A 222,650-nucleotide genomic window follows, 5' to 3' on the forward strand; every position below is an offset into this window, starting at 1 on the left:
TCCCTGCAGTGGGGCGCGGTGATGGTGGCGCTGGCCATCGGCTTCGGCCTGGTGGAGCTGACCGGGGTGCGCGACGTGACCCCGGGCGTGGTGGCCCTCCTGCTCGGTGCGACCGGCTTTGGCCACCTGGCCTACTTCCTGCTCGAAGGCCGGCTGCCGGAGGGCCGTCGGCTCGAAGGCCCGGCGAAGTAGCCGCCGCACGGCGCGCGGGCCGCCCACGGACGGGCAGCCGCGCCTGGCCGCTGTGGTAGAACGTCGGCCTGTCCACGGCAGCGAGGCACCACCATGCTCACCCGTCGCGAATACCTGAAGCTGTCCGCTGCGGCGGGCGTGGCGCTGGCGATCAACCCCCGCCTGCTGCTCGCGCAGGATGCACCGCAGGCGCTGATCACCCGCACCATCCCCGGCACCAGCGAGCAGCTGCCGGTGGTCGGCCTGGGCAGTTCGGCCTCGTTCGCGCGCATCGCCGGCGAGGGCGAGCTGGACCGGGTGCGCGCGGTGCTCGAAGCGCTGCTGCAGCACGGCGGTCGCGTTTTCGACACCGCCCCCGGCTATGGCGTGGCGGAAGAGGTGGCCGGCGGCGTGGTGCGCGAAGCCGGCCTGGGCGAACGCCTGTTCTGGGCGACCAAGCTCAACGTCGCCGGGCGCGGTGGCGACGCGGCCGACCCCGCTGCGGCGCGCGCGCAGCTCGAGCAGTCGTTCGCGCGCATCGGCAAGTCACCGATCGACCTGGTGCAGGTGCACAACATGGGCGACGTGCCGACCCAGCTCGGCATCCTCGAGGAGCAGCGCGACGCCGGGCGCATCCGCTACCTGGGCGCGACCACCACGTCGGAGTCGCAGTACGACGCGCTGGAAGCGCTGATGAAGACCGGGCGCCTGGACTTCATCGGCGTCGACTACGCCGTCGACAACCGCACGATGGAGGAGCGGATCTTCCCGCTGGCCCGCGAGCGCGGCATCGGCGTGCTGGTCTACCAGCCGTTCGGGCGCACGCGGCTCTGGCAGAAGGTCGAAGGCCACGCGCTGCCCGACTGGGCGGCCGACTACGACATCGCCACCTGGGGCCAGTTCTTCCTGAAGTTCGCTGTCTCGCATCCGGCGGTCACCGCGGCGACGCCGTCGACCAGCCAGGCCCGCAACATGATCGACAACATGGGCGCGGCCCGTGGCCGCCTGCCGGACGAGGCCGGCCGCAGGCGCATGGTCGCGCACGTCGAAGCCCTGGGCTGAGCGGCGCTGCCGCATGATCGCGCCGCTTGAAGCGCTGGGCTGAGCCGCGCCGCCCGCCGCTTGACCTGGGTCAGCGCGCGACGGCGCGCGCGGCGCGAGCATGGGCCATCGGCGCCATGCGCGCCGCTGGCAGGAGACGACGATGGAATTCCATGTCCGCGCGTCGCGGCCGCTGCCGCCGCTCGCGGTGATCGAGGACGCGCTGCTTGCGTTCGACCCGGCGGCGGTGGTCGATCTCGACCCGGCGCAGGGCCTGCGCGTGAGCGCGGCCATCGACGCCGCGCAGCTGGTGGACCTGCTCAACGGCGTCGGTGGCGCGGTCGATCCAGGCGAGGTGGAGCAGCAGCCGTCGGTGTGTTGCGGCGGGTGCAGCGGGTGAGGTGGAAGCGGACCCGAGGGAGCGATCGCAGCTGTAGCTGCTCCTACAGGGTTCCTTCTTTCCTGTAGGAGCGGCTACAGCTGCGATCCCCCCCCGATCCTGTGGGAGCGGCTACAGCCGCGATCCGTTGCTGCCGATCTCAGGCCGCCTGCACGATCCGCAGCGGGTTGTTCCACTCGCGCAGCAGGTCCGCCTCGCGCGCCTGCGCCTTCTCCAGGTGCGCGTGCTTGACGTGGCCGTAGCCGCGGATGTGCTCGGGCACCGAGGCGATGTCCGCCGCCAGCGCCACGTTGCCGGCATCGAGGGTGTCCAGCAGGCCGCCCACCGTGCGCTCGTATTCGGTGATCAGCTGGCGCTCCACGCGCCGCTCCGCGGTGTAGCCGAAGACGTCCAGCGGCGTGCCGCGCAGTCCCCTCAGCTTCGCCAGCACCCTGAAGGCGCTGAACACCCATGGACCGAAGGCCTGCTTGCGCAGCCGGCCCTCGGCGTCGCGCCTGGCCAGCAGCGGCGGCGCGAGGTGGAACTCCAGGCGGAAATCGCCTTCGAACTGCTGCTCCAGCCGGCGCTCAAACTCGCCGCTGGTGTAGAGCCGGGCCACTTCGTACTCGTCCTTGTAGGCCATGAGCTTGAAGAAATAGCGCGACACCGCCTCGGCGAGGTCGGTGCTGCCGGGCGCGCGGGTGGCCTCGGCGCTGCGCACGCGGGCCACGAAGTCGGCGTAGCGCTTCGCGTACTTCGCATCCTGGTAGTCGGTGAGGAAGGCGGTGCGGCGCGCGACCAGCTCGTCCAGGCTGCGCGACAGGCGCGCGTCGTCCAGCGGCAGGAAGGCCAGGTTGTCGGCGCCGGAGGGCAGGTGGCGCAGCTCGTCCTCGCGCCGCTGCGGCTTGGGCGCGCTGGTGGCACCCCATTCGTTGCCCTCCCAGTCGCCCGGCGGCAGCGCATCCAGCAGCGACGGCGTCGCCTCGGCCAGCGTGCGCGGATTGCGCACGATGCCGGCAGCCTCGTACACCGCCTCGATGTCGACGGCGGCCAGGCGGCCCCAGGCGAAGGCGGTCTTGTTCATTTCGATCGCGGCGCCGTTGAGCTCGACCGCGCGCATTAGCGCGTCCAGCGACAGCGGCACCAGGCCGCGCTGCCAGGCGTAGCCGAGCATGAACAGGTTCGCGGCGATGGCGTCGCCGATCAGGGCGGTGGCGAGCTGGGTGGCGTCGACGACGGCAAGTGCTTGCGTGCCGGCGGCGTCCACCGTGGCGGCGTCCAGTCCAAGCGCCGTGCGCACCGCGCTGATGATGTCGGTGGCCGGGAACTGCATGTCCGGCCGGGTGGTGAAGGTGCCCGGCATCGCCTCGTAGCTGTTGACCACCACCTGCGAGCGGCCCGCGCGCAGCTTCGACAGCGTCCAGTAGTCGTTGACCACGACCATGTCGCAGCCCAGCACCAGGTCGGCTTCGCCGGCGGCGATGCGCACGGCGTGGATGTCGGAAGGTTTCGGCGCAATGCGGATGTGGGTGGTGACCGCGCCGCCCTTCTGCGCCAGGCCGGTCTGGTCGAGCACGCTCGCCCCGCGGCCTTCCAGGTGCCCGGCCATGCCCATCAGCGCGCCGATGGTGACCACGCCGGTGCCGCCGACGCCGGTGACCAGGATGTTCCAGGGCCGCGAGTCGTCGCTGGCGAACACCGGGTCGGGCAGGTTGGCGAGCTTCGACAGTCCCGTTGCCGGCTTGCCCTTGCGCGGCTTGCCGCCGAGCACGGTGACGAAGCTGGGGCAGAAGCCTTCCACGCAGCTGAAGTCCTTGTTGCAGGCCGACTGGTCGATCTCGCGCTTGCGCCCGAACTCGGTCTCCTTGGGCAGCACGGACACGCAGAACGACTTCACGCCGCAGTCGCCGCAGCCTTCGCAGACCAGCGAGTTGATGGCCACGCGCTTGGCCGGATCCGGCAGCTTGCCGCGCTTGCGGCGGCGGCGCTTCTCGGTGGCGCAGGTCTGGTCGTAGATAAGCACGCTGGTGCCCTTCACCTCGCGCAGGCGCTTCTGCACGGCATCCAGCTCGCGGCGGTCGTGGAAGGTCACGCCCGCCGGGAAGATGGAGTGGTCGCTCCACTTCTCGATCTCGTCGGACAGCAGCGCGATCACCTCCACGCCTTCGCTCCGCACCTGGTGCGCGATCTGCGGCACCGACAGCGTGCCGTCCACCGGCTGGCCGCCGGTCATCGCCACCGCGTCGTTGTAGAGGATCTTGTAGGTGATGTTGACGCCGGTCGCGACCGACTGGCGGATCGCCAGCGTGCCGGAGTGGAAGTAGGTGCCGTCGCCGAGGTTCTGGAACACGTGCGGCGTTTCGGTGAACGGCGCCTGCCCCGACCAGGTCACGCCTTCGCCACCCATGTGGGTGAAGGTCTCGGTGCTGCGGTCCATCCACGTGACCATGTAGTGGCAGCCGATGCCGGCCATGGCGCGCGAACCTTCGGGCACCTGGGTGGAGGTGTTGTGCGGGCAGCCCGCGCAGTAGTGCGGCACGCGCGGGAACTGCGCGCGCGGCAGCGCCAGCGCGCCTTCCTTGTCGTCCATCCAGCGCAGCACCGTGTGGATACGCGCCGCGCCATCGCTGCCCTCGGGCATGAAACGCAGGATGCGCCGCGCGATCACGCCGGCGATGGTCGCGGGCGTCAGCTCGCCGGTCGACGGCAGGATCCACTCGCCGGCCTCGTCATGCTTGCCGACGATCGACGGCCGGCGCCCGCCGTCGAGGCCGAAGTCGAAGTTGTAGAACAGCTCCTTCATCTGGCTCTCGATGAAGGACAGCTTCTCCTCCACCACCAGGATGTCTTCCAGCCCGCGCGCGAAGGCGCGGATGCCGACCGGCTCCAGCGGCCAGGTCATGCCGATCTTGTAGACGCGGATGCCCAGCTCGGCGCATGCGCGCGCGTCGAGGCCGAGGTACTCCAGCGCCTGCAGCACGTCGAGGTAGCTCTTGCCGGTGGTGGCGATGCCCAGGCGCGCGTTCGGCGAGTCGATCACCACGCGGTCGATGCGGTTGGCGCGGGCAAAGGCCTGCGCCGCCTTCACCGCATAGCGGTGCAGGCGCATCTCCTGGTCCATCGGCGGATCCGGCCAGCGGATGCCGAGGCCGCCGGGCGGCAGTTCGAAGTCGTCCGGGGTCACGATCCGGACCGCGAACGGATCGACGTCGACCGAGGCCGAGGACTCCACCGTCTCGGCGATGGTCTTGAAACCGATCCAGCGGCCGGTGTAGCGGCTCATCGCCCAGCCGACCAGGCCCATGTCGAGGATGTCCTGCACGCCGGCCGGGTTGAGGATCGGCATCAGCGCGCTGGTGAACTCGCCTTCCGAGCCGTGGGGCAGGGTGGACGAGCGGCAGGCATGGTCGTCCGCGGCCAGCGCCAGCACGCCGCCGTGCGGCGAGGTGCCGGCGGCATTGGCGTGCTTGAACACGTCGCCGGAGCGGTCCAGGCCCGGTCCCTTGCCGTACCACATGCCGAACACGCCATCGACGGTCGCGCCCGGGAACAAGTTGGTCTGCTGGCTGCCCCAGACCATGGTCGCGCCAAGGTCCTCGTTGAGACCCGGCTGGAAGCGCACGTTGGCGCCTTCCAGGTGCCGGCGCGCGCGCCACAGCTCGAGGTCGAAGCCGCCCAGCGGCGAGCCGCGGTAGCCGGAGATGAAGCCGCCCGTCTCCAGCCCCGCCGCCTGGTCGCGCAGGCGCTGCATCAGCGGCAGCCGCACCAGCGCCTGCACGCCCGAGAGGTAGATCCGGCCCCGGGTGCGCGCGTACTTGTCCTCGAGCGTGTAGTCGGGATCGGTCACGCCGCGGGTGAGGCCGCCATGGGCGGAGGCGGGCGAGGAGAGTTCGGCGGTGCTGGTCATGCGGGACCCCGTGCGGGCAAGGCGCTGGCTGAGGGCGCGGCCCGGCGGCCGGGCGCGGGGCGCACGGGCGGGTGGGGACGCGGAAGCGGCGCGGATTCTATCAGCGGGGCGGTTTTCGTGACTTTTCCTTAACAGTTGCCGGCGCTACATGGGCCGCGGGCCTGGCCCGTTGGGGAAAAGGAGGTGTCCGCCATGCAGGAGCGCTGCGCGGCCGTGCCGCCGGACGTCGGCAACAGCGCACGCCGCCACAACCAGGCGCTGGTGGCGCTGGCGCGGCAGTGCTGGACCGGGCTCCAGAGCCTGGAATGGGCGCTCGCCCGGATCTGCGAGACCGCGGCCGAAGTCCTCGAGGTGGACCGGGTGAACGTCTGGCGGCTGCACCCCGCCCACGGCGTGCTGCGCTGCATCCACGCCTACGACCGCCATGGCGGCGCGCACGATGCGGGCGGCTACGGCGAGGCGCTGGACGCCGACTGCGAGTACGGCCGGCGGCTGGACGAGGTGCGGGTGATCGACGCCATCGACGTGCACCGCGACCCCGGCCTGGCGACGCTGCAGTCGTATTTCGAGCGCTACCGGGTGGCGTCCCTGCTCGACGCCCCGGTCCGCGGCGAGGGCGCGCTGCTGGGCGTGGTCTGCCACGAGCAGGTTGGGCGCGCGCGGGCATGGAGCGAGGCCGACCAGGCGTTCGCCGCCAGCATCGGCGACTGCGTGGCCATGGTCATCGAGATCCACCGCCGCCACGACGCCGAGCGCCGCCTGCGCTACCTGGAGCTGCACGACCCGCAGACCAACCTGCCCAACCGCGACCACCTGCTCGAGGTGGCGCACAGCGCCCTGTGCCCGGCGGGCAGCGGCGAACCCGCGATCACCGCCATCCACCTCCAGGTGGAGCCCGGCGAGGGCGACCGCGTGGCCAACCTGGTGGCCGTGGCGGCGGCCCTGCGCGCAGGGTTTGGCGAGGACGCGACCCTGGCCCGCGTGCGCGACGACGCCTTCGCCCTCGTGCCGCACCGCAGCCTGCGGGGGGCGGAAGCGCTCGAGCTCGCCGGCCGCTGCGTCGAACTGGCCGAGCGCGCCGGTCGCGGTGGCGAGCGGTCGCGGGTGGTGGCCGGGATCGCGTTCTCGCACGACCTCGCCGCCCCCTCGGCCGACATGCTGCTGCGCAACGCCGAGCTGGCCAGCCATCGCGCGCGCAGCCTGGGCCGGCTGGACCGCTGCGAGGTCTTCGACGCCGGCCGCCACCGCGAGCTGATGGAGCGCATGCGCCTGGAGCGCGAGCTGCGCGAGGCGCACGAGAAGGGACGCCTGCACGTGCACTACCAGCCCGTGGTCCGGCTGGCCGACGGCCGGGCGATCGGCGCCGAGGCGCTGCTGCGCTGGCGCGACGACGGCGGCCGCTGGCGGCCGACCGCCGAGTTCATCGACGTGGCCGAGACTTCGGGCCTGATCGTGCCGCTGGGCCGCTGGCTGCTCGGCACCGCCTGCGCCACCGCCGCGGCCTGGCCGACCGAGGCGGGCCCGCTGACCCTGGCGGTCAACGTCTCGGCGCGCCAGCTCGAACAGCCGGGCCTGGTCGGCGACGTCGCGGCCGCGCTCGACGCCAGCGGCCTGGCGCCGGCGCGGCTGTGGCTGGAGCTCACCGAGACCGCCCTCCTCGCCGACGCCCCGTTCGCGATCGCGACCCTGCAGCGCCTGCGCGAGCTTGGCGTGCGCGTGGCCCTGGACGACTTCGGCACCGGCCAGTCGTCGCTGGCCCGGCTCAAGCAGCTGCCGATCGACGGGCTCAAGGTGGACCGGGGCTTCGTGGCCGACCTGCCGGGGGATCCGCTGGACATGGCGATCCTCGCCGCGATCGCGACCGTGGGCGCACGGGCCCGGCTGCAGGTGGTGGCCGAGGGCGTGGAGACGGCCGCCCAGGCGCGCGCGGTGATGGACTGCGGGATCGCCTACGGACAGGGCTTCCACTACGCACGCCCGATGCCGGAGGCGGACCTGCGTTCCATCTTCACGCGCGCGGGCTGATTCCACCGGCGGTTGCCGCTACCATGGTGCCGGGGTACAGGGGCCCCGCTACCCGTACGACGCAATGAACCACGTTTCCGCACGCCGGCTCGCCGTGCTCGTGCTCGCGCTTCTTCCCTTCGGCCTGTGTGCGCAGAACCTGCCCTGGCCCAAGGAGTTCTACTTCGAATCCGACGCCGACGTCGCCCGGCCGCTCGAGCTGTACCCGGGCACCGACGACGCCACCGTGGAGCGCCTGCTGCAGGCGCGCCGCAACGGTCGCCGCGATGCCAACCTGGCCACCGCGCAGCTGGCGCACCTGTCCTATGCCGGCGGCCGCGCGGAAACCGGCGCCGCGCTCTACCAGGAAGCCCTGCAGCGCCCGGACAATGCGCGCCAGCGCGACGCGCTGCACTGGAACCACGGCTGGGACCTGTATCGCAGCGGCGACGTCGCCGGCGCGATCGAACAGTGGCGGATCGCCGGCGCCGAGCGGCTGAAGGGCCCGGCCTGGCTGCCGCCGACGCTGGCGCTCGGACTGTGGCAGCTGGACCGCCGCGACGAAGCGGTGCGCTGGTACGCGGCCGCCGTGCGCACCGAGCCGGCCCTGTGGACCACGCCCGACCTGCAGCGCCTGCTGCCCGGCTGGAGCCAGGCCGACCGCGACGTGCTGGCCCAGGTCGCCGCCGCGTGGAAGGTGGCGCCTCCGCCCTGGCCCTGAGCATCCGGCGGCGCCTGCGCGCCGCCTGGGCCACCCGCCTCGGCGACCCTCGGGGCCGGGTCTTCCGGCCTCAGCCGCCGCTGCCGGCCTCGAGCGGCACCTCGTGCGCGCGCAGCCAGGCGCGCACCGCCTCGCGCTCGCCGCGCGCCCGTTCGTTGAGCAGGGCCTCGCGCATCTGGAAGTAGTAGGGCTGGAAGGTCTCGCCGGCCGAGTTGGTCGCATGCGCCGGTGCGCCGGCCTCGAGCAGCTCCAGCACGATCCCGCCCGCATTGACCGCGCCGGCCGCATGCAGGGGCGTGGCCCCGTTGCTGTCCGGCACCCCGGGATCCGCACCCGCCGCCAGCAGGATCCGCACCTGCTCGCGGCCGCCGCCCAGGATGGCGCGCACCAGCGGCGTCTCGCCGGTGGCGCTGTTGCGCAGGTCGGGGTCGCCGCCGCGCGCAAGCAGCAGCTGCAGCAGGGCCGGATCGTCGCCGAAGGCCGCCACGTGCACCGCGCTGCCGCCTCCGGGCGCCTGGCGGTCGGGATCGGCGCCGGCATCGAGCAGCACCGTCACGACGTCGGCGCGGCCGGCGGCCACGGCCAGCTGCAGCAGGCTGCTGCCGTCGCTGCCCGGCGTATCGGCGTGGATGCCCGACAAGCGGGCACGCAGCGCGTCGGCATCGCCGCGCGCCACGGCGTCGGCCAATGGCGCGAGCTTCGGGTCGGTAAAGGGATGGTCCATGGTGGGCGGTCCGCTGCATGCGGCCGCGCTTGCCGCCAGGAGGAGGATCAGGGCACAGGTGCGCATCACCGGCGATGGTGCCACAGCGTCGCGAGCCCGGCCGGTGGAAGCGGGTCCCTGGCTCAGCGGAACCAGTTGCGGACCGCCTGCAGGCCGCCGCCCACCAGGTCGGCGCCGGATTCGATGACGTTCCCGCCGAAGTCCATCACGCCCTCGACCACGTTGCCGGTGCCCGACACCACCCTGGCGGCGACGTCGCTGACCGGACCGTCATGGCGGTCGTCGATGCGCCGGGCCAGCGAATCGGTGCCCTGGCGCAGGGTGTCGGCGGCGGAATTGACCACGCCCTCGACCACGTCGCCGGCGATGCGGAAGCCGCCCTGGATGCCGTTGCCGCGGGCGAAGTCGGTCTGCACCACGTCGACGATGTCGCTGGCCAGGTCATGGGTATTGCGCGCGAAGTCGTCCTGCAGCGCGTCCGGCACCCGGTCGATGAGGTTCGCCGCCGTGCCCTGCGACGGGTTGCGGTAGCCCGCCTGCCAGGGCTGCTGCTGGATCATCGCTTCGGTCAGGAGTTCGGGGCTGTGGCTGACGGCACCGCGCACCAGGCCGGCGATGTCGCCGAGCACCGGCACGTCCAGGCGGTCCATGACCTCGAGGCCCGCGCCCAGGCCCCAGGCCACCGGCGTCGGCAGGCCGGTTTCGGCGTCGAGCCCGCGCGGCACCAGGGTCAGGTCCTGCACGCCTTCGGGGTCGACCACGATCTTCGTGCCCAGCGCGTCGGGCGCGGCCAGGGCGAAGGGACTGTTCTCCTGGAAGTTGGTCAGCAGGTCGTCGGCCATCGAATAGCGGCGGATCAGGCCGCCTTCGGCCAGGTCGCGCGCGGCCTGCGGGTCGATGCCCAGGCGGTCCAGCGTGTTCGGATGCAGGCCCGAGGCGTCGAAGGTGACCGCCGGCACGCCCGAGGCGAGCGAGGCCACCGAAGCCAGCCCACCGCCCTGGGAATGCCCGGTGATGGCGAGGTTGGTGGCGTTGCCGTCGGCATCCGGCGTGCCGAAGCGGCGCTCGAATTCCACCGCGGTGCGGGTGGCCAGGCCACTGAACTTGTCGATCTGGTCGCTGGTGGTGAAGCCGGCGCCCTGGCGGAAATTGTTCATCCAGTCGGCACCGGTGCCGTCGGTGCCGCGGTAGGCGAGGACGAAGTTGCCGTTGCAGTCCTGGTAGATCTCGGCCTTGAAATGCTGGGCGGCGAGCTGGTCGCCGCCGTCGAGGTACTGCGCGCGCCAGGCGGCCGGATCGCTGATGCCGCGCGCGGCCAGGTCGGCGTCGGTCACTTCGGACCAGCCGGCCGGCGGTGCGCCGCGCGTGCCGTAGACGGCGGTGGCGAGCTGCGACAGCACCACGTCGAAGGCCTGCGCCTGCTGGCCGCCGGCCAGCGCCGACAGCTCGCCCGCGCCGACGCCGCCGGGCGCGCACTGCGGCGACGGCGGCTGCGCGGCCTGCGCTCCGGGGGCCAGCGCGCCGAGCTGTGGGTGGTAGCCGGGCTCGTGGCGGCCCTGCAGCGGCTGCAGCGCCGGTGCGTTGGCCGCCTCGGGCGGCGGCGGGGGCGCCGGCTGCAGGCGACGCAGGTGGAGGGCCGAGCTCGAGTCGTGGTCCAGGCGTGCGTGCAGCATGGGAGCGGTCCAGCGGGGGTCTGCAGCCAGTGGACCGCTCCCGGCAGGCGGGTTCAATCGGGGGCGGACCCTAGGTCGGCTTGCTAAGGTCGCGCTTCCGCTCCGATGGTCGCCCTCCATGCCCGCCAGCTCCCGCTTCGTCCTTGCCGCGCTGCTGTTCGCCGCGGTCCCCGTCGCCGACGCCGCCGACCGCATCACCGGCCACACCTTCGCCACCCGCAGCGAAGTGCATGCGCCGCATGCGATGGCGGCGACCTCGCACCCGCTCGCCACCCAGGTGGCGCTGGACGTGATGAAGGCCGGCGGCACGGCGGTCGACGCCGCGATCGCCGCCAACGCCGCGCTCGGCCTGATGGAGCCCACCGGCAACGGCATCGGCGGCGACCTCTTCGCCATCGTCTGGGATCCCCGGACGGGCAGGCTGCATGGCTACAACGGCTCCGGGCGCTCGCCGATGTCGCTCACGGCGGCGGAGTTCGCGCAACGCGGGCTCACCGACATTCCCGCGCACGGCCCGCTGCCGGTCACCGTGCCGGGCGCGGTCGACGGCTGGTTCGCGCTCCACGGGCGCTTCGGCCGGCGCACGATGGCCGAGAACCTGGCGCCGGCGATCCGCTACGCGCGCGACGGCCATCCGGTGCACGAGACCATCGCCTACTACTGGGCGCGCTCGGTGCCGCGGCTGTCGAAATGGCCGGGCTTCAGCGACCAGTTCACCGTCGCCGACGGCGACGGCCGCCGCGCGCCCCGCAACGGCGAGACCTGGAAGAACCCGAACCTCGCCGACACCCTGCAGCAGATCGCCGATGGCGGCCGCGACGCGTTCTACAGGGGCGACATCGCGCGCACGATGGCGGCCTACTTCGCCGCCAACGACGGCTTCCTGTCCTACGAGGACCTCGCCGCCCACCAGGGCGAGTGGGTGGAGCCGGTGTCGACGGACTACCGCGGCTACACGCTGTGGGAGCTGCCGCCCAACGGGCAGGGCATCGCCGCGCTGCAGATCCTCAACCTGCTCGAGCCGTATGACCTCGCCGCCTACGGCTTCGGCAGCCCCGAGCACGTGCATCTGTTCGTCGAGGCCAAGAAGCTGGCCTTCGCCGACCGCGCGCGCTGGTACGCCGACCCGGCCTTCCATCCGGCGCCGGTGTCGAAGCTCATCTCGAAGGACTACGCGCGTGAACGCGGTCGACTGATGTCGCCCGAACGCGTGCTGCGCGAGGTGCAGCCGGCCACCCCGGCCGAGCTCAACCAGGGCGACACGATCTACCTCACCACCGCCGACGCCGACGGGATGATGGTCTCGCTGATCCAGTCCAACTACCGCGGCATGGGCAGCGGCATGGCGCCGCCGGGGCTGGGCTTCATCCTGCAGGATCGCGGCGAGCAGTTCGTGCTCGGCGATGCGACCCACCCCAACGCCTATGCGCCGGGCAAGCGACCGTTCCACACCATCATCCCCGCGTTCGCGACGAAGGACGGCAAGCCCTGGCTGTCCTATGGCCTGATGGGCGGCGCGATGCAGCCGCAGGGCCACGTGCAGATCCTGATCAACATGATCGATTTCGGCATGAACCCGCAGGAGGCCGGCGACGCGCCGCGCATCCACCACGACGGCTCGACCGAGCCCGCGGGGCGCGCGACGGTGATGTCCGACGGCGGCTGGGTCGAACTCGAGTCGGGCTTCCCGCAGGCGACGGTGCGCGCGCTGATGGACCGCGGGCATTCGGTGCGCTCGGCACTCGGCCCCTTCGGCGGCTACCAGGCGATCATGGCCAACCCGCAGGGCGGCTGGACCGGCGCCAGCGAGTCGCGCAAGGACGGGCAGGCCGCGGGCTACTGACGCAGGCGCGGCTATGCTGCGGCGGACCGTTGTGACCAGGGACCGACCGATGCCGCCACGCCTCCTTCCGCTGCTGCTCTTCGCGGCCCTGGCCGCCCCCGTGCAGGCGCAATCGCCGCAGCCGGTCGAGCCGACCGCGGCGGAACTGCAGCAGGCGCAGGCGCGATCGGACGCCTGGCAGGCCTATGCCTCGCGCGCGGCCCATGCGCTTGCGCGCTCGGACGGTGCGCGGGAACGGGCGCTGGCGGTCGTGCTGGAGGCCCTGGCGCGCCCCGCGGACGAGGATGGCGTCGCGCGCGCATCGCCAACCGCGGCGACCTGGCGCGAGACCGCGTCCACGCGGGGCGCGGGCGACCGCATCACCCAGCAGCTGCTGGTGGCCGCCGGCATCGCGGCCGGCGACCCGGACGCGGCTGGCGTGGCCGCGCGCCGCTGGCAGGCGCTGGAACCCGGCAACCTGGCGCCGCTGCTGTTCCAGGGTCTCGGCGCCGACGCCACGCTTGCCGCCGCCGCACGGTCCGGCCGCCAGGCGTCCGATCCGCTCGCGCTGCAGCGCTGGGTCGCCACCGCCATGCGCCCGCATGCGCCCAGCGCCGCCGAGTGGGCGGCGTTCGGCGAGGGTCCGCGTCCGTCGGCAGGAACCGGCGCCGCGCTGACCGCCGGTGCCGTGCAGGGCCTGCTGGTGCCGGACTATCGCGAGGTCCTGGGCGCCTGCACCGGGCGCCAGCTGGGTGCGCCCGGCCGTGCGCAGGGCTGCCGGCACCTGTCCGCCCTGCTGCTGTCGGATCCGCAGACCCTGCACGACGAGCGCATCGGTCTGTCCCTGGCGCGCGCGCTGAGCCGCAGCGCCGCGGAGCGCGCGCCACTGGACGCGCGTCGCCGCGGCGTCGACTGGCGCGACGAACAGATGGCGGACCTGGCGGCGCGCGAGGGCGCGGCCAGCGCAGGGGTCCATGCGCGGCTGCTGGCCGACACCTCGATCACCACGGAAGACGCGCTGGTGCGGCGGATCCTGCTCGATGCCGGGGTCGCGCCGCTGCCGCCGGCGGACTGGCGGGCGCCGTGGGAGCAGCCGGCGCGCTGAAGCGGGCGCGTTGAAGCGGGCGTGTGACCGTCAGCCGCGCGGCTGCACGCTGACGCCGTTGGCCTGGAGCCAGGCGTCGATCCTGCCGAGGTCGCGTCGGGTGGCGGCGTTGAGCAGCTTGGGATCGCCCTTGTACAGGTAGTCCTGGAAGGTCGCGCCGGTGCGGTCGGTGGCGCGCGGGTCGGCGCCCGCCTCGAGGAACCGCAGCGCCGCGCCGGCATCCTTGACCAGCGCGGCCTGGTGCAGCGGGGTGGTGCCGTTGCGATCGGCGACGTCCAGCCGCGCGCCGGCGCGCAGCAGCACGTCGATGTTCGCGTCGCTGTCGGCGCGCAGCGCGTCGTACAGCGGCGTCGCGCCGGTGACGGTGTTGGGCGTGTCGGGCGACATGCCGTGTTCGAGCAGCGCCTCGAGCCACTCGCGCGACTTGCCCATCGCCGCGACGTGCAGCGCGGTGCGGCCGTCGCGGTTGCCGCGCGCGGGGTCGGCGCCCAGCGCCAGCAGGAGGCGGAAGGCACCGCGGTCGCCGCGCTTCATCGCCCACTGCAGCAGCGGCTGGCCCCGGTCGTCCTCGGCGTTCGGGTTGGCGCCGGCGGCGATCAGTTCGCGCGCCAGCGCGTCGTCGCCCGCGAGCAGGGCGTCGGCTAGCTGGGTGCTGCCCGGGTTTGCAAAGGCCTGGCCTGGGTTCACGTCTGTCCCTTGCCGGGCGCAGCCGGCGGTGGAGGCAAGCATCAGCGACGCGGCCAGCAGTGCGCGCATGCCAGGCGGCGCCAACCGGATGGAAGGCGCCGTCATGGGCGGTCTGCGGGGTGCGTCGGACATGCGCGCCAACTTACTACGTCAGGGCCGCGCCTTCCGTGACCGGCGCGGCGCGGATCAGAACCAGTTCACCGGGTTGAGCTTCTCGCCCAGCCAGGTGGCACCGTCGCTGACCGCCTGGCCGACATCGCCGGCCACGTCGGCGACGAACTCGACTCCGTCGCCGATCGCGTCGGCGGCGACGTCGACCGCATCGCCCACGGTGTCGGCGGCATCGCTCACCACCTGGCCCGCGCCCTCGACGAAGCCAGCCACGGCATCGAGCGGCGCGTCGAGACCGGTGGCATCGCCGATGTCACGCAGCAGGCCGCCGCCGGCATTGGCGAGGTTCTGCGTGGTGTCGCCGACCAGGCCGAGCGCACCGTCGGCCAGGCTGCCGACGGTGTCGATCGCGAAGTCGGCCACGTCGCCCAGCGCCTGCGCGGTTCCGTCGACGGCATCGCCCTGGAGGAACTCCTGGCCCGCCTGGGACAGCCCGTCGATCATTTCGGCGCCGTTGCCGCGCAGCTCGCCGAACAGCTCTTGGCCCTGGCGGAGGACGCTGCCGAGCTGGTTGAGGTTGTATTCGCCGGCGCGCTCGAGGCCGTCCACGGCGATGTTGCCGGCGACGCTGATGCCGGCGTCGAGCACGTCGCCGCCCGCGTCGAGCAGGCCGTCCACCGCCCAGCCCAGCGCGGGCTCGCCGCCGGCGGTCAGCACGCGGTTGGCCAGGTCGCCCAGGCCGTTCAGCCCGCCGTTGACCGCGCTGCCGGCCTGTTCGGACAGGGTCGGGCGGGTGGCGGGATCGTAGGCGGTGTTCTGGCTCAGCGCGTCGACGTAGGAGGCGCCATCGCCGCCGCCGCCGTGCAGGGCGGCCAGGTCGCCCAGTCCGCCCATGCCCGCGGGCGGGTCGATGCGCAGTTCGTGGCCGACGGCGTTGGGGGGCGACATGTTCAGCAGCGGGATCAGCGGCACGTCCTGCTGCGCGGCGTTGAGCGGATCGCCGTTGACGATGTAGCGGCGCAACTGGCCGCTGTCGGCGGCATCGTCGCGCACGGCGTTGGGGTTGAAGCCCAGCGATTCCAGGGTCTGGTCGCTGATGCCGGCCGCATTGAAGGTCACGCCCGGGATGCCGGTCGCCAGCGATGCCGCGGAGGCGAGGCCGCCACCGAGCGAATGCCCGGTGAACGCCACGTTGCCCTCGCCGAAGGCGCGCTGCGCGGCCTCGGCCAGGGCCACCGCGTCGCGGTACTGGCCGGTCTCGAAGCCCAGGCCCTGCAGGCCGTTGTCGTCGGCGTCGCCGGACGGCGCCAGGCCCCAGTCGTCGGTGCCGCGATAGGCGACCACGTACTGGCCCTGCTCGTTCTGGTAGATCGCGGCGTCGAAGCCCTCGGCGGTGCTCAGGAGTGCCGGATCGATCGGGATCTCGTTGCCGGCGGCATCGACCAGGGCGCTGCCGTCGGCGCTGGGCTCGAGCCGCTGCCAGCCCGCGTCCTGCAGCGCCTGTTCGGTCTGCGGGTTGTCGGCGGCATAGACATCGTTGGCCATCATCGCCAGCTGCAGGTCGAGGTCGGGCTGCGGCTGGGTGCCGGCGACCTGGCTGGCGAAGCTGCCGTCGCCGCGCGGCCAGGAGTTGGCCACCAGCATCAGCAAGGGTTGCGGCTGCAGCGACTGGGTGAAACGGTCGTCGATGCGCGCCTGCTGGGGGACCGACAGCTGGCTGGCGATGGACAGGCTCATGGGCCGACTCCGGATCTGGATGCCCCCAGCCTAGCCAGGGCCGCGCGAGTCGCCAGCTGGGAGCGACCCTAGGCACCCCCTCCTGTAGGAGCGGCTACAGCCGCGATCAATGCCATGGCGATGCCGCAGCTCCTGATCGCGGCTATAGCCGCTCCTACAGGGGAAGGCGGGCAGGTGAAGGTGGGCAGGTGAAGGTGGGCAGAAGAAGGGGGGGCTCAGTCGGCCGGGACGGTGCGGCCGCGGGCCCAGCTGCGGAGGGTGTCGACCTGCTCGGCCATCACCACCGACAGCGGGCGGGTGCGCTTGAGTTCGGCGCGCAGCAGGAAGTCGCCGAGCGGCGTGCCGGCGGCATGCGCGGCATACAGGCCCGAGACGATGGCCTGCTCGATCTCGGCGCCGGAGAAGCCGTCGGCCGCCGCCGCCAGGCCGTCGAGGTCGAAGCCACCGGGCTCCAGGCCGCGCCGGCGCAGGTGCAGGGCGAACAGCTCGGCGCGCGTAGCGGCATCGGGCAGGTCGACGAAGAAGATCTCGTCGAAGCGGCCCTTGCGCAGCAGTTCCGCCGGCAGCTCCTGCACCTGGTTGGCGGTGGCGACCAGGAACACGTGGGCCTTGCGCTCGGCCATCCAGGTCAGCAGGTAGCCGAGCACGCGCCGCGACACGCCGCCGTCGCCATCGCCGCTGGAGGAGGCCAGGCCCTTCTCGATCTCGTCGATCCACAGCACGCAGGGCGCGAGCTGCTCGGTGGATTCGAGTGCCGTGCGCAGGTTCTTCTCGGTCTCGCCGTGGAACTTGTCGTACAGCGTGCCGAAGTCCAGCCGCACCAGCGGCACGCCGAAGCCGCCGGCGATCGACTTCGCCAGCAGTGATTTGCCGCAGCCCTGCACGCCCAGCAGCAGCACGCCCTTGGGCGGGTCCAGCCCGGGCGGCGCGCGGCCGGAGGTGAACACCGCGCGCCGCTGCTCGATCCAGCGCTTCAGCGCACGGGCACCGGCGACGTCGGAGAAGCGCGCCGTGTCGTATTCGTAATGCAGGTGGCCGCTGCGGTTGAGCAGCTCGAACTTCAGCTGCGCCAGCCGCGGCAGGTCGTCATGGCCGAGCGCGCCGTCGCCGAAGATCAGCTGGCGCGCGATGCGCCGCGCGTCCGGCAGCGACAGGCCCTGGAGGTTGCGCACGATCAGCGTCACCGCCTCGGCATCGGCCTCGACGCGGCGGCCGCCATGCTCGGCCTGGTAGCGCGTGGCTTCCTCGCGGACCATCTTCAACAGCGCGTTCGCGTCGGGCAGCCGGGTGCGGAAGCGCACCGCCTTGGCCTCGAGCTCGCCCGGCAGCTCGACCTTGTGGCCCACCAGCACCAGCACGTGCGGCTGGCAGCCGCGGCGCTGGATGATGTCGCGCAGCATGCGCTGGGTGCCGGCATAGCCCAGGTAGGGGTGGAAATCGAGCAGCAGGTAGACGCCGCGCTGCCCGGCGGCGTGGATCCCGCGCAGCGTGCTGGTGGCGTCGGGCGCGTCCTCGGCCGGGTCCTCGCCGTCGAGGTCGATGCGGCGCAGGCCCTCGGTGATCGTCCAGCGGTACAGCGCGCGCCAGACATGCAGCAGCGACTGGCGGAACAGCTCGACCACCCGCGGTTCGTCCGGGGTCTCGATGATGATCAGGGGGGTGTCTGCGCGGATCAGCGCGGCCAGGTCCTGCAGGTCACTCATCGGTCGCGTGCACGTGTCGGGAGAGCGGGCATTCTATGTGCGCCAGGTCGGCCGGGGCGGTGTACCCTCGACTGCGAACACGGGCGGGCGTGACCGGAGAGCGGATGAAGACGGTGCTGGTGGCCAGTTCCAAGGGCGGTGCGGGCAAGACCACGATCGCCACCCATCTCGCCGCGCATGCGGCCCTGGATGGCCTGCACACGGTCCTCGTCGACGCCGATCCACAGCAGTCCTCCACGCGCTGGGCCGAACGCCGCGCCGGGCTCGAAGCGGCGGTGCTCCCGGTCTCCGGCGCGCGCCGCGCGAAGGCGGTCTGGAAGTCCCTGCCCGACGACACCCAGCGCGTGGTCGTCGATGCGCCGGCCGGCGCCATGGCCGAGGACCTCGACACCTGGCTCGAACACGCCGATGCGGTGGTGGTGCCGGTGCAGCCCTCGGCGCTCGACCTCGACGCCACCGTGCACTTCCTCAACACGCTCGCGCAGCACCCGCGCGTGCGCCGCGGCGAGCTGCGCGTCGGCCTGGTGGCCAACCGCATGAAGCCCTGGACGAATGCCTCGCAGGCCACGCTCGACCTGCTCGGCCAATGGCCCTACCCGGTGGTCGCGACGCTGCGCGACAGCCAGGCCTATGTGCTGCTGGTGGGCCTGGGCCGCAGCCTGTTCGACTACCGTTCGGCCCAGGTCCGCGACCATCAGGCGGACTGGGCCCCGCTGCTGAAATGGCTGGGCAAGCCCTGAGCGGCGGGCCCGGCAAGGAGAACGACATCATGGCCATCGATACCCGGGACATCCTGCTGCTGCGCCACGCCCATGCCGAAGCGGCCGGGCCGGGGCAGGCCGACCTCGACCGGCCGCTGTCGCCGGAGGGCCAGGCCGAGGCCGAGGCCGCCGGGCGCTGGCTGCTCGAGCACCACCTGCTGCCGGACCTGGTGCTGTGCTCGCCGGCGCGACGGACGCGCGAGACGCTGGAAGCCGTGCTCGCGGTGATCGGCTATGTCGACCAGCGCCTGGAGCCCGCGATCTACGAGGCCACGCCCGGCACCCTGGCGGCCCTGGCCGATGGCCATCGCGACCTCGGCCGGCTGATGCTGGTCGGCCACAACCCGGGCCTCGAACGGCTGGCGGCGCTGCTCCACAGCGGCCAGTCGGGCGACTACCGCGGGATGCCGCCGGGCTCGATCGTGCACCTGCGGCTGCCGGCGGCGGTCGAGGTGGAACCCGGCGGCGCCAGCCTCGCCGACTTCTGGTGGCCGTGAGCCGTGCCTCCTGCGTCCCGGCATGCCTGTCCCTCGTCGCGCTCGTCCTGGGCGCAGCGCCGGTCCGGGCAAGCGGCATCGATGCCGCCGCGTCGCAGGTGGGCTTCCAGCTGGTCACCCGCTGGGGCGAGGTGATCGACGGCCGGTTCCCGGTCTTTGACGGAGAGGTGTCGCGGCTGCCGGATGGCCGCCAGCAGGTGCGGCTGTCGCTGTCGGCGGCCGACGTGGAGATCCTCGACAGCGCGCGCCGCACCCAGATGACCCGCGGCGCCGGCTTCTTCGACGCCAGGCGCTATCCCTGGATCACCTTCCTGTCGGATCCCTTCGAACCGGAGCTGCTCGCGCGCGGCGGCCAGCTGCCGGGCCTGCTCAGCATCCGCGATGTGGAGCGGCGCGAGGCGTTCACGGTCGCCGCCTCCGCGTGCGCGCGACCGGCCCGCGACTGCCCGGTGCGCGCGGCGGGCATGGTCGACCGCGCGGCGTACGGCATCAACCGCTGGCCGGTGGTGGTCGCGCGCAAGGTCCGCTTCGAGCTGCGCATCCTGGTGGAGGACCGCGAAGAGTGAAGCCGCTGCTGCGCATGCTGGTGCTGGCCTGGGCGCTGGCCGCGGGCGCCTGCGCCAGCCTCTCGCCGGAACAGGCCGCCGCCGCGTCGCGCATCGCGAAGCAGGCGCAGCCGGTGCTGGTGGACTGCGCGCGTGACGATGCCTGCGCATCGCCGTCCGCGCTGCGCGCGTTGGGCCGCGAGGCGCTGGCGGCCAGTACGCCGGCTGCGCCGCGCCACCACGCGCTGATCCTCGACTATGGCCAGGACGCCCTGCTGGCGCGGCTGAGCCTGATCCGCTCCGCGCAGCAGAGCGTGGACCTGCAGACCTACATCTTCGACGAGGACGACGCCGGCCACCTGTTCCTCGACGAGCTGCTGGCCGCCGCGCGCCGCGGGGTCAAGGTGCGGGTGCTGGTCGACCAGCTTTCGGCGCTGCGCGAGGTCGACACGCTGGCGGCGCTGGCCGGGGCGCACGCCAACTTCGAGCTGCGCATCTACAACCCGGTGCTCGGGCGCGCGCGCATCAGCTATCCGCAGTACGTGCTGGCGGCCGCATGCTGCTGGCGGCGGCTCAACCAGCGCATGCACAACAAGCTGCTGCTGGTCGACGGCCTGGTCGGCATCACCGGCGGCCGCAACTACCAGGACAGCTATTACGACTGGGACCCCGGGTACAACTTCCGCGACCGCGACCTGTTCCTGGCCGGCCCCGCGGTGGCCGACATGGCCGCGAGCTTCGAGCAGTACTGGAGCGCGCGCCTGACCCGGAGCCTGCCGGGCCTGGCCGACGTGGGCCGCCGGCTGCTGCGCGACGGCGTGCCCGCGCTGCCGCACACGCCCTTCGAACTGCCGGAGCGGGTGGAGCGCATCTCGCGCGACGCCGACGACCCCTGGCTGGTCGAGGCGCTGGCCGCGGAGTCGCTGCCGGTGGGCGTGGTCGACTTCATCTCCGATCCGCCGGAAAAGCACCGCGCCGATTACGAGGGCGTGGCGCCGTCGACGCGCGGCCTGCTCGACCTGATCGAGGGCGCGCGCAAGGAAGTGATCCTGCAGACGCCCTACCTGGTGCTGTCGCCGGGCGCCCAGGACCTGTTCGCCAGCCTGCACCAGCGCGAGGACGCCCCGCGGGTGCTGGTGTCGACCAACAGCCTGGCCGCGACCGACGCCTTCATCACCTACGCGCTGTCGTACAAGTACAAGCGCCGCCACCTGCGCGAGTTCGGCTTCGAGATCCACGAGTTCAAGCCCTTCCCGCAGGATGCGCCGATCGACGTCGAGGCGACCGGCACGGTGGACCTGGGCGATGGCCAGGCGCAGGCGCCGTCGGCGACGACGCTCTCCGACGGCTCCCGCGCACCACGCACGCGGCCGCTGGAACGCGAGTATTCCGCGCTGCGCTGGTCGGGCTTCTCGGCGCACGAGCGCGTGCCGCTGCAGCGCGGCGGCGTGCGCTTCGGCCTGCATTCGAAGTCGCTGGTGGTCGACGAGCGCGTCGGCGTGGTCGGCACGCACAACTTCGATCCGCGTGGCGACGACTACAACACCGAGAGCGCGGTGGTGATCGAGGACGGGGCGTTCGCGCGCGTGCTCGCCGACAGCATCCGCCGCGACATGGCGCCGGCCAATGCCTGGGTGATCGCGCCGCGCGACCGCCCGGTGGTCCTGTCGGGGCTCGACTACTCGCTGGGCAAGGTGTCCGAGTCGCTGCCGGTGTTCGACCTCTGGCCCACGCGCTACGCGACCAGCTACGAGTTCCGCCCCGGTCCCGGCTGTTCCGCGCCGCCGCCGCCGCGTGATCCCCGGTTCCGCGACTGCCACGAACCGGTGGGCGACTTCCCCGAAGTGCAGATCGGGCTCAAGGCGATCCTGACGCGCATCTTCACCGCCTTCGGCGCGGGCCTGGCCCCGATCCTCTGACGCCCTGACGACCGTTCGTCGGCCGGACCCTCCGGCACGGGCAGGCGTGACCTTTGACCTATTGCGGTAGATGTGTGGTGTGGTACTTTACCAACACACCAAGCCACACACCCCCCGATGGAGATCGCCATGTACCGCACCGACGCCAACGCCGCCCCGTCCGCCCGCGCCGCCGCCGCCGCCGCCGCCCGCCCGCTCGTCCACGCGCCGCGCTACCGCAGCCGCGACTTCGGCACCGGCTATGGCAGCAGCAGCGGCTACGCCGCCAGCCGCCGCTACACCCCGGGCAGCCAGCCGCTCACCCGCTTCCGTCTCGCCTGAACCGATTGACCCGGGGGGGACCCGGTCCTAGGCTGGCCCGCCCCCGGCGCCAGCCCGGGACACGGAGCCCGGCATGACCCCCCAAACCCCGATCTTCCGCCGCGGCCTCGACCTGGCCGCGCTCAACGCCCTCTCCAAGGGCACGGCGATCGAGGCGCTGGGCATCGAATTCCTGGCCATCGGCCATGACCACCTCGTCGCCGGCATGCCGGTGGACGCACGCACCCTGCAGCCCTACGGCCTGCTCCACGGCGGCGCCTCGGTGCTGCTGGCCGAGACCCTCGGCAGCAGCGCAGGCAACATGTGCGTGGCCGAAGGCGAGGTCTGCGTCGGCCTCGAGATCAACGCCAACCACGTGCGCGCCGTCCGCGAGGGCCGGGTGACCGGCACCGCCAGGCCGCTGCACCTCGGGCGCAGCACCCAGGTGTGGGAGATCCGCATCGAGGACGCGCGCGGCCGACTGGCCTGCATCTCGCGCATCACCCTCGCGGTGGTTCCCGCGGCCTGAGCGCTCGCGCCGCTACCGGCGCGCGATCCCCATCCGGTATCGTTCGCGCATGCGTTCCCCCATCGTCCTCACCGCGCCCGCCGGAGGCCGCCTGGCGCGCGCGGGCCGCTATGCCCTGCGCGTGCCGATGCTGCTCTGGCATGTCTTCATCCACCTCCCGCTGGTGATGCTCGGCCTGGCCCTGCCCAGCGAGCGGATCACGCTGGGCGGCCGGGACCTGCGCAGCCGGATCGTGCAGTTCTGGCAGGGCGGGCTGATGCGCGTCTTCGGCATGCGCATGCGGCGCGTCGGCACGCCGCTGCCCGGCGCGACCCTGTTCGTCGCCAACCATGTCAGCTGGATGGACATCTCGGCGCTGCACAGCCAGCGCATGATGGGCTTCGTCGCCAAGCAGGAAATCGAGGGCTGGCCGGTGGTGGGCCGGATGGCCCGCCGCGGCGACACGATCTTCCACCAGCGCGGCAGCCAGGAATCGCTGGGCGGCGTGCTGGAGGCGATGCGCCTGCGGCTGGGCGAGGGGCGCTCGGTGGGCGTGTTCCCCGAGGGCCGCACCCGCGACGGCGACGAGGTCGGGCCGTTCCACGCGCGCATCTTCACCGCCGCGGTCGAGGCCGGGGTGCCGGTGCAGCCGGTGGCGCTGCGCTACGGGGCCGCCGGCGAAGGCCAGCGCGCGGTGGCGTTCCAGACGCGCGAGAACTTCCTGCAGAACTTCCTGCGCCTGCTCGGCGAGCCGCCGCGCACGGTCGACGTGGTCTTCCTCGAACCGGTGCTGCCGGGCGCGGCCGAGGGCCGGGCGGGGATCGCGAAGCTGGCCCGCGAGCGCATCGTCGAGGCGCTGCGCGCGCCGTGAACGCCGCCGCGGCCAGCGGCTACCGTCCGCCGCGCTGGCTGCGCAACCCGCACCTGCAGTCGGTGCTGGCGGGCAGCCCGCCGCGGCGCCGGCGCGGACTGGCCGCGCTGGGGCAGGCCGGCGCGCAGACCCGCCCGGTCATCGTCGACGGCGGCGACGGCGTGCGCCTGCTCGGCCTGCACACGGCGCGCCCGGGCGCGGAGCCGCGGGGCATGGCCCTGCTGCTGCACGGCTGGGAAGGCAGCGCGGAGTCGGCCTACGTCTGCCTGGCGGCGGCGGGCTTCCTGGCCCGGGGCTGGGACGTGTTCCGCCTGAACTTTCGCGACCACGGCGGCAGCCACCACCTCAATCCCGACATCTTCCACTCCGCGCGCATCGACGAAGTGGTGCACGCCGCAAGCGATGTCGCCCGGCGCATGCCGCGGCCGAGGCTGGTGGTGGCCGGCCATTCCCTCGGCGGCAATTTCGCCCTGCGCCTGGCGCTGCGCGCGCCGGCCGCCGGCCTGCAGGTCGACGCCGTGGCCGCGGTCTGCCCGGTGCTGGACCCCGCGCGCACGATGGAGGCGATGGAGCGCGGGCTGCCGCTGTACCTGCGCCATTTCGAGCAGAGCTGGCGGCGTTCGCTGGTGCGCAAGCGCGAGCTGTTTCCCGAGCGCGTGGGCTTCGACGACCGCGTGCTGCGCCTCCGCATGCGCGCGCTCACCGAATGGCTGGTGCTTCGGCACACCGACTTCGGCAGCCTCGACGCCTACTTCGACCGCTACTCGATCGCCGGCGACCGCCTGGCAGGCCTCGCCGTGCCGGCCTCCATCCTGACCAGCGCGGACGACCCGGTGATCCCGGTCGACGACTTCGCGCGCCTCTCGCTGCCGCACCTCGCCAGCCTCGAGATCGCCCGCTGGGGCGGGCACTGCGGCTTCCTCGAAGGCCCGCGGCTGGAGGGCTATGCCGAGCGCTGGGTGGTCGATCGCCTGGCGGGCGCGGATTAGGCGCGGGCTACAATCGAGGTTTTCCGCGCCCAGCGCCTGCAGGAACCCACTCGATGCACGACCAGATCCTCGACGCGCTGCGCCGCGGCGACACCGCCGCCGCCGTTGACGCCGCCCGCCGCCTTGCCGGCAGCGCGCCGGACGATGCCCAGGCCCAGCGCCTGCTCGCCCTGGCCCTGCGCAGCAGCGGCGACGATACGGGCGCCCGCGCGGCCATCGAGCGCGCGATGGTGCTGGCGCCCGACGACGCCGCCCTGCACCTCGAGCACGCCGGGCTGCTGCTGGGCCAGCGCGACGTGGAGGGCGCGGCGCGCTCGCTGGACGCCACCATCGGCAACAACCCGAACGCGTTCGGCGCCTACATCGTGCAGGCCCAGCTGGCCATGGGCCGCAACGACCTGGACGAGGCCGAGCGCCTGGCGCGGCTCGCCGCCCGCGTCTCGCCGGACGATCCGGCCCTGCAGGGCGTGACCGGCACGCTGGCGCTGCGCCGTGGCCGCGTCGACGAGGCCCTGGCCCTGCTGTCCGACTCGGTGAAGCGCGCGCCCGACGATGTGGTTGCGCTGCACGCGCTGGGCATCGCGCACATGACGAAGGGCCACTTCGCGTTCGCCGAACAGGCCTTCCGCAGCCTGCTCGAGCACGCGCCGGCGGCCGGCATGGTGCGGCTGCTGATCGCGGAGCTGCTGCAGCGCCAGGGCCGCACGGCCGAGGCGGCCGACGAGCTCGCGACCCTGGTGTCCGACCCGGCGCTGGCCACCGCCGAACTGCGCCGGCACGCCGGCGAGCTGCAGCTGGCCGCGGGCCGGCCCGAGCGCGGGCTGGAATTGCTGCGCGCGGCGCTGGCCGCCGACCCGCGCGACGGGCGCACGCTGTCCGCGATCATGGCGGCCTGGGCCCGCCTGGGCGCCATCGACGACGCCCGTCGCACGCTGGACGCCGCGCTCGCCACCACGCCCGACAGCGACGACCTGTGGCGCGCGCGCCTGATGTTCGAATGGCGCGACACGCGGGTCTCGTCCGGGCTGGTCGAACGCTGGCGCTCGATCATGCCGGACTCGCTGGAGGCGCTCGACGCCGCGCTGGCCCTGCGCATCCGCGAAGGCCGCCAGGACGAGGCCGATTCGGTTGCGCGCGCGCTGCTGGAACGCGCGCCCGGCCACATGCGCGCCGAGCTGCAGCTCGCCGACAGCCTGCTGGAGCGTGATCCGGCCGAGGCCGCCCGACGCCTGGACGCACTGCTGGCCCGGGCCGACACGCCGGGCGACCACGCGCTGCTGGGCCAGCGCCTGGGCGTCGCCCACCACCACGCCGGCGACCGCAAGGCCGCGCTGGCCTGCTGGGAGCGGCTCAATGCGCGCCAGGCGTCGGAGCGCGTGCCGCTGCCGACCCTGTCGCCGGCGCGCGACGCGTGGCCGGAGCAGGCCGCGGCCGACCCCGCCGCCTCGCAGGTGGTCTTCCTCGCCGGTCTTCCCGGCAGTCCGGTCGAACGCGTGGCCGACCTGCTGGCCGGCGCCGTGCCCGCGTTCCGCCCGGACCGCTTCGGCGCCCGGCCACCGTCGGACGCCTTGCAGAACATCGCCACCCCGGTCGCGATCGCCAAGGGCGCCGTGGCGCCGGCCGCGGTCGCCGCCTCGTGGCGCGGTGCGCTGCCCGCGCGCGGCGTGGACGGCGCGGTGATCGACTGGCTGCTGTGGTGGGACAACGCCTATGCCGCGGTGCTGCGCGAGGCGCTGCCCGAGGCGCGGCTGCTGGCGGTGATCCGCGATCCTCGCGACATGCTGCTGAACTGGCTGGCGTTCGGATCCTCGACGCCGTTCGCCCTGGCGTCGCCGCAGGTCGCGGCGGAATGGCTGGCCGGGGCGCTCGCGCAGCTGGCCGACCTGCACGAGCAGGACCTGGTGCCGCACCACCTGCTGCGCCTGGACGAGGTCAGCGAGGACCCGGTGGCGATCGTGGCGCGCCTGCGCGACGCCCTGGGACTCGAATTGTCCGAGCCGCCGCCCGGCTACTTCGGTGCCGCGCGCTTCCCGGCTGGCGGCTGGCGCGACTATGCCGGCCTGCTGGCGGGGCCGTTCGCCACCCTGGCCCCGGTGGCCCGCCGCCTGGGCTACCCCGACGCCTGACCACGAGGAGCACGACCATGCACATCAGCAGCGCAAGCTTCGGCCACGGCCAACCGATCCCGGCGGAGTTCGCCCTCGGCGCGCCCGGCGGCTTCGGCGGCAACCGCAATCCGCAGCTGTCCTGGGGCGGCGCGCCGGACGGCACGCGTTCGTTCGCGCTGCTGTGCATCGACACCGACGCGCCCACCGATCCCGCGCTGGTCGCCAACGACCAGGTCGCGATTCCGGTCGCGCATCCGCGCGGCGACTTCGTGCACTGGGCGATGGTCGACATCCCGCCGCAGGTCACCGCGGTCCCCGCCGGCAGCTGCAGCGATGGCGTCACCCGCGGCGGCAAGCGCACGCCGCCCGGCCCGGACGGCGCACGCCAGGGCCTCAACGACTACACCGGCTGGTTCGCCGGCGATGCAGACATGGGCGGCGACTGGGCGGGTTACGACGGCCCGTATCCGCCGGCGCACGACCTGCGCGAGCACCGCTACTTCTTCCGGGTGTTCGCGCTGGACGTGGCGCGCCTGGAGCTGCCGGAACGGTTCACCGCCGGCGACGTGCTGCGCGCGATCCAGGGCCACGTGCTGGCCGAGGCCGCGACCTGGGGCAGCTACAGCCTGCACGCCTGACCCGCGCCCACACCCGGACGCCTATGGGAGCAGCTACAGCTGCGACCGCGACGGACCCCGCCTATTCGGCGGCAGCCACCTGCTCCTGCTCGACCACCATGTCGAGCACGTGCACCACGGCCGATGCGTCGGCCGGCACGTCCTTGCGCGGGTAGCGGTCCAGGCGCAGCACCGTGCGCACGCCGGGCGTGTGCGCGAAGCCCTCGATCTCTTCGTACATCGGCCCCCATTCGCCGCTGTCCTGCCTGATCCCGCCGTCGTCGTAGCGGATCGCGCGCACCTGCAGGCAGCGGTGGCCGGGCATCAGCGGATGGTGGCAGTCGACGCGCTCGGCGGCGACTTCAAGGAAGACGCGCTCGGGTTCGGCGCCGTGGCGGGTGCGCGCGGTCGGCGCGCCGATGAAGACCAGGCGGTCGCCCAGGCCATTGGTCAACGCAAGCCGCGGCGGCGCGCCATCGTCCAGCGCGAGCGCATGGCTGCCCGACAGGCGCGTGTGGGCTTCGCGCTCCATCGCCATCAGTGGCTCGGCACAGGCCATTTCGGTGCTCATCATCGTGCCGACCGCGATGGTGTCGGCGCCGAGGTTGAAGTCGCCGCCCATGCGGTTGCAGGCGTTGGAGATCGAGACCCGGCCATCGCTGAAGTCGAGCTGCAGCGCGGCGTCGGTGTTGGCGAACAGGGCGTCGATGCGGCTGCCATCGGCGGCGGTCGCGGCGTCGAGCTGCCAGTGGTAGGCGCCGAGCGTGGCCGCGAGGTCGGGAGCGGGCGTCGTGCCCGGCGCCGCCGGGGCCGTGGCCGGCGCGGGCGTCGCGATGGTCGCGGCGTCGTCGGTGCCGGGCGAACAGGCCGCCAGCACGAGGGGCAGGACGAGTGCGAGCAGTGGCTTCATGGCGTGGCTCCGGGGCAGGGACCTGGGTCAACGCGCGAGGCGCGGGAACGGGGTTGCGTGGGCCTCAATCGCCGGCGGGCAGCCACAGCAGCAGGGCCGCGCCCAGCAGGATCCGGTACACCGCGAACCCGGTGAACCGGTGGTGCTCGATGTAGCCGAGCAGCCATTTGACCACCAGGAAGCCGGTGATCGTGGCCGCCGCGAAGGCGATGGCGACGTCGGCCCAGGCTTCGCCGCCCAGCCCGCCGTCCATTGCCAGCTCGAGGAAGGTCCAGGCGCTGGCCGCGAACATGGTCGGGATGCCGACCAGGAACACGAACTCGGCCGCCGCGGTGCGCCGGCTGAGGCCGGCGAGCATGGCGATGAAGATCGCCGCCGCCGAGCGCGAAGTACCCGGGAAGACACCCGCCACCACCTGGGCCAGGCCGACGAGTACCGCGATCGTCCAGGTCACGCTGGTGCCGTCCGGACTGCGGCGCTCGGCCACGCGCTCGGCCACGATCATCCAGACGCCGCCGATGACCAGCGCCCAGGCGATGGGGGTCACCGTCTCCGGAAGCTCCCAGCCCATCAGGCGCACCGGCAGGCCGACCAGGGCGGTGACCAGGAAGGCGACCGCGAGCTTCATGGCGTAGTCGCGGTTACGCGCCTCGCCCAGGCCGGTGGCCAGCGACACCAGGCGCTCGCGGAACACCAGGGTGATCGCCAGGATCGCGCCGGCCTGGATCACGATGTTGAAGAAGTCCGAGCGCGCGCCCAGCCAGTGCTGGGCGATCAGCAGGTGGCCGGTGCTGGAGATCGGCAGGAACTCGGTCAGGCCTTCGAGGATGCCCAGGAGCAGGGCGGCCAGCGGGTCGGTCATCGGTGGGTCCGTGGTGGAGGCGCGGGTGGTGCCGGTGCGCGGCGCCGGAAGCGCGGCAGCATAGCGGATCGAGGTTGCATCATTCGGGTGCAATCATTAGAAATGGTGCACCTTTCTGGTGCTTTGTCCCGCCCGTATTCTTGCTGGCCCGAGTTGAATCAAAGGTTTGCGACTGGCATGGCGCTTGCGTCCTTCCGTCCGACCTGCCCGGAAGCCCGGGCCTACCAGCCACCATCCCAGCGGAGCCCCCATGTCCTTCGAGACCGTCGAAAAGCTGATCACCGACCACCGCGTCGAATTCATCGACCTGCGCTTTGCCGACATGCGCGGCGTGCAGCACCACGTGACCTATCCGAAGTCGATCATCGAGCCCGGCCTGTTCGAGGACGGCAAGATGTTCGACGGCTCGTCGATCGGCGGCTGGCGCGGCATCCAGAACTCGGACATGGTCCTGCTGCCCGACCCGGACACCGCCTTCCTCGACCCGTTCACCGCCGACCCGACCCTGGTCCTGACCTGCGACGTGCTGGATCCGGCCACGATGCAGGCCTACAACCGCGATCCGCGCGGCATCGCCCGCCGCGCCGAGGCCTACCTCAAGGCCAGCGGCATCGCCGAGCAGGCCTTCTTCGGCCCCGAGCCGGAGTTCTTCATCTTCGACTCGGTGCGCTACGCCAACGAGATGGGCCACACCTTCTTCCACATCGACTCGGAAGAAGCGGCGTGGAACTCCGGCCGCGAATACGCCGGCGGCAACACCGGCTACCGTCCGGGCGTCAAGGGCGGCTACTTCCCGGTGGCGCCGCTGGATTCGCTGCACGACCTCCGCGCCGAGATGTGCAAGACGCTCGAGCAGGTCGGCATCGAGGTCGAGGTGCACCACCACGAGGTGGCCAACGCCGGCCAGTGCGAGATCGGCACCAAGTTCAGCTCGCTGGTGCAGAAGGCCGACGAACTGCTGACGATGAAGTACATCGTGAAGAACGTCGCGCACCGCAACGGCAAGACCGCCACCTTCATGCCCAAGCCCATCGTCGGCGACAACGGCAGCGGCATGCACGTGCACCAGTCGCTGGCCAAGGGCGGCGTGAACCTGTTCACCGGCGACGGCTACGGCGGCCTGAGCCAGACCGCGCTGTGGTACATCGGCGGCGTGTTCAAGCATGCGCGCGCGATCAACGCCTTCGCCAACTCCAGCACCAACAGCTACAAGCGCCTGGTGCCGGGCTTCGAGGCGCCGGTGATGCTGGCCTACTCGGCGTCGAACCGCTCGGCGTCCTGCCGCATCCCCTACGTGTCCAACCCGAAGGCGCGCCGCGTGGAGTTCCGCTTCCCGGATCCGATGAACTCGGGCTACCTGATCTTCACCGCGCTGATGATGGCGGGGCTGGACGGCATCAAGAACCAGATCGACCCGGGCGGCCCCAGCGACAAGGATCTCTACGACCTGCCGCCGGAAGAGGCCAAGGGCATCCCGACCGTCTGCCACTCGCTCGACCAGGCGCTGGAAGCGCTCGACGCCGACCGCGAGTTCCTCAAGGCCGGCGGCGTGATGAGCGACGACTTCATCGACGCCTACATCGCGCTGAAGATGAAGGAAGTCACCGCCTTCCGCGGCGCGGTGCATCCGCTGGAATACCAGATGTACTACGCCATCTGACGCGCCCGCCGGTGCGGCTGCAGCGCCGCTCCTTCCCGGAGCGGCCGCGTCCGCACTTGCGTCGCGCGGGCGCGCCGGGTGCAATGCGATGCATGAAGAAGCTTGCCGCCGTCGCGCTCTGCGTTGCACTCCTCTCCGCCTGCGTCCACCAGGCGCCACGCAACCCGATGGCGACCTGGGTGCCGTCGCCCAACTTCGACGAACGGCGCCCCGTCGTCATCGTGCTTCATTACACCGAGCAGGATTCGGTCGAGCAGAGCCTGCACACCCTGCGCACGCGCAACAGCGGCGGGCCGGTCAGTTCGCATTACCTGGTCGGCGACGACGGCGCGATCTACCAGCTGGTTGCCGACGGCCATCGCGCCTGGCATGCCGGTGGCGGTCGCTGGGGCACGATCACCGACCTCAACTCCGCCTCGATCGGCATCGAGATCGACAACAACGGCCGCGAGCCCTTCACCGAGCCGCAGGTGCAGGCGCTGCTGCGCCTGCTGGAGGACCTCACGGGGCGCCTGCGCATCCCGCCCAGCCACGTGATCGGGCACTCCGACCTGGCGCCTTCGCGCAAGATCGACCCGGGTCCGCTGTTTCCTTGGCGGCGCCTGGCCGAGGCGGGCTTCGGCATCTGGCCGGCCGACGACGCGCCCCCGGCGCCGGAAGGATTCGATGCCAGGCGCGCGCTGGAGCAGGTCGGTTACGACACCACCCACCGCGAGGCGACCATCCGTGCGTTCCGCCTCCGCTTCCGCGGCGATGCCGGCACCGTGCTGGACGCGGAAGACCTGCGGATCCTGCATGCGCTGACGCTGCCGGACCAGGTGGGGCTGCTGGTACCCGCGTCGCGCTGAAGCCCTGTTCGCCGGCCCGGCCTTGCACTAGATTGGTGCAATGACGCCTCGCCTCGACCCCGCGTTCGACCAGCTGAGCACCCCGATGTTCGCTGTCTCGCGCGCAGGCGTGGTCGAGGCCGGGAACGTGGCCAGCGGGCAGTGGCTCGGGGTCTCGCTCCGACGCCTGCCGGGCCTGCCCGTGGCGGCGCTGGAAGTCGAGGGCGAGGCACTGGCCGCGGCGGTGGCGGTCGCGCCCTCCGGCGTCATCCGCCTCCCGCGCCTCGCCCTGTCGTATCCCGGAGCGGCCCCGCGCTTCGCCGAGGCCTGGCTGACGCCGCGCGATGGCGGCGGCTGGCTGCTCGAGCTGCACCCGGTCGATGAATTCCCCGGCGGCGACCCGCTGGCGGCGCTGCCGCTCGCGCTGTCGGCGGCGCTCAAGGGCCTCGCCCACGAGCTGCGCAACCCGCTGGCGGGCCTCAAGGGCGCGGCGCAGCTGCTCGGTCGGCGGATCCCCGGGGACGACGCCTCGGCGCGGGAGCTGCTGGAACTCATCGATTCCGAGGTGGGCCGCCTGGCGCAGCTGGTCGAGCGCCTGCTCGATCCGGCGCCGCCCACGCCGCACGCGCCGCTCAACGTCCATGCCGTGCTCGAGCGCGTGCTGCGCCTGGCCGAGGCCGACGCCGGCTGGGCGGTGAAGCTGGTGCGCGACTACGACCCCAGCCTGCCCGAGCTCGATGGCGATCCGGACCGCCTGGTGCAGGCGGTCTGGAACCTGGTGCGCAATGCCCTCGAGGCCGGCTCCGGCGAGGTGGTGCTGCGCACCCGCGCCGAGCGTGGCGTGCGCATCGGCAGCGAGCTGCACGCGCTGGCGCTGCGCCTGGACATCGTCGACGACGGACGCGGCGTGCCCGACGAGCTGGCCGGGCAGGTCTTCGTCCCGCTGGTCTCCGGGCGCGCCGACGGCAGCGGCCTCGGCCTGGCGATGGCGCAGCAGGTGGCGCGCGAGCACCGCGGCAGCATCGCCTTCCGTTCGCGGCCCGGGCATACGGTGTTCACCCTGCTGCTGCCGTATGCGGCGGTGGCCGCGGGCGATGCGCCTGCCGACGCCGATGCCGGCACGCGGAGCATTGGCGTGGAGGAGGCGGGCCATGCCCGGCGCTGAAGGCGCCCGCGTCTGGGTCGTCGACGACGACCGCGCGGTGCGCTTCGTACTCGCCACCGCGCTGCGCGACGCGGGCTACACGGTCACCGGCTTCGAAACGGCGGCCGACGTGCTCGCCACCCTCGACCGCGGCGGTCCGCGTCCGCAGCTGCTGTTCACCGACGTGCGCATGCCCGGCCAGGACGGCCTGGCGCTGCTCGACGCGCTCAAGCGCCGCCTGCCGTCGCTGCCGGTGGTGGTGATGAGCGCGCACACCGACGTGGCCAGCACCGCCGGTGCGTTCCGCGGCGGCGCGCAGGAGTTCCTGTCCAAGCCCTTCGACCTCGACGACGCCGTCGCGCTGGCCGCGCGCGCGCTGGGCGACGCGCGCGGCGATGCCGCGCGCACGGCCGGCGCGGACGCCGACGGCACCGCGGACCCCGCAGGCGCGTCGGACGATGCCCTCGTCGGTGACGCGCCGGCGATGCAGCAGCTGTTCCGCGCCATCGGCCGCCTGGCGCAGGCGCCGCTGTCGGTGCTGGTCACCGGCGAGACCGGCACCGGCAAGGAGCTGGTGGCGCGCGCGCTGCACCGCGAGTCGCCGCGCGCGCGCGCGCCGTTCGTCGCGCTCAACACCGCCGCCATTCCGTCCGAGCTGCTGGAAAGCGAGCTGTTCGGCCACGAGGCCGGCGCCTTCACCGGCGCCCGGCGCCGCCACGTCGGCCGCTTCGAGCAGGCCCACGGCGGCACGCTGTTCCTGGACGAGATCGGCGACATGCCGCTGGCGCTGCAGACGCGGCTGCTGCGGGTGCTGGCCGAGGGCGAGTTCTTCCGCGTGGGTGGGCGCGAGCTGATCCGGGTCGACGTGCGGGTGATCGCGGCGACCCACCAGGACCTCGAGGCGAAGGTGCGCGAGGGCGGCTTCCGCGCCGACCTGCTGCACCGCCTCGACGTGGTGCGCCTGTGCCTGCCGTCGCTGCGCGAGCGCCGCGGCGACATTCCCCGCCTGGCCGAGCGCTTCCTGCAGCGCGCGGCCGCGCGCTTCCAGGCGCCCGCCAAGCGCCTGTCCCGCGAGGCGCTGGCACGACTGCAGGCCCACGACTGGCCAGGCAACGTGCGCGAGCTCGAGAACCTGTGCTGGCGCCTGGCCGCACTGGCGCCGGGTGACGTGGTCGAAGGCGAGGACCTGCGCGAGGCCTGGGGCGTGGCCGACGCGGCCGCGCGCCCCGACGCTGCGGATGCGGCGGGCGGGCACGAGGCCCGCTGGGAGTCGGGCCTGCGCGACTGGGCGATGGCCAGGCTGGCCGCCGAGGCCGAGGGCATCCACGCCGAGGCCCGCGAGCGTCTCGACCGGGTGCTGCTGGAGGCCGCCCTCGCGCACACCGGGCAGCACCGCGGCGACGCCGCCGCGCGACTGGGCCTCGGTCGCAACACCCTGACCCGCAAGCTCGGCGCGCGGCGCCCCAGGCCGTGACTCACGCATCGCGAACCTCCGCGCCGCTAGCCTTGGCGTTTTCCCGGATCCGATCGGAAGGCATGCGACGCATCCCAGCCGCCCTCGCCGCCAGCGTCCTGCTGGCGGCCTGCGCCAGCACCCCGCCCACGTCCCGTGAGCCCGCGGCCACGCCGCCGCCACCGCCGCGCGTGGACGCCGGCACCGCCACCTCCGCGCGTGCGAACCTGGCCGCGGCCTCGGCGACCCTGGCCAGCGGGCGGATCGACCTGCGCGCGGTCGACGGCGGCGTGCGCCTGGCCGGCGAGGTCGGCGGCCTCAGCCGCCACGGCGCGCATGTGCTGCAGGTGCACGCACGCGGCGACTGCAGCGCGATCGACGCCTCCAGCGCCGGACCCTATTTCGACGCCAGCGGCCGCGGCGCGCCCGACGGCGGCAGCGACCGGATCGTCGCCGACGCCGGCGGCGTGGCCCGGGTCGACCAGCTGGTGCCGGGCGCCGTGCTGGGCGGCGGCGCGGCCAACGACATCGTCGGGCGGTCGCTCGTCGTGCTTGGATCCACCACCGGTGCGACCGGTGCGCGGATCGCCTGTGGCGTCATCACCCTTGCGCCTGAAGGCGCGCCCTAGGAAGGAGTCCCACCCATGCGCACCATCCCCATGACCCTGCTGGCCGCCTCGATGGCCCTTGCCCTTGCGGCCTGCGGCGATCGCCAGGACGACGCCGGCGCCTCGACGATGCCGTCGACCGATGCCGCCACGGCCGCCGGCGCGGTCACCGCTCCGGCGGACGCCACCCAGGCACCCGGCGCGGCCGACATGACCACCACCCCCGCGCCGCACACGGTCGCGGTGCTTTCGGCCACCGAGGGCAATTCGGTCACCGGCGAGCTCGCCTTCGAGGCGGTGGACGGCGGCGTGGCCATCACCGGCCAGGTCAACGGGCTGACGCCCGGCAGCGAGCACGGCTTCCACGTCCACGAGACCGGCGACTGCAGCGCGCCGGACGGCAGCAGCGCCGGCGGCCACTTCAACCCGGCGGGCGCGGCGCATGGCCGCGTGGGTGCGGGCGAACACCACGTGGGCGACAGCGACAACATCACCGCCGACGACACCGGCGTGGCGGTCGTGAACGCACGACTCGAGGGCGCGACCCTGGCGGACGGCGCGCCGTCCGACGTGCTCGGCCGCGGCGTGATCGTGCATGCCGACGCCGACGACTACGCGACCCAGCCCACCGGCAACGCGGGCGCGCGCCTGGCCTGCGGCGTGATCAGCCAGGCGGGTGCGCAGGCGCGGTAAGCGCGCTCAGGGCGCGGGCGGGGCGGCGAGTTCCGCCCGCGCATCATCCCGGCAGTGGATGAACTCCACCGCCAGTCCATGTGCGCGCAGCAGGCTGGCAAGCTGGCGCTGGCGGGCCTCGAAGTGGGCGTAGAGACGCGCGATGCGCTCCACCGATTCCGCGTCGGCGTCCGCGCCGGCGTCCACGCCGGGCAGGGCGGCCCGGTAATGCGATCGCCACGCCGCGGGCGCGAACAGCGCCATGCGCACCTGGCCCTTGCCCGCGTAGTGCAGCAGCGGTTCCGGCGGCGCATCCAGCCACGCCTCGCGCGTCGGTGACAGCAGGGCGGTCTCGAGCAGCGGCCAGAGTTCCGCCAGGCCTGCATGTTCGTACTGCATCGCGGTCATCGCGCAGAGGTCGTGCACGGTCAGGTAGCGCGCGTGCTCCACCTGGATGCCAAAGGCCTCCTGCGCGGCGAGCGCGGTGGCCGCGCCGGCCATGCCTTCCTCCACCAGGTCCGCCTCGAGCCGCGCCGACACGGCGGCGACCGTGGCCGGATCACCATCGAGCACGAAGGGCAGCAGGCGCAGCGGGCCGCCGGCGTACTCGGGCGATGGCGAGAGCGCGCCCGGCAGCCGGCCCTCATGGCTGCCGAAGGCGAGGACGCGGGCGCCGCCGCCGGGGGCGCGCGGCGCCTTGGCGGCCAGCTGCCAGAGTTCCTGGTGCAGCGGCCAGCCCGGCCGCAGCAGTTCCACCGGATCGAAGTGGGCGGCCACCAGGCTGCAGTCCAGGCGGGCGGCCTCGGGTGCGAACGCGGCGAGATCGGTGGCGACCAGCGCGGCCAGCGCTCCGGCCTCGGCCTGGGGGAGCGCGTCGCGCCCGCTGCTGCTGCCCGGCGACAGTTCGAGCGCCAGCGCGCCGAGCACGCGCGCGGGTCCCTGCTGGTTGGCGATGGTCTGGTTCATTGGCCCTGCGCGTGAGCGGCGCTAAACTCCGATCCATTATGCCTGCCACGGTCGGCGGGCTGCCTGCGAGGTTCCCCAGATGCTGCATGGTCGCCCCGTCGCCGTCCTCGGCGGCGTCCGCATTCCCTTCTGCCGCCAGAACACCGCCTATGCCGACGTCGGCAACCTCGGGATGTCGGTCCGCACGCTTGGCGCCCTGGTCGAGAAGTTCGGCCTGCATGGCCAGCGCCTGGGCGAAGTCGCCATGGGTGCGGTGATCAAGCACTCCAGCGACTGGAACCTGGGCCGCGAAGCCGCGCTGTCGTCGGGCCTGTCGCCGCTGACGCCGGGCATCACCCTGCAGCGCGCCTGCGGCACCTCGCTGGATTCGATCATCACCATCGGCAACAGGATCGCCGCCGGGCAGATCGACAGCGGCATCGGTGGCGGCAGCGACAGCACGTCCGACGTGCCGATCGTCTACGGCAAGTCGCTGCGGCGCCGCCTGCTGGCGGCCAACGCGGCCAAGGCCCCGCGCGACCGGCTGGCGCAGTTCCGCGGCTTCCGACTGCGCGAGCTCAAGCCCGATTTCCCCGGCGTGGCCGAGCCGCGCACCGGCAAGTCGATGGGCGAGCACTGCGAGGACATGGCCAAGGAGTGGAGCATCGCGCGCGACTCGCAGGACGAGCTGGCGGTGGCCTCGCACCACAAGCTGGCCGCGGCCTACGAACGCGGCTTCTTCGACGACCTGGTGGTGGCCTTCCGCGGCGTCTCGCGCGACAACATCCTGCGTGCCGACAGCACGCTGGAGAAGCTGGCCACGCTGAAGCCGGCCTTCGACCGCACCTCCGGCCGTGGCTCGCTCACCGCAGGCAACTCGACGCCGCTGACCGACGGCGCCGCCGCCTGCCTGCTGTCCACCGACGAGTGGGCCGCGCAGCACGGACACGAGGTGCTGTGCCACGTCCGCGACGCGCATGTCGCGGCGGTCGATTTCGTCCACGGCGAAGGCCTGCTGATGGCGCCGACGGTGGCCGTGGCCGAAATGCTCGCGCGCAACAACCTCACGCTGCAGGACTTCGACATCTACGAGATCCACGAGGCCTTCGCCGCCCAGGTGCTGTGCACGCTGCGCGCCTGGGAGAGCGAGGACTACTGCCGCAACCGCCTGGGCCTCGACGCACCGCTGGGCCGCATCGACCCCGCGAAGATCAACCCGGTTGGCTCGTCACTGGCCACCGGCCACCCCTTCGCCGCCACCGGCGCCCGCGTGGTCGCCACCGCTGCCCGCCAGCTGCAGGAACGCGGCGGCGGCCGCGCCCTGGTTTCGATCTGCACCGCCGGCGGCATGGGCGTGGTGGCGATTCTCGAGCGGTGATTGTGGGAAGAGCAGAGCTCTTTTTTTGCCACGGATGACGCGGATTGCGCGGATTTACACGGATAGGGCGAAAGCGGTTGGGGTTGGTTGCGCGGATGCCGGGTTATTCGCTGGCGAAAAAGGCGTGACCTGTTCGGGGGTGAAGGCTTCACCCGCCACGTCCCGCCACCGGGAACGGCTCTCTACCTGCGCGTTTGCTCTATCCGTGTAAATCCGCGCAATCCGCGTCATCCGTGGCAAACGCTTCTAGAGCCCTTCCAGCCGTTCCCCGCCGAGCCCTGGCGAGCGGTTGGTAAGCGGGGTGACGGGTTCGCCGCGCTGCATGCGCAGGGCGTTGGCGTAGGCGATGCGGGCGGTGGTGTCGTCGCCGGTGGCGGCGTGGCCGTCGCCCAGTTCTTCCCAGGCTTCGGGGCCGGCGCCCTGGGCGATCGCGCGCTGCAGGTGGTCCTCGGCCTGCAGCCAGTCGCCGCGGGCGCGCGCCATGCGGGCCAGGGTGAGCAGGAGGGCGGGGCTGCCGGGGCGCTGCTGCAGCCAGCGCTGGGCCGCGGCTTCGCGGTGCTCGACGCGGGCGACCGGCAGGCGTCCGTAGCGGGCGGCCAGGTCCTCGTCCCAGCGGGTGTCGAGGGCGTGTTCGATGCTGGAGGTGGCGGCGTCGTCCCAGCCGAGCGCGGCGGCGCGGTCGGCGTAGGCAGCGACCACCTCGGGCTCGCTGCGCAGGCCCTTCGGAACGCTTTCCCAGCGGTCGGCCAATGCGTTGGCATCGCCGGCCTCGGCCAGCGCCTGGGCGGCCCACACGCGTTCGCGCTGCGCAAGCGCGCCTTCGGGCAGGGCCTGCTGCTGGCGCAGCGCGCCCAGCAGGGCATAGGCATCCGCCGCGCGCCGTGAGGCGGCGTAGGCGTCGGCGCGCAGCGCCAGGCCGCGCGGCGAGAGCGGCTGCGCGTTCGGATCGTCCAGCGCCACCAGGGCGTCGGTGGGGCGGTCCTCGGCCAGCGCGAGCTCGGCGCGGCCGATGGCGCGGGTCAGGGCGTGTCCACTGTCGATGGCGTCGAGGTGGCTGCGCGCGGCGGCGTGGTCACCGCGCGCGGTCGCGGCGCGGGCCGCGGCCAGGCGCGCCACGGCGGCGTCGCTGTCCTCGGCGGCCTGCGGAAGCAGCTTCTCGGCGCGCGCGTAGTGTCCCTGGTGCAGCGCTTCGAGGCCGCTGCCCAGGCGTTCGCGCGACTGGCGTTCGCGGCGGTGGCGCCAGGCGCGCATCGGCAGGGCGATCAGCGACCACAGCAGCCAGAGCACGAACAGGCCGGCGAGCACGGCCACCGAGACCCAGAGCAGGTTGGTGGTGTAGTCCCAGCCGCGGTAGCGCACCAGCACGTAGCCGGGGTCCTGCGCGAGCAGGTGCCAGGCCAGTGCGCCGATGATCGCCAGCAGGATCCAGACGAGCAGGTTGCGGAACAGGTTCATGGCAGTCTCCAAAGTCGCCGCCACCGTAGCGGCGCGGATGTCGCGGCCGTGTTCACATTGCTGCGTGGTCGCCCTCCAGGCGTCCGCGCTGCAGGCGCAGCTGGTCGAGCGTGGTGCCGAGCGTTGGCAGCTCCGGCTTCAATGGCAGCGCGGCGATGGCGTCCAGCTCGCGCAGGCGCGCGTCGCGCGTGGCCGAGGCCGGCCACAGCCGCGGGACCAGGGCGCGCACCCGGGCCAGCGCGGCCGCGTGGCCCGCGGTGTCGCGGCGCTCCGCGGCGGTGCGCGCCAGCGACAGTTCGAGGCGCAGTGCGGCCAGGCCGGCGGCGCGCTCGCCGGCATCGACCACCAGCAGGGCGTCGCTGCGTCGCACGTCGACGATGCGCGTGGCGAGGCGCTCCCACCAGGGCTGGGCGGACGCGGGCGCGGTGGTGTCTTTGGAGGGCACGACGGGTCCGGCGGGTGCGTCCAGGCCGGCCTCGAAGGCGTCGAGCCGTGCCAGCGCGACGATGCGCGGGTCCTGCCCCAGCGCGTCGAGCATCGCGCGCTCGTCGGCAAGCACCTGGCGCAGGTCGATGTCGGCCGGGGCGTGCAGGCCATCCAGCAGCCGCGCCGCCAGGCCGTAGGCGCGTCGCGCGCCCTGCAGGTCGCCGGCCAGCAGCAGGCGCTGACCGCCCTGGGCCAGCAGCAGCTCGATCTCGTCCAGGCGCAGCGCGCGTGCGGCGTCCTGCGCCGGGTCGGCGAGGCGCTGCACGCTGTCCTCCAGCAGGGCCGCGCGCTGGCCCATCGCCAGCAGTTCGTCGCGCAGCAGGCGGTTGGTGGCCTCGGCCTGCTGCAGGCGCTTGCCCTGCGCCTGCTGCCCCTGGCGCAGGATCGCCACGCGCTGCTGCAGGGCCTCGATGCCGATGCGGTCCTGGGTATCCGCCGCGCGACGCTCGTCGCGCTCCGACTGCCAGGCCCGCCACGCCAGCAGCGCCGCCAGCGGCAGCAGCAGGACCAGTAGCAGCCAGGCAAGGGCGGAGGTGCGGCGGCGGGGCGTCGCAGGGGACTCGGGGGCGTTCAAGGGCGCGCGCGCAAGGGGGCCGGGGCGCACATGTTAGGGCGTTGCGGCGGTCCCGGCGCAGGCGGCGAGCATGTCAGGGACGCGCGCGCTGGCCGCGACCGCGGCGACGCGCAGCCCGTGGCCGCGGGCGAGGCCGGCCAGCCGCTCGCTGGCCGCCACCACGGTCGCGCGGCGCAGGCCGTCCAGGGCAGCCGCGGGCAGGGTGGTGAGGACGTGCTCCAGCGCCTCGCCGCTGCTCACCAGCAGCCACGCCGGGGCCTCCAGCACGCGCAGCGCGGCGACCGCGCGTGGCGAAGGCGCGAGCGGCACGCGCGCATAGACATTGGCTTGCAGCACCCGCGCACCGCGCGCGGCCAGGGTCGCGGCGATCACGCCACGACCGCCCGGGGCGGTGACCAGGCCGACGTCCAGGCTCTCGATGTCCTGCAGCTGGGGCATGGCCAGCAGTCCCTCGCTGTCCATGCGCGCAGGCGACGCGACCTCGCCGGCGCCCCCCCGGCGCAGCGCACGCGCGGTGCCCGCGCCGACCGCAACCCACGGGCGCGCCGGAGCCGGCCGCAGCGGATGCAGGCGGGCCGCGGCGGCCACCGCCGCCGGGCTGGTGAACACCACCCGTTCCGCGGCGAGTGAGCGCTGCAGCGCGGCGCGCGCGTCGTCGCCATCGAGGTGGTCGATGCGCCAGGGCGACAGCGCGAGGGTGTGCGCGCCCAGCGCCGCGGCGGCCCGGCGCACGCCGCCGTGGCCGCCGACCGGCCGCAGCGAGATCACGTAGCATCCGGACAGCGGCCCGGTGGAGGCGTGCGCAGGCATCGCGCCAGCTTGGTGCCTGTGGCATGCACCCGCAAGCGGCGGCCCGCCCGCCGGGCATCGAGCCGCACCACCCAAGGACCTGGAACGCGCTGCATGCAACTGGATGACGAACTCCGTGCGCTGGATGCGCACTACCGCTCGATGCCACCGGTGGCGGCGATGGGCATCGCCATCGCCGGCCGCGACGGCGACACGCTGACCCTGCGCGCGCCGCTGGCGCTCAACGTCAACGACAAGCACTGCGCCTTCGGCGGCAGCCTGGTTTCGCTGATGACCCTGGCCGGCTGGGGCCTGGTGACCCTGCGCTGCCACCAGCTGGGGATCGACGCCGACGTCTTCGTCGCCGACAGCGAGATCCGCTACCTGGCGCCGCTGTACGCCGACCTGCAGGCCACCGCCGCGCCCGCCGATGGCAGCGGCTGGGCGCCGTTCGACGACTCCCTGCGCAGCCGCGGACGCGCCCGCGTGCGCATCGCCGCCAGCGTGCCGCTGCCCGACGGCGGCATCGCCACCACCCTGCGCGCCGGCTACGCCGCCATCGCCAGGGGTTAGGATGGCCGCCGCCATCACCGGGGACCCCGACATGCGACCGATGCACGCCCGCAACGCCTTCGCCCTCCTTGCGCTGCTGGCCTGCGCGCTGCTGCTGCCCGGCTGCGCCAGCACCGGCAAGGGCGAGGCCCTGCAGCGCGCGCAGTACGCCTGGTCGGCGGCGATCCGCTGGGGTGACTTCGAGGGTGCGTGGAACCTGGTCGATCCGGAATACCGCGAGCAGAACCCGCTGACCGACGTCGCGCTGGAGCGCTATGCCCAGGTGCAGGTCTCGCACTACCGCGAGCTCGGCGCGCCGCCGCCGTCAGCGGACGGCAGCGTGGGGCGCGACATCGACATCGGCGTGATCAACCGCCACACCATGGCCGAGCGCGGCCTGCGCTACCGCGAATCGTGGCGCTGGGACGAGACGGCGGGCACGTGGTGGAACACCGCCGGCCTGCCGGACTTCTGGCGCGGCGAGTAATCGCAGCGCGGCTTTGCGCCGCCGACGGCGCTGGGAGACAATCCCCGCCCGCCGCCGGATCGCCGACCAACGTGAATTTCGAAGAACTGTGGGCCTTCCTTGGCCGCAACCCCATGCTGGCCCTGGCGCTCGCCGGCATCACGGTCGCCATCGTCTACACCGAACTGCTGCGCGTGTTCCGCGGCTTCAAGGGCCTGCGCCCGGCCGAAGTCACCGCGCTGGTCAACCGCGAGGACGCGCTGGTCGTGGACCTGCGCCCGTCGGCGGAATTCGAGAAGGGGCACATCCCCGGCTCGAAGAACGTGCAGATGGCCCAGTTCGACCCCGAGAACAAGTCGCTGGCCGCGGCGAAGTCGCTGCCGGTGGTGGCCGTGTGCAAGACCGGCGTGTCCGCGGTCGACGCGGCCAAGCGCCTGCGCAAGGCCGGCTTCGAAAAGGTCTACGTGCTCGAGGGCGGCATCGGCGCCTGGCAGCAGGCCGACCTGCCGCTGGCCAAGGGACGCGGCAAGTAGCCGCGCGGGTGGCCGCCGGCCACATGCGATAATCCTCCTCTTACCCGAATTCCGCTGGAGCAACACGAGATGTCCGACCAGGAAGCCACCAACGCCAACGGCGCAGCCGGCGGTGCGCAGCAGCCCAACGGCCCGCAGTTCACGATCGAGAAGATCTACGTCAAGGACGTCTCGTTCGAGGCCCCGAAGACCCCGCAGGCCTTCGGCGAGCAGGGCCAGCCGCAGCTGCAGATGAACCTCAACCAGCGCGTGACCCGGATCGCCGACGCGTCGTTCGAGGTGGTGCTGGGCATCAACCTGACCTGCAAGCTGACCGAAGAGAAGACCGTGTACCTGGTCGAAGTGCAGCAGGCCGGCCTGTTCAACCTCTCCGGCTTCGACGACCAGTCGCTGGACGCGATGCTCGGCACCCACTGCCCGACCATCCTGTATCCGTACGCGCGCCAGATCATCGGCGACCTGATCCAGGCCGGCGGCTTCGCCCCGTTCCTGCTGCAGCCGATCAACTTCGAGGCGCTGTACGCCGAAGGCCTGCGCCAGCGCGCGCAGCAGCAGTCCGCGCAGGGCACCGACCTGGCCAGCGGCGAGACCAGCGGCAACGCCTGAGTGTCCGCGGAACCTTCCATCGCACCGCCGGGCAAGCCGGCGGTCGCGGTGCTCGGCGCGGGTTCCTGGGGAACCGCGCTTGCCGCGCTGATCGCGCGCCACGAACATCCGACCCTGCTCTGGGGTCGCGACGCGGCGGTGGCCGCCGCCGTCAACGCCGGCTCCGGCAACCCGCGCTACCTGCCCGGCATCGACCTGCCGCGCGCGCTGCGTGCGACCACCGACCTGGCCGAGGCGCTGGCTGGCGCCGACCTGGTGCTCGTGGTGGTGCCCTCGCACGCCTTCGCCGGCACCCTGCGCGATCTCGCCCCGCTGCGCCCGGCGCACGCGGGCGTAGCCTGGGCGACCAAGGGCTTCGAGCCCGGCTCGGGCCGGTTCCTGCACGAGGTGGCGGGCGAGGTGCTGGGCGACGACGTGCCGCTGGCCGTGGTCACCGGGCCGTCGTTCGCGAAGGAGGTCGCCGCCGGCATGCCGACCGCGGTGACCGTGCACGGCGATGACGAGGCCTTCGCCCAGTCGGTGGCCGACGTGCTGCACGGCCCCGCCTTCCGCGCCTATACCGGCAGCGACATGCGCGGTGCCGAACTCGGTGGCGCGATGAAGAACGTGCTGGCGGTCGCCACCGGCGTCGCCGACGGCATGGGCCTGGGCCTCAACGCCCGCGCCGGCCTGATTACCCGCGGTCTCAACGAGATGCTGCGCCTCAACATCGCCATTGGCGGCCGCCCGGAGACCCTGATGGGCCTGGCCGGCCTCGGCGACCTGGTGCTGACCTGCACCGGCGATCTCTCGCGCAACCGCCGCCTGGGCCTCGCGCTGGGACGCGGACAGAGCCTGGACGATGCGGTGCGCGAGATCGGCCAGGTGGTCGAGTCGGTGCAGACCGCCGACGAGGTGATGCGCCAGGCCGAGGCCCACGGCGTGGAGCTTCCGATCTCCAGCAACGTGCGCGACGTGCTGCACGGCGACATCACCCCCGCCGAAGGCCTCGCGCGCCTGCTCGCGCGCGAGCAGAAGGCGGAATACGCCGGCAAGCTGATCGGCTGAGATCTCACTGTTTTTGAGCGCGCGGTGTTGCTGCTCCGCGGCGCTGCGACGCATGGCCTGCTGCCGCTCATGTCCCCCGATGCCGGCCCACAGGGCCGGCATCTCCTCCTTGACTTCCCGTCAGCAGGCCACGCGCCGCAGCGGTGCGTGGGCGCGGGCGCTGCCGCCAAGAAGCGAAGAGCTGAAGAGCTGAGGGGCGAAGAGCGAAGGGCGAAGAGCCGAGCCTGGGCACTCACGCGGACCGGCGCTGCGAAAGCGTTGCGCGGCCGACGATGCTTCGGACTGCGGTGCGATGCCTGCTGACGGGAAGTCAAGGAGGAGGCTGCGGCCGCAAGGGCGCAGCCGGGGGACATGAGCGGCAGCAGGCATCGCACCGCAGCGCCGCGAAGCGTCCCGCCCGCGCGAAAGCAGGCCCAAAAAAGAAACCCCGGCCTTGCGGCCGGGGTCATGTCGCGGAACGGGGAGAGAGGTCGCCCCGCGACCGGGAGTTACCCGTGTTACCAGGTGAAGCGCGGGCCGATGAACCACTCGGTCACGTCGCCGTTGAACTTGACGTCGCCGTTGAGGCCCCAGTTCGCGTTGAACGCGACGTTGGCGCCGAGACGGCCGTAGAAGTCGCCGTCGATGCCGCGGTCATAGTCCTCGTAGCCGACCAGCGCGTAGCCGTCGAAGTTGCGCGCCAGCAGGCCGCGCACGCCGACCTCGGTGCTCCAGCCGTCGAAGTCCAGCTCCTGGCCGAGCACGCGGCCGGCGTCGAGCTTCTGGTAGGCCACGCGCGCCAGCAGGTCGGTGCGCGGGGCGATCTCGAGGTTGTAGCCGACGCCGATGCGGTACTGGTCGATGTCGAGGTTGGTGTTGTCGATCTCCTGGCTGCCGAAGCCACCGAAGACGTGGAAATTGGGGTGGAACGCGGCCGAGCCATTGACGTCGTAGCCGTCGGCGTCGACATCGCCCGTGGAGGCGACATAGCCGGCCTGGAGGTAGTTGTAGGTCACGCCTTCGGCGGCGTTGGCGGCGAGCGGCATCGATGCCGCCAGCGCAATGGCGATCAGGGAACGCTTCATCAGGGGCGAGGCCTCTATTTCGTTATTGCTTTAGGGAGAGGACCGGCCACGGGGGCAGGGGAGGGGAGAGAACCGATCGGGGAAATCGGATACCCGCCGTGGCCGGTGGACGCATTCTCCCAGCGCGAAGGCAACGCCACCTGAATATTGAACTCGACGGTGCAGGAACTTTTCGCGATCGCTCACGCGGCGCCGGGGAAATCCAGCTGGCGCCACGCCTCGTAGGCGACCACGGCGACCGCGTTGGACAGGTTGAGGCTGCGGTTGCCCGGCCGCATCGGCAGCAACAGACGCTGTGCGTCCGGAACGCGCGCCAGCACCTCGGCGGGCAATCCGGAGGTCTCGCAGCCAAACAGGAAGGCGTCGTCGGCGCGGTAGCGCGGGGCGTCGTAGCGGACGCTGCCCCGCGCGCTGAGCGCGTATAGACGCGGCGGTGAGATCGCGGCCAGGGCCGCGTCCAGGCTGTCGTGCACCGCCACCCGCGCGTACTCGTGGTAATCGAGCCCGGCGCGCCGCAGCTGGCGGTCGTCCATGTCGAAGCCGAGCGGCCGCACCAGGTGCAGGCGGGCGCCGGTGTTCGCGCACAGGCGGATCGCATTGCCCGTATTGGGCGGGATCTCGGGCTGGTACAGGATGAGGTCGATCATCGCGCGCTGGCGGGACGGCAGGGCCGGCAGGATACCCGGCCAGGCGGCCTCACCAGGGCAGCGTGGCGCCGCGCCAGTCGAGGAAGCGGCCGCTGTCGCCGGCGTCCAGGCCGTCGATGACATCCAGCAGCCCGGCGGCCGACGCATCGACCGTCTCGGTGGCCTGTTCGCCGCCCATGTCGGTCTGGACCCAGCCCGGATGCAGGGCGACGACGGCGATGCCGCGGTCGGCCAGCGCATGCGCCAGCAGCGCGGTCGCCATGTTCTGCGCCGCCTTGCTCATGTTGTAGCTCGGCGTGCCGAAGCGCATGCAGCCGGCGATCGAACCGAGCTGCGAGGACAAGTTGGCGACGCGCGAGCCATCCGCCAGCAGGGGTGCGAGGGCCTGCACCAGCAGCAGCGGCCCCACGGCGTTGACCCGGAAACTGTGCTCCAGCGTGGCCTCGTCCAGGCGGCCGAAGCGCTCGCCTGAGTGGAGCACCCCGGCATTGTTGAGCAGCAGGCCGACCTTCCGGCCGTTTCCCAGCACCAGCGGCAGTTCGGCCACGAAGGCTGCGCGCGAACGCGTATCCGCGACGTCCAGCGGCAGCACGTGCAGGCGGCCGGGATGTTCGCCGGCAAGGCCGTTGAGCGCCGTGGCACGCCCGGGCTCGCGGCAGGCGGCGACGACATGGTCGCCGCGGTCGAGCAGGTGGCGGACGAGGGCGAGCCCGAGGCCGCGGTTGGCGCCGGTGACCAGCGAAGTGCGGATGCGGATGTCCATGGCCCGAGGATGCACGAACCGCGGTGGCGGCGCCGTGGCGGTCGGGACCAATGGCCCGCTCCCCCTTCGGGGCCAAGGCCTACCATGGCCGTTCGATCCAGCAGGGAAGACCCGATGCCGACCTCCAAGCTCCAGCCGCGCCGCGCCACCGTCCTCGCCATCGCGCTTGCCGCCGCCCTCGGCGTGGCCGCGCCCCTGGCCTGGGCCGCGTCGCCGCCGGCGTCCGCGGAGGCCGGCATCGACATCGCCTACGAGCAGTTCACCCTGCCCAACGGCCTGCGCGTGGTGGTGCACACCGACCGCAAGGCGCCGATCGTGGCGGTGAACCTCTGGTACCACGTCGGCAGCAAGGACGAGCCCTCGGGGCGCAGCGGCTTCGCGCACCTGTTCGAGCACCTGATGTTCCAGGCCTCGGAGAACCACGACGGCGAGTACTTCGCACCCTTCAAGCAGATCGGCGTGACCGACCAGAACGGCACCACCAACACCGACCGCACCAACTATTTCCAGAACGTGCCCACCACCGCGCTCGATACCGCGCTGTGGATGGAGTCCGACCGCATGGGTCACCTGCTGGGCGCGGTCGACCAGGCGGCGCTGGACGAGCAGCGCGGCGTGGTCCAGAACGAGAAGCGCCAGGGCGAGAACCAGCCCTACGGCCAGGCCTGGACCCGGCTGATGAAGGCGCTCTATCCCGAGGCCCACCCGTACAGCCACACCGTGATCGGTTCGATGAACGACCTGGACGCGGCCGCGCTCGAGGACGTCCACGCCTGGTTCCGCGCCTGGTACGGCCCGAACAACGCCGTGCTGGTGCTGGCCGGCGACATCGACCTGGCCACGGCGAAGGACAAGGTGGCGAAGTACTTCGGCCACATCCCCGCCGGCCCGGACATGGCGCAGCCGCAGGTGGACGTGGCGCGCCGCGCGGAATCGACGCGCGAGGTCATGGAGGACAAGGTCCCGCAGCCGCGGATCTACCGCGTCTGGAACGTGGCCGAAGTCGGCAATCCCGACCTCGACCGGCTGCAGCTGCTGGCCCAGGTGCTCGGCGGCAGCCGTTCCTCGCGCCTGGACGCGCGCCTGCTGCACCGCGACCAGCTGGTCGACAGCATCAGCGCCGGTGCCTACGGCAAGCAGCTGGGCTCGAACTTCATGGTGATCGCCAACGTGAAGCAGGGCGTGGACCCGGCGAAGGTGGAGGCCGCGATCGACGAGGAGATCGCGCGCCTGCTGGCCGAGGGTCCGACCGCGGAGGAGCTGGAGCGAGCACGCACGATGTTCCGCGCCGGCTTCACCCGCGGCATCGAGCGCATCGGCGGCTTCGGCGGCAAGGCCGATGCGCTGGCCGAGTGCGCGGTCTACGCCGGCGATCCTGGCTGCTTCCGCGAGTCGCTGCGCATCATCGATACCGCGACCGCGGCCGAGCTGCAGGCCGCCGGCCGCCAGTGGCTGGGCAAGGGCGAGCACACCCTGGTGGTGATGCCCGGCGAGCGCACCGCGCTGGCCGAGGACCCGGCCGGCGTTCCGCAGCCCTGGACGCTGCCCGACGTCGACGCCCGCTACGCCACGCTGCCGGTGGCGGTCGATCGCACGCAGGGCGTGCCGATGCCCACCGCCTTCCCGGAGCTGAAGTTCCCCGCCGTCGAGCGCGCCACCCTGTCCAACGGCAGCACCGTGGTGCTGGCGCGGCGCAGCGGCGTGCCGGTGGTGCAGCTCAACTACCAGTTCCCCGCCGCGGGCTACAGCGCCGACGCCGAAGGCCGCATGGGCACCGCGAGCTTCGCCATGGGCATGCTCGACGAGGGCGCCGCCGGCGCCGGTCCGCTCGCGTTCGCCGAGTGCGCCGAGACCCTGGGCGCGCAGCTGGGCGCGGGCGCGGCGCTCGACGCCGGTACCGCCTGGCTGTCCGCGCTGAGCGCAAAGCTCGACGCCTCCGTGGCGCTGTTCGCCGACATGCTGCGCCGCCCCGACTTCGACGCCGCCGAGCTCGAGCGCGTGCGCGCCACCTGGATCGCCAACATCGCCCAGGAAAAGGCCCGGCCGCAGACCGCCGCGCTGCGCGTGCTGCCGCCGCTGCTGTACGGCGAGGGCCATCCCTATGCGATGCCGTTCACCGGCAGCGGCACCGAAGCCTCGATCGCCGCGTTGACCCGCGATGACCTGCTGGCCTTCCACCGCGCCAGCGTGCGCCCCGAGGGCGCGACCCTGGTCGTGGTCGGCGACACCACGCTGACGGAGATCGTCCCGCTGCTGGAAAAGCACCTCGGCGACTGGCGCGGCAGCGGCGAGGCGCCGGCCGTGGCCGCGGCGATTCCCGAGGTGGCGCGCCCGGAGAGGGCGCGCGTGTTCCTGATCGACCAGCCGGGCGCGGTGCAGGCCAACATCTATGCCGGCCTGCTGGTGCCGCCGACCACCGACTCCGGTTCGGTGCGCCTGGACATCGCCAACGGCGTGGTCGGCGGCGACTTCACCGCGCGGCTCAACATGAACCTGCGCGAGGACAAGCACTGGTCCTACGGCGCGCGCAGCGGCGCCTCCGGCGCCCTGGGCCAGCGCCCGTGGCTGGCCTCGGCGCCGGTGCAGATCGACCGCACCGCCGATGCCATGGCCGAGATCCAGCGCGAGATCGCCGGCTTCGCCAGCGGCAAGGCCCCGCCGACCGCGGCGGAGGTCGAGCGCATCCGCGCGATCAACACCCTGAGCCTGCCTGGCGCCTACGAAACCGCGTCCTCCGTGGCGTCCACGATCGCCGGCAACGTGATGTACGGGCGTCCCGACGACTACGTGGCGCGGCGCAAGGCCGAGATCGAGGCCATGACCCCCGCGCAGGTGGCCGAGGCCGCCCGGACCATCGACGCGGATGCCCTGACCTGGGTGGTGGTCGGCGACCTGTCGCAGATCGAGGCCCCGGTGCGCGCGCTGGAGCTGGGCGAAGTGACGGTGCTCGACGCCGACGGCAAGCCCGTCGCCCGCTGATCGGCCCGGGCACGGGCCCGCCGCGCCCGTCCCTCCCTGTCCTGCAGGAGCAGCCATAGCTGCGACCCACACCCCCGAAATCTGAACGGGGTCGGCACACCCGGACGCAGCGATGGCGGCTCCTGCAGATGGCCGGGCGTTTCCCGGGCACAATCGGGGCACTCGTCACGGAGCCGATCCATGCGTCCACTGCTGCTGATTCCCCTCCTTGCCACCCTGTCCGCCTGCACCTGGGTGCACATGGCACCGGGCGCGTCTTCCGTGCGCATCGCCGCCTCGCCGCCGGCCGGCTGCGAGAAGCGTGGCGAGGTCGAGGTGGCGGTGAAGCACAGCGTCGCCTTCATCGACCGCAACGCGCTGCGCGTGCGCGAGGAGCTGGAGACCCTGGCCCGCAACGAGGCTCCGGGCCTGCAGGCGGACACCATCAACCCGCTCTCCGACCCGGTGCGGGGCGCCCAGCGCTGGGCGGCCTGGCGCTGCGGGCGCTGATGTAGCTGCTCCTACAGGAACGTGAACGGATTCGCCGGGTGGAAAGTGCGCGTGGGGGCGGAAGCCGGTACCCTAGGAAATCTTTGTTCCTGCATTCTGGCGGCTCGCCCATGTTGTTCCAGCACGTAGCCATTGCCGGCCTCGCCCACATCGACGCTCCGCGCCGGTTGTCCTCGGACGAGATCAACGCACGCCTGAAGCCGACGCTCGACCGCCTCGGAATCAAGACCGACGTCCTCAAGGACATCGCCGGCATCCATGCCCGGCGCCTGTGGGACGGCGACATGCTCGCCTCCGACGCCGCCACCCTGGCCGGCGTCAAGGCGCTGGCCGACGCCGGCATCGACCCGGACAAGGTCGGCCTGCTGGTCAACACCTCGGTCAGCCGCGACTACCTCGAGCCGTCCACGGCCTCGATCGTCAGCGGCAACCTCGGCCTGCCCGATACCTGCCAGAACTTCGACGTCGCCAACGCCTGCCTGGCCTTCATCAACGGCATGGACATCGCCAGCCGCATGATCGAGCGCGGCGAGATCGAGTACGCGCTCGTGGTGGACGGCGAAACCGCCGACCTCGCCTACGAGAAGACGATCGATCGCCTGACCCGCGCCGACGTCACCGACGAGGACTTCCGCAACGAACTGGCCACGCTGACCCTGGGCTCCGGCGCCGCCGCCATGGTGCTGGCGCGCGCCGAGCTGGCCCCGGGCGCCCCGCGCTACCGCGGCGGCGTGACCCGCGCGGCCACCGAGTGGAACAAGCTCTGCCGCGGCAACCTCGACGGCATGATCACCGACACCCGCACCCTGCTGATCGAAGGCATCAAGCTGGCCACCAAGACCTTCGAGGTCGCCAAGCACAAGCTGGGCTGGGTGGCGTCCGAACTCGACGAGTTCGTGATCCACCAGGTCAGCAAGGTGCACACCGCGGCCTTCACCAAGGCCATGGGCATCGACCCGAAGAAGGTCATGACCATCTTCGGCGAGCACGGCAACATCGGCCCGGCCTCGGTACCGATCGTGCTGAGCAAGCTGCGCGAGGAGGGCCGCCTGAAGAAGGGCAACCGCATCGCGCTGCTGGGCATCGGCTCGGGGCTGAACTGCTCGATGGCCGAAGTGGTCTGGTGACCACGCGGCAGTGATGCACGGGAGGGCCGGCTTGTCCGGCCCTTCGCCGTTCTGGGCGCACACTCACCGGAGGCTGGGCGGGACATGGAATTTGGTTTCGAGGTGCTGGCACTGCTGGCCCTGGCCGCCTTCGTGGCCGGCACCATCGACGCGCTCGCCGGTGGCGGCGGGCTGATCACGATCCCGGCGCTGATGGCCGCCGGCATCCCCCCGGTGCAGGCGATCGCCACCAACAAGCTGCAGTCGAGCTTCGGCACCACCAGCGCCGTGCTGGCCTTCGCGCGCCAGGGACGGATCGACTTCCGCCGCGTACTGTGGCCGGCCGTGGGGGCGTTCGCCGGCTCGGTCGGCGGCGCGATCGCGATCCAGCTGGTGGACCCCTCCTTCCTCGCCGGGCTGGTGCCGGTGCTGCTGGTGGCGATGGCGGCGTACTTCCTGCTCGGACCCAAGGCCAGCGAAGCCGAGCGCCACGCGCGCCTCGGCCATGCGGCCCTGGTCACGGTGATGTTCGCGCTGGGCTTCTACGACGGCTTCTTCGGCCCCGGTACCGGCTCGTTCATGGCCACGGTGCTGGTGGCGCTGTTCGGCATGGGCCTGGTCTCGGCCACCGCGCATACCAAGCTGCTCAACCTTGCCAGCAACGTCGCCGCCCTGGTCACCCTGGTCATCGGCGGCAAGGTGCTGTGGGTGGTGGGGCTGGTGATGGCGGTGGCCAGCATCGCCGGCGGCCAGCTCGGTGCCCACCTGGCCCTTGGAAAGGGAGGCGCGCGGCTGATCCGGCCCCTGCTGGTGGTGATGTCGCTGGCGCTGACAGCGAAGCTCCTGATGGAGCCGGGGAATCCGCTGGTGGCGTGGATCGAAGACGTGATGTTCTGAGGCGCACACGTCGGACGTGCATAGAAAGTCGAATAATTTGTACATGTCGCCGGCGACGTGTATAAAATTCGCGAATTCGTGTTCATAGGGTGCTTCTGGGATGCCGCTCCTTCCGCTGTCCGCCCTGGACCCGAACCGATTCGAGACCATCCCGATCTTCCGCCTGCTGGTCGAGGCGAACCGTCGGCTGGCCGAACTCAAGGGCGTCGCTGCCAGCATTCCCAACCAGAACATCCTCATCAATACCCTGACCTTGCAGGAGGCCCGGGACAGCTCCGCCATCGAGAACATCGTCACCACGCAGGATGACCTGTACCGCGACGAAGAGGCCAGCGACGCCGTCGGCACGGCGGTCAAGGAGGTCCTGCGCTATCGCCAGGCGCTGCGCGCCGGCCACGAACGCGTGAAGGCGACCGGCCTGCTTGCGCTCAACACCATCCTCGATGTGCAGGAACAGCTCGAGTGCAACCGTGCCGGCCTGCGCAAGCTGCCGGGGACGGGCCTGCGCGACGGCGCCGGACAGCTTGTCTACGAGCCACCGCAGGATGCCAACGACGTCCGCCGCCTGATGGGGGAGCTTGAACGCTTCATGCACGACGAGCCGCCCTTCGCCGTCGACCCGCTGGTGAAGATGGCGCTGATCCACCACCAGTTCGAAAGCATCCACCCGTTCTACGACGGCAACGGACGCACCGGGCGCATCGTCAACGTGCTGTACCTGGTGAAGGAAGGATTGCTCGAGATCCCGGTGCTGTACCTGAGCCGGCACATCGTGCGAACCAAGCCTGACTACTACCGCCTGCTGCAGTCGGTGCGCGACGACGATGCCTGGGAAGACTGGGTGCTCTACATGCTGGAGGCGGTCTCGGTGACCGCCGCCGAGACCATCGGCACCGTGCAGGCGATCAAGGTCCTGCTGCAGGACACCAAGCAGCACCTCCGCAGCGAATACCGGTTCTACAGCCAGGACCTGCTCAACAACCTGTTCAACCATCCCTACACCCGCGTGGAGTTCCTGCAGCGCGAGCTCGGCATCGCCCGCGCCACGGCCACGAAGTACCTGGACCAGCTGGCGCGCGATGGCGTGCTCGACAAGATCCGCGTGGGCCGCAACAACTACTACGTGAACCGGCCGCTGTTCGCCCTGCTCGGCCGCGACAGCGCGCCGGGGCCCGGCGCGTGACCTTGCCCATCAGCTTCCGGAGCGCGCGCGCATGCCGCTGAGCCTCAACGAGATCCGCGACCGCGCGCGTGCCTTTGCCCGCGAAATGGGACGGTGAAACCTCCGAGCGCGCCGAGGCGCAGAGCTTCTGGAACGACTTCTTCCAAGTGTTCGGCAAGAAGCGCCGCAGCGTGGCCGTGTACGAGCAGAAGGCGAAGCGTTTCACCGGCACCGCCAAGGGACGCATCGACCTGTTCTGGCCCGGCGTGATGCTGGCCGAGCACAAGAGCGCCGGCGTGGACCTGGACGCCGCCTTCGACCAGGCCACCGACTACTTCGCCGGCCTGCGCGAATCCGAGAAGCCGCAGTACATCCTGGTCAGCGATTTCCAGCGCTTCCGCCTGCATGACCTCGACGGCCGGGAGCCGCACGTGGAGTTCCCGCTGGCCGACCTGCACCGGGAGATCGGCCGCTTCGGCTTCATCAGCGGCTACCAGACGCGCACGTACAAGGAAGAAGACCCGGTCAACGTGCAGGCTGCCGAGCGCATGGGCCGCCTGTACGTCCGATCGTGGAATGCCAACTTGCCGACCGGGCGGCACGGGTCAGCCTCTGACTGCCAACGGCCAGGAGAGGCCATTGCCATTTCGCTGACGCGGAACCTCAAATCCCATACTCCGGCAATGCCACCTCATCACGGAAGTAGCGGCCCATCAGAATTCTCGGGAATACCGGAAGGCGCATCAGCAGGGTGGCGTAGTCGCGAATGCGCACGCCGTGTTCCGTTCTCGGCACGAATGAGGCCGCGAGGCTTTCCGCGTGCTTCTGCTTGCGGGCAACGGCTGCCTGCAGACGCTTCTGATACCCGGTGGTCGCTGCGGCGATGTCCCCTTCATGCCGGTGCAACTCGCCTGCCAGGATGTAGGCCTGCACCAGCGCGAAGCCAGCTCCTTCACCGGCGATGAGGGAAGGACAGGCCGCCGCGTCGCCAATCAAAGCGACCCGGTCCTTGGCCCATGCGTCCATGCGGATCTGGCTGATGCTGTCGAAGTAGATATCGTCCACCTGCTCGAGTGCCGACAGGATGCCGGCGGACTCCCAGCCGATGCCGGCCAGCGCATCGCGCAGCGCAGCCTTGCGCTCTGCATGGCTGGCGGGAATCCGTCCCTTGAGGTGCTCGTCCCGCAGCAGCACGAAGAAGAGCATCCGGTCGTCGCGCATCGGGAAGCGGGCCACGTACCGGCCCGGCGCCGTGTGCGCCACGTAGGTATTGGCGTTGCGAGGTCGATAGCCGGCGACTTCAAACGAAGCGACATGGCAGCCCATCGGATACTCGAAGTCCGCATCGGGTCCGAAGACGAGCTGGCGAACGCGCGAGTGCAGCCCGTCGGCACCGATCACAAGGTCGAGCTCCCGCGGTATCGAGTGCTCGAACTCGACCCGTACCTGCGTCCCGCCATCGTCGATCGCGGCGATGCTGTCGCCGAACAGTGTTTCCACCCGGGCATCCAGCGACGAGTAGATCGCCGCCGCGATGTCGGATCGCGCCAGCGTGGCCATGCGCCCGTTGGCGAGCTTCAACAGCACGCTGGAGGGGTACCCGCCCCGGGTTCGCCCCGCCCGGTCCACCATGCGCAGTTCGTCGGAGTGGTACTGCAGTTCCAGCAGCCTCGGGAGCAGGCCCATCCTTTCCACTGCGTCGTACCCAATGCCCCAGAGGTTGATCACGAATCCGCTGGTGCGCAGTTGGGGCGCACGCTCCACCAGCAATACGTCGTGGCCCAGCTTGCCCAGCCAGTAGGCGAGCGCCGTGCCTGCAATGCCGGCTCCATTGATGGCGATCTTCATTGACACCTTTCTCCCGGTGCCGCGCGCTGCCAGCGAAGCGCCGGCGGCGGCCATTGTCGCAGCGTTGACGCCCGCAGATCGAGGCGGAGAGGCATGCAGTGGACGAAGTGTCAGGAAGTCCGCTTCGGGTCGATAGCTGTCCTACCGACCTTCAGTACCGGTGCCTTTCTCGCTTGGTGCCTCAGCGAGAAAGCTCCCGCAGCAGGTCCTGGTGGAACCGCCCGGGGTCCTGGATATGCGGCGAATGCCCGAGGTCTTCGTATTCGACCAGCACGGCTCCCGGAATCGCCTCGGCCGTCCGGCGCCCCAGCGCCCGATAGTCGCCAAGCCTGGCCTGCACCTCCGGCGGTGCCGCTCCCTTGCCGAGCGCAGTCCGGTCGTGGACACCGATGAACAACGTGGTCGGAACACGCAGCAGGGGCAGTTCGTACACCACCGGTTGCCACATCAGCATGTCGAAGGTCAGCGCCTGGTGCCACGCCACGACCTCGCGGCCCGGGCCCGCATACATGCCGGCCTGCATCCTCGCCCAGCGCTCGAACTCCGGACGCCACTGTCCTGCGTAGTACACGGCGACCTGGTAGTCGCGAATGCTGTCGTAGGTGGTGCGGAGTTCCGATGCGTAGACCTGTTCCACTGGCTGGTAGGGCACGCCCTTTGCCTTCCAGTCTTCCAGCCCGATGGGGCCCACGAGGGCAAGGTGCTCGACGGCTTCCGGATACATCAGCGCGTAGCGCATCGCCAACATCCCGCCCATGGAATGTCCGACAACGACGCTGCGCTCGATCCCGAGGGAGGCCAGTAGGCCGTGCGTGTTGTGTGCAAGGCCGGCGAGCGCGTACTGGTAGCCCTCGGGCTTGCTGGACTTGCAGAAGCCCACCTGGTCGGGCGCGATCACGCGGTAGCCGGCGTCGGAAAGCGCGGTGATGGTGCGCTCCCATGTGGCGGCACAGAAGTTCTTGCCGTGCAGCAGCAGCGCTGTACGGCCGTTCGCCACGCCGGTTGCCGGCACATCGAGGTAGCTCATCTCGACCTGCCGGCGCTGCGAATCGAACGCGTGCGTGCGGATCGGGTGCGGATACTCGAAGCCTTCGAGTCGCGGGCCGTAGACGACGCCACCGTCCTCCGATGCGGCCGCCATGCCGGCCATGCCGAGCAGGCCGGCGAACAGGATGGCAGCACAGCCCAACCGGGACGCACGGGCACGGCCAGCTCGAGGACGGGCACCAGCGCCGGCGGTGATGCGGACGCGCCGCTTCACTGCGGGTCTCGCGGACAAGACGCGGCCGAGCGCTCGATCGCCTCCAGCACTTCATGCAGACCGACCGCATCGCCGAACCCCGGCGCAAGGCGCGTGCCCTCCCGGATGTCGCGCGCCACCAGGGCATACATGCGTGCGACGTTGCGCGCCATCGGCGCGTCCGGCCAGTCTGCGTAGGCCTCTGCGGGCGGCATGAGTTCGCCGAATTCCGTCGAATCACCCCGGCCGCCGCGGATCGCCAGCTGCACCAGCTGTGCATGCCCGGACGCACCGGTCACCTGGATGTCGCCTTCCGTGCCGTTGATCTCCCACAGCAGGTTGGTGTCGGCGGCGCGCGACATGCCGCCGCGGTAATGGATCGAGAACGCGGCGCCGCTCTCCAGCGCGCCGTGCACGAGCACCTGGTCGGGCGTGGTCCTGTTGATGGTCTCGCCGGTATCGGTGATGTGCGTCCGGGTGCGACGGTTGATCAGCCGCGCCGACAGGCTCGCGAAGCCACCCAGCACGTCGAAGAAACCGGCCAGCGTATGGCCGAGCGGAATGCTGAGCAGGGTCGCGCCGTTGCGCACGTCGTCGAGATAGGCGTGCGCGGCATCGGTCTGTCCGCCCCACTGGCCGCCGCTGCCGACCAGTGTTGTCGACAGCACCTCGCCGACGTAGCCGTCGGCGATCAGCCGGCGCAGGTGCTCGATCTCGGGTGCGACGCGCATCTGGGTGCCGACCGCGGCGACGACGCCGCGCGCCTCGGCCAGCGCGGCCAGTTCGCGCGCCTCTGCCAGCCCATTGCCCAGCGGCCATTCGCAGTAGACGTGCTTGCCGGCGTTCAAGGCCGCGGTGACCAGGGCGTGGTGGTGCGGCACCTTGACGGTGACGACCACCAGGTCGACCTCGGGCGAGTCCACCAGCGCCTGCGCGTTCTCGAAGGCATGCGGCAGGCCAAACGCTTCCGCGGCACGTTGCGCGCTGGCAAGGCTGGTGTTGGCGACGCCGATCACCTCGTAGTCGTCGGCCAGCGCCGCCAGGGCCGGCATGTGGGCCATCGCCGCCCAGTGGATGCCGGGGTTGAGGCCGATGATGCCGACGCGGATGCGCGTGTGCATGGTGTGCTCCTGCTGGTGGTCGCCGCGTGCGCTCAGTTCAATCCGCAGCACTTCTTGTATTTCTTCCCGCTGCCGCAGGGACATGCGTCGTTGCGCGCCGGCGACGCGTCGCGGCGGATCGGCGTGCGCGGGGTCAGCGCCTCCACGCGGTGGTGGTTGAGGTCGGCCATCATTGCGGGGATCCCGATCACGATGCCCAGCCGCTCGCGGTAATCGACCGGGGCCGCTTCGGCGGTGGGGTCCTCGGGGTCGATCACCTCGCCGCTGGCGAGCCGGTCGAGGGCGTCGAAGATCTCCTCGATCCAGTCGTGCGCGTCCAGCCACGCATCCCACTCGGCCTCGCGCAGCATCACCGCGGAGAAGAAGCCCTGGGCCCAGTCCGCGCCGACGTCGAGCTCGTCCTCGTGCAGCGCCTCCTCGCCGGTCAGCTCGGGATCTTCCGGCAGCCACATCAGTGGCGCGAGGTGGTCCGGCAGGTCGCTGTCGTCGTGGCGCACGCGCGCGGTGCACATGTTCAGGTGACCCTGCAGCAGGCGCTCGACGTCACCGGCCTCGTCCGCGCCGTCCCAGCGCGGCGGCTTGCCGCCCCAGACCACCGGCTGCCACTCCTCGGGCGGCACGGGCGACGGCGAAACCGCCAGCGCGGTCAGGAAGCCGTCCAGCGCCTCCAGGTTGAAGCCCTTGAACGGCACCGCGCGGCGGTCGAGCAGGTCGGCCAGGCGTTCGATGTCGGCTTCGTCGAGGTAGGGCGGGGCGGGCTGTCGGGACATGGGTCCTGCGGGGGCGGGGGGAGGTGGGTGCATGGTAGTCGCGCGGCGCGGCGCCGGGGCGTGGCGGGTTCGCGCGGGCGGGCGGCCTACAATGGCGGCCGTCCGTCCGCCAGGCCTCCGTGATGCAGTTTCCGGGCTATCCCGCCAATCCCCAGCGTTTCCAGGTCCGCCCCGGCATCTCGATGAGCTACCTCGACGAGGGCCCGCGCGACGGCGAGGTCGTGGTGATGCTCCACGGCAACCCGTCGTGGAGCTATTACTGGCGCACCCTGGTCGCGGGGCTGTCGGATCCGGCATCCGGCAAGGGCTACCGCTGCATCGTGCCCGACCACGTCGGCATGGGGCTGTCGGACAAGCCGGATGACGGCGCCGATGCACTCCCGCGCTACGACTACACCCTGCAGTCGCGGGTCGAGGATCTCTCGGCGCTGCTGGAACACCTCGGCATCGACGGCCCGGTCACCTTGGCCGTGCACGACTGGGGCGGAATGATCGGCTTTGGCTGGGCGCTGTCGCACCAGACGCAGGTGCAGCGGCTGGTGATCCTCAACACCGCCGCCTTCCCGATGCCCGGGGCCAAGGACATGCCCTGGCAGATCGCGCTGGGCCGCGACTACACCGTGGGCGAACTGGTCATCCGCGGTTTCAACGCCTTCTCGTCCGGCGCCTCGTGGCTGGGCGTACAGCGACGGATGCCGGCAGAGGTGCGCCGTGCCTACGTCGCGCCCTACGACAGCTGGAAGAACCGCATCTCGACCATCCGCTTCATGCAGGACATCCCGCTGTCGCCCAGGGACCGCGCCTGGCCGCTGCTGGAGGAATCCGGCCGGCGGCTGCACGAGTACGCCGGCCTGCCGGTGTTCATCGGCTGGGGGCTGAAGGATTTCGTCTTCGACCGCCATTTCCTGGAACGCTTCCAGGCGGAGCTGCCGCGCGCGGAGGTAATGGCCTTCGACGACGCCGGGCACTACGTGCTCGAAGACAAACACGAGGTGCTGGTGCCGGCGATCCGCGCGTTCCTGGACCGCCATCCGCTCCCGCCCCTGCAGGAGCAGCTATAGCTGCGATTGAGACGCCGCGGATCGCAGCTGTAGCTGCTCCTACAGGGTGGCGTGCCGCGGATCGCAGCTGCAGCGGCTCCTACAGGTTCCGGCCGGCCGCTAGGCGGCGATGGGTGGGGTGTCGTCGTCGTTCGGGGCGCTGTGGCCGTCGCGGTCGTTGGCCGCGGCGTCGCGCCAGATCCAGTCCGCCGGGCCCAGCGCCGGCAGGCCGTGGGCCGCGCGGGCGGTGTCGCACTGGCGGCTCGGCGCGCCGAACTCCCACGAGGCCGGCACGTCGCGGCAGGCCTGCGGGCGCACCGGGTGGATGCTGCAGCGGGAGCGGCGGCCGATGTCGGCATCCAGCGCGACGCAGCGCGGGCTCGAGCCGCCCGCGGTGCCGCGCATGGCGATCTCGTGGCTGCGCAGCGGAACGGTCAGCGCCGGCGGCACCTGCCCGCCCAGCGCAGGATCGGCCTCGGACCAGTGGAAGCTCACGCGGAAGTGGGCGCAGCAGGCACCGCAGCTCAGGCAGGGGTGGGGCATCGGCGGGGCCGGTGGGAACAGGGCGGAAGTTTTCCGCCAGCGGCCCCCGCGCGCAAGGGGTGCGGCGCTGTCAGCCCGCGGCGTCCAGCCCCTGCTGCCAGAAGTCCGCCTCCAGCCGCGACGCCGTGCGGAAGATGCCGACCAGCTCCGGGAAGCGCGCTTCGCTGGCATAGCGGCGGGCCAGGTCGTCCAGCCAGGCCTGGCCGGCCGCGCCGGCCTGCTGGAAGGCGTCGCCCGCGTATTCGGCGATCCAGTCGCGGTAGGGATGGTCGGCCGGGATCGCCTCGATGCCGTCGGGCACCAGCCGGCGGCCGATCTCGGCATAGCCCAGGGTGCAGGGGATCAGCGCCACCTGCAGGTCGAGCAGGTCGCCCGACATGCCCACGTCCAGCACGTAGCGGGTGTAGGCCACCGTGGCCTGCTGCTCCGCGGTCGCCTCGACGTCGGCGGCCGACAGGCCCCAGCGTTCGCATACGCGCAGGTGCAGGCCCATCTCGTCGAGGATCGCCGCCAGCCCGCCGCGGGCGGCCTGCATGTCGGCCAGGGTGCGGCTCTTGTACGCGGCCAGCGCATGCGCACGCGCGAACTGGATCAGGAACAGGTAGTCCTGCACCAGGTAGTTGCGGAACGCCGCCTGCGGCAGGCGGCCGTCGCCCAGGCCGCGGACGAAGGCGTGGTCGACGTAGGCGTTCCAGTCGTCGGCGGCGGCGGATTTCAGGCGCTCGAACAGCGACATGGCGGCACTCGGTGGACGCGGCGGCGCCGCAGGGGCCGGGGATTGTCGGCCATCGCGGCGGCCGGGGCCACGGCAGGCGCCACGGCAGGCGCATGAACCCGCGACGCCCAGCGGCGATAATCCCGGCATGACCGATGCCTGCAACATCGCCGCGGCCCTGCCGCGCATGGCCGCCGAGGCGCCCGACCGGATCGCCATGCGCTGCCCCGGGCGCGACGGACGCTACGACGTGGCGCTGAGCTATGGCGAACTCGACCGCCGCAGCGATGCCATCGCCGCCGGCCTGGCCGGTCGCGGCATCGCGCGCGGCAGCCGCGTGGTGGTGATGGTGCGGCCGACGCCGGCGTTCTTCCTGCTGATGTTCGCGCTGTTCAAGGCCGGCGCGGTGCCGGTGCTGGTCGATCCGGGCATCGACCGGCGCGCGCTGAAGCAATGCCTGGACGAGGCCGAGCCCCAGGCCTTCATCGGCGTGCCGCTGGCGATGTTCGCGCGCACGCTGCTGGGTTGGGCGAAGGCGGCCAGGCTGCGCATCACCACCGGGCGCCGCGCGCTGTTCGCCGACGGCACGCTGGAGCAGGTGGAACGCGCGGGCCACGGCGCCGGGCCGCAGCTCACCGCGACCGCGGCCGACGACGTCGCCGGGATCCTGTTCACCAGCGGCTCCACCGGCGTACCCAAGGGCGTGGTCTATCGCCATCGCCATTTCGTCGCCCAGGTGGACATGCTGCGCGCGGCCTTCGGCATCGCCGCCGGCGGCGTCGACCTGCCGACCTTCCCGCCGTTCGCGCTGTTCGATCCGGCGCTTGGCCTGACCTCGATCATCCCGGACATGGACCCCACGCGTCCGGCACAGGCCGATCCGCGGAAGCTGCACGCCGCGATCGAGCGCTTCGGCGTGACCCAGCTGTTCGGCTCGCCGGCGCTGATGCGCGTGCTGGCCGACCACGGGCAGCCGCTGCCGACGGTGACGCGCGTGACCTCGGCCGGTGCACCGGTGCCCGCCGCGGTGGTCGCGAAGATGCGCACGCTGCTGCCCGACGACGCGCAGCTCTGGACGCCGTATGGCGCCACCGAATGCCTGCCGGTGGCGGTGATCGAAGGCCGCGAGCTGGTCACCCTGCGCGCGCGCACCGAAGCCGGGGCCGGCACCTGCGTCGGCCGGCCGGTGCCGCCCAACGAGGTCCGGATCATCCGCATCACCGACGAGGCGATCACGGAGTGGTCGGACGCGCTCCTGGTGAAGCCGGGGCAGGTGGGCGAGATCACCGTGGCCGGTCCCAGCGCGACCGACAGCTACTTCCGCCGCGACGCGCAGACGCGGCTGGCCAAGATCCGCGAGCGGGTCGCGGTGGATCCGGGTGGCGGGAGTGGTGCGGGCGAGCGCATCGTCCACCGCATGGGCGACCTCGGCTGGTTCGACGCGGAAGGCCGGCTGTGGTTCTGCGGCCGCAAGTCGCACCGCGTGGTGACCGCGGCGGGCACGCTGTGCACCGAGCAGGTGGAGCCGGTGTTCGACACCCACCCCGACGTCCGCCGCACCGCCCTGGTCGGCATCGGCGAGCGTGGCGCGCAACGGCCATTGCTCTGCGTCGAGCTGAAGCCCGGGATCGCCAAGGCCGAACGGGCGCGGATCGCCGACGAACTGCGCCACATCGGCGAAGGCTTCGTGCATACCGCAGCCGTCGACAGCTTCGCCTTCCATCCCGCGTTTCCGGTCGACATCCGCCACAATGCGAAGATCGGCCGCGAGAAGCTGGCCGTCTGGGCCGCGCGCGAACGGCGCGCCGGCAGGGCATTCGAACCGGCCCGGGTGCCGGTCTGACGCAGCGAGGGGCGAAGTGCGGGTACTGGTCACCGGTGGCGGCGGGTTCCTGGGGCAGGCGCTGTGCCGCGGCCTGGTCGAACGCGGCCACGCGGTCTCGAGCTTCAACCGTGGGCACTATCCGCAGCTCGACGCGATCGGCGTGCGCCAGCTGCGCGGCGACCTGGCCGACCGCGACGCGGTGATCGCCGCCTGCGCCGGCATGGACGCGGTGCTGCACAACGCCGCCAAGGCCGGCGCCTGGGGCAGCTACGACAGCTACCACCGCGCCAACGTCATGGGCACCGGCAACGTGCTGGCCGGCTGCCGCGAGCACTTCGTGCCGAAGCTGGTGTACACCTCCACGCCCAGCGTGACGCATCGCGCCACCCATCCGGTCGAGGGCGGCACGGCCGACGCCGTGCCCTACGGCGAGGATCTCAAGGCGCCGTACGCGGCGACCAAGCTGATCGCCGAGAAGATCGTGCTGGCGGCCAACGACGCCACCCTGGCGACGATCGCCCTGCGCCCGCGGCTGATCTGGGGACCGGGCGACAACCAGCTGGTGCCGCGCCTGGCCGAGCGCGCGCGTGCCGGGCGCCTGCGCTTCGTCGGCGACGGGCTCAACCGCATCGACACCACCTACATCGACAACGCGGCGCAGGCGCACTTCGATGCGCTGCAACATCTGGACATCGGCGCCGCCTGCGCCGGCCGCGCCTACTTCATCAGCAACGGCGAGCCGATGGCGGTTCGCGACATCGTCAACGGCCTGCTGCGGGCGGTGGGTGCGCCCGAGGTCACCGCCACGGTGCCGTTCCCGGTGGCCTATGCGATCGGCGCGGCCTGCGAGACGGCCTGGCCGCTGCTGCGGCTGCGCTCGGAGCCGCCGCTGACCCGCTTCCTGGCCGAACAGCTCAGCACCACGCACTGGTACGACATGGGGCCGGCGACGCGCGATTTCGGCTATGTGCCGCGGGTGTCGATCGCCGAGGGGTTGCAGCGCCTGGCGGCGTCACGGGCCGGTGCCGGCACGGCCTGAGGACCAGACAGCCATCGCGCTGGGCGCCCCGGGCGGGCCGCTACAATGCGGCCATGGCCTCTTCCCCCTTTCCCCTGTCCGGCTTGAAGCCGCTGGCCGGCCGCGCGCTGGAGATGGCGCTCAACCGCGCGCTCGCCCTGGATGACGACACCCGCCAGGCGCTGTCGCGGCTGGACGGACGGCGTGTCGCGCTGCACCTGGCCGCGCCGCCGCTGGCGATGTCGATCCGCGTGGACGGCGAGGCCCTCCGCGTCGGACCGGCCGACGATGCCGCCGAGCCCGACCTGTCGGTGCGCACCACGCTGGGCGGCCTGCTGGGCCAGCTGCGCGGGATGCTCGCGGCCGGCGACGACTCGCACGCGACGCCCAGCGGACGCCTGCGCATCGAAGGCGACGCGGAGCTCGCGCGCGCGCTGCAGCGCCTGGCGCAGCGCTTCGATCCCGACTGGCAGCGGCCATTCGTCGCCGCCTTCGGCGACATCGTGGGCGTGCAGGTCGCCAGCGCCCTGGCCTCCGCGCTGAAGGGTGCGCGGCGCGCGGGCAGCGGACTGGCCGCCACCGCCGCCGAATACGTGGTGGAGGAGTCGCGTGACGTGGTCGGGCGCCTCGAGCTCGAGGCCTTCCACGACGACGTCGACGTGTTGCGCGACGACGTCGAACGCATGGCCGCGCGCGTCGCGCGGCTGGCCGCAGTCGCCGGGGGCGCGCGGTGAGGTCGGGACTGCATGCCCTGAAGATCGGGCGCGTCCTCCTCCGCTACCGCCTGCACACCCTCGCCGAAGGCACGCCGGCGGGCCGCTGGCTGTGGCTGCTGAGGCCGTTCGTGCCGCGCGCCACGCCCGAGGTGACGGACCTGCCGCGCGGGGCGCGCGTGCGCCTCGCCCTGCAGGAGCTGGGTCCGATCTTCGTCAAGTTCGGCCAGGTGCTGTCGACGCGCCGCGACCTGGTGCCGCCGGACATCGCCGACGAACTGGTGCGGCTGCAGGACCAGGTCGCGCCGTTCGACGGCGAGGTCGCGCGCGCCATCGTCGAGCGCGAGCTGGGCCGCCCGGTGACCGAGGCCTTTGCCGGCTTCGACACCGTGCCGCTGGCCTCGGCGTCGGTGGCCCAGGTGCATGCCGCCCTGCTGCCCGACGCCGCCGGCGGCGCCGCGCGCGCGGTGGTGGTGAAGGTGCTGCGTCCCGGCATCGCCGGGCGCATCGCCGCCGACATCCGGCTGCTGACCAGCATCGCCGCGTTCGTCGAGCGCACGCATCCCAACGCCGACAGGATCCGGCCGCGCGAAGTGGTGGACGAGGTCGCGACCACGCTCGCCGCGGAGCTCGACCTGCAGCGCGAGGGCGCCAACGCGTCGGTGCTGCGCCGCAACTGGGAGGGCTCGACCGACCTCTACGTGCCGGCGCCGGTGTGGTCGCACAGCACCGAGCGCATCCTCACGCTGGAGCGCGTCAGCGGTTTCCCGAGCGACGACCTGGCGGCGATCGAGGCCGCGGGCCTGGACCGCAAGCTGCTGGCCGCCAAGGCTGTGCGGGTGTTCTACACCCAGGTCTTCCGCGACAACTTCTTCCACGCCGATGCCCACGCCGGCAACATCTGGGTGGACGACGATCCGGCGCGGCGGATGAACCCGCGCTTCATCGCGCTCGATTTCGGCATCGTCGGCCAGCTTTCCGGCGACGACCAGTACTACCTCGCCGAAAACTTCATGGCGATCTTCAACAAGGACTACCGGCGCATCGCCGAGCTGCACGTGCAGGCCGGCTGGATGCCCTCGCACGTGCGCCTGGATGAACTGGAAGCGGCAGTGCGCGGCGTGTGTGAGCCGTATTTCACCCGGCCGCTGGCCGAGTTCTCGCTGGGCGAGGTGCTGCTGAAGCTGTTCCGCACCGCGCAGCGCTACCAGCTGACGCTGCAGCCGCAGCTGATCCTGCTGCAGAAGACCCTGCTCAACGTCGAGGGCGTCAGCCGGCACCTGGATCCGCAGATCGACATCTGGGCGGTGGCGCGGCCGGTGCTCGAACGCATCCTGGCCGAGCGTTACAGCCCCAAGCGGCTGGCCGGCGAGTTCCGCCGCCGCCTGCCCGAGCTGGCCACGCGCGCGCCGGAGATGCCCGGGCTGCTGCACGCCTGGCTGACCCAGCAGATCCAGGGCCGGCACCAGCTCGGCATGCGTTCCCCGGAGCTTGGCGAACTGGTGGAGGTGATGCGCGCCATGCAGCGCCGCACGGTGTCGGCGATCCTGGGCGTAGGGCTCTTGGTGGTCGCGGCCGTGCTGCACGGGCTGGACGCAGGCGGCCCGCGCCTGTGGTCGGTGCCCGTGGCCGCCTGGGTCGCCGCCGCCGGCGGCCTCTGGGCGGTCCTTGCCGCCCTCCCCCGGCGATGAGCACCCCGGCCTGCAACAGCGACAACAGCCGCGATGCCGAGTCGCCCGTCTGTAGGAGCGGCTACAGCCGCGATGGCGAGCCGCCGGCTGGTGCGATCGCGGCTGTAGCCGCTCCTACAGAGGCGGCGGCTCTTCCGGTCCTCCACCTCGAAGGCGGTTTCGCGGTGGTCAACAAGCCCGCCCGCCTCATGGTCCACGACAGCAAGCTCGCGCGCGGCGAGGACGACTTCGCCACCGACCGCCTGCGCGCGCAGTTCGGCCGCCCGATCCACCTCGTGCACCGCCTGGACCGCGCCACCAGCGGCTGCCTGCTGCTGGCCTTCGACCGCGAGACGGCGTCGACGCTGGGCAAGTCGCTGATGGCGGGCGAGGTCGACAAGGCCTATCTCGCGATCTGCCGCGGCTGGCCGGCGGAGGCGGCGTTCACCGTCGACCATCCGCTCGACGGTGGCCCGGGCAAGCCGCAGAAGAAGCCCGCGGTCACCCGCTTCGAGCGCCTGGCGACCGCCGAGCTGCCGATCCCCTCGGCCGGCTTCGAGACCTCGCGTTACGCGCTGCTGCGCGCCTGGCCGCAGACCGGACGCTTCCGCCAGATCCGCCGCCACCTCAAGCACCTGTCGCACCACCTGGTCGGCGACACCAGCCACGGCGACGGCCGCCACAACCGCAGCTTCCGCATGCTCGGCATCCACCGCATGCTGCTGCATGCGGAGCAACTGGCGTTTCCGCATCCGCAGGACCCGGCGCGCCGCGTGCACGTCACCGCGCCGCCCGACGCGGAATTCGCGCGTGCGCTGGCATTCTTCGCGCCTAAGCAGGACGCCTGACGGCTGCCACACCCGAACGCCATGACCACCACGCCGCCTGCCATCGCCATTCCCGAGGACGAACTCGTCGAGCGCTTCGTGCGCGCGTCGGGACCGGGCGGGCAGAACGTCAACAAGGTCGCGACCGCGGTCGAGCTGCGCTTCGACATCGCCAACTCGCCCTCGCTGCCCGAGGCGGTGCGTGAGCGCCTGCTCGCCAAACGCGATCGTCGCCTCACCGACGACGGTGTGCTGGTGCTGAACGCGCAGCGGTTCCGCACCCAGGACCGCAACCGCCAGGATGCACGCGAGCGGCTGGCGGCCTTCATCGAGTCCGGCCGCACGGCGCCGAAGAAGCGCGTGGCGACCAGGCCCAGTCGCGCCGCCAAGGCCCGGCGCATGGATGCCAAGCGCGAGCGCAGTACGATCAAGCGCGGGCGCAACGTGCGCGACTGGGACTGAGACGGCAGGACACATGAGGGAACCCGGCGATGACATCCTTCCGGTGCTGCCGCCGAACGTGCCGCGCCTGCGGCCAAACCGGTTCGCGCGCTGGTTCGGCCGCGGGATCCTCCTTCTCGGAGGCTGGCGCGTGGTCGGTGAATTCCCCGACGTGCCGCGCGTGGTGCTGATCGCGGCGCCGCATTCGTCGAACTGGGACGGCGTCTGGGGCCTTGCGGTGAAGCTGGGCCTGGGCCTCGACATCAGGATCCTGGGCAAGCGCGAACTGTTCTGGTGGCCGCTGTCGCGGCTGCTGCATGCGCTGGGGGTGATCGCGGTCGACCGCAGCCGCTCGGCCGGCGTGGTGGAACAGGTGGCGGAGATGATCCGCGGCCGCGAGCGCCTCTGGTTTGGGCTGGCGCCCGAGGGCACGCGCAAGCCGGTGGAGCACTGGAAGAGCGGCTTCCTCAAGATCGCGCGCGCGGCCGAGGTGCCGGTGCTGCCGGTGTACTTCCACTATCCCGACCGGGTCATCGGGATCGGCCCGCTGTTCCACGTCGGTGACGACACCGGGGCCGACATGCGCCGCATCCGCGCGTGGTACCGGCCGTGGCGGGGACGCAACCACGGCGTCGACTGATGGACCATGCACGCAGGCGCCGCGCGGCGGCGATGCGGGAGGAGAGGAGATGGACATGCGAAGGCTTGCGGGTGGGCTCATCGCCGCCCTGTTCGGGCTGGGGCTCGGTGGCTGCGCTACGGGCGCGGGTGCCCCGCCAGGGCCGGGCGAGGATGCGGACGCCAGCGGCGCCGCGACCGCTGCTGCGGTCCGGCCGGTGCTGGCCATCCACGGCGGTGCCGGGGTGGTGCGCGCGGGCCTGGGCCAAGCCGACCAGGCCGCGGCACGCGCGGCGCTCGAACGCGCGCTGCGTGCCGGCCACGCAAGGCTGGCCGATGGCGCGCCGGCACTCGATGCGGTGACCGCGGCGATCACCGTGCTCGAGGACGATCCGGCCTTCAACGCGGGTCGCGGCGCGGTGTTCACCCACGATGGACGCAACGAGCTCGACGCCTCGCTGATGGACGGGCGGGACGGTCGCGCCGGCGCGGTCGCCGGGGTGCAGCGCGTGCGCAACCCGATCCTGCTGGCGCGCGCGGTGATGGAGCACTCGCCGCACGTGATGCTGGCCGGCGCGGGCGCGGAGGCCTTTGCCGAGGCGCAGGGGATCGAGCGCGTGGACCCCGCGTACTTTAGGACCGAGCGGCGCTGGGAGCAGCTGCAGCGCGCGCTGCGCAGGGAGGCGGCGGAAGGCACCGAAGCCGGAGCGCAGGAGGCGTCGGGCGACGAGCCGGCGTACTTCGGCACCGTCGGTGCGGTGGCCCTCGATGCCGCCGGCCATCTCGCGGCCGGAACCTCGACCGGCGGCATGACCAACAAGCGCTGGGGCCGGATCGGCGACGCGCCGATCATCGGCGCCGGGACCTGGGCCGATGCCGGCTGTGCGGTCTCGGGCACGGGCTGGGGCGAGTTCTACATCCGCACCGCGGCGGCGCACGAGATCTGCGCGCGGGTCCGCCATCGCGGCGAGCCTGTCGCGGTCGCCGCCGGGGCGGTGATCAACGGCGAGGTCGTGCGTGCCGGCGGGGATGGCGGCGCGATCGCCCTGGACGCCGACGGCAACGTCGCCTTCCCCTTCAACACCGAGGGCATGTACCGCGGCTGGATCGGCGCCGACGGCGTGCCGCACGTGGCGGTCTTCGCGGACGAGGCCTTGCCGCTGCCGCAGTACTGAGGTTTTCTGTGAACAGCCCGCCCGGCGCGCTAGCGCTCCGAGTGCCCGCTGTCCTCGTGGCCGCGGCGCACGAACAGGTCGGGCTTGATCAGGTCGATGAAAGCCCGCGCCTGCGGTGACAGCACCTTGCCCTTGCGCACCACCACGCCGTAGCTGCGCGCCGGGAACCAGGCGTCGAGCGGGCGGATGGCGAGGCGTTCGCTGTCGGTGTCGTCCAGGCAGATTGAACTCACGATCGAAATGCCCAGACCCATCGCCACGTACTGCTTGATCACCTCCCAGCCGCCGACCTCCAGCGAGACCGTGTAGGGCACGCGCGCCTGCTGGAACACCAGGTCGACCAGGCGCCAGGTCACCTGTCGCTGCGGCGGCAGGATCAGCCCGTGCCTGGAGATGTCCTGCAGCGTCAGCCGCGGCGTGGTCGCCAGCGGATGGTCGAGCGGGGTGATCAGCATGGGCTGGAACGAATACACCGGCACGTAGCTGAGGTCGGTGGGCACGTCGAGCATCGAGCCGACCACCAGCTCCACGGTGTCCGCGCGCAGCAGGTCGGTGCCGTCGGCGCTGATGGTGTTGTGCAGGCGCAGGCGCACCTCGGGGTGCTGCTCGCGGAAGGCGCCGACGATGCGCGGCAGCAGGTACAGGATGGTCGAACTGTTGGCGGCGATCTCCAGTTCGCCCGCGTCCATGCCGGCCAGCTGGCGTCGGAAGGCCGCCGGGAGGGCGTCGATGCCCTCGACCAGGGGGCGGGCAAGTTCATACAGGGCCTCGCCTTCGCGGGTGGGCAGAAGGCGACGGCCGTTGCGCTCGAACAGCCGCGCACCCAGCTCGCGCTCGAGGGCCTGCAGCTGCTGGCTCACCGCCGGCTGGCTGACGTACAGCGCCTCGGCGGCGCGCGAGACCGAGCCCAGCCGGGCCACCTGGCAGAAGGCGCGCAGCGGCTTCAGGCGGTCCCCCTTGTAGGCGAATCGGGGCGTGCGTTCGGGGCTCAAGACCGCGACCTGCCTCAGGTATAAGTACAACTTATCAATCGCATTGTTATATCTGTTTTGTCAAATAAAGCCGGCGCAGGGATGGTGGCCAACCACGCCACGCCGGAGTCCGGAATGTCTGCAGCGCCCCAACATGCCGTCACCGATGTCCGCATTGTGGCCGGGTGCACGGCCGCCCCGGACCTGCTGGACGCGGCGGCCCTGGCCGTCCTCGGCGGCCTGCAGCAGCGCTTCGAGTCGCGACGCCAGGCCCTGCTCGCTGCGCGCCGCGACCGCCAGGCGGCCTTCGACCGCGGGGAGCTTCCCGACTTTCGCGCCGACACCCGTGCGATCCGCGAGGGCGACTGGCGCGTGGCGGCGCTTCCGCAGGCGCTGCTCGACCGCCGGGTCGAGATCACCGGCCCGGTCGATCCGAAGATGGTCATCAACGCGCTGAACTCCGGCGCCAGCTGCTACATGGCCGACTTCGAGGATTCGACCGCGCCGACCTGGGACGCGCTGCTGACCGGCCAGCGCGCGCTGCGGGAGGCGGTGGCCGGCACCCTGGCCTTCGACGGCGACACCGGCAAGGCCTACCGGCTCAAGCCCGAGGCCGAACGCGCCGTGCTGATCGTGCGTCCGCGCGGCTGGCACCTCGACGAGAAGCACCTGCTGGTCGACGGCGCCCGGATCTCGGCCAGCCTGTTCGATGCCGGCCTGTTCTGCGTCCTCAACGGCGCCGCACTCGCGGCCCGGGACCGCGGCCCCTACCTCTACCTGCCCAAGCTGCAGTCGATGGAGGAGGCCGCGCTCTGGAACGACGTGCTGGCGCACCTCGAGCAGGCGCTGGGCCTGCCCGCGGACTGCATCAAGGTCACCGTGCTGGTCGAGACGCTGCCCGCGGTGTTCGAGATGGACGAGATCCTGCACGCGCTGCGCGGCCGGATCGCGGGGCTCAACTGCGGGCGCTGGGACTACATCTTTTCCTACATCAAGACCTTCCGCGCGCATCGCGACCGCGTGCTGCCCGAGCGCGGCCAGGTGACGATGACCCAGCCGTTCCTCAAGGCCTATTCGGAGCTGCTGGTGCGCACCTGCCACCGCCGTGGCGCGCACGCGATGGGTGGCATGGCGGCGCAGATCCCGATTTCGGGCGACCCGGACGCGAACGAAGCCGCGGTGGCGCGGGTGCGCGCCGACAAGAAGCACGAAGCACGCGCCGGCCATGACGGAACCTGGGTCGCGCACCCGGCGCTGGTGCCGGTGGCACGGGAGATCTTCGATGCCGCGATGCCCGGCCCCCACCAGCACGCGGTCGCGCGCGAGGACGTCGACGTCGACCGTGAAGCGCTGATCGCGCCGCCGCTGGGCACGATCACCCGCGCCGGCTTCGAGGGCAACGTCGAGGTCTGCGTGCGTTACCTGGCCGCCTGGCTCGACGGCAGCGGCTGCGTGCCGATCCACTGGCTGATGGAGGATGCCGCCACCGCCGAGATCGCCCGCACCCAGCTGTGGCAGTGGCTGCACGCCGCGGATGGCGGCCACGCGCCGCTGCATCTCGACGACGGCAGCGTGATCGACGAGGTCCTCTTCGAACAGGCGCTGCTGAACCTGCCTTCGCGCCTGGCCGCGCAGGGGCCGATCCCGGGCGCGGGACGCGTTGCCGAAGCCATCGGGATGCTGGAAGAACTGACCCGCAGCACGACGCTGGAGGAGTTCCTGACCCTGCCGGCCTACGAACGACTGGCTTGAGCGCTCATGACCCCGTGCCCCGCGGCCTCTGCCCCCTCCTCCTCCTGTAGGAGCGGCTACAGCCGCGATCCCCGCAAACCCGAATCGCGGCTGCAGCCGCTCCTGCAAGACCCCGTTTTCATAAGAATCCGCACCCGCATGCGCCCTTCCCGCGGATCGCGGCCATGGCCGCTCCTACAACAAAGCCGCTCCTGCGGGAGCGGGCAGCTGAACCCACTGGAGATCCCGACATGAGCACGAAGCTTCCCAACGCCGACGCCATCCGCACCGACTGGACCACCAACCCGCGCTGGGCCGGGATCACCCGCAACTACTCCGCGGACGACGTGGTGCGCCTGCGTGGCACCGTGCACGTCGAACATTCGCTGGCGCGCCTGGGCGCGGAGAAGCTCTGGGGTTCGCTGCACCAGCGCCCCTACGTCAACGCGCTGGGCGCGCTGACCGGCAACCAGGCCATGCAGCAGGTCAAGGCCGGGCTGAAGGCGATCTACCTGTCCGGCTGGCAGGTGGCGGCCGACGCCAACCTCGCGGGCCAGATGTATCCCGACCAGTCGCTGTATCCCGCCGACTCGGTGCCGGCGGTGGTCAAGCGCATCAACAACGCGCTGCTGCGCGCCGACCAGCTGCACCACGCCGAGGGCGACGACTCGATCGACTTCCTGCAGCCGATCGTGGCCGACGCCGAGGCCGGCTTCGGCGGCGTGCTCAACGCCTTCGAGCTGATGAAGGCGATGATCGAGGCGGGTGCGGCCGGCGTGCACTTCGAGGACCAGCTGGCCAGCGTCAAGAAGTGCGGCCACATGGGCGGCAAGGTGCTGGTGCCCACGCGCGAGGCCGTGGAGAAGCTCAATGCCGCACGCCTGGCGGCCGATGTCTGCGGCGTGCCGACGATGCTGGTCGCGCGTACCGACGCCGAGGCGGCGGATCTGCTGACCAGCGACGTCGACGACAACGATCGCCCGTTCACCACCGGCGAGCGCACCGTCGAGGGCTTCTACAAGACCCGCAACGGCCTCGACCAGGCGATCAGTCGCGGCCTGGCCTATGCGCCCTACGCGGACCTGGTGTGGTGCGAGACCGGCAAGCCCGACCTCGGCTTCGCCCGCGCCTTCGCCGAGGCCATCCACGAGAAGTACCCGGGCAAGATGCTGGCCTACAACTGCTCGCCGAGCTTCAACTGGAAGAAGAACCTGGACGACGCCACGATCGCCCGATTCCAGGACGAGATCGCGACCTACGGCTACAAGTTCCAGTTCATCACGCTCGCCGGCTTCCATGCGCTGAACTACTCGATGTTCAACCTCGCGCACGGCTATGCGCGCCGCCAGATGAGCGCCTTCGTGGAGCTGCAGGAGTCGGAGTTCGCGGCGGCCGACAAGGGCTTCACCGCGGTCAAGCACCAGCGCGAGGTCGGCACCGGCTATTTCGACGCGGTGACCCAGGCGATCCAGCAGGGGCAGTCGTCGACCACGGCGCTCGCCGGTTCGACCGAGGAAGAGCAGTTCCAGGCCGCGGTCGCCTGATCGCGCTGCGGGCCGCCGGCGGCTCCCGATCCGCGGGGCCGGCCGGCGCTACTGCGCGACGAAGCCGCGATAGCCGAGGGCCTCGGCCAGGTGCGCGCTGCCGATGGCGTCGCGGCCATCGAGGTCGGCGATCGTGCGCGCGACGCGCAGGATCCGATGCATGGCGCGGGCCGACAGCTGCAGGCTGTCGATCGCGCGCTCCAGCAACGCCTGGTCGCCGTCCGCCAGGCGGCAATGCGCGGCGGTACCGGCCTGGTCGAGGTGCGCATTGAGCACGCCTGCACGCGCGAGCTGTCGTCCGCGCGCGGCCTCGACTCGGGCCCGCACGGCCGCGCTGGCCTCGCCGGCCGGCGCATCCGGCCGCAGCTCCGCGGGCGACATGCGCGGAACGTCGACGTGCAGGTCGATGCGGTCGAGCAGCGGGCCGGACACGCGCATGCGGTAGCGCTGCACGGCGTCGAGGCTGCATTGGCAGCGGCCCGAGGGATCGCCCGCCCAGCCGCAGGGACACGGATTCATCGCCGCGACGAGCTGGAAGCGCGCCGGGAACTCGCTCTGCCGCGCGGCGCGCGAGACCGTGACCGTGCCCGACTCCAGCGGCTCGCGCAGCACTTCGAGGACGCTCCTGCTCCACTCGGGCAGCTCGTCGAGGAACAGCACGCCGTTGTGCGCCAGCGAGATCTCGCCCGGACGCGGCTCGCCGCTGCCGCCCACCAGGGCGATGGCGCTGGCCGTGTGGTGCGGGGCGCGGAACGGCCGCTGCCGCCAGCGAGCCGGGTCGATGCCGCGGCCGCTGATCGAGGCGATCGCGGCGGTCTCCAGTGCTTCGGCCTCGCTGGCCTCGGGCAGGATGCCGGGCAGGCGCGAGGCCAGCAGGGTCTTGCCGCAGCCCGGGCTGCCGCTCAGCAGCAGGTGGTGTCCGCCGCTGGCGGCGATCTCCAGTGCCCGTCGCGCGCGCAGCTGGCCGCGCACGTCGGCGAGGTCCGGGCTGCCGGTCGCGCCCGTCCTGCCTCCAGGCTCGGCCGCGGCCCGGGGCAGGGCGCGCTGTCCGGTGAGATGCGCGCACACCTCCGACAGCGTACGGGCCACGCGCACGTCGACGCCGCGCGCCAGTGCCGCCTCGGCCCCGTTGCCGACAGGCACCACCAGCACGCGACCGGCCTCGCCGCAGGCCAGCGCAGCGGGCAGCACTCCGTCGACCGCACGCAGTTCGCCGGCAAGGCCCAGCTCGCCCATGAACTCGTGGCCGGCAAGCGCCGCCTGCGGCAGCTGGTCACTGGCCGCGAGGATGCCCAGCGCGATCGGCAGGTCGAAACGGCCGCCGCCCTTGGGCAGGTCGGCCGGCGCCAGGTTGACCGTGGTCACGCGCGGCGGGAATTCGTACTGGGCGCAGCGGATTGCCGCGCGCACCCGGTCCTTGGACTCGCGCACCGCGGCCTGCGGCAGCCCGACCATCGACATGCGCGGCAGTCCGCCGCTCATGTAGACCTCGACCGTCACTTCCGGCGCGCGCACGCCGGCGCGTGCACGGCCGTGCACGATCGCGAGCCCCGCCATGGCGGTGGCCTCAGTGGGGTTGCTGGGACTGCGGCGGCGGCGCCATCGGCGCGGCGCTGCCGCCTGCGCCGAGCTGGGATTCGAGCTGCGAGACCTGCGCCTGCAGGGCCTCGAGCTTCTCGCGGGTGCGCAGGAGCACCGCCTGCTGCACGTCGAATTCCTCGCGCGTCACCAGGTCGAGCCGCGCCAGGCCGGCCTGCAGGACCGACTTGAAGTTCTCCTGCAGCTCCTCGCGGCTTTCGCGCAGGCCGGGGGGCACCAGGCCACTGAGGCGGCGGGCAAGGTCGTCGATGTGTCCGAGGTCGATCATGTGGGGTGTCCTCCGGTGTTGCCTGCAGCCTGGCCGCGGCGGGGGTCGCGCGCCATCGGGTGCAGGCGCGCGGGGATGTGGGAAAAGGCCCGTCCGCCGCCCGGGCCGCGGTATCCTGCGCGCACCGAAAGCGGAGACCGCGTGATGAAGATGATCATGGCGATCATCAAGCCGTTCAAGCTCGACGACGTGCGCGAGGCGCTGTCGGAAGCCGGCGTGGCCGGGATCACCGTCACCGAGGTCAAGGGCTTCGGCCGGCAGAAGGGCCACACCGAGCTCTACCGCGGCGCCGAGTACGTGATCGATTTCCTGCCCAAGATCAAGCTCGAGGTCGCGGTCACCGACGACCAGGCCGAGCTGGTCACCGAGGCCATCCTCAAGGCGGCCTCGACCGGCAAGATCGGCGACGGCAAGGTCTTCGTGTACGAACTCGAGCGCGTGGTGCGCATCCGCACCGGCGAGCTGGACTCCGACGCCCTGTAGGAGCGCCTGTAAGAGCGTCTGTAGGAGCGGCTACAGCCGCGATCGGCGTTCGGTCCTGGCGGCGGCGGTCCCGGCAGGCCGGGATCGCGGCTGTAGCCGCTCCTGCAGGGCGCGGCGCGCGCGCTTCAGCCCAGCGCTTCGGCCACGAACGGCGGCAGCACCTGTGCGGCCTTGTGGATGTCGGCGCTGTAGTACTTCGTGTCGAAGTCCTTCTCGCGCGCGTCGTCCTCGCGGAAGCCGAACCCACGACCGCCCTTGCGCGCCAGCGTGCAGCTCCACCAGCCGGTGGGGTAGCAGGGCTGCGGGAAGGGCAGCGTCTGGAAGCTGTCGAAGCCGGCCTTGCCCATCTCGGCGCGCATGGCCTGGATCAGCTCCAGCAGCACCAGCGGCGACTCCGACTGCTGCACCAGGATGCCGTCGTCCTTCAGCGCGCGGAAGCAGCTTTCGAAGAAGCTCTTGTTGAACAGTCCTTCGGCCGGGCCCACCGGGTCGGTCGAATCCACGATCACCACGTCCAGGCTTCCCGGCGCGCAGTTGGCCATGTACGCGATGCCGTCGTCGAACATCACTTCGGCGCGCGGATCAGTGTTGGATTCGCACAGCTCGGGGAAATACTTCTCCGCCATGCGCGTGACCTGCTCGTCGATGTCGCACTGCACGGCCTTCTCGACGCCCGGATGCTTCAGCACCTCGCGCAGCGTGCCGCAGTCGCCGCCGCCGATGATCACCACCTGCTTCGGGTCGGCATGGGTAAACAATGCCGGGTGCGTCATCATCTCGTGGTAGAGGAAGTTGTCGCGCGTGGTGACCATCATCGCGCCGTCGATGAGCATGACGTTGCCCCAGTCGGTCGATTCGAAGATCTCGATCTTCTGGAACGGCGACTGCACCTCGTCGAGCTTGCGCGTGACGCGGTAGCCGATGGCGGAGCCGGCGGGATCGAAGTTCTCGTAGAGCCAGGTCGGGGCGGTCATTGCGGGCGTCCGGAAGCGGGAGCGAAGGCCGCGGATTGTAGCGGACGGCCCCGGTCGGGCATGTCGCCACGCCTTGCACAGCGGGAATCGCAACGGTCCTGCATGTCGTTGCGCTTCCCCGACAGGGACCGCGTGGCTGGCGCGAGCGGCCAGCGGCGGAACGGCGTTCGCTGGCGACGTTTGCACGGGGAGTTGCCGCCCCGAAGGCTAGAATGCCGATCCCTTCACGTGCCCCGGATCTCCGCCCATGACCGCCTGGTCCATCGACCAAGCCCGCAAGACCTATTCGATCCCGCACTGGTCCTCGGGTTATTTCGACGTCGACGGCGCCGGCCGCGTGGTGGTCCGGCCGCGCGGCGCGGGCGGGCCGTCGATTCCGCTGCCCGAGGTCGTGGACCGCGCGCTGGACCAGGGCGCGAACCTGCCGATGCTGGTGCGCTTCCCCGACGTGCTGGGCGACCGCCTGGGCGCGCTGCAGTCGGCGTTCGCGCAGGCGCAGGCCGACTGGGACTACGCCGGCGGCTACACGGCGGTATATCCGATCAAGGTCAACCAGCACCGCGGCGTGGCCGGAACGCTGGCCTCGCACGCGGGCGAAGGCTTCGGCCTGGAAGCGGGCAGCAAGCCCGAGCTGATGGCGGTGCTGGCGCTCTCGCGCCCGGGCGGTCTGGTGATCTGCAACGGCTACAAGGACCGCGAGTACATCCGCCTGGCGCTGATCGGCCGCAAGCTGGGCATGAATGTCTTCATCGTGGTCGAGAAGCCCTCCGAGCTGAAGCTGGTCATGGAGGAGTCGAAGGCGCTGGGCGTGGCGCCGGTGCTTGGCGTTCGCATGCGCCTGGCCTCGCTGGGCGCGGGCAAATGGCAGAACTCCGGCGGCGACAAGGCCAAGTTCGGCCTCAGCCCGCGGCAGCTGCTGGACCTGTGGAAGTCGCTGCGCGATGCCGGCATGGGCGATGCGCTGAAGCTGCTGCATTTCCACATGGGTTCGCAGATCTCCAACGTGCGCGACATCGCGCGCGGCATGCGCGAGGCCACGCGCTATTTCGTCGAGCTGTCCCAACTGGGCGCTGACATCGACTACGTCGACGTCGGCGGCGGCCTCGGCATCGACTACGAGGGCACGCGCTCGCGCAGCTACAACTCGGTCAACTACGGCATGGCGCAGTACGCGTCCAATATCGTGCAGCCGCTGGCTGACGCCTGCGCCGAGGCCGGCCTGCGCCAGCCGCGCCTGGTGACGGAGTGCGGGCGGGCGATGACCGCGCACCACGCGGTGCTGGTGGCCAACGTGTCCGAGGTCGAAGCCGCGCCCGAGGGCCGCGTGCCGGACGCGCACGACGACGAGCCGGCGGTGATCCGCCACCTGCGCGACATCCACTCGGAGCTGGAGGAGCGTCCGGCGGTCGAGCTGTTCCAGGAGGCGCAGCACCACCACGCCGAGGGCCTGAGCCTGTACGCGCTCGGCCAGCTCGACCTGGTGCACCGCGCGCGCATCGACGACCTGTTCTATGCCATCGCCCACGCCGTGAAGGCGCGGCTGACCTACGACGAGAAGAGCCACCGTGCCGTGCTCGACGAGCTCAACGAGCGCCTGGTCGACAAGTACTTCGTCAACTTCAGCGTGTTCGAATCGATGCCCGACGTCTGGGCGATCGACCAGGTGTTCCCGATCGTGCCGATCGAGCGCCTGGACGAGGCGCCCACGCGTCGCGGCACCATCGCCGACCTGACCTGCGACTCCGACGGCAAGATCGACACCTACGTCGAGAACGAGGACCTGGACAGCTCGCTGCCGCTGCACGAACTGCGCGCCGGTGAAAGCTACCGCCTGGGCTTCTTCCTGGTGGGTGCCTACCAGGAAATCCTGGGCGACATTCACAACCTGTTCGGCGACACCGACGTGATCGCAGTGAAGGTGGATGGCGAGGGCTATGCCATCGCCCAGCAGCGCCGCGGCGACACCACCGACGTGATGCTCGACTACGTCGGCTACGCGCTGGACGACCTGCGCGCCGAGTACGACGCCAAGGTCGCCGCCGCCGCGCTGCCCGCCGACGAGGCGACCAACCTGCGCGCCGCGCTGGAAGCCGGCCTCACCGGCTATACCTACCTGGACGACACACCCCTCGACTGAACGCCCACGCATGCACTGTAGGAGCGGCTACAGCCGCGATCGCTTCGGCGTCACGGCTGATCGCGGCTGTAGCCGCTCCTACAGTGCGCGGGGCTGATCGGGCCTGCGTGCTGGATCTGATCGCGGCTGTAGCCGCTCCTACAGGGGTGGCGGCGGCGTGGCGCGCCAGGGCGCGGCGACGAGCAGGACGCCGAGGAGCACCAGGGTCGCGCCCGCGATCCGCGTCCAGTCGGCGGGGCGCTGCGCCTGCAGGACGCCGAAGTGGTCGAGCGCGAGTGACGCCACCACCTGGCCCAGCACCGCCAGGCAGATCGCCGAAGCCGCGCCCACGCGCGGGATCAGCAGGGTGAACACCGCGACATAGACCGCGCCGAGCACGCCGCCGATCCAGATCCACGCCGGGAAGCGCGCGTCGGGCGCCGCGCCCCAGGGCGTGCGCATCGCCAGCAGCCAGGCGCCCAGCACCACGCTGCCGACCAGGAACGAGACGAAGGCCGCCATCACCGGCCCGTGCAGCGCGCCCGCCAGGCGCGCATTGACCAGCCCCTGCAGCGGCAGCACCGCGCCGATGGCGACGATCGCGAGCATCGCCAGCCAGGGATTCACGGCGCCCGGTGGACCTGCAGTCCGGCCAGCGACTGGCTCACCGGCATGACTTCCAGGCGGTTGATGTTGAGGTGCGGCGGCAGGGTGGCGATCCACCAGGTGGATTCGGCCACGTCGGCGGCCGTGATCGGCTGCGTTCCCGCGTACAGCGCGTCGGAAGCGCCCTGGTCGCCGCCGGTGCGCACGAGGGTGAACTCGGTTTCCGCCAGCCCGGGCTCGATCACGCTCACGCGCACGCCGGTGCCGTGCAGGTCCGAGCGCAGGTTCAGCGAGAACTGGTCGACGAAGGCCTTGGTGGCGCCATAGACGTTGCCACCGGGGTACGGATAGACGCCCGCGACCGAGCCGATGTTGACGATCGCGCCGCGGCGTTCGATGAGCACCGGCAGCAGCCGGTGTGTCATCGTGACCAGCGCGGTGACGTTGGTGTCGATCATCTGCCGCCACTGGGCGAGGTCGCAGGCCTGTGCCGGCGCGGTGCCCAGCGCCAGTCCGGCGTTGTTGACCAGCAGGTCGACGTCGCGGAACGGTGCCGGAATCGCATCGATCGCGGCACCCATGGCGTCGGCGTCGCGGATGTCGAAGCAGGCGGTGTGCACGCGCTCGCGGCCGAGGCGGTCGGCGAGCGCATCCAAGCGGTCCTGCCGGCGCCCGGTGGCGATGGCGCGCCAGCCGCCGGAGACGAAACGCTCGACGATCGCGGCGCCGAATCCGGCCGTGGCGCCGGTGACGAGCAGGGTCTTCATGCCGTCAGCGGGCGCGGATCGCCAGCGCTTCGAGCCCGCCGTTGCCGAGCTTCTGCTTGGCTTCGGCCAGCTCCGAGGCGGTGCCATAGGGCCCCATCCGCACCCGATACATGGCGCGGCCGTCGATGTCGGCCTGTTCGACGCGGGCGACCAGGCCGAGCATGGCGATGCGCGCCTTCAGCGCCTCGGCGTCGGTGTTGCTGGCGAACGAGCCGGCCTGGAGGATGTAGCGCACGCCGTCGGCGGCCGGCGCCGACGCGGTGGCCGCGGGCGCCGCCGCGGGCGTCGCGGTGGCCGCCGGTGCCGGCGTGGCCGGCCGCGTCGGCGTCGCCGCAGGGGCCGGGGCATCCGCCGCCAGCTCCGCGGCATCGGCATCCAGCTCGCGCTGCTGCGCGGCGCGCTCGCGGGCCAGCAGCTCGGCCTGGCGCTCCTGCTCGGCGCGCGCGCTCGCGGCCAGTTCGGCGTCGGTCATGGCCACTTCCTGGCCCGGCAGCAGGGTGTAGAAGTCGTACTGCGTGCCGGCCGCGGCATCGTCCTGCGGGCGTCCCGACTGCGACGGGCGCGTCGGTGCCGGCGCGTCATCGGCGACGCTCTCGCCGGCCTCGGGGCTGGCGACGGCAGGCGTCGCGTCCGGGTTCGGCGTCGGCCGGAAGAAGCCCTGGTCACCGCCGGATTTCAGCAGCTTCGGCGCCGCCATCACCACCACGATGGTCAGCAGCACGCCGATGATCATCCAGACCCATCCCGGCAGCGACGCGCTGCTGCCGCTGTTGCGCCGTGCCTGGGACTTGCCACGCTTGACTGCCACTTACATCGCCTCCGGGGCCTGCACGCCCAGCACGCCCAATCCGTTCGCGAGCACCTGGCGGGTGGCCAGGGCCAGGGCCAGGCGTCCGTCGCGGACGTCGGCCTCATCCACCAGGAACTGGTGGTCGTTGTAATACGACTGGAAGGCCTGTGCCAGCTCCAGCAGGTATTGCGCCACCAGGTGCGGTTCGAGCAGCTGTCCGGCGGCCGCGAGCAGCTCCGGCCAGCGGCTGATCGAGGTCACCAGTTCCAGGGTGGCGGCGCTGTCCAGGTCCAGCGCCTGCGCCAGGCCGTTGTCCAGGTCGAAGGCCAGGCCGCGCTCGTCCACCTGGCGCATCAGGCCGCAGATGCGCGCGTGCGAGAGCTGCACGTAGTAGACCGGGTTGTCGAGCGACTGGCTGCGCGCCAGGTCGATGTCGAACACCAGCTGCGAGTCGGGCTTGCGCGCGACCAGGAACCAGCGCGTGGCGTCGCGCCCGGCCTCGTCGATCAGGTCGCGCAGGGTGAGGTAGCTGCCCGCGCGCTTCGAGAGCTTCACTTCCTCCCCGCCGCGCATCACCGTGACCATCTGGTGCAGCACGTATTCGGGATAGCCCTGCGGGATGCCGGCGTCGAGCGCCTGCAGGCCGGCCTTCACCCGCGCCAGCGAGCCATGGTGGTCGGCGCCGAGCTCGGTGATCGCGCGTTCGTAGCCGCGCTGCCACTTGGACAGGTGGTAGGCGACGTCGGGCACGAAATAGGTGTAGGTGCCGTCGGACTTGCGCATCACGCGGTCCTTGTCGTCGCCGAAGGCGGTCGTGCGCAGCCACAGCGCGCCGCCCTCTTCGTAGGCATGGCCACGTTCGACCAGCTGGCGCACGGTGTCCTCGACCTTACCCCCGGCATACAGCGAGGACTCGAGGAAGTAGACGTCGAAGGACACGCCGAAGGCGGCCAGGTCGCCGTTCTGCTCGTTGCGCAGCCAGGCGACGGCGAAGCGCCGGACGGCGTCGGTGTCGTCGGCGTCGCCGGTGCCGTGCACGACCTGGCCTTCGACCTCGACGCTCTCGCGATCGAGGAAGGCGCGGGCCACGTCGGCGATGTAGTCGCCACGGTAGCCGTCCTCGGGCCAGCCGGCGTCGTCCGGGCGGATGCCGCGCGCGCGCGCCTGCACCGAGCGGGTCAGGTTCTCGATCTGCACGCCGGCGTCGTTGTAGTAGAACTCGCGCTTCACGTCCCAGCCGTTGGCATCGAGCACGCGCGCGATGCAGTCGCCGATCACCGCCGCGCGGCCGTGGCCGACGTGGAGCGGGCCGGTGGGATTGGCCGAGACGTATTCGACGCCGGCCACGCGCCCCGCGCCGCTGGCATTGCGGCCGTAGGCCGGGCCCTGCGCGTGCACGTCGCGCAGTTGGCGCTGCCAGGCGTCGGCCGAAAGGCGGAAGTTGAGGAAGCCGGGGCCGGCGATCTCCACCGCGGCGATGTCGCCGCCGGCCGGGATCGCGTCCACCAGCGCCTGGGCGATCGCGCGCGGGTTGCTGCGCGCGGGCTTCGCCAGCAGCATCGCGGCGTTGCTGGAAAAGTCGCCGTGCGCGCGGTCCTTGGGACGCTCGATGACGAAATCGGGCGCGGCCAGGTCGGGGGGCAGGGTGCCCTGTTCGCGGAGGGCGGCGATGCCCTGTTCGACCAGGGCCTTGAGCGTTGATTTCACTGGGTCTGGGGCTGCGGCGTACGGCTGCACATTGTACGCGAGGCGGCCACGGCGGCCCGGCGCAGCCGCGACCGCAGCCCCGGCATCCCCGCCTAGACCCAGCCGCGCGCCGCCAGCGAGACCGGCGCGCCGTCGCCGATGACGAAATGGTCCAGCAGGCGGACATCGACCAGGTGCAGGGCCTGCTTGAGCCGCGCGGTCACCGCGCGGTCGGCGGCGCTGGGTTCGCTGCTGCCGCTCGGATGGTTGTGGCCGACGATGACCGCGGCGGCGTTGTGCGCCAGGGCCCGCCGCACGACCTCGCGCGGGTGCACCTCGGCGCCGTCCACCGTGCCGCGGAACAGCTCCTCGAAGGCCAGCGCGCGGTGGCGGGTGTCGAGGAACAGGGCCGCGAACACCTCGCTGGGATGGCCGCGCAGGCGCTGGGCGAAATAGCGGCCCGCGGCCTGCGGATCGGTCAGCGCCTCGCCGCGCTCCAGGCGCGAGGCCATGTGGCGGCTGGCCAGCTCCAGCGCCGCGGCCAGCTGGCAGGCGCTCGCCGGCCCCAGCCCGGGCAGCTTGAGCAGGTCGGCAGCCGGGAGCTCCAGCAGCCGCCGCAGCGGGCCATGGTCGGCCAGCAGCCGGCGCGCGGTGGCCACCGCGTCCAGCCCGCGCACGCCCGAGCCGAGGAACAACGCCAGCAGTTCGGCGTCCGACAGCACCGCGGCACCGCGGGCGAGCAGCTTCTCGCGCGGACGTTCGCCGCTGGGCCAGTCGCGGATATGCATCACGGGGTCTCCAAAGTGGTCGTCGGCCGCCGGCGCGTCGCGGCAGGGGAAGGGCACCGCGTGGCAGGTGTCGGGGGGCGCCTGCGCCGGCAGCCGACGTGGCGCCATTGCACGCGATTGGCGCCAGCGCCGCCGCCGGCCGGCCAAGGCCGTTCGGGTAAGCTGTCGAACCCTTCCCGGGTCAGGACACTCCGAGCGCGCATGGCCAGTGCCCACAGCCCACTCGATGGCGAACGCATCCTCCTCTGCGTGTGCGGCGGCATCGCCGCATACAAGTCCGCCGACCTCGTGCGCCGGCTGCGCGACGCCGGCGCGCAGGTGCGCGTCGCGATGACCGAGGGCGCGACGCATTTCGTCGGTGCCACCACCTTCCAGGCCCTGTCGGGCGAAACCGTGCGCACGTCGCTGTGGGATCCGGCGGCCGAGGCCGCGATGGGCCACATCGAACTGGCCCGCTGGGCGACCCGGGTGCTGGTCGCGCCGGCCACCGCCAACACGCTGGCCAAGCTCGCCAACGGGTTCGCCGACAACCTGGTGACCACGCTGTGCCTGGCCACGACGGCGCCGCTGGCGCTGGCCCCGGCGATGAACCACCGCATGTGGCTGCACCCGGCGACGCAGGCCAACATGGCGCGCCTGCGCGAACGCGGCGCACGGGTGGTCGGGCCGGTGGACGGGCCGCTGGCCGAGGGCGAGTCGGGCCCGGGCCGCATGGCCGAGCCGCTGGACATCGTCGCCGCGCTGGCGGCCCCGGCGGCATGACCGTCGGAGACCTCGCCGGCCTGCGCGTGGTGGTCAGCGCCGGGCCGACGTTCGAGGACATCGATCCGGTGCGCTTCGTCGGCAACCGCAGCAGCGGCAAGACCGGATTCGCCATCGCCGCCGCGGCCGCGCGGCGCGGCGCCGACACCGTGCTGGTCGCCGGACCGGTGGCGCTGGACACGCCGGCCGGCGTCGAACGCCGCGACGTGCGCTCGGCCGCGCAGATGCACGATGCGGTGCTGGCCGCGCTGCCGGCCGATGTCTACGTCGGCGCCGCCGCCGTCGCCGACTTCACCCCGGCCACGGTCGCCGGCGGCAAGCTCAAGAAGCAGCCCGGCACGGACGGCCTGGTGCTGGAGCTGGTGCGCACCGCCGACATCCTCGCCGACGTCGCCGCGCACCCGCAGCGCCCGCGCCTGGTGGTCGGCTTCGCCGCCGAGACCGGCGACCTCGCCGACAATGCCCGCGACAAGCTGCGCCGCAAGCGCGTGGACATGATCGCCGGCAACCTCGTCGGCATGGCCGGCAGCGGCTTCGAGGCCGACGACAACACCCTGCACGTCTTCGATGCCACGGGCGTGCGCGTGCTCGGCCCCGCGGCGAAGACCGCGCTGGCCGACGCGCTGCTCGACCTCGTGGCCGCGCGCCTGCCGTGACCGACCGACAAGGACCGCCCCGCCCCATGCCGCACACGCTCGACCTGAAGATCCTCGACCCGCGCATCGGCGGCGAGTGGCCGCTGCCGGAGCACGCCACCGCGGGCAGCGCAGGGCTCGACCTGCGCGCGGCCATCGACGCACCGCTGGAGCTCGCCGGCGGCGACACTGCGCTGGTGCCGTCGGGCATCGCGATCCACATCGCCGATCCCGGCCTGTGCGCGATGGTGCTGCCGCGCTCGGGCCTTGGACATCGCCACGGGCTGGTGCTGGGCAACGGCACCGGCCTGATCGACGCCGATTACCAGGGACCGCTGATGGTCAGCCTGTGGAACCGCTCGCGCGAGGCCTACACCGTGCAGCCCGGCGACCGCATCGCCCAGCTGGTGCTGGTGCCGGTCGTGCGCGCAGGGCTGCGGGTGGTGGATACTTTCGACCAGAGCGCGCGGGGCGCGGGTGGCTTCGGCCATACCGGCGTGCGCTGACCCGGGGAGCATCGAACGTGAAGCTATCGAACAAGACGCGCCAGGCCGTGGTCCAGTCGCGGCGGGCGCTGCAGCTGCTGGCGGCACTGCTGGTGCTGCTGGCGGCGTGGCTGGCCTGGACCGGCTGGCAGCAGATGCAGGACGGCACGCGCCGCAACCAGCTGGCGACCACCCGCGATGCGCTGGCGCAGTCCACCGGACGCGCGCTGCAGGCCGAGCTCGCGCGGCTCGAGGAGCGCATGGCGTCGACGCCGGTGCGCGCCGCGCTGGCGGACGGGGACCTCGCCGCGGCCTCCGCCGCGCTTGGCCGCGACTGGCCGAACCTGGAGTCCGCGACGATCCACGACACCGGGCTGGCCGAGGCCTATGCCACGGCCGCGCAGGCGGGCTACGGCCGCATCGCCGTGGCCGAGGCCGCGATGACCGAAGGCCGGCCGGTGATGTGGGTGGTCCGCGACGGCGATGCGCCGCGCCTGGCGCTGGCGATGCCCGCGCGGGTCGGCGAGACCCTGGTCGGCGTGGCCTACGTGCGCCTGCCGCTGGCGCGCGCGGTGGCCGGCCTCGATGCCGTCGACGTGCCCGGCTCCACCTATCTCGCGCTGCGCCAGGGCGGCTTCACCCTGGCCGATCGCGGCGACCCTGATTACGCGGCATCCGCGGAACGCATGGCCGTGCCGGTGGACGGCACCGGCCTGCGCGTGGCCGCGGGCCTGCCGCCGCGGCCGGCCGCGCTGTTCGGCCTGGCCGCGCTGCCTTCGATCGTGGTCGCGGCGATCCTGCTGCTGCTGGCCTACGTGCTGTCGCGCCTGCCGAGCCTGGTGGGCCGGCCGGAGAGCGAGGAGGCCGCCGCGGCCCCCACCCTGGAGCAGGCCCTCGAAATGGAACCCGTGATGGACACTGAGCAAAGCGCCACGCCCGTGCGCGAAACCCGCCCGGCCGCGGTCGCGATCGACCCCGGCATCTTCCGCGCCTACGACATCCGCGGCATCGTCGGGCAGTCGCTCGACATCGGCGTGGCCGAGCTGATCGGCCATGCCATCGGGTCGCTGATGCACGAGCAGGGCCTGAAGGACATCGTGGTCGGCCGCGACGGCCGCCTCTCCGGTCCCGACATGGTGGCCGGGCTCACCGCGGGCCTGCGCAAGGCCGGCCGCGACGTGATCGACATCGGCATGGTGCCGACGCCGGTGGTGTACTTCGGCGCCTACCAGCTGCGCACCGGCTGCTGCGTCTCGGTGACCGGCAGCCACAACCCGCCGGACTACAACGGCTTCAAGATCGTGGTCGGCGGCGAGACGCTGTCGGGCGACGCGGTCACCGACCTCTACGCGCGCATCGCCGAGGACCGGCTGTACACCGCGCCGTCGCCGGGCGGCGTGACCGAGCGCGACATCGCCTCGGACTACGTCGACCGCATCGCCTCCGACGTCCAGGTCGACCGTCCGCTGAAGGTGGTGGTCGATGCCGGCAACGGCGTGGCCGGCGAGATCGGCCCGCGCGTGCTGGAAGCGATCGGCGCCCACGTCGAGCCGCTGTTCTGCGAGATCGACGGCACGTTCCCCAACCACCACCCGGACCCGAGCGAGCCGCACAACCTCACCGACCTGGTCGAGATGGTGAAGCGCTTCGACGCGGACCTCGGCATCGCCTTCGACGGCGACGGCGACCGCCTGGGCGTGGTGACGAGGACCGGCGAGAACATCTTCCCCGACCGCCTGCTGATGCTGTTCGCCGCCGACGTGCTGGAGCGCAACCCGGGCGCGGTGATCGTCTACGACGTGAAGTGCACCGGCCGCCTGCAGGGCCACATCCTGCGCCACGGCGGCAGCCCGCTGATGTGGAAGACCGGGCATTCGCTGATCAAGGCCAAGATGCGCGAGACCGAGGCGGAACTCGCCGGCGAGATGAGCGGCCATTTCTTCTTCGGCGAGCGCTGGTACGGCTTCGACGACGGCATCTACGCCGCCGCGCGCCTGCTGGAGATCCTGGCCTCGCGCCCGGAGGAGCCCTCGGACGTGCTGGCGGCGCTGCCGGCCGGCATCTCCACGCCCGAGATCAAGGTCGACGCCCCCGGCGGCAATCCGCACGCCATCGTCGAGCGCTTCGTCGCGCAGGCGAAGTTCGAGGGCGGCGCGCGCCCGTCGACGATCGACGGCCTGCGCGTCGACTTCCCGGACGGCTGGGGACTGGTGCGAGCCTCCAACACCACGCCGGTGCTGGTGCTGCGCTTCGACGCCGACAGCCAGGAGGCGCTGGACCGCATCCGCGGCGAGTTCCGCACGCAGCTGCTGGCGCTGGACCCGGACCTGCCGCTGCCGTTCTAGCGCGGACCGCGGAGCGGCCAATCGCGACGAAAGCGGCCAATCACTGTGGGAGCGGCTATAGCCGCGATCGCCGCCATGGCGGCTCCCACAGGTGCAGGCTGGCCGGCTCCTAGCCGCCCTTCATGCTCCGATAGCGCTCGAGGGCGCCATCCAGGTCGCTGCCCAGCGATGCGCGGTCGGCCAGCTGGCGCTCCATGATCGCCTGCTGGCGGGCGAGGTCGCCGTGCTGGGCGTGGATGCCGTCGACCAGCGCCTTGCCCACCGGCTGCCCGAGCAGCTCGAGCTCGGCGGCCTGGCGCAGCAGCGACAGCAGGCTCTGGCGCAGGTTCGCGATGCTGAGCTCCGAGGTCTTCAGCGACTCCTCGACCAGGGTGATGCGCTCGCCGTAGGCGCGGCGCAGGTCGTTCTCGGTGGCGTAGGACTCGATCATCGCGAGGTCGCGGCGATGGCGATCGGCCTCCGCCTGCTCGGCCTCGGCGGCCACGCGGGCCGCGACCGCCGCGGCGGCGCGCTCGTCGCCGGTCAGCGCGCGCGGCACCTGGCCGGTGCGGTTGCCGCTGGCGGCGTTGATCTCGGTGCGGGCGCGGTCCAGCGCGCTGGCCGGCAGCGTGTCGCCGCAGACCTGCACGCCGTTCTCGTCCCAGCAGTAGAGCTTCTTGTCGGCATTGGGCGCCTGCGCCGCGGCTGCCAGCGGCAACATCGCCATCGGCAGCGTGGCCAGCAGCGCGCCGGTGATCCAGTGTCTGGTCTTCATCGTGTCCGTCCCCCCGGTCGGCCGAATCAGGCGGCCGCGCTGCCGTAACGCACGCGGTAGGCAAGCAGGCGCTCGCGTTCGCCCGACAGTGTCGCGGTTTCGCCGGTGAACGCAAGCAGGTCGGCGAGGCTGGCGATCGCCACCACCGGCACGCCCGCCTGCGCCGCCACCCGCTCCGCGGCCGAGCGGCGGTCGGCGGACGCCTCGTCCAGCACTTCCTGGCGATCGAGGGCGATGGCCACGCCCGCGGGGATGCCGCCGCCGGCGCGGATCAGGTCGAGGGCCTCGCGCACGGCGGTGCCCGCGGTCAGCACGTCGTCGACCACCAGCACGCGCTTGCCGTCGAGCGCGGCGCCCACCAGCGTGCCGCCTTCGCCGTGGGCCTTGGCTTCCTTGCGGTTGTAGGCCAGCGGCAGGTCGCGGCCGCGGCGCGCGTATTCGCAGGCCAGCGCGGTCGCCAGCGGAATGCCCTTGTAGGCCGGGCCGAACAGCAGGTCGAATCCGAGGCCGGCGGCGTCGATGGCGTCGGCATAGCAGGCCGCGAGGCCGGCCAGCGCCGTGCCCGAGTCGAAGCGCCCGGCATTGAAGAAATACGGACTGGTGCGGCCCGACTTCAGGGTGAATTCGCCGAAGCCCAGGGCGTCGGCCTGCAGGGCCAGGCGCAGGAAGCGGGTGCGATGGTCGGGCATGGCAGGGGCAGGCGGCCGCGGGGTGGCCATGGTAGCAACCCGCGCGGCATTGACCGGGATCAACGCCCGGGCCCCGCCGGCTGGCCTATGGTGGCCCGGACGGAATCGACGTGGAGGAGCGGCATGAGCAATCTGATCCGGCCTGGACTGGCGATCGCAGCGACGCTGCTGGTGGCCGTGGCCTGCGGGAAGACCGACGGCGACGTGGCCACCCCGGCCGCCGACGGCGCATCCGCCATCGACGCGACCGCGACCGCGACACCGCCGGCGGGCGACCCGGTGACGATGGACGGCGTGCCCGGCACCGCGCCGACCGCCGCGGCGGCCGATCCCGCCGATGCCGCCGCCGCGGGCGCCGGCGACACGCTGCGCACGACCGCCGCCGCGATGTTCGGCACCATTCCCGCCCGCGTGGAGGAGCTGCGCGGCAAGGCGCTGTCGGAGGCGCAGGTCGAGCTCGGCCACATGCTGTTCTTCGATCCGCGGCTCTCCAGCAGCCACCTGATCACCTGCAACACCTGCCACAGCATCGGCACCGGCGGCGCGGACAACGTGCCGGCCTCGATCGGCCACGGCTGGCAGCGCGGCCCGCGCAACTCGCCGACGGTGCTCAACGCGGTGTTCAACGCCGCGCAGTTCTGGGACGGCCGCGCCGCCGACCTCGCCGAGCAGGCCAAGGGCCCGGTGCAGGCCAGCGTCGAGATGAACAGCACGCCGGAGCTGGTGGTGCGGACGCTGGAGAGCATCCCCGGCTACGTCGACCGCTTCGGCACGGCCTTCCCCGGCCAGGCCAAGCCGGTCAGCTTCGACAACATGGCCTTGGCGCTGGAAGCCTTCGAAGCCACCCTGGTGACGCCGGACTCTCGCTTCGACCGCTGGGTGCTGGGCGACGACAGCGCGATGGACGGGACCGAGCGCCGTGGGCTGGAGCTGTTCGTGTCCAGCGGCTGCGCCTCGTGCCACAACGGGCGCAACTTCGGCGGCCAGACCTATTTCCCCTTCGGCGTGATCGAACGCCCCGGCGCCGACATCCTGCCGGCCGGCGACAAGGGCCGCTTCGAGGTCACCGCGACCGCCAGCGACGAATACGTGTTCCGCGCCGCGCCGCTGCGCAACGTCGAGCTGACCGCGCCGTACTTCCACTCGGGCCAGGTCTGGGACCTCGAGCAGGCGGTCGCGATCATGGGCACAGCGCAGCTGGGCCGCGAGCTGGACGGGGACGAGGCCAGCGCGATCGCCGCCTTCCTGCGCACCCTGACCGGGCGCCAGCCGACGGTCGAGTACCCGATCCTGCCGCCGAGTACCGCCTCGACCCCGAAGCCCGCGCAGTAGCGCGCCGCCGGACCACCACCGCCGGCGCATGGCCGGCGGTGGTGCGCTAACCTTCCGCCCCATGCGCATCGTCAGTTTCAACGCCAACGGCATCCGTTCGGCCGCCAGCAAGGGCTTCTTCGACTGGTTCCGGGCCCAGGACGCCGACATCCTCTGTGTCCAGGAAACCAAGGCCCAGGAACACCAGCTGGCTGCGGCGTCCGGCGACGGCCTGCATCCGGACTACCTGCCCGACGGCTACCGCGCCTGGTTCAAGGACGCGATCACGAAGAAGGGCTACAGCGGCGTGGCGATCTACAGCCGCCGCGAGCCCGACGAGGTGCGCACCGCGCTCGGCTGGGCGCCGTTCGACGACGAGGGCCGCTACATCGAGGCCCGCTTCGGCAACCTGAGCGTGGTCTCGTTCTACATCCCCTCGGGTTCGTCGGGCGAGCTGCGCCAGGGCTTCAAGTTCGAGGTCATGGACTGGCTGAAGCCGATCCTCGACCAGTGGCTGGCGAGCGGCCGCGACTACGTGCTGTGCGGCGACTGGAACATCGTCCGGTCGCGCAACGACATCCGCAACTGGACCGGCAACCAGAAGAACTCCGGCTGCCTGCCGCCCGAGCGCGCCTGGCTCAACGGCATGATCGCCGACGCCTGCGGCGACGGCCTGTGCGAGGCGCCGACCCATGGCTGGCGCGACGCGCTGCGCGTGCTGCGCGCCGACGCCGCCGACGAATACACCTGGTGGAGCAACCGCGGCGCCGCGCGCGCGAACAACGTGGGATGGCGGATCGACTACCAGTTCGTGACGCCTGGGCTGGCCGACCGCGTGGAGGCCTGCGCCGTCCACGGCGAGCCCCGCTTCTCGGACCATGCGCCGTTGGTCGTGGATTACCGCGAATGAGCGCGAAGCCCTCGGCCTGGCGCGCGTTCGCCCAGCCGTCGGCGTGGACGATGTTCTTCTTCGGCTTCGCCTCGGGCCTGCCCTTCCTGCTGGTGGCTGGAACGCTCGCCTACTGGCTGCGCGAGGGCGGCATCGAGCTGAAGGAGATCACCATGATCGCCAGCGCGGGCATGGCGTATTCCTTCAAGTTCATCTGGGCGCCGCTGGTGGACCGCTGGCGCCTGCCGCTCCTGGGCCGCTTCGGCCAGCGCCGTGGCTGGCTGCTGCTGGCGATGGGCGCGGTGATGCTCGGCCTGCTGGCGATGGCGGCGCTGACGCCCGAGCGCCTGGGCACCTTCGTCGCGCTGACCCTGTGCGTGGCGTTCGCCGGTGCGACGCTCGACATCGCGGTCGATGCGTACCGCGTCGAGATCGCCCCGGCCTCCGAGCAGGGCGCACTGGTGGCGACGTACTCGCTCGGCTACCGCATCGCCCTGATCGCGTCCGGTGCGCTCGCGCTGGTGCTGGCCGACCACGCCGCCTGGCCGGTGGTGTACCGGGTGATGGCGGCCCTGATGCTGGTGCCGATCGTGGCCTGCCTGCTGGCGAAGGAGCCCGAGGTCATCCGCGTGCGCACGGAAGGCTTCGCGGCGGGGCTGCGCGAAGGCGTGGTCGAGCCCTTCGCCGACTTCTTCCGCCGCTTCGGCAGCGGCATCGGCCTGGTCGTACTGCTGTTCATCCTGTCGATCAAGATTTCCGACCAGGCGATCGTCGGCGGCATCATCGGACCCTTCTACCTCGACCAGGGCTTCAGCAAGACCCAGATCGCGGCCGTGACCAAGGTCTACGGCATCTGGGTCGGCATCGCGGGGGCCTTCCTCGGCGGCGTGGCGGTGGCGCGCTGGGGCATCCACTGGCCGCTGCTGATCGCGATCGTCCTCGGCGCGGCCAGCAACCTGCTGTACCTGGTCCTGGTCGGCGCCAACGGCGACATCGGCCTGCTGACCCTGGTGATCTCCGGCGAGAACCTCGCCCAGGGCTTCCTCGGCACGGCCGCGGTGGCCTACCTGTCGGCGCTGGTGAACCAGCGCTACACGGCCACCCAGTACGCGCTGTTCTCCTCGCTGATCATGCTGCCGGGCAAGGTGCTGGGCTTCTTCTCCGGGGCGATCGTCGAATCGAGCCCGGGCGGCTACGCGACCTATTTCGTGATCACCGCGGTGGTCGCGGTGCCGGCGGTGCTGCTGTTCTTCTGGCTCAAGCCGCGGGTGCGAGTGGGTGGCGAGGACGGCGCGACCGCCGCCGGGGACATCAGGACGAAGGAACGCCGGCCATGACCGAAATCGTGCTCAGGGACATCGACGAGTTGCTGCTGGACCGCATCCGGCGCGTGGCCGACCGGCGCGGCTGGACGCTGGCGCACGCGCTGCACCATCTGCTGGAGCAGGGGCTCTACGCGGTGGAGGGCGAGGGCCCGATGGGCTTCGACACCTCCGAGGCCGATGTCCTGCAGGCCGCGATCGCGGCGCTGGAGGGTGTGCCCGACGACGTGTTCTCGCTGATCGGGCAGGTGCCCGATGCCACCCCCCGCCAGGGCGAGCCGCTGTAGGAGCGGCTATGGCCGCGATCGGCTTGCCGGAACTGCGATCGCGGCTGTAGCCGCTGCTACAGCTGGGGCCGGCGTGCGGGGGACTGCGATCGCGGCTGTAGCCGCTCCTACAAGACCAGGCGGGGCTCAGGCCGGGTGGATGGCCCCGAGGATGCGCGGGCCGGCGGCGCCGGTGACCGCGGCGAGGTTGCCGGGACGGCCGGCCAGCGTCTCGCGCGCCAGCCAGGCGAAGGCCATGGCCTCGATCGCGTCGGGGTCCAGGCCGTGGGCCGAGGTCGATTCCACCACCACGCCCGGGAGGGCGACGGCCAGCGCCGCCATCAGCGCCGGGTTGTGCACGCCGCCGCCGCAGGCGATGACCCGCGCGGTGTCGGGCTGGGTGGCGCGCAGCGCGTCGGCCACGCTGCGCGCGGTCAGCGCGAGGAGGGTGGCCTGGACGTCGGCGGGAGCCTCGTGCCCGGCCAGGCGTGACGCGACCCAGTCGAGATGGAAGCGGTCGCGGCCGGTCGACTTCGGCGGCGGCTCGGCGAACCAGGGTTCGGCCAGCAGCCGGGCCAGGAGCGGTGCGTCCACGCGGCCGCAGGCGGCGAAGGCGCCGCCGCGGTCATAGGCCTCGCCGCGGTGCTGCAGGCACCACGCATCCATCAGGCCGTTGGCCGGCCCGGTGTCGAAGCCGCGCACGGGCCCGCTGGCGGGCAGCAGGGTCAGGTTGGCGATGCCGCCCAGGTTGAGCACGGCGCGCGGCTCGGACGCATCGTGCAGGAGGGCTGCATGCAGCGCCGGGACCAGTGGCGCGCCCTGGCCGCCGGCGGCCACGTCGCGCGCGCGGAACCCGGCCACCGTGGTGATGCCGGTGCGCTCGGCGATGGTCGCGGCGCAGCCCAGCTGCAGGGTGAAGGGCAGGGCGCCATGCGGATCGTGGCGCAGGGTCTGCCCGTGCGAGCCGATGGCGACGACGTCGCCGGCAGCGGTGCCGCTGTCGTCCAGCGCGCGCAGCGCGGCATCGGCGAAGGCCCGCCCGATGGCGACGTCGAGCCGGCCGACCTCGTCCAGCGCCAGCGTGGCGTCCTGCTGGCCCAGCGCCACCAGGCGCCCGCGCAGCGCCGGATCCCAGGCATAGGTGCGTGCGAAGCGCAGCACCGGGCGCGCATCGGCGGCGTCGTGTTCGAAGTCGACCAGGGCGGCGTCGATGCCGTCGGCGCTGGTGCCCGACATCAGCCCCAGGAAGCGGCGTGGACGGGCCGCCTGCGCGGGCGGCGGCGCGTGGTGTTCCGGCGTGGCCACCGGGTCGTGCCGGGATCAGCCCCGGCCGCGGCCCGCGGTGGCGTCGCGGCGCACGTCGGCCACGCGCGTGTCGTCGCCGCGCTCGGCCGGCACCTGGGCATAGATGAGGTCTTCAACCGTGCGGATGCGCGCCAGCGCCGGCCCGGTCTGGGCGCGGAAGGCGGCCAGCGCGGTGCCCTTCAGCGGCTCCGGCTCGGGCATGGTGTGCTGCAGCGGATTGCGGTGCACGCCGTTGATGCGGAATTCGTAGTGCAGGTGCGGGCCGGTGGAAAGTCCCGTGCTGCCGACGCGGCCGATCACCGTGCCCTGGCCGATGCGCTGGCCCTGGCGGATGTTGCCGAAGCCGGACATGTGCGCGTACAGGGTGGTGTAGCCGCGGCCGTGGTCGAGGATCACGGTGTTGCCGTAGCCGCCCTTCCAGCCCTTGAACGCCACGCGCGCGTCGCCGGCGGCCATGATCGGCGTGCCGGTGCCGGCGGCGTAGTCGACGCCCTTGTGCATGCGCATCGTGCCGCGCACCGGATGCCGGCGCGAGCCGAACTTCGAGCTCAGCCGCGCGTACTGGATCGGCATGCGGATGAAGCTCTTCTTCAGTGGCCGGCCGTCGGCGTTGAAGTACTCGGCCTTGCCGTCGCGCTCGAAGCGGAACGCGGCATACGGCTTGCCCTTGGCGGTGAACACCGCCGCCAGCACCTCGCCGGTGCGCAGCAGTTCGCCTTCGCGGTACACCTGCTCGACGACCACGCTGAAGCGGTCGTTCTGGGTGACGTCGGTGTTGAAGTCGATGTCGTACTTGAAGATCTCGTCGGTCAACGTGTTGATGGTCGAGCCCGACAGGCCGTGCTTGCGCGCGGTGTGGAACAGCGAGCGGCCGACCTGGCCGCTGACCACGGTGGTGCGGACCTCGAGCGGGCGCTCGACGACGGTCTCGGTGACCGTGTCGCCCGCGAGCGCCAGCAGCACGCGCTCGGTCTCGCCGCGGTCATAGCGCAGCGCCTTCAGTGCCGCGGGGCGGCCGTCGGCGGTCGGTGCGCCGAACGCGAAGCCGATTTCGGTGCCGGGACGCAGGCGGGTGAGCGCCTGGCGCGCGCCGGGCTGCGCCAGCAGCGCATGCATGGTCGTCGCCGGGACTCCCAGCTCGTCGAAGATCGAGCCCAGGGTCTGGCCCTTCTGGACCTGGACCAGCATCCAGTCGTCGCCCCGCGCCTCGCTGCGCGCGGGCAGCTCCGGCGCCGGCAGCGCCAGCGACAGGGTGGTCAGGCGCGCGCTCTGCGGCACGTCGACGGCCGTATTGAAACCGGGCACGATGGCCAGCAGCAGCGCGCCTGCAGTCGCCATCAGGCTGGCGTGCCCCCACTGCCTGCGCGCCCAGCGACGACCACCGATGAGTTCGGTGGCAGGTTCCTTCTGGCGGGATGCGGCCTGGCGGGCAAGCTCGCGGAGGTTGCGGAGGCGGATGCGCGCGCTGCGGTGCGCGTCGGACGGGCCGGACGTTTCGGGCGTGGTCATATGGGTCGGACTCGTGGCCCTGGCGTGACGGGCGCGTCACCGGGCCACCATAATCACGCGAAGATCACGCGTCAAACCCCTGATGCCGTTGGCATTTCCGGGCGGCAACAATTTAACCTGCTGTTAACACCCCACATAAACTGCGTCACATTTTTCACGGCGCCTTGACGCCAATCCAGGAAATCCAGTGTCCCAGACCACCCCCAACCAGGCCTTCCAGCAGATCGCGCGCGGCACCGACGAGATCCTCAAGGCCGATGAACTGGAGGCCCGCCTGGCCTCCGGCCGACCGCTGCGGATCAAGGCCGGCTTCGATCCCACCGCGCCGGACCTGCATCTCGGGCACACGGTGCTGCTCAACAAACTGCGGCAGTTCCAGGAGCTGGGTCACACGGTGGTGTTCCTGATCGGCGACTTCACCGGGATGATCGGCGACCCCTCGGGCAAGAGCGCCACCCGCAAGCCGCTGACCCGGGACGACGTGCTCGCGAACGCGAAGACCTACGAGGACCAGGTGTTCAAGGTGCTGGACCGCGAGCGCACCGAGGTCCGCTTCAACTCGGAATGGTTCGGGAAGATGGGCGCGGCCGACATGGTCCGCCTGGCCGGCCAGCTCACCGTGGCGCGCATGCTCGAGCGTGACGACTTCGCCAAGCGCTACGCGGCGCAGCAGTCGATCGCGATCCACGAGTTCCTGTATCCGCTGGTGCAGGGCTACGACTCGGTCGCGCTCGAGGCCGACGTCGAATGCGGCGGCACCGACCAGAAATTCAACCTGCTGATGGGGCGTGGGCTGCAGGAGCACCACGGGCAGAAGCCGCAGGTGGTGCTGACCATGCCGCTGCTGGTGGGCCTGGACGGCGTCAACAAGATGTCGAAGTCGCTGGGCAACTACATCGGGGTGACCGATCCGGCGATCGACATCGTCAACAAGGCGATGAAGATCGGCGACGCGCTGATGTGGGACTGGATCGAACTGCTCAGCTTCGAGATCGGCATCGCGGAGGCGGCGGGGCTCAAGGCCGAAGTCGCCGAGGGCACGCTCAACCCGCGCGAAGTGAAGCTGCGCCTGGCGCGCGAGCTGGCCACGCGCTTCCATGACGCCGCCGCCGCCGACACCGCGATCGCCGGCTGGCACGCGGCGGTGACCGGGCAGGGCGACACCTCGCTGCTGCCGCTGCAGGACGTGGCGGTGCCGGCGGAAGGCCTGCGCATTGCTGCGCTGCTCACCGCGGCCGGGATCACCCCGTCGAACTCCGAGGCCAACCGCAAGCTCAAGGAGCGCGCGGTGAAGGTCGATGGTGCCGTGGTCGAGGACGCCGGCCTGCTGTTGCAGCCCGGCTTCGAGGGCGTGCTGCAGGTCGGCAAGCGCAACTTCGCGCGCGTGCGGCTGGTCGCCGGCTGACCGGGCCTCGGCGAGCCGGCCTGGGCGAGCTCACCCCGGCGATCCAGCCTCAGCTGGCCGCGAGCGCCGCCAGCACCATCAGCGCGACCACGCAGGCATAGCCCGCCATCCACGCCAGGCTCCGCGCGAGCTGCACGTCGGCCAGGTAGAGCGCGCCGTGCGCCACGCGCACGACCACGAATGCGACCGCCAGCATCGCGATGCGCGCGTGGTCGACGCCGGCCGCCTGCGCCATCAGCACGCCGGCGGCAAACGGCGCGAACGCCTCGAAGGCATTGAGGTGCGCGGCGTTCGCCCGCTGCACCCGGTAGTTCCCGGCCTGCTTGGCGATCCAGGCGCGCGGGTTGCGGTTGTTGTAGCCGGGTGCGCCGGTCTTGGCGACGGCCACCCAGACATAGGGCAGCAGTGCGGCGATCAGGATGCAGCCGTAGGCGGTGGCAAGGGTCATGGAGGAGTGCCGCGGATGGAGTGGCCGGAGTAGATCAGGTTTGCCGCCGCGCCCGCCACTGCCCACCCACCCACCCCAACTGTAGGAGCGGCCATGGCCGCGATCGGGAGTGGAGTTGCAGCCTGGTTGCAGGGGTTGCAGGCCTGCGGCCGGCGATCGCGGCCATGGCCGCTCCTACAGTTGGGCCATGGCCGCTCCTGCATGAAGAACGGCGCCTTTCGGCGCCGTCCGGTTCCACCCTGGCGGCCAGTGCCGGCCGCCCTGGCGCAGCCTTACTTCGCGGCCCGCATCCCGTCGCGCGCGGCCTTGAAGGCATTGCCTTCGTACCAGTTCGGCCAGCCGCCGTCGTCGGCCAGGGTGCGGCCGACGCCGTACAGGGCCTCGAGGTCCTGGATCACGCCGTCGAGGTTCCAGGCCGGATCGAACTCGTCGGCCGGCTTGTGGTACGCCACGTCGGTATAGCGCTTGGCGTAGGCCGCGCCCGCCTCCTTGCCGCCTTCCACCAGGTCGTCGCCGCCCTTGGCGTACAGCGCGGGCACGCCGGCCTTGGCGTAGTTGAAGTGGTCGGAGCGGAAGTAGAAGCCGCCGGCCGGGTTGCCTTCCATCACCAGGGTGCGGCCCTGGGCGTCGGTATAGGTCTTGAGGATGTCCTCCAGCTGGGAGTTGCCCAGGCCGGTCACGACCATGTCGCGCGCCGGGCCGGCCACGCTCATGGCATCCAGGTTGACCACGCCCACCGTCTTCTCCAGCGGGAAGGCCGGGTGCGCGACCTGGTACTTCGAGCCAAGCAGGCCCGACTCCTCCAGGGTCACGGCGATGAAGGCCACCGAGCGCTTCGGCGGGCCGTCGGCCTTGAACTTCTCGGCGATCTCGATGATGCCGGCGATGCCGGTGGCGTTGTCGACCGCGCCGTTGTAGATCGTGTCGCCCTCGCCCTCGTGCTTGCCGAGGTGGTCCCAGTGGCCCATGTAGACCACGGCCTCGTCCGGCGCCTCGCTGCCGCGCAGGATGCCGACCACGTTGCGCGAGGAGCTCTCGCGGCTGGTGCTGTCGAGGTCGAAGGACACGCGCGCATCGAGCGGCACGGCCTTGAAGCCGCGCTGGTTGGCGGCGACGTAGAGCGCGTCCAGATCCTGTCCGGCGTCGGCGAACAGCTGCTTCGCGGCCTCGCCGGTCAGCCAGCCCTGCGCGGGCAGGCGCGGTTCCGGATCGTCGGATGCGCGCAGGTCGAACTGCGGGCCCGACCAGGAGTTCTTCACCACGTCCCAGCCATAGGCGGCACCGGCGGTGTCGTGGATGATCAGCGCGGCGGCGGCACCCTTGCGCGCGGCTTCCTCGAACTTGTAGGTCCAGCGGCCGTAATAGGTCATGCGCTCGCCCTCGAACAGCGAGGCGTCCTTGGCATGGAAGCCCGGGTCGTTGACCAGCATGACCACGGTCTTGCCCTTGACGTCGAGGCCGGCGTAGTCGTTCCAGCCGAGCTCGGGCGCATCGACGCCGTAGCCGACGAACACCAGGTCGCTGTCGGCGACCTTGATCTCGGCCTCGCCGGTGCGCGTGCCGATCACCATGTCGGTGCCGAACGCCAGCTCGCTCTGCTTGCCGGCCACGTCCAGGCGCAGCACGGTGGATTCGTCGGCGGTGGTCTCGACCATGGGCACGGTCTGGAAGAAGGTGCCGTTCTCGCCGCCCGGCTCGAGGCCGATGCGCTCGTACTGGGCCTTGATGTACTCGACGGTCTTCTCGCCGCCGGGTGCGCCGGGCGCGCGGCCCTCGAATTCGTCGGAGGACAGGGTCTTCACCATCTCGGCGAAGTCGTCCTTGCTCAGCTCCGGGCTGAAGCTGTGGGCGGAGGCGGAGGCGGGAGCCGCGGCCGCGGTGTCGGCGCTGGCGGGGGCGCTGGCGGGCTCGCCGCTGCATGCGGCCAGCGCCATGGCAACGGCGAGGCTGGGCACGAGGTGGGTCGGTCGCATTCGTCGGGTCCTGCGTGGATGGAAGGCCCGATTCTATGCGGTCGGCGCCGCGAAGGGGCCCGGGTCAGTCCTCGCCGCGGCGCGGGGCGGTGGGCGTGGAATAGCGCACCGGCTGCGCGCCGGTCACCGGGCCGATGCGCGCGGTGTCGTGCACGTAAAGGGTCACTTCGCGCTCGAACACCAGCGGGCCGTCGACCACGGCCCCCGGGCCGATGACCACGCGCGGCAGGCGCGGACCCACGCGCACCGGCATCCAGCTGCTGCCCGGCTTGCGGACCTCGATGCCGCCGCGCACGTGCGACCCGATCCCGACGGTGAGGTCGCCGTTGGCCAGGCGGACGTCGCCCGCGACCTCGGTCGCGACCAGGCCGATGGCGCCGTTGGTGGTCTCCACCGCGCCGACGCGTCCGCCGCGTTCGATGAGGATGCTGCCGTTGACGGTGCGCACGTCGCCGGCGACGTTCACGCGTTCGCCCACCCGGATGCTGCCGTTGACCGTCGACAGGCGCTCGGCGGTGACGTCGTCGCCGGCGCTGATGCTGCCGTTGGTGGTCGAGGCCGGACCCGCGGTGACCGTGTCGGCCAGTCGCACGCTGCCGTTGGTGGTGGCCAGGCGGCCGTAGTCCGCGCCGGCGGTGGTGTTGACCGCACCATTGGTGCGGACGATGTCCTCGGAGGCGCGGGCACTGGCGGGAAACAGCGCGGCCAGGACCAGGAGGAGGAAGAGCAGGGTGGCGTGGATGGCGGCCATGCGGGGAGTCTGCGCCTGCCGGGCGCTACAATGCACCTGTCCAACGTCACAGGGTCGAACGTCGTGCCTGAAGCCGCTTCCGTCCGCCGCCCGAAGCCGGTGGTGCTGCTGATCCTCGACGGCTGGGGCCACCGCGACGATCCGCGCGACAACGCCCTGGCGCTGGCCGACATCCCGAACTGGCGCCGCCTGTTCGCCGCCCGTCCGACCACCCTGGTGCACACCGAAGGTACCCATGTCGGGCTGCCCGACGGACAGATGGGCAATTCCGAGGTCGGGCACATGAACATCGGCGCCGGACGGGTGGTCTACCAGGACCTGACCCGGATCGACGCCGCGATCGCCGATGCCAGCTTCTTCGCCAACGCCGAGCTGCTGGCGGCCTGCCGCACCGCGAACGCCAGCGGCGGCACCCTGCACCTGATGGGCCTGCTGTCGCCGGGCGGCGTGCACAGCCACGAGGCGCACCTGTTCGCGATGCTGCAGCTGGCGCGGCGCGAAGGCGTGGCGCGCGTCGCCGTGCACGCCTTCACCGACGGCCGCGACATGCCGCCGCGCTCCGCGGCGCCGAGCCTGCGCGCGCTGCAGGAGGCCTGCGCCGCCGCCGGCAACGCGCGCGTCGCCAGCGTCAGCGGCCGCTATTACGCGATGGACCGCGACGGCCGCTGGGACCGCGTGCGCCGTGCCTGGGACGCGATCGTCGACGCGCAGTCCCCGCACCGTGCGCACGACGCGCTGGCCGCCCTCGATGCCGCCTATGCCCGGGGCGAGAACGACGAATTCGTCGCGCCCACGGTGATCGATGGCGCCACACCGATCGCCGATGCCGACGTGGTGGTGTTCATGAACTTCCGCGCCGACCGCGCGCGCCAGCTCACCGCGGCCTTCGTCGCGTCGGGCTTCGACGGCTTCCAGGCGCGGCGCCCTGTGCTGGCGCGCTTCACCTGCCTCACGGAATACGACGCCATGCTGCCGGCGCCGCTGGCCTTCGCGCCGGACGACCTGCGCAACACCCTGGGCGAAGTGCTCGGCGCGAACGGCATGACCCAGCTGCGCATCGCCGAGACCGAGAAGTACGCCCACGTCACCTTCTTCTTCAACGGCGGCCGCGAGGCGCCGTTCCCCGGCGAGGAGCGCATCCTGGTACCCAGCCCGCAGGTCGCGACCTACGACCTGCAGCCGGAGATGAGCTGCCCGGAAGTGACCGCGAAGCTGGTGGCGGCGATCGCGTCGGAGCGCTTCGACGCCGTGGTCTGCAACTTCGCCAATCCGGACATGGTCGGCCACACCGGCGACCTGCAGGCGGCGATCAAGGCCGTGGAAGCGGTGGACCGCGCCCTGGGCGAGGTGGCCGCGGCGGTTGCCGCGAAGGGCGGCGAACTGCTGGTCACCGCCGACCACGGCAACGTGGAGATGATGCGCGACCCCGAGACCGGCCAGCCGCACACCTCGCACACCGTCGGCCCGGTCGACCTGATCTACGTCGGCAGCCGCGAAGGCGCCACGCTGCGCACCGGCGGCGCGCTGCGCGACCTGGCGCCGACCATGCTCGACCTGCTGGGCGTTCCGAAGCCGGCGGAGATGACCGGCCGCAGCCTGCTGGCGTGACCGGCGCGGCGGCCCATCCGCGCCGCGCCGTGCGTGCTCCGGGCGCGGCGGCGCTGGCGCTGCTGGCCGCGGCGCTGGTGCTGCCCGTCGGGCCGCTCGCCGCACAGGACAGCCGCGAGGCGCAGCGCCGGCTCGAGCGCGTGAAGCGCGAACTCAACGAGGTCGGGCGCGAACGCCGCCAGCTGGAAGGCCAGCGCGGCACCGCCAGCCGGGAGCTGCGCGAGGCCGACGAGCGGGTCAACCGCAATGCCCGCGAACTGGCCGACACCGCGGCCGCGCTGGCGCGCCAGCAGCAGGCGCTGTCGGAGCTCGAAGCGCGCCGCGATGCCGCCGCCCGGGGCCTGTCGGCGCAGCGCGCCGAGCTTGCCGCGCTGCTGCGCGCGGCCTACACCGTCGGCGGCCAGGCGCCGTTGAAGCTCATGCTGTCGCAGGACGATGCCGCCGGCGCCAACCGCAGCCTGGCCTACCACGGCTACCTGCAGCGCAGCCGCAGCGCGCGCATCGCCGCGCTGTCGGCGGAGCTGTCCGGGCTGGACGACATGGAGCGCAGGATCGCCGCCGAGCGCGAGGCGCTGGCGGCCACCAGCGAGCGCCAGCGCACGCAGGCCGCGGCACTGGTGCGGGAGCGCGCCGAACGGGCCAAGGCGGTGGCCGAACTCGACGGCCGCTATCGCGACCGCAGTTCGCGCGAGAAGGCGCTGGGTGCCGATGCAAAGTCGCTGGAAGGCCTGCTTGCACGGCTGCGCGCCGCCGCCCGCCGCGCCGAGGCGGAGCGCAAGGCCGAGGCCGCGCGCCGCGCCGCCGCGGCCCGCCGCGACAGCGCGCCGCCCGCGGCCGGCACCGGGACCGGGCGCAGCCCGGTGCCCGACGCGCCGCGCGTGGCGGTGGCGCGCAGCGCCCCGGTGCAGGTGGGCGGCCTGTCCTGGCCGCTGACCGGCAGCCTGCTGGCGGGCTACGGCGGGCGCATGCCCGACGGCCGCAGCAGTTCCGGCGTGCTGGTCGCCGCCAGCGCCGGCACGCCGGTCAGGGCGGTGGCGGAGGGCACGGTGGTGTTCGCCGAGTGGATGACCGGCTACGGCCTGATCCTGATCATCGACCACGGCAACGGCTACATGAGCCTGTACGCCCACAACGACAGCCTGCTCAAGGGGCCCGGCGACCGGGTCGCCCGCGGCGACGCGGTGTCGACCGTCGGCACCTCGGGCGGACAGGGCACCGCGGCCCTGTATTTCGAGCTGCGGCGCGACGGCAAGCCGGTCGATCCCAACGCCTGGCTGCAGAAGCGCTGAACCGCGACGCGGCCGCGCCGCGCCGGGGCGGCATAATCGGGGAACCCGCGCCCGTTGGCGCAGGTCCCACACCTGCGTACCCCTGGAGTCCTGAATGCGCGCCAGCCTGTTGACGCTCGCCCTCGCCAGCCTGCTGGCCCTGCCCGTTGCCGCCCAGGAGCCGCCGCCCGCGGCGCCGACCCCGGAAGCGCCGGAGCAGGTTGACCCCGCGGACGAGGCGCCGGAGCAGCTCGACCCCGCGGACGAGGCGCCGGAGCAGCTCGGCCCTGCAGACGAGGCGCAGGGACAGGATGTCGAGCCTGCTGCGGCGGACGTCGTCGGCGAGCAGGGCGCCGCTGCCGCCGCCGACGAGGCCAACAGCGCGATCCCGCTCGACGAGATCACCCGCTTCGTCCTGGTCTTCAACGCCGTGCGCGCTGGCCACGTCGACGAGGTCAGCGACCGCGACCTGATGCAGGCCGCGATCCGCGGGCTGCTGCTCGACCTCGACCCGCACAGCGCCTACCTGCAGCGCAGCGACGCCGAGGCGTTCGAGGAGGGCACCACCGGTGCCTACGAGGGCATCGGCGTGGAAGTGATGCAGCTGCCCGACGGCAGCATGCGCGTGGTGTCGCCGATGGATGGCAGCCCGGCGCAGCGTGCCGGCATCCGCTCGGGCGACGTGATCACCGCCGTCGACGGCCAGGCGCTGACCCCCGCCAGCCACGAGGGCCGCGGTCCGCTGCGCGGACCGCCCGGAACCGAGGTCGGCGTGACCGTGCTGCGCGAAGGCGAGGCCGAGCCGCTCGAGCTGCGCGTGGCGCGCGAGGTCATCCGCACGCCCAGCGTGCGCGGCAGCATCCGCGAGCCCGGCTTCGGCTACGTGCGCATCGCCAGCTTCCAGGCCGACACCGCCACCGACTTCGCCGCAACCCTCGACCGGCTCAACGGCGAAGCCGGCGGCGAGGGCCTGCGCGGCCTGGTGGTCGACCTGCGCAGCAATCCCGGCGGCCTGTTGACCTCGGCGGTGCAGATCGCCGACGACCTGCTGGAAAGCGGCGGGATCGTCAGCACCCGCGGGCGCATCCAGGTCGGCGACACCGCGTTCAACGCGACGCCCGGCGACCGCATGCGCGGCCGGCCGGTGGTGGTGCTGGTCGACGCCGGTTCGGCCAGCGCGTCCGAGGTGGTGGCCGGCGCGCTGCGCGACAACGCGCGTGCGTGCATCGTCGGCAGCCGGACCTTCGGCAAGGGCTCGGTGCAGACCCTGCTGCCGCTCGACAACGGCGACGCGGTCAAGCTTACCACCGCGCGCTACTACACGCCGGGCGGCACCTCGATCCAGGCGCTCGGGATCGAGCCCGACCTGGTGATCGACGCCAAGGGTGCGCCGACCGCGGGCTACGCCGAATCCACTTTGCCGGGCCATCTCGCCGCCGACGGCGAGGAGGACCGCCGCCCCGGGCAGGTGCTGGACGGCGAGGAGCCGGTCAAGGCCGCCATCGGTGCGCTGCGTCGCCTGGTCCAGGGCGGACCCTGCGAACCGCCCGCGGCCCCGCCGGCCCCGGCCGCGAACCCCGCTCAGTAACCCTTCTGGCGGCGCAGCCGACGCGCGATCGCGCCGCGCGAGAACAGCGCGAACGCGACGCCGAAGGCGAAGCCGGCGATATGCGCCGACCAGGCCACGGCGCCGAAGGCCGGCCCGATGTAGGCGAACACCACCTGCAGCAGGGCCCAGATGCCGATCAGCAGCGACGCCGGGGCGCGCACGAACTCCAGGAACAGCCCCAGCGGCAGCACGACGCCGAGGTGGGCCCGCGGGAACAGCGCGAGGTAGGTGCCGATCAGCGCCGAGACCGCGCCGCTGGCACCGATCACGAAGCGGTCGGGCGCGTCGACCACCAGCACGGTGACCAGGTTGGCGACCGCGCCGCCGGCCAGGAACAGTGCCAGGATCCGCCACGAGCCGAGCATGCGCTCGGCGGGCAGGCCGAAGATCAGCAGGAACACCAGGTTGCCGAGCAGGTGCGCCCAGTCGGCGTGCACGAACAGCGCGGTCAGCAGGCGCAGTCCGCGCTCGCCGTCGCCCCACCAGTCGGCCAGCGCGTCGGGCGCCAGGCCGCCGGTCAGGGCTCCCCAGCGCGCCATCAGCGCCTGCTCGACGCTGTCGGGACGCGTGCTCGCCCACAGGTAGACGCACCACAGCGCCGCGCACAGCAGCGGCGTCGCCCAGCGGAACGCCGGACGCGCATGGGTGGGTATGGAGACGAACATGACTGCGGAAGGAAGCCGGTCGGCAGGCGTGGCCGGCCAAGATACCCGCCCGGAGGCGTGACGCGGGACACCTGTGCAACACCATCCGCCACGGTATAGTCTTCCGCCGCTTCCAAACCAACACGCCACGTCAGGAGCTTTCAAGCAATGCGCATCTCCCCCCTCTTCCAGGCTTCGGCCCTCGCGCTCGGCATCCTCGGCGCGCTGGCCCTGGCCCCGGCCCACGCCTCCGGCTTCCAGCTGAAGGAGAACAGCGTCAAGGGCCTCGGCGCCGCGTTTGCCGGTTCCGGCATCAACGAAGGCGACGCCTCGGTCGTGCTCAACAACCCGGCCGCGATGACCCGCTTCGAAGGCACGACGGTCCAGGCCGACCTGTCGGTCATCGACCTGAGCTACGAGTTCCAGGGCGAAGGCACCGATGCCTTCCGCCGTCCGCTCACCGGCGGCAACGGCGGCGACGCCGGCGACGTGACCCCGATCCCGGCGTTCTCGGTGATCCACAAGCTCGACAACGGCCTGGCGCTCGGCGCCATGGTCAGCGCGCCGTTCGGCCTGAAGACCGAGTACGAGCCCGACTGGCAGGGCCGCTACTTCGCCGACACCTCCGACGTGAAGATCATCAACCTGACCTTCTCGGCCGCCCTCGACGTCACCGACCGCTTCTCCGTGGGCCTGGGCGCGATCTACTCCAAGGCCGACGTGACCCTGTCCAAGGCCGTCGATTTCGGCACCCTGCTGTACTCCAACCCGGCCACCCGCCCGCTGCCCTTCGCCGTGCCGCAGGCGCGTGACGGCCACGCGGAAATCCAGGGCGACGACACCGGCTTCGGCTGGGTCGCCGGCTTCAGCGTGCGCCCGACCGACCGCTTCTCGGTGGGCGTGAGCTACCAGTCCGAGATCGACTACGAGCTGCGCGGCACGGCCGACTGGACCGTTCCGGGTGACGTACGCACGGTGTTCAACAGCAGCCCGGTCACCGCCCAGCTGTTCCAGGACGGTGGTGCCGGCGCCAAGCTGACCACGCCTGCGACCTTCTCGGTCGCGGCCCGCTACGACTTCACCGAACGCTTCGCGATGATGGCCAAGTGGGCCGAGACCGGCTGGTCCTCGCTGCAGGAGGTGCGCGTCGAGTTCGACGGCCCGGACGCCGACTCGGTCGAGCCCTTCGAGTGGGAGGACACGCAGTTCGCTTCGCTCGGCGCCGAGTACAAGCTCAACGACGCGTGGACCCTGCGCGGCGGTGTCGCGCTCGACGAGACCCCGACCAGCATCGAGCACCGCACGCCGCGCCTGCCCGACGCCGACCGCATGTGGTACTCGATCGGCGCCACCTGGGCGGTCAGCGATGCGCTCTCGGTGGACCTGGCCTTCACCCACCTGAAGCCGAAGGATCCCGAGGTCGACTTCACCAGCGGCGGCAGCACCATCTCCGGTCCCTACGACGGCGACGCCAACCTGTTCGGCGTGTCGGCGCAGTACCGCTTCTGATCCAACCCGGGGCGGCCCTTCGTGGGCCGCCCGCTTGGGTTGAAACAAAAGGCCCCGCATTCGCGGGGCTTTTTTTGTTGTTGCGCTGCTTGGCGGGGGAAAGCCGGCGCGTTGTTGCTCGGTCGCAGCGCTTCGACGCATGGCCTGCTGCCGCTCATGTCCCCCGATGCCGGCCCACAGGGCCGGCATCTCCTCCTTGACTTCCCGTCAGCAGGCCACGCGCCGAAGCGGTGCAGAGTCGCGGCGCGCGCCAATAGGCAACGGCGGCTGCTCGCCGGCTTTCGCTTTGCCATGCCTGCGCCCGTGTACTGCCGCTCTGCTCTGCTCTGCCTGCAGCGGCCGATAGAGTTGCGGACTGCGGTGCGATGCCTGCTGACGGGAAGTCAAGGAGGAGGCTTCGGCCGCAAGGCCGGAGCCGGGGGACATGAGCGGCAGCAGGCATCGTGCCGCAGCACCGCCAAGGGTCCCGCCGGATAGTGTTCCTCGATACGACGAAACGATGCTCTCAGTCTTGGAGGAGGGATTTTTCAAGTGATTCCCGGACGTAAGAGAAGAAGCTTGCTTTGGGTAAGTCCACGCTGCCCGTCCCGCGCACAGGGGGTGTGCTCCGCCGGCCGTCTCCGCGTCCTGCTGCCAGCGGCCGGGCGCCGGCCATCCATGGCCGGCTCTCCGCACACCCCCTGTGCGCGGGACGGGCTCCGGCCTCTATCGGCTTCGGGCCCGATAGCAATAGCGGTCGCGGCTTGCAGCGCCTTGGCTTGTCCCGCAACAGGATCGCGACAGGAGTCGGGCCCGCCGTGGAGGCAGGGGGGATGACCAGAGCCGGCCATGGATGGCCGGCGGCCGGAACTGGGAGCAGGACAGCGAAGATTCCGGCTGGGCATCCCCCCTGCGTCCGCGGCGGGCAGCGCAGCACTGCCCGCGGCGGGCAGCTTCGCACTGCAGTGCGGCCAAGGCGGCCAAGGCGGCCTGATCAGTCGCCCAACGTCAGCAGCGAAGCGTTGCCTCCGGCTGCTGTCGTGTTGATGGTCACCGTCTTCTCGGTGGCGAAACGTGGCAGGTAGTGCGGGCCGCCGGCCTTGGGGCCGGTGCCGGACAGGCCCTGGCCGCCGAAGGGCTGCACGCCGACCACCGCGCCGATCTGGTTGCGGTTGACGTAGATGTTGCCGACCTTCGCCCGCGCGACGATGCGCTCGACCGTCTGGTCGATGCGCGAGTGGATGCCGAGCGTCAGGCCGAAGCCCGACGCGTTGATCGCGTCCACCACCTGGTCGAGTTCGCTGGCCTTCCAGCGCACCACGTGCAGCGCGGGACCGAAGTTCTCGCGTTCCAGGCGGCCGATCGAGTCGATCTCCCAGGCGCGGGGAGCGAAGAAGGTGCCGTGGGTAGCGTCGTCGGGCAGCGTGGCCTGCGCGATCAGGCGGCAGCCGGCCATCTCCCCGGCGTGGTCCTCGAGCAGGCGCAGCGCATCCGCGTCGATCACCGGGCCGACGTCGGTGGCCAGGTCGCCCGGGTCGCCCACCACCAGCTCGGCCATCGCGCCGGCCAGCATGTCGACCACCTTGCCGGCGATGTCGTCCTGCACGAACAGCACGCGCGCGGCCGAGCAGCGCTGGCCGGCCGAAGTGAAGGCCGAGCCGATCGCGTCCTTGACCACCTGCTCGGGCAGCGACGACGAGTCGGCGATCAGCGCGTTCTGGCCGCCGGTCTCGGCGATCAGCACGCCGATGGCCGCGTCGCGGGCCGCGAGCGCGCGGTTGATGGCGCGCGCGGTGGCGGTCGAGCCGGTGAAGGCCACGCCGGCCACGCGCGGGTCGGCGGTCAGCGCCGCGCCGACGCTGGCGCCGTCGCCCGGCACCAGCTGCAGCACCGAAGCCGGGATGCCGGCCTCGTGCAGCAGCCGTACCGCCGCGTGCGCGACCAGGTTGGTCTGCTCGGCGGGCTTGGCGATCACGCTGTTGCCGGCCGCCAGGGCCGCGGCCACCTGGCCGCAGAAGATCGCCAGCGGGAAGTTCCACGGGCTGATGCAGACGAACACGCCGCGGCCTTCGAGCTGCAGCACGTTCGACTCGCCGGTGGGGCCGGGCAGGGCCTGGGCAGCGAACTGGCGCCGCGCCTCGCCGGCGTAGTAGCGCATGAAATCGACCGCTTCGCGCACCTCGGCGACGCCGTCGACAATCGTCTTGCCGGCTTCGCGCGTGCACATCGCGATGAACCGCGGCATCTGCCGCTCCATCACCCCGGCCGCGTGTTCCAGGATCGCGGCGCGCGATGCGGCGGGGGTCGCGTTCCAGGCCGGCTGCGCCGTGACGGCGTTGGCCAGCGCGCGCTCGACGGTGGCGGCGTCGGCGGCCTGCCAGCGACCGACCACGCGGCGGCGGTCGGCCGGATCGGTCACCTCGGCCCAGTCGGCGCGGCTGGTCGCGCCCGGCACCAGCGGCGCCGCCTGCCACTGCAGGGGTTCGTCGGCGATGGCGGCCGCGAGCGTGCGCAGGTCGTCGTCGTTGGCGAGGTTGATGCCCATGGAATTGGTCCTGTCGATGCCGAGGCTGCGGAACATGTCGGCGGGAAGCGGGATGCGCGGGTGCGGGATGGCGTCGTACGCGGACACGACCTCGACCGGGTCGCGGACCAGGTCTTCGACCGGCACGTCCTCGTCGGTGATCCGGTTGACGAAGCTGGAGTTGGCGCCGTTCTCGAGCAGGCGCCGCACGAGATACGGCAGCAGGTCCTCGTGGCTGCCCACCGGCGCGTAGACGCGGCAGGGCACGTCCAGGCGATCGGCCGGGATGACCTCGTCATACAGGTCGTCGCCCATGCCGTGCAGCTTCTGGAACTCCAGCGGGCGGCCGGCGGCCATGCGGTGCACGGCGGCGATGGTCTGCGCGTTGTGGGTGGCGAACATCGGGTACACCGCACCGCCGGCCTCGAGCAGGCGCCGCGCATTGGCCAGGTAGCTCACGTCGGTATTGGGCTTGCGGGTGAACACCGGATAGCCGGCATGGCCTTCGACCTGCGCGCGCTTCACCTCGGCGTCCCAGTAGGCGCCCTTGACCAGGCGCACCGGGATCCGCCGTCCGCCGCGGCGGGCGAGGCCGGCGATCCAGTCGATCACGAACGGCGCGCGCTTCTGGTAGGCCTGCACCACGATGCCGAAGCCGTTCCAGCCGGCCAGCGACGGGTCCGACCACGCGGCCTCGATCACGTCCAGCGACAGCTCCAGGCGGTCGGCCTCCTCGGCGTCGACGGTCAGGCCGATGCGGTGGCCCTTGGCGCGCTGGGCCAGGTCGAGCAGGCGCGGCGCGAGCTCGGCCAGCACGCGGGCGCGCTTGGCGTGCTCGTAGCGCGGGTGCAGGGCCGAGAGCTTGACCGAGATCGACGGCGCGACGATCTCGTCCGCGGCCCCGCCGGCGCTGCGGCCGATCGCGTCGATCGCGCCGCGGTAGGCCTCGAGGTAGCGATCGGCGTCGCGCCGGGTGAGCGCGGCCTCGCCCAGCATGTCGTATGAATACCGGTAGTTCGCGTTGCGGCCCTTGCGCGCGCGCGACAGCGCCTCGCCGATGGTGCGGCCCATCACGAACTGGTGGCCCATGATCTTCATCGCCTGGCGCACCGCCAGGCGGATCACCGGCTCGCCGACGCGGCCGACCAGGCGCTTGAAGGCGCCGTGCACGTCGCGCTTCGTGTCGTCGGCAAGGTCGACCAGCTGGCCGGTGAGCATCAGGCCCCAGGTCGACGCATTCACCAGCACCGATTCGGACTGGCCGACGTGGCGCTTCCAGTCGGCCTCGCCCAGCTTGTCGCGGATCAGCGCGTCGGCCGTGTCCTGGTCCGGGATGCGCAGCAGGGCTTCCGCCACGCACATCAGCAGCACGCCTTCCTCGCTGCCGAGGTCATACTGGCGCATGAAGGATTCGACCACGCCCTGGTCGCGCGCGCGCAGGCGCACGCGGCGCACGAGGTCGGCGGCGGTGGCGGCGATCGCGGCGGTGTCCGCGGGCGGCTGCCGGGCGTCCTCGAGCAGCGCCGTCACGCGCGCGGTTTCATCCGCGAGCCAGTGGCGCGTGACGGCCGCGCGCAGCGGGTCGGTCGGCGCGGGCAGGTCGCCGGGGAAGTGTCTGGTCACGGTCTTCATGCGGTGCGGGGAGAAGCGGGATTCTAGCGTTGGCGCGCGCCGGAATCGCGAAAACGCCGTGGCGGGGCACATTCTCCCTTGCCGGTCCAGTAGCCCCACGGCTACCATCGGCCCCGATCGAGCGTCCCCGGCGGGACGCGGGCGGTCCTTTCGCCAGGCCGCGATGCCGACGGGAGGGGGGCTCCCCGAAACCGGATTTCCAACAGGCGGCCGCCGGGCCGCGACGACATTTGGGGTTGCACGATGATGCAGGCGCGATTCTCACGGTGGATTCTGGCGCTCGTCGCCCTGGCGCCCATGCTGGCGTTCGCGCAGGCCGGGGATCCGTCGCGCTGGCAGCTCAACATGGGCCGCGGCGTGACCTCCACCGCGGAGAACGCGTACGAGGCCCACATGCTGGTGCTGTGGATCTGCGTGGCGATCGGCCTTGTCGTGTTCATCGCGATGGGCTACGCGATGTTCGCCTTCCGCAAGTCGAAGGGCGCCGTGGCCGCGAAGTGGAGCCACCACACCGGGCTGGAAGTGCTGTGGACGGTGATCCCGGTGATCCTGCTGGTGATCATGGCCTGGCCGGCGACCAGCAAGCTGATCGCGATGTACGACACCCGCGAGTCGGCGATGACGGTCAAGGTGACCGGCTACCAGTGGATGTGGAAGTACGACTACCTGGGCGAGGACGTCGCCATCGTCAGCCGCATCGACCGTGATCACGACCGCATCCGCCAGTCCGGCGAGCGCCCCGACCCCGCGGCCAATCCGTATTACCTGCTCGAGGTCGACAATGAACTCGTGCTGCCGGTCGACACCAAGATCCGCTTCGTGATCACCGCCGACGACGTCATCCACTCGTGGTGGGTGCCGGCGCTGGGCTGGAAGCAGGACGCGGTGCCCGGCATCGTCAACGAAGCCTGGACCGAGATCCGCGAGCCGGGCGTCTACCGCGGCCAGTGCGCGGAACTGTGCGGCAAGGACCACGCGTTCATGCCGATCGTGGTGCGCGCCGTCCCCAAGGACGAGTACGCGACCTGGCTGGCGTCGATGAAGACCGTGGACACCGGCGTGCCGAGCGAGCCGTCGCTGGTGCCGGAGGGCGGCGACGGCAACGCGCCGCGCTCCATCGACCCGGACATGATCGAAGACATCCAGGAGGGCGACGAGCCCACCGCCCCGCAGGCGCCCGCCGCCGCATCCGCCGACGCCTCCAGCGCCGCCTGACCGAACACGAAAGGCCGATCGCAATGTCCACGCACTCCACCACCGCTGCCGCTCCGCACGAGCACCACCACCACGCCCACAAGCAGGGCTTCGTCGAACGCTGGTTCTTCTCGACGAACCACAAGGACATCGGCACGCTGTACCTGCTCTTCAGCTTCACGATGTTCATCATCGGCGCGGCGATGAGCGTGGTCATCCGCCTCGAGCTGGCGGTGCCGGGCCTGCAGCACGTCAGCCCGCACTTCTTCAACCAGATGACGTCGATGCACGCGCTGGTGATGATCTTCGGCGGCGTCATGCCGGCCTTCGTCGGCCTGGCCAACTGGATGATCCCGCTGCAGATCGGCGCACCGGACATGGCGCTGCCGCGCATGAACAACTGGTCGTTCTGGATCCTCCCGTTCGCCTTCGCGATGCTGCTGCTGACCCTGTTCCTGCCGGGCGGCGCGCCGGCCGGCGGCTGGACGATGTATCCGCCGCTGTCGCTGCAGGGCGGCTCGAGCATGGCGTTCGCGATCTTCGCCATCCACATGATGGGCATCAGCTCGATCATGGGCGCGATCAACGTCATCGCCACCGTGCTCAACATGCGCGCGCCGGGCGTCGACCTGCTGAAGATGCCGATCTTCCCGTGGACCTGGCTGATCACCGCGTTCCTGCTGATCGCGGTGATGCCGGTGCTGGCGGGCGCGGTGACGATGCTGCTGACCGACAAGTTCTTCGGCACCAGCTTCTTCAACGCCGCCGGTGGCGGTGACCCGGTGATGTACCAGCACATCTTCTGGTTCTTCGGGCACCCCGAGGTCTACATCATGATCCTGCCGGCCTTCGGCGTGGTCTCGGAGATCATCCCGACCTACAGCCGCAAGCCGCTGTTCGGCTACCAGGCCATGGTCTACGCGACCGCGGCGATCGCCTTTCTGTCGTTCATCGTGTGGGCGCACCACATGTTCACGGCCGGCATGCCGCTGGGCGGCGAGATCTACTTCATGTACGCGACCATGCTGATCTCCGTGCCCACGGGCGTGAAGATCTTCAACTGGGTCAGCACGATGTGGCGCGGTTCGCTGACGTTCGAGACCCCGATGCTGTTCTCGATCGCCTTCGTGATCCTCTTCAGCATCGGTGGTTTCTCGGGCCTGATGCTCGCCATCGTGCCGGCCGACTTCCAGTACCACGACACCTACTTCGTGGTGGCGCACTTCCACTACGTGCTGGTGACGGGCTCGGTGCTGGCGCTGATCGCCGCGGTCTACTACTGGTGGCCGAAGTGGACCGGGCGCATGTACAACGAGGCCTGGGGCAAGTTCCACTTCTGGTGGACGATGGTCTTCGTCAACCTGCTGTTCTTCCCGCAGCACTTCCTCGGCCTGGCCGGCATGCCGCGCCGCATCCCGGACTACAACGTGGTGTTCGCCGACTGGAACCTGATCAGCTCGATCGGCGCCTTCGGAATGTTCGTCACGCCGTTCCTGATGTTCGGCATCCTGTACCACTCGCTGAAGAAGGGCGCCCCGGCGCCGCAGCGTCCGTGGGAAGGCGCGCGTGGCCTGGAGTGGACGGTGCCGTCGCCGGCCCCGCACCACACCTTCACCACGCCGCCGGTGATCCGCCCGGGCGACCTCGCCCACGGCGACCTGGACCCGGAAGGCCATGAGATCGAGCCCGTCAACGATGCCAGCCGCGCCTGACCAGCACGATCCCGAGCGCATCGCCGCCCAGCGGCGGCGTGCCGTGCGCCTGGCGCTGACGCTGGGCGCCGTGGCGCTCGCGATCTACATCGGCTTCATCCTGTCCGGGGTGCTGGCATCGTGAGCGGCAAGGCCGCCACGACCGCGAAGACCGCGGGCATCGGCAAGATGCTGCTCGCGGCGCTGGCCGCGTTCGCGTTCACCTTCTCGCTGGTCCCGCTGTACCGCATCGCCTGCGAGAAGGTGTTCGGCATCCGCCTCGACAACACCGCCGCCAGCGTCGACGCCGGCGCGGGCGTGGTGGCGGAGGCGCGCATGGTCACGGTGGAGTTCGACGGCGGGGTCAACTCGTCGCTGCCGTGGTCGTTCCGCCCCAACCAGGCGCGGATGCAGGTGCAGGTCGGCCAGCAGTACGAGACCACCTACTACGCGCACAACGACGGCGACCGCGCGATCGTCGGCACCGCCACGCCCTCGGTGGCGCCGGCGCGCGCGTCGGGCTACTTCGCCAAGACCGAGTGCTTCTGCTTCACCGCGCAGACCCTGGCCGCGGGCGAGACCCGCGACATGCCGGTGCGCTTCATCATCGACCCGTCGCTTCCCGCCGACGTCAAGACGATCACCCTGTCCTACACTTTCTTCAAGAACGACGTCCTGACCGAACGCGAACAGCAGTCCGCCGCGGTCGGTGCGTCGTCCAACGTGCCCTACGCGGCACCCTGACCCGGCAACGACGGAACCCGACATGGCACAGACCCAAGCCGAGCACCACGACCCGAACGTCTACTTCGTCCCGCACGACAGCAAGTGGCCGGTGTTCGCGTCCGTGGCGCTGTTCGTCCTCTTCTTCGGCCTGGCGAGCTGGTTCAACGAGGTGTCCTGGGGCCGTGCGGTGTTCTTCGTCGGCTGCGCCGGGCTGATCCTGATCCTGTTCAAGTGGTTCGCCGACGTGATCCTCGAGTCCGTGTCGGGCTACCACAACCGCCAGGTCGACGGCTCGTTCCGCATGGGCATGGTGTGGTTCATCTTCTCGGAGGTGATGTTCTTCGCGGCCTTCTTCGGCGCGCTGTTCTACGCCCGCCAGCTGTCGCTGCCGTGGCTGGGCGGTGTCGGCGACGGCATGGCGACCAATGCGCTGCTGTGGGAGGGCTACAGCGCGGCCTGGCCCTCGGCTGGCCCCGGCCAGATCGGCGGTGCCTTCCAGACCATCCCGGCCTGGGGCCTGCCGCTGCTCAACACGCTGATCCTGCTGACCTCCGGCGTGACCCTGACCATCGCGCACCACGCGCTGAAGGCCGACAACCGCCGCCAGCTGCTGGTGTTCCTGGGCATCACCGTGCTGCTGGGCTGCCTCTTCCTGTTCTTCCAGGTCGAGGAATACATCCACGCCTACCGCGACCTCAACCTGACGATGGGCTCGGGCATCTACGGCTCGACCTTCTTCATGCTCACCGGCTTCCACGGCGCGCACGTCACGCTGGGCACGATCATGCTGGCGATCATCTGGCTGCGCTGCTACAAGGGCCACTTCACCCGCGACAACCACTTCGCCTTCGAAGCCGTGGCCTGGTACTGGCACTTCGTCGACGTGGTCTGGCTGGCGCTGTTCCTGTTCGTCTACGTGGTCTGATGCGCGCGCCCGCAGGGGCGGCCGTCATGGAATGACGAAGGCCGGCGATTGCCGGCCTTCGCGTCTTCGCCGGGGCCGCGCGCGGCCCGGTGCCAGGTTCAGCCCTGGACACCGTGCGGCGTGATCCATCCCATCCAGATCGAGAGGAGCACGATCAGGATCAGCACGACCGACAGCGCGATGCGCCGGGTGAGCGCATTGACGGTGCGCTTGGTGGTGCCCTTGTCGACCAGCATGTAGTACAGGCCGGCGCCGAGGTTCCATACGATCAGGATCAGGAATCCGATGATGAGCAGGGTTTTGAGCGAATCACTCATGCGCTTGGCCTCCGCGGCCAGTGTGATCGCGGCAGTATCGCACCCGGGCAACGTGCCGGCATGAGCCGTGGCGTCACCATGGTGGTCGGCTGGATGGTGGCCCTGCTGGCGATCGCGGCCTTCTCCTCGCTCGGCCACTGGCAGCTCGGCCGGCAGCAGGAAAAGCAGCGGATGCTCGACCAGGTCGCGACGACGGTCAGTGCCAGGACGCCGCTGCCGCTGGCCGCCGCGACCGACCCTGTGCGCACCCGTGGCTACGACTGGAGCGCCGGCACGGGCCACTTCGCCGAGGCGCCGGCGGTGCTGCTCGACAACCAGCAGCGCAACGGTCGCGCGGGCGTGCGCGTGTACCGCGCCTTCGTGCCCGACGCGGGCAGCGGCCCGCTGCTGGTCGAGCTCGGCTGGCTGCCGCTGCCGCCGGATCGCACCCTGCCCGCCGTGCCGCGGCCGACGGGTGCCCGGCAGGTCGCCGGCCTGCTGGTACCGCCGCCCTCGCACGGCATCGGTCCGGCGGGCTTCGCCGCGCAGGCGGATGGCACCCTGCTCGCCATCGGACTCGATCCGGCCACGCTGGCCGCGCCGCTGCAGCAGCCGGCGCTTGCGCCGCGGGTGCTCAAGCTCGATCCGGACCTCGACATCGGCTATGCGCGCGACCTCGACGTGCTGCCCAACACCCTTCCGCCCGAACGCCATCTCGGCTATGCCGTGCAATGGTTCGCGCTCGCCCTCGCGGTGCTGGTCACCGCGCTGATCCTGACGTACCGCAGGCAACGCCCATGAATGATCCCCAGCCCCTCCCGACCCTCCCGGTGCGCGAGCGCAACCGCAACCGCGCGCTGCTGCTGCTGATCGTGGCGGTGTTCTTCGGCAGCGCGATCGTCGCCGGGGCGCTGCGCTTCTCGGGCTGGCGGCCGGCCGGCATGAAGAACCACGGCGAGCTGCTGCAGCCGCCCGGCGACCTGCGCGACGTGGTGCCGCGGCTGGTCGATGGCGGCGACTACGCATGGAACCCGGTCGAGCGCACCTGGCGGATCGTCGTCGCGCCGCCGGCCGACTGCACCGACGCCTGCGTCACGCTGAGCCGGGACCTCGACAAGGTCTGGCGCCTGTTCGGGCACAACGCCGACCACGTCAACATCCTCTGGGTCGGCGAACCGCCCGAGGGCGCGCTGCGCAACCGGGTCTGGAACGTGCTGGAGCCGATGCCCGCGTTCACCGCGCAGCTGCCGCGGCTGGAGGAGGGCGGGCCGCAGGGCGCGCCGGTGTATGTTGTCGACCCCAACGGCTTCGTGATCCTGCGCTACGCGCCGGGCTTCGACCCCGGCCACCTGCGCACCGACGTGGCGCGCCTGCTCAAGCTGAAGTGATGACCACCCCCTCGACCGCCCCCGGCCAGGCCCTGCAGCACGGCGTTCGCCACATCCACCGCCATTTCCACCGGATCGCCTGGCTGGCCGTGGCGCTGGCGCTGGGCGTGATCGTGTTCGGCGCCTTCGTGCGCCTGTCGCACGCCGGCCTGAGCTGCCCCGACTGGCCGACCTGCTACGGCCGCGCGACCTGGCCGAAGACGGCCCAGCATGTCGCCGACCACGCCGCCAGCGCCATCCGCGCCTTCGAGGACCACAAGGCCTGGCGCGAGCAGGTGCACCGCCACGTCGCCGCGCTGCTCGGGGTGCTGGTGCTGGCGATGGCGCTGCTCGCCGCCCGCCGCCGGCGCTTCGGCATCGCGCAGGTGCTGGGCGCGGCCGGCCTGGTCGCCATCGCGATCCCCACCTACATGGCCGGCGCGCATGTCGCGGCGTCGCTGCTCGCGATCGCGGGCGAGGCGATCCTGCTGGCCGCGGCGCTGCGCTGGCGCGGCCAGGACCTCGGGCGCGAGGCCTCGCTGACGCTGGCGGTGATCATCTTCCAGGCGCTGCTTGGCATGTGGACGGTGACCTGGCTGCTCAAGCCGGTGGTGGTGATGGGCCACCTGATGGGTGGCCTGCTGACGTTCTCGCTGCTGGTCTGGATGGCCTGGCGCGCGACCAACCGGCCGATCGTGCTGGCCGACGCATCGGGCCTGCGTCGCCTGCTGTGGGCGGCGGTCGCGGTGCTGGGCGTGCAGATCGCGCTCGGCGGCTGGGTGAGCGCGAACTATGCCGCGCTGTCCTGCGGCGCCGGCGGCTGGTCGATGGAGAACTTCCCGCAGTGCGCGGGCCTGTGGCGCCCCCCGACCGACTTCCGCGAGGGCTTCGTGCTCTGGCGCGGCATCGGCGTGGACTACGAGGGCGGCGTGCTGGACGGCGCCGCGCGCATCGCGATCCACCTGACCCACCGTCTCGGCGCGGTGGCCGCAGCGGCCATGCTGCTGTGGGCGGCGGTGCGCATGCTGCGCACGCCCGGCCTCCGTGGCTGGGGCGTGCTGCTGGCACTGTTGACCGTCGGCCAGGTCACGCTCGGCATCCTCAACGTCAAGCTGTCGCTGCCGCTGCCCGTGGCGGTGATGCACAACGGCGGCGCCGCGCTGCTGGTGTTCGTGATGGTGTCGCTGCTGGCACGCCTGCGCGGGGTGGACTGACATGCGCGCCAACCTCGACCAGTACTGGCAGCTGACCAAGCCGCGCGTGGTGGCGCTGATCGTGTTCACCGCCTTCGTCGGCATGTTCATGGCGGTGCCGGGACTGCCGCCACTGCGCCAGTCGGTGTTCGGCTTCATCGGCATCTGGCTGGCGGCGGCGTCCGCGGCCGCGATCAACCACCTGATCGACCAGCGCATCGACAAGGTGATGGTGCGCACCGCCGACCGGCCGCTGGCGACGGGCGCGCTGAAACCTGCCCAGGTGCTCGCGTTCGCGGTATTCCTGGGCACGTTGTCGATGGTGATCCTGGTCGCACTGGTCAATCCGGTCACGGCGCTGCTGACGTTCGCCTCGCTGATCGGCTACGCCATCGTCTATACCGGCTTCCTCAAGCGCGCCACGCCGCAGAACATCGTCATCGGCGGCATCGCCGGCGCGGCGCCGCCGCTGCTGGGCTGGGCCGCGGTGACCGGCATGCGCAACGAGTGGGACTGGGCGCACGCGCTGCTGCTGGTGCTGATCATCTTCGTGTGGACGCCGCCGCACTTCTGGGCGCTGGCGATCTTCCGCCGCGAGGACTACGCGCGCGCGCTGGTGCCGATGCTGCCGGTCACCCACGGCGTCCAGTACACGCGCTGGCAGATCCTGCTGTACACCGTGCTGCTGCTGGTGGTGACGGTGCTGCCCTGGGCGGTGGGCATGAGCGGCCTGTTCTACCTCGGCGGTGCGCTGGTGCTGGGCCTGGTCTTCCTCTGGCATGCCTGGCGCCTGATGGACCCACCGGACGACTTCTACCCGATGCGCGTCTTCAACTACTCGGTGGTCTACCTGATGGCGCTGTTCGCCTTCCTGCTGGTCGACCACTGGTTGCTGCCGTTCCTGCAGCCGTCGCCGCTGCTGGAGCTGCGGCGGGTGGGGTAGGACGGGCCGTCCTGCGCGAACGCGTTGTGCAGGACCGGGGCGGACCCCGCCTGATCAGCCTTCGGGCTGCAGCGGGGTCAGCAGCTTCGGACCAGCGCCCACGAGCTGGATGCTGCCGCTGGCGATCGCGTCATTGGCATCCGCGGCACGATCCTCGAGCCACGGCGCACTCTGGACCGGACCGGGTACATAGGCGGTCCACTTGCCGTACTGGTCCGACTGGACGGTGCCGTGCATGACGTACGAGACCGGTACGCGGGCCGTCCACGAGGGCTCGCCTGCATCCGGGCCGGTGCTCGGCGGCCTGAAGTGCCACCTGCGCGCCGCCTTGAGGGCGGCTTCGGAGAAATGACGACGCAGCTTGTGCATCGTGGGCTCGTCGGCGACCCCGCGCAGGTTGACCCGTTCCACGGCGCTCCGGGCCACGCGGCCTTCGCGGTTGATCTCCAGCAGCAGGTAGACGTCGCCGCTGGCATTGCGCTCCAGCGCGTAGTAGGGGTATTCGGGCGGCAGCTGGCGGATCGATTCGAAGCCGTCGGTCGCCGGTACGTCCCTGTCCAGGAAGCTGACGCCGCCGATCGAAAGCGTGAGCCCACCGTCGTCGGCGGGAACGGCCACCACGCGCAGCCTGATGAACAGACGGACAGGCCTTGCGACCCCATCCAGGATGACCGGTTCGAACCGCCAGGTCGCGACGGCGTTCCTGGCGGCCCGGACGACGTACGCCGGCAGCTGGTCTTCCTTCTCGAGCGCGAGCGACGACACCAGGCCGTCGGGCTCGATGTCGAGGCTTCCCGATACGACCATGGAGGCCTGCGCCTGGGCGCGGACTTCGGCTTCGCTCTGCGCCTGCACCGTGAACGGTGCGGCGGCGAGCGCGAGCAACAGAATCAATCGAAACATCCCTGTATTCCCCTGCGTCTCCCTGGTTCCGGCACCGTAGCGCGGCGGCAGGTGGCCTGCAATCGGGGTCAGCCGTTCACGCGCCTGGCGTCTCGGGGCCGGCCGGACGTGCGCGGCGCGCGACCTCGCCCAGCGTGGCCGGCGTGACGTCCCACTGTCCGGGGTCGTCGTATTCGAACTCCACGGCCATGCGCCCGCCTTCGCGCCACAGGCGCAGCACGCAGGCGCCCCAGGGTTCCTTGCCGGGCACGCGGGTGGCGTCACGCAGGTCGTCGAAGGCGGGACCCAGCGCGTCGGCGTCGGGCGTGGCCGCCAAGTACGCGCCGTCCGCGTCGTAGCGGAAGCCGGTCATGCGGCGCGCGATGGCGCCATCGCCGTAGCGCACGATCAAGGCATAGCCATGCCACGCGCCGTCCGACACCGCGGCATCGGCCACCAGCAGCCGGCCGATGCGGGCGATCAGTTCATTTCGGTCCAGCGCAGGGCCTGCGTGCATGCGGGCAGTCTGCCGTCAGGCCGCGGCCCTGTCGATCAGGTCGGGCATGCGGTTGGCCGCGATCGCGTCGAAGGACTGGCCGGCGCTGTTGCCGAAGGCCAGCAGCGAGGGGTCGTAGACCACGCTGCCGGTGACCGGGTCGATGACCGCGTAGTCGACGTGCACTTCGTCGGGCCGGGCGGCGTCGTTGCGCACGAGGTCGATGTCGATCCGCACCTCCATGCCGGCGCCGATCCAGTCGCTCCACTCCTGCTCCATGCGCGCGTAGGCGCCCTGGTTGAAGCTCGAGAACTGCGGGAACATGTTCACTTCGCCGTGTCCCTGCGCGAAGCGGTAGGCCACCAGGTGGCCGACGTCGTCGCCGCTGCCCTTCATGTCGTTGTCGACGCGGAAGCCGCTCTGCGCATTGGCCTCGATGCGGTCGGAGTCGCGGCCGCGGCTCGAGGGCTCCCAGGTCAGCACGGCCTCGGCGCCGGTGGGCCGGCCCTCGGCGTCCAGCGTCCAGGTGATGTCGTTGACCTCGCCGGAGCCGGCCTCGGTGACGGCACCCGCGACTTCACCCGGCTCCACGTCCTCGCTGATCCGCACGGTGGCGTCGGGCACCTGGCCGGTCAGCAGCATGCGCGTGTACTGCGCGAGGTCGGCGCCGGCCGGGTCGGACAGCATCGTGGTGTGGCGGGTGAAGTCCTCGCGTGCCAGCGCCGGCGAGCCGGGCCCGCCGTCACGCGGCGCGTCGAACAGGCGCTCCGCGCCCGACATCACGCGCAGGCCCTTCTTTTCGGTCATCTCCAGCGACAGGCGCAGGTCTTCGATCGAGTCGAGGTTGTTGGCCGCGGCCAGCTCGCGGAACGCGGGCTCCAGCGCGGTGCCCACGTAGTCGGCGCCATGCACGTCGATGCGGGTGCGCGGCGGGATGGTCGACGGATCGAAGGGATTCACCGCGGTCATCGCCGCCGGCGTTGCTTCCTCGTTGCGCAGGGTGACCTCGTAGCGCACGGGCACCTCGCTCGCGGCCCTGCCGGGTCCGCGCACGGTCATCTCGCCGCGGACCTCGTAGCTGGTGTTCCACTGCGTGGACTTCTCGTTGCCGGTGACCACGCTGCGCGGGTCCAGCGCGAAGCTGACGTCTGCGGGGTCGGCGTCCAGCAGCGCGGGGTCGAGCTCCGGCGCCCGCTCCTCGCCGGCGCGCAGCAGGCTGTCGATGGCACCGCGCCAGGGCTGCGGCGGGAGCAGGGGGGCGAACAGGCTGGGGGCTTCGAAGGACATGGCGTCAGCTGCGTTGGCGCGAACGTACTGGACGGTACGCGGGCGTCGCCAGGCCGACCATTGGGGAAAACCCTGACCCGCCTCAGCCGCGCCCCGCGCCCCGCGCCTGCAGCAGCTCGCGCAGCTCGGCCTTGTCGGTCGCATCCAGGCCGTCCTCGCGCTGTTTGGCGAGCAGCTCGTCGACGCGCTGCTGGAACATCTGGCCATCCAGCTGGGCCACGGCATCGAGGAATTCGCGCGCCCAGCCGGCCTCGTCGCCGGGCATGTCGATCGCGGCAAGCTTGTGCAGGGACTCGGCTTCCGGACGGCCTTCGAAGTGGGCCAGGATCGCCCCGGTGCCGATGTCCGGTCGCGCACTGACGATCGCCACCAGCTCGGTCAGCAGCTCCACCCCCGGCTGGCGCAGGGCGGTGAAGCGGAACGGCGGCTGCAGCTCCAGGGCCAGCTGCGGCTTCTGCAGCAGCAGGGTGATCGCGCTGCGCACCAGGCTGCGTCGCGGGGCGGTACCGGGCCGCGCGCGGCGGGCGCGCGCGGCGGGGACGTGCACCTCGGGCGGCGCGGAGCGGGCGCCGACGCCGGTGAGCTCGGTCAGCCGCTGCTGCATCAGGTCGGCGAAGGCGCCGTCGGGCAGCTGCGCGAGCATCGGCTTGGCGCGCTCGGCCAGTCGCGCCTTGCCGTCGAGCGTGGCCAGGTTGATGCCGTCCTCGGCCAGGTGGTCGAACAGGAACTGCGACAGCGGCGTCGCCGCCGCCAGCCGCGCCTCGAAGCCGGGCGCGCCCTCGTTGCGGACGATGGTGTCGGGATCCTCGCCGTCGGGCAGGACCAGGAAGAACGCCTGGCGGCCGTCCTTCATGCGCGGCAGGACCGACTCCATCGCGCGCGCGGCGGCGCGACGTCCGGCGGCGTCGCCGTCGAAGCAGAAGTACACGTCGGGCGCGTTGCGGAACAGCAGTTCGGCATGGTCCGGCGTGGTCGCGGTGCCCAGGGTGGCCACCGCTTCGCTGATGCCGTGCTGGAACAGCGCGACCACGTCCATGTAGCCCTCGACCACCACCAGCCGCGCGATCTTCTGGTGGGCCTGGCGCACCTGCCACAGTCCGTAGAGCTCGCGGCCCTTGTGGAACAGCGGTGTCTCGGGCGAGTTGAGGTACTTGGGCGAATCCTCCGCGCGCAGCACGCGTCCACCGAAGGCGATCACGCGGCCACGGCGGTCGTGGATCGGGAACATCACCCGGTCGCGGAACTTGTCGTAGCTGTGGCCGCGGTCGTTCTTCGACAGCATGCCGGTGCGTTCGAGCAGCGAGACCCGGCGCGGATTGCTGCCCAGCGCGTCCTTCAGCGCCGAGAAGCCGCCCGGCGCGTAGCCGATGCCGAACTGCTCGCGGATCGACGCATCCATGCCGCGGCGCGAGAGGTAGTCGTCGGCCTCGGTGCCGGGCACGAGGGCGGCGCGGTAGAAGCGCGCGGCCTCGTCGAGCACCGCGTACATGTCGCGGCTGTCCGGGTTCTCGTTGTGCTGGCGGGTCTCGCGCGGCACTTCGATGCCGACGCGCTTGGCCAGCTCGTCCACCGCATCGAGGAATTCGAGGCGGTCGAAGTTCATCAGGAAGGAGATCGCGGTGCCATGCGCACCGCAGCCGAAGCAGTGGTAGAACTGCTTGTTCGGCGAGACCGTGAACGAGGGCGAGCGCTCGTCGTGGAACGGACAGCGCGCCGAATACTCGCGTCCCTGGCGCTTCAGCGGCACGCGCAGGTTGATCACCTCGACGATGTCCGTCCGGGCGAGCAGGTCGTCGATGAAAGCGTCGGAGAGGCGGGCCATGGCAGCGGCCATGATCGCATGCACCCGCACGCCCTGTAGGAGCGGCACAGCCGCGACGGCGGACGCCGGAATGCCCCTGGATCGACCGGAATCAGCCGACGCCTAGCGCGGCTGCAGCCGCTCCTGCAGGGGGCGGGTGCCGCGCCGGCCGCGGCGGGCCGCGCGCTCCTCCAGCCGGCGGTGGACGTCGCTGAAGCGCCAGCGTTCGTCGATCACCGCGGTGATCATCGCGCCGACGAAGAACACCACGGCGGCGTAGTACAGCCAGACCAGCAGCACGACCAGGGTGCCCATCGAGCCGTAGGCGCTGCCCGGCGCCGCTTCGGTGATGTACAGGCCGATGCCCCAGCGGCCGACCACGAACAGCAGCGCGGTGAGCGCGCCGCCCAGGAAGGCCTGCTGCCAGCGCACGCGGCGGTCGGGCAGGTAGTGGTACATCAGCGCGAAGGCCAGCGCATACAGCGCCAGCGACGCCAGGTTGCCCAGCACCGGCAGGGTGGGCGAACCGGCGAACCAGATCTCGAGCGCGGTGGTCAGCGCCGCCGAGACCAGTAGCAGGAAACCCAGCGCCAGCACCACGCCGAACGAGAACACGCGCTTGCGCAGCCAGGCGCGCATGCCGCCGCGTACCTGCTCGCCGGAGGTATGGAAGATCAGGTTCAGCGTGCCCTGCAGGCGCGCGAACACCGCGGTGGCGCCGAAGAACAGCAGCCCGGTGCTCCACAGCCCGGCCAGCGAGCCGACGTCGGGCTCGGTGCTGGCGTTTTCCAGCACGGTGCTGGCGACCTGCCCGGCGCCGGTGCCGGCGATCGCCTGCACCTGTTCGAGCAGCGCCTGCTGGGCCGTCGGATAGAGCGAGGCGGTCAGCCACAGCAGCAGCACCAGCAGCGGCGCCAGGGACAGCAGGGCGAAGAAGGTCAGCGAGGCCGCGTGGGTGAGGATGTCGACTTCGACGAAGCGCTGTGCGATCGCGTAGGGCAGCGACTGCTGCAGCCGCTCGAAGCTGGACTTGAGGCGCCCGGTGATGAATTCAGCCATGGCCCGCAGGATGCGGGCCTGCGCGTGCAAGCCGCGTGGCGAGAGTGCCCCTGTAGGAGCGGCTAAAGCCGCGATCACGTGCAGCGGGGCGGCCGCGCTCCGAAAGCATCGCGGCTTTAGCCGCTCCTACAAGGGCGGGGCGGGCGGCCGGCCGGATCAGCCGGCGAGCGACTTCTTCAGCAGTGCGGACACCTGGCCCATGTCGGCCTGGCCGGCGAGTTTCGGCTTGAGCACGGCCATCACCTTGCCCATGTCGGCCGGGGTGCCGGCGCCGGTCTCGGCGATGGCGGCGTCGATCGCGGCCTGCACCTCCGCCTCGCCCATCTTCTCGGGCAGGTAGCGCTGGATGACCTCGATTTCGGCGCGCTCGATCGCGGCCAGGTCCTCGCGCGCGGCGGCCTCGAACTGGCTGACCGAGTCCTTGCGCTGCTTGACCATCTTCTCCATCACCGCCAGGACCTGCACGTCATCGAGCTCGACCCGCTCGTCGACCTCGCGCTGCTTGACCGCGGCCTGGACCAGGCGGATCACGCCCAGGCTGGCCTTGTCGCCGCCCTTCATGGAGGCCTTCATGTCGTCGGTGAGGCGCTGCTTGAGGCTCATGCTGGATGCTCCGGTTTGCGTGAACACGAAAAGCCGGCGACGCTTGCGCGTGCCGGCTTCAGGGTGCGATCTCGACCGCGGCGCGCAGGGCGCCGGCAGGCCGGATCAGTACATGCGCTGGCGCTTGGTGACGTCGCGCGAGGTCCGGCGCGACTGGCGCTTCACCGCCGCGGCAGCCTTGCGCTTGCGCTCCTGCGTCGGCTTCTCGTAGAACTCGCGCTTGCGGGTCTCGGCGAGGACGCCGGCCTTTTCGCAGGTGCGCTTGAAGCGGCGGAGGGCAAACTCGAAGGGCTCGTTTTCGCGGACTTTGACGCTGGGCATTGGAAAATCTCTGGTGTCAGGGTGCGCCGGTTTCCCCCCGGCGAGCCGCGTATCATAGCCGCGACGCGTGACCGGTGCAAACCCGCCGGAGAACCACGGCCACGGACCGCCCCGCCACACGCCCCTCACCGGCCCGCCACACGCCCCAACCTGTAGGAGCGGCTACAGCCGCGATCGCCCCCCATGAAAGTCCTCGGCATCGAAACCAGCTGCGACGAAACCGGCGTCGCCGTCTACGACACCGGCCGGTCCGGCGCGGACGGGCTGCTGGCGCACGCGGTCTACAGCCAGATCGCCCTGCATGCGGAATACGGCGGCGTGGTGCCCGAGCTCGCCAGCCGCGACCACGTGCGCAAGCTGCTGCCGCTGATCCGCCAGACCCTGGCCGAGGCCGGTCTGGACGTCGGCGACCTCGACGGCGTCGCCTACACCGCCGGCCCCGGCCTGGTCGGCGCGCTGCTGGTCGGTGCCGGCGTGGCGCGGTCGCTGGCCTGGGCGCTCGACCTGCCCGCGGTCGGCGTCCACCACATGGAAGGCCACCTGCTGGCCCCGCTGATGGAGGACGACCCGCCCGAGCCGCCCTTCGTCGCCCTGCTGGTGTCGGGCGGGCACACCCAGCTGGTGGCCGTGGATGCGATCGGCCGCTACCGGCTGCTGGGCGAGACCCTGGACGACGCCGCCGGCGAGGCCTTCGACAAGACCGCCAAGCTGATGGGCCTTCCCTATCCCGGCGGGCCGCAGCTGGCGGCGTTGGCCGAAGCCGGGACGCCCGGACGCTTCAGCTTCCCGCGGCCGATGACCAACCGCCCCGGCCTCGACTTCAGCTTCAGCGGCCTGAAGACCCAGGTGATGCTGGCCTGGCGCGACAGCGACCAGTCCGACGCCACCCGCGCCGACATCGCCCGCGCCTTTGAGGACGCGGTGGTCGACACGCTGGCGATCAAGTGCGCGCGCGCGCTGGACGCCGCCGGCTGCGACACCCTGGTGGTGGCGGGCGGCGTCGGTGCCAACCGCCGCCTGCGCGCGCGCCTGCAGGCGATGGCGGCCAAGCGCGGCGGCCGCGCCTGTTTCCCGCGCCCCGCGCTGTGCACCGACAACGGCGCGATGATCGCCTTCGCCGGCGCGCTGCGGCTCGAGGGCGGGCAGCGCGAGCCCGACGCGGTGCACGTCACCCCGCGCTGGGACATGGCCGCGCTGCCTGAAGTCGCGGCCCGCACCGGCGACGCCTCCGCCGCGGCCCACGCGGCGGGTCCCGACGCCCCGTCGCGCTAAGCTGGCGCGCCCCGCCAGGACCCGGCCCGCCATGGACCACGTCTTCATCGAAGGGCTCGAGATCGAGGCCCTGATCGGCATCTACGACTGGGAGCGGCGCATCCGCCAGACGCTGGTGTTCGACCTCGAGATGGCGTTCGACAACCGCGTGCCGGCCGCGAGCGACGACATCGCCGACACCCTCAACTACAAGGCCGTCAGCAAGCGCCTGGTCGAGGTGGTTTCGCAGTCGGACGATGGGCTGGTGGAGACGCTGGCCGAGCGCTGCGCGGAGGTCGTGCTGCGGGAGTTCAACGTCCAGCGGCTACGATTGAAGCTCAGCAAGCCCGGCGCCGTGCGCGGCGCGCGCGCGGTCGGCGTGGTGATCGAGCGCACGCGGGGCGGCTGATCCGTCGCAACCGGAGATCCCATGCAAGTCCGACTCGATGCGCTGCGCGACGCGCTGGCGCCATACCCCTGGGCCTATGCGCTCATCATGCTGTCCGCCCTGCTGCTGGTGGCGTGGCTGGCCAACTTCGTCACCCGGCGCATCCTGCTGCGCGGCCTGCGCCACGTGCTCGCGCGCGTGGCCACGCTGACCGGCTATGCCGGAGACTCGATCAGCCGGATGCGGGTGATCTCGCGCCTGGCCAACGTGGTGCCGGCGCTGGTGATCGGCGCCGGCATCGGCCTGGTGCCCGACCTGCCGCCGCAGTTCGTGGCCTTCGTCACCGGCCTGTGCCGGGTGTTCGTGATCTTCACCGTGGCGCTGGCCTTCGGCCACGCGCTCGACGTCGCCAACGAGGTCTACGAGCGTCGTCCCGACGCGCGCAACAAGCCGATCAAGGGCTACCTGCAGGTCGCCAAGATCATCGCCCTGGTGATGGCGGCGCTGGGTTCGGTGGCGCTGCTGGCGGGCGTCGACCTGGTGCACGTGCTGACCGGCCTGGGCGCGGCCAGCGCGGTGCTGATGCTGATCTTCCAGGACACGATCCTGTCGTTCGCGGCCAGCCTGCAGATCAGCGGCGACGGCCGCGTGCGCATCGGCGACTGGATCGAGATGCCCAGCCAGAACGCCGACGGCGACGTCATGGACATCGCCCTGCACACGGTCACCGTGCAGAACTGGGACAAGACCATCACCACGGTGCCCACGCGCAAGCTGATCAGCGACTCGTTCAAGAACTGGCGCGGCATGACCGAGTCGGGCGGCCGCCGCATCAAGCGCGCGATCTACCTCGACCAGCATTCGACCCGCTTCCTCGAGGCCGATGAAGTCGCCCGCTTCCGCCGCTTCCGCCTGCTCGATGCCTATCTCGACGGCAAGTCCAGCGAGCTGCAGGACTGGAACGCGAAGCTGGCCGAGCGCGGCGGCGAGCCGGTCAACCGCCGTCGCGTCACCAATCTCGGCACCTTCCGCGCCTACGTCGAGCAGTACCTGCGCAACCATCCGGGCGTGCACCAGGACATGAGCCTGATGGTGCGCCAGCTGCAGCCGACCGATGCCGGCCTGCCGCTGGAGATCTACTGCTTCACCAACGACGTGCGCTGGGCCGTCTACGAAGGCATCCAGGCCGACATCTTCGACCACCTGCTGGCGATCCTCCCGGAGTTCGGGCTGCGCGTGTTCCAAGCGCACAGCGACGCGCCGGTGGAGGTGCGGCTCACGCGCGACGCCGACGCCGGCCCGGCAACCGGCTGAGGCCTGCCGCCGGGCGTGGCGGCGGCGTGGCGGCGCTCGCGCTGGCGCCGCACGATGCGCGATCATGGCCGCTCCCACGGAGCGCGACCATGCACACCGCCTGCCTCAGCCTTGGCAGCAACGTCGATCCCGAGCGCCACATCGCCATCGCCTTCGCGGCGCTGCGCGAGCGCTTCGGCGACATCCGCGCGTCGGCCGCGTACCGCACGCCGGCGGTGGGCTTCGAGGGTGCCGACTTCGTCAACGCCGCGGCGGTGATCGCGTCCGACCTGGACGTGGTGGCGCTCAACGACTGGCTGCATGCGCTCGAGGACGCGCATGGCCGCGACCGCAGCGGCCCGCGCTTCGGCGACCGCACGCTGGACATCGACATCGTGCTGTTCGACGACCTGATCTGCAGCGGCCCCGGCAACCTGCGCCTGCCGCGCGGCGAGCTCTGCCACGCCTTCGTGCTGCGGCCGCTGGCGGAGATCGCGCCGGAGATCGTCGAGCCGGCGAGCGGGCGCACCCTCGCCGCGCTGTGGGCCGCGTCGGACGAGCGCGGCGTCGCGATGCACGCGGTCACGCTGCCGGTCGTGGGCGCCCTCGCGGCCGGCTGAAGACAGGGCCGCGGCGCGGGATCCGGTCACACCCGCACCGCAGGCGTCGTCATGGAATCCATGCGTTGGACGAGGCGGCCAGCCGGCCGTCGCGGGGCGCGGAGAGCAGGAGGGTGGGGCGATGTTCGACAGGTTTTCGCGCAGCTGGGACATGGTGAAGGCAAGCGCCGCGGTGCTGCGCTCCGACCGCGAGCTGATGCTGTTCCCGGTGCTTTCGGGCCTGGCCACGCTGGTGGTGCTGGCCAGCTTCGCGCTGCCGGGCTTCGCACTGGGCGTGTTCGCCAACGGCTGGAGCCTCGGCGGAGCGCTGCTGGGCTTCGCCTTCTACTTCTGCACCTACAGCGTGATGATCTTCTTCAACTGCGCCCTGGTGGGTGCGGCGATGATCCGGCTCGAAGGCGGTGATCCGACGCTGTCGGACGGACTCGCGGCCGCACGGTCGCGGCTGGGCGCGATCTTCGGCTATGCGGCGATCGCCGCCACCGTCGGCGTGCTGCTGCAGGCGATGAAGGGCAAGGACAGCAACTTCCTGGTTCGCCTGGTCGGCAGCGGCCTGGGCGTGGCCTGGACGCTGGCGACCTTCCTGGTGGTGCCGGTGCTGGTCAGCCGCGACGTCGGGCCGGTGGACGCGCTGCGGCAGAGCGTGGCGCTGCTCAAGCGCACCTGGGGCGAGAACGCGGTGGGCCAGCTCGGCATCGGCGCCGCCTTCGGCCTGCTGAGCGCGGGCGCGATCGTGGTGTCGATCCTGCTGGTGGTGGTCGCAGCGCAGGCGTCGCTGCTGCTCGCGGTCGCGGTCGGGCTGGTCTGCGGCATCGGCGTGCTGCTGCTGGGTGTCTACCAGGCCGCGCTGACCGGCATCTACTCCGCGGTGCTGTACCGCTATGCGATGTCGCACGAACTGCCCGCGGCGTTCCAGGGCACCGACATCGCCCACGCCTTCGCGCCCAGGCGCTGATCGCGACGCCGGGCGCACGAACCGCCGGCCGGACCCGCGGCGCCGCGCAGCGACCCTGCCGGCGCCGCTTCAGCCGAGGTGGCGTCCGCCGTCGACGGCCAGCACGCTGCCGGTGGTGTACGTCGCGTCGCGCAGCAGCCACAGCACCGTGCCGGCGATCTCCTCCGGCGTGCCGGTGCGACCCAGCGGCGTCATTGCCATCAGCCGCGCCTGCAGCGCCGGATCGATGCCCGCGTCCGGCCACAGGATGGCGCCCGGCGCTACCGCGTTGACCCGCACCTCCGGGGCCATCGCCACCGCCAGCGCGCGGGTGGCGGCCTCCAGCGCGCCCTTGCTGGTCGCGTAGGTGGCGAGGTCGGCGCGTGGGGTCTGCGCATAGACGTCGGAGAGGTTGACGATGGCGCCGCGGGCCTTGCGCAGGTGCGGCGCCGCGGCCTGGGCCAGGAAGAACGGCGCCTTCGCATTCACCGCCATCATCGCGTCCCAGTGCGCGGGGTGGATGTCGCCGAAGGCCGCGGGCGCGAAGCCCGAGGCGTTGTTCACCAGCGCGTCGAGACGCCCGTAGCGGCCCACGGTGCGCGCCACGAGCTCCGGCAGGCGATCGAACTCGGCCAGCTCGGCCTGCAGCGGCAGCACGCTGCCCGCGCGGGCAGCCTCGAGCCCGGCCACCAGTGCCGCGGCCTCGCCGGCCGAGCCGCGGTAATGCAGCGCCAGGTCGTAGCCTTCGGCGTGCAGCCGGCGCGCGATGGCGGCGCCGACGCGGCGCGCGGCGCCGGTGACGAGCGCGACGGGGTGGCCTCCCGGCATGACCGGCTCCGTAACAGGGAAGGACACGATAACGTCCCGCGGCGGGCGTTTCCGTATCCTGTCGCGCGCAATGCAACGGAATCCCCCATGCCGCTTCCCCCGCTCGACCCCGATGCGCAGGCCCACAGCGACCGCCTGCGCGCCCTGATCCACGCGGTGATCGCCGATGCCGGCGGCGCCATCCCGTTCTCGCGCTTCATGGAGCTGGCGCTGTACGCGCCCGGCCTGGGCTACTACAGCGCCGGCAGCACCAAGTTCGGCCGCGCCGGCGACTTCATCACCGCACCCGAACTGGGCAGCCTGTTCGGCGAGTGCGTGGCCGAGGCGCTGGCGCCACCGCTGCGCCACGTGGGCGCCGACGCCGTGTTCGTCGAGATCGGCGGCGGCAGTGGCGCCTTCGCCGAGGCCGCGATCCTGCACCTGGACGCGATCGGTGCGCTGCCCGCGCGCTACGCCATCCTCGAGCCCAGCGCCGACCTGCGCGAACGCCAGCGCGAGCGACTCCGCCAGCGACTGCCGGAGGCGCTGAACGCGCGCGTCGAATGGCTGGAGCGGCCGCTTGGCGAGGAAGAGTGGAGCGGCGTGCTGTTCGCCAACGAGGTGATCGACGCGCTGCCCACGCCCCGCTTCGTCATCCGTCGTGGCGAGGTCATGGAAGAGGGCGTGGCGAGCGCGCCCGACGGCGGCTTCCGCCTGGTCGAAGTGCCGGCCGATGCGCTGATGACCGCGGCCGTGCGCCACGTCGAGCGCGACCGCGGCGAAGGCGACTTCGCCGAAGGCTACCGCTCCGAGCTGCTGCCGCAGCTGCCGTACTGGATCCAGGCGGTGATGGGCCGCATGCAGGCCGGCGCGATGCTGTTCATCGACTACGGCTACCCGCGCCGCGAGTACTACGCCGCCACCCGCGACCGCGGCACCCTGCGTGCCTTCCATCGCCACCACGTGGTCGACGACGTGCTGGCGCGCGTGGGCCTGCAGGACATCACCGCCTCGGTCGACTTCACCGCGCTGGCCGAGGCCGGCACCGGCGCCGGCTTCGAGTTTGCCGGCTACAACAGCCAGGCGGCCTTCCTGCTCGGCAACGGCCTGCAGCAGCGCCTGGAAGCGCACGAGGCGCGCGCGGCCAACGACACCGCGCGCTACGCGCTGCGCCGCCAGGTGCAGCAGCTCACCCTGCCGTCGGCGATGGGCGAGCGCTTCCAGGCCATGGGCTTCGAGCGTGGCGTGCCCTTCGAGGCCGCCTTTCTCGCCGGCGACCTGAGCTTCCGGCTGTGAGGGTGCATTCGTGAGCGCGCCCTCGTGAAGCGTGCCCTCGTGAAGCGTGGCCTCGTGAGCGTGCCCGCATGACCGCGCGCCGGCCGCGCCTTGGGCGTTCGCTCAAGCCCCTGCGCTGGCCGTGGGCCTGGTGCGCGCTCTGGTGCCTGGCGATCGCCGCGGTGGTGGCGTTCTCGCTGATGCCGGCGCCGGACCTGCCGGAAGCGCCGGGCAGCGACAAGCTCCACCACTTCCTCGCCTATTTCATGCTGGCGGCGAGCGCCGTGCAGCTGTTCGCGCGCTGGCCCGCGCTGCTGGGCGCGGGGCTGGGCCTGGTGCTGCTGGGCATCGGCCTGGAGCATGCGCAGGGCGCGATGGCCTTCACGCGCATGGAAGACCGGATGGATGCGCTGGCCAACACGCTGGGGGTGATCGCCGGGCTGGCCACGCGGCTCACCCCGCTGCACGACCTGCTGCTGAGGATCGAGGCGCGCCTGGCGCCTGCCGCGCGCGGTTGACGCGCTGATCAGCCCGCGTCGCGGCGCAGCGCGCGCGCGCGGCCGATGGCGGCGACGCGCGCCTTGCGCAATGCCTCGCCGAACGCTGGGCCTTCCAGCTCCAGATGGGCGATGTCCGCGCCGGTGACCGCGGCGGCGGCGTCGCGCAGCCGGACCAGTTCCGCGGCCTGCGGATAGGGCTGGTCCTGCAGGCCGGTGCGGCCGCGCTTGTCGGCCTCGCAGACCGTGGCCAGCTGGCCGATCCGCTCAGGGCGGCGGAAGCCGTCGCAGCGCGCCAGCAGGTCGTGCACGGTCGAATCGCGCAGCTCGGCCAGGCGGTGCACGTTGAGGTGTTCGCGGCAGGCCACCACGGCCAGGTCGCGGTGGCCGGCCGGCACCCGCAGGCGCGCGCCAAGCTCGCGCACCGGGCGCACGCCACGCTGCTCGTGCTGGATGTGCTTCGGCAGCTCGTCGTCGGGCGTCAGCGCCTTGCCCAGGTCATGGACCAGCGCAGCGAAGCCGATCGCGTCGTCGCCCGGCGCCAGCGTGGCCGCCATGTCGCAAACCAGCTCGACGTGGACGCCGGTGTCGACCTCGGGGTGGTATTCGGCGCGCTGCGGCACGCCGTAGAGCGCATCGACCTCTGGAAGGACCACCGCCAATGCGCCGCAGTCGCGCAGCGTGCGCAGGAAGGCTGAAGGCCGCGGCGAACGCAGCGCGCGCACCAGTTCCTGCCACACGCGCTCGGGCACCAGGTCCGCAAGCTCGCCGCCGGCGACCATCCCGCGCATCAGTGCGCCGGTCTCGTCGGCAACGGTGAAGCCCAGCGCGGCGAAGCGCGCCATGAAGCGCGCGGCGCGCAGCACGCGCAGGGGATCCTCTGAGAATGCAGGGCCGACGTGGCGCAGCACGCGCGCCTCGATATCGGCCTGGCCGCCGTGCGGATCCACCAGGCTGCCGTCGGGGCGTTCGGCGATGGCGTTGATGCTGAAGTCGCGGCGGCCGAGGTCTTCCTCCAGCGTCACCGTGGGCGCGGCATCGACCACGAAGCCACGGTGGCCGCGTGCCGACTTGCGCTCGGTGCGCGCCAAGGCGTGCTCCTCGCCGGTGTCCGGGTGCAGGAACACCGGGAAGTCGCGTCCCACCGCGCGGAAGCCGGCGGAAAGCATCGCCTCGGGCGTGGAGCCCACCACGACCCAGTCGCGGTCTCCCGGCGGCAGCCCCAGCAGCCGGTCGCGCACCGCACCCCCAACCAGATAGATCTCCAGGTCCGCCCCCTCAGCCTTCCGCAACCGCCGCCGCCGCGGCAGCGGGGCAGGCAAACGCCTTTCGCGTCGCGCCCACGCGTCCGTGCATGCGGTCGCTCACCGCCACCGGCCGGTCGCCCAGGCGCCAGTCGTAGATCACGCTGAAGGCGAGCACGCGCGCCACGTAGTCGCGGGTTTCCTTGTAGCTGATGGTCTCGATCCAGAAGCCGGGATCCATGCCCGGGCGCTGCGCCTGCCAGCGCGCGGTCGGCGTGGGGCCGGCGTTGTAGGCGGCGATGGCGACGTAGGGCAGGGTGTATTTCTCTTTCATCTCGCGCAGGTAGGCGGTGCCGATGCGGACGTTGGTGGCCGGGTCGAACAGCGCGTCGGCGCCCGACCACGGGATGCCCAGCCTGCGCGCGACGGCGGCGCCGGTCTCGGGCAGCACCTGCATCAGCCCGCGCGCATTGGCCGGCGAGCGCGCGCGCGGATTGAACGTGCTTTCGGCGCGGATCTCGGCCGCGACCCAGGCGGCATCCAGGCCGTTGCGCGCCGACTCACCGCGGATCAGCTGCTGGTGGTGCAGCGGAAAGCGCAGGGTGTACAGGCGCAGTTCCTCCGGCTTGCGCTCGCCGCCGACGTTGACCAGGCCGAACACGCCGCGGTCGAACCAGCCGTTGTCCTGTGCGATCTCGACCGCGATCTGCCGCTGCCGGTCATTGAAGCGCGACAGCGCGTCCTGCCATTCGCGCGTGGCCCAGCCGGCGCGGTTGACGCGGAACAGCGTCATCGCGCGCTGCATCGCCGGATCCGCAGCCACCGCGGCCTTGTCCGCGGCGCTGCCGCCGTGCTCCAGCGGGCACAGCGCATAGGGCTGGTCGATGCGGTCGGCGGCCAGGAAGCCGTGGAAATCGGCATCGCGCGCGGCGGCGGCATACAGCGGGCGTGCCGCCGCGCGGTCGCCGGTCAGCTCGCGCAGGCGCGCCTCGAAATAGGCCCAACGCGACTGGGTGCGCTGCGTGCGGCCCATGCGCTCGATCCCGGCCAGCGCCGCGCGCCAGTCCGAGCGCGCCATGGCCTCGCGCACGCGCCACTCGTGCAGGCGCTCGTCGTAGGCGGCCTCGGGCACGGCGGCCAGGCGGCGCGCACCACCGTCGTGGTACGAGGCCACGGTCCACAGCGCGACCTGGTACAGCACGCGGTTGCGCTCGGCCGCGGTGAACTGCAGCGCCTGCGCCACCTGCGGCAGCAGCGACTCCGCCGCATCCGGGTTGCGGCCGGCCAGCGCGGCCAGGCCGTGCGAGGCCGCCAGCCGGCTGCGCGCATCCTTCGGCCAGGACACGGCGCTGGCATCGGCGTTGCCCAGGTAGGCGGCATAGGCCTCGGCCAGGCGGCGCTGCGCATCCGGCAGTCCGCGCGCGGCGCTGCGCACCACGCCGGGCTGGCCTTCGGTGATCGCCGCCTCGATCCGCGCCCAGCGCTCGGCCTCGCCCAGCCCGCCGCGCCCGGCCAGCGCGTCGAACACGGGATCGCAGGCATCCGGCTGCGAGCGGGCCGCACCGCGCCAGAGCTGCTGCACCTCCGCGGTCCACGTCGCGTCCGCCGCGCCCGTGCGCAGCCTGGCCTCGAGTTCGTTGCAGGCCAGGGCCGCCGAGCCGGTGCCCGGCTCCCAGGCGGCGCGGAAGGACGTCCAGTCCCTGCGCTTGGCCAGCTCGGCGAGCCAGGCGGCGCGGAAGGTGCGGGCCACGGCCTGGCCGCGGTGGCGATCGAGGAACTCGAGCGCCTGGCCGGGCGCCAGGGTGGCGATGTCGCGATTGAGCCGTGCGTGGCCCACCCAGCCCTGCAGGGGATGGTCGGCACGCAGTGGCGGCACCGGCTGGCCGATCTCCGCCGCGGTCAATGCGCGCCGCGCGAGATCGTCATCGGGTCGCGCCTGGGCCGAGGCGGCGGCAGGGGGCAACAGGCACGCCGCGAGCGCCGCGGACAGCAGGAAACGGGTGGGCGGTAGCATGCAGCGACTATATCGAATGGGTCCGGCACCCATGCTGCAGGAGCTGGCGTGATCGAAGGGTTCTGGATGTTTCCGCTGCTGGGCGTGGTGGCCGGCGTGCTCGCGGGCCTGCTCGGCATCGGCGGTGGCCTGGTGCTGGTGGCCGCGCTGGCGTGGCTGCTGCCGCTGCAGGGCGTGCCCCCCGACCTCGCGATGCACGCTGCACTCGCGACGTCCATGGGCAGCATCGTGTTCACCGCGATGTCCTCGGCCTGGTCGCACCACCGCCGGGGCAGCGTGCTGTGGCCGACGGTCGCCTGGATGCTGCCGGGCCTGCTGCTCGGCGGCTGGCTGGGCAGCCGCTTTGCGGTGGGACTGGAGGGCAGCGTGCTGCGCTGGATCGTGGCCGGCTACTGCCTGCTGGCCGGCGCACAGATGGCGTTTGGTGGCGCGCGCGCGGACACCGGCGGCGACGTGGTGCCCACCGGCCTGCCGATGACCGCGGCCGGTGGCGGCATCGGCGCGCTGTCGGCGGTGGTCGGCATCGGCGGCGGCAGCATGACCGTGCCCCTGCTGGTGTGGCGCGGCGTGCGCCCGGTGCGTGCGGTCGGAACGTCGTCGGCCTGCGGCGTGGCGATCGCGATCGGCAGCGCGCTGGGCTATGCGCTCAACGCACCGCCGGGCGGGCTGCCCGAAGGTGCGGTCGGCTATGTCTACCTGCCGGCGGCGATCGGCGTGGCGGTGACCTCGGTCCTCGCGGCACCGTGGGGCACGCGCCTGGCGCATGCGATCAGCGGACCGACCCTGCGCCGGGTGTTCGCGCTGTTCCTGGTGGCCGTGGGCCTGAGCCTGGTGCTGCAGGGCTGAGCCGGCAGGACCAAGGGGGCTTGCCCTTGCTTTACGGTTTGTTTACAACTGGCCCGCCGACGGCACGGGGGCAACGGGCCGGCACCAGCTCACCAGGAGAGCTCCATGGCCATGCCCCCGCCTTGCCTGCTTGCGGCCGCCGTCTGCGCCGCGCTGTTCCTGACCGCTCCCGCGGTCGCGTCCGCCCAGGACGCTGATCCCACCACGCTGGACTCGGTGACCGTCACCGGTTCGCGCATCAAGCAGTCCGAGCTCGAGACGCACGTTCCCGTGCAGGTGCTCACCCGCGAGGACATCGACCGCAGCGGTTTCAAGTCGGTCTCGGACATCGTCCAGAACCTCACCGCCAGCGGCGCAGGCCTCAATACCAAGTTCAACTCCAGCGGCAACTTCGGCTTCCCGCCCGATGGCGGCGGCGTCGGCGCGGGCGCGGCCACGGTCGACCTGCGCCACCTCGGGCCCAAGCGCGTGCTGGTGCTGGTCGACGGCATCCGCTGGGTCAACGAGTCCTCGGGCTCGGGCGTCGGCTCCGCGGTGGACCTCAACACCATCCCGCTGGCGCTGGTCGACCGCATCGAGGTGCTGGAGGACGGTGCGTCCTCGATCTACGGCTCCGACGCCATTGCCGGCGTGGTCAACATCATCACCCGCAAGGACGTGCAGGGCGGCGACATCGAGCTGCACTACGGCACCTACGAGGACCTGGGCGGCGACACCTGGGGCGCGGACATGGGCTACGGCGGCGGCAATGACCGCGTGCAGTGGTTCGTCGGCGCGTCGTACTTCAAGCAGGAGGAGTCGGCCTCGTCCGAGTACGGACCCGCCAGCGTGCCGGTGCCCGGCACCGGCGTCGACAACGGCAGTTCGGCCACGCCGCAGGGCCGCTTCGTCTTCATGGATCCCAACACCGGCCTGACCCACAGCATCACCACCAATACCGGGGTGACCGATCCGACCTTCATCCCCGGCCAGGCCTGCGCGCGCACCGACGACTTCCACTGCTTCACCAATGCCGACCGCTTCAACTTCGCGCCCTTCAACCTGCTGCTGACGCCGTCCGAGCGCAAGACCGTGTTCGGGCAGGTGCGCTTCGCCTTCAATGACAACGTCGGCGGCTACGTGCGCGCGCTGTACAACCAGCGCGACTCCGCCAACCAGGCGGCACCGGAACCCTTCTTCCTCGGCACCGACGCCGGTATCTACAACCCCTACGGCGAAAGCACGCTGGTGATCTCGGCGCTGAATCCGTACAACCCCTTCGGCTTCGACCTCACCACCATCGGCCCCGACGCCAACCTGTTCCTGCTCGGCCGCCGCCCGGTGGAAGGCGGCCCGCGCCGCTACGAGCAGGACGTCGAAACCTGGTACGTGGCGGCAGGCCTCGACGGCAGCTTCAGCGTCGCCGACCGGCCCTGGGACTGGGACGTCAACGTGGTCCGCAGCGAGAGCAAGGCCGAGCAGACCAACTACGGCAGCTACAACCTGCGGCACATCAACGAGGCCCTGGGCGACCCCGCCGCCTGCGCCACGATCGCCGGCTGCGTGCCGCTGAACGTGTTCGGCGGCGCCGGCACCATCACCCCGGAGATGCTGGCCTTCATCCAGCCGGTGGTGCGCGACGAGAGCGAGAACTCGCTGACCCTCGTGTCAGCCAACATCACCGGCGCGCTCATGCAGATGCCGGCCGGCCCACTGGGCTTCGCCGCAGGCTACGAGTACCGCAAGTACGAAGGCGCCTACCGGCCCGATCCGATCACCGTGGCCGGCGAGTACAACGGCGTGCCGTCGGGTCCGACCGCGGGCGAGTACGACGTCAACGAGGTCTACGCCGAGCTCGCCGTGCCGCTGTACGCCAACGCCGAACGCGGCAGCGCGCTCGACATGAGCATCGCCGGCCGCTACTCCGACTACTCGACCTTCGGCGGCGAAAGCACCGGCAAGCTCGGCCTGCGCTGGCAGGTGGCCGAGGAGCTGGTGCTGCGCGGCACCTGGGCGCAGGGCTTCCGCGCGCCGTCGATCGGCGAGCTGTACGGCACGCTGTCGCGCTTCGACGCCACCCTGGTCGATCCGTGCTCGGGCCCCGGCAACGCGGTGCGTCCCGAGTGCGTGGCGCAGGGCGTGCCCGCCGACTACGTGCAGACCAACCCGCAGATCTCGGTGGTCACCTCGGGCAATGCCGAGCTGCAGCCGGAAAAGAGCCGCAGCCTGACCCTGGGCGGGGTGTGGAGCCCGAGCTTCGCATCCGACGCGGCCTGGTCCGAGCGCCTGGACCTGGGCCTGACCTTCTACAAGCACACCATCGAGGATGCGATCCAGGCGCCGGACGCGCAGGTGATCCTCAACCGCTGCGTGTTCGACGCCGATCCCTTCTCCTGCGCCTCCTACGACCGCAGCGAGCGCGGCCAGATCGTGCGTTTCGACGACATCCTCGACAACCTCGGCACCATCCGCACCGACGGCTGGGACCTGAGCCTCGGCTGGCTGCTGCCGGAACAGGACTGGGGCCAGCTGCGCTTCGACGCCAAGACCACCTTCGTCTCGAGCTTCGAGCTGCTCAACGAGTCGGGCCAGGCCGAACCGCGCGCGCCGGGCGTGGAGGTCAACAACAGCGCGATCCCCGAATGGACCTCCAGCCTGACCACGCAGTGGAGCCATGGGCCCTGGGCGCTGGCCTGGGGCATGCGTTACATCGGCGAACTGCGTGAGTCCTGCGGCGGCGCCAACGGCTATGCCATCTGCGACGACAGCGCCGCCGACCTCAACCGGCTCGATGCCACCACCTACCACGACCTGCAGGCGTCCTGGAACAGCGATGCCTGGATGCGCGGCCTGCGCGTCAGCCTGGGCGTGAACAACCTCACCGGCGAGGACCCGCCGATCTGCCTGAGCTGCTCGCTCAACGGCTACGACGCGGCGACCTACGACCTGCCGGGCCGGTTCTTCTACGCGCGGGTGGGCGTGAAGTTCTGAGCGATGCGCGCGCGGCCTGGCGACAGGCCGCGTCCCGCCGCGTGCGATGAAGAAGCCGGCCAGCGCCAGGGCACCCGTGCCAACGTGGCGCAGCCAGGGAAGCTAGCGGGTGAAGTACATCCGCCCGGTCTGCGCACGCACGCGCGTCAACGCGCCCTGCGCTTGCCCGGTCCCTTGGGGTTCCCGCCGGCGGTGAAGGCCGGCGGGTAGTAGAAGTTCACGGTCTTGAGCAGCACGCTGCCGGTGTTGCGGATCTCGTGGCGTTCCTGCTTCTCGATCACCAGCAGCACGCCCGGCTTCAGCGCCACCCGCCGACCGTCGACGATGGCGACGCCGGTGCCGTCGACCACGAACAGCCACTGGTCGGCACCGCGATGGTGGTTGTCCTCGCCACCCTCGCAGTCGCCCGGTGCCAGCACCATCTCCGCGGCCTGCGCCTTGCGTACCTCGGCGGCGATGCGGAACCCCTTGCCGAAGCGCAATGACTTCTTCTGCATGCTCGCCCCCTTCGATCAGCCGAGCACGCCGGGATTGGCCTGCCACAGTTTCAGGTTGAGCATGGCGGCGAAGCTGATCCAGGCGAGGTAGGGCAGCAGCATCAGCGCGGCCACCCGGCTGTGCTTCCAGAAGGCGAGCATCGTCGCCGCCACCAGCACCCACATCAGCGCGATGTCGGCCAGCGCGGCACCGCCCATCTGCCAGGCGAAGAACAGCCAGCTCCACAGCGCATTGACCACCAGCTGCACCAGGTAGAGGGTCAGCGCCGTGCGCGCGCGCTCGAAGCCGCCCACGCGCCAGACCAGCCACGCCGCCACCGCCATCAGGATGTACAGCACCGTCCAGACCGGGCCGAAGACCTCCGGCGGCGGTGCCCAGGCGGGCTGTTCCAGCAGCCCGTAGAAGTCCTGCGAGCGGCGCGAGGCCATGCTGCCGGCGAACGCCGCGACGCCGGTGACCGCCAGCCAGGCCAGGAGGCCGACGACCTGCTGCTTCCCGGTGATCCTGTGCATGGCGGCGTCCCTGGCTGGTGGAAGCCCGCCACGCTACGGGCGGGCCACGTGAACAGGGCGGCAAGGCCGCCGCGCGTGCCCAGCCCCGCTCAGGTCGAGCCGCGCAGCGCGCCGGCGATCCCGCCGATCAGCAGCGCCAGGATGGGAAACATCGACAGCGCGAAGCCCAGCCCGCGGCTGGCGGGTGCCGCGACGTAGCTGCGCCAGTAGAGGAGGCGGCCGACGAGGTACACCGCCCCGACGCCCGCGACGGTGCCCGCTGGCCAATACTTCGCCGCGATGTACAGCACAGGCAGGAACGCCACCATCAGCTCCAGGGTGTTCATCTGCACGCGGTAGGCGCGTTCGAAGCCTTCGTGGCCGGTGACCGCCGGCGCCTTGACGCCGTAACGGCCGCGCGCGCGGCCGACCAGCACCGCGAAGAACACCAGCTGCGCGACGGCGAGCAGCGCGACGAGATCGACAAGGTTCATGGCGCGTCGGCCTCCGTCCACACCGCCAGCTCGTTGCCGCCCGGCTCGAGGAAGTGGAAGCGCCGGCCGCCCGGGAAGGCGAAGACCGGCTTCACGATCTCGCCGCCCGCGGCCTCGACCTTGGCCAGCGTCGCCTCGAGCGCCTCGCTGTACAGGACGACCAGCGCGCTGCCGCGCTCCGTGCGGCCGGCAACGTCGGCGCGGAAGAACCCGCCGTCCAGGCCCGCGTCCGCGAACGCGGCATAGTCCGGGCCGTAGTCGACGAAGCCCCAGCCAAAGGCCTGGGCGAAGAAGCGCTTGCTGGCGTCAAGGTCCAGGGACGGGAACTCGACGTAATTGATCTTTTCGTGCCGCGACATGTGACTTCTCCGTTTCAGTTTGCGAACGCGGCCAGCAGGGCTTCGGCGAATCCGGACCGGAGCAGCCAGGCCACCGCCGCCACGTTGAGCGCCACCGTGGCCCAGAACACCAGCTGGAACGGCTGCTTGACCGTCTTGTGCCGGAACAGCTGCTGCGCGATCAGCGCACCGGGCCAGCCGCACAGCAGGCCGACCAGGTGCAGGGTGGCTTCCGGCGTGCGCTGGTGCTCGCGCTGGGCCGCGAGCTTATCGCCGCGGTACATGAGGAAGGCCAGCAGGCTCGCGGCCGCGTACGCGCCCACCAGAACCAGCGGCAGCCAGCCCAGCACCCCCGCCGCCGCGACCAGGACCAGGGCCAGCGTGCCCAGGACTGCGCGTGGAACGCGCGAGGGCTGCCGCGGGGCCGCGATCTTCTGGCCCGCATGGCGGACCTGGGTGGCGTTGGTTCGCCCGCGCACGTCGACGACCGGCAGCCAGGACACCAGGTCGCCCTCCACCGGCCGCCGCGAGCCGCGCTGGAAAGCATTGATGTGCACGAACGCGCGCGTGCCGCCGCCGCTCGGCGTGGCGAAGCCGAAGCCCTTGTCGTCGTTCCAGTCGGCGATGCGGCCCGCCAGTCTCATCGTGGTTCCCGCTCCCCGTTCCCTGGTGTCCGCCTCCCCGGCGGCACGGGTCGATGGTAGGCCCGCGCGCGCGCCGCGCACAACGGACCACGCGTCCGCGCGCACACGCGCCACGCGCCCGCGGCGCGACCGGCTTCATGTCCCCGACACAGCCGCTGTGGGATCCAGAGCACCCCGTCCACGCCGGATCGCCCATGTCCCGTCGCACCAGCCTGCTGGCCGTCCTCGCGCTGCTCGCCGCGCCTGGCGTCGCCCTGACCCAGCCCGAAGACACGTCCGACCGACAGGGCCAGGCGGTCGAGGCCGTGCCCGCCGTGGACCTCGAGCGGTATGCCGGCACCTGGTACGAGCAGGCCCACCTGCCGCTGTTCTTCCAGCGCAACTGCGTGGCCAACACCACGGCCAGCTACAGCCTGCGCGACGACGGCCGCATCGACGTGGTCAACCAGTGCGACACGGACACGGGCGAGCGCATCGAAGCGCGCGCCATCGCACGCAAGGTGGAGGGCAGCACCTCGAAGCTCGAGGTACGCTTCGCCCCGGCCTTCCTGTCCTTCCTGCCGGCGGTGTGGGGCGACTACTGGATCATCGACCTCGACCCGGACTACCGCTGGGCGGTCGTCGGATCGCCGGACCGCAAGTACCTCTGGTTCCTCACCCGCGACAAGACCATCGCCCCGGAAGCGCTCGACGCCCTGGTCGCGAAGGCGCACGCCAAGGGCTACGACACCTCGCGCCTGATCCGCACCGAACAGTGACGGGCCGCGGCTAGAGCACGCGGATCTGCGAGGCCCGCGTCACCCGCACGTGGGTCTGGTAGTAGTACTTGCCGGTGCGCTCACCGTCCACGGTGAAGTCGATGCGGACGCGCCGCGCGGTGCCGGCCACCTGGATCCGCTTGCCGCGCAGCGCATCCTCGAGGGGCCGCCCATGCAGCGCCTCGAGCTCGGTTGCGGCCCGCGGCATGACCGCGATCGACAGGTTGCGCGGATCCCGATAGTCGCGTTCCGAGTTGAGGTGCACCTTGTCGGTGCGGCCCGTCGCCTGCACCGTCAGCGCGAACACGCCGGTGACGCCCGTGTGCGGCGCCGCGGCGGCGCGCAGCACGGCCTGGCCCGGATCGATCCACGGCGCGTCGCCGGTCGGCAGTGTAGATGCACATCCGCCCAGCATAAGGAGGGCGGCGAACAGGGTCGGCTTGCAGCGGCTCATGCGGATCCTTGCGGGAGTCGGTGGGGGGTCATGGCTCCGGGGTTCCGGTGTCCTCGTTGCCAAGGTCGAGCTCGGCGCGCGCGGAAGCGGCCAGCGCACGGTACCTGGCCCGGAAGGCGTCGAGGCTCTGCTCCTCGATGTCCTCCAGGTCCAGCAGCGCATTGTGCGCGCCGCGGGTGGCGCGGATCAGCTCGTCGAGCTTGATCTGGATGGCCTCCGTGTTACGGTTCTGCGTGTTCTGGATCAGGAACACCATCAGGAAGGTGATGATGGTGGTGCCCGTGTTGATCACCAGCTGCCAGGTGTCACTGAAGCCGAACAGCGGGCCGCTCGACAGCCAGACGACGATGAGCAGGACGGCGAGCGCGAAGATGCGCGGCCGTCCGCAGAAGCGGGACGCGGCCTTGGCGAAACGGGCGTACAGCGATCCCTTGTCCATCGACTTGCACCTCTCCGAACGAGTCGCACGCAGGTCCGGGCTACGCCAGCCAGCCCCGTGCCAGTGCCTTGCGGCTCAGGATGACGAGCGCGATGCCGACGACGAGCACCACCGCCTGCATGACGACCGCGACGGGACCCGCCAGGTGCAGGCCGTCCTCCAGCACGAACAGGCCAACGTCCTGCATCAGGATGCCGAACAGGGAAATCGCGAAGGCCGCGAACGCCCACATCCGGCGCAGCAGCAGGCCGATGGAGCCGAGCGCGCCGCCGAACACCGCGATGGCGGTCGCGGCCACGGCCCAGCCTGGACGCGCCGCATGGAGGGCCTGCTGGGCCTCGGGCAGCCTGGCAATGTCATCCGATGAAAGGCCGAGGTCCGAGAACAGGGCCACGCAGCCGAGCAGGTTCCAGAGCAGGGCCAGCACTGCGACGATCCCGAACCATGTCGGTGTCTTCATTGGACCCTCCAGCTTTGCCTACGAATGCACAGAATCCACGGGCACTCCGGCAGGAAACGAATACCGGTCCGCCACCCGGCCGGACGAGGACGGTGTCCGCCCGACCGGCGTCGGACGGAGGGTCAGGCCCCGATATCCAGCAGCGCCTGCGGCTTGTCATCCCAGATGATGAAGTTGACCAGCCACGCATCGGCCGGCTTGTAGAAGACGCAGGCAAACCGCAGCGCATGCCGCTGGTGCTTGATCAGGAAGGTGTGCCTGACCAGGCTCTTGCCGGCCATGACGCTTTCCACATGCTCCGCGCCCAGCGACGGACCGAAGCGCGACGCCACCATCCCCAGCTGCGTCTTGGTCTGGTACCCGAGGTTCAGGATTTCCTCCTCCGGCAGCGGCCAGTGGGGCACCAGGCTCTGATAGGCCTGGTCGTACTGCCCCGCGGCAAAGAGCGTCGCGGCCTGCGCGCACACGGCCTGGGTCTGGTCAGTCGTGTTCAAGGGCTCGGCCGAGGCGCACAGCGGAGCGGCAAGCAGCGCGACGAGCGCGGCGGTCTGGATCTTCATGGGTTCCCCTGGTTGTCATGCTGAGCCGGGCGACCGATGCCCGCTCCCCGGAGGGACTGTAAGCCAGCGAAGGCGGTTTCAGGTAGCGCGGAGATGTTGCCGAAAGGCAGGGTTCCTGTCGCGGCAGGCGGAGCGCCTACGCACGCTGCAGCTTGCGTGGGAGGCCTCAACTCGGAACTAAGCCGTGCCGCGGCCCCCGTTCAAGCCCATTACCTGGGACAACGGCACCGAGTTCCATGGCGACAAGGAGCTCGAGCAGGCCGCAGACATCCGCTGCTACTTCGCCTATCCGCACCGCCCGTGGCAGCGCAAACGCTATGACTACAAAACCCCATTCGAGCGACTCGAAGAGCTACTCGGGGTGTTGCACTTCGCCTGTCAATTCACCAGGCCACTGCGACACCATCGCCCACAAGCTCAACCACAGGCCCAGGAAAGACATGGCTACAAGTCCCCGATCGAGCGACTCGAAGAACTACTCGGGGCGTTGCACTTCGAGTGTTAATTCACCCGCGTACTACAGCCCTGCGGCCGCATCCCACACGTTCTCACGGCCGATCCGCTGCTCCCATGCCTTATATCGGGACGCGAGTGGGCGAGCATACTCCGGCAGCTCGTGGGCTGGCGGCTCGCTGACGAGGAACGGCATGCCTTCTTTGAACCACGCGGGTGTCTGTTGCCTACCCAGCAGACCTAGCTGCTGGGCTTGTAGCATGTGGATGTACTCATGCTCCACGATGTAAGGAACCCAAGACTCCGGCGGCAGAATTACACCCCAATTAAACAGCGCAGCCCCACGCTCCATGCCGCCGCCGAAGGAGTGGTAGCACCGCCGGGTGGAGCAGAAGACCGTAACCGGAGCATCCTTTAGGGGAACCAGCTTGCGACCAACCTCAGCAACGGCAGCACGCTGCAGCGCCAGAGCTTCAGTGAGTCGTGACGGATCTTCAACGCATACTCGGTCCGCGCAGGTCACCCCGTTAAGAGCCGGCGCAAGAATTCGGACGGGCTTGAACGTGGCCCAGGCGATCGCCGGCATGGCGACCACCAAGGCAAGGGCAACTAGCTTCAGTAAGTCTCGATTTCTCATCAGCGGCTAACGCCTGAGTTAAGCCGAACCGCGTAGTGGAGGCAAAGGCATGGCAAGCTTTTTATGCCATGCCTTTGCTGGAACGAAGTGGTTTCGGCTTGAACGAATTGTTAGGCGGCACCCGCGAGCTATGCGCACGCCATAGCGCAAAGCCAACCAGCGCGACCCAAAGGAAGAAGCAGGCGAACGTTAGGCGCTGACCGATGCTTTGCATGCCGGCAAAACGCAAAAAGCCAGTGGCAATGGAGGCAACGACTAGGGCGAGGGAAGGCATAGCTGCCCAGCGCCAGGCGGAAGTCTTGCGGAAGCTGGCCGGCAGCAAAAAGCCGGCGACAAGGAAAGCGACGTAACAGCCGAAGCTACCCACCGTATGGAGCAGGGTGGTGGTGGACTTAAAGTCCGACATGTTGGCCGGGAAGGCACCGGAAAGCGCCATGAGAAGGCCGGCGGCAACCACGGCCACGGAGCCGATGACAGCGCCGCGACCTTGCGGCGAGAACTCCCGCCTGAGTCCCATGCCGAGAAAGGCGACCACAAGGCCCGGAAGGATGTACCCGAGGATGTTCCAAGCCCAGAGGTTGGGTGCGTCGAGGCTGCCCAGTTCACTGATCGCGCGGTCGGTGTGATCGTAGTCGGGCCGCATGGCAGCCATGATGACGTACACAGCCAAGAACCAAAGGGGCACTGCCATGGCCAGAAAGCCGATCTTCTTTTGAGACATCATTTGCAGTGCGGTCCCTGTGCGGCCTAACGCCAGAGTTAAGCCGAGACGCGCAGTGGAGCGAAGCACATGGCAAGCTTTACCTGCCATGTGGTTTGCGTAACGAAGCGGCTTCGGCTTGAACGACTTGTTAGGCGGCAGCTGGCCCGGATGGTGAACTCTCCGACCCGGACGAACCGCAGCCCAACCCCTGAGCCAGACACTACAACACCTGGAGCCAATCTAGCCACGGCATGCGGCAGCGCGGGAAATCTGCGTGCGACAGGGCTGCCTGGCACTGAGGCGAGCGACTGCTGCCGAAGCTGAGATTGCTTGGGAGCGCCAGGCTCATCGAGTTGCGGCGCTGGACCAGAGCCCGATGCTCGGCCAGGCGATGCTCAACGAAGCGACCCTTTGAGGTGGCGCAGACCGTCCGAAGAGCAACCCACGATGTGCGAGCAGGCTCGTCCAGTGACGCCTAACGCCTGAATTAAGCCGCGCCGCGAAGCGGCGTCGGCTTGAATGAATTGTTAGCCCTTCGCCTCATCGGAGCGATGCTTCTACTCGGCACCGTCAGCCGCGATGGTGGCGTTGATCCAAGTGAGGTAGTGCGCGAGGCGCAAGCCATAATTGATCTGCCCATACTTTCCCGGATGGGAAATTAACCGATTGTCGCTCGAGCTCTTCCATGAGGTGAGCCCGGCAACCTGACGCTCTTCCCCTGCCTTGACCAGTAACGGTCCGCCGCTGTCGCCGTTGCCCGCAGAGCCCTCCAATGGAAGAGCGCTGGGTGTCTGGCGGAACACGTAGCTCAGCCATCGGCCCTCCGAAGTGCTTACAGTGCTGAAGGCTCGACGTAGGTCGGTGCGGTTAGGGCCGTGGGGGCTATGCCCCACTGCACCGTTTCCCGTAGCACCTTTCCCAATGATCTCGATCTGCTTGCCGGCCGCAGAAGCAAGGAAGATCTTTGCAGGCGCCACGTCGGTGACCGACGCCGTTAGCTTTATCAGCGCGATGTCGTCTGATGCGGCAAGAAATTCCACTATGTCCGAAGCGTCGCCAGACTTCAGGGCGGTGTCGACGAGCTCCTGAGGAAGCTTCCTGTAACCAGCGTGGAAGATGACCTTTTCTACCGCGCGCGGTACACCATTTAGGACTACGACCTCTAAGCCGGGCTGCCACGCGACGGCATGGGCAACAGTGACGACCCAGCGGGGGGCGATCAATACGCCGTGGCCTTCGACGGGAAGGTCTACTAGCGGAGCGAACTCTGACGCCGCCAAGCGGTAGCGCGAATCGCTCACGTCATCGCGGATGACAACGGCACCGGCACTCCCAGCCGCCACAAGTACCAGCAAAAAAAAGAGGCGTAACATTCAATCATCCTTGTAAGGTCTAACGCCGAAATTAAGCCGTGCCGCGAAGCGGCATCGGCTTGAATGAATTGTTAGCCGGCGTTGGTCGCTGGCAAGTTGAGGGCTTTGCGTACCTTACACATGCCTTCATGTGTCTGCCTGGCTTGATACCGGAAGTACAGAACAAACGCCACGCCGACCAGGACGCCACCTGAAGCGATCCAGAAACGGAAGTTAGGGAATCTCACTGCGGCGAGAAGGGTCGCGCCAGCAACAAAGGTTGGCGTTGCGAAAAGCATCGCCAGCTCGAAGTAAAGTGTGGTTACAAGTCGGCTGAGATAACGGAACGCCACAGGTTCGCGTTCGCCGCAGTAGTTCAAGTACCGGAACCAATGTTCCTGCACTTGGTGCTCGCTCTCGAGCTTTCCGTCCCATCGGTGCTCCAAGTAGGTGCCCAGGCCCTCACAGGTGGACCCGGCAACCACAACGAGGGCGAAGATCAGTGCGTTAGCTAGGACTGCACTCTGGTCAGCGCCTAAGGTGGCGGGCGTGTGCTCCACAAGCCATACCAACCATGGCGCAACTGCCACGAGGCCGGGGATCAGAACGGTCAAGAGCGATCGTGTAAGAGTGGTTGGCACCGCAGCTCCCCTGCCGGCTAACGCCTGAGTTAAGCCGCGCCGCGAAGCGGCGTCGGCTTGGACGAATTGTTAGGGCGCTCGCCCGCTTACCTACGCATGCTTTTTTCAAGATATGTCGCGATGCGCTCAAGCCGTTGTGGTTCGTTGTCTACCAAATGAGACATGCAGATCTCTGCCAGATCGGATCGGGTTTTGCCACGGCGTTGTAGCTCAGAGTCTATAAGCTTAAACAGTCGCTTCCCGCTCCGGTCATCAGCTGGATTATATTCTAGGCGGTAGGTGTCCATAATTTCGCTGAGACTTACCTGGTGAAACACAAAGTCATTCAAAGTGCGAAAAAGCTTTTGGTCGACATTTGTATATAGCTTGGACCTCAGGAACTTCTCAAGGCTCTCTATGGGAAGAAAGCCGAGCGGAATATTGTTTGCAAAGTTTCTATTTCTAATATAGGCGTGTGCATCCTGCTCGACATCGCCGTCCAGGATCACCGAAATCGCCGCCATCTTTCCAACCAAGTTGCTGTCGACAACGTCCTTTGCGAGATCAATAACGTTTGTGTAGCCACCACAGGGCAGTATATGTACTAGCTTGCCAGCCAGGAGCTTCTTGTTGCGCAGCACGCGATCCACAATCGCTTTTGCAAGATCATCCTCAACTAGGAAAACTTGGTCATATCCCGAATGGTCGTAAAGTATCCGAGTTGCATAGGCAGGGTAACAAGGGTTAATTATCTCCAAGCTTCCATCGGCGTGTCTTGCAATGAAAAATATGTTGCTTGGATTGATTGAGCCGATCAGCTCAATGGAATGTGTTGAGAAATAGATCGCGTAGTTGAACTCATCAGACATTCGCTTCAAGAAAGAAAGCAGCCTTTTGAGTGACGAGGGGTGCAACGCTAGCTCAATTTCATCTAGGAACATAACACACGGCTTCGAGAGATTGGCTCTGTCACTGTTCCGCAGATGTATGGAGTGGAGAACGCTAACGAGCAGGTTTTCCCCCGTAGACATATGGAACTGACTAATTCTTCGACCACCGCGTTCGTAATAAAAGATTTCGCCTCTGAACTTGAACTCCTCGCCAGCTTCCTTGACGCTAATCTGGAAGAGCTTTTCGTAATAGGTATCGTCGTTGTGAAGGATCTTTCCAAGATTCTTTCTTACGAACTCTTCGGCCGTCGAAAGCTTTGAGTCGTCAATCTTGTCCAGTTGCCGAAGAGCCTCGAAGCTTGTGTTGCGAAAGCGGTTGCCGAAGATGATGCTTCCCTCATAGAAGCCCTTTATGTCCATCTGGCCGTCTGTTTCTTTGACCCACCGTCCCGCATCGCTTTTGCGCCACGAACGCAACGCGCCATTGAAGCCGCAGGTTATGTATGCGTCATCGCTGGTCAAGCCGAAGTACTGCTTCATCTTGATGCTGTAGAAGACGCTTGAGGCACAAGTAACAATCGTGCTCTTGCCAGATCCGTTTTGACCTGTGATCGCGTATAGCCCCTTGGTTGTCGGCAAGGAGACCTCAAGGTGATCTATGGATTTGATCTTGTGAATCGTCAGCTCGAGGTTCATAGGATCCTGAAAGTTTGAAAAGCGCCCTAACGCCAGAGTTAAGCCGAGCAGCGTAGTGAAGCGAAACACATGGCAAGATTTACCTGCCATGTGTTTCGCGTAACGAAGCGGATTCGGCTTGAACGATTTGTTAGGCCGCCGCTGCCCGGCACTTGTGCCCGACCCGCGACAGCCCAACCCCTGAGCGAAACAGTACAACAAGTCTTGCCGGAGAGCTTGGCCTGGCACCCGGCGCGAGCGGAGCCTAGAAGGTCGAGTCGCGCGGCCAAGAACTCCCACTGCGGCCAGCACGAAGCCGGCTCGGCAGGTCGAATCTTGCGGAGAGTCGCGCGTGTCCGAAGCCGAGGTGCTGCAGGGCTGACCGCCGATGCCTGGACCGCGCGTGCGAAGTGCAAAGGCCGTGGATAAGCGAGATGCTTGAACCCGCCTGGACCTTGCTACCGACAGTGCGGGAAACAAGGCCTAACGCTAAGTAAGCCCCAAAAACGGGGCGGTAAAGTGGTCTACGGAAAATACCGTGCGGCGATGCGGTGGTAACGCATACCGCCTGAAAAACGCCGGTATGCGCCGCTGCGTCCCCGGCACGCCCCTCCGCAGTTGCAGGTCCCCCGACCCTCAGCGCCGAATATCCAACAACTCCACCTCGAACACCAGCGAAGCCCCCGGCGGGATCACGCCGCCCGCGCCCTTCGTGCCGTACGCCAGGTCCGGCGGAATCATCAGCTCCCGCTTTCCGCCGACCCGCATGCCGACCACGCCCTCGTCCCAGCCACGGATCACCCGCCCCGCGCCCAGCATGAAGACGAACGGCTCGCCCCGATCGACCGAGCTGTCGAACTTCTCCCCGCGCTTGTTCGCCGCAGCCTGGTCGTACAGCCAGCCGGTGTAGTGCACGCTGACCTCGTCGCCCGCCCTGGCGACATCGCCCGTGCCTTCCACAACGTCGATGCGTTGGAACTCGCCGACATCTCCACCGGTATACGGCGGAGGTTCCTTGCCGCAGGCGGCGAGTATCAGCAGGCAGGTCAGGGCCGCGGCGGCGCGGCTCAGGCGGGTGGTCATGCGGGCGGCTCCATTCGGACGAGCCGCGAGGTTAGCCCAGCCGCGCGTGGCGCGGCACTTCGCTCAGGCGGCGGCGAGGCGCACGTCCGGGCGCACGGCCATGCTGCCGAGGTCGCCCATCAGCTGCAGCTCGCGGTCCTGCACCAGCACGTTCAGGCGCATGCCGCGCTCACCGATGGCGGCAAGTTCCGCGGGTGATTCGGCCGGCAGTGAGAGCACGGTCAGGTTCTTCAGCCGCGACAGGGTGGCGGCGTTCTTCTCCCACCAGATGTCGGATGCACGGCCGCCGTAGTTCAGCACCACCACGTGGCGCGCACGCGCGCAGGCCTTGCGCACGCGGGATTCGTCGGGGTGGCCGAGTTCGATCCACAGTTCGACGTCGCCGGTGTAGTCGCGCTTCCACAGCGCGGGTTCGTCCTCGTCGCTCAGGCCGCGGCCGAATTCGAGGCGCTCGTCGGCATACAGGGCGAACGCCAGCAGGCGCACCATCAGGCGCTCGTCGGTCTCCGACGGATGCTGGGCGAGCACGAGGTTGTGGGTGGCGTAGTAGTGCCGATCCATGTCGCTGATCTGCAGTTCGGCCTTGACGACGGTGGACTTGGGCATGGGGACTCAGCGCTTGAGCGCGGCTTGCGGCACGTCGAGTTCGACCGACAGCGCCAGGTGATCCGAGAACGCGGCCGGGAAGGCCTGCATGTCGCGGCAGCCGAGGCCGTCGCTCACCAGGATGTGGTCGATCGCCTTCTGCGGCTTCCAGCTCGGGAAGGTGTGCACCATGCACGCCGGTGGCTGCAGGCGCGTCTGGCGGAACAGCGCAGCCATCTCGGGCTGGTCCACGGTGCAGTTGAAGTCGCCCATCAGCACGGCGTGCGGGGTTCCGGCCAGCAGTTCGGCGATGAACGACAGCTGCGAGGCGCGCGACTGCGCGCCCAGCGAGAGATGCGCCACGGCGATGGTCAGGCCGTCGTCGCCCTCGCCGAACTTCGCCATCAGCACGCCGCGGCCGGCGATCCGGCCGGGCAGGGAGTGCACGGCGATGTCGAGCGGTTCGAACTTGCTCAGCAGGCCGTTGGCGCTGGAGGCGAACTGGCCCACGCGGCGGTTGGGCTGGTGGGTCCAGTAGTCGAACCCGCCCTGTTCGGCCAGGTAGTGGGTCTGGTTGGTGAAGCCGGAGCGCCAGCTGCCGGGGTCGGCCTCCTGCAGGCCGACGATGTCGTGGCGGCCGGCCAGCTGGGCGATGGCATCGAGCATGCCGCGCTTGTTGCCCATCGGCAGCACGTGCGACCAGCTGCGGGTGGCGTAGTCGCTGTAGCGGCGGGTGCTGGAGCCGGCCTGGATGTTGGCGCTCAGCAGCTTCAGCCGCTGCGCGGCGCCATCGGCACCGGCAGCGGCGTCGGGCGCAGGCTGGGCCTGCGCCTGGGCGGGATCAGAGGCCGCCACCGGCCTGGGTCGCGGCGCGCTCGCGGGCGACCAGCTGGTCGGTGATGCGCAGGATGTCTTCCAGCGTGCGGCCGCGCACGCGGTACTTGCCGTTCACGACCACGGTCGGGGTGGCGTCGATGCCGCTGCGCTGCATGAACTGGCGGGTGCGGCCGATCTGGGCCTTGACCGCGAAGCTGTCGATGGTGGCCTTGAGCTGGCTGGCATCGGCGCCGTTCTTGGCCATGACGGCGATGATCTCGTCGACGCTCGCGTTCGGGCGCAGGCTGCGCTCGATGTGCATGGCGTTGAACAGCGGGGTGTGCACGCGGTCGATCACGCCCACGGCTTCGGCGGCGAAGAAGGCCGGGCCGAACTTGTCCTGGTCGCTGAAGGCGGCCGGCAGCATGGTGAAGCGGACGTCGGCCGGCAGGCGCTTCTTCCACGCGCCGACCAGCGGATCGAAGGCCGCGCAGTGGCCGCAGGAATAGGCGAACACCTCGACCACTTCCACCTTGCCGTTGAGCGGGGCGAAGGGCTGGCCGCCGGGAATCTCGACATAGTCGGTGCCGGGCACCAGGGCCGGACCCTGGGCGGCGGCCTGCGCGGCAGCGGCGACCGCGGCCTCGGCGGCGGGATCGGCCGGGGCGTCGGCAGGCGGCGTGGCGGCATCGGCGGCCGGGGCGGCGGTGCCTTCGGCGGCGGGCTCGCCGGTGGCCGCAGGCTCGTCGGCGATGGGGGCCGCGGGTTCGGTGGGCGTGGCCGGCGTCGTCGCGGTATCGGGCGTCGCGGGCGTTTCAGCGCCGCCGCAGGCGACGAGCAGCAGGCTCAGGAGCAGGGGGGCGAGGAGGCGCTTGGTCATGGTGTGCACTCGTTGTGTTGCGGATGCGGGAATCAGCGGGCGCCGGCGGCGCGCTCGCGCGCGACCAGCAGGTCGGTGATGCGGAGCAGGTCGCCGAAGCTGCGGCCGATGACGCGGTAGCGGCCGTTGACGATGATCGTCGGCGTGCCCTGAACGCCAGCGGCCATGATGAACCTGCGCGCCGCGTCCATCTGCGCGTCGGTCTCCGGCGAACGCATCGCCGCGAGCACCTGCGCGCGGTCGAGGCCGAAGCCGGCGTACAGCGTGGCGTACTCGTCCAGCGACGCGCCACGTGGCGGCAGCGACTGCTCGACATGCAGGGCGCGGTAGGTCGGCTCGTGCGTCTTGTCCAGCGCGCCCAGCGACGCCGCGGCGAAGTATGCCCGCGCGGCGGCATCGTTCTGCGTGAACGCACCGGGCAGGTAGCGGAAGGCGACGTCGGCCGGCAGGCGGCGCTGCCACAGCGCCAGCGTGGGCTGGAAGTCGTTGCAGACGTGGCACCAGTAGGCGAACACCTCCACCACCTCGACCTTGCCCGGCTCGGCCCGCAGCGGCTGGCCGTCGGGGATGGTGACGAAGTCATGGCCTTCGACCAGGCCGTCGTCGGCGCGCGCGGAGGCGGGCAGCCACGCGAACGCGGCCAGCGCGAGGACGAGGAGGGCGGTGGACAGGCGCTGGAGCATCGGCATCGGGCCTCGGTCAAGAAAAAGCGCCGGCACAGGGGCCTGGCCGGCGCTGGGTGTCACGCAGTGTGCATGCTGGCGGCGCGTTGCCGCCGGACTCGGGTCACGGAGCCTGCTGGACGTCCGTGGCCGGGGCGGTGGCGGCGTCGCCGGCCGGGGCGGGCTCGGCGGCACCGTCGGTGGCTTCGGTGCCGGTGTCGCCGGCATCCGCAGGCGCGGCGCCCTCGGCAGCGGCGGCATCGACCGGTGCGGCCTCGGCCGCCGGGGCCGGCGCGGCGGCGGGAGCCGCGGCCTGGGGCGGCAGCGCGGCCATCGCCGCCAGGGTGGCGGCGTCGGGGCGCTTGTGCAGGCCCTGCATGTAGCTCGACAGCGCGCCGATCTCCTCGTCGCTCAGCTCGCGGGCGATCTCGGCCATGATCTCGAACATGCCGGTGTCGCGCTCGGTGCTGGTGCCGGCGCGGTATTCCTGCAGGCGGCGCGCGGTGTACCAGGACTGCTGGCCGCCCACGAGCGGGTAGGCCGGGCCGGGGTTGCCGCCGCCGCTGGGGCCGTGGCAGGCCATGCAGGCCGGGATGCCGCGCTCGAAATCGCCGCGCCGGTACAGCTGCTGGCCGGCCTCGTAGAACTTCATGCCCTCGTAGGGGCCTTCGCTGACCACGGTGTCGTCGGCGATGCCGGCCGACTGCGCCTGCGTGGCGTAATGCGCGCCGACGTCGCGCATGTCCTGCGCCGAGAGCATGGAGGCGAAGGGCTGCATGATCGCGTTCTGGCGCTCGCCGCTCTTGAACAGCGCCAGCTGGCGGGCCATGTACAGCTCGCTCTGCTGGCCGAGGTTCGGATAGATCTCGGGGATCGTGGCCTTGCCGTCCAGGCCGTGGCAGGCGGCGCAGGTGCCGGCCAGGGTGGCGCCGTTCTGGGCGTTGCCGGGCTTGGTCTTGGCCAGCTCGGCCAGCGCGTCGACGGACTCCAGCGGCAGGGCCTCGACGGGCGCGGCTTCCTCCAGCGGGGCGACCGTGGTCTGGGCGAAGGCGACGGCGCCGACCGCAAGGGCGGCAAAACCGGCGAGGAGGTAGCTGCGGGCGTGACGCATCTGGCTGGACTCCGGGGAACGGGACACCGGGCAGAGACCCGGTCGCAAGGCCCGGCATTATCCGGCCGCGGCGTCGGGACGGTCAAACCCGCCGCCGCGGGCTTCCATGCGATCCTGTGCGCATGGCCAATCCCCTTGCCCGCGCCCAGTACATGCTGTCGGCGCACACGCCCCGCCAATTGCCGCCCGACGGCGGATTCGAGGTCGCCTTCGCGGGCCGCTCCAACGCCGGCAAGTCCAGTGCGCTCAACGCCCTGTGCCAGCAGAACGCGCTGGCGCGGGTGTCCAAGACGCCCGGCCGGACCCAGCAGCTGGTGTTCTTCGACCTGCCCCAGCACGAGAACCGCTTCCTGGTCGACCTGCCGGGCTACGGCTACGCCAAGGTGCCGCTGGACCTGCGCGCGCACTGGCAGGCCTTCCTCGACAAGTATTTCCAGAACCGCCAGGCGCTGCGTGGCCTGGTGGTGGTGATGGACATCCGCCATCCGCTGAAGGACTACGACCGCCAGATGCTGGGCTACGCCGTCACCCGCGGCCTGCCGGCGCACGCGCTGCTGACCAAGGCGGACAAGCTGTCGCGTGGCGCGGTCGCCAGCGCCGTGCAGGCGGTCAAGCGCGACCTGGAGAAGGACTACGGCGACACCGTCGGCGTGCAGGCCTTTTCCGGCGAATCCAAGCTGGGCGTGGACCAGGCCCGCGGGGTGATCTGCCGCTGGCTCGAGATCGCGCCCGACTGAGCCGCTGCCGCGCCGCCCTCAGGCGGCGATGTCGAACAGGTTGCCGATCAGCGCCGAGGCAAGCATCGCCGCCGCGCCCCAGAACACCACCCGCGCCGCGCCGCGCAGCGCCGGGGCGCCGCCGAGCCGGGCCGCGGTGGCGCCGGTGAGCGACAGCCCGGCCAAGGTCGCCACGGTGGTCACCATCACCACGTCCGCATGCGGCGCCAGCACGGCGCTGGCGATGGGCAGCGCGGCGCCGGCGATGAAGGCGACCGCCGAGGCCAGTGCCGCCTGCAGCGGCCGCGGCCGGCCGAGTTCGTGGAAGCCCAGCTCGTCGCGGGCGTGCGCGGCCAGTGCGTCGTGCGCGGTCAGCTGGCGCGCGACTTCGAGCGCCAACGCCGGCTCCAGGCCGCGGCCTTCGTAGATGCCGGCGAGCTCGGCCAGTTCGCGCCTGGGGTGCTCGTCGAGTCCGCGCTGCTCCAGCGCGAGGTCGGCCTGTTCGGTATCGGCCTGCGACTGCACCGAGACGTATTCGCCGGCGGCCATCGAGAACGCGCCGGCGACCGTGCCGGCGACGCCGCTGGCCAGGATCACCGTCGCCGGCGCGCCCGCGGCGGCCACGCCGACCACCAGTCCGGAGATCGAGACGACGCCGTCGTTGGCGCCCAGCACGGCCGCACGCAGCCAGCCGGCGCGGCCGCTGCGGTGATGCTCGGGAGGTGGCATGGCGGGCTCCTGGCGTTCGATTGCATGGATGGAGGCGACGCTGCGGCCCGCCAGCGTGCGGGTGACGTCATATCCCGGACGATATAGTGGCCGCCTTCGGGCCGGGAGTGACCGGCGCCCCTCCATCCGCGCCGGCGAGCCTCCCACGTGTCCAGTCCCAGCAGCAGCAACGACGCCCCGATCCGCTCGCGCGACGAACTGGTCGAGCACCTCGCCTCCGGCGGCAAGCCGCGCGGCGACTGGCGAATCGGCACCGAGCACGAGAAATTCGGCTTCCGCCTGGACGACCTGCGCCCGCCCCGGTACGACGGCGACCGCGGCATCGGCGTGCTGCTCGACGGCCTCACCCGCTACGGTTGGGAGCCGGTGGCCGAGCATGGCCGCGTGGTCGCGCTGACCAAGGACGGCGCCTCGGTGACGCTGGAGCCTGCCGGCCAGCTGGAGCTCTCCGGCGCGCCGCTCGAGACCATCCACGACACCTGCCGCGAAGTCGGCAGCCACCTGTTCGAGGTCAAGACCGTCGCCGACGACCTGCGGCTGGGCTTCCTCGGCATGGGCTTCCAGCCCAAGTGGACGCGCGCCGACATGCCGTGGATGCCGAAGGACCGCTACCGGATCATGCGCGCCTACATGCCGAAGGTCGGCGACCTGGGCCTCGACATGATGACCCGCACCTGCACGGTGCAGGTCAACCTGGACTACGCCGACGAGGCGGACATGGCGAAGAAGTTCCGCGTGTCGCTGGCACTGCAGCCGGTGGCGACGGCGCTGTTCGCGGATTCGCCGTTCACCGAGGGCAAGCCCAACGGCTATCTCAGCTGGCGCTCGCACATCTGGACCGACACCGATCCCGACCGCACCGGCATGCTCGACTTCGTGTTCGAGGACGGCTTCGGCTTCGAGCGCTACGTCGACTACCTGCTCGACGTGCCGATGTACTTCAGCTACCGCGACGGCGCGGACGGTATCAAGAAGTACCACGACGCCAGCGGACAGTCGTTCCGCGACTTCATGGACGGCCGCCTGCCGGTGCTGCCCGGCGCGCTGCCGACGATGCAGGACTGGTCCGACCACATGACCACCGCCTTCCCCGAAGTGCGGATGAAGAAGTTCCTCGAGATGCGCGGCGCCGACGGCGGCCCCTGGAACCGCATCTGCGCGCTGCCCGCGTTCTGGGTCGGCCTGCTGTACGACGATGCCGCGCTGGACGCCGCCTGGGACCTGGTCAAGGACTTCACCCTGGCCGAGCGCCACGCGCTGCGCGACGGCGTGCCCAAGCACGCGCTGAAGCTGCCCTTCCGCGGCGGCACGGTGCGCGACCTCGCCCTGCGCGCGCTGGAGATCTCCGCCGCGGGCCTTGCCCGCCGCGACCGCCGCAACGAACAGGACCAGGACGAGCGCCCCTTCCTCGAACCCCTGATCGAATTCGCCCAGGCCAACGAAACCCCGGCCGAACGCAAGCTTGCGCTGTACCACGGCGAGTGGGGCGGGGATATCGACCGCGTGTTCCGCGAGTTTGCGTACTGAGGGCGGTAGAGCGCTTATGCCACGGATTTGCGCGGATCAAGAGCTCCATTTACACGGATAGAGCGAAATGGGGGCGGGGTGGGGCGGGGCTGCCGGCTTCGCCTGCGGCGGCGCGCCGGGTGCTTCCTCTGTTTCCTGTAGGAGCAGCTATCGCTGCGATCCGTACCCCTGCGCGCTGGCCACCGCGGTGATCGCAGCGATAGCTGCTCCTACAGAAAAAGCGGGCAGTCGCGCCCTCGCCGCGGCCCCCTCCCATTGCCTTGCTTGATCCGTGTAAATGGAGCTCTTGATCCGCGTAAATCCGTGGCAAAAATGCTCCTTCCACACCCCGCCGTGTAGCCTCCCCGCATGACCATTCCTGTTGGACACGACGCACCGCTGCGCGAGCGGCTGGACTTTGCGGAGACCGATGCGCTGCTGCGCGACGACGTGCGGCGGCTGGGGGCGATGGTCGGCGAGATGCTGGCCGAGCAGGTTTCGCCGGCGCTGCTGCAGCAGGTGGAGGCGGTGCGGCGCGCCGCGATCGCGCGCCGGGAGAACGCGGAGCCGGTGGAGGCGCTGGCGGCGGAGCTGGCCGCGGTCTCGCCGGAGAACGCGGATGCGCTGGTGCGCGCGTTCTCGGCCTGGTTCGGCGCGATCAACCTCGCCGAGCGCGTGCACCGCATCCGCCGCCGGCGCGACCACCAGCGCAGCGACGAAGGTCCGCAGCCCGGCGGGCTCGAGGCCGTGCTGGCGGCGCTGCATGCCGACGGCGTGGCGCTCGACGAGCTGCAGGCGCTGCTGCCGCGGCTGTGGGTCGAGCCGGTGTTCACCGCGCATCCCACCGAAGCCGTGCGCCGCGCGCTGCTGGCCAAGGAGCGCGTGATCGTCGAGCGCCTGGTGGCCGACATCGACCGCACGCGCACGCCCGACGAGCGCCTGAGCGACGAGTCGCGCATCCGCCAGGCGCTGGCCACCACGTGGCAGACCTCGGAGGCGCCGCCGCTGAAGCCGACCGTCACCGACGAGGTCGACCACATCGGCCACTACCTGGGCGTGCTGTTCCGTGTATTGCCGGCCTTCTACGAGGTATTCGCCGACGCGGTCGAAGCGACCTGGGGCGAGCGCATCGCGCTGCCCGACGTGCTGCGCTTCGGCACCTGGGTCGGCGGCGACATGGACGGCAATCCCAACGTCGGCGCCGCGACCATCGAGGCCGCGCTGGCCGCGCAGCGCGCGCAGGTACTCGGGCAGTACCGCGACGAGCTGCGCGCCTTGGGCCAGGTGCTGACGCAGACGCGTGACCGCGCGGGGGTGGACCCGGCGGTGGAGGCGCGCCTGGCGCAGTATCGCGATGCGATGCCGGCTGCGGCGGCGCGCCTGCGTGCGCGCCAGGCGGACATGCCCTACCGCCAGCTGCTGGAGCTGATGTCGGCGCGCCTCGAGGCGACGGCAGGCGCTGGCGCCGACGCCGACGCCGATGCCGGAAAGGCCCCCGCTGGCGCCGATGCCAAGGTGGACGGCAGCGACGATAGCCGCGCCACCGACACTCGCAGCGCTGGTGGTTCCTGTCGGCCCGCCTACAACGGTGTGCAGGACTTCCTTGCCGACCTCGACTTGGTCGACGCCAGCCTGGCGGCCCACCGCGGCGAGCATGCCGGCCGCTTCGCCCTGCGCCGCCTGCGCCGGCGCGTGACCAGCTTCGGCTTCCATCTCGCCGCGCTCGACCTGCGCCAGGACTCGGCCGCGCACGACGCCGCGCTCGCTGCGCTGGAGGGCCTCGACGACTGGAGCGCGCTGCCGCTGGAGCAGCGGCTGGGGCGCCTGCACGCGCTGATCGCGTCGCCGACGCCGGCGGTGCCCGACGCCGGGGCGGCGGCGCAGGCGCTGGACGTCTTCCGCACGGTCAGGTCGGCGCGCGTGCGCTACGGCGAAGCCGCGTTCGGCCCCTATATCGTCAGCATGAGCCGCAGCGCCGCCGACGCCTTGGCGGTGCTGGCGCTGGCGCGGATCGCCGGTTGCGTCGAGGGCGGCGCGGACGGCACGGATGGCCATGCCGGCGAAGTCCCGCTCGACGTCGCGCCGCTGTTCGAAACGGTCGACGACCTCGACGCCGCCGCCGGCGTGATGCGCGCCCTGTTCGACGATCCGGTCTACCGCCGCCACGTGCGCGCCCGCGGCGACCGGCAGATCGTGATGCTGGGCTACTCCGACAGCGCCAAGGACAGCGGGCTCATGGCCTCGCGCTGGGCGCTGCAGCGCGCCCAGGTCGACCTGATGCGCCTCGCCCGCGAGGCCGGCGTGCGCCTGGTGTTCTTCCACGGCCGCGGCGGTTCGGTCAGCCGCGGCGGCGGCAAGACCGGGCGCGCGATCATCGCCGCGCCGCGCGGCAGCGTCGATGGCCGCCTGCGCGTGACCGAGCAGGGCGAGGTGATCCACCGCAAGTACGGCATCCGCGCGCTGGCGCTGCGCAACCTCGAGCAGATGACCGGCGCCGTGCTGCGCGCCAGCCTGCGCCCGCGTCCGGCCGAGCCGCGCGTGCGCACGTGGCGCACGATCGCCGATGGCCTGGCGGCGGACTCGCGCACCTGCTATCGCGCCCTGGTGCACGAGGATCCGGGCTTCGACGCCTATTTCCGCGCGGCGACGCCGGTGGACGTCATCGAGCGCCTGCAGATCGGCTCGCGGCCCTCGCGTCGCCGCGATGGCGGGATCGCCAACCTGCGCGCGATTCCGTGGGTGTTTTCGTGGTCGCAGAACCGCTCCGGGCTGACCGGCTGGTACGGCGTGGGCCACGCGCTGGAACGTGGCATCGAACGCCACGGGCTGGACGCGATGGCGGAGATGGCGCGCGACTGGCCGTTCTTCGCCGCGGCGCTCGACGACGTCGAGATGCTCCTGGCCAAGTCCGACCTCGATATCTTCGCGCGCTATTCGCTGCTGGCCGGCGACGCCCACGCCGCGTTCTACCCCGGCATCGCCGACGAATTCGCGCGCACCCGCGACGCGATCCTCGCGATCAAAGGCCAGGACGAGCTGCTCGCCAGCGACTACCGCCTGCGCCTGTCGATCCGCCTGCGCAATCCCTACGTCGACCCGATCAGCCTGCTGCAGGTCGAGCTGCTGCGCCGCTGGCGCGCGGGCGGGCGCGAGGACGAATCGCTGCTGCGCGCGCTGTTCGCCACCGTCAACGGCATCGCCGCCGGCATCCAGAACACCGGTTGACGGCCGCGGCCGCGGGAGTAACGTGGTCGTCCCTCATCGCAACCGGGTGCCCGCCATGGCCGACAGCGAACTCGTCTTCCACACCAATCCGATGTCCCGCGGCCGCATCGTGCGCTGGATGCTGGAGGAGCTCGGCGTCCCCTATCGCGCGGTGGTGCAGGACTACGGCACGTCGATGAAGTCGCCCGAGTACCTCGCGATCAATCCGATGGGCAAGGTGCCGGCGCTGCAGCACCGCGGAGTGGTGGTCACCGAGGCGGCCGCGATCTGCACCTACCTGGCCGATGCCTTCCCGCAGGCCGGACTGGCCCCGGCGTTCGACGACCCGCTGCGCGGCACTTACCTGCGCTGGATGTTCTTCGCCGCCGGCCCGGTCGAGGCGGCGGTGACCGCCAATGCGCTGGGCCAGCTGCCGCCGCCGGAGAAGGCGGGCTTCGTCGGCTATGGCAGCTACGACCAGGCCATGGACCTGCTCGAGCAGGCGGCCATGTCGGCCTCGCCGTGGCTGCTGGGTGAGCGCTTCAGCGCCGCCGACGTCTACGTCGGCAGCCAGGTCGACTTCGGTCTGGCGTTCAAGTCGATTCCGCAGCGCCCGGCCTTCGCCGCCTGGGCCGAACGCCTGCGCGGGCGCGAGGCCTACCGCCGCGCCAGGGCGCTTGATGACGCGCTGATGCCCAAAGCGGGCTGAGGCTGGGCCGCCCCTTTTACGCGCCGCGCGGCAACACGGTCAGCACGCGCGCGACGAAGTCGTGGAATTCCTGCATATAGCCGCGCAGGAACTTGGCCGTGCCCTCGTCGGCGATCTCGCCGGCGTCGTCCAGCATCCCGTCCTTGAACTGGATATAGGCCTCGGGCGAGTTCATCTGCGGCGAGTTGAGGAAGCCGAGGATGCTGCGCAGGTGCTGCTGGCCGACCGCGGTACCGATCGCGCCGGGCGAGGTGCCGATCACGCCCGAGGGGATGTTGGCGAACGAGTTCGTGCCCCAGGGACGGCTGGCCCAGTCGATCGCGTTCTTCAGGCCGCCGGGAATCGAGCGGTTGTATTCCGGAGTCACGATCAGGATCGCGTCCGAGGATTCGATGGCCTTCTTGAAGCGGCGGCCGGCCTCGGGATAGTCGGCGTCGTAGTCATAGCTGTAGAGCGGCAGGTCGGCGTAGGCGATCTCGGTGAAGCGCAGCTGCTCCGGGGCGAGCTTGAACAGCGCGTTGGCGAGCTTGCGGTTGATCGATTCCGTGGCGAGGCTGCCGACCAGGTAGCCGACGTTGTAGGTCTTCATGGGACGCTCCTGCAGTGGGTGGCCGGAGAAGCCGGGCCGTGCCGCCCGAGTATGTGCCGGCGCGTGTTACGGCGACGGCAGCGCGTCGCGGAACAGGTGCAGCATGGCCAGGCGGTAGGCCTCGCCGATGGACGCCGCGTGGGTGCCGTCCGGCAGCACCACCAGCTCGACGTCCCAGGGCGCATCCGCGCGCCGGCTCCAGCTGGCATGCCAGTCGGCGGCGTTGCGCACGCGCTCGGCGGTGTCGCGCGCGCCGCTGGCGACGACCACGGCCAGGTCATCGCGGCGGTGCGTGCCGGGCGCGTCGAACAGCTGTTCGCGCGCAGGCGCCAGGGACGGGTTGCTGGCGATGCGTCCCCAGAACAGGTCGGGATCGCGCAGCGCCGACCAGAGCACGAAGTAGCCGCCACGCGACTGGCCGACCAGCACGCGGCGGCTGGCGTCGGCGCGATAACGCCGCTCCACCCCGGGCAGCACCTGGTCGCGCAGGAACGCGAGGTACGCCTCCGCACCGCCCTGGTCCGGGGCGGTGTCCGCACCCGTGGCGGTGAAGTCGACGTTGCGCCGGTTGATCGCCGGGTCGAAGCCGCCATAGGCGATGCCGACGATGATCGCTTCCGGCAGGCCCTCGTCGTAGCCGAGGAACAGGTGCGTCGGGGCCAGCAGCGGGAACAGGCTGTCGCCGTCGAGCAGGTAGACCACCGGCCAGCGACGCTGCGGATCGGCGTCGTAGCCTTCGGGCACGCGGACGTGGACGTGGTGGGTGCGGCCGCTGGACTCGGCCACCAGCGGGAAATAGCCGCCTTCCAGCGCGGCCAGCGGCGCGGACTCGACCGCGCGGCCTGGGATGCCGCCGGCAGCCGTCGGGGCCGCCGGCGTGGCCGCCGGCGTGGCCGCGCAGCCGCTGAGCGCAGCCGCGAGCAGCAGCGCAGTGGAGAGCCGGATTCGAAGCATGTGGTCGAGTCTAACGGCGGCGAATGCGCCACGGGTAGCGGCCCAGGTGCGCACCTGGATCCCAGGGCGGCCCAGGATCGGGGCCATCGGGCTGGTATACTGCCCCCCACTATCCACCCGGGGCACCCGTGCCGCATTCGCCGGAAGAAAAACGCAAGGTCCTGGCCCGCATCCGCCGCATCCGCGGCCAGTGCGAGGGGCTCGAGCGCGCGCTCGAGACGGGCGCCGACTGCGCGCCGGTGCTGCAGCAGATCGCGGCGATCCGCGGCGCGGTCAACGGGCTGATGAGCGAGGTGCTGGAGTCGCACCTGCGCGAGCAGTTCGGCCACGCCGCCCACGACGACGACGAACGCGCCCTGCGGGTCGCCGAGATGACCGGGCTGATCCGTTCGTACCTGAAATGAGCCATCCCACGCGAGGCCGCGGCCGCGCCGCGCCCATCCCCACGACATCGCCTTCCTGGAGCAGACCATGAAAACCCGTGCCGCCGTCGCCTTCGAACCCGGACAGCCGCTGCAGATCGTCGAGCTCGACCTCGAGGGCCCGAAGAAGGGCGAGGTGCTGGTGAAGATCACCCACACCGCGCTCTGCCACACCGATGCGTTCACGCTGTCGGGCGAGGATCCGGAAGGCGTGTTCCCCGCCGTGCTGGGCCACGAGGGCGCCGGCATCGTGGTTGAGGTAGGCGAGGGCGTGAGCTCGGTGCAGCCCGGCGACCACGTGATCCCGCTCTACACCGCGGAATGCGGCGAGTGCCTGTTCTGCACCTCGGGCAAGACCAACCTGTGCGTCGCCGTGCGCGCGACCCAGGGCAAGGGCGTGATGCCCGACGGCACCACGCGCTTCAGCTACAACGGCAAGCCGGTCTACCACTACATGGGCTGCTCGACCTTCAGCGAATACACCGTGGTCGCGGAAGTCTCGCTGGCCAAGGTCAATCCTGAAGCCAACCCGGAGCACACCTGCCTGCTCGGCTGCGGCGTGACCACCGGCATCGGCGCGGTGCACAACACCGCCAGGGTGGCCGAGGGCGACAGCGTGGCCGTGTTCGGCCTGGGCGCGATCGGCCTGGCGGTGATCCAGGGTGCGAAGCAGGCCAAGGCCGGGCGCATCATCGCGATCGACACCAATCCGGCGAAGTTCGCCCTGGCGCAGGAGATGGGCGCGACGGACTGCGTCAATCCGAAGGACCACGACCGGCCCGTGCAGCAGGTGATCGTCGAGATGACCGGCTGGGGCGTGGACCACAGCTTCGAGTGCATCGGCAACGTCGAGGTGATGCGCGCGGCGCTGGAATGCGCGCACCGCGGCTGGGGCCAGAGCGTGATCATCGGCGTGGCTGGCGCGGGCAAGGAGATCTCGACGCGGCCGTTCCAGCTGGTCACCGGGCGCAAGTGGCTCGGCACCGCGTTCGGCGGGGTCAAGGGACGCAGCGAGCTGCCGGGCATGGTCGAGGATGCGATGCGCGGCGACATCCAGCTGGCGCCGTTCGTGACCCACACGCTGCCGCTGGATCGCATCAACGAGGCCTTCGACCTGATGCACGAAGGCAAGTCGATCCGCACGGTGATCCATTACTGAGCCCGCGGCCATGCGCAGCGATGACGACACCGCTCAGGCCACGGCTGGACGCGCCGTCGCCGTCGCCGGCGCGAGTGGCCTGGTGGGGCGCGCGCTGCTCGCGCGCCTGTGCGCGGATCCCGGCGTCGCGCAGGTCCATGCGCTGGTGCGCCGCCCGCTCGTGATGGACGCGCCGAAGCTGCAGGTCCACCTGGTCGACTTCGCCCGGATGCCGGCCCTGCCGGCGCTGGACGAGGCCTATCTCGCGCTTGGCACGACCATCAGACTTGCGGGCAGCCGCGCCGCGTTCCGCGCGGTGGATTTCGATGCCAGCCTGGCCGTGGCCCAGGCCGCGGTGGCCGCGGGCGCGCGGCGGATCGGGCTGGTCAGCGCGACCGGCGCGGACGCGCGCTCGCACCTGTTCTACAGCCGGGTGAAGGGCGAACTGGAGAACGCGCTGCTGGCCCTGCCGCTTGATGCCCTGGTGATCGCGCGGCCTTCGCTGCTGCTGGGCGACCGGTCCGCGCTGGGGCAGCCGCCGCGCCGTGGCGAAGGCCTGGCCGCCGCCGCGGACCGCTGGTTCCGCCCGCTGGTGCCCGCGCGCGTCCGCGCCATCGCCGCCGACGACGTGGCGGCGGCGCTGGTGTCGGTCGTCCCGCAGGCGCGTGGACGGCAGCTGCTCGAGTCCGAACGCATGCAGGGCGGGCGCGTCGCCGCATCCGATCCGAGCCATCCTTCCCATTGATCCACTGATCGTCCGGAGAAACGCCATGGAACGCCTCGAACACCGCGCCAGCTTCGGCGGCTGGCAGGATGTCTACCGCCACCGCTCCGAGGTCCTCGGCTGCGACATGACCGTCGGCGTGTACTTTCCGCCGCAGGCGGAGCAGGGACCCTGCCCGGTGCTGTACTGGCTCTCGGGCCTGACCTGCACCGAGCAGAACTTCATCACCAAGTCCGGTGCGCAGCGCTACGCCGCCGAGCACGGCCTGATCCTCGTCGCGCCCGACACCAGTCCGCGCGGCGACGACGTCGCGGATGCGCCCGGCTACGACCTGGGCAAGGGCGCGGGTTTCTACGTCAATGCCACCGAGGAGCCCTGGGCGGCGCACTACCGCATGTACGACTACATCGTCGACGAGCTGCCGGCCTGGGTCGAAGCCGATCCTGCGGCGAGCGACCGCCGCGCGATCAGCGGGCACTCGATGGGCGGGCACGGCGCGCTGACCATCGCGCTGAAGAACCCCGGCCGCTACCGCAGCGTCTCGGCGTTCTCGCCGATCGTGGCGCCCTCGCAGGTGCCGTGGGGCGAAAAGGCGTTCGCCGCCTACCTCGGCGACGACCGCGGGGCGTGGAAGCAGCACGACACCGTGGAACTGGTGAAGTCGGCGTCCGAAAGGCTGCCGCTCCTGGTCGACCAGGGCGCGGCCGATGAATTCCTCGAAAGCCAGCTCCGCCCGCAGCTGCTGCAGGCCGCCTGCGACGCCGCCGGCCACCCGCTGACCCTGCGCATGCAGCCCGGCTACGACCACAGCTACTACTTCATCGCCAGCTTCATCGGCGACCACATCGCGCACCATGCGGCGGCGTTGAGGGATTAGGGCAGGGCTTTTTTGCCACGGATCACGCGGATGGCGCGGATCCACACGGATAGAGCAGAAACCATCCTGTAGGAGCGGCTATAGCCGCGATAGGACTTGCGGAGCCCTTCCTGTAGGAGCGGCTACAGCCGCGATAGGACTTGCGGAGCCCTTCCTGTAGGAGCGGCTACAGCCGCGATATGGCGGGCGGGAAAACTCCCTGGCGCCCCCTGCGGGTTGAGCCTCCGGGTGACCTGGCGATCGCGGCTGTAGCCGCTCCTACAGAAGGCGGGGCGTGGGGTTGATCTGCGTGGATGCCGCTGGGGCTGTTAACGCGGGCGGTGGCGTGGCGTGGCGCGCTGTGCCGTGGTACTCCACGCAGGCGAAGCGGCCGTCGCGGAGCACGGGCGCTTCCTGTTCCAGCAGCAGTGGCGTGTCGAACATTGGCCCCGCGCAGACGCAGGTGTGGAACTCGCCGTTCTCGCCGCAGGGATCGATGTCGCCTGGCAGCGCCGCGAGCAATCCGGCATCGAAGCTGCGGCCAGCGAATCCGGCGTCGAGCTGCTGCGTATCCACGCGGCACAGCGATGCCCGCAGACCGCCGGCGATCATCTCCCGCGCGATGGCGGCCGTGTCCGCGCCAAACAGCGGGAACAGCGCCGTCCAGCCGAGCCGCGCGCACAGCGCCTCGCGCCACGCGCGGACGTCGGCCAGCCGCAGGTCGCCGAAGGCGATCTGGTCGATGCCGGGCCAGCGGTCACGGGCCCTGGCAAGCGCGTGCGCGAAGGCAGCCTCGTAGCGCAGGTTGTCGCAGTCCGGCGGAACGTACGCTTCCAACAGCGGCAGGCCAGCGGCCGCGGCCTGCGCGCGCAGCACGTCGACGTGGACGCCCTGGCCCGACGCGTGTTCCTCGCCTTCGGTGATCGTCGACAGCAGGCCGACGACGTCGACCGCGCCCTGGCTGCGCAACGTGTGCAGCGTCCAGGCCGCGTCCTTGCCGCCACTCCAGGCCAGCAGCGCGCGCGGAGGCGCGCCGCCGGGCTCAGCCGGCACGGACGTCGCGGAGCTCCCAGGCGTTGCCGGCGAGGAGGCGCATGCGGTGCTTGAAGACGTCGCCGCGCAGGGCGGTGGTGGCCACCAGCTCGACGCGCTGCTCGCGCTGCGTGCCTTCGACCTGGGCGGCGGGATCGGTGGCGCCCAGGAGGGGATCAACCTCGTCGGGCTCGTCCTGCGTGGCCCGCCAGCGCTCGAACAGGCTGTCGCCGCGCAGTGCGTCCTGCAGCTCCTGTGCGAAGGCCTCGGCGCCGTGGGCGCTGAAGGCGAACGCGCCACCGCGGGTGGCGGCCGGGTCGGGGATGGCGATGAAATAGCGCGTCGGCATGCGGTGGTCCGTTGTCTGGCGTCCGGACAAGCTTAGCGCCGGGCCGTTAAACAGGCGTTGCGTGCTCAGTCGAAGCGGTGCTCCGGCGCGGCGAAGCCGACCACGATCGCGCCGCGCCCGACGTTGACCATGCCGGTGGTGCTCATCACGCTCTCGAACACCTCGACGTTCTGGCCGGCGCAGGCATCACGCAGGCGGGCATAGCCGGGCAGCGCGCGCATCTCGTCGAGCTGGCCGCCGTAGCAGAGCGTGACCGTGGGCGTCAGCAGGCCGGCCTGCACCCGTCGCGCGGCGAATTCGAACAGCTTCTCCACCGCGGGCTCGAAACCCTTGATCTTCGCCACCGGCCCGGTTTCGCCGCGGAAGCCGCGCAGCACCGGCTTGATGTCGAGCGCGGTGCCCAGCGCGGCGCTCAGCATGCTGATGCTGCGGTCGCCCTTGGCGCGCGCGCGGTTGCGGATGTAGTACAGGTCGCGCGGCACCAGGTAGCCATAGGTGCTGTTGGCCAGCTCTTCCAGACGGGTGCGGATGCGCGGCGGCTGCTCGCCGGCGGCGCGCAGGCGCGCGGCCTCGATCGGCAGGATGCCCTGGGCGCAGAACAGGTTCTGGGTGTCGATCACGCGCAGCGCGAACGGCGTGCTGTTGCCGGCCGCGGCGCGCGGCTGCTTGTAGTCGTTGAGGATCATGTAGCTCGCCTTCTGCGCGTTGGCGAAGATCGGGCTGCGCGACCCGGTGATCGTCATGCAGAAGACGTAGTCGTACTCGACCACCAGGCGCTCGAGGAACAGGTCGCGGATCTGTTCGGGCGTGTAGGGGATGGTCTCGGCGTTGGCGCCGCGTTCGGCGATATGCGATTCGAGGAAGGCCAGGGTCTGCGCTTCGTCGCGATGGTCGACCTGGACCGCGTCGCCGATGCGCACGGTGATCGGCAGCAGCTCGACCCGCTCGCCCTCCAGGAAGTCACGCGGCAGGTCGCAGGCCGAATCGACGACGAGACCGATACGCATTGCACGCCCCTCTGGCAGTTTTCCCGCCGCGATCGTCGCACGCAATGTGGCCTGGGTCACGCCTGCAGGGTGACCGCGCGCGCATTCGGCGGCGTGCCGCGGTGCCTGGCCTGCGGCGTCAGCCGGCCTGCGTGCGGTCCGGGCGATCGGCGCCGGCGCGCTCCACGCGCTCGCGATAGCGGATGAACAGCGGCACGCCGATGCCGATGCCCACCATGATCAGCGTGCCACCGATCAGCAGCCAGCCGACGGGGCGCGCGAAAAGCTCGACGAAGACGGGATGCATGGCAGGACTCTCGCAGGTGACCGGAGTCCATCATTGGCCAGGACGCGCGCGCGGATGTTGACCGGGGTCAATCCGCGCGTGCAGCGCCCGCCGCGTGGGCGGGCGCTGCACGCGGCGGATCAGCGGTCGCCGCCGCCCGGATAGGCCCGCGGCAGCTCGCCGCGCGCGGCGTCGGGCTCGGCGCGCAGGTAGCGGTCGCGCAGCTCGGTCTGGCGCGAGCGCATGTCGATCGCGCGGCCGTCGAACCAGGCCTGGCTGGCCAGGCTGGCGACGTCGAGCGGATCGCCGTCCCAGAGCACCAGGTCGGCGCGCAGGCCCGGTGCGATCGCGCCGATCTCACCGTCGACGCCGAAGGTCCGTGCCGGCACCCGGGTCAGGCCGGCCAGCGCCGCGTCCCAGGGCAGGCCGTGGGCGACGGCGTTGCCGGCCAGCTGGCGCAGTTTGCGGGCGTTGTGCGCGGCATCGCCGGCCTGGGTGAAGCCGACCTCAACCCCGGCCTCGCGCAGCACGGCGGCGTTGCGCTCGCTGGCGTGCACGCGGTCGAAGTTGGCCGGCAGGTTGTCCAGCGGATCCACGAACACCGGCACCCGGGCCGCGGCCAGCTCGCGCGCCACGCGCCAGGCTTCGCCGCCGCCGCGGATCGCGACCTTGAACCCGTGCCGCTTCGACCAGCGCAGCAGCTGACGGATGTCGGCCGCACGGTCCACCGCGACCACGAGCGGCAACGCGCCGCGCAGGTGCCGCTGCAGGGTGGCGCGTCCGGCGGGCGTCAGCAGCGCCATGTGCGACGCCGGCGGCAGCCGGCCTTCGGCCTCGTCGACCAGCTGGTCGAGCAGCATCCACTGCGCCGCGCGCGAACCGCCGGTGAGGTTGGCGGCGCGGCCGCCGAGGTCGATGAAGAGCAGCTTCGGGCCCGCCGGCGCATCGCCGCCGTCCAGGCGCATGACCGCGCCCTGGCCGCCGATGATCGAGCCGCCGCTGCCGGTGCCCGCCGCCAGCAGGCTGAAGCCGATGCCTTCGACGCGCGCCACCGGCACCAGCAGCGAGTCGGGGTTGTAGGCGAGGGTGACGTCGAACTCCGGGCGCACGCGCATGTCGTGCGCGCCTTCGCCCAGCGTCAGGCGGCCGTCGACGGTCGCCGACTCGCCGGACACTTCCTCGATGCCGATGCCGTTGATGCCGCCGAAGAGGGTGGGCGTGAGCGGACGGCCTTCGGCGTTGACCACCGGAACCCCGCCCGCATCCAGGCCGGTGCCGACGGCGGCGATGCGGCCGTTGCGCACCAGCACGTCGGTGCCCTGCAGCGTGCCCTGCGCGGTGGCGGTGTGCACGGTTGCGTTGCGGATCAGCAGGTCCTGCGCGGCCGCCGCGGTCGAAGCCAGCAGCAGGACCGCCAGCGCGCCCCCCTGTAGGAGCGGCCATGGCCGCGATCGGCCTGCGGGACTGCTCCGCTCTCCGCCGCCATGGCCGGTGCAGCCCGGCTTGCCCGGATCGCGGCTGTAGCCGCTCCCACAGTCGGGACTGGAGTGGCCCGCAGGATCGTGGCTGTAGCCGCTCCGGCAGTCGAGGCCGTGGCTGCTCCCGCAGTCGTGGCGGCTCATCGCACGCCTCCCGCGCCGGCGCCGCGACCGAGCATGAAGTCCGAGCGCGGCTGGCGTGCGGGATCGTGGCGGTCGTACATCCGCGCGCCGTCGATCCACACCTGTTCGGCCAGCGCGTACGAGCTGAAGGGGTTGCCGTTCCACAGCACCACGTCGGCCATCTTGCCGGCCTCCAGCGTGCCGGTGCGCTCGGCGATGCCCATGGCCTTCGCTGGATTCGCGGTCAGCCAGGTGATCGCGTGCTCGGGCGTGATGGTGATGCCCGCGCGTCGCGCATTGGCCATGACCTTTGCGGTTTCCTGGTTGAGGCGCTGGATGCCCTCGTCGGAATCGGAGTGCACGATCGCGCAGCCGCCGGGCGCGCGGTCGACGAGGGCGACGTTCTCCTGGATGCCGTCGAAGGCCTCCATCTTGAAGCCCCACCAGTCGGCCCAGAGCGCGCCGCAGACGCCTTCGCGCCCCAGGCGGTCGGCGATCTTGTAGGCCTCCACGCCGTGATGGAAGGCGGCGACCTTGAAGCCGAACTCGTCGGCGAGGTCGAGCATGGTCACCATCTCGTCGGCGCGGTAGCAGTGGATGTGCACGAGGATGTCGCCATCCAGCGCGCCGGCCAGGGTCTCGAGCTTGAGGTCGCGCTTGCCGTTGCCGTTGCCCTTGCTGTCGCCGTCGCCGCCCTTGCGCTTGTCGCGGTACTCGGCGGCCTCGATGAACGCGGCGCGGTAGCCGGCGACGTTGCCCATGCGCGTGGCCGGGCCGCCCTTCTGGCCGTAGACGCGCTTGGGGTTCTCGCCGCAGGCCATCTTCAGGCCGTGCGGGGCACCGGGAAACTTCATGCCCTGGTAGGTCGTGGCCGGCACGTTCCTGAGCGTCACGCCGCGCCCGCCGACCAGGTTGGCCGATCCGGGCAGGATCTGCAGGCTGGTGACGCCGCCGGCCAGCGCCGCGTGGAAGCCGGGATCCTGCGGCCAGACCGAGTGCTCGGCCCAGACCGCGGCGGTGACCGGCGAGGTCATCTCGTTGCCGTCGCTGTGCGACGCCGTGCCCGGACTGGGGTAGACGCCCAGGTGCGAGTGGATGTCGATGATGCCGGGGGTCACCCACTTGCCGCGGCCGTCGACGCGCACCGCGTCGGCAGGCGCGTCCAGGCCGACGCCGACGGCGACGATCACGCCGTCGCGCATCAGCACGTCAGCGCCCTCGAGGCGCCTGCCGGTGCCGTCGAGCACGGTCGCGCCGCTGACCAGGACCGGCGCGCTGGCGATGCGCTGGTAGGTGCTGGGATAGGCGTCGCCGGGCGAGCCGCTGGAGGCGGCGTCGCGGCGGGGGCCGTCGCCGCTGCGCGATGCCGCGCTGGTGGTCGCGCAGCCGGTGGCCAGCGCGAGGGTGAGCGCCGCGGCGAGCGCGGCGTGGGTCTTGAGTCGCATGCGGAGTTCCCCGGGGTTCTCCGGCCACCCTAGCCGCGCGGCGGGGCACACGGCAATGGCCGGAAAGTCGTGGTTGGGCGACCGGGATCGCGGCTGTAGCCGCTCCTACAGCAGCACCGCTCTCCTGTAGGAGCGGCTACAGCCGCGATCCACATGCCAGAATCGGAGCAAAAAAACGGAGGAATGCATGAAGGAGAAGGACCAGATCGTCGGGAACTGGCTGCCGCGCTATACCGGCGTGCCACTCGACGGCTTCGGCGAGCACATCCTGCTCACCAACTTCGGCGGCTATCTCGGCCATTTCGCCCGCCTCACCGGCGCGGAGATCGTCGGCACCGACCGCCCGATGCCGAGCGCCACCGCCGACGGCATCACCATGATCAACTTCGGCATGGGCAGCCCCAACGCGGCCACGCTGATGGACCTGCTGTCGGCGATCGGCCCGAAGGCGGTGCTGTTTCTCGGCAAGTGCGGCGGGCTGAAGAAGAAGAACCAGCTCGGCGACCTGGTGCTGCCGATCGCCGCCATCCGCGGCGAAGGCACCAGCGACGACTACCTGCCGCCGCAGGTCCCGGCGCTGCCGGCGTTCGCGCTGCAGCGCGCGGTCTCGACCTCGATCCGCGACGCCGGGCTCGACTACTGGACCGGCACGGTCTACACCACGAACCGCCGCGTCTGGGAGCACGACGCCGCGTTCAAGGAGCGCCTGCGCACCATGCGCTGCATGGCCATCGACATGGAGACCGCGACCATCTTCGCCGCCGGCTTCGCCAACCGCATCCCGTGCGGCGCGCTGCTGCTGGTCAGCGACCAGCCGATGATCCCCGAGGGCGTCAAGACCGAGGCCTCCGACGCGCAGGTGAGCACGCGCTTCGTCGAGGGCCACATCCAGACCGGCATCGAGGCGCTGCGGCTGATCCGCCGCCACGGCAAGTCGGTGCGCCACATGAGGTTCGACGAATGAGCGACTCCGCTGCAGTCCCTGACGCCCGCGCCATCGTGGAGTTCTGGCGCGATGCCGGGCCGTCGAAGTGGTTCAACGGCGGCGCGGCCTTCGACGCGGAGGTGCGCGGGAAGCTGGAGGCGGGGCATTTCGCCGCCGCGCGCCGCGAACTCGAGGCCTGGATGGACGAGGCCGATGGCGCCCTGGCGCTGCTGATCCTGCTCGACCAGGTGCCGCGCAACATCTTCCGCGGCAGCGCGCACTCCTACGCCACCGACCCGCTGGCCCTGCACTACGCCGGGCGGATGCTGGAGGCCGGGCTCGACCATGGGGTCGACCCGGCGCTGCGCGTGTTCTGCTACCTGCCCTTCGAGCACTCGGAAGACCTGCTCGAGCAGGAGCGTTCGGTGGCCCTGATGGCGCAGCTCGGCGAGACCTACACCGATTACGCCGTGCAGCACTTCGAGGTCATCGAACGCTTCGGCCGCTTCCCGCACCGCAACCACGCCCTCGGCCGCGCCAGCAGCGCCGACGAACAGGCCTGGCTGGACGCGGGCGGCGGGTTCTGATCCCGGTTGGAGTTCGCGGCGGGGCGGGCATTGCGCTTCGCGGGGGGGCGTCTGTTCTTTTGCCACGGATGGACGCGGATCAGAGCGGATTTGCACGGATAGAGCCAAAGCGACGACAGCGGGGCATCCGCTCTTCTGTTCTGTAGGAGCAGCTACAGCTGCGATCGCGCGCGGCGTGGGACGGGCGGGAAAAGCCTTTGGCCACGGATGAGGCGGATCACGCGGATCACGCGGATCACGCGGATAGCGTCCCCGCGAAGCGGGCTGGGCGCTCCGGCCACGGCGGGATCGCAGCTGTAGCTGCTCCTACAGAGGGGATCCGTGTGAATCCGCTCTGATCCGCGTCCATCCGTGGCAGAAGCTTTCCTCCGCCCCGCCCGAAGCAAGAACTCAATACCTCGGAATCGTCCCGTTCGCCTGCTCCGCCCAGGCGTCGATGCCGCCCTCGATGCTGTAGACCTCGCGGAAGCCGAGCTGGCGGAAGTGCTCCGCCGCCTGCTGGCTGCGGCCGCCGTGGTGGCAGAGGAAGGCCAGCGGGGTGTCCTTGGGCAGCGCTTCGAGCGCGGCCGGGCCGTCGTCGAAGGTCGAGTGCGGCACCGGGGCTTCGGCCAGCGCGCGCTCTTCCGGCGGGCGCACGTCGACCAGGCGCACGGTGCCGGCGGCAGCGCGCGACTGCGCGTCGGTCGGCGACATCGCGCGCACCGTCGGCGGCGCGTTCGGGTTCTCGACCACCAGGCCGCGGCCGCGGGCGTCGTCGGCGAAATCGATCACCACGCCATCGGCGCGGCGCGCGGCGGCGACCGCCACCTGCACCGGGATGCCGTCGCACTCGACGGTCAGGGCGTTCGGATCGCGCGTGGCCAGGGCCAGGCGGGTGCGGTAGTTGGGGTCGATGTCGATCTGTACGGCGAGGTCGCCGCCGGCATCGGCGATCGCCTTGCGCAGGGTCGGCTGCGCGGCCTGGGTGATGGTGATCACCGGCGGCGTGCGATCGGGCGGCGCGAGGCCGAGCGCGGAGTGCAGCTCGCCGGAGCTGGACATCTGCTCGATGATGTCGCTGCCGCCGACCAGCTCGCCCTCGATGTAGAGCTGCGGGATGGTGGGCCAGCTGCCATAGGCCTTGATGCCCTCGCGGATCTCGCCGTCGGCCAGCACGTTGACGTGCGCGTACGGCACCTCCAGCGCCGACAGCGCCGCGACCGCCTTGGCCGAGAAGCCGCACTGCGGGGACTGCGGCTCGCCCTTCATGAACAGCACGATGCGGTTGGCCTGCAGCAGCGTTTCGATGCGCTGGCGGAGTTCGGGGGCAAGGGACATGGCGGGCACCGCGGGTCATCTGTGGGCCGCCTAGGGTACTCCGGGCGCCGTGCCGGGGCCTTGACCCGCGTCATCGACAGGCCGTGCTGCCGGGCGCCGAACCTGTGGGAGCGGCCTTCGCCGTGATCGTGTCGTCGCAGTCCTGGCCGCCAGCGCAAGCGTCCGTGCCACCATTCCGGAATGTCCGAGCCCGCTGCCCTGCACGCCGTCCCCCGCCACCCCCGCGCCTGGGCTGTTGGCGCCCTGGTGCTGCACCTCGCCGTGGCGCTGGCCTGGTGGCGGCTCGGCTGGCAGTGGGGCCTGGGCCTGCTCATGGCGCTGCACCTGGCCTTTGTCTGGGGCACGCTGCGCCCGGGCTCGCGTCTGTTCGGGCCGGTGCGCTGCCGCTTCCCGACCGCCCAGCGCGAGGTCTGGCTGACCATTGATGACGGGCCGTCCGCCGAGACCCCGGCGATCCTCGACCTGCTCGATCGCCACGGCGCCAGGGCCACCTTCTTCCTGGTCGGCGAGCGCGCGCAGGCGCGCCCGGACCTGGTACATGCCATCGCCACCCGCGGCCATGGGATCGGCAACCACAGCCAGACCCATCCCCAGGCGCGCTTCTGGGCCCTGGGCCCGCGCGCGATGCGCCGCGAGATCCTCGACTGCCAGCGCGCCCTGGCCGCGCTCACCGGCACGCCCCCGCGCTGGTTCCGCGCCGTGGTCGGCCACGCCAATCCCTTCGTCCACGCCCCGCTGCGCGAAGCCGGCCTGTCGCGCCTCGCCTGGAGCGCCCGCGGCTACGACGCCGTCGAATCCGACTCCGCGCGCATCACCGCCGCCATCGCCCGCGACCTCGCCCCGGGCGCCATCGTGCTCCTCCACGAAGCCGCGCCGCACGGTCGCAGCGTCGAGATCATCGCCGCCGTGCTCGGCGAACTGGACCGTGCCGGGTACCGGGCGGTGGTGCCGGAGGGTTGAAGGCAAAGCTTTGCCACGGATGACGCGGATGGCGCGGATTGCGCGGATAAAGCAACGGCTTTCAGTTGAATCGCGGGGATGCTCTGCCGTCGACGCGCTTCTGCAGGAGCAGCTACAGCTGCGATCAGTCGCCACGGCCGAAGCGGAATGCCACGCTGCAGGCAGGACTTCCCGGACCCGACCGCCATCGTACGGCCCAGGTTCGACGCGTCATGTCGGTGCGATCGCAGCTGTAGCTGCTCCCACAGGCAAGCGTCCCGTCAGCGCGTCATCCCCGCTGCGCGACGATCAGCCAGTTGTTGAACGGCGTGTTGCCGTACAGCGGCTGGAAGTCGACCGACAGGCCGGCGGCGGTCAGGCGGGTCTCGAGTTCGGTGCGGGTGGGGTAGCGCTTGGGGATTTCCTGCATCCAGCCGGCGAGGTGGGCCAAGCGGTCGGTGATGCGGGTGGTGCGGCCGCGGCCGGTGGCGTCGCCCAGGCCGCTGCGGATCACCAGCCTGGCGCCCGGCGTGAGCATCGCCGCGGCATCGTCGAGCAGCGCGCCCTGCGCCTGTGCGTCGAGGTACTGCAGGACGTCGAGGATGGCGACGCTGCCGCGGTGCGGCGGCCAGCCCTGGCCGAGGTCGACGACCTCGAAGCGCGCGCCGTCGGCGAGCCCGCTGCGCTCGGCGATCCTGCGGCCGCGGTGGATCTTGTCGGCGTCGATGTCCACGCCATGCCAGGGCATCGACTGGCCGTCCAGGCGCAGCGCGTGCAGCAGCAGGCCGAGGCCGCAGCCGAGGTCGAGCACCGGCGCGGTGGTGCCGCGCAGGGCCGCGAGCACGCCCGGATACAGCGGGTCGGTGCGCAGCTTCGTCAGCGTGTAGTAGTAGTCGTAGCGGTTGCCGTAGAAGCGCGGCGGCAGGAAGGCGCGCGCGATCGTGCGTGCTTCGGCGGGCGGAAACGGAGCGTCGGCGGCACGGCTGTTCATGGCGTCGTCCTTGGCGGCTGCAGCAGGCGGCGCGCGACCGGCAGGGCCAGGCGCGTCCACTCCGCGTACAGGGTGGCGGAAGGGTGCAGGCCGTCGTCGGCCAGCATCCGGGGTTCGGCGCCGCGTTCGCGGCTGGTCGCGCAGATGTCGACGAAGGCCACCGCGCGGGCGGCGCAGATCCGCCGTGCGGCGTCGTTGTACGCGTCGAGCTCGCGCGCGATCGCGGCCACGTCGCGGCCCGACGCGGCCGCGAACGGGGTCACGCCCCAGTCGGGGATCGACAGCACCAGCACGCGCCCGGGGCGGTCGCCGGCGAATGCGATCGCGCGCCCGACGAGCGCCGCGAACTGCGCCGCGTAGTCGTCGACGCCGCGCCCGCGGTACTGGTTGTTGACGCCGACCAGCAGGCTGGCGAAGTCGAACGGTCCCGGTGGAGCGGACGCGTCGATGGCGGCGTCGAGCTCGTCGGTGGTCCAGCCGGTCGCGGCGATGGTCTGCGGGTCTTCGAGATCGATGCCTTCGCGGCGCAGGGCGGCGGCGAGCTGGTGCGGCCAGCGGCCTTCGGCCGGGACGCCTTCGCCGATGGTGTAGGAGTCGCCGAGGGCGAGGTAGCGCAGGGACATCGGGTCAGGCGGCCGCCAGCGCGCGCCGATCCAGTACCCGGTCGATGCGCCGGAACACCTCGCGCAGCTGTTCCGGCTCGGGCAGCAGGGTGACCCGGAAGTGGTTGCGGCAGGACACGTTGAAGCTCGAACCCGGCACCACCAGCACGTGCCCGGTCTCCATCAGCTCCAGCGCGAAGCCGTGGTCGTCGAACCCACGGGCGGCATCGCCGACCACGCCGGGGAAGGCGTACAGCGCGCCGTCGGGCACGCGCAGCTCCAGGTGCGGACTGGCGGCGCAGGCCTCGGCTACGACGCGCCGCGCCTCGTGCAGGCGGCCGCCGGGCGCGACCAGCGGGCCGATGGTGTCCAGTCCCGACAGCGCGGCCGGCACCGCGAACTGGCCGGGCACGTTGGCGCACAGGCGCAGCGCGCCCAGCAGGTCGATCGCGTGGCGGTAGTCGGCGGTCGCGGCCGCGTCACCCGACAGCACCGCCCAGCCGATGCGCCAGCCGCAGGCGCGATGCACCTTGCTCAGGCCGCCGAAGGACAGGCAGGGCACCTCGCCGGCGATCGGCGCCAGCGGCTGGAAGCGCGCGCCGTCATAGGTGATGCCGTCGTAGATCTCGTCGGTCATCAGCAGCAGGCCGTGGCGCGCGGCGATGGCGACGATGCGCTCCAGCAGTGCGCGCGGATAGTTCGCGCCGGTCGGGTTGTTGGGGTTGATCAGGACGATGGCGCGCGTGCGCGGCGAGACCAGTGCCTCGATCTCGTCCGGATCGGGCAGGAAGCCGTCTTCGGTGCGGCAGCGGTAGTACACCGGCCGGCCGTCGTTGAGGATGGTCGCCGCCGACCACAGCGGATAGTCGGGCGAGGGCAGCAGCACCTCGTCGCCGGGATCGAGCAGGGCGCGCAGGCTGATGTCGATCAGCTCGCTGACGCCGTTGCCGATGAAGACGTTGTCGGCCGCGGCGCCTGGCGTGCCGCGCGCGGCGTGGTGCGCGGCGATCGCCTCGCGCGCCGCCGGCAGGCCCTGCTGGTGCGCATAGGGATCGGTGTCGTGGATGTGGTCGGCGATCGCGCGCTGCATGTGCTCCGGGGCGCGGAAGCCGAAGGCGCCCGGATTGCCGATGTTGAGCTTGATCAGCGCGTGGCCCTGGGCCTCGAGTTCGCGCGCGCGCCGGGCCAGCTCGCCGCGGATCTCGTAGCGCACCTCGGACAGGCGTTCCCGGGTGGCGACGTGGGGCGTGGGCATGCGCGCAAGTCAGCAGGGTGGGCGGTCAAGACTAGCGGAATTCCCGGCTAGAATCCCCGCGGATGACCGCCTCGCACGCCCCCGCTTGAACGCCGCGCCCGCCGCCCTGAGGGCGATTGGCTGGCCCCACGCCGGTCCCCCGCCCGAGGGCGCGTGGGCCGATGCGATGGCGGCGCATCCCGCCGCGCGTCCGGCGCGCGTGGTCGAACAGCACCGCACCGGCTACCTGGTGGCCCAGGGCCCGGGCGAGGCGGTGTCGGTCGAATCGCTGCCGCAGTGGCAGCGGCCGAGGTGCCCGCCGGCCGAGCGCGCCGCCGTCGGCGACTGGGTGCTGGTGGAGGACGGCCGTATCGTCGCCCTGCTCGAGCGCCACGGCGTGATCAAGCGCGCGATCGCGGGCGAGCACTACGGGCAGCAGCTGATCGCGGCCAACGTCGACACCGTCTTCGTGGTCTGCGGCCTGGACGCCGACTTCAATCCCAAGCGCATCGAACGCTACCTGCTGCTGGTGCAGGGCGGCGGCGTGGGCCCGGTGGTGGTGCTGACCAAGGCCGACCAGGCCGGTACCGATGCCGATGGCGCGCGCGCCGCGCTGGCCGCGCGCCTGGGCGACGAGGTCCCGGTGCTGGCGGTCAACGCGCGCGATCCGGGCAGCGCCGCGGCGCTGACGCCGTGGCTCGGCCCCGGGCGGACCGCGGTGCTGGTCGGCAGCTCCGGCGCCGGCAAGTCCACGCTGACCAATGCGCTCCTGGGCGTCGAGCGCATGAAGACCGGCGAGGTGCGCGAACGCGATTCCCGCGGCCGCCACACCACCACGCATCGCGCGCTGATCCCGCTGCCGTCCGGCGCCTGCCTGATCGACACGCCGGGCATGCGCGAGCTGAAGCCCACCGGCGAAGAGGACCTGTCCGAAGGCGGTTTCGCCGACGTCGAGGCGCTGACCGCGCAGTGCCGCTTCAGCGACTGCCGGCACGAGGGCGAACCCGGCTGCGCGGTGCGCGCCGCGCTCGACGAGGGCCGCCTGGATCCGGCGCGCTATGCCAACTACGCCAAGCTGCGCGACGAGGTCGCCGGCGCCGCGGGCGTGCTGGCGGCGCGACAGGCGGCGAAGAAGCCGCCCGGCGGCCGCCGCCCCGCGCCGCGCAACGGCGGCCGCCCCGGCCGGCGCTGAGCCGCCGCATGCACGGCATCGACGCCGAGACCCTGCGCCACGCCGCGCTCGACGCGCGGATGGTGGACGCGGCGCGTGGCATCCGCGTGCTGACGCTGGCGAGCTGGCAGGCCGGGGCGCAGCAGCGTTTCCTCGGTGACCTGGCGATGGGCCGCCGCCGGCTGCCCGCGCCGGACTATCCGAAGCACGACTTCAGCCAGGCGCGGCGCGAGCTGGCGACGGTGGCGGCCGAAGCCGATCCCGCCCATCCCGCCGGCGCCTACCTGCGCGAATCGGCCGGATCCTGGGAGATCGCCGCGCAGCTGCTGGAGTCGCTCGGCAGCCCCGCCGCCGGCGCGCATGCGGTGGCGCTGTACGGCAGCCCCGACCAGCCGCTGCCCGGCCACGGCCCGACCACGCGCGAGGCCGCGCGCCATTTCATCGACATCGCCGACGAACTCGACCACGAGCTGCTCGCGCCGGCCGAGCAGGTGCCGGTCTCGGCGCGTGCGCTCCAGCTGCAGCTGCAGGGCGACCTGGACGCGTTCTTCGGCGGCCGGGTGGTCGCGGTCGAGCTGGATGCCGGGCTGATCGCCAAGGCCGCGGCCGGCGCCTACCGGATCCGCCTGCGCGACGGCGCGGTGTTCTCCGGCTACGACCGCGCCCAGCTGTTCCACCACGAGGCGCTGGTGCATTCGCTGACCGCGCTCAACGGCCGCGGGCAGCCGCTGTTCGCCAGCCTGGCGATGTCGTCGCCGCGCACCACCGCCACCCAGGAAGGCCTGGCGACCTTCGCCGAACAGATCACCGGCAGCCTCGACATCGGCCGCATGAAGCGCATCAGCCTGCGCACCGAGGCGACCTCGATGGCGCTGGCCGGCGCCGACTTCCTGCAGGTGTTCGACTACTTCATCGCGGCGGGGCAGTCGGACGAGGAGTCGTTCGCGTCCGCGCAGCGCGTGTTCCGCGGCGTGCCGGTCACCGGCGGCCACGCCTTCACCAAGGACGCGGTCTACCTGCGCGGGATGGTCGAGGTGCACACCTTCTTCCGCTGGGCGCTGCGCGAGGACCGGCTGCAGCGCTGCCGCCAGCTGTTCGCCGGGAAGATGACCCTGGCCGATTCCGGGCGCCTGCAGCCGCTGTTCGACAGCGGCGCGGTGGCGCCGCCGCGCTGGCTGCCGCGCTGGGTGGCGCAGGCCGGTGGCCTGGCGGGGCTGCTCGCGTTCTCGCTGTTCGCCAACCGGATCCGCCTCGACAGCATCGGTGCCGACGGCCGCGCGGCACCGGCCGGGCCGCCGGACGGATAGCGACTAGAATGGAACGCCAGCCCGAACCGCAGTCCTGACCATGTCCGATCAGCCGTCCGCCAGCCCGTCGTCCACCGAAGAGTTCAAGCAGGCGGCGCTGGAGTACCACCGGTCGGTTCCCCACGGCAAGATCCGGGTCACGCCGACCAAGGCCCTGGTGACCCAGCGCGAACTGGCCCTGGCCTACTCGCCGGGCGTCGCCTACGCCTGCGAGGCCATCGTCGCCGACCCCGACCAGGCCAGCACGCTGACCGCACGCGGCAACCTGGTGGCGGTGATCTCCAACGGCACCGCGGTGCTGGGCCTGGGCGACATCGGCCCGCTGGCCGGCAAGCCGGTGATGGAAGGCAAGGGCGTGCTGTTCCAGAAGTTCGCCGGCATCGACGTCTTCGACATCGAGATCGACGAGCGCGACCCCGACAGGCTGGTCGACATCATCGCCTCGCTGGAGCCGACCTTCGGCGGCATCAACCTCGAGGACATCAAGGCGCCGGAGTGCTTCATCGTCGAGCGCAAGCTGCGCGAACGGCTGAAGATCCCGGTGTTCCACGACGACCAGCACGGCACCGCGATCACCGTGGGCGCGGCCGTGCTCAACGCGCTGGAAGTCGCGGGCAAGCGCATCGACGAGGTCCGGATCGCGCACTCCGGCGCCGGCGCGGCCGGCATCGCCTGCCTGGACATGCTGGTGGCGCTGGGCGCGAAGCCGGAGAACATCCTGGCCGTCGACCGCGACGGCGTCCTGCACGCCGGCCGCCAGGGCCTCGATCCCGACCGCGCGCGCTACGCCCGCGACACCGACAAGCGCGGGCTGGCCGAAATCGTTGCCGGCGCCGACGTGTTCCTGGGCCTGTCCGCCGGCGGCGTGCTGACGCCCGACATGGTCAGGACCATGGCCGACCGCCCGGTGATCCTGGCGCTGGCCAATCCCACGCCCGAGATCCAGCCCGCCGAGGCCCGCGCCGCGCGCCCGGACTGCATCATCGCCACCGGCCGCTCGGACTATCCGAACCAGGTCAACAACGTCGTCTGCTTCCCCTACATCTTCCGCGGCGCGCTGGATGTCGGCGCCACCGAGATCAACGAGCAGATGAAGCTCGCCTGCGTGCACGCGATCGCCGACCTGGCCAAGCGCGAGTCGTCCGACCTCGGCGCGGCCTACGGCGGCGACGTGCTGTCCTTCGGCCCGGACTACTTCATCCCGAGGCCGTTCGACCCGCGCCTGCTGATGATCGTGGCGCCGGCCGTGGCCCAGGCCGCGCTCGACTCGGGCGTGGCGCGCCGGCCCATCGACGTCGACGCCTACCGCGAGAAGCTGGCGCAGTTCATCCACCGCACCGGCCTGGTGATGAAGCCGGTGTACGAGCGCGCGCGCGCCGACATCAAGCGCATCGTCTACGCCGAGGGCGAGGAGGAGACCGTGCTGCGCGCGGTGCAGTCGGTGGCCGACGAGCAGCTGGCGCGTCCGATCCTGATCGGCCGCCCGGACGTCATCGCCCAGCGCATCGAGCGCCTGGGCCTGCGGCTGGAGGAAGGCCGCGACTTCGAACTCACCAACATCAACGACGACCCGCGCTTCGGCGACTACTGGCGCCAGTACCACGCGATGACCGAGCGGCGCGGCGTGACCCCGGACGCGTCGAAGAACCTGATGCGCTCGCGCGCGACCCTGATCGCCGCGATGATGGTCAAGCGCGGCGAGGCCGACGGCATGATCGCCGGCCTGGTCGGCCGCTTCCACAAGAAGCTCGGCTACCTGCGCAGCGTGTTCGGGCTGGAGCGCGGCATCACCGGCACCTCGGCGATGACCGGCGTGATCAACGACCGCGGGGTCTGGTTCTTCCTCGACACGCACGTCCAGGTCGAGCCCACCGCCGAGCAGATCGCCGAAGCCACGCTGCAGGGTGCCTACCGCCTGAAGCTGTTCGGCATCGAGCCACGGGTGGCGCTGCTGTCGCATTCCAACTTCGGCAGCCACGACAACCCGAGCGCGGCGAAGATGCGCAAGGTCCGCGAGATCCTCGCCAGGCGCGCGCCGCGGATGAACATGGACGGCGAGATGCAGGCCGACGTGGCCTGGGACGCGCTGCTGCGCGAGCGCATGCTGCCGGGCACCACCCTGACCGGGCGCGCCAACCTGTTCGTGCTGCCCAACCTGGACGCCGCGAACATCGCCTACAACCTGGTGCGGGTGATGACCGACGGCGTGGCGCTGGGGCCGATCCTGATGGGCCTGGACCATCCGGCGCACATCCTGACCGCGGCCAGCACGCCGCGCCGGGTGGTGAACATGACCGCGATCACCGCGGTGGAGGCGCAGATCCGCGCCGCGCGCCGCGGCGAGGCGTCCGCCGAGGCGGCGTCCTAGGCGCGCGCGGACGCGAGCGGGCGCGCCAGCTCGAGCAGGCGCGCCAGGTCGTCCTTCAGCACCACGGCGTCGGCGGCCGAGAGGTCCTCGTCGCCCTTCAGCGCGCCGGTCAGGAAGACATAGCGCGCGGTGGGCACGCGGCGGCGCACGGCCGCCAGCGCCTCGTGCCCGGACCAGCCGGGCAGGTTGAGGTCGCACAGCACGAGGTGCGGCAGGAAGCCGTCCAGCGCGGCCTCCAGGCCCTCGGCCTGGTGCATGCGCCGGCAGTCGACAGCCAGTCCGCCCTCGCGCAGCGCGAACTCCGTGAGCTCGGCGTCGTCGCGGGAATCGTCGACGATGAGCACGCGGATCGACACGCTCAACCCTCGGTGGGGCTTTCGTTCAGTACGGCCCAGAACTTGCCCAGCGTGCGCACGGCCTCGAAGAACTGGTCGACGTCGACCGGCTTGACCACGTAGGCATTCACGCCCAGGTCCCAGCTGCGGGCCAGGTCGTTCTCCTCGCGCGAGGACGACAGGATCACCACCGGCAGGCGCTTGAGGGTCTCGTGCTCGCGCAGCTGGTTGAGGACTTCCAGGCCGTCCATGCGCGGCATCTTGATGTCGAGCAGCAGGACCGCCGGATCGCCCTCGGGGCGGTCGGCGAAGCGGCCGCGGCGGAACAGGTAGTCCAGCGCCTCGACCCCGTCATGCACGTGGACGATGGGATTGGCGAGGTGCGCGTCGCGCAGCGCATCGATCGCCATCTCGGCGTCGTGGGGGCTGTCTTCGGCCAGCAGGATGGTGCGGATGGCGCTCATGCGGTCGGGGTCCGTTTGCTCAGGTCGAGGTTGGCTGGGAGGGTGAAGTGGAAGGTGGCGCCCTTGCCGGGCTCGGCTTCGGCCCAGATGCGGCCATTGTGCCGGGTCACGACGCGCTTTGCGCTGGCCAGCCCGATCCCGGTGCCGCTGAACTCGCTGGGCGAGTGCAGGCGCTGGAACACGCCGAACAGCTTGCCCGCGTAGGCCATGTCGAAGCCGGCGCCGTTGTCGCGCACGGTGAAGACGTGGTCGCCTTCGGCGTCGCGCGCGTGCTCGACCGTGACCGTGGCGGGCTCGCTCTGCATGCTGTACTTGACCGCGTTGCCCAGCAGGTTGCCCCAGAGCTGGCGCAGCATGTTCTCGTCGGCCACCAGCACCGGCATCGCGCCGATCTTCCACTGCACGTGGTGGCCGGGCGCCTCGGCGGAGACGTTGGAATCGAGCATGGCGCGGGTCTCCTCGACCAGCGACTGCATGTCGACCGCCTGCAGGCGCAGCGCGCTGCGGCCCAGGCGCGAGTACACCAGCAGGTCGTCGATCAGCTCGGACATGCGTTTGGCCGAGCCGCCGATGACGTCGAGGTAGTGGGTGCCCTTGTCGTCGATGCCGCCGCCCAGGTGCCGGCGCAGCTTGTCGGCGAAGCCGGCGATGTGCCGCAGCGGCGCGCGGAGGTCGTGCGAGACCGAATAGCTGAAGGCCTCGAGCTCGCGGTTGACGTCGGAGACCTGTTCCACCTTGCCCTCGAGCTGGCGGTTGAGGTCGCGGATGTGCTCCTCGCTGGCCTTCTGCAGGCTGATGTCGCTGGCGGTCACCAGGGCGACGGTCTCCTCGCTGTCGGGCAGCTCCATCAGCCGCGCGTTCACCAGCATGGTGCGGTCCACGCCGTCGACGGTCTTCTGCTGCAGCTCGAAGTCCCACAGTTCGCGGCCCCGGCTGCAGACGTCGCGCAGGCGGCGCAGGGTCTCGCCGTCGTTCCAGGCGCCTTCGCCGGCCTCGGCCAGGTTGCGGCCGCGGGCGTCGTCGTCGATGCCGAACAGCTCGGCGAACGCGGCGTTGTGCATCACGATGTCGAGCCCGGCATCGACCAGCACGATCGGCTCGCGCACCGTGTCCAGCACCGCCGCCGAACGCCGGTTGGCGCGCTGGGATTCGGCTTCGGCGCGGCCGCGGCGGTCGGAGTCGCGGATGGCCAGCGTGGCCAGCCCGACCAGCAGCAGGATCTGCGCGGCCAGGGTGCCGTAGGAGAGCCAGTCCGCCTGCGTTCGCGCGCGCGCGGCCAGGGCCTGGCGCTCGGCGAGGAATTCACGTTCTGCGCGGACCATCGCCGCGATCGGCTCCTGCACCGGGAAGTGCTCGGCCAGCCGCTGCAGCTCCTCGCCGTCGATCCCGCCGCTGCTGTCGACCAGCCGGCCGACCTGGTCGATGCGCTGCGCGATGCTCTGGCGCAGCGTGCCCACGCGCACCTGCTGGTGGGCCGAGTCGCGGGTGAGCTCCTCCAGCCGGTCCAGCGACGGGTTCACGATGGTGCTGCTGTAGTCCAGCCGTTCCTCGAGGACCGCCGCGCGCGCGCCCAGCGCGCGTTCCAGCGTGGCGGCCTCGATGTTGCGCACGGAGGCGTTGATCAACTGCACCGTGGCCTCGACCTCCAGCGTGTGCGCGACCGACTCGTCCGCCTCGCGGATCCGCTCCTCGGCAGTCCGCATCAGCAGGAACGGAATGACCACGATCAGCAGGATCGAGACGAACAGCAGGGGGATCCGCCAGCGCGGGTTCAGCTGGAAAGAAGCGGAAAGCATGTGTTCGGAAGAATCCCCTGTGGCGAGACCGCCGGTCGCGCTGCGATGCCCGGCCGCGGGATCATGCGGGAACCCGCCCCCCGGGGCAACGCCGCCCCGCCGGCCCATCCGGGCGGGCTGGTAGAATCGGGGGTCCCACGAATCCCGACTGACACGGCCGGCGCGCCGTTGCGGAGCAGAGCATGAACAGCTGGCTGAACGACGTCCTCGACAACGATCCGGACCCCATCGAAGCGCGGGAATGGATGGAGTCCCTGAAGGCGGTCATCGACGCCGACGGTGCGGAGCGTGCCCACCAGCTGCTCGAGGGGATGGTCGAACTGACCCGCCGCGCCGGCGCCCACCTGCCGTTCGCGCCCACCACCGAATACATCAACACCATCCCGCCGCACCTGGAGCCGAAGATCCCCGGCGACCAGACGCTGGAATGGCGCATCCGCTCGATCATCCGCTGGAACGCGATGGCGATGGTGGTGCGCGCCAACCGCAAGCCCGGCGACCTGGGCGGGCATATCGCCAGCTTCGCCAGCTCTGCCACCCTGTATGACGTCGGCTTCAACCACTTCTGGCGCGCGCCGTCCGAAGGCCATCCCGGCGACCTGCTCTACATCCAGGGGCATTCCTCGCCGGGCATCTACGCGCGCTCCTTCCTCGAGGGCCGCCTGACCGAGTCGCAGATCGACCACCTGCGCATGGAGGTCGACGGCCGCGGTATCCCGTCCTACCCGCATCCCTGGCTGATGCCGGACTACTGGCAGACGCCGACGGTGTCGATGGGCCTGGGCCCGATCGCCGCCATCTACCAGGCGCGCAACTGGAAGTACCTCGAGGCCCGCGGCCTGATCCCGAAGTCCGACCGCAAGGTCTGGTGCTTCCTCGGCGACGGCGAGACCGACGAGCCGGAGAGCCTGGGCGCGATCTCGATCGCCGGGCGCGAGGGCCTGGACAACCTGGTCTTCGTCATCAACTGCAACCTGCAGCGCCTGGACGGCCCGGTGCGCGGCAACGGCAAGATCATCCAGGAGCTGGAGGGCAACTTCCGCGGCGCCGGCTGGAACGTGGTCAAGACGATCTGGGGCAGCTACTGGGATCCGCTGCTGGCCCGCGACAAGGAGGGCCTGCTGCGCAAGCTGATGATGGAAACCGTCGACGGCGAGTACCAGAACTGCAAGGCCTTCGGCGGCAAGTACACGCGCGACAACTTCTTCGGCAAGTACCCGGAGACGGCGGCGATGGTGGCCAGCCTCTCCGACGACGACATCTGGCGCCTCAACCGCGGCGGCCACGACCCGCACAAGGTCTATGCGGCCTACCGCAACGCGACCGAGACCAAGGGCCAGCCGACCGTGATCCTGGCCAAGACGGTCAAGGGCTATGGCATGGGTTCGGCCGGCGAGGCGCTCAACCCGACCCACCAGACCAAGAAGCTCGACGACGACGCGGTGCGCGCGTTCCGCGACCGCTTCAAGATCCCGCTCGAGGACGACCAGCTCAAGGACGGCGCGGTGCCGTTCTACCACCCGGGCGAGAAGTCCGAGGAAGTCGAGTACATGAAGGAGCGCCGCGCCGCGCTTGGCGGCTTCCTGCCGCAGCGGCGCCGCAAGAGCACCGAGACGCTCGCCGCGCCGAAGCTCGAGGTGTACGAGCGCCTGCTGAAGGACACCGGCGAGCGCGAGATCAGCACCACCATGGCCTTCGTGCAGTCGCTGGGCATCACGCTCCGCGACAAGCAGGTCGGCCCGCGCGTGGTGCCGATCGTCTGCGACGAGGCGCGCACCTTCGGCATGGAGGGCCTGTTCCGCCAGATCGGCATCTACGCGCCGCACGGGCAGAAGTACAAGCCGGTCGACCGCGACCAGCTGATGTACTACCGCGAGGACGAGGCCGGCCAGGTGCTGCAGGAAGGCATTTCCGAGGCCGGCGCGTTCGCGAGCTGGATGGCCGCCGCCACCAGCTACAGCACCAACGACCTGCCGATGCTTCCGTTCTACATCTACTACTCGATGTTCGGCTTCCAGCGCGTGGGCGACGCCGCCTGGCAGGCCGCCGACATGCGCGCGCGCGGCTTCCTGCTCGGCGCCACCGCCGGGCGCACCACCCTCAACGGCGAGGGCCTGCAGCACGAGGACGGCCACAGCCACCTGCTGGCCGGGGCGATCCCGAACTGCCGCGCGTACGACCCGACCTTCGCCGGCGAAGTGGCGGTGATCCTGCAGGAGGGCATGCGCCGCATGCTCGACGAGCAGCAGGACGAGTACTGGTACCTGACGCTGATGAACGAGAACTACGCCCACCCGGCGCTGCCCGAGGGCGCGGCCGAGGGCGTGATCCGCGGCATGTACCTGCTGAAGGACGCCGGCAAGCCGAAGAAGGGCGAGCTGCGCGTGCAGCTGATGGGCTCGGGCACGATCCTGCGCGAGGCCATCGCGGCCGCCGAGCTGCTGGACAAGGACTTCGGCGTCACCGCCGACATCTGGTCCTGCCCCAGCTTCACCGAGCTGCGCCGCGATGGCTACGACGTCGAGCGCTGGAACCGCCACAACCCGGAGGCCAAGGCGCCGCGCAAGGCCTATGTCACCGGGCTGCTGGAAGGCCGCCAGGGCCCGGCCATCGCCGCCACCGACTACGTGCGCGCCTTCGCCGACCAGATCCGCGCCTTCGTGCCGATGACCTACACCGTGCTGGGCACCGATGGCTTCGGCCGCTCGGACACCCGCGCCAACCTGCGCCGGCACTTCGAGGTCGACCGCTTCCACATCGCCCACGCGGCGATCGACGCGCTGGCCCGGGACGGCCGGATGACCGCGAAGGACTCGGCGCGCGCGCTGAAGCTCTACCGCATCGATACCGACAGGCCGAATCCGCTGCATGCCTGAGGCCCCCGGCGGGTCGGCCGTGTCCGCGCCTTCGGCGCGCGAACCGGCGTGGCCCGCCGCGCTGGCCTGGTCCGCCACCGCGGCCGTGGCGCTGCTGGTGGCCGCGTGGTTCCACCTCGACGCCAGCGCGCAGCGGCTGTGCTGCGATGCACAGCAGTACTGGACCATGGCCGGGGACTACGCCGCCCACGGCTGGTTCGCCCCCCATCCGGTCGCCGGGCTGCGCACCTATGCGTATCCGACCCTGCTGGCCGCGGTCACCGGCATCGCGCAGTGGATCGGCGCGCTGCCGCGGGACGTGCTGTTCGCCGTCCAGTTCGCCCTGCACGTCGCGACCGGGGCGCTGCTGGCGCGCGCGGTGTTTCCGGGGCGGCCGCGCGCGGCCTGCGCCACCTTCGCGGCGCTGGCCTGCAATCCCTACGCCGCGGCCTACCTGCCGGTGGCGCTGACCGACGCCAGCAGCCTGGCCGTCTTCCAGGCCTGGCTGGCCTGCGTCGCCTGCTGGTACCGCCGGCAGCGGACGGGTGGCGGCGGCATGGCCTGGTTCGCGGCCGCCGCCGTGCTTGCAGGCCTGGCCTGTGCGCTGCGTCCGGCCTACGTCTGGCTGCCGGTGATCGGCGTGGTGCTGGCCCTGGCTCCGGTTGCAGGTCGCTTCCGGCCGGCCGCGCTGGTGGTCGCGCTGGTGCTGCCGTGGCTGGCGCTCGCGCCGCAGGTGGCGATCAACACCGTGCTGTTCGACCGCGCCACGCCCCTGCCGGTGGCCGACCTGGGCCGGACCCAGCTGGGCTGGGGTATCGCCAACCTGAAGTACGCGACCGCGCCCCGGCCGGGTTCCGAGGCGCGCATGTTCTACGCCAATCCGATCCCGGGCGACACCTGGCGGGAGGGGGATGGCGCCGGCTGGTACCTGCGGCATCCCGCACGCGGGGCGGCCACGCTCGCCGCCAAGCTGGCCGGGGCCTTCGACTTCGACTTCCTCCAGGCCTACGTCTGGAACCGCGAGCCGGCCTGGTCGTGGCTCTACCGTCCGTGGCCACTGCTGCTGCTGGTGTTCGGCCTGCAGGGGGCCTGGCTGTACGCGCGCCGCGGAGCGGGGCAGGCGCGAAACCACGTCGACGACGTCCTCCCCTCGATCGGCCCCCGGCTGCTGCCGGCGCTCGCGTTCACCGCGTGGGCGGCCGTGACCCTGGCCAGCGTGGTGGAGCTGCGCTTCAGCCTGCCGATGCTCGCGCTGCTGCTGCCGCTCGCGCTCGGGGCCGTCCTCGACCTCCGCCACCAGGCGCGCGCCGTGGTGGCCGCGCGCCTCGCCTTCGCCGCCGCCGCATCGGGCGCGGCCTGGGCCCTGGCCGCTTTCGTCTCGGCGCAGAACGTCCTGATCTAGCGCAGTCCGGCACGCCGGGCGCCATGCCAGACTCGCGGCCGCCAGGCCGTCCAGGGGCCGCAGCGGAGCAGTTTCGACGTGGGAGAGGGTATGCAGCAGGAATCCAGCCCCGGGACCGACGGTCCGTCGGTCGCCGTGTCACGCGAAGCGCGGATGCTGCGCGTGGTCGTCCGCGGCGTCGCGTCGGTGGACGCCACCCGTGCGTACTGGAGCGCGATCGTGGCCGAGGCGGCCCGCGACCGGCCGGACTACCTGCTGCTGGTCGACGAGCTGCGCGGCCCGGCCCTGGGCGCGGAGGACTGGCGGGCCCTGGTCGACAGGCTGGTCGGCACGGGCCTGGAAGCCGTGCGCATCGCCCACGTCAAACCCAACGGCCTGGACGCCGTGGAGCACTGCGAGCTGTCCGCGCGGCAGCACGGCTTCGAAGCCCGGGTGTTCGTCGACGAACGTGCCGCCAGGCTGTGGCTGCGCTACGGGGAGCGCCCGGACGACCGGGCCCGGGCCGTGGGCGACTAGCCCTGCGGACCGGTCCGCATGCTGCCGGTCTCGACCATGCGCTGGTGCCAGGACAGCGCCTCGCCGAGCAGGTGGGGCGTGTGCAGGCCGTGGCCGTCGCGACAGGCACGGTCGAAATAGTCCTGCAGCATCGGCCGGAAGTCGGGATGCGCGCAGGTGTCGATGACCCGCTTCGCGCGCTGGCGCGGAGACAGCCCGCGCAGGTCGGCCAGGCCCTGCTCGGTCACCAGCACCATCGTGTCGTGCTCGGTGTGGTCGACGTGGCTGACCATCGGCACGATGCCCGAGACCTGGCCGCCCTTGGCGGTGCTCGGCGACATGAACACCGACAGGTAACCGTTGCGCGCGAAGTCACCCGACCCGCCGATGCCGTTCATGATCCGGCTGCCGGCGATGTGGGTCGAATTGACGTTGCCGTAGATGTCGGCCTCGATCATGCCGTTCATCGCGATGCAGCCCAGGCGCCGGATCACCTCGGGATGGTTGGAGATCTCCTGCGGGCGCAGCAGGATGCGCTCGCGGTAGAAATCGACGTGGGCGTTGAACTCCTCGATGCCCGCCGGGCTCAGCGAGAACGAGGTCGCCGAGGCCATGCGCAGCGTGCCGTTCTTCAGCAGCGCCAGCATCCCGTCCTGGATCACCTCGGTGTACGCGGTCAGGCCCTGGTAGCCGCCGTCGGCCAGCCCGCCGAGCACGGCGTTGGCGATGTTGCCTACGCCCGACTGCAGCGGCAGCAGGGATCGGGTCAGGCGTCCGCGCGCGATCTCGTGCGAGAAGAAGTCGAGCAGGTGGCCGGCGATCTGCCGCGAGGCCGCGTCGGGCGGATTGAACGGCGAGTTGCGGTCCGGGGCATGGGTCTCGACCACCGCGATCACCTTGTCCGGGTCCACGCGCAGGCTGGGTTCGCCGATGCGGTCGTCAGGGCGTTCGATCAGGATCGGACGGCGGTCGGGCGGAAGCGCCGTGCCGTAGTAGACGTCGTGCATGCCGTCGAGAGCGGCCGGCTGCCACGCGTTGACCTCGAGGATCACCTTGTCGGCCTGGTCCAGCCAGGTCTTGTTGTTGCCCACCGAGGACGACGGGATGAGGCTGCCGTCCTCGCGGATTCCGGCGACTTCCACCACCGCGACGTCGATCGCGCCGAAGAATCCGAACCACGCGTGCTGGGCGACGTGGCTGAGGTGGATGTCGATGTAGTCCAGGGTGCCGGCGTTGATGCGCTCGCGCACCGCGGGATCCGACTGGTAGGGCAGGCGCAGCTCCATGCCCTCGACCTTCGCCAGCGCGCCGTCGAGCTCGGGCGCGGTGGACGCGCCGGTCAGCACCTTGATGCGGAAACGCTCGCCGGCGGCGTTGGCGCGCTCGACCCGCGCGGCCAGCGCCTGCGGCACCGCCTTGGGATAGCCGGCGCCGGTGAAGCCGCTCATCGCCACCGTCATGCCCGGCCCGATCGCCGCGGCCGCCTCCTCGGCCGAGGTGATGCGGTCACGGAACAGGGGATGGCGGATGCGCTCGGGCACGACAGGACTCCACGTGGCGATAGGCGTCCATTTTACGCCGCGGCGTCACCGGTCCCCGCGCCACAGGGGGACGCATCGTTGCGCAATGAAAAGGGGCCCCGATCGGGGCCCCTCCGGCATCACATGTGGCGGGAATCAGCGGCCGTCGCCGTCCGCGTCGCCCGGAAGCTTCGTCTCGACGCGGTGCCACGCGTCCTTGACGGCACCCTTGGCCTGCTGCCAACCCAGCTTCGACTCGCCGCGGGCACGATCCCAGCCGCGCTCGAGCTCGGACTCGGTCTCCTGCGACCACGCGGCATTCGGACGCGAGGTCCGCGCCTGCGTGCCGTAGCGGTAAGCCGGACGGTAGTCGTCGAAGCCGTGCTCGCTGCTGTAGTAGTCAGCCTTGTTGTAGTTCTGCTCGAAGTGGCTGTCGGTGTCCTGGTAGGCGCCATAGGTGCGATGGGTGCGGTCATAGGCGTCCTGCACGGCCGGACGCGCCGAGTCCCAGTCGAGGCTCGATTCCGCCCGCGACTCGTCCCAGCGCTGCTTGAGCTGCGACTCCGCCTCGTTCCAGTCGCGGCCGCCGGCCTCGTTGCGGTATTCGGTGCCCATGCGATAGGCCGGGGCGTAGTCGCGGTCGAAATCGCGATCGGCCTGGTAGTAGTCGCGCGACACCGCGCCTTCGCGCCAGTACTCGACTTCGGCGGTGGGATCGACGCGCTCGGCGATGGCCTTGCCACCCGCGGCGCCGCTCACCGCGCCGATGCCGCCGCCGACGAGGGTGCCGATGGGTCCGAAGAGGCTGCCGACGGCCGCGCCGGCGATCGCGCCGGCCGTGCCACCCGCGGCCACGCCGACGGGATGCGCGCCGGGAGCGCCGGTGATCGGGTCGCGGTTGGCATCGGGGTTCGTGTCTCGACGATCGTTCATGCGTGAGCTCCTGGGTGGTGTTCGTGGGGAGGAGCCACTATTGCCGCGGTGAGGTTTGCACGGCGTGCAAGTGGTGCGTACGCGTGCATAACAATGCACTGACGCCGCCTTGACGCTGAGGCGTGCCGGAACGAAAAAGGCACCGGCGATTCCGGTGCCCTGTGTGTGGTGGGTGCACTGCACCACGCGCGGCGCGCGCGCGTGCAATGGGCAAAGGCTTACTCGCCCGCGTCGGTACCCAGTCCGCTTGCATCCACCTCGACGACGCCCTCGATGCCCGAGGCGATGCGCCTGGCTTCTTCGATCTGCGCCTTGCTGGCCACGTCGCCGCGCAGCGTCACCACGCCGTTCACCGTCTTGACGTCGATCTCCAGTCCGGCCACGTCCTCGTCCGCGAGCAGGCTTGCCTTGACCTTGGTGGTGATCCAAGTGTCGCCGACCGGCTGTTCCGAGTCGGCGGCGTCGTGTCCGTCCTTGTGCTTCGGATCGTCGTTGGCCACGGCGTTGCCACCCGCCAGCAGCAGGGACAGGGCTGCGGCCATGAAGCCGCCTTGCTGAATGCGATTGCTCATCGTCTTGCTCCGCATGCATCGGGGGAGCGGCGATTCTTGCCGCGCCGGCATGGACGCGACGTGAGCGCACGCTGGCCCGTGCATGAACGCAGGCGGCGGATTTCATGCCCGGTTCGCGCCGCGGTTCGAATACTCGCGCTTCCCCCCGCAGGAGACATTCCATGAAGCACGCCAAGCTCCAGGCCCTCGCGATCGCGGTGACGCTCGCGCTGTCGGCCGGCAACGCCGCGGCGCAGGACGCCGCCGCGGATGCGATGACCGCACCGCAGATCCGCGCCTCGCTCGAGTCGCAGGGCTATACCCGCGTCAACGACGTCGAGTTCGAGGACGGCGTGTGGAAGGCCGATGCGCGCAGCGCCGACGGCCAGCGCGTCGAGCTGCGCGTCGACCCGGCGACCGGCAAGGTGTATCCGGAGGATGCGGTGTCCACGCTCGGCGAGGCCGACGTGCGCGCCAAGCTCTCGGCTGCCGGCTATTCGAAGGTGGACGACGTGAAGTTCGATGACGGCGTGTGGACCGCCGACGCCGAGGACGCCAATGGACGCGACCTGAAGCTCACGCTGGATCCGGAGACCGGCGAGGTCGTCGGCAAGGACCGCGACTGACGCGCACGGTCGTCGAAGTCGAGGACATGCGGGGCGCCCCAGGGCGCCCCGTCTTCATTCCGCGTCGCGGAAATAGGGCTCGACGCGACCGTTGATCTTCATCGTCATCGGATTGCCGCGGCGGTCGAGCGCGCGGCCCACCGCCACCCGGATCCATCCCTCGCTGACGCTGTATTCCTCGACGTTGGTGCGCTCCTCGCCGTTGAACCGGATGCCGATCCCGCGGCCGAGGGTCGTCTCGTCGTAGTGCGGGCTGCGGGGATCATTGCTGAGGCGGTCGGGCGGGGTCTGCGTCATGTCTGTCGGATTCCGTCTGTCGTTCGCGGGTGCGGGGCGGCTGCGCTCGCGGCGCACGAGGATACTGCGGCGTGGCGCGTCCTGCAGCTCAGTCCAGCGCTTCGCCCTCGGGCGCGCCGCGGCCCAGCAGGTCGGGCAGGGGTTCGCCGTCGGCGACGAAGCCGAGCGAGACGGAATTGAGGCAATGCCGCTCGCCGGTGGGCGGCGGGCCATCGGGGAAGACGTGGCCGAGGTGGCTCCCGCAGCGCGCGCAGGTCTCCTCGATGCGCACCATGCCGTGGCTGAGGTCGCGCACGTAGCGGACGTGGGCCGGGTCGAGCGGCGCGAAGAAGCTCGGCCAGCCGGTGCCGGACTCGAACTTGGCGCTGGAACGGAACAGCGGCAGGCCGCAGAACCCGCAGGTGTAGGTGCCCTCGCGCCGGTTGTCGAGGAATGCGCCGCAGAACGGGGCCTCGGTGCCGTGGGCCAGCAGCACGCGCCGCGCATCGTCGTCGAGCGCGTCGGTGAGGCGGCGGCGCTGTGCGTCGTCGGGCGGGCTGAGGTCGAAGCGGGTCATGCCGGTCTCCTGCGCGGATCTGCGCCTGATTATCGCCGGCCGGCCGTACGCGCGCGTCAGGGCGACTCGCGCCGGCCCTGGCGGCGTGCGTTGGCGATCACCGCGCGCATCTGCCCGCGGTCGCGATGGCGCGAGATCGCCACTGCCCCGAGCTCGATCGCGCGCGCGCGCAGCTCGGCGGTGACGTCGTAGTGCGCACCGCTGGTCCGGTCCTGGAAGACGTGGCGCGGCAGGCCGAGTGCAGCGGCGAAGGCGTGCAGCTCATCGAGGCTGTCGGCCATCAGGTGCGCCCAGCGGCGTCCGCGCCACAAGGTGACCGCATCGTCGACGTAGACCGCCATCCGCGCTCAGCGGTCACCGCGGACGGGGTCGGCACGGGCGAGATCGGTGCGCACCCAGCGATCAACGAGCTGCTTTTCGTGGCGCAGCGGGTCGCTGCTGCCCACCGTGCCCGGCTGCCGCTGCAGGAAGCCGAGGTCGCGCAGGCTGCGCTCGCCCGAGGCGACCACCTGGCCGGAGGCATCGCGCAGCGTATAGGCCAGGTCGATGCGCGGCGGGTAGATGTCGCGCACCACGCGGACATGGTCGCTGGCGCCCCGGCCGGGCTCGTAGTCGCCGGCACGGTCGATGTCGGTGATCCGCACCTCCAGGCGCTCGCCGGGATGCAGCGCGCGCGCGGCGCGATCGGCGACGTGGCGGGCGAGGTCGCGCACCCAGTCGCCGCGCACGGCCTCGAAGCGGTTGCGGCTGTGGCGGATCTCGGTGAAGTCCGCGGGCGCCGTCCACGACACCGCGACCGGGCCGCCGTCCTCGAGGCTGAGGCCGACGTCGGGATCGGTGACCCGGTCGGCGAGCGCCGGTCCGGTCACGACGGCCAAGGCGATCGCCAGGGCCGGAATCAGACGAGGCAGGCACTGCGGACGTTGCGGTCGCTTCATGGCAGGTGTGCCGGGTTCCGGGTCTGCCCCGAGTCTGCTCCGGCACGGACGCCGTCGCAATGAAACGCGGGGCGTGCATGACCGCGCGTTCAGCGCGAATGGCGGCCGTGACGCAGCCGATGCTGCCTTCACGCGGCATCGCCCGCGCCTTCCCCAGCATCGCGACCATCCCGCCCACAAGGAATGCCCCGCATGCGCCCAGCCGCACCGCTCGCCATCGCGCTGTCCGCGATGCTCGTCTTCGCACTGCCAGCCGATGCGCAGGAGCCGGCGCCCCCCAAGGCCAAGCCTGCCGCCGCGCCCGAAGCCGCTGCGGCCGAAGCCGCCACGTCCGCGCCCGCCGCGCAGGCCGCGGATCATCCTGCCAACGATGCCGCCACCACGCAGGGGCGCGACGCGATGCTGCGCGCGCAGGTGCTGCTCGAGCGCGCGCGCTTCTCGCCCGGCGAAATCGATGGCCAGGGCGGCACGAACACGCGGCGCGCCATCGCGGCCTTCCAGCGCAGCCGCCAGCTGGAGCCCAGTGGCCAGCTCGACGAGGCCACGTGGAAGGTGCTGAACAGCGACGCGGCGCCGGTGCTGGTGCAGTACGCGATCACCGCGGCCGACGCCGCAGGCCCGTACGCCGCGCTGCCCGGGGGCATGATGGAACGGGCCAAGCTGGATGTGCTCGGCTACGAGGACGTCGCCGAGGCGCTGGGCGAACGCTTCCACGCCAGTCCCGCGCTGCTGAAGCGCCTGAATCCGGGCAAGGACCTGACCGCGGCCGGCACGACGATCGTGGTTCCCGGGCTGGCCACCGCCGCCGCGCTGCCGGCCATCGCGCGGGTGGTCGTCGACAAGTCCGACTCGGTGGTGCAGCTGGTCGCCGCCGACGACACCGTCGTGGCGCAGTTCCCGGCGTCCACCGGCAGCGAGCATGATCCGCTGCCGCTCGGCGAGTGGACGATCAAGGGCGTCGCGCGCGATCCCACCTTCCACTACAACCCGGAGCTGTTCTGGGATGCCGATCCGTCGCACGCCAAGGCGACGCTGCAGCCGGGCCCGAACAATCCGGTCGGCGTCGCCTGGGTCGACCTGTCCAAGGAGCACTACGGCATCCACGGAACGCCGGAACCCGGCCATGTCGGCAAGACCGACTCGCACGGCTGCATCCGCCTGGCGAACTGGCACGTCAGCCTGCTCGCGGATGCGGTCAAGCCGGGCATGCCGGCGCTGCTGCAGGAGTAGGCATGCGCTACGTCGGGCTGGTGCTGGCAGGGCTGCTGGTGGGCGCGCTGGCGTACCACCTTGCGACGCGGGGCGCGGACCGGGAGCCACCGCTGCGGGTCGCGCCTGCGGACGTCGCGTCGCCACGCGCCGCGGACGGCGAGGGCGCGGGCGCCGGGCGGAACGTGGCGCGTGGCGCGCGTGCCGCGCGGACGGATGCGCCGCGTGCAAGCGCCTCGACGTCGGACACCGATGGCGTCGAGGTCTCCGCCACCGGCCGGGACGCGACCCGTCCGGCAGCCACCACGCGCGCCACGCGCGCAGCGGCGCCGGGGCCGCTGCCGTCGGGGCTGGTGGTGCCGGTGCAGGGCATCGCCCCCGCGTCGCTCACGCCCACCTTCGACGACGACCGCGGCGAAGGCCGCGTGCACGAAGCGCTCGACATCATGGCGCCCACCGGCACGCCGGTACTCGCGGTAGCCGACGGCCACGTCGAGAAGCTGTTCGACAGCGACCGCGGCGGGCTGACCCTCTACCAGTTCGAACCGTCGGGTCGCCACGCCTACTACTACGCGCACCTGGACCGCTATGCGCCGGGGCTGGCGGAAGGCCAGGCGCTGCGCCAGGGCGAGGTCATCGGCTACGTCGGCAGCACCGGCAATGCCGACCCCGCGGCGCCGCACCTGCACTTCGCGATCTTCCTGCTCGGTCCCGAGAAGCGCTGGTGGGAGGGCACGCCGATCGATCCCTGGCCGCTGCTCTCCGGCCGGGCGCGGTGAGCGCGGGCTCAGCGCAGGAGCGGCTCCAGCGCCGGCCAGACATGCCGGGCGATCGCCGGTTGCGCGCGGGCCGTCGGATGCAGGTTGTCATCCATGAAGTTGCCGCGGTCGGCGGCGATGGGCTCCAGCAGGAACGGCAGCAGCTCGACGTCGAAGAAGGCCGCGAGGTCGCGATAGGTCTGCTCGAAGCCGCGCGTGTAGTCGGCGCCCAGGTTGGGCGGCATGCGCATCCCGACCAGCAGCACGCGCGCGCCCACGTGCCGCGAGGCGCCGATCATCCGCGCCAGGTTGCGCCGCAGCTCGGGCAGCGGCAGCCCGCGCAGGGCGTCGTTGGCACCCAGCGCGATCACCACCACCGCCGGACGGTGCCGCAGCACTTCGTCGACCACGCGCGCGGAGCCGCCGGCACTGGTCTCGCCGCTGATGCTGGCGTTGACCACCTGCCAGCCGGGATGCCCGGCGGTGACGCGTTCGCCGAGCATCGCCACCCAGCCCTGGTCCTCGCGCAGCCCGTAGGCGGCCGACAGCGAGTCGCCCAGCACGAGTACCGTGCGCGGGGCGGCCGTGCTTGGGGCGGCCGTGCGCGGGGCAGCCGTGCGCGGTGCGGCCGCGCGCTGGGCCGCCGCGGCCGGCTCGACCCGTGCCGCAGGCTGCGCCAGGGCCATCGCCGCGGACGCCAGCAGTGCCGTGCCCAGGGCCATCTGCAGCCAGCGCCGTGGCGCCCGGTATCCTGACCTCATCCCGCGACTCCTCGTTCCGTCCGTCGATCGCGCCCGGCCCCGCCGGACGCTGCGCCGGACATCATGCCCCGATGAAGGACCCCATGGCTGACTCTTCCCGAACCCACGCGCCCCAGGCGCTTTCCGCCACCGGCCTTGGCAAGCGCGTACAGCTGCCAGGCGGGGAGCTGGTGATCCTGGACGATGTCGGCTTCGCCATCATGCGCGGCGAGAGCGTCGCGATCGTCGGCCCCTCGGGTTCGGGCAAGAGCACCCTGCTGTCGCTGCTGGCCGGACTCGACGCCCCGACCGCGGGCGCGGTGGAGATCGACGGCGCCCCGCTGTCGACGCTCGACGAGGATGGCCGCGCGCGCGTGCGCGCCGAGAAGGTCGGCTTCGTGTTCCAGAACTTCCAGCTGCTGCCGTCGCTGACCGCGCTGGAGAACGTGATGCTGCCGCTGGAGCTGCGCGGCGACGCCGACGCCGAAGGCCCGGCCCGCGCGATCCTGGCCCGCGTCGGACTGGGCGAGCGCCTCGGCCATTATCCGCGCCAGCTGTCGGGCGGCGAGCAGCAGCGCGTGGCGGTGGCGCGCGCCTTCGTCACCGATCCGTCGCTGATGTTCGCCGACGAGCCGACCGGCAACCTCGACACCGCGACCGGGCAGGCCATCATCGAACTGCTGTTCGCGCTCAACCAGGACGCCGGCACCACCCTGGTGCTGGTGACCCATGACGAACACCTGGCGGAGCGCTGCCGGCGCACCCTGCGCATCGAGGGCGGGCGGCTGGTGGCGGACTCCGGGCCGGCCGCATGAGGATCGCCGGACTCGCCTGGCGGCAGCTGAAGCGCGACCTGGTCTCGGGCGACGTGCGCATCCTGCTGGCGGCGCTGGTGCTGGCGGTGGTGGCGGTGACCGCGGTCGGCTTCGTGACCGACCGCGCCGCGCGCGCGCTGGCGATCGAGGCCAACCGACTGCTGGGCGGCGACGCCGTGCTGCGCGGCGACGCGCCGATCGACGGACCGGCGCGCGAGGCCGCCGGCAGCGCCGGCCTGCGCATGGCCGAGACCGTCGAGCTCGACACCATGGTGCGCGTGGGCCGCGGCGACGGCGTGCAGCTGAAGCTGGGCGAACTGCGGGCCATCGGCGAGGGCTTTCCGCTGCGCGGCGAATACCGCATCGCCGGCGCCGACGGCGTGGAAGCCGCGGCCACCGGCGTCCCCGCGCCCGGCACGCTGTGGATGAGCCGCGGCGGCGCCGACACCCTCGGCGCGCGCATCGGCGACACCGTGGGCATCGGCACGCTGGAGCTGCGGCTTGCGGCGCTGGTGGCGCAGGAACCCGACGCCGCCCTGGACTACTTCAACGTGGCGCCGCGGGTCTTCATCCACCCGGACGACCTCGAGGCCACCGGCCTGGTGCAGGAAGGCAGCCGCATCCGCTACCGCCTGGTGGTGGCCGGCGAGGCCAGCGCGGTCGAGCGCTTCACCGCGGTGGCGCGCGAACACCTCGCGCGGGGCCAGCGGCTGGAGACCGCCGCCGACGCGCGGCCGGAGATCCGCTCCGCGCTGGACCGGGCCGGGCGCTTCCTCGGCCTGGCCGCGCTGGTCTCGGTGGTGCTGGCGGCGGTGGCGGTCGCGATGGCTGCGCGCCGGCACAGCGCGCGCCATCTGCAGGGTGCGGCGGTGATGCGTTGCCTGGGCGCCAGCCAGGCCACCCTGGCCGGGATCCACATCGGCGAGCTGCTGATGCTCGGGCTGCTGGCCTGCACCCTGGGCGTGGCGATCGCCTGGGGGCTGCAGTGGGCGATCGGTGGCTGGCTGGCCGGCATGCTCGGCATCGCCATTCCGCCGGCGGGGCTGATGCCGGCCCTGGGCGGCTACGGCGTGGGGCTGGTCGTGCTGCTCGCGTTCGCCGCGCCGCCCGTGCTGGCGCTGCGCCGCGTGCCGGCGCTGAGCGTGCTGCGCCGCGACCTCGATCCCACCGAGCCGGCCGCGCTGCTGGTGCTGGCCGCGGGCATCGCCGGGATCGGCGCGCTGCTGTGGTGGCAGGCGGGCTCGCCGGCACTGGCGCTGGCGATGCTGGCCGGCATCGCGCTGACGCTCGGCGCGTTGGCCCTGCTGGCCTGGCTGATGATCCTGGCCGTGCGCCGCCTGCGCGGCCGCCTGCGCGGCAGTGCCCGCTACGGCTTGGCCAACGTCAGCCGCCGCGCCGGCACCAGCATCGCCCAGGTGTCGGCGCTCGGCCTCGGGCTGATGGCGCTGCTGCTGCTGACCTTCGTGCGCACCGACCTGCTGGAGCGCTGGCAGCTCGCGCTGGCGGCGGAGGCGCCCAACCGCTTCATCGTCAACGTGCAGCAGGACCAGATCGACGGCGTGGCCGCCGTGGCGGCGGCCCAGGGCCTGACGGCACCGGTGCTCTATCCCATGGTCCGCGGGCGCCTGGCCACCCACAACGGCACGCCGGTGCGCGGCGAGGACTACGCCGGTGAGGACGGCGACGAGGCGTCCGGGCGCGCGCAGCGTCGTGCCGACCGCGAGTTCAACCTGTCCACCGCGCGCGAGCTGCGCGACGACAACCGCGTGACCGCAGGCGAGTTTTGGGGCGCCGGAGGCACCGAGGGCGTCGAGCTGTCGGTCGAGGCCGGCTTCGCCGAATCACTCGACTGGGCGCTCGGCGACCGCGTCGCCTTCGACATCGCCGGACGCCGCATCGAGGGCCGGGTGACCAGCCTGCGCGAGGTCGACTGGGAAAGCTTCCGGCCGAACTTCTTCGTGCTGTTTTCGCCCGGCGCGCTGGACGGCTACCCCGCCAGCTGGATCACCGCGGTCAGCGTGCCGCAGGGCGATACCGCGTTCACGCGCGAACTCGTCCAGCGCTATCCCAACGTCTCGGTGATCGACGTCGACGCGGTGCTGACCCAGGTGCGCAACACCGCCGACCAGGTCTCGACCGTGGTGGAGGTGGTGTTCTGGTTCGCGCTCGCCGCAGGCCTGCTCGTGCTGCTGGCGGCGATCAGCGCAAGCCAGGACGAGCGCCTGCTCGAAGGCGGGGTGATGCGCGTGCTCGGGGCAAGCCGGCGCCAGCTGCGGCTGGCGCAGGCTTCGGAATTCGCGGTGATCGGCCTGCTGTCAGGTCTGGTGGCGGCGGTGGCTGCCACCGTGCTTGCAGGCGTGGTGGCGCAGGAAGTGTTCGACCTGCCCTGGACGCCGGATCTCGGCATGGCCGCCGCCGGCGGGCTGGCCGGCATGGCCGCGGCGCTGGTGGCGGGACTCTGGGCCACGCGGCGCGTGCTGGACGCGCCGCCGGCGGTGACCCTGCGCGAGCTGCAGGGCTGAGCGCAGCCGTGACGCCTCAGGCGTCGACGCGCTGCGGTTCGGCGTCGAAACGGCGCGCGTAGTCGCGTTCGTCGGCGATCGCGATCACCTCGTCATCGGCGCTGTCGGGCGCCCCGTAGACCGCGTACACGACCGCGTCGCCGCGGCGACCGACCTGCTGCAGGCGGTAGCGCGACTGGCCGCTGCCGGTGTCGGGCGGGTAGTGGGTGGGAGGCGTCTCGCCTTCGATGTCGAGCTCGCTGTTGTCGACCGGTCCGCCGACGAAGAGTGCGCGCATACGCGTTTCCTCTGTTCTGCATGGGGGCCCCGATGCTGGCAAACCCGGCATTCGGGTCCGATGAAGCGCGCGTGGGCGCGACGTGCGCGCGGCCCGCGGCACTACAATCGCGGCCCTGTTTCCTCCACCGGAGCCACGATGGCCATCCACGGCGATCCCGCCCTCGACGCGCTGATGCTTCCCTTCGCCAGCGGAGACCTGGCGCGCGCGCCCGGTGCCGTGTTCCTGCGCGCGCGCGCGGGCGCCGCCCTGGTCGCGGCGGACTGGCCCGGGCTGGCCTGCGAAGCGCCGTTCCGGCCCGACGCGGACGCACTGGTGCGCGCGGGCTTCACCGTCGCCGATGAGGCGGTGGCGACCGGCGCGGGCGAGGCCGACGTCGCGAGGCCGCTGGTCCTCGTGCTGCCGCCACGCCAGCGCGACGAGGCGCGCGCGCTGTTTGCCGAGGCGCTGTCGCGCGCGGCACCGGGCGCGATGGTGGTGGCCAGCGTCGCCAACGACGCCGGAGCGAAGTCCGCCGAAGCCGATTTCGTCCGCATCGCCGGTCCGGTGACCACGCGCAGCAAGCACAAGTGCCGCGTGTTCTGGGCCGCCGCCGGCCAGCCCGGCGCCGACCCCGCGCTGGCCGCGCAGTGGCGCGACCTCGATGCCCCGAGACAGGTGGCCGGAGGCCGCTTCCTGAGCCGGCCCGGCGTCTTCGCCTGGGACCGCATCGACGCGGCATCCGGCCTGCTCGCCCGGCACCTGCCGGCCGACCTGGCCGGCCGCGCCGCCGACCTCGGCGCCGGCTATGGCTATCTCGCGGCCGAACTGCTCGAGCGCAGCCCCGGCATCAGTGCGCTCGACGCCTACGAGGCCGACGCCCGCGCGCTGGCGATGGCGCGCCACAACCTGGCCGGCTTCGCGTCGCGCGCCGCGCTGGGCTTCCATTGGCACGACGTGGTGGCGGGCGTGCCCGGCGCCTACGACGTCGTGGTCACCAATCCGCCCTTCCACGCGCCCGACGGCCGCGAGCGCCCGGACATCGGCCGCGCCTTCATCGCCGCCGCCGCGCAGGCGCTGCGGCCGGGCGGCCGGCTGTGGCTGGTCGCCAACCGCCACCTGCCCTACGAACAGGCGCTCGGCGCGGGCTTCGGCGAAGCCCGGCTGGTGGCCCAGGAAGGCGGCTTCAAGGTCGTCGAAGCGGTGAAGGCGGGCGGCGCGCGCGGCGGGCGTCCGCCGCGATGAAGCTGGTCAAGTCGCTGGCCAACCTCGGCTACGGCAGCCGCAAGCAGGTGGCGCTGATGTTCCGCGAAGGCCGGGTCACCGACGCCGCGGGCGAGGTGCTGTACGCCGACGACGCGCCCGCGTGGGACGACGTCCGCGTGGACGGCGAGCCGCTGGAACCGCCGCCCGGCCTGCTGCTGATGCTGCACAAGCCAGTGGGCCATACCTGCTCGACGAAGGATCGCGGCCGCGTGGTCTACGACCTGCTGCCGCCACGCTTCGCGCTGCGCTCGCCCACCCTGTCCACGGTCGGCCGCCTCGACCGCGACACCAGCGGCCTGCTGCTGATGACCGACGACGGCCAGCTGCTGCACCGGATCATCTCGCCGAAAGCGAAGCTGCCCAAGATCTACGAGGCCACGCTGGCCGAACCCCTGCGCGGCGACGAGGCGGCGATCTTCGCCAGCGGCACGCTGATGCTGGAGTCCGAAAAGACCCCCCTGCTGCCCGCCGGGCTCGAGGTCGTGTCACCGACGCAGGCGCGCCTGACGCTGCACGAAGGCCGCTACCACCAGGTGCGCCGCATGTTCGCCGCCGTCGGCCACCACGTGGTCGCGCTGCACCGCAGCCGCGTCGGTGGCCTGTCGCTGGACGACCTGCCGGAAGGCGAGTGGCGGCTGCTCGACGACGCCGACCGCGACCGGATTTTCGCTGTCGGGATTGCGGCACGCGCTCCCACAAGAAGCCGCTAGCCGCTGGGCACGTCCTCGAACAGCGCGCGCCACCCGGGGAGCCCGAGCTTCTCCAGCGTCGCCACATTGCGCTCGACGATCTCGTCCGGATCGGGAAACGCCTCGACCGCGCGCGACACGCTGTCCTCGCGCAGCAGGTGCAGCGTCGGCCACGGCGAGCGGTTGGTGAAGTTGGCGATGTCGTCGGGATGGCTGTCGGCGAACTGGTAGTGCGGATGGAAGCTCGCGACCTGCAGCACGCCCTCCAGCTCGAGCTCGGCCACCAGCGCATCGGCGGTCTCGAGGAAGTCGTTGTAGTCCAGGAAATCGGACAGCACCTGCGGATGCACGATCAGCGTCGTGTCGACCTCGGTCGCCGCCGTGTCGCGCAGGCGCAACAGCTCCGCGCCCAGCTCGGACAGCAGCGTCGCCTCGTCGCGCGCATCGCTCAGCACCATCCGCACCTGGTCCTTGGCGACCACCGCCTTGGCGAACGGGCACAGGTTGAGCCCGATGACCGCGCGTTCCAGCCAGCGGCGGGTGTCGGCGATCGGATCGTCGGTCGCGTGCATCGCCGGGTCAGTCGCGGAAGTTGTCGAACTGCAGCGGCTGCTCGAATTCCTTGCTGCGCAGCAGGGCCATCGCGGCCTGCAGGTCGTCGCGCTTCTTGCCGGTGACGCGCAGCTTGTCGCCGTTGATCTGCGTGTCGACCTTCAGCTTCGCGGCCTTGATCTCGTTGCCGATCTTCTTCGCCAGCTCGCGCTCGATGCCCTGCTTGACCGTGACCTTCTGCCGCGCGCCGGCGAGGTTGCTCTCGACGTCGCCGAATTCCAGGCAGCGCGTGTCGATCTTCCGCGCCGCCAGGCGCGCGCGCAGGATGTCGGTCATCTGCTGCAGCTGGAAGTCGCTGGGCGCGCGCTGGGTGATCACGGCCTCCTCGCGTTCGAAGGCGGCGTCGACGCCCTTGAAATCGAAGCGCGTGGTGAGCTCGCGGTTGGCCTGGTCGACGGCGTTTGTGAGCTCGTGGGTGTCGACTTCCGAGACGATGTCGAAGGACGGCATGGCGCGGTTTCCGGTGCGGGGGAACAGGGGCTCAGGGTACCGCAACGCCGATGGCCGGGGCCTCGTGCATCATGGGCGCCCGTCCCCCAGAACCGCCCCGGAGCCCGCCATGCACACGACCGCCGCCTATGCCGCCACCTCGGCCACCGCGCCGCTGGCCCCATGGAGCCTGGAGCGCCGCGATCCGCGCCCCGGCGAGGTCCTGATCGACATCCGCTACTGCGGCATCTGCCATTCCGACCTGCATACCGTGCGCGGTGAGTGGGGTCCGGTCGAATATCCGCTCGTGCCGGGCCACGAGATTGTCGGCCATGTCGCCGCCGTCGGCGAGGGCGTGGACCGCTACACGGTGGGCGATGCGGTGGGTGTCGGCTGCTTCGTCGATTCCTGCCGCAGCTGCGCGCAGTGCGCGGCCGGCGAGGAGCAGTACTGCGAGAAGGGCATGGTCGCCACCTACGGCAGCCTTGACCCCTCGACCGGCGAGACCACCCAGGGCGGCTATTCCACGCGCATCACCGTGCACCAGGACTATGTGCTGCGCATCCCCGACGGCCTGCCGCTGGATCGCGCGGCGCCGCTGCTGTGCGCCGGCATCACCACCTGGTCGCCGCTGCGCCACTTCGGCCTGAAGGAAGGGGACGAGCTGGGCGTGGTCGGACTCGGCGGGCTGGGCCACATGGCGGTCAAGCTGGGCGTCGCGCTGGGCGCGCGCGTGACCGTGCTCAGCACCTCGGAGCGCAAGCGCGAGGACGCGCTGAAGCTGGGTGCGCACGCCTTCGAGGTTGTCGGCAGCGACCGCGGCGCGGTGCGCCGGCTGGCGAAGCGCTTCGACATGATCCTCGACACGGCCTCCGCCGCGCACGACTACAACGTCTACCTGCAGATGCTGAAGATCGACGGGACGATGGTGCTGCTGGGCATTCCCGAGCCGACCCCGGTGGCGGCCTCGTCCCTGGTCATGGCCCGGCGGCGCCTGGCCGGCTCGCTGATCGGCGGCATCCGCGAAACCCAGGAGATGCTCGACTTCTGCGCCGCCAACGGCGTCGCCAGCGACATCGAGCTGATCGACGCCGACGGCATCAACGATGCCTACGAGCGGATGCTGCGCGGCGACGTGCGCTACCGCTTCGTGATCGACGCCGCCAGCTTCGCGGTCTGAGCCGGCGGTGGAACCGGTCACCCCCGGCGTCGCCGGCGACGGCGGTGCCGAGGCCGCGGCTGCGCGCGACCACCGTCGCGGCGTGCTCGCGATGCTGTTCGCGGTCGCCGTGCTGTGCGTGATGGACGCCTGCATGAAGCAGCTGGCCGGCCACTACCCGCCGATGCAGGTCGCGGCGCTGCGCGGCGCGGTGGGCCTGCCGCTGGTCCTGGCCTGGGCGCTCTCGACCACGGGCCTGCGTCCGCTGCTGCGCGTGCACTGGCCGCTGCACCTGTTGCGCGGCGTGCTCGGCGTGCTGTTCCTGTCGTGCTTCGTTGCCGGCCTGCGAGACCTGCCGATGTCGACTGCCTATGCGATCACCTTCGTCGGTCCGCTGCTGGTGACCGCGATGGCCGTGCCCCTGCTGCGCGAGCACGTCGGGCCCCGGCGCTGGGCCGCGATCGTGGTCGGCATCATCGGCGTGCTGGTGGTGCTGCGTCCCGGCGGCGAGGGCATGCTGACCCGGGCCGGCCTCCTGGTCCTGTTCGCCACGGTCTGCTACGCGGCGTCGGTGGTGACGGTGAGGATGCTGGCCCAGCGCGACAGCGCGCAGGCGCTGGTGTTCTGGTTCCTGGCGATGGTGGCCGTGGGCGCGGGCCTGCTCGCCTGGCCGGACTGGGTACCGCTGCGCGCGGCCGACGGCTGGTTGCTCGCGGGGGTCGCGGTGTCCGGAACCCTCGGACAGGTGGCGCTGACCCACGCCTTCCGCCTGGGCGAGGCCTCGCTGATCGCGCCGCTGGAATACACCGCCCTGGTCTGGGTGGTGCTGCTCGACCTGGTGCTGTGGAGCGCGCTGCCGGACGGCATGACCTGGCTGGGCGCGGGGATCATCGTCGCCAGCGGCCTCTACCTGATGCGCCGCGAGCGCGTGGTGCGGGGCGATCAGCGGTGCCCGCCGCGGATGCAGGGGGGATGACCAGCCGGAATCTTCGCTGTCCTGCTCCCAGTTCCGGCCGCCGGCCATCCATGGCCGGCTCTGGCCATCCCCCCTGCATCCGCGGCGGGTCCGACCTCTTTCGCGATCCGGTGGCGGACAAGCCAGGCAGCGGCAAGCCGTTGCGTCTTGGTCATGTGAGCCGGTGCGTCAGTTGACCCGGAGTCTTCCCGCCGCGACCGCTCTTGCTTCCGGTTCCGAAGCCGATAAAGGCCGGAGCCCGTCCCGCGTGCAGGGGGTGTGCGGAGAGCCGGCCATGGATGGCCGGCGCCCGGCCGCTGGCAGCAGGACGCGGAGACGGCCGGCGTAGCACGCCCCCTGTGCGCGGGACGGGCGGCGTGGACTCCAACGGAGCACTGCTAGCAACATCGCAGCCAGGGTGTCGTCAACATCGCGGCTATAGCCGCTCCTACACGGGGAGTGATCGGTCCTCCCGCCCTGCGCATCTCTCTCCCAACGGGGGGAATGAAGCAAGAAAAAGCCGGGCACGAGGCCCGGCTTTTCAGGTTGCATCGACCGCGCGTCAGGCCTGCGGGGCCGGGTCCGGCGAGATCGGCATCGGGCGCTTGCCGCCGGCTTCGCCGTCGTCGTCGCCCTTGGGCAGGGGCTTGCTCCAGCCGATCGGCGGCGGCGGGTCGCGGCCTTCCATGATCGCGTCGATCTGCGGCACGTCGATGGTCTCGTACTCCAGCAGGAGCTTGGCCATCGTGTGCAGCTTGTCGAGGTGCTCGGTCAGGATCGCCTTGGTGCGGGTGTAGGCGCTGGCGAGGATGTCGCGCACTTCCTCGTCGATCTTGCGCGCGGTCTCGTCGGACACGCTCTTGTGCTGGGTGACCGAACGGCCCAGGAACACCTCGTCCTCTTCCTCGCCGTAGGCGATCGGACCGAGTTCTTCCGACAGGCCCCACTTGGTGACCATGGCACGCGCCATCTTGGTCGCACGCTCGATGTCGTTCGAGGCACCGGTGGTGACCTTGTCCGAACCGAAGATCAGCTCCTCGGCCACGCGGCCGCCGTACAGCGTCGCCAGGCGGCTGTGCAGGCTCTCGCGGGTCGAGCTGTAGCGGTCGCCCTCGGGCAGGAACTGGGTCACGCCCAGCGCGCGGCCACGCGGGATGATCGTGACCTTGTAGACCGGGTCGTGATCCGGCACCAGGCGGCCGACGATGGCGTGGCCCGCCTCGTGGTACGCGGTATTGGTCTTCTCTTCCTCGCTCATGGCCATCGAGCGGCGCTCGGCGCCCATCAGGATCTTGTCGCGCGCCTTGTCGAAGTGGTCCATACGGACGTCCTTCGCGTTCTCGCGCGCGGCGAACAGCGCCGCCTCGTTGACCAGGTTGGCGAGGTCCGCGCCGGAAAAGCCCGGCGTGCCGCGCGCGACGACCATCGGCTCGACGTCGTCGGCCAGCGGCACCTTGCGCATGTGCACCTGCAGGATCTGCTCGCGGCCCTTGACGTCGGGCAGGCCCACCACGACCTGGCGGTCGAAGCGGCCCGGGCGCAGCAGCGCCGGATCGAGCACGTCGGGACGGTTGGTGGCAGCCACCACGATCACGCCCTCGCCGCCCTCGAAGCCGTCCATCTCGACCAGCAGCTGGTTGAGCGTCTGCTCGCGCTCGTCGTGACCGCCGCCGAGGCCGGCACCGCGGTGGCGGCCGACGGCGTCGATCTCGTCGATGAAGATGATGCACGGCGCGTGCTTCTTGGCCTGCTCGAACATGTCGCGCACGCGGCTGGCGCCGACGCCGACGAACATCTCGACGAAGTCGGAGCCCGAGATCGAGAAGAACGGCACCTTGGCCTCGCCGGCGATGGCCTTGGCCAGCAGCGTCTTGCCGGTGCCGGGCGGGCCGACCATCAGCACGCCGCGCGGGATCTTGCCGCCGAGCTTCTGGAAGCGCGAGGGGTCGCGCAGGAACTCGACCAGCTCGGACACTTCTTCCTTGGCCTCGTCGCAACCCGCGACGTCGGCGAAGGTGACCTTGACCTGGTCGTCGCTGAGCAGCTTGGCGCGCGAGCGGCCGAAGGACATCGCGCCCTTGCTGCCGCCCTGCTGCATCTGCCGCATCATGAAGAACCAGAAGCCGATGATCAGCAGCACCGGCAGGAAGTTGAGCAGCAGCGACCACAGCGTGACGCCCGACTCCGGCGGCGCCTGCTTGATCTCCACGTTGTGGTTCATCAGGTCGTCGACCATGCGCTCGTCGCGGCGCGGCGCGGTGGTGATGCCGCTGCTGCCGTCCTTGCGCTGGAACTGCACCGAGCGCTCGTCGCTGGCGATGTCCACAGCCTTGATGCGGTCGGTGCGCACTTCGGACATGAACTGCGAGTACATGACCTCCTGGCTGCCGGGCACCTTGGGGCTGAAGCTGTTGAAGACCACCATCAGCACGACGGCGACCACTACCCACAGCATCAGATTCTTGACCAGGTCGTTCATTCCACTCTCCGCGGCATCGCCGCCAATTTACTTCATCCGGCTTTACTTCATCCGGCTTTACTTCAGCCGGGCCAGCTTGCCCTGCGCCAGCGCATAGACTTCCGGCGAACGCTGGCGCGAGGCCGCAGGCTTGCGGACCACCACCTTCGCGTAACGCCGGCGCAGCTCGCGCACGTAGTCGTCGAAACCGGCCCCGTGGAACAGTTTGATCAGGAAATCGCCGCCCGGACGCAGGTGCCGGTCACCGAAATCCATCGCAAGCTCGGCCAGGTACATGGCCCGCGGCTGGTCGACGGCTGTCACACCACTCTTGTTGGGGGCCATGTCCGACAAGACAAGGTCCACGCGTGCAGCGCCAAGGGTGGATTCCAGCTGTGAAAGTACCGCGTCCTCCCTGAAGTCCCCGTGGATGAACTCCACGCCGGCCAGGGCGGGCATCTCGAGGATGTCCAGCGCGATCACCCGGCCACTGTCGCCCAGGGCCTGGCGGACCCACTGCGACCAGCCGCCCGGGGCGGCGCCGAGGTCGACGACGGTCATGCCCGGCTTCAGCAGGCGGTCGCGCTCGACCAGCTCTTCCAGCTTGTAGGCGGCGCGCGAACGCAGGCCCTCGGCCTGCGCCTTCTTCACGAAGGGGTCGCTGAAGTGCTCCTGGAGCCAGCGCTGGCTGCTTTTGCTGCGGGTGGCCATCGCCTGCGTCGGGGGAGCGGGGGGTCGGCCATGATACCCTGCGTGCCCCTCCGTACCTGACCGCAGCCTCCATGACCGTCGAGCTCACCGCCGCCCAGAATCGTTTCCTGCGCGGGCAGGCCCATGGGCTCAAGGCCATGCTGCAGGTCGGCGGCAAGGGCGTGACCGACGCGGTGGTGGCCGAGATCGCCGGCGCGCTCGAACACCACGAGCTGATCAAGGTGAAGGTGGGCGCGGCCGACCGCGAGGAGCGCGATGCGCTCATCGGCGACCTGGCCCAGCGCACCGGCGCGGCCCTCGTGCAGCGCATCGGGCACGTGGCCGTGCTCTACCGGCCCAACGCCGAGAAGCGCCAGATCGTGCTTCCGCGCGGCTGAGGAGCCGGACGACGCGATGGACCTGGTCCAGGAACGCCCTGACTATGAATACGTGCTGCGCGGCGCCGATGGCCGCTCGGCCCTGGTCAACGACCGTCGCCTGCTGGCGAGCTTCATTGTCTCGCCGACCCGCCTGATCGAGGACTGGGCCGCTTCGCCCATCGCCGGCCTGGAGCCGGCCCAGCTGGACGCGCTGCTCGCGCTCGAGCCCGAAGTGATCATCCTCGGCACCGGCGATGCGCAGGCCTTTCCTCCGCCGCGCACAATGGCCGCGTGCCTCGCACGGGGCGTCGGCCTGGAGGCGATGACCAACGGCGCCGCCGCGCGCACCTTCAACGTGCTGGCCAGCGAAGGCCGCCGGGTGGTCGCGGGCTTCATCCTCTCCGGCGACTGAGGCGGTCGTCAGCGCTGCGGCAGGTAGCGCAGCGGGTCCACCGGCTTGCCGTTGTAGCGGATCTCGAAGTGCAGCATGTCGCGGTCGGCGCCGGTGCGGCCCATTTCCGCGATCTGCTGGCCGGCCTTGACCCGGTCGCCCTCGCCCACCAGGCGCTTGCGGTTGTGGCCGTAGGCCGACAGCCACTGCTCGTCGTGCTTGATGATGATCAGCTCGCCGTAGCCCACCAGGCCGGAACCGGAATACACGATCACGCCGTCGCCGCCGGCGCGCACCGCCTGCCCGGCGGAACCGGCCACGCCGATGCCCTGCTTGGTCGGATCGCCCTCGACATAGCGGCTGACCAGGTTGCCGTCGGCCGGCCAGCGCCAGGACACCGCGCTGCGCACCGGCGCGGGCCCGGTCGGCTGCGGCGGCGCCCGGGTCGGCTGCACCACGCGTCCGCGGCTGTCGGTGGGCGGGCGTGCGCTGCCGCGGCTGCGCGACGCGGCCGCCGGCGTGGAGGCGCGTCCGCCGGTCGCGCCCGACGAGGGATACAGCCGCAGCGTCTGCCCGGGATAGATCGTGTAAGGCGGCTGGATGCCGTTCCACATCGCCAGGTCGAGCGGGCTGATGCCGTTGTTCACCGCCAGGCGGTAGAGGTTGTCGCCCCGGCGCACGCCGACCGTCTGCCCCGGCTTGGGCGTGGAGGCGCGCGCCGCGCTGCCGCCACCTTCGCGGACCACCTTGCTCGTGCCACAGCCGGCAAGCGCCAGCACCAGCGCGACGAGGGGGACCAGGGCGAGGCGGGCGGATCGACGGACCAGGGGCATGCGCGGGGAAACCTCCGTGTGGGACAGGGCGTGGCGACTCACCCGGCGAAGCGCTGCCACAGGTGCTGCAGGGCCAGGCCGCCGCCGCCGATCAGGACGCTGAAATAGACCACCGTGCCGATGGTGGCGAGGTGACCGAGGAGCACCGCGACGCCATCGCGCTGGATGAAGCCCACAGCGTAGAGCAGCAGCGCGATCGCGGGGATGGTGTTGCTGAACGGCACGAATCCGAACGGCGCCATCAGCAGCAGCGCGGCGAAGATGAAGGCCAGGTTGTTGAACAACTGCTGCGCGCGGCCGTCGACCAGCGAGGAGAGGCGGTAGGGACGGCTGATGCGCTCGAGCCGGCGCACCCAGGCCATGCCGCCGGTGAGCGCCGGCCGCAGCCGGTCGGCCGGCAGCGGGCGCGCGGCCAGCCGCGCGGGTACCCACAGCGGCCGGCCCGAGACCCGGCTCAGGCCCACCAGCAGGATCGCCGCGCCGAACACCGTGCTGACGCCGGGGATCGACACCGGGATCAGGAACACCAGGGTCAGCAGGATCGACAGCACCAGCAGGCCCTCGTCGCCGATGATGGCCAGCAGCTCCCCCAGGCTCATCGAGCCGGTGGGCAGGCGTTCGATGATCCCTTCCAGCTGGGTGCGCAGGGACTGTTCGCCCAGCGGGGCGGACGGCGGAATCGGTCGTGTCATGGCTCAGTCCACCAGTCCGGACAGCAGGGGCACGAAGGCGACGCTGGCCAGTGTGTCCTGCACGATCTGGCCTTCGGCGTCCTTGCGCAGGCGCAGCAGCGACTGCGCGCCCGCTGCGCCCACCGGCGCCACCAGAACGCCGCCGGGCGCAAGCTGCGCGGTGAGCGCGTCGACCAGCGCCGGGGCACCGGCGGTGACCAGGATGCCGTCGAAGGGCGCCTCCTCCGGCCAGCCGACGCGGCCGTCGTCGTGCTTGCTGCGCACGTTCAGGCCCAGCGAGCGGAAGCGCTTGCGCGCGACCCGCAGCAGGTCGCCGATCCGCTCGACCGTGTACACCTGCAGCCCGAGCGCGCCGAGGATCGCGGCCTGGTAGCCGGAACCGGTGCCGACCTCGAGCACGCGTACCGGCTGCGCGCCATCGGCGAACAGCGCCTCGGTCATCCGCGCCACCACCCAGGGCTGGGAAATGGTCTGGCCGTGGCCGATCGGCAGCGCGGTGTCCTCGTAGGCACGGGTCGCCAGCGCCTCGTCGATGAAGAGGTGGCGCGGCACGGTGCGGATGGCGTTGAGCACGCGCTCGTCGGTGATGCCATTGCCGCGCAGCCGCTCGATGAGGCGGTCGCGGACGCGCTGCGAGGTCATGCCCATGCCCAGCGCCTCGGGCTGCAGGCGCAGCCGCGGCGTCATGCCTGCCCTCCGTTGCGCAGGGCCTCCTCGAGGCCACCGACCCAGGCCGCGACCTGCTCCAGCGCCTGGTAGCGCGTCAGGTCGACCTGGATCGGGGTGATGGCGATGTGGCGGGTGCGCACGGCGTGGAAATCGGTGCCCGGGCCGGAATCGGCTTCGGCACCGGCGCCGCCGATCCACCAGAAGTGGCGTCCGCGCGGGTCCTGCGCCGGGATGCAGGCTTCGGCGCGGTGGCGGTTGCCCAGGCGCGTGACCTCGAAGCCCTCGATCTCCGACCACGGCAGGTCCGGCACGTTGACGTTGAGGATGGTGTCGGCCGGCAGCGGATCGGCCCTGAGGCGCGCGACGATCTCGACCGCGGCACGCGCGGCGGTCTCGTAGTGCCGGCCCTGGTGGTCGCGGGTGACCAGCGACACCGCGACCGCGGGCAGGCCCAGGAAGCGGCCTTCCATCGCCGCGGCGACGGTGCCGGAATAGATGACGTCGTCGCCGAGGTTGGCGGTGTTGTTGATGCCGGAGACCACGATGTCAGGGTCGTGGTCGAGCATGCCGGTGATCGCGACATGCACGCAGTCGGTCGGCGTGCCGTGCACGCGCCAGGTGCCGGCGTCGAGCTGCACGGCCTGCAGCGGCAGGTCGAGCGTCAGCGAATTGCTGGCGCCGGAGCGGTCGCGATCGGGGGCGACGACGGTGACCTCGTGGCCCGCGGCCCGCAGGCCGGCGGCGAGCGCGTGGATGCCGGGGGCGTCGACGCCGTCGTCGTTGCTAACGAGGATTTTCATTGCGTTCATGATAACGGAACGCGACGGCACGGGTCCCCCGCGCTAGGCTTGCAGCATGGCCGGACGCGATGACACGCACGACGACGACGAGGATGCCGCGCTGTTCCGCGCGGCGATCGGTCCGGTGCGTGAACTGCCCGCCACGCCGGCGCCCCCCGAGCGGCCACGCCCCCGACCGCGCGCGCGCATGGCCGAACGCGACGAGGCGCAGGCGCGCGAGGATTTCCGCCTGGGCCGCGGCGAGGGTTTCTCGATCGAGCGCGGCGACGTGCTGTCGCACCGGCGCGAGCAGGTGCCGCCGCGCACCCTCAAGCGGCTGTCACAGGGGCTCTATGCCGCGCAGGACGAACTCGACCTGCACCACAGCGATGCGGCCACCGCTGAAATCCTGCTGCGCCGCTTCCTGGGCGAGGCGCGCGACGCCGGCTACGGCTGCGTGCGCGTGGTGCACGGCAAGGGCATCAATTCCGACGACAGCCTGCCGGTGCTGAAGAACGTGGTCGACCGCATCCTGCGCCATCGCGCGGACGTGCTGGCCTTCCATTCCGCGCCGCCCGCCCAGGGCGGGACCGGCGCGGTGCTGGTGCTGCTCGCGCGGCGCTGACTCAGCGCGACGCCAGCCCGGCGGGGAACCGCCGCTGCGGCGGATTGACCCACTGCACGTGGACGCCGCGGCTGCGCGCGACCCGTTCGACCGCCGACACGTACTCGCCGTCTGTCAGGATCCGCTCGCCCTGCTGCGGACCTGTCGCGGGACCCGGGGCCGACGCCATGCCGCCGCTGCTCGCGCATGCCGAGAGCGCCAGCGTCGCGGATGCGACCAGGACTGCCTGGAACAACCTGTTCATGGCCTTCTCCTGTGGTTGCGCCAAGGTTTCCGGGCGCATTCCACATATACGCCGCAGCGCGCGGCCGGCCAGTGCCCTGGCTCAGTTTCCGACGGGCGGCAGGCGCGGCGCGCCCGGCTCGTGCACCGGGCCAAGTTCGGCCAACACCGAGGTCGCGTAGGTGCCCGCCGGCAGCGAAAAGCGCAGCTCCAAAGCGTCGGCCTCGCGCCACTGCCATTCCAGGCTGGCGGGGCGCAAGCGGGTGGCGCGGCGCTCCTGCGCCAGGCCCGCCGCTTCCAGGCCGGCCCTCAGCGCGAGGCTGGCGGCATCGGCAATCGCGTCGCGCTCCAGCGCCTGCGCGGCGCCCGCGCTGCGAAGCTCGCCGCGGCCCCACAGCGGCGCGCTGGGATGGATGTCGAACGCCGCCAGGCGCGCGGCGAGCGCGTCGCTCCAGGGCTCGGGCCCGAACACGCTGCGGCTGCCGTCGAGCATCCAGGCCTCGCCGTCCAGGCCCTGGTCCCAGCTGCCGCCGGCGACGCGGGCCGCCAGCACCCGGTTGAACAGCTCCGAGCGCGCCGCCGACAGCAGCAGCGCGCGCTCGTCGCGGCGCACGCGCAGGCCGGCGAACATGCGCCCGGCCTTGTCGACGTTGCCGCCGCCGTGGCCGAAGCGCTGTTCGCCGAAGTAGTTGGGCACGCCCCGCGCGGCGATCGCCTGCAGCCGCTCGTCGATCGCCGCGTGCCCGCCGGCGACCTCGCGCAGCACGAGCACGAAGCGGTTCCCGTCCAGCGCGCCGCGCGGGAGCTTGCGCGAATGTCGGGCCTGGCCAAGCACCCGCAGCCGCTGCCCCGTGGCCTCGTCGTCGCGTTCCAGCGCGGCGATGTCGGGCGCGGCGCGTCCCGGAAGCTGCACGCTGAAGCGCTGGCGGGTGACCGCGTGCCGGTCCTTGAGGCCGGCATAGCCGATCGCGCGCTCATCGACGTCGGCCCACTCCGCCAGCAGCCGCGCGACGAAGGCGGTGTTCATGCCGCGCTTCTCGATGGTCAGCAGCAGGTGCTCACCGGCGCCGCTGGCCTCGAAGCCGTCGAGTTCGGTGACATCGAAATCCTCGGGCGTGACGCGGATGCGCGCGGCCAGCACGGCAGCGCCATGGGCGCGCGGCAGATCCGTGCTCATGCGGCCATGCTCATGCGGCCGTGCTCACGCGCGTGCGCGCAGGCAAGCGCTCATCGCCGGCATCGCTCAGGCCTCGACCAGCAGGCAGACCGCCTGCGCGGCGATGCCCTCCTCGCGGCCGATGAAGCCCAGGCGCTCGCTGGTGGTGGCCTTGACGCTCACCGCGTCGAGCGCAATGCCGAGGTCGGCCGCGATCGCCTCGCGCATGGCCTGCGCGTGCGGGCCGACCCTGGGTCGCTCGCAGATCACCGTGGCGTCGATGTTGCCGGCCTTCCAGCCGCGCCCGGCGGCGAGCGCCACGCAGTGGCGCAGGAGCGCGCGGCTGTCGGCGCCCTTCCAGCGCGCGTCGGACGGCGGGAAGTGCAGGCCGATGTCGCCCAGCGCCAGCGCACCGAGGATCGCATCGCACAGTGCATGCAGGATCACGTCGCCGTCGCTGTGCGCGACGAGCCCACGGTCATGCGGCACGCGCACCCCGCCGAGCATCACATGGTCGCCCTCACCGAAAGCATGCACGTCGTAGCCGTGGCCGATGCGGATGGTCACGGGCCCCTCCTTTCCAGCAGGAATTCGAAATAGGCCAGGTCGGCCGGCGTGGTCACCTTGATGTTGTCCTCGGCGCCCTCGACCAGCAGCGGCCGCAGGCCCTGGCGCTCCATGGCCATGGCCTCGTCGGTGACCTCGATGCCGTCGGCGGCCGCGGCGTCCAGCGCCCGGCGCAGCTGCAGGCGGCGGAACAACTGCGGCGTCTGCGCGCGCCACAGGCGCTCGCGCGGCTCGGTGGCGTCGATGCCGCCGTCGTCGCCGGCGCGCTTGAGCGTGTCGCGCACGGGCGTGGCCAGGATCGCGCCCACCGGATCCTCGCGGCCGCGCTCGAGCAACGCGGCAAGGTCGGCCAGCTGCAGGTTCGGGCGCGCCGCGTCGTGCACCAGCACGAAAGCGTCCTCGCGCACGTCGCCGGGCAGCGCGGCCAGGCCTGCCAGCACCGATTCGGCGCGGCTCCCGCCGCCGGTGCAGGCGATCACCGGGCGGCCGCTGCCGTCGCTCCAGCCCTGCCAGTGCGCGTCGCCGTCGGCCAACGCCACCACCACGCCCTGCACCGACGGATGCGCGAACAGCGCGCGCAGGCTGTGCACGAGCAGCGGCTCACCGCCGGCCTGCAGGTACTGCTTGGGCACCTCGCCCCCGAAGCGCGTGCCGCGCCCGGCGGCCGGGACCACGGCCCAGGTCATCGCGTCTCTCCTTCGTCCGCGTCCGACGGGGAGGCGTCCGCAGCGGGCGCGGGCGGCGTGCGCTCGACCACCCGGTAAAACGTTTCCCCGGGCCGGATCATGCCCAGCTCGGCGCGTGCGCGCTCCTCGATCGCCGCCTCGCCTGACTTCAGGTCGGCAACCTCGGCCGCCAGCGCCGCATTGCGGTCGCGCAGGCCATCGTTCTGCCGCGCCTGCTGTTCGACCTGGTCCTGCAGCCCGGCGACCTCCTGCGTGCCGCCGCTGCCGAACCACAGCCGGTACTGCAGCCACGCCAGCAGCGCGACCAGCACGACCAGCACGATCCGCAGCGTGCGCATGGCGGGTGGCGTCAGCGCTTCAGCGAGACGAAGGCGTCGCGACCGGCGAAGCGCGCCTGGGCACCCAGCGACTCCTCGATGCGCAGCAGCTGGTTGTACTTGGCGACCCGGTCGCTGCGGCACAGCGAGCCGGTCTTGATCTGGGTGGCCGTGGTCGCCACCGCGATGTCGGCGATGGTGGTGTCCTCGGTCTCGCCGGAGCGGTGCGACACCACCGCGGCGTAGCCGGCCTGGTCGGCCATGGCGATGGCCTCCAGGGTCTCGGTCAGCGTGCCGATCTGGTTGACCTTGATCAGGATCGCGTTGGCGGTACCGGTGTCGATGCCCTGGCGGAAAATCGACGGGTTGGTCACGAACAGGTCGTCGCCGACCAGCTGCACGCGATCGCCCAGGCGCTGGGTCAACAGCTTCCAGCCGTCCCAGTCGGCCTCGGCCATGCCGTCCTCGATGGTGACGATCGGGTACTGGTCGCTCCAGGAGGCCAGGAAGTCGGTGAACTGCTCGGCCGACAGGCGCTTGCCCTCGCCGACCAGGTGGTACTTGCCGTTGTCGTAGAACTCGCTGGAGGCCACGTCGAGGCCCAGCAGCACGTCGTCGCCGGCACGGTAGCCGGCCTTGCCGATGGCTTCCAGGATGGTGTCGAGTGCTTCGACGTTGCTGCGCAGGTCGGGCGCGAAACCGCCCTCGTCGCCGACCGCGGTCGACAGACCGTGGCCCTTCAGCACCGACTTCAGCGCGTGGAAGATCTCGGTGCCCGCGCGCAGGCTTTCGGAGAACGAGTCGAAGCCCACCGGCAGCACCATGAACTCCTGCAAGTCGACGTTGTTGTCGGCGTGCGCACCGCCATTGATGATGTTCATCATCGGCACCGGCAGCACCGGCGCGCGATCGCCGGCCAGCAGCTGCCACAGCGGGATGCGGCGCGAGGCCGCCACCGCGTGCGCCGCCGCCATCGACACGCCCAGCAGCGCATTGGCACCCAGCCGGCCCTTGTTGTCGGTGCCGTCGAGGTCGATCAGGCGCTTGTCGAGGCCCGCCTGGTCGGCGGCATCGAAGCCCTTGAGCGCCTCGGCGATCGTGCCGTTGACGTTGCCCACCGCCTGCGTCACGCCCTTGCCGAGGTAGCGGGTCCGGTCGCCGTCGCGCAGCTCCACGGCCTCGCGGGTTCCGGTCGATGCGCCCGAGGGCACCATGGCGCGACCGAACGCGCCATCGACGAGGGTCACCTCGGCTTCCAGCGTGGGATTGCCACGGCTGTCGAGGATTTCACGGGCATGGATCTTGGCGATATTGGTCATGGTCTCGCTTTGTCGCTTTATGTGGGATTACGGGAGAGCATTTTTTGCCACGGATTGACGCGGATAAGGGCGGATTCACACGGATAAAGCAAAAGCAGGATCATTTCTGATGTAGGAGCAGCTATAGCTGCGATCCCGACATCGCGACCGAAGTGCGGTCGCAGCTACAGCTGCTCCTACACTGGAAGGTCTTCGCTCTATCCGTGTGAATCCGCCCTTGTCCGCGTCAATCCGTGGCAAATCCTTCTTCTTAAATCTGGCTTTCCAGGAAACCGGCACGCTTGGTGACGGCATCCAGGTCGAGCATGGTTTCAAGCAGCGCGCGCATCCTGTCCAGCGGCCAGGCGTTCGGGCCGTCGCTCAGCGCCTTGGCGGGGTCCGGGTGGGTTTCCATGAAGACGCCGGAGACGCCGACGGCAATGGCGGCACGTGCCAGCACCGGAACGAACTCGCGCTGGCCGCCGCTGGAGGTGCCCTGCCCGCCCGGCAGCTGCACCGAATGGGTGGCATCGAACACGACCGGGCAGCCGGTGTCGCGCATCACCGCGAGGCTGCGCATGTCGCTGACCAGGTTGTTGTAGCCGAAGCTGGCGCCGCGCTCGCAGACCATGATGTCCGGGTTGCCGGTGGCCTTTGCCTTCTCGACCACGGGCTTCATGTCCCACGGCGACAGGAACTGGCCTTTCTTGATGTTCACCGGCTTGCCGGCGGCGCAGACCTTGCGGATGAAGTCGGTCTGGCGCACCAGGAAGGCCGGGGTCTGCAGCACGTCGACGACGCTCGCGACCTCGTCCATCGGCGTGTACTCGTGCACGTCCGTCAGCACCGGCACGCCGATCTGCCGCTTCACCTCGCCGAGCACCCTCAGGCCTTCCTCCATGCCCGGCCCGCGGAACGCGGTGCCCGAGGTGCGGTTGGCCTTGTCGAAGCTCGACTTGAAGATGAAGTTGATCCCCAGCGCCGCGGTGATCTCCTTCAGCCGCCCGGCCACGTCCAGCTGCAGCTGCTCGCTTTCGACCACGCAGGGGCCGGCGATGAGAAAGAACGGCTGGTCGAGGCCAACGTCGAATCCACAGAGTTTCATTCAGAAGCCTTTTTTTGCCACGGATTGACGCGGATAGGAGCGGATTTTCACGGATGGGACAAAAGCGGATGCCCTGGAAAAGGCGGGGACGTCCACGTCAAGCACGGACCACTCCGGCTCTGCTTGATCCGTGCAGATCCGTGAACATCCGCGTAAATCCGTGGCAAATCCTTTCACGCACTCGCTTCCTTCAGCAGCTTCCCGCCCGCCCTGCGCTCGCGCGCCGCGCGGACGAAGCCGATGAAGAGCGGGTGGCCGCTGCGCGGGGTGGAGAGGAATTCGGGGTGGGCCTGGCAGGCGATGAACCAGGGGTGGTCGGCCAGCTCGATCATTTCGACCAGCAGGTCGTCCATGGACTTGGCGCTGACCACCAGGCCGGCGTCCTCGAGCTGGGTGCGGTAGCGGTTGTTGAATTCGTAGCGGTGGCGGTGGCGCTCGGCGACCACGTCCTTGCCGTACAGCGCGCGCGCCCGGGTGCCCAGCTTCAGGCGCTGTTCCTGCAGGCCGAGGCGCATGGTGCCGCCGAGGTCGCTGTCCTCGCCGCGGCGCTCGACCTCGCCGGTCTTGGTGCGCCACTCGGTGATCAGGCCGATGACCGGGTGCGGGGTCTGGCGGTCGTTCTCGCTGCTGTTGGCGCCGTCCAGCCCGGCCACGTGGCGCGCGAAGTCGACCACCGCCGCCTGCATGCCGTAGCAGATGCCGAAGTACGGCAGGCCGGTCTCGCGCGCGTGCTTCGAGGTCAGCACCTTGCCCTCGAAGCCGCGGTCGCCGAAGCCGCCCGGCACCAGCACGCCGTCGACGCCTTCCAGCGTGGCCGCGGCGCCGTGGCGCTCGATGTCCTGCGACTCCACCCACTTCAGGTTGACCCGCGTGCGCTGGCGGATGCCGCCGTGGCGCAGGGCCTCGGCCACCGACTTGTAGGCGTCCTTGTGGTCGACGTATTTGCCGACCACGGCGATCGTGACCTCGTCGATCGGATGCTGGGTGGCGTCCACCACCGCCTCCCACTCCGACAGGTCGGCCACCGGTGCGGCCTTGTCGGCCAGGCGCAGGCGCTCGACGACGAAGGCGTCCAGCCCCTGGTTCTGCTGCCACATCGGGATCTTGTAGATGTTGTCCAGGTCCACCACCGAGATGACCGCCTTCTCGGAGACGTTGGTGAACAGGGCGATCTTGCGGCGCTCGCTGTCGGGCAGCGGCTGCTCGCTGCGGCACAGCAGCACGTCGGGCTGGATGCCGATCGAGCGCAGCTCCTTCACCGAGTGCTGGGTGGGCTTGGTCTTGAGCTCGCCGGCGGCGGCGATGTACGGCACCAGGGTCAGGTGCAGGAACAGGGCCTTGTCCGGGCCACGCTCGGTGCGGATCTGGCGGATCGCCTCCAGGAACGGCAGCGACTCGATGTCGCCCACCGTGCCGCCGATCTCGACCAGGGCCACGTCGAAGCCGTGGGTGGCCACGTCGATGCAGCGCTTGATCTCGTCGGTGATGTGCGGGATCACCTGCACGGTGGCGCCCAGGTAGTCGCCGCGGCGCTCCTTGCGGATCACGTGCTCGTAGATCTTGCCGGTGGTGATCGAGTTCTTGCCCGACAGGCGCACGTTGACGTAGCGCTCGTAGTGGCCGAGGTCGAGGTCGGTCTCGGCGCCGTCGTCGGTGACGTAGACCTCGCCGTGCTGGAACGGGCTCATCGTGCCCGGGTCGACGTTGATGTAGGGGTCGAGCTTCATCATCGTCACGCGCAGGCCGCGGGCTTCGAGGATGGCCGCCAGCGATGCCGCCGAGATGCCCTTGCCAAGCGAGGACACCACGCCGCCGGTGACGAAGATCAGGGGAGTCATGGTCAGGCTGCCGCAGGAAAGCCATAGTCTAGCGGCTGGCGATGGCAGGGGCGACCTTGACAGGCGATGG

215 protein-coding genes and 4 pseudogenes (1 of these 219 only partly in view) are annotated in these 222,650 nt (G+C 71.4%); 107 read left to right on the top strand and 112 right to left on the bottom strand.

Annotation, left to right across the window (positions count from 1 at the left end; translation table 11 throughout):
- The 3 genes from JG616_RS10720 to JG616_RS10730 all read left to right on the top strand — a co-directional run.
- Positions 1-192: the 3' portion of a hypothetical protein gene (locus JG616_RS10720; RefSeq protein ID WP_199392561.1), read on the top strand. The gene continues 165 nt to the left of window position 1, outside the view; only the last 192 of its 357 coding nucleotides appear in the window; its start codon lies beyond the left edge, outside the window; its stop codon occupies positions 190-192.
- A 93-nt stretch (positions 193-285) separates the two neighbouring features.
- Positions 286-1,233: an aldo/keto reductase gene (locus JG616_RS10725; protein WP_199363020.1), complete on the top strand. Its 948-nt coding sequence runs from the start codon at positions 286-288 to the stop codon at positions 1,231-1,233.
- A gap of 142 nt (positions 1,234-1,375) precedes the next feature.
- The gene (locus tag JG616_RS10730; RefSeq protein WP_199392562.1) at positions 1,376-1,612 is read left to right on the top strand and encodes a hypothetical protein; all 237 of its coding nucleotides are present in this window, start codon (positions 1,376-1,378) and stop codon (positions 1,610-1,612) included.
- Positions 1,613-1,751: 139 nt separating this feature from the next.
- On the opposite strand, the gene JG616_RS10735 is transcribed toward JG616_RS10730, so the two are convergent.
- Positions 1,752-5,498, bottom strand: a complete 3,747-nt coding sequence (locus tag JG616_RS10735; RefSeq protein ID WP_199392563.1) for an indolepyruvate ferredoxin oxidoreductase family protein — start codon at positions 5,496-5,498, stop codon at positions 1,752-1,754.
- Positions 5,499-5,690: 192 nt separating this feature from the next.
- Here JG616_RS10735 and JG616_RS10740 point away from each other — a divergent pair, with 192 nt between their 5' ends.
- Together JG616_RS10740 and JG616_RS10745 are read left to right on the top strand one after the other, a co-directional pair.
- Positions 5,691-7,523, top strand: a complete 1,833-nt coding sequence (locus tag JG616_RS10740) for a sensor domain-containing phosphodiesterase (RefSeq protein ID WP_235973112.1) — start codon at positions 5,691-5,693, stop codon at positions 7,521-7,523.
- A 64-nt stretch (positions 7,524-7,587) separates the two neighbouring features.
- A complete protein-coding gene (locus tag JG616_RS10745) occupies positions 7,588-8,223 on the top strand; it encodes a tetratricopeptide repeat protein (RefSeq protein WP_199363016.1) in 636 nt (211 codons plus the stop codon).
- 70 nt (positions 8,224-8,293) lie between these two features.
- Here JG616_RS10745 and JG616_RS10750 read toward each other — a convergent pair whose 3' ends face one another.
- Both JG616_RS10750 and JG616_RS10755 read right to left on the bottom strand, forming a co-directional pair.
- Positions 8,294-8,947, bottom strand: a complete 654-nt coding sequence (locus JG616_RS10750) for an ankyrin repeat domain-containing protein (RefSeq protein ID WP_199363015.1) — start codon at positions 8,945-8,947, stop codon at positions 8,294-8,296.
- Between the two features lie 122 nt (positions 8,948-9,069).
- Positions 9,070-10,620 carry an Mbeg1-like protein gene (locus JG616_RS10755; RefSeq protein ID WP_199392565.1) on the bottom strand — a complete coding sequence of 517 codons (1,551 nt, stop codon included), beginning with the start codon at positions 10,618-10,620 and terminating at the stop codon, positions 9,070-9,072.
- 118 nt (positions 10,621-10,738) lie between these two features.
- Between JG616_RS10755 and ggt the strand changes: the two genes are divergently transcribed.
- Together ggt and JG616_RS10765 are read left to right on the top strand one after the other, a co-directional pair.
- Entirely contained in the window at positions 10,739-12,463 is a 1,725-nt protein-coding gene (gene ggt, locus JG616_RS10760) for a gamma-glutamyltransferase (RefSeq protein ID WP_199392566.1), read from the top strand.
- A 49-nt stretch (positions 12,464-12,512) separates the two neighbouring features.
- Positions 12,513-13,547, top strand: a complete 1,035-nt coding sequence (locus JG616_RS10765; RefSeq protein ID WP_199392567.1) for a hypothetical protein — start codon at positions 12,513-12,515, stop codon at positions 13,545-13,547.
- A gap of 30 nt (positions 13,548-13,577) precedes the next feature.
- Here the strand turns inward: JG616_RS10765 and JG616_RS10770 are convergent, their stop codons facing one another.
- The 3 genes from JG616_RS10770 to JG616_RS10780 all read right to left on the bottom strand — a co-directional run bounded on the left by JG616_RS10770 (position 13,578) and on the right by JG616_RS10780 (position 17,785).
- Positions 13,578-14,234 (bottom strand): ankyrin repeat domain-containing protein, encoded by a 657-nt coding sequence (locus JG616_RS10770; RefSeq protein WP_199392568.1) that lies wholly within the window; start codon positions 14,232-14,234, stop codon positions 13,578-13,580.
- Between the two features lie 186 nt (positions 14,235-14,420).
- Positions 14,421-16,082, bottom strand: a complete 1,662-nt coding sequence (locus tag JG616_RS10775) for a DUF2974 domain-containing protein (protein WP_199392569.1) — start codon at positions 16,080-16,082, stop codon at positions 14,421-14,423.
- Between the two features lie 215 nt (positions 16,083-16,297).
- The gene (locus tag JG616_RS10780) at positions 16,298-17,785 is read right to left on the bottom strand and encodes an AAA family ATPase (RefSeq protein ID WP_199392570.1); all 1,488 of its coding nucleotides are present in this window, start codon (positions 17,783-17,785) and stop codon (positions 16,298-16,300) included.
- A gap of 104 nt (positions 17,786-17,889) precedes the next feature.
- Here JG616_RS10780 and JG616_RS10785 point away from each other — a divergent pair, with 104 nt between their 5' ends.
- The 10 genes from JG616_RS10785 to JG616_RS10830 all read left to right on the top strand — a co-directional run bounded on the left by JG616_RS10785 (position 17,890) and on the right by JG616_RS10830 (position 26,921).
- On the top strand, positions 17,890-18,525 hold the full coding sequence (locus JG616_RS10785; RefSeq protein ID WP_199363008.1) for a ParA family protein: 636 nt from the start codon (positions 17,890-17,892) through the stop codon (positions 18,523-18,525).
- A 29-nt stretch (positions 18,526-18,554) separates the two neighbouring features.
- On the top strand, positions 18,555-19,043 hold the full coding sequence (locus JG616_RS10790; RefSeq protein WP_199363007.1) for a histidine phosphatase family protein: 489 nt from the start codon (positions 18,555-18,557) through the stop codon (positions 19,041-19,043).
- Entirely contained in the window at positions 19,040-19,609 is a 570-nt protein-coding gene (locus tag JG616_RS10795; protein ID WP_199392571.1) for a YceI family protein, read from the top strand. The genes JG616_RS10790 and JG616_RS10795 overlap by 4 nt, the downstream gene beginning before the upstream one ends.
- Complete coding sequence (locus JG616_RS10800; protein WP_199392572.1) at positions 19,606-21,507, top strand: phospholipase D family protein; 1,902 nt, start codon at positions 19,606-19,608, stop codon at positions 21,505-21,507. Before JG616_RS10795 ends, JG616_RS10800 begins: the two co-directional genes overlap by 4 nt.
- 129 nt (positions 21,508-21,636) lie before the next feature.
- Positions 21,637-21,828, top strand: coding sequence for a hypothetical protein (locus JG616_RS10805; protein WP_199363004.1), 192 nt, complete (start codon positions 21,637-21,639; stop codon positions 21,826-21,828).
- A gap of 73 nt (positions 21,829-21,901) precedes the next feature.
- Positions 21,902-22,336, top strand: a complete 435-nt coding sequence (locus tag JG616_RS10810) for a hotdog fold thioesterase (RefSeq protein ID WP_199363003.1) — start codon at positions 21,902-21,904, stop codon at positions 22,334-22,336.
- A gap of 49 nt (positions 22,337-22,385) precedes the next feature.
- A complete protein-coding gene (locus JG616_RS10815) occupies positions 22,386-23,186 on the top strand; it encodes a lysophospholipid acyltransferase family protein (protein ID WP_199363002.1) in 801 nt (266 codons plus the stop codon).
- A complete protein-coding gene (locus tag JG616_RS10820) occupies positions 23,183-24,175 on the top strand; it encodes an alpha/beta fold hydrolase (RefSeq protein ID WP_199392573.1) in 993 nt (330 codons plus the stop codon). The genes JG616_RS10815 and JG616_RS10820 overlap by 4 nt, the downstream gene beginning before the upstream one ends.
- Before the next feature lie 53 nt (positions 24,176-24,228).
- Positions 24,229-26,301 carry a tetratricopeptide repeat protein gene (locus JG616_RS10825; RefSeq protein ID WP_199363000.1) on the top strand — a complete coding sequence of 691 codons (2,073 nt, stop codon included), beginning with the start codon at positions 24,229-24,231 and terminating at the stop codon, positions 26,299-26,301.
- Positions 26,302-26,318: 17 nt separating this feature from the next.
- Complete coding sequence (locus JG616_RS10830) at positions 26,319-26,921, top strand: YbhB/YbcL family Raf kinase inhibitor-like protein (RefSeq protein ID WP_199362999.1); 603 nt, start codon at positions 26,319-26,321, stop codon at positions 26,919-26,921.
- Between the two features lie 61 nt (positions 26,922-26,982).
- On the opposite strand, the gene JG616_RS10835 is transcribed toward JG616_RS10830, so the two are convergent.
- Entirely contained in the window at positions 26,983-27,810 is an 828-nt protein-coding gene (locus JG616_RS10835) for an META and DUF4377 domain-containing protein (protein WP_199362998.1), read from the bottom strand.
- Between the two features lie 64 nt (positions 27,811-27,874).
- Complete coding sequence (locus JG616_RS10840; RefSeq protein WP_199392574.1) at positions 27,875-28,672, bottom strand: undecaprenyl-diphosphate phosphatase; 798 nt, start codon at positions 28,670-28,672, stop codon at positions 27,875-27,877.
- Positions 28,673-28,922: 250 nt separating this feature from the next.
- Between JG616_RS10840 and glnA the strand changes: the two genes are divergently transcribed.
- The 6 genes from glnA to JG616_RS10870 all read left to right on the top strand — a co-directional run bounded on the left by glnA (position 28,923) and on the right by JG616_RS10870 (position 35,057).
- Positions 28,923-30,332, top strand: a complete 1,410-nt coding sequence (glnA, locus tag JG616_RS10845) for a type I glutamate--ammonia ligase (RefSeq protein ID WP_199362996.1) — start codon at positions 28,923-28,925, stop codon at positions 30,330-30,332.
- A 92-nt stretch (positions 30,333-30,424) separates the two neighbouring features.
- On the top strand, positions 30,425-31,180 hold the full coding sequence (locus tag JG616_RS10850; RefSeq protein ID WP_199392575.1) for an N-acetylmuramoyl-L-alanine amidase: 756 nt from the start codon (positions 30,425-30,427) through the stop codon (positions 31,178-31,180).
- An 85-nt stretch (positions 31,181-31,265) separates the two neighbouring features.
- The gene (locus tag JG616_RS10855) at positions 31,266-32,324 is read left to right on the top strand and encodes an ATP-binding protein (RefSeq protein WP_235973116.1); all 1,059 of its coding nucleotides are present in this window, start codon (positions 31,266-31,268) and stop codon (positions 32,322-32,324) included.
- Complete coding sequence (gene ntrC, locus JG616_RS10860; RefSeq protein ID WP_199392577.1) at positions 32,311-33,777, top strand: nitrogen regulation protein NR(I); 1,467 nt, start codon at positions 32,311-32,313, stop codon at positions 33,775-33,777. Before JG616_RS10855 ends, ntrC begins: the two co-directional genes overlap by 14 nt.
- 62 nt (positions 33,778-33,839) lie before the next feature.
- Positions 33,840-34,385 (top strand): superoxide dismutase family protein, encoded by a 546-nt coding sequence (locus tag JG616_RS10865; RefSeq protein ID WP_199392578.1) that lies wholly within the window; start codon positions 33,840-33,842, stop codon positions 34,383-34,385.
- Between the two features lie 15 nt (positions 34,386-34,400).
- A complete protein-coding gene (locus JG616_RS10870) occupies positions 34,401-35,057 on the top strand; it encodes a superoxide dismutase family protein (RefSeq protein WP_199392579.1) in 657 nt (218 codons plus the stop codon).
- Between the two features lie 6 nt (positions 35,058-35,063).
- Here JG616_RS10870 and JG616_RS10875 read toward each other — a convergent pair whose 3' ends face one another.
- Positions 35,064-36,002, bottom strand: coding sequence for a hypothetical protein (locus JG616_RS10875; protein ID WP_199392580.1), 939 nt, complete (start codon positions 36,000-36,002; stop codon positions 35,064-35,066).
- Positions 36,003-36,081: 79 nt separating this feature from the next.
- On the opposite strand from JG616_RS10875, the gene JG616_RS10880 reads away from it, so the two are divergent.
- Positions 36,082-37,359 (top strand): acetyl-CoA C-acetyltransferase, encoded by a 1,278-nt coding sequence (locus JG616_RS10880; protein WP_199392581.1) that lies wholly within the window; start codon positions 36,082-36,084, stop codon positions 37,357-37,359.
- A gap of 246 nt (positions 37,360-37,605) precedes the next feature.
- On the opposite strand, the gene JG616_RS10885 is transcribed toward JG616_RS10880, so the two are convergent.
- Genes JG616_RS10885 through JG616_RS10895 form a run of 3 tightly spaced genes read right to left on the bottom strand, consistent with a single transcriptional unit; the run spans position 37,606 to position 40,684 of the window.
- Entirely contained in the window at positions 37,606-38,814 is a 1,209-nt protein-coding gene (locus tag JG616_RS10885; protein ID WP_199392582.1) for a heme biosynthesis HemY N-terminal domain-containing protein, read from the bottom strand.
- Positions 38,815-38,866: 52 nt separating this feature from the next.
- Positions 38,867-39,874 (bottom strand): uroporphyrinogen-III C-methyltransferase, encoded by a 1,008-nt coding sequence (locus JG616_RS10890; RefSeq protein WP_199392583.1) that lies wholly within the window; start codon positions 39,872-39,874, stop codon positions 38,867-38,869.
- 33 nt (positions 39,875-39,907) lie between these two features.
- On the bottom strand, positions 39,908-40,684 hold the full coding sequence (locus tag JG616_RS10895) for a uroporphyrinogen-III synthase (RefSeq protein ID WP_199392584.1): 777 nt from the start codon (positions 40,682-40,684) through the stop codon (positions 39,908-39,910).
- A 93-nt stretch (positions 40,685-40,777) separates the two neighbouring features.
- On the opposite strand from JG616_RS10895, the gene JG616_RS10900 reads away from it, so the two are divergent.
- The 5 genes from JG616_RS10900 to JG616_RS10920 all read left to right on the top strand — a co-directional run bounded on the left by JG616_RS10900 (position 40,778) and on the right by JG616_RS10920 (position 43,867).
- A complete protein-coding gene (locus JG616_RS10900; RefSeq protein WP_199362985.1) occupies positions 40,778-41,236 on the top strand; it encodes a YiiD C-terminal domain-containing protein in 459 nt (152 codons plus the stop codon).
- A gap of 31 nt (positions 41,237-41,267) precedes the next feature.
- Positions 41,268-41,702 (top strand): hypothetical protein, encoded by a 435-nt coding sequence (locus JG616_RS10905; RefSeq protein ID WP_235973101.1) that lies wholly within the window; start codon positions 41,268-41,270, stop codon positions 41,700-41,702.
- A gap of 71 nt (positions 41,703-41,773) precedes the next feature.
- Positions 41,774-42,214, top strand: a complete 441-nt coding sequence (locus JG616_RS10910; protein ID WP_199392585.1) for a rhodanese-like domain-containing protein — start codon at positions 41,774-41,776, stop codon at positions 42,212-42,214.
- Between the two features lie 69 nt (positions 42,215-42,283).
- Complete coding sequence (gene secB, locus JG616_RS10915) at positions 42,284-42,820, top strand: protein-export chaperone SecB (protein ID WP_199362983.1); 537 nt, start codon at positions 42,284-42,286, stop codon at positions 42,818-42,820.
- A gap of 18 nt (positions 42,821-42,838) precedes the next feature.
- Complete coding sequence (locus JG616_RS10920; protein WP_199392693.1) at positions 42,839-43,867, top strand: NAD(P)H-dependent glycerol-3-phosphate dehydrogenase; 1,029 nt, start codon at positions 42,839-42,841, stop codon at positions 43,865-43,867.
- Positions 43,868-44,364: 497 nt separating this feature from the next.
- Here JG616_RS10920 and JG616_RS10925 read toward each other — a convergent pair whose 3' ends face one another.
- The 3 genes from JG616_RS10925 to JG616_RS10935 form a co-directional block, all read right to left on the bottom strand.
- Positions 44,365-44,931 (bottom strand): diffusible signal factor-reguated Ax21 faimly protein, encoded by a 567-nt coding sequence (locus JG616_RS10925; protein ID WP_199362982.1) that lies wholly within the window; start codon positions 44,929-44,931, stop codon positions 44,365-44,367.
- A gap of 182 nt (positions 44,932-45,113) precedes the next feature.
- On the bottom strand, positions 45,114-45,578 hold the full coding sequence (locus tag JG616_RS10930) for a tRNA (cytidine(34)-2'-O)-methyltransferase (protein WP_199392586.1): 465 nt from the start codon (positions 45,576-45,578) through the stop codon (positions 45,114-45,116).
- A gap of 49 nt (positions 45,579-45,627) precedes the next feature.
- Positions 45,628-46,341, bottom strand: coding sequence for an SDR family oxidoreductase (locus tag JG616_RS10935; protein ID WP_199392587.1), 714 nt, complete (start codon positions 46,339-46,341; stop codon positions 45,628-45,630).
- Positions 46,342-46,455: 114 nt separating this feature from the next.
- On the opposite strand from JG616_RS10935, the gene JG616_RS10940 reads away from it, so the two are divergent.
- The 5 genes from JG616_RS10940 to JG616_RS10960 all read left to right on the top strand — a co-directional run bounded on the left by JG616_RS10940 (position 46,456) and on the right by JG616_RS10960 (position 52,995).
- Positions 46,456-49,320, top strand: a complete 2,865-nt coding sequence (locus JG616_RS10940; RefSeq protein ID WP_199392588.1) for a pitrilysin family protein — start codon at positions 46,456-46,458, stop codon at positions 49,318-49,320.
- Positions 49,321-49,500: 180 nt separating this feature from the next.
- The gene (locus JG616_RS10945) at positions 49,501-49,809 is read left to right on the top strand and encodes a DUF4156 domain-containing protein (protein ID WP_199362978.1); all 309 of its coding nucleotides are present in this window, start codon (positions 49,501-49,503) and stop codon (positions 49,807-49,809) included.
- Positions 49,810-49,919: 110 nt separating this feature from the next.
- Positions 49,920-50,936, top strand: a complete 1,017-nt coding sequence (locus JG616_RS10950; protein WP_199362977.1) for a 3-oxoacyl-ACP synthase III — start codon at positions 49,920-49,922, stop codon at positions 50,934-50,936.
- Between the two features lie 84 nt (positions 50,937-51,020).
- Positions 51,021-51,812: a TSUP family transporter gene (locus tag JG616_RS10955; RefSeq protein WP_199362976.1), complete on the top strand. Its 792-nt coding sequence runs from the start codon at positions 51,021-51,023 to the stop codon at positions 51,810-51,812.
- A 100-nt stretch (positions 51,813-51,912) separates the two neighbouring features.
- Complete coding sequence (locus JG616_RS10960; RefSeq protein WP_199362975.1) at positions 51,913-52,995, top strand: Fic family protein; 1,083 nt, start codon at positions 51,913-51,915, stop codon at positions 52,993-52,995.
- A 44-nt stretch (positions 52,996-53,039) separates the two neighbouring features.
- Here JG616_RS10960 and JG616_RS10965 read toward each other — a convergent pair whose 3' ends face one another.
- The 5 genes from JG616_RS10965 to JG616_RS10985 all read right to left on the bottom strand — a co-directional run bounded on the left by JG616_RS10965 (position 53,040) and on the right by JG616_RS10985 (position 57,953).
- Positions 53,040-53,576 carry a hypothetical protein gene (locus JG616_RS10965; protein ID WP_199362974.1) on the bottom strand — a complete coding sequence of 179 codons (537 nt, stop codon included), beginning with the start codon at positions 53,574-53,576 and terminating at the stop codon, positions 53,040-53,042.
- Positions 53,577-53,637: 61 nt separating this feature from the next.
- Positions 53,638-54,822, bottom strand: coding sequence for an FAD-binding domain (locus JG616_RS10970; RefSeq protein ID WP_199392589.1), 1,185 nt, complete (start codon positions 54,820-54,822; stop codon positions 53,638-53,640).
- A gap of 181 nt (positions 54,823-55,003) precedes the next feature.
- Positions 55,004-55,972: an alpha/beta hydrolase gene (locus JG616_RS10975; RefSeq protein WP_199363121.1), complete on the bottom strand. Its 969-nt coding sequence runs from the start codon at positions 55,970-55,972 to the stop codon at positions 55,004-55,006.
- A gap of 107 nt (positions 55,973-56,079) precedes the next feature.
- Positions 56,080-57,183, bottom strand: a complete 1,104-nt coding sequence (locus tag JG616_RS10980) for a Gfo/Idh/MocA family oxidoreductase (protein WP_199362972.1) — start codon at positions 57,181-57,183, stop codon at positions 56,080-56,082.
- Positions 57,184-57,215: 32 nt separating this feature from the next.
- Positions 57,216-57,953, bottom strand: coding sequence for a UPF0149 family protein (locus tag JG616_RS10985; protein ID WP_199362971.1), 738 nt, complete (start codon positions 57,951-57,953; stop codon positions 57,216-57,218).
- A 122-nt stretch (positions 57,954-58,075) separates the two neighbouring features.
- Here JG616_RS10985 and JG616_RS10990 point away from each other — a divergent pair, with 122 nt between their 5' ends.
- Positions 58,076-59,014, top strand: coding sequence for an alpha/beta fold hydrolase (locus JG616_RS10990; protein WP_199363120.1), 939 nt, complete (start codon positions 58,076-58,078; stop codon positions 59,012-59,014).
- Positions 59,015-59,113: 99 nt separating this feature from the next.
- Here the strand turns inward: JG616_RS10990 and JG616_RS10995 are convergent, their stop codons facing one another.
- Positions 59,114-59,536, bottom strand: coding sequence for a YkgJ family cysteine cluster protein (locus JG616_RS10995; RefSeq protein ID WP_199362970.1), 423 nt, complete (start codon positions 59,534-59,536; stop codon positions 59,114-59,116).
- A gap of 70 nt (positions 59,537-59,606) precedes the next feature.
- The gene (locus JG616_RS11000; protein WP_199362969.1) at positions 59,607-60,272 is read right to left on the bottom strand and encodes a TenA family protein; all 666 of its coding nucleotides are present in this window, start codon (positions 60,270-60,272) and stop codon (positions 59,607-59,609) included.
- 127 nt (positions 60,273-60,399) lie between these two features.
- On the opposite strand from JG616_RS11000, the gene oleC reads away from it, so the two are divergent.
- The 8 genes from oleC to JG616_RS11040 are packed head-to-tail and all read left to right on the top strand — an operon-like array spanning position 60,400 to position 68,538.
- Positions 60,400-62,094: an olefin beta-lactone synthetase gene (gene oleC, locus JG616_RS11005; RefSeq protein ID WP_199392590.1), complete on the top strand. Its 1,695-nt coding sequence runs from the start codon at positions 60,400-60,402 to the stop codon at positions 62,092-62,094.
- A 16-nt stretch (positions 62,095-62,110) separates the two neighbouring features.
- A complete protein-coding gene (gene oleD / locus JG616_RS11010) occupies positions 62,111-63,115 on the top strand; it encodes a 2-alkyl-3-oxoalkanoate reductase (protein WP_199362967.1) in 1,005 nt (334 codons plus the stop codon).
- 53 nt (positions 63,116-63,168) lie between these two features.
- A complete protein-coding gene (locus JG616_RS11015; RefSeq protein WP_199362966.1) occupies positions 63,169-63,828 on the top strand; it encodes an SCP2 sterol-binding domain-containing protein in 660 nt (219 codons plus the stop codon).
- The gene (ubiB, locus tag JG616_RS11020; protein ID WP_199392591.1) at positions 63,825-65,498 is read left to right on the top strand and encodes a ubiquinone biosynthesis regulatory protein kinase UbiB; all 1,674 of its coding nucleotides are present in this window, start codon (positions 63,825-63,827) and stop codon (positions 65,496-65,498) included. The genes JG616_RS11015 and ubiB overlap by 4 nt, the downstream gene beginning before the upstream one ends.
- Positions 65,495-66,325, top strand: coding sequence for a pseudouridine synthase (locus JG616_RS11025; protein WP_199392592.1), 831 nt, complete (start codon positions 65,495-65,497; stop codon positions 66,323-66,325). Before ubiB ends, JG616_RS11025 begins: the two co-directional genes overlap by 4 nt.
- Before the next feature lie 21 nt (positions 66,326-66,346).
- Complete coding sequence (gene arfB / locus JG616_RS11030; protein ID WP_199362963.1) at positions 66,347-66,766, top strand: alternative ribosome rescue aminoacyl-tRNA hydrolase ArfB; 420 nt, start codon at positions 66,347-66,349, stop codon at positions 66,764-66,766.
- A gap of 13 nt (positions 66,767-66,779) precedes the next feature.
- Positions 66,780-67,385, top strand: coding sequence for a lysophospholipid acyltransferase family protein (locus tag JG616_RS11035; RefSeq protein WP_199392593.1), 606 nt, complete (start codon positions 66,780-66,782; stop codon positions 67,383-67,385).
- 55 nt (positions 67,386-67,440) lie between these two features.
- Positions 67,441-68,538, top strand: a complete 1,098-nt coding sequence (locus tag JG616_RS11040; protein ID WP_199392594.1) for an isoaspartyl peptidase/L-asparaginase — start codon at positions 67,441-67,443, stop codon at positions 68,536-68,538.
- 29 nt (positions 68,539-68,567) lie between these two features.
- Here the strand turns inward: JG616_RS11040 and JG616_RS11045 are convergent, their stop codons facing one another.
- On the bottom strand, positions 68,568-69,530 hold the full coding sequence (locus JG616_RS11045) for a LysR family transcriptional regulator (RefSeq protein WP_199392595.1): 963 nt from the start codon (positions 69,528-69,530) through the stop codon (positions 68,568-68,570).
- Between the two features lie 114 nt (positions 69,531-69,644).
- Here JG616_RS11045 and aceB point away from each other — a divergent pair, with 114 nt between their 5' ends.
- Together aceB and aceA are read left to right on the top strand one after the other, a co-directional pair.
- Complete coding sequence (gene aceB, locus JG616_RS11050) at positions 69,645-71,261, top strand: malate synthase A (protein WP_199392596.1); 1,617 nt, start codon at positions 69,645-69,647, stop codon at positions 71,259-71,261.
- A gap of 230 nt (positions 71,262-71,491) precedes the next feature.
- The gene (gene aceA, locus JG616_RS11055; protein WP_199362959.1) at positions 71,492-72,784 is read left to right on the top strand and encodes an isocitrate lyase; all 1,293 of its coding nucleotides are present in this window, start codon (positions 71,492-71,494) and stop codon (positions 72,782-72,784) included.
- A 48-nt stretch (positions 72,785-72,832) separates the two neighbouring features.
- Here the strand turns inward: aceA and JG616_RS11060 are convergent, their stop codons facing one another.
- Positions 72,833-74,341: a YifB family Mg chelatase-like AAA ATPase gene (locus tag JG616_RS11060; protein WP_199392597.1), complete on the bottom strand. Its 1,509-nt coding sequence runs from the start codon at positions 74,339-74,341 to the stop codon at positions 72,833-72,835.
- Between the two features lie 10 nt (positions 74,342-74,351).
- Complete coding sequence (locus JG616_RS11065) at positions 74,352-74,651, bottom strand: accessory factor UbiK family protein (RefSeq protein ID WP_199362957.1); 300 nt, start codon at positions 74,649-74,651, stop codon at positions 74,352-74,354.
- Positions 74,652-74,795: 144 nt separating this feature from the next.
- Between JG616_RS11065 and JG616_RS11070 the strand changes: the two genes are divergently transcribed.
- Entirely contained in the window at positions 74,796-75,134 is a 339-nt protein-coding gene (locus tag JG616_RS11070; RefSeq protein WP_199362956.1) for a P-II family nitrogen regulator, read from the top strand.
- Between the two features lie 125 nt (positions 75,135-75,259).
- Here the strand turns inward: JG616_RS11070 and speE are convergent, their stop codons facing one another.
- Positions 75,260-76,108 (bottom strand): polyamine aminopropyltransferase, encoded by an 849-nt coding sequence (gene speE, locus JG616_RS11075; RefSeq protein ID WP_199392598.1) that lies wholly within the window; start codon positions 76,106-76,108, stop codon positions 75,260-75,262.
- 247 nt (positions 76,109-76,355) lie between these two features.
- On the opposite strand from speE, the gene speA reads away from it, so the two are divergent.
- Positions 76,356-78,245: an arginine decarboxylase gene (speA, locus tag JG616_RS11080; RefSeq protein WP_199392599.1), complete on the top strand. Its 1,890-nt coding sequence runs from the start codon at positions 76,356-76,358 to the stop codon at positions 78,243-78,245.
- Positions 78,246-78,383: 138 nt separating this feature from the next.
- Here speA and JG616_RS11085 read toward each other — a convergent pair whose 3' ends face one another.
- From JG616_RS11085 to radC, 5 genes are all read right to left on the bottom strand, one after another.
- Positions 78,384-78,851: a DMT family transporter gene (locus JG616_RS11085; RefSeq protein WP_199363377.1), complete on the bottom strand. Its 468-nt coding sequence runs from the start codon at positions 78,849-78,851 to the stop codon at positions 78,384-78,386.
- Positions 78,848-79,597 carry an SDR family NAD(P)-dependent oxidoreductase gene (locus JG616_RS11090; protein ID WP_199363376.1) on the bottom strand — a complete coding sequence of 250 codons (750 nt, stop codon included), beginning with the start codon at positions 79,595-79,597 and terminating at the stop codon, positions 78,848-78,850. The genes JG616_RS11085 and JG616_RS11090 overlap by 4 nt, the downstream gene beginning before the upstream one ends.
- A 4-nt stretch (positions 79,598-79,601) precedes the next feature.
- The gene (locus JG616_RS11095; protein WP_199392600.1) at positions 79,602-80,405 is read right to left on the bottom strand and encodes an SPOR domain-containing protein; all 804 of its coding nucleotides are present in this window, start codon (positions 80,403-80,405) and stop codon (positions 79,602-79,604) included.
- Positions 80,406-82,094: an arginine--tRNA ligase gene (argS, locus tag JG616_RS11100; protein ID WP_199363374.1), complete on the bottom strand. Its 1,689-nt coding sequence runs from the start codon at positions 82,092-82,094 to the stop codon at positions 80,406-80,408.
- Between the two features lie 92 nt (positions 82,095-82,186).
- Positions 82,187-82,861, bottom strand: a complete 675-nt coding sequence (gene radC, locus JG616_RS11105) for a DNA repair protein RadC (protein ID WP_199363381.1) — start codon at positions 82,859-82,861, stop codon at positions 82,187-82,189.
- Between the two features lie 201 nt (positions 82,862-83,062).
- On the opposite strand from radC, the pseudogene coaBC reads away from it, so the two are divergent.
- The 3 genes and pseudogenes from coaBC (at position 83,063) to JG616_RS11120 (ending at position 87,088) form a co-directional block, all read left to right on the top strand.
- Positions 83,063-84,279: pseudogene (gene coaBC / locus JG616_RS11110) on the top strand (bifunctional phosphopantothenoylcysteine decarboxylase/phosphopantothenate--cysteine ligase CoaBC).
- Between the two features lie 26 nt (positions 84,280-84,305).
- Positions 84,306-84,764: a dUTP diphosphatase gene (gene dut, locus JG616_RS11115; protein ID WP_199363373.1), complete on the top strand. Its 459-nt coding sequence runs from the start codon at positions 84,306-84,308 to the stop codon at positions 84,762-84,764.
- Positions 84,765-84,781: 17 nt separating this feature from the next.
- Positions 84,782-87,088, top strand: coding sequence for a phosphomannomutase/phosphoglucomutase (locus JG616_RS11120; RefSeq protein WP_199392601.1), 2,307 nt, complete (start codon positions 84,782-84,784; stop codon positions 87,086-87,088).
- 109 nt (positions 87,089-87,197) lie between these two features.
- Here the strand turns inward: JG616_RS11120 and JG616_RS11125 are convergent, their stop codons facing one another.
- Both JG616_RS11125 and pyrE read right to left on the bottom strand, forming a co-directional pair.
- The gene (locus tag JG616_RS11125) at positions 87,198-87,842 is read right to left on the bottom strand and encodes a hypothetical protein (RefSeq protein ID WP_199363371.1); all 645 of its coding nucleotides are present in this window, start codon (positions 87,840-87,842) and stop codon (positions 87,198-87,200) included.
- 26 nt (positions 87,843-87,868) lie between these two features.
- On the bottom strand, positions 87,869-88,531 hold the full coding sequence (gene pyrE / locus JG616_RS11130) for an orotate phosphoribosyltransferase (protein WP_199363370.1): 663 nt from the start codon (positions 88,529-88,531) through the stop codon (positions 87,869-87,871).
- A 123-nt stretch (positions 88,532-88,654) separates the two neighbouring features.
- Here pyrE and JG616_RS11135 point away from each other — a divergent pair, with 123 nt between their 5' ends.
- From JG616_RS11135 to JG616_RS11150, 4 genes are all read left to right on the top strand, one after another.
- The gene (locus JG616_RS11135; RefSeq protein WP_305068000.1) at positions 88,655-89,863 is read left to right on the top strand and encodes a cytochrome-c peroxidase; all 1,209 of its coding nucleotides are present in this window, start codon (positions 88,655-88,657) and stop codon (positions 89,861-89,863) included.
- Between the two features lie 61 nt (positions 89,864-89,924).
- Positions 89,925-90,752 (top strand): exodeoxyribonuclease III, encoded by an 828-nt coding sequence (locus JG616_RS11140; RefSeq protein WP_199363368.1) that lies wholly within the window; start codon positions 89,925-89,927, stop codon positions 90,750-90,752.
- Entirely contained in the window at positions 90,749-92,068 is a 1,320-nt protein-coding gene (locus JG616_RS11145; protein ID WP_235973102.1) for an MFS transporter, read from the top strand. The genes JG616_RS11140 and JG616_RS11145 overlap by 4 nt, the downstream gene beginning before the upstream one ends.
- A complete protein-coding gene (locus JG616_RS11150) occupies positions 92,065-92,340 on the top strand; it encodes a hypothetical protein (RefSeq protein WP_235973103.1) in 276 nt (91 codons plus the stop codon). The genes JG616_RS11145 and JG616_RS11150 overlap by 4 nt, the downstream gene beginning before the upstream one ends.
- 126 nt (positions 92,341-92,466) lie before the next feature.
- Here the strand turns inward: JG616_RS11150 and JG616_RS11155 are convergent, their stop codons facing one another.
- Both JG616_RS11155 and JG616_RS11160 read right to left on the bottom strand, forming a co-directional pair.
- Positions 92,467-93,624 (bottom strand): anhydro-N-acetylmuramic acid kinase, encoded by a 1,158-nt coding sequence (locus JG616_RS11155; RefSeq protein ID WP_343225012.1) that lies wholly within the window; start codon positions 93,622-93,624, stop codon positions 92,467-92,469.
- A 15-nt stretch (positions 93,625-93,639) separates the two neighbouring features.
- Entirely contained in the window at positions 93,640-94,962 is a 1,323-nt protein-coding gene (locus tag JG616_RS11160; RefSeq protein WP_235973123.1) for a M23 family metallopeptidase, read from the bottom strand.
- A gap of 358 nt (positions 94,963-95,320) precedes the next feature.
- Here JG616_RS11160 and tyrS point away from each other — a divergent pair, with 358 nt between their 5' ends.
- Positions 95,321-96,538, top strand: a complete 1,218-nt coding sequence (gene tyrS, locus JG616_RS11165; RefSeq protein ID WP_199363364.1) for a tyrosine--tRNA ligase — start codon at positions 95,321-95,323, stop codon at positions 96,536-96,538.
- A 49-nt stretch (positions 96,539-96,587) separates the two neighbouring features.
- Here the strand turns inward: tyrS and JG616_RS11170 are convergent, their stop codons facing one another.
- From JG616_RS11170 to JG616_RS11180, 3 genes are all read right to left on the bottom strand, one after another.
- A complete protein-coding gene (locus JG616_RS11170) occupies positions 96,588-96,986 on the bottom strand; it encodes an MAPEG family protein (protein ID WP_199392603.1) in 399 nt (132 codons plus the stop codon).
- Positions 96,987-97,258: 272 nt separating this feature from the next.
- Positions 97,259-98,959 (bottom strand): M28 family metallopeptidase, encoded by a 1,701-nt coding sequence (locus tag JG616_RS11175; RefSeq protein ID WP_199392604.1) that lies wholly within the window; start codon positions 98,957-98,959, stop codon positions 97,259-97,261.
- A gap of 64 nt (positions 98,960-99,023) precedes the next feature.
- Entirely contained in the window at positions 99,024-99,710 is a 687-nt protein-coding gene (locus tag JG616_RS11180) for a hypothetical protein (protein WP_199363357.1), read from the bottom strand.
- A gap of 63 nt (positions 99,711-99,773) precedes the next feature.
- Here JG616_RS11180 and gpmI point away from each other — a divergent pair, with 63 nt between their 5' ends.
- From gpmI to JG616_RS11195, 3 genes are all read left to right on the top strand, one after another.
- Positions 99,774-101,318: a 2,3-bisphosphoglycerate-independent phosphoglycerate mutase gene (gpmI, locus tag JG616_RS11185; protein WP_343225013.1), complete on the top strand. Its 1,545-nt coding sequence runs from the start codon at positions 99,774-99,776 to the stop codon at positions 101,316-101,318.
- Positions 101,315-102,607 carry a peptidoglycan DD-metalloendopeptidase family protein gene (locus JG616_RS11190; RefSeq protein WP_343225014.1) on the top strand — a complete coding sequence of 431 codons (1,293 nt, stop codon included), beginning with the start codon at positions 101,315-101,317 and terminating at the stop codon, positions 102,605-102,607. The genes gpmI and JG616_RS11190 overlap by 4 nt, the downstream gene beginning before the upstream one ends.
- Positions 102,608-102,701: 94 nt before the next feature.
- The gene (locus tag JG616_RS11195) at positions 102,702-104,174 is read left to right on the top strand and encodes a S41 family peptidase (RefSeq protein WP_199392606.1); all 1,473 of its coding nucleotides are present in this window, start codon (positions 102,702-102,704) and stop codon (positions 104,172-104,174) included.
- On the opposite strand, the gene JG616_RS11200 is transcribed toward JG616_RS11195, so the two are convergent.
- Positions 104,168-104,860 carry a rhomboid family intramembrane serine protease gene (locus tag JG616_RS11200; protein ID WP_199363394.1) on the bottom strand — a complete coding sequence of 231 codons (693 nt, stop codon included), beginning with the start codon at positions 104,858-104,860 and terminating at the stop codon, positions 104,168-104,170. The genes JG616_RS11195 and JG616_RS11200 overlap by 7 nt on opposite strands.
- 147 nt (positions 104,861-105,007) lie before the next feature.
- Here JG616_RS11200 and JG616_RS11205 point away from each other — a divergent pair, with 147 nt between their 5' ends.
- The gene (locus tag JG616_RS11205; RefSeq protein WP_199363393.1) at positions 105,008-106,348 is read left to right on the top strand and encodes a porin; all 1,341 of its coding nucleotides are present in this window, start codon (positions 105,008-105,010) and stop codon (positions 106,346-106,348) included.
- A gap of 973 nt (positions 106,349-107,321) precedes the next feature.
- On the opposite strand, the gene putA is transcribed toward JG616_RS11205, so the two are convergent.
- Positions 107,322-110,474: a bifunctional proline dehydrogenase/L-glutamate gamma-semialdehyde dehydrogenase PutA gene (gene putA / locus JG616_RS11210; protein WP_343225015.1), complete on the bottom strand. Its 3,153-nt coding sequence runs from the start codon at positions 110,472-110,474 to the stop codon at positions 107,322-107,324.
- Positions 110,475-110,726: 252 nt separating this feature from the next.
- Here putA and coxB point away from each other — a divergent pair, with 252 nt between their 5' ends.
- The 5 genes from coxB to JG616_RS11235 are packed head-to-tail and all read left to right on the top strand — an operon-like array spanning position 110,727 to position 115,019.
- The gene (gene coxB / locus JG616_RS11215; RefSeq protein WP_199392608.1) at positions 110,727-111,698 is read left to right on the top strand and encodes a cytochrome c oxidase subunit II; all 972 of its coding nucleotides are present in this window, start codon (positions 110,727-110,729) and stop codon (positions 111,696-111,698) included.
- A 23-nt stretch (positions 111,699-111,721) separates the two neighbouring features.
- The gene (gene ctaD / locus JG616_RS11220; protein ID WP_199392609.1) at positions 111,722-113,389 is read left to right on the top strand and encodes a cytochrome c oxidase subunit I; all 1,668 of its coding nucleotides are present in this window, start codon (positions 111,722-111,724) and stop codon (positions 113,387-113,389) included.
- Positions 113,373-113,513 (top strand): hypothetical protein, encoded by a 141-nt coding sequence (locus JG616_RS11225; protein WP_199363138.1) that lies wholly within the window; start codon positions 113,373-113,375, stop codon positions 113,511-113,513. Before ctaD ends, JG616_RS11225 begins: the two co-directional genes overlap by 17 nt.
- A complete protein-coding gene (locus JG616_RS11230) occupies positions 113,510-114,112 on the top strand; it encodes a cytochrome c oxidase assembly protein (protein WP_199392610.1) in 603 nt (200 codons plus the stop codon). The genes JG616_RS11225 and JG616_RS11230 overlap by 4 nt, the downstream gene beginning before the upstream one ends.
- Before the next feature lie 22 nt (positions 114,113-114,134).
- Positions 114,135-115,019 (top strand): cytochrome c oxidase subunit 3, encoded by an 885-nt coding sequence (locus JG616_RS11235; RefSeq protein WP_199363142.1) that lies wholly within the window; start codon positions 114,135-114,137, stop codon positions 115,017-115,019.
- A 98-nt stretch (positions 115,020-115,117) separates the two neighbouring features.
- Here the strand turns inward: JG616_RS11235 and JG616_RS11240 are convergent, their stop codons facing one another.
- Positions 115,118-115,336 (bottom strand): twin transmembrane helix small protein, encoded by a 219-nt coding sequence (locus JG616_RS11240; protein WP_199363145.1) that lies wholly within the window; start codon positions 115,334-115,336, stop codon positions 115,118-115,120.
- A gap of 60 nt (positions 115,337-115,396) precedes the next feature.
- On the opposite strand from JG616_RS11240, the gene JG616_RS11245 reads away from it, so the two are divergent.
- From JG616_RS11245 to cyoE, 4 genes are read left to right on the top strand one after another with little or no spacing between them, the layout of a single operon-like run.
- The gene (locus JG616_RS11245) at positions 115,397-116,116 is read left to right on the top strand and encodes an SURF1 family protein (protein ID WP_199363147.1); all 720 of its coding nucleotides are present in this window, start codon (positions 115,397-115,399) and stop codon (positions 116,114-116,116) included.
- Positions 116,113-116,703 (top strand): hypothetical protein, encoded by a 591-nt coding sequence (locus JG616_RS11250; RefSeq protein WP_199363149.1) that lies wholly within the window; start codon positions 116,113-116,115, stop codon positions 116,701-116,703. The genes JG616_RS11245 and JG616_RS11250 overlap by 4 nt, the downstream gene beginning before the upstream one ends.
- Positions 116,703-117,896: a COX15/CtaA family protein gene (locus JG616_RS11255; RefSeq protein ID WP_199392611.1), complete on the top strand. Its 1,194-nt coding sequence runs from the start codon at positions 116,703-116,705 to the stop codon at positions 117,894-117,896. Before JG616_RS11250 ends, JG616_RS11255 begins: the two co-directional genes overlap by 1 nt.
- Position 117,897: 1 nt before the next feature.
- Positions 117,898-118,818, top strand: a complete 921-nt coding sequence (gene cyoE / locus JG616_RS11260) for a heme o synthase (RefSeq protein ID WP_199392612.1) — start codon at positions 117,898-117,900, stop codon at positions 118,816-118,818.
- Positions 118,819-118,872: 54 nt separating this feature from the next.
- Here cyoE and JG616_RS11265 read toward each other — a convergent pair whose 3' ends face one another.
- The 7 genes from JG616_RS11265 to rpsU form a co-directional block, all read right to left on the bottom strand.
- The gene (locus JG616_RS11265; protein ID WP_199392613.1) at positions 118,873-119,721 is read right to left on the bottom strand and encodes an energy transducer TonB; all 849 of its coding nucleotides are present in this window, start codon (positions 119,719-119,721) and stop codon (positions 118,873-118,875) included.
- Positions 119,722-119,797: 76 nt separating this feature from the next.
- A complete protein-coding gene (locus JG616_RS11270; protein ID WP_199392614.1) occupies positions 119,798-120,217 on the bottom strand; it encodes a hypothetical protein in 420 nt (139 codons plus the stop codon).
- Positions 120,218-120,232: 15 nt separating this feature from the next.
- The gene (locus JG616_RS11275; RefSeq protein ID WP_199392615.1) at positions 120,233-121,483 is read right to left on the bottom strand and encodes a DNA/RNA non-specific endonuclease; all 1,251 of its coding nucleotides are present in this window, start codon (positions 121,481-121,483) and stop codon (positions 120,233-120,235) included.
- An 82-nt stretch (positions 121,484-121,565) separates the two neighbouring features.
- Positions 121,566-123,305 carry a DNA primase gene (gene dnaG / locus JG616_RS11280; RefSeq protein WP_199392616.1) on the bottom strand — a complete coding sequence of 580 codons (1,740 nt, stop codon included), beginning with the start codon at positions 123,303-123,305 and terminating at the stop codon, positions 121,566-121,568.
- Between the two features lie 102 nt (positions 123,306-123,407).
- Entirely contained in the window at positions 123,408-124,343 is a 936-nt protein-coding gene (locus JG616_RS11285; RefSeq protein WP_199392617.1) for a YihY/virulence factor BrkB family protein, read from the bottom strand.
- Positions 124,344-124,499: 156 nt separating this feature from the next.
- Positions 124,500-124,946 carry a GatB/YqeY domain-containing protein gene (locus tag JG616_RS11290; protein WP_199363163.1) on the bottom strand — a complete coding sequence of 149 codons (447 nt, stop codon included), beginning with the start codon at positions 124,944-124,946 and terminating at the stop codon, positions 124,500-124,502.
- A gap of 105 nt (positions 124,947-125,051) precedes the next feature.
- A complete protein-coding gene (gene rpsU / locus JG616_RS11295; protein WP_143925990.1) occupies positions 125,052-125,267 on the bottom strand; it encodes a 30S ribosomal protein S21 in 216 nt (71 codons plus the stop codon).
- 183 nt (positions 125,268-125,450) lie between these two features.
- Between rpsU and tsaD the strand changes: the two genes are divergently transcribed.
- The 5 genes from tsaD (at position 125,451) to JG616_RS11320 (ending at position 129,774) form a co-directional block, all read left to right on the top strand.
- Complete coding sequence (gene tsaD / locus JG616_RS11300; RefSeq protein WP_199363165.1) at positions 125,451-126,539, top strand: tRNA (adenosine(37)-N6)-threonylcarbamoyltransferase complex transferase subunit TsaD; 1,089 nt, start codon at positions 125,451-125,453, stop codon at positions 126,537-126,539.
- A gap of 31 nt (positions 126,540-126,570) precedes the next feature.
- Positions 126,571-126,927, top strand: a complete 357-nt coding sequence (gene folB, locus JG616_RS11305; RefSeq protein WP_199363167.1) for a dihydroneopterin aldolase — start codon at positions 126,571-126,573, stop codon at positions 126,925-126,927.
- Between the two features lie 21 nt (positions 126,928-126,948).
- Positions 126,949-128,220, top strand: a complete 1,272-nt coding sequence (locus JG616_RS11310) for a mechanosensitive ion channel domain-containing protein (protein ID WP_199363169.1) — start codon at positions 126,949-126,951, stop codon at positions 128,218-128,220.
- 89 nt (positions 128,221-128,309) lie between these two features.
- Complete coding sequence (folK, locus tag JG616_RS11315) at positions 128,310-128,819, top strand: 2-amino-4-hydroxy-6-hydroxymethyldihydropteridine diphosphokinase (RefSeq protein ID WP_199363171.1); 510 nt, start codon at positions 128,310-128,312, stop codon at positions 128,817-128,819.
- Positions 128,820-128,940: 121 nt separating this feature from the next.
- Positions 128,941-129,774, top strand: a complete 834-nt coding sequence (locus JG616_RS11320; RefSeq protein ID WP_199392618.1) for a DUF6159 family protein — start codon at positions 128,941-128,943, stop codon at positions 129,772-129,774.
- Positions 129,775-129,843: 69 nt separating this feature from the next.
- Here JG616_RS11320 and JG616_RS11325 read toward each other — a convergent pair whose 3' ends face one another.
- The gene (locus JG616_RS11325; RefSeq protein WP_199392619.1) at positions 129,844-130,581 is read right to left on the bottom strand and encodes a pteridine reductase; all 738 of its coding nucleotides are present in this window, start codon (positions 130,579-130,581) and stop codon (positions 129,844-129,846) included.
- An 87-nt stretch (positions 130,582-130,668) separates the two neighbouring features.
- Here JG616_RS11325 and JG616_RS11330 point away from each other — a divergent pair, with 87 nt between their 5' ends.
- Positions 130,669-131,856, top strand: coding sequence for an SAM-dependent methyltransferase (locus JG616_RS11330; RefSeq protein WP_199363178.1), 1,188 nt, complete (start codon positions 130,669-130,671; stop codon positions 131,854-131,856).
- Positions 131,857-131,924: 68 nt separating this feature from the next.
- A complete protein-coding gene (locus JG616_RS11335) occupies positions 131,925-132,353 on the top strand; it encodes a VanZ family protein (protein WP_199392620.1) in 429 nt (142 codons plus the stop codon).
- An 8-nt stretch (positions 132,354-132,361) separates the two neighbouring features.
- Here the strand turns inward: JG616_RS11335 and JG616_RS11340 are convergent, their stop codons facing one another.
- Positions 132,362-133,600, bottom strand: coding sequence for a multifunctional CCA addition/repair protein (locus JG616_RS11340; RefSeq protein WP_199392698.1), 1,239 nt, complete (start codon positions 133,598-133,600; stop codon positions 132,362-132,364).
- A 10-nt stretch (positions 133,601-133,610) separates the two neighbouring features.
- Positions 133,611-135,590 carry a lytic transglycosylase domain-containing protein gene (locus JG616_RS11345; RefSeq protein ID WP_199392621.1) on the bottom strand — a complete coding sequence of 660 codons (1,980 nt, stop codon included), beginning with the start codon at positions 135,588-135,590 and terminating at the stop codon, positions 133,611-133,613.
- 48 nt (positions 135,591-135,638) lie between these two features.
- Between JG616_RS11345 and JG616_RS11350 the strand changes: the two genes are divergently transcribed.
- Positions 135,639-136,436, top strand: coding sequence for a sulfite exporter TauE/SafE family protein (locus tag JG616_RS11350; RefSeq protein WP_343225016.1), 798 nt, complete (start codon positions 135,639-135,641; stop codon positions 136,434-136,436).
- 111 nt (positions 136,437-136,547) lie between these two features.
- Positions 136,548-139,406 (top strand): TonB-dependent receptor, encoded by a 2,859-nt coding sequence (locus JG616_RS11355; RefSeq protein ID WP_199392700.1) that lies wholly within the window; start codon positions 136,548-136,550, stop codon positions 139,404-139,406.
- Positions 139,407-139,552: 146 nt separating this feature from the next.
- On the opposite strand, the gene JG616_RS11360 is transcribed toward JG616_RS11355, so the two are convergent.
- From JG616_RS11360 to JG616_RS11380, 5 genes are all read right to left on the bottom strand, one after another.
- On the bottom strand, positions 139,553-139,903 hold the full coding sequence (locus JG616_RS11360) for a cupin domain-containing protein (protein WP_199392622.1): 351 nt from the start codon (positions 139,901-139,903) through the stop codon (positions 139,553-139,555).
- Positions 139,904-139,918: 15 nt separating this feature from the next.
- Positions 139,919-140,416: a TspO/MBR family protein gene (locus JG616_RS11365; RefSeq protein WP_199392623.1), complete on the bottom strand. Its 498-nt coding sequence runs from the start codon at positions 140,414-140,416 to the stop codon at positions 139,919-139,921.
- Between the two features lie 89 nt (positions 140,417-140,505).
- The gene (locus JG616_RS11370; RefSeq protein WP_199392624.1) at positions 140,506-140,889 is read right to left on the bottom strand and encodes an MAPEG family protein; all 384 of its coding nucleotides are present in this window, start codon (positions 140,887-140,889) and stop codon (positions 140,506-140,508) included.
- The gene (locus JG616_RS11375; protein ID WP_199392625.1) at positions 140,886-141,248 is read right to left on the bottom strand and encodes a VOC family protein; all 363 of its coding nucleotides are present in this window, start codon (positions 141,246-141,248) and stop codon (positions 140,886-140,888) included. Before JG616_RS11375 ends, JG616_RS11370 begins: the two co-directional genes overlap by 4 nt.
- A 14-nt stretch (positions 141,249-141,262) precedes the next feature.
- Positions 141,263-141,871 (bottom strand): cold shock and DUF1294 domain-containing protein, encoded by a 609-nt coding sequence (locus tag JG616_RS11380; protein ID WP_199392626.1) that lies wholly within the window; start codon positions 141,869-141,871, stop codon positions 141,263-141,265.
- 194 nt (positions 141,872-142,065) lie between these two features.
- On the opposite strand from JG616_RS11380, the gene JG616_RS11385 reads away from it, so the two are divergent.
- The gene (locus JG616_RS11385; protein WP_199392627.1) at positions 142,066-142,629 is read left to right on the top strand and encodes a lipocalin family protein; all 564 of its coding nucleotides are present in this window, start codon (positions 142,066-142,068) and stop codon (positions 142,627-142,629) included.
- Positions 142,630-142,639: 10 nt separating this feature from the next.
- Here the strand turns inward: JG616_RS11385 and JG616_RS11390 are convergent, their stop codons facing one another.
- From JG616_RS11390 to JG616_RS11460, 15 genes and pseudogenes are all read right to left on the bottom strand, one after another.
- Complete coding sequence (locus tag JG616_RS11390) at positions 142,640-143,083, bottom strand: hypothetical protein (RefSeq protein WP_199392628.1); 444 nt, start codon at positions 143,081-143,083, stop codon at positions 142,640-142,642.
- 28 nt (positions 143,084-143,111) lie between these two features.
- On the bottom strand, positions 143,112-143,522 hold the full coding sequence (locus JG616_RS11395; protein WP_199392629.1) for a low affinity iron permease family protein: 411 nt from the start codon (positions 143,520-143,522) through the stop codon (positions 143,112-143,114).
- A gap of 40 nt (positions 143,523-143,562) precedes the next feature.
- The gene (locus tag JG616_RS11400; RefSeq protein WP_343225017.1) at positions 143,563-143,949 is read right to left on the bottom strand and encodes a hypothetical protein; all 387 of its coding nucleotides are present in this window, start codon (positions 143,947-143,949) and stop codon (positions 143,563-143,565) included.
- A 155-nt stretch (positions 143,950-144,104) separates the two neighbouring features.
- Positions 144,105-144,542 carry a hypothetical protein gene (locus JG616_RS11405; RefSeq protein WP_199392631.1) on the bottom strand — a complete coding sequence of 146 codons (438 nt, stop codon included), beginning with the start codon at positions 144,540-144,542 and terminating at the stop codon, positions 144,105-144,107.
- 517 nt (positions 144,543-145,059) lie between these two features.
- Entirely contained in the window at positions 145,060-145,632 is a 573-nt protein-coding gene (locus tag JG616_RS11410; RefSeq protein WP_199392632.1) for a hypothetical protein, read from the bottom strand.
- Between the two features lie 61 nt (positions 145,633-145,693).
- On the bottom strand, positions 145,694-146,443 hold the full coding sequence (locus JG616_RS11415; protein ID WP_199392633.1) for a DUF998 domain-containing protein: 750 nt from the start codon (positions 146,441-146,443) through the stop codon (positions 145,694-145,696).
- A 449-nt stretch (positions 146,444-146,892) separates the two neighbouring features.
- The gene (locus tag JG616_RS11420; RefSeq protein ID WP_199392634.1) at positions 146,893-147,708 is read right to left on the bottom strand and encodes a trypsin-like serine protease; all 816 of its coding nucleotides are present in this window, start codon (positions 147,706-147,708) and stop codon (positions 146,893-146,895) included.
- Positions 147,709-147,779: 71 nt separating this feature from the next.
- A complete protein-coding gene (locus JG616_RS11425; protein WP_199392635.1) occupies positions 147,780-148,301 on the bottom strand; it encodes a hypothetical protein in 522 nt (173 codons plus the stop codon).
- A gap of 113 nt (positions 148,302-148,414) precedes the next feature.
- The gene (locus JG616_RS11430; RefSeq protein WP_199392636.1) at positions 148,415-149,893 is read right to left on the bottom strand and encodes an AAA family ATPase; all 1,479 of its coding nucleotides are present in this window, start codon (positions 149,891-149,893) and stop codon (positions 148,415-148,417) included.
- Positions 149,894-150,508: 615 nt separating this feature from the next.
- A complete protein-coding gene (locus tag JG616_RS11435) occupies positions 150,509-150,955 on the bottom strand; it encodes an FKBP-type peptidyl-prolyl cis-trans isomerase (protein WP_199392637.1) in 447 nt (148 codons plus the stop codon).
- A 63-nt stretch (positions 150,956-151,018) separates the two neighbouring features.
- Complete coding sequence (locus JG616_RS11440) at positions 151,019-151,561, bottom strand: YaeQ family protein (protein ID WP_199392638.1); 543 nt, start codon at positions 151,559-151,561, stop codon at positions 151,019-151,021.
- Positions 151,562-151,567: 6 nt separating this feature from the next.
- Positions 151,568-152,308 carry an endonuclease/exonuclease/phosphatase family protein gene (locus JG616_RS11445; protein ID WP_199392701.1) on the bottom strand — a complete coding sequence of 247 codons (741 nt, stop codon included), beginning with the start codon at positions 152,306-152,308 and terminating at the stop codon, positions 151,568-151,570.
- A gap of 73 nt (positions 152,309-152,381) precedes the next feature.
- A complete protein-coding gene (locus tag JG616_RS11450) occupies positions 152,382-153,236 on the bottom strand; it encodes a thiol:disulfide interchange protein DsbA/DsbL (RefSeq protein ID WP_199392639.1) in 855 nt (284 codons plus the stop codon).
- Between the two features lie 32 nt (positions 153,237-153,268).
- Complete coding sequence (locus JG616_RS11455) at positions 153,269-153,925, bottom strand: thiol:disulfide interchange protein DsbA/DsbL (protein WP_199392640.1); 657 nt, start codon at positions 153,923-153,925, stop codon at positions 153,269-153,271.
- Between the two features lie 319 nt (positions 153,926-154,244).
- Positions 154,245-155,009, bottom strand: a pseudogene (locus tag JG616_RS11460) (c-type cytochrome); the annotation flags it as partial.
- Between the two features lie 122 nt (positions 155,010-155,131).
- Here JG616_RS11460 and yihA point away from each other — a divergent pair.
- Positions 155,132-155,746, top strand: a complete 615-nt coding sequence (gene yihA / locus JG616_RS11465) for a ribosome biogenesis GTP-binding protein YihA/YsxC (RefSeq protein WP_199392642.1) — start codon at positions 155,132-155,134, stop codon at positions 155,744-155,746.
- An 18-nt stretch (positions 155,747-155,764) separates the two neighbouring features.
- Here yihA and JG616_RS11470 read toward each other — a convergent pair whose 3' ends face one another.
- Positions 155,765-156,454, bottom strand: coding sequence for a VIT family protein (locus JG616_RS11470; RefSeq protein ID WP_199363209.1), 690 nt, complete (start codon positions 156,452-156,454; stop codon positions 155,765-155,767).
- Positions 156,455-156,601: 147 nt separating this feature from the next.
- On the opposite strand from JG616_RS11470, the gene JG616_RS11475 reads away from it, so the two are divergent.
- The 3 genes from JG616_RS11475 (at position 156,602) to JG616_RS11485 (ending at position 161,873) form a co-directional block, all read left to right on the top strand.
- Positions 156,602-157,981, top strand: coding sequence for a glutamate--cysteine ligase (locus JG616_RS11475; RefSeq protein WP_199392643.1), 1,380 nt, complete (start codon positions 156,602-156,604; stop codon positions 157,979-157,981).
- A 348-nt stretch (positions 157,982-158,329) separates the two neighbouring features.
- The gene (gene ppc / locus JG616_RS11480) at positions 158,330-161,185 is read left to right on the top strand and encodes a phosphoenolpyruvate carboxylase (protein ID WP_199392644.1); all 2,856 of its coding nucleotides are present in this window, start codon (positions 158,330-158,332) and stop codon (positions 161,183-161,185) included.
- Between the two features lie 55 nt (positions 161,186-161,240).
- Entirely contained in the window at positions 161,241-161,873 is a 633-nt protein-coding gene (locus tag JG616_RS11485) for a glutathione S-transferase family protein (protein WP_235973104.1), read from the top strand.
- Between the two features lie 16 nt (positions 161,874-161,889).
- On the opposite strand, the gene JG616_RS11490 is transcribed toward JG616_RS11485, so the two are convergent.
- Both JG616_RS11490 and JG616_RS11495 read right to left on the bottom strand, forming a co-directional pair.
- A complete protein-coding gene (locus tag JG616_RS11490; protein ID WP_199392645.1) occupies positions 161,890-162,462 on the bottom strand; it encodes an NADPH-dependent FMN reductase in 573 nt (190 codons plus the stop codon).
- Positions 162,463-162,528: 66 nt separating this feature from the next.
- Entirely contained in the window at positions 162,529-163,416 is an 888-nt protein-coding gene (locus tag JG616_RS11495; protein WP_199392646.1) for an alpha/beta hydrolase-fold protein, read from the bottom strand.
- Positions 163,417-163,544: 128 nt separating this feature from the next.
- Here JG616_RS11495 and JG616_RS11500 point away from each other — a divergent pair, with 128 nt between their 5' ends.
- The 4 genes from JG616_RS11500 to fghA all read left to right on the top strand — a co-directional run bounded on the left by JG616_RS11500 (position 163,545) and on the right by fghA (position 166,577).
- The gene (locus JG616_RS11500; protein WP_199363217.1) at positions 163,545-163,820 is read left to right on the top strand and encodes a metal/formaldehyde-sensitive transcriptional repressor; all 276 of its coding nucleotides are present in this window, start codon (positions 163,545-163,547) and stop codon (positions 163,818-163,820) included.
- Between the two features lie 67 nt (positions 163,821-163,887).
- The gene (locus tag JG616_RS11505; RefSeq protein ID WP_199392647.1) at positions 163,888-164,997 is read left to right on the top strand and encodes an S-(hydroxymethyl)glutathione dehydrogenase/class III alcohol dehydrogenase; all 1,110 of its coding nucleotides are present in this window, start codon (positions 163,888-163,890) and stop codon (positions 164,995-164,997) included.
- Between the two features lie 10 nt (positions 164,998-165,007).
- Positions 165,008-165,721 carry a nucleoside-diphosphate sugar epimerase gene (locus JG616_RS11510; protein ID WP_199392648.1) on the top strand — a complete coding sequence of 238 codons (714 nt, stop codon included), beginning with the start codon at positions 165,008-165,010 and terminating at the stop codon, positions 165,719-165,721.
- Positions 165,722-165,746: 25 nt separating this feature from the next.
- Positions 165,747-166,577: an S-formylglutathione hydrolase gene (gene fghA, locus JG616_RS11515; RefSeq protein WP_199363238.1), complete on the top strand. Its 831-nt coding sequence runs from the start codon at positions 165,747-165,749 to the stop codon at positions 166,575-166,577.
- 258 nt (positions 166,578-166,835) lie between these two features.
- Here fghA and JG616_RS11520 read toward each other — a convergent pair whose 3' ends face one another.
- From JG616_RS11520 to JG616_RS11545, 6 genes and pseudogenes are all read right to left on the bottom strand, one after another.
- Complete coding sequence (locus tag JG616_RS11520) at positions 166,836-167,609, bottom strand: ATP-binding protein (protein WP_199392649.1); 774 nt, start codon at positions 167,607-167,609, stop codon at positions 166,836-166,838.
- Positions 167,599-167,937, bottom strand: a complete 339-nt coding sequence (locus JG616_RS11525; protein ID WP_199363243.1) for a hypothetical protein — start codon at positions 167,935-167,937, stop codon at positions 167,599-167,601. Before JG616_RS11525 ends, JG616_RS11520 begins: the two co-directional genes overlap by 11 nt.
- 65 nt (positions 167,938-168,002) lie before the next feature.
- Entirely contained in the window at positions 168,003-168,944 is a 942-nt protein-coding gene (locus JG616_RS11530; RefSeq protein ID WP_199363245.1) for a DegV family protein, read from the bottom strand.
- A 118-nt stretch (positions 168,945-169,062) separates the two neighbouring features.
- Positions 169,063-169,230, bottom strand: a complete 168-nt coding sequence (locus JG616_RS11535) for a hypothetical protein (RefSeq protein ID WP_199363248.1) — start codon at positions 169,228-169,230, stop codon at positions 169,063-169,065.
- A gap of 119 nt (positions 169,231-169,349) precedes the next feature.
- The gene (locus JG616_RS11540; RefSeq protein ID WP_199392650.1) at positions 169,350-170,831 is read right to left on the bottom strand and encodes an amidohydrolase family protein; all 1,482 of its coding nucleotides are present in this window, start codon (positions 170,829-170,831) and stop codon (positions 169,350-169,352) included.
- Positions 170,828-172,114: pseudogene (locus JG616_RS11545) on the bottom strand (amidohydrolase); the annotation flags it as partial. The pseudogene JG616_RS11545 and the gene JG616_RS11540, both read right to left, overlap by 4 nt.
- Positions 172,115-172,442: 328 nt before the next feature.
- On the opposite strand from JG616_RS11545, the gene JG616_RS11550 reads away from it, so the two are divergent.
- Together JG616_RS11550 and JG616_RS11555 are read left to right on the top strand one after the other, a co-directional pair.
- The gene (locus JG616_RS11550) at positions 172,443-173,219 is read left to right on the top strand and encodes an AMP nucleosidase (protein WP_199360055.1); all 777 of its coding nucleotides are present in this window, start codon (positions 172,443-172,445) and stop codon (positions 173,217-173,219) included.
- Positions 173,216-173,767 (top strand): DUF924 family protein, encoded by a 552-nt coding sequence (locus tag JG616_RS11555; protein WP_199392652.1) that lies wholly within the window; start codon positions 173,216-173,218, stop codon positions 173,765-173,767. Before JG616_RS11550 ends, JG616_RS11555 begins: the two co-directional genes overlap by 4 nt.
- Positions 173,768-174,157: 390 nt before the next feature.
- Here JG616_RS11555 and grxD read toward each other — a convergent pair whose 3' ends face one another.
- Positions 174,158-175,084 (bottom strand): Grx4 family monothiol glutaredoxin, encoded by a 927-nt coding sequence (grxD, locus tag JG616_RS11560; RefSeq protein WP_199392653.1) that lies wholly within the window; start codon positions 175,082-175,084, stop codon positions 174,158-174,160.
- 180 nt (positions 175,085-175,264) lie between these two features.
- Between grxD and JG616_RS11565 the strand changes: the two genes are divergently transcribed.
- Entirely contained in the window at positions 175,265-176,044 is a 780-nt protein-coding gene (locus JG616_RS11565; protein WP_199392654.1) for a polysaccharide deacetylase family protein, read from the top strand.
- A gap of 268 nt (positions 176,045-176,312) precedes the next feature.
- Here the strand turns inward: JG616_RS11565 and JG616_RS11570 are convergent, their stop codons facing one another.
- The 3 genes from JG616_RS11570 to JG616_RS11580 are packed head-to-tail and all read right to left on the bottom strand — an operon-like array spanning position 176,313 to position 178,871.
- Complete coding sequence (locus JG616_RS11570) at positions 176,313-177,014, bottom strand: methyltransferase domain-containing protein (protein WP_199392655.1); 702 nt, start codon at positions 177,012-177,014, stop codon at positions 176,313-176,315.
- Positions 177,011-177,637 carry a GDSL-type esterase/lipase family protein gene (locus JG616_RS11575; RefSeq protein ID WP_199392656.1) on the bottom strand — a complete coding sequence of 209 codons (627 nt, stop codon included), beginning with the start codon at positions 177,635-177,637 and terminating at the stop codon, positions 177,011-177,013. Before JG616_RS11575 ends, JG616_RS11570 begins: the two co-directional genes overlap by 4 nt.
- 4 nt (positions 177,638-177,641) lie before the next feature.
- Positions 177,642-178,871, bottom strand: a complete 1,230-nt coding sequence (locus JG616_RS11580) for an aminotransferase class I/II-fold pyridoxal phosphate-dependent enzyme (protein ID WP_199392657.1) — start codon at positions 178,869-178,871, stop codon at positions 177,642-177,644.
- An 85-nt stretch (positions 178,872-178,956) separates the two neighbouring features.
- Between JG616_RS11580 and rsgA the strand changes: the two are divergent.
- The 3 genes and pseudogenes from rsgA to JG616_RS11595 all read left to right on the top strand — a co-directional run.
- A pseudogene (gene rsgA, locus JG616_RS11585) lies at positions 178,957-179,976 on the top strand (ribosome small subunit-dependent GTPase A); the annotation flags it as partial.
- Between the two features lie 74 nt (positions 179,977-180,050).
- A complete protein-coding gene (locus JG616_RS11590) occupies positions 180,051-181,328 on the top strand; it encodes a flavohemoglobin expression-modulating QEGLA motif protein (protein WP_199360062.1) in 1,278 nt (425 codons plus the stop codon).
- A 40-nt stretch (positions 181,329-181,368) separates the two neighbouring features.
- Positions 181,369-183,696: an NADP-dependent malic enzyme gene (locus JG616_RS11595; protein ID WP_199392659.1), complete on the top strand. Its 2,328-nt coding sequence runs from the start codon at positions 181,369-181,371 to the stop codon at positions 183,694-183,696.
- On the opposite strand, the gene JG616_RS11600 is transcribed toward JG616_RS11595, so the two are convergent.
- Genes JG616_RS11600 through JG616_RS11610 form a run of 3 tightly spaced genes read right to left on the bottom strand, consistent with a single transcriptional unit; the run spans position 183,693 to position 186,291 of the window.
- Positions 183,693-184,052: a response regulator gene (locus JG616_RS11600; protein ID WP_199360064.1), complete on the bottom strand. Its 360-nt coding sequence runs from the start codon at positions 184,050-184,052 to the stop codon at positions 183,693-183,695. The genes JG616_RS11595 and JG616_RS11600 overlap by 4 nt on opposite strands.
- Positions 184,053-184,054: 2 nt before the next feature.
- The gene (locus tag JG616_RS11605; RefSeq protein ID WP_199360065.1) at positions 184,055-184,495 is read right to left on the bottom strand and encodes a response regulator; all 441 of its coding nucleotides are present in this window, start codon (positions 184,493-184,495) and stop codon (positions 184,055-184,057) included.
- Positions 184,492-186,291: an ATP-binding protein gene (locus JG616_RS11610; protein ID WP_199360066.1), complete on the bottom strand. Its 1,800-nt coding sequence runs from the start codon at positions 186,289-186,291 to the stop codon at positions 184,492-184,494. The genes JG616_RS11605 and JG616_RS11610 overlap by 4 nt, the downstream gene beginning before the upstream one ends.
- Positions 186,292-186,473: 182 nt before the next feature.
- Here JG616_RS11610 and aceE point away from each other — a divergent pair, with 182 nt between their 5' ends.
- From aceE to JG616_RS11625, 3 genes are all read left to right on the top strand, one after another.
- A complete protein-coding gene (gene aceE, locus JG616_RS11615) occupies positions 186,474-189,167 on the top strand; it encodes a pyruvate dehydrogenase (acetyl-transferring), homodimeric type (protein WP_199392660.1) in 2,694 nt (897 codons plus the stop codon).
- The gene (locus JG616_RS11620; protein WP_199392661.1) at positions 189,160-190,548 is read left to right on the top strand and encodes a hypothetical protein; all 1,389 of its coding nucleotides are present in this window, start codon (positions 189,160-189,162) and stop codon (positions 190,546-190,548) included. Before aceE ends, JG616_RS11620 begins: the two co-directional genes overlap by 8 nt.
- Before the next feature lie 90 nt (positions 190,549-190,638).
- Positions 190,639-191,064 carry a hypothetical protein gene (locus tag JG616_RS11625; protein ID WP_199392662.1) on the top strand — a complete coding sequence of 142 codons (426 nt, stop codon included), beginning with the start codon at positions 190,639-190,641 and terminating at the stop codon, positions 191,062-191,064.
- Here the strand turns inward: JG616_RS11625 and JG616_RS11630 are convergent.
- The 3 genes from JG616_RS11630 to JG616_RS11640 form a co-directional block, all read right to left on the bottom strand.
- Positions 191,061-192,584, bottom strand: a complete 1,524-nt coding sequence (locus tag JG616_RS11630) for an acetyl-CoA hydrolase/transferase family protein (RefSeq protein WP_199392663.1) — start codon at positions 192,582-192,584, stop codon at positions 191,061-191,063. The two genes, JG616_RS11625 and JG616_RS11630, sit on opposite strands and share 4 nt — an antisense overlap.
- A 135-nt stretch (positions 192,585-192,719) precedes the next feature.
- On the bottom strand, positions 192,720-193,496 hold the full coding sequence (locus JG616_RS11635) for a hypothetical protein (RefSeq protein WP_199392664.1): 777 nt from the start codon (positions 193,494-193,496) through the stop codon (positions 192,720-192,722).
- Between the two features lie 218 nt (positions 193,497-193,714).
- Positions 193,715-194,068, bottom strand: coding sequence for a BON domain-containing protein (locus tag JG616_RS11640; RefSeq protein ID WP_235973106.1), 354 nt, complete (start codon positions 194,066-194,068; stop codon positions 193,715-193,717).
- Positions 194,069-194,229: 161 nt separating this feature from the next.
- Here JG616_RS11640 and JG616_RS11645 point away from each other — a divergent pair, with 161 nt between their 5' ends.
- Positions 194,230-194,673, top strand: coding sequence for a PepSY domain-containing protein (locus JG616_RS11645; protein ID WP_199392666.1), 444 nt, complete (start codon positions 194,230-194,232; stop codon positions 194,671-194,673).
- 54 nt (positions 194,674-194,727) lie between these two features.
- Here JG616_RS11645 and JG616_RS11650 read toward each other — a convergent pair whose 3' ends face one another.
- The 4 genes from JG616_RS11650 to JG616_RS11665 form a co-directional block, all read right to left on the bottom strand.
- Positions 194,728-194,970, bottom strand: a complete 243-nt coding sequence (locus tag JG616_RS11650; protein WP_199360074.1) for a DUF3297 family protein — start codon at positions 194,968-194,970, stop codon at positions 194,728-194,730.
- Positions 194,971-195,058: 88 nt separating this feature from the next.
- Complete coding sequence (gene msrB / locus JG616_RS11655) at positions 195,059-195,526, bottom strand: peptide-methionine (R)-S-oxide reductase MsrB (protein ID WP_199360075.1); 468 nt, start codon at positions 195,524-195,526, stop codon at positions 195,059-195,061.
- Between the two features lie 56 nt (positions 195,527-195,582).
- Entirely contained in the window at positions 195,583-195,867 is a 285-nt protein-coding gene (locus tag JG616_RS11660) for a DUF4031 domain-containing protein (protein ID WP_199360076.1), read from the bottom strand.
- A 6-nt stretch (positions 195,868-195,873) separates the two neighbouring features.
- Entirely contained in the window at positions 195,874-196,464 is a 591-nt protein-coding gene (locus tag JG616_RS11665; RefSeq protein WP_234446551.1) for a DUF3016 domain-containing protein, read from the bottom strand.
- Between the two features lie 192 nt (positions 196,465-196,656).
- On the opposite strand from JG616_RS11665, the gene JG616_RS11670 reads away from it, so the two are divergent.
- Positions 196,657-197,694 carry a L,D-transpeptidase gene (locus tag JG616_RS11670; RefSeq protein ID WP_235973107.1) on the top strand — a complete coding sequence of 346 codons (1,038 nt, stop codon included), beginning with the start codon at positions 196,657-196,659 and terminating at the stop codon, positions 197,692-197,694.
- Positions 197,695-197,696: 2 nt separating this feature from the next.
- Complete coding sequence (locus JG616_RS11675; RefSeq protein ID WP_199392667.1) at positions 197,697-198,452, top strand: M23 family metallopeptidase; 756 nt, start codon at positions 197,697-197,699, stop codon at positions 198,450-198,452.
- Positions 198,453-198,460: 8 nt separating this feature from the next.
- Here JG616_RS11675 and JG616_RS11680 read toward each other — a convergent pair whose 3' ends face one another.
- Complete coding sequence (locus JG616_RS11680; protein ID WP_235973108.1) at positions 198,461-199,192, bottom strand: arylesterase; 732 nt, start codon at positions 199,190-199,192, stop codon at positions 198,461-198,463.
- An 83-nt stretch (positions 199,193-199,275) separates the two neighbouring features.
- Here JG616_RS11680 and JG616_RS11685 point away from each other — a divergent pair, with 83 nt between their 5' ends.
- Together JG616_RS11685 and JG616_RS11690 are read left to right on the top strand one after the other, a co-directional pair.
- Entirely contained in the window at positions 199,276-199,986 is a 711-nt protein-coding gene (locus tag JG616_RS11685; RefSeq protein ID WP_199392668.1) for an ABC transporter ATP-binding protein, read from the top strand.
- Complete coding sequence (locus tag JG616_RS11690; RefSeq protein ID WP_199392669.1) at positions 199,983-202,508, top strand: FtsX-like permease family protein; 2,526 nt, start codon at positions 199,983-199,985, stop codon at positions 202,506-202,508. Before JG616_RS11685 ends, JG616_RS11690 begins: the two co-directional genes overlap by 4 nt.
- 16 nt (positions 202,509-202,524) lie before the next feature.
- On the opposite strand, the gene JG616_RS11695 is transcribed toward JG616_RS11690, so the two are convergent.
- The gene (locus JG616_RS11695; RefSeq protein ID WP_199360080.1) at positions 202,525-202,785 is read right to left on the bottom strand and encodes a hypothetical protein; all 261 of its coding nucleotides are present in this window, start codon (positions 202,783-202,785) and stop codon (positions 202,525-202,527) included.
- 138 nt (positions 202,786-202,923) lie between these two features.
- Here JG616_RS11695 and JG616_RS11700 point away from each other — a divergent pair, with 138 nt between their 5' ends.
- Together JG616_RS11700 and JG616_RS11705 are read left to right on the top strand one after the other, a co-directional pair.
- Entirely contained in the window at positions 202,924-204,009 is a 1,086-nt protein-coding gene (locus tag JG616_RS11700; protein WP_199360081.1) for a class I SAM-dependent methyltransferase, read from the top strand.
- The gene (locus tag JG616_RS11705) at positions 204,006-204,740 is read left to right on the top strand and encodes a 16S rRNA pseudouridine(516) synthase (RefSeq protein WP_199392670.1); all 735 of its coding nucleotides are present in this window, start codon (positions 204,006-204,008) and stop codon (positions 204,738-204,740) included. Before JG616_RS11700 ends, JG616_RS11705 begins: the two co-directional genes overlap by 4 nt.
- On the opposite strand, the gene JG616_RS11710 is transcribed toward JG616_RS11705, so the two are convergent.
- Together JG616_RS11710 and JG616_RS11715 are read right to left on the bottom strand one after the other, a co-directional pair.
- Positions 204,737-205,291, bottom strand: coding sequence for a DUF1415 domain-containing protein (locus JG616_RS11710; protein WP_199392671.1), 555 nt, complete (start codon positions 205,289-205,291; stop codon positions 204,737-204,739). The genes JG616_RS11705 and JG616_RS11710 overlap by 4 nt on opposite strands.
- Before the next feature lie 7 nt (positions 205,292-205,298).
- Entirely contained in the window at positions 205,299-205,781 is a 483-nt protein-coding gene (locus JG616_RS11715) for a YajQ family cyclic di-GMP-binding protein (protein ID WP_199360084.1), read from the bottom strand.
- Positions 205,782-205,890: 109 nt separating this feature from the next.
- On the opposite strand from JG616_RS11715, the gene JG616_RS11720 reads away from it, so the two are divergent.
- Positions 205,891-206,940, top strand: coding sequence for an NAD(P)-dependent alcohol dehydrogenase (locus JG616_RS11720; RefSeq protein WP_199392672.1), 1,050 nt, complete (start codon positions 205,891-205,893; stop codon positions 206,938-206,940).
- Between the two features lie 82 nt (positions 206,941-207,022).
- Positions 207,023-207,895 carry a DMT family transporter gene (locus tag JG616_RS11725; RefSeq protein WP_255531897.1) on the top strand — a complete coding sequence of 291 codons (873 nt, stop codon included), beginning with the start codon at positions 207,023-207,025 and terminating at the stop codon, positions 207,893-207,895.
- Between the two features lie 541 nt (positions 207,896-208,436).
- Here JG616_RS11725 and ftsH read toward each other — a convergent pair.
- Both ftsH and rlmE read right to left on the bottom strand, forming a co-directional pair.
- Complete coding sequence (gene ftsH, locus JG616_RS11730) at positions 208,437-210,353, bottom strand: ATP-dependent zinc metalloprotease FtsH (RefSeq protein WP_199360985.1); 1,917 nt, start codon at positions 210,351-210,353, stop codon at positions 208,437-208,439.
- A gap of 57 nt (positions 210,354-210,410) precedes the next feature.
- Complete coding sequence (gene rlmE / locus JG616_RS11735; protein ID WP_199360983.1) at positions 210,411-211,043, bottom strand: 23S rRNA (uridine(2552)-2'-O)-methyltransferase RlmE; 633 nt, start codon at positions 211,041-211,043, stop codon at positions 210,411-210,413.
- Positions 211,044-211,114: 71 nt separating this feature from the next.
- On the opposite strand from rlmE, the gene yhbY reads away from it, so the two are divergent.
- Together yhbY and JG616_RS11745 are read left to right on the top strand one after the other, a co-directional pair.
- Positions 211,115-211,420, top strand: coding sequence for a ribosome assembly RNA-binding protein YhbY (gene yhbY, locus JG616_RS11740; RefSeq protein ID WP_199360980.1), 306 nt, complete (start codon positions 211,115-211,117; stop codon positions 211,418-211,420).
- A gap of 16 nt (positions 211,421-211,436) precedes the next feature.
- Positions 211,437-211,814, top strand: coding sequence for an Mth938-like domain-containing protein (locus JG616_RS11745; protein WP_199392673.1), 378 nt, complete (start codon positions 211,437-211,439; stop codon positions 211,812-211,814).
- Between the two features lie 8 nt (positions 211,815-211,822).
- Here JG616_RS11745 and JG616_RS11750 read toward each other — a convergent pair whose 3' ends face one another.
- From JG616_RS11750 to surE, 4 genes are read right to left on the bottom strand one after another with little or no spacing between them, the layout of a single operon-like run.
- Positions 211,823-212,626 carry a peptidoglycan DD-metalloendopeptidase family protein gene (locus tag JG616_RS11750; RefSeq protein WP_199392674.1) on the bottom strand — a complete coding sequence of 268 codons (804 nt, stop codon included), beginning with the start codon at positions 212,624-212,626 and terminating at the stop codon, positions 211,823-211,825.
- A gap of 38 nt (positions 212,627-212,664) precedes the next feature.
- Positions 212,665-213,318 carry an exopolysaccharide biosynthesis protein gene (locus JG616_RS11755; protein WP_199392675.1) on the bottom strand — a complete coding sequence of 218 codons (654 nt, stop codon included), beginning with the start codon at positions 213,316-213,318 and terminating at the stop codon, positions 212,665-212,667.
- Between the two features lie 3 nt (positions 213,319-213,321).
- The gene (locus tag JG616_RS11760; RefSeq protein ID WP_199392676.1) at positions 213,322-214,005 is read right to left on the bottom strand and encodes a protein-L-isoaspartate(D-aspartate) O-methyltransferase; all 684 of its coding nucleotides are present in this window, start codon (positions 214,003-214,005) and stop codon (positions 213,322-213,324) included.
- Positions 214,002-214,787: a 5'/3'-nucleotidase SurE gene (gene surE / locus JG616_RS11765; protein ID WP_199392677.1), complete on the bottom strand. Its 786-nt coding sequence runs from the start codon at positions 214,785-214,787 to the stop codon at positions 214,002-214,004. The genes JG616_RS11760 and surE overlap by 4 nt, the downstream gene beginning before the upstream one ends.
- A 55-nt stretch (positions 214,788-214,842) precedes the next feature.
- On the opposite strand from surE, the gene JG616_RS11770 reads away from it, so the two are divergent.
- The gene (locus JG616_RS11770) at positions 214,843-215,391 is read left to right on the top strand and encodes a Smr/MutS family protein (protein WP_199392678.1); all 549 of its coding nucleotides are present in this window, start codon (positions 214,843-214,845) and stop codon (positions 215,389-215,391) included.
- A gap of 1 nt (position 215,392) precedes the next feature.
- Here the strand turns inward: JG616_RS11770 and JG616_RS11775 are convergent, their stop codons facing one another.
- The 8 genes from JG616_RS11775 to JG616_RS11810 form a co-directional block, all read right to left on the bottom strand.
- Positions 215,393-215,635, bottom strand: coding sequence for a hypothetical protein (locus JG616_RS11775; protein WP_199392679.1), 243 nt, complete (start codon positions 215,633-215,635; stop codon positions 215,393-215,395).
- An 81-nt stretch (positions 215,636-215,716) separates the two neighbouring features.
- Positions 215,717-216,790 (bottom strand): tRNA pseudouridine(13) synthase TruD, encoded by a 1,074-nt coding sequence (gene truD / locus JG616_RS11780; protein ID WP_199392680.1) that lies wholly within the window; start codon positions 216,788-216,790, stop codon positions 215,717-215,719.
- Between the two features lie 66 nt (positions 216,791-216,856).
- Positions 216,857-217,336, bottom strand: coding sequence for a 2-C-methyl-D-erythritol 2,4-cyclodiphosphate synthase (gene ispF / locus JG616_RS11785; protein ID WP_199392681.1), 480 nt, complete (start codon positions 217,334-217,336; stop codon positions 216,857-216,859).
- Positions 217,333-218,022, bottom strand: coding sequence for a 2-C-methyl-D-erythritol 4-phosphate cytidylyltransferase (gene ispD / locus JG616_RS11790; protein ID WP_199360960.1), 690 nt, complete (start codon positions 218,020-218,022; stop codon positions 217,333-217,335). The genes ispF and ispD overlap by 4 nt, the downstream gene beginning before the upstream one ends.
- Complete coding sequence (gene ftsB / locus JG616_RS11795; RefSeq protein WP_199392682.1) at positions 218,019-218,360, bottom strand: cell division protein FtsB; 342 nt, start codon at positions 218,358-218,360, stop codon at positions 218,019-218,021. Before ftsB ends, ispD begins: the two co-directional genes overlap by 4 nt.
- A gap of 11 nt (positions 218,361-218,371) precedes the next feature.
- Positions 218,372-219,658 carry a phosphopyruvate hydratase gene (eno, locus tag JG616_RS11800; protein WP_199360954.1) on the bottom strand — a complete coding sequence of 429 codons (1,287 nt, stop codon included), beginning with the start codon at positions 219,656-219,658 and terminating at the stop codon, positions 218,372-218,374.
- A 250-nt stretch (positions 219,659-219,908) separates the two neighbouring features.
- The gene (gene kdsA, locus JG616_RS11805) at positions 219,909-220,742 is read right to left on the bottom strand and encodes a 3-deoxy-8-phosphooctulonate synthase (RefSeq protein ID WP_199392683.1); all 834 of its coding nucleotides are present in this window, start codon (positions 220,740-220,742) and stop codon (positions 219,909-219,911) included.
- A gap of 173 nt (positions 220,743-220,915) precedes the next feature.
- Positions 220,916-222,580: a CTP synthase gene (locus JG616_RS11810; RefSeq protein ID WP_199392684.1), complete on the bottom strand. Its 1,665-nt coding sequence runs from the start codon at positions 222,578-222,580 to the stop codon at positions 220,916-220,918.
- Between the last annotated feature and the right edge of the window lie 70 nt (positions 222,581-222,650).

Source organism: Luteimonas sp. MC1895, from assembly GCF_016457215.1.
GTDB lineage: Bacteria > Pseudomonadota > Gammaproteobacteria > Xanthomonadales > Xanthomonadaceae > Luteimonas.

Bases quoted from the DNA above. Each gene is read 5' to 3' on its own strand.
- JG616_RS10725 (WP_199363020.1), top strand. From the start codon at position 286: ATGCTCACCCGTCGCGAATACCTGAAGCTGTCCGCTGCGGCGGGCGTG.
- JG616_RS10730 (WP_199392562.1), top strand. From the start codon at position 1,376: ATGGAATTCCATGTCCGCGCGTCGCGGCCGCTGCCGCCGCTCGCGGTG.
- JG616_RS10735 (WP_199392563.1), bottom strand. From the start codon at position 5,498: ATGACCAGCACCGCCGAACTCTCCTCGCCCGCCTCCGCCCATGGCGGC.
- JG616_RS10740 (WP_235973112.1), top strand. From the start codon at position 5,691: ATGCAGGAGCGCTGCGCGGCCGTGCCGCCGGACGTCGGCAACAGCGCA.
- JG616_RS10745 (WP_199363016.1), top strand. From the start codon at position 7,588: ATGAACCACGTTTCCGCACGCCGGCTCGCCGTGCTCGTGCTCGCGCTT.
- JG616_RS10750 (WP_199363015.1), bottom strand. From the start codon at position 8,947: ATGGACCATCCCTTTACCGACCCGAAGCTCGCGCCATTGGCCGACGCC.
- JG616_RS10755 (WP_199392565.1), bottom strand. From the start codon at position 10,620: ATGCTGCACGCACGCCTGGACCACGACTCGAGCTCGGCCCTCCACCTG.
- ggt (WP_199392566.1), top strand. From the start codon at position 10,739: ATGCCCGCCAGCTCCCGCTTCGTCCTTGCCGCGCTGCTGTTCGCCGCG.
- JG616_RS10765 (WP_199392567.1), top strand. From the start codon at position 12,513: ATGCCGCCACGCCTCCTTCCGCTGCTGCTCTTCGCGGCCCTGGCCGCC.
- JG616_RS10775 (WP_199392569.1), bottom strand. From the start codon at position 16,082: ATGAGCCTGTCCATCGCCAGCCAGCTGTCGGTCCCCCAGCAGGCGCGC.
- JG616_RS10780 (WP_199392570.1), bottom strand. From the start codon at position 17,785: ATGAGTGACCTGCAGGACCTGGCCGCGCTGATCCGCGCAGACACCCCC.
- JG616_RS10785 (WP_199363008.1), top strand. From the start codon at position 17,890: ATGAAGACGGTGCTGGTGGCCAGTTCCAAGGGCGGTGCGGGCAAGACC.
- JG616_RS10790 (WP_199363007.1), top strand. From the start codon at position 18,555: ATGGCCATCGATACCCGGGACATCCTGCTGCTGCGCCACGCCCATGCC.
- JG616_RS10805 (WP_199363004.1), top strand. From the start codon at position 21,637: ATGTACCGCACCGACGCCAACGCCGCCCCGTCCGCCCGCGCCGCCGCC.
- JG616_RS10810 (WP_199363003.1), top strand. From the start codon at position 21,902: ATGACCCCCCAAACCCCGATCTTCCGCCGCGGCCTCGACCTGGCCGCG.
- JG616_RS10815 (WP_199363002.1), top strand. From the start codon at position 22,386: ATGCGTTCCCCCATCGTCCTCACCGCGCCCGCCGGAGGCCGCCTGGCG.
- JG616_RS10825 (WP_199363000.1), top strand. From the start codon at position 24,229: ATGCACGACCAGATCCTCGACGCGCTGCGCCGCGGCGACACCGCCGCC.
- JG616_RS10830 (WP_199362999.1), top strand. From the start codon at position 26,319: ATGCACATCAGCAGCGCAAGCTTCGGCCACGGCCAACCGATCCCGGCG.
- JG616_RS10835 (WP_199362998.1), bottom strand. From the start codon at position 27,810: ATGAAGCCACTGCTCGCACTCGTCCTGCCCCTCGTGCTGGCGGCCTGT.
- JG616_RS10840 (WP_199392574.1), bottom strand. From the start codon at position 28,672: ATGACCGACCCGCTGGCCGCCCTGCTCCTGGGCATCCTCGAAGGCCTG.
- glnA (WP_199362996.1), top strand. From the start codon at position 28,923: ATGTCCTTCGAGACCGTCGAAAAGCTGATCACCGACCACCGCGTCGAA.
- JG616_RS10850 (WP_199392575.1), top strand. From the start codon at position 30,425: ATGAAGAAGCTTGCCGCCGTCGCGCTCTGCGTTGCACTCCTCTCCGCC.
- JG616_RS10855 (WP_235973116.1), top strand. From the start codon at position 31,266: ATGTTCGCTGTCTCGCGCGCAGGCGTGGTCGAGGCCGGGAACGTGGCC.
- ntrC (WP_199392577.1), top strand. From the start codon at position 32,311: ATGCCCGGCGCTGAAGGCGCCCGCGTCTGGGTCGTCGACGACGACCGC.
- JG616_RS10865 (WP_199392578.1), top strand. From the start codon at position 33,840: ATGCGACGCATCCCAGCCGCCCTCGCCGCCAGCGTCCTGCTGGCGGCC.
- JG616_RS10870 (WP_199392579.1), top strand. From the start codon at position 34,401: ATGCGCACCATCCCCATGACCCTGCTGGCCGCCTCGATGGCCCTTGCC.
- JG616_RS10875 (WP_199392580.1), bottom strand. From the start codon at position 36,002: ATGAACCAGACCATCGCCAACCAGCAGGGACCCGCGCGCGTGCTCGGC.
- JG616_RS10880 (WP_199392581.1), top strand. From the start codon at position 36,082: ATGCTGCATGGTCGCCCCGTCGCCGTCCTCGGCGGCGTCCGCATTCCC.
- JG616_RS10885 (WP_199392582.1), bottom strand. From the start codon at position 38,814: ATGAACCTGTTCCGCAACCTGCTCGTCTGGATCCTGCTGGCGATCATC.
- JG616_RS10895 (WP_199392584.1), bottom strand. From the start codon at position 40,684: ATGCCTGCGCACGCCTCCACCGGGCCGCTGTCCGGATGCTACGTGATC.
- JG616_RS10900 (WP_199362985.1), top strand. From the start codon at position 40,778: ATGCAACTGGATGACGAACTCCGTGCGCTGGATGCGCACTACCGCTCG.
- JG616_RS10905 (WP_235973101.1), top strand. From the start codon at position 41,268: ATGCGACCGATGCACGCCCGCAACGCCTTCGCCCTCCTTGCGCTGCTG.
- secB (WP_199362983.1), top strand. From the start codon at position 42,284: ATGTCCGACCAGGAAGCCACCAACGCCAACGGCGCAGCCGGCGGTGCG.
- JG616_RS10925 (WP_199362982.1), bottom strand. From the start codon at position 44,931: ATGAAGCGTTCCCTGATCGCCATTGCGCTGGCGGCATCGATGCCGCTC.
- JG616_RS10930 (WP_199392586.1), bottom strand. From the start codon at position 45,578: ATGATCGACCTCATCCTGTACCAGCCCGAGATCCCGCCCAATACGGGC.
- JG616_RS10935 (WP_199392587.1), bottom strand. From the start codon at position 46,341: ATGGACATCCGCATCCGCACTTCGCTGGTCACCGGCGCCAACCGCGGC.
- JG616_RS10940 (WP_199392588.1), top strand. From the start codon at position 46,456: ATGCCGACCTCCAAGCTCCAGCCGCGCCGCGCCACCGTCCTCGCCATC.
- JG616_RS10945 (WP_199362978.1), top strand. From the start codon at position 49,501: ATGCGTCCACTGCTGCTGATTCCCCTCCTTGCCACCCTGTCCGCCTGC.
- JG616_RS10950 (WP_199362977.1), top strand. From the start codon at position 49,920: ATGTTGTTCCAGCACGTAGCCATTGCCGGCCTCGCCCACATCGACGCT.
- JG616_RS10955 (WP_199362976.1), top strand. From the start codon at position 51,021: ATGGAATTTGGTTTCGAGGTGCTGGCACTGCTGGCCCTGGCCGCCTTC.
- JG616_RS10960 (WP_199362975.1), top strand. From the start codon at position 51,913: ATGCCGCTCCTTCCGCTGTCCGCCCTGGACCCGAACCGATTCGAGACC.
- JG616_RS10970 (WP_199392589.1), bottom strand. From the start codon at position 54,822: ATGAAGATCGCCATCAATGGAGCCGGCATTGCAGGCACGGCGCTCGCC.
- JG616_RS10975 (WP_199363121.1), bottom strand. From the start codon at position 55,972: ATGGCCGGCATGGCGGCCGCATCGGAGGACGGTGGCGTCGTCTACGGC.
- JG616_RS10980 (WP_199362972.1), bottom strand. From the start codon at position 57,183: ATGCACACGCGCATCCGCGTCGGCATCATCGGCCTCAACCCCGGCATC.
- JG616_RS10985 (WP_199362971.1), bottom strand. From the start codon at position 57,953: ATGTCCCGACAGCCCGCCCCGCCCTACCTCGACGAAGCCGACATCGAA.
- JG616_RS10990 (WP_199363120.1), top strand. From the start codon at position 58,076: ATGCAGTTTCCGGGCTATCCCGCCAATCCCCAGCGTTTCCAGGTCCGC.
- JG616_RS10995 (WP_199362970.1), bottom strand. From the start codon at position 59,536: ATGCCCCACCCCTGCCTGAGCTGCGGTGCCTGCTGCGCCCACTTCCGC.
- JG616_RS11000 (WP_199362969.1), bottom strand. From the start codon at position 60,272: ATGTCGCTGTTCGAGCGCCTGAAATCCGCCGCCGCCGACGACTGGAAC.
- oleC (WP_199392590.1), top strand. From the start codon at position 60,400: ATGACCGATGCCTGCAACATCGCCGCGGCCCTGCCGCGCATGGCCGCC.
- JG616_RS11015 (WP_199362966.1), top strand. From the start codon at position 63,169: ATGGCCTCTTCCCCCTTTCCCCTGTCCGGCTTGAAGCCGCTGGCCGGC.
- JG616_RS11025 (WP_199392592.1), top strand. From the start codon at position 65,495: ATGAGCACCCCGGCCTGCAACAGCGACAACAGCCGCGATGCCGAGTCG.
- arfB (WP_199362963.1), top strand. From the start codon at position 66,347: ATGACCACCACGCCGCCTGCCATCGCCATTCCCGAGGACGAACTCGTC.
- JG616_RS11035 (WP_199392593.1), top strand. From the start codon at position 66,780: ATGAGGGAACCCGGCGATGACATCCTTCCGGTGCTGCCGCCGAACGTG.
- JG616_RS11040 (WP_199392594.1), top strand. From the start codon at position 67,441: ATGCGAAGGCTTGCGGGTGGGCTCATCGCCGCCCTGTTCGGGCTGGGG.
- aceB (WP_199392596.1), top strand. From the start codon at position 69,645: ATGTCTGCAGCGCCCCAACATGCCGTCACCGATGTCCGCATTGTGGCC.
- aceA (WP_199362959.1), top strand. From the start codon at position 71,492: ATGAGCACGAAGCTTCCCAACGCCGACGCCATCCGCACCGACTGGACC.
- JG616_RS11060 (WP_199392597.1), bottom strand. From the start codon at position 74,341: ATGGCGGGGCTCGCGATCGTGCACGGCCGTGCACGCGCCGGCGTGCGC.
- JG616_RS11065 (WP_199362957.1), bottom strand. From the start codon at position 74,651: ATGATCGACCTCGGACACATCGACGACCTTGCCCGCCGCCTCAGTGGC.
- JG616_RS11070 (WP_199362956.1), top strand. From the start codon at position 74,796: ATGAAGATGATCATGGCGATCATCAAGCCGTTCAAGCTCGACGACGTG.
- speE (WP_199392598.1), bottom strand. From the start codon at position 76,108: ATGACCGCCCCGACCTGGCTCTACGAGAACTTCGATCCCGCCGGCTCC.
- speA (WP_199392599.1), top strand. From the start codon at position 76,356: ATGACCGCCTGGTCCATCGACCAAGCCCGCAAGACCTATTCGATCCCG.
- JG616_RS11090 (WP_199363376.1), bottom strand. From the start codon at position 79,597: ATGAAGACCCTGCTCGTCACCGGCGCCACGGCCGGATTCGGCGCCGCG.
- radC (WP_199363381.1), bottom strand. From the start codon at position 82,861: ATGCATATCCGCGACTGGCCCAGCGGCGAACGTCCGCGCGAGAAGCTG.
- dut (WP_199363373.1), top strand. From the start codon at position 84,306: ATGCCGCACACGCTCGACCTGAAGATCCTCGACCCGCGCATCGGCGGC.
- JG616_RS11125 (WP_199363371.1), bottom strand. From the start codon at position 87,842: ATGAAGACCAGACACTGGATCACCGGCGCGCTGCTGGCCACGCTGCCG.
- pyrE (WP_199363370.1), bottom strand. From the start codon at position 88,531: ATGCCCGACCATCGCACCCGCTTCCTGCGCCTGGCCCTGCAGGCCGAC.
- JG616_RS11135 (WP_305068000.1), top strand. From the start codon at position 88,655: ATGAGCAATCTGATCCGGCCTGGACTGGCGATCGCAGCGACGCTGCTG.
- JG616_RS11140 (WP_199363368.1), top strand. From the start codon at position 89,925: ATGCGCATCGTCAGTTTCAACGCCAACGGCATCCGTTCGGCCGCCAGC.
- JG616_RS11145 (WP_235973102.1), top strand. From the start codon at position 90,749: ATGAGCGCGAAGCCCTCGGCCTGGCGCGCGTTCGCCCAGCCGTCGGCG.
- JG616_RS11150 (WP_235973103.1), top strand. From the start codon at position 92,065: ATGACCGAAATCGTGCTCAGGGACATCGACGAGTTGCTGCTGGACCGC.
- JG616_RS11160 (WP_235973123.1), bottom strand. From the start codon at position 94,962: ATGGCGACTGCAGGCGCGCTGCTGCTGGCCATCGTGCCCGGTTTCAAT.
- JG616_RS11170 (WP_199392603.1), bottom strand. From the start codon at position 96,986: ATGACCCTTGCCACCGCCTACGGCTGCATCCTGATCGCCGCACTGCTG.
- JG616_RS11175 (WP_199392604.1), bottom strand. From the start codon at position 98,959: ATGCGACCGACCCACCTCGTGCCCAGCCTCGCCGTTGCCATGGCGCTG.
- JG616_RS11180 (WP_199363357.1), bottom strand. From the start codon at position 99,710: ATGGCCGCCATCCACGCCACCCTGCTCTTCCTCCTCCTGGTCCTGGCC.
- JG616_RS11195 (WP_199392606.1), top strand. From the start codon at position 102,702: ATGCGCGCCAGCCTGTTGACGCTCGCCCTCGCCAGCCTGCTGGCCCTG.
- JG616_RS11200 (WP_199363394.1), bottom strand. From the start codon at position 104,860: ATGTTCGTCTCCATACCCACCCATGCGCGTCCGGCGTTCCGCTGGGCG.
- JG616_RS11205 (WP_199363393.1), top strand. From the start codon at position 105,008: ATGCGCATCTCCCCCCTCTTCCAGGCTTCGGCCCTCGCGCTCGGCATC.
- coxB (WP_199392608.1), top strand. From the start codon at position 110,727: ATGATGCAGGCGCGATTCTCACGGTGGATTCTGGCGCTCGTCGCCCTG.
- ctaD (WP_199392609.1), top strand. From the start codon at position 111,722: ATGTCCACGCACTCCACCACCGCTGCCGCTCCGCACGAGCACCACCAC.
- JG616_RS11225 (WP_199363138.1), top strand. From the start codon at position 113,373: ATGCCAGCCGCGCCTGACCAGCACGATCCCGAGCGCATCGCCGCCCAG.
- JG616_RS11235 (WP_199363142.1), top strand. From the start codon at position 114,135: ATGGCACAGACCCAAGCCGAGCACCACGACCCGAACGTCTACTTCGTC.
- JG616_RS11240 (WP_199363145.1), bottom strand. From the start codon at position 115,336: ATGAGTGATTCGCTCAAAACCCTGCTCATCATCGGATTCCTGATCCTG.
- JG616_RS11245 (WP_199363147.1), top strand. From the start codon at position 115,397: ATGAGCCGTGGCGTCACCATGGTGGTCGGCTGGATGGTGGCCCTGCTG.
- JG616_RS11250 (WP_199363149.1), top strand. From the start codon at position 116,113: ATGAATGATCCCCAGCCCCTCCCGACCCTCCCGGTGCGCGAGCGCAAC.
- JG616_RS11255 (WP_199392611.1), top strand. From the start codon at position 116,703: ATGACCACCCCCTCGACCGCCCCCGGCCAGGCCCTGCAGCACGGCGTT.
- cyoE (WP_199392612.1), top strand. From the start codon at position 117,898: ATGCGCGCCAACCTCGACCAGTACTGGCAGCTGACCAAGCCGCGCGTG.
- JG616_RS11265 (WP_199392613.1), bottom strand. From the start codon at position 119,721: ATGTTTCGATTGATTCTGTTGCTCGCGCTCGCCGCCGCACCGTTCACG.
- JG616_RS11270 (WP_199392614.1), bottom strand. From the start codon at position 120,217: ATGCACGCAGGCCCTGCGCTGGACCGAAATGAACTGATCGCCCGCATC.
- JG616_RS11275 (WP_199392615.1), bottom strand. From the start codon at position 121,483: ATGTCCTTCGAAGCCCCCAGCCTGTTCGCCCCCCTGCTCCCGCCGCAG.
- dnaG (WP_199392616.1), bottom strand. From the start codon at position 123,305: ATGGCCCGCCTCTCCGACGCTTTCATCGACGACCTGCTCGCCCGGACG.
- JG616_RS11285 (WP_199392617.1), bottom strand. From the start codon at position 124,343: ATGGCTGAATTCATCACCGGGCGCCTCAAGTCCAGCTTCGAGCGGCTG.
- JG616_RS11290 (WP_199363163.1), bottom strand. From the start codon at position 124,946: ATGAGCCTCAAGCAGCGCCTCACCGACGACATGAAGGCCTCCATGAAG.
- rpsU (WP_143925990.1), bottom strand. From the start codon at position 125,267: ATGCCCAGCGTCAAAGTCCGCGAAAACGAGCCCTTCGAGTTTGCCCTC.
- tsaD (WP_199363165.1), top strand. From the start codon at position 125,451: ATGAAAGTCCTCGGCATCGAAACCAGCTGCGACGAAACCGGCGTCGCC.
- folB (WP_199363167.1), top strand. From the start codon at position 126,571: ATGGACCACGTCTTCATCGAAGGGCTCGAGATCGAGGCCCTGATCGGC.
- JG616_RS11310 (WP_199363169.1), top strand. From the start codon at position 126,949: ATGCAAGTCCGACTCGATGCGCTGCGCGACGCGCTGGCGCCATACCCC.
- folK (WP_199363171.1), top strand. From the start codon at position 128,310: ATGCACACCGCCTGCCTCAGCCTTGGCAGCAACGTCGATCCCGAGCGC.
- JG616_RS11320 (WP_199392618.1), top strand. From the start codon at position 128,941: ATGTTCGACAGGTTTTCGCGCAGCTGGGACATGGTGAAGGCAAGCGCC.
- JG616_RS11325 (WP_199392619.1), bottom strand. From the start codon at position 130,581: ATGCCGGGAGGCCACCCCGTCGCGCTCGTCACCGGCGCCGCGCGCCGC.
- JG616_RS11330 (WP_199363178.1), top strand. From the start codon at position 130,669: ATGCCGCTTCCCCCGCTCGACCCCGATGCGCAGGCCCACAGCGACCGC.
- JG616_RS11335 (WP_199392620.1), top strand. From the start codon at position 131,925: ATGACCGCGCGCCGGCCGCGCCTTGGGCGTTCGCTCAAGCCCCTGCGC.
- JG616_RS11345 (WP_199392621.1), bottom strand. From the start codon at position 135,590: ATGCTACCGCCCACCCGTTTCCTGCTGTCCGCGGCGCTCGCGGCGTGC.
- JG616_RS11355 (WP_199392700.1), top strand. From the start codon at position 136,548: ATGCCCCCGCCTTGCCTGCTTGCGGCCGCCGTCTGCGCCGCGCTGTTC.
- JG616_RS11360 (WP_199392622.1), bottom strand. From the start codon at position 139,903: ATGCAGAAGAAGTCATTGCGCTTCGGCAAGGGGTTCCGCATCGCCGCC.
- JG616_RS11365 (WP_199392623.1), bottom strand. From the start codon at position 140,416: ATGCACAGGATCACCGGGAAGCAGCAGGTCGTCGGCCTCCTGGCCTGG.
- JG616_RS11370 (WP_199392624.1), bottom strand. From the start codon at position 140,889: ATGAACCTTGTCGATCTCGTCGCGCTGCTCGCCGTCGCGCAGCTGGTG.
- JG616_RS11375 (WP_199392625.1), bottom strand. From the start codon at position 141,248: ATGTCGCGGCACGAAAAGATCAATTACGTCGAGTTCCCGTCCCTGGAC.
- JG616_RS11380 (WP_199392626.1), bottom strand. From the start codon at position 141,871: ATGAGACTGGCGGGCCGCATCGCCGACTGGAACGACGACAAGGGCTTC.
- JG616_RS11385 (WP_199392627.1), top strand. From the start codon at position 142,066: ATGTCCCGTCGCACCAGCCTGCTGGCCGTCCTCGCGCTGCTCGCCGCG.
- JG616_RS11390 (WP_199392628.1), bottom strand. From the start codon at position 143,083: ATGAGCCGCTGCAAGCCGACCCTGTTCGCCGCCCTCCTTATGCTGGGC.
- JG616_RS11395 (WP_199392629.1), bottom strand. From the start codon at position 143,522: ATGGACAAGGGATCGCTGTACGCCCGTTTCGCCAAGGCCGCGTCCCGC.
- JG616_RS11405 (WP_199392631.1), bottom strand. From the start codon at position 144,542: ATGAAGATCCAGACCGCCGCGCTCGTCGCGCTGCTTGCCGCTCCGCTG.
- JG616_RS11410 (WP_199392632.1), bottom strand. From the start codon at position 145,632: ATGAGAAATCGAGACTTACTGAAGCTAGTTGCCCTTGCCTTGGTGGTC.
- JG616_RS11415 (WP_199392633.1), bottom strand. From the start codon at position 146,443: ATGGCAGGTAAAGCTTGCCATGTGCTTCGCTCCACTGCGCGTCTCGGC.
- JG616_RS11420 (WP_199392634.1), bottom strand. From the start codon at position 147,708: ATGTTACGCCTCTTTTTTTTGCTGGTACTTGTGGCGGCTGGGAGTGCC.
- JG616_RS11430 (WP_199392636.1), bottom strand. From the start codon at position 149,893: ATGAACCTCGAGCTGACGATTCACAAGATCAAATCCATAGATCACCTT.
- JG616_RS11435 (WP_199392637.1), bottom strand. From the start codon at position 150,955: ATGACCACCCGCCTGAGCCGCGCCGCCGCGGCCCTGACCTGCCTGCTG.
- JG616_RS11440 (WP_199392638.1), bottom strand. From the start codon at position 151,561: ATGCCCAAGTCCACCGTCGTCAAGGCCGAACTGCAGATCAGCGACATG.
- JG616_RS11450 (WP_199392639.1), bottom strand. From the start codon at position 153,236: ATGACCAAGCGCCTCCTCGCCCCCCTGCTCCTGAGCCTGCTGCTCGTC.
- JG616_RS11455 (WP_199392640.1), bottom strand. From the start codon at position 153,925: ATGCCGATGCTCCAGCGCCTGTCCACCGCCCTCCTCGTCCTCGCGCTG.
- yihA (WP_199392642.1), top strand. From the start codon at position 155,132: ATGGCCAATCCCCTTGCCCGCGCCCAGTACATGCTGTCGGCGCACACG.
- JG616_RS11470 (WP_199363209.1), bottom strand. From the start codon at position 156,454: ATGCCACCTCCCGAGCATCACCGCAGCGGCCGCGCCGGCTGGCTGCGT.
- ppc (WP_199392644.1), top strand. From the start codon at position 158,330: ATGACCATTCCTGTTGGACACGACGCACCGCTGCGCGAGCGGCTGGAC.
- JG616_RS11485 (WP_235973104.1), top strand. From the start codon at position 161,241: ATGGCCGACAGCGAACTCGTCTTCCACACCAATCCGATGTCCCGCGGC.
- JG616_RS11490 (WP_199392645.1), bottom strand. From the start codon at position 162,462: ATGAAGACCTACAACGTCGGCTACCTGGTCGGCAGCCTCGCCACGGAA.
- JG616_RS11495 (WP_199392646.1), bottom strand. From the start codon at position 163,416: ATGCTTCGAATCCGGCTCTCCACTGCGCTGCTGCTCGCGGCTGCGCTC.
- JG616_RS11505 (WP_199392647.1), top strand. From the start codon at position 163,888: ATGAAAACCCGTGCCGCCGTCGCCTTCGAACCCGGACAGCCGCTGCAG.
- JG616_RS11510 (WP_199392648.1), top strand. From the start codon at position 165,008: ATGCGCAGCGATGACGACACCGCTCAGGCCACGGCTGGACGCGCCGTC.
- fghA (WP_199363238.1), top strand. From the start codon at position 165,747: ATGGAACGCCTCGAACACCGCGCCAGCTTCGGCGGCTGGCAGGATGTC.
- JG616_RS11525 (WP_199363243.1), bottom strand. From the start codon at position 167,937: ATGCCGACGCGCTATTTCATCGCCATCCCCGACCCGGCCGCCACCCGC.
- JG616_RS11530 (WP_199363245.1), bottom strand. From the start codon at position 168,944: ATGCGTATCGGTCTCGTCGTCGATTCGGCCTGCGACCTGCCGCGTGAC.
- JG616_RS11535 (WP_199363248.1), bottom strand. From the start codon at position 169,230: ATGCATCCCGTCTTCGTCGAGCTTTTCGCGCGCCCCGTCGGCTGGCTG.
- JG616_RS11540 (WP_199392650.1), bottom strand. From the start codon at position 170,831: ATGAGCCGCCACGACTGCGGGAGCAGCCACGGCCTCGACTGCCGGAGC.
- JG616_RS11550 (WP_199360055.1), top strand. From the start codon at position 172,443: ATGAAGGAGAAGGACCAGATCGTCGGGAACTGGCTGCCGCGCTATACC.
- JG616_RS11555 (WP_199392652.1), top strand. From the start codon at position 173,216: ATGAGCGACTCCGCTGCAGTCCCTGACGCCCGCGCCATCGTGGAGTTC.
- grxD (WP_199392653.1), bottom strand. From the start codon at position 175,084: ATGTCCCTTGCCCCCGAACTCCGCCAGCGCATCGAAACGCTGCTGCAG.
- JG616_RS11565 (WP_199392654.1), top strand. From the start codon at position 175,265: ATGTCCGAGCCCGCTGCCCTGCACGCCGTCCCCCGCCACCCCCGCGCC.
- JG616_RS11570 (WP_199392655.1), bottom strand. From the start codon at position 177,014: ATGAACAGCCGTGCCGCCGACGCTCCGTTTCCGCCCGCCGAAGCACGC.
- JG616_RS11575 (WP_199392656.1), bottom strand. From the start codon at position 177,637: ATGTCCCTGCGCTACCTCGCCCTCGGCGACTCCTACACCATCGGCGAA.
- JG616_RS11580 (WP_199392657.1), bottom strand. From the start codon at position 178,871: ATGCCCACGCCCCACGTCGCCACCCGGGAACGCCTGTCCGAGGTGCGC.
- JG616_RS11590 (WP_199360062.1), top strand. From the start codon at position 180,051: ATGCACGGCATCGACGCCGAGACCCTGCGCCACGCCGCGCTCGACGCG.
- JG616_RS11595 (WP_199392659.1), top strand. From the start codon at position 181,369: ATGTCCGATCAGCCGTCCGCCAGCCCGTCGTCCACCGAAGAGTTCAAG.
- JG616_RS11605 (WP_199360065.1), bottom strand. From the start codon at position 184,495: ATGAGCGCCATCCGCACCATCCTGCTGGCCGAAGACAGCCCCCACGAC.
- JG616_RS11610 (WP_199360066.1), bottom strand. From the start codon at position 186,291: ATGCTTTCCGCTTCTTTCCAGCTGAACCCGCGCTGGCGGATCCCCCTG.
- aceE (WP_199392660.1), top strand. From the start codon at position 186,474: ATGAACAGCTGGCTGAACGACGTCCTCGACAACGATCCGGACCCCATC.
- JG616_RS11620 (WP_199392661.1), top strand. From the start codon at position 189,160: ATGCCTGAGGCCCCCGGCGGGTCGGCCGTGTCCGCGCCTTCGGCGCGC.
- JG616_RS11625 (WP_199392662.1), top strand. From the start codon at position 190,639: ATGCAGCAGGAATCCAGCCCCGGGACCGACGGTCCGTCGGTCGCCGTG.
- JG616_RS11635 (WP_199392664.1), bottom strand. From the start codon at position 193,496: ATGAACGATCGTCGAGACACGAACCCCGATGCCAACCGCGACCCGATC.
- JG616_RS11640 (WP_235973106.1), bottom strand. From the start codon at position 194,068: ATGAGCAATCGCATTCAGCAAGGCGGCTTCATGGCCGCAGCCCTGTCC.
- JG616_RS11645 (WP_199392666.1), top strand. From the start codon at position 194,230: ATGAAGCACGCCAAGCTCCAGGCCCTCGCGATCGCGGTGACGCTCGCG.
- JG616_RS11650 (WP_199360074.1), bottom strand. From the start codon at position 194,970: ATGACGCAGACCCCGCCCGACCGCCTCAGCAATGATCCCCGCAGCCCG.
- msrB (WP_199360075.1), bottom strand. From the start codon at position 195,526: ATGACCCGCTTCGACCTCAGCCCGCCCGACGACGCACAGCGCCGCCGC.
- JG616_RS11660 (WP_199360076.1), bottom strand. From the start codon at position 195,867: ATGGCGGTCTACGTCGACGATGCGGTCACCTTGTGGCGCGGACGCCGC.
- JG616_RS11665 (WP_234446551.1), bottom strand. From the start codon at position 196,464: ATGAAGCGACCGCAACGTCCGCAGTGCCTGCCTCGTCTGATTCCGGCC.
- JG616_RS11670 (WP_235973107.1), top strand. From the start codon at position 196,657: ATGCGCCCAGCCGCACCGCTCGCCATCGCGCTGTCCGCGATGCTCGTC.
- JG616_RS11675 (WP_199392667.1), top strand. From the start codon at position 197,697: ATGCGCTACGTCGGGCTGGTGCTGGCAGGGCTGCTGGTGGGCGCGCTG.
- JG616_RS11680 (WP_235973108.1), bottom strand. From the start codon at position 199,192: ATGAGGTCAGGATACCGGGCGCCACGGCGCTGGCTGCAGATGGCCCTG.
- JG616_RS11685 (WP_199392668.1), top strand. From the start codon at position 199,276: ATGGCTGACTCTTCCCGAACCCACGCGCCCCAGGCGCTTTCCGCCACC.
- JG616_RS11690 (WP_199392669.1), top strand. From the start codon at position 199,983: ATGAGGATCGCCGGACTCGCCTGGCGGCAGCTGAAGCGCGACCTGGTC.
- JG616_RS11695 (WP_199360080.1), bottom strand. From the start codon at position 202,785: ATGCGCGCACTCTTCGTCGGCGGACCGGTCGACAACAGCGAGCTCGAC.
- JG616_RS11700 (WP_199360081.1), top strand. From the start codon at position 202,924: ATGGCCATCCACGGCGATCCCGCCCTCGACGCGCTGATGCTTCCCTTC.
- JG616_RS11705 (WP_199392670.1), top strand. From the start codon at position 204,006: ATGAAGCTGGTCAAGTCGCTGGCCAACCTCGGCTACGGCAGCCGCAAG.
- JG616_RS11710 (WP_199392671.1), bottom strand. From the start codon at position 205,291: ATGCACGCGACCGACGATCCGATCGCCGACACCCGCCGCTGGCTGGAA.
- JG616_RS11715 (WP_199360084.1), bottom strand. From the start codon at position 205,781: ATGCCGTCCTTCGACATCGTCTCGGAAGTCGACACCCACGAGCTCACA.
- JG616_RS11720 (WP_199392672.1), top strand. From the start codon at position 205,891: ATGCACACGACCGCCGCCTATGCCGCCACCTCGGCCACCGCGCCGCTG.
- ftsH (WP_199360985.1), bottom strand. From the start codon at position 210,353: ATGAACGACCTGGTCAAGAATCTGATGCTGTGGGTAGTGGTCGCCGTC.
- rlmE (WP_199360983.1), bottom strand. From the start codon at position 211,043: ATGGCCACCCGCAGCAAAAGCAGCCAGCGCTGGCTCCAGGAGCACTTC.
- yhbY (WP_199360980.1), top strand. From the start codon at position 211,115: ATGACCGTCGAGCTCACCGCCGCCCAGAATCGTTTCCTGCGCGGGCAG.
- JG616_RS11745 (WP_199392673.1), top strand. From the start codon at position 211,437: ATGGACCTGGTCCAGGAACGCCCTGACTATGAATACGTGCTGCGCGGC.
- JG616_RS11750 (WP_199392674.1), bottom strand. From the start codon at position 212,626: ATGCCCCTGGTCCGTCGATCCGCCCGCCTCGCCCTGGTCCCCCTCGTC.
- JG616_RS11755 (WP_199392675.1), bottom strand. From the start codon at position 213,318: ATGACACGACCGATTCCGCCGTCCGCCCCGCTGGGCGAACAGTCCCTG.
- JG616_RS11760 (WP_199392676.1), bottom strand. From the start codon at position 214,005: ATGACGCCGCGGCTGCGCCTGCAGCCCGAGGCGCTGGGCATGGGCATG.
- surE (WP_199392677.1), bottom strand. From the start codon at position 214,787: ATGAAAATCCTCGTTAGCAACGACGACGGCGTCGACGCCCCCGGCATC.
- JG616_RS11770 (WP_199392678.1), top strand. From the start codon at position 214,843: ATGGCCGGACGCGATGACACGCACGACGACGACGAGGATGCCGCGCTG.
- JG616_RS11775 (WP_199392679.1), bottom strand. From the start codon at position 215,635: ATGAACAGGTTGTTCCAGGCAGTCCTGGTCGCATCCGCGACGCTGGCG.
- truD (WP_199392680.1), bottom strand. From the start codon at position 216,790: ATGAGCACGGATCTGCCGCGCGCCCATGGCGCTGCCGTGCTGGCCGCG.
- ispD (WP_199360960.1), bottom strand. From the start codon at position 218,022: ATGACCTGGGCCGTGGTCCCGGCCGCCGGGCGCGGCACGCGCTTCGGG.
- ftsB (WP_199392682.1), bottom strand. From the start codon at position 218,360: ATGCGCACGCTGCGGATCGTGCTGGTCGTGCTGGTCGCGCTGCTGGCG.
- eno (WP_199360954.1), bottom strand. From the start codon at position 219,658: ATGACCAATATCGCCAAGATCCATGCCCGTGAAATCCTCGACAGCCGT.
- kdsA (WP_199392683.1), bottom strand. From the start codon at position 220,742: ATGAAACTCTGTGGATTCGACGTTGGCCTCGACCAGCCGTTCTTTCTC.
- JG616_RS11810 (WP_199392684.1), bottom strand. From the start codon at position 222,580: ATGACTCCCCTGATCTTCGTCACCGGCGGCGTGGTGTCCTCGCTTGGC.